General features: G+C 31.1%; 182 protein-coding genes and 1 riboswitch (2 of these 183 only partly in view). Of the genes, 100 read left to right on the top strand and 82 right to left on the bottom strand.

Going from position 1 to position 230,686, the window contains the following annotated elements; translation table 11 throughout:
- The 4 genes in view from GYM73_RS01175 to ribB are tightly spaced (at most 18 nt apart) and all read left to right on the top strand, a layout consistent with a single transcriptional unit that may run on beyond the window.
- Positions 1 to 2,279, top strand: the 3' portion of a protein-coding gene (locus GYM73_RS01175; RefSeq protein WP_220233877.1) for a DNA translocase FtsK. It extends 202 nt beyond the left edge of the window; the window shows 2,279 of its 2,481 coding nt (coding positions 203-2,481); its start codon lies off the left edge, out of view; its stop codon occupies positions 2,277 to 2,279.
- An 18-nt stretch (positions 2,280 to 2,297) separates the two neighbouring features.
- Positions 2,298 to 2,921, top strand: coding sequence for an outer membrane lipoprotein carrier protein LolA (locus GYM73_RS01170; protein ID WP_160542787.1), 624 nt, complete (start codon positions 2,298 to 2,300; stop codon positions 2,919 to 2,921).
- A gap of 3 nt (positions 2,922 to 2,924) precedes the next feature.
- Positions 2,925 to 4,388: an LptF/LptG family permease gene (locus GYM73_RS01165; RefSeq protein ID WP_220233876.1), complete on the top strand. Its 1,464-nt coding sequence runs from the start codon at positions 2,925 to 2,927 to the stop codon at positions 4,386 to 4,388.
- A 2-nt stretch (positions 4,389 to 4,390) separates the two neighbouring features.
- Positions 4,391 to 5,515, top strand: a complete 1,125-nt coding sequence (ribB, locus tag GYM73_RS01160) for a 3,4-dihydroxy-2-butanone-4-phosphate synthase (protein ID WP_220234335.1) — start codon at positions 4,391 to 4,393, stop codon at positions 5,513 to 5,515.
- 47 nt (positions 5,516 to 5,562) lie between these two features.
- Here the strand turns inward: ribB and GYM73_RS01155 are convergent, their stop codons facing one another.
- Complete coding sequence (locus tag GYM73_RS01155) at positions 5,563 to 6,630, bottom strand: helix-hairpin-helix domain-containing protein (protein WP_220233875.1); 1,068 nt, start codon at positions 6,628 to 6,630, stop codon at positions 5,563 to 5,565.
- Between the two features lie 240 nt (positions 6,631 to 6,870).
- Positions 6,871 to 7,578, bottom strand: a complete 708-nt coding sequence (locus tag GYM73_RS01150) for a histidine phosphatase family protein (RefSeq protein ID WP_220233874.1) — start codon at positions 7,576 to 7,578, stop codon at positions 6,871 to 6,873.
- Between the two features lie 432 nt (positions 7,579 to 8,010).
- Here GYM73_RS01150 and GYM73_RS01145 point away from each other — a divergent pair, with 432 nt between their 5' ends.
- The 9 genes from GYM73_RS01145 to argH all read left to right on the top strand — a co-directional run bounded on the left by GYM73_RS01145 (position 8,011) and on the right by argH (position 17,326).
- Positions 8,011 to 8,673: a GNAT family N-acetyltransferase gene (locus GYM73_RS01145; RefSeq protein ID WP_160565969.1), complete on the top strand. Its 663-nt coding sequence runs from the start codon at positions 8,011 to 8,013 to the stop codon at positions 8,671 to 8,673.
- 13 nt (positions 8,674 to 8,686) lie between these two features.
- Positions 8,687 to 9,874, top strand: coding sequence for an argininosuccinate synthase (gene argG, locus GYM73_RS01140; RefSeq protein WP_220233873.1), 1,188 nt, complete (start codon positions 8,687 to 8,689; stop codon positions 9,872 to 9,874).
- Between the two features lie 65 nt (positions 9,875 to 9,939).
- A complete protein-coding gene (gene argC / locus GYM73_RS01135) occupies positions 9,940 to 10,920 on the top strand; it encodes an N-acetyl-gamma-glutamyl-phosphate reductase (RefSeq protein WP_220233872.1) in 981 nt (326 codons plus the stop codon).
- A gap of 190 nt (positions 10,921 to 11,110) precedes the next feature.
- A complete protein-coding gene (gene proC / locus GYM73_RS01130; protein WP_160568511.1) occupies positions 11,111 to 11,905 on the top strand; it encodes a pyrroline-5-carboxylate reductase in 795 nt (264 codons plus the stop codon).
- A 64-nt stretch (positions 11,906 to 11,969) separates the two neighbouring features.
- Positions 11,970 to 13,094 carry an aspartate aminotransferase family protein gene (locus tag GYM73_RS01125; RefSeq protein WP_220233871.1) on the top strand — a complete coding sequence of 375 codons (1,125 nt, stop codon included), beginning with the start codon at positions 11,970 to 11,972 and terminating at the stop codon, positions 13,092 to 13,094.
- A 22-nt stretch (positions 13,095 to 13,116) separates the two neighbouring features.
- The gene (locus tag GYM73_RS01120) at positions 13,117 to 14,067 is read left to right on the top strand and encodes an N-acetylornithine carbamoyltransferase (RefSeq protein ID WP_220233870.1); all 951 of its coding nucleotides are present in this window, start codon (positions 13,117 to 13,119) and stop codon (positions 14,065 to 14,067) included.
- A 73-nt stretch (positions 14,068 to 14,140) separates the two neighbouring features.
- The gene (gene argB / locus GYM73_RS01115; RefSeq protein ID WP_220233869.1) at positions 14,141 to 14,923 is read left to right on the top strand and encodes an acetylglutamate kinase; all 783 of its coding nucleotides are present in this window, start codon (positions 14,141 to 14,143) and stop codon (positions 14,921 to 14,923) included.
- 9 nt (positions 14,924 to 14,932) lie between these two features.
- A complete protein-coding gene (locus tag GYM73_RS01110) occupies positions 14,933 to 16,009 on the top strand; it encodes a M20 family metallo-hydrolase (protein ID WP_220233868.1) in 1,077 nt (358 codons plus the stop codon).
- Positions 16,010 to 16,039: 30 nt separating this feature from the next.
- Entirely contained in the window at positions 16,040 to 17,326 is a 1,287-nt protein-coding gene (argH, locus tag GYM73_RS01105; protein ID WP_220233867.1) for an argininosuccinate lyase, read from the top strand.
- Here the strand turns inward: argH and GYM73_RS01100 are convergent.
- Both GYM73_RS01100 and GYM73_RS01095 read right to left on the bottom strand, forming a co-directional pair.
- Positions 17,323 to 18,309, bottom strand: coding sequence for a YeiH family protein (locus GYM73_RS01100; RefSeq protein ID WP_220233866.1), 987 nt, complete (start codon positions 18,307 to 18,309; stop codon positions 17,323 to 17,325). The two genes, argH and GYM73_RS01100, sit on opposite strands and share 4 nt — an antisense overlap.
- 53 nt (positions 18,310 to 18,362) lie before the next feature.
- The gene (locus GYM73_RS01095) at positions 18,363 to 19,262 is read right to left on the bottom strand and encodes a LysR family transcriptional regulator (RefSeq protein ID WP_220233865.1); all 900 of its coding nucleotides are present in this window, start codon (positions 19,260 to 19,262) and stop codon (positions 18,363 to 18,365) included.
- 218 nt (positions 19,263 to 19,480) lie between these two features.
- On the opposite strand from GYM73_RS01095, the gene GYM73_RS01090 reads away from it, so the two are divergent.
- The 6 genes from GYM73_RS01090 to GYM73_RS01065 all read left to right on the top strand — a co-directional run bounded on the left by GYM73_RS01090 (position 19,481) and on the right by GYM73_RS01065 (position 25,434).
- A complete protein-coding gene (locus GYM73_RS01090) occupies positions 19,481 to 19,960 on the top strand; it encodes a BON domain-containing protein (protein ID WP_220233864.1) in 480 nt (159 codons plus the stop codon).
- 4 nt (positions 19,961 to 19,964) lie between these two features.
- Positions 19,965 to 20,384, top strand: coding sequence for an SH3 domain-containing protein (locus GYM73_RS01085; protein WP_105297141.1), 420 nt, complete (start codon positions 19,965 to 19,967; stop codon positions 20,382 to 20,384).
- 341 nt (positions 20,385 to 20,725) lie between these two features.
- Positions 20,726 to 21,877 carry an ATP-binding cassette domain-containing protein gene (locus tag GYM73_RS01080; RefSeq protein ID WP_220233863.1) on the top strand — a complete coding sequence of 384 codons (1,152 nt, stop codon included), beginning with the start codon at positions 20,726 to 20,728 and terminating at the stop codon, positions 21,875 to 21,877.
- Positions 21,878 to 21,898: 21 nt separating this feature from the next.
- Positions 21,899 to 23,281, top strand: coding sequence for a hypothetical protein (locus GYM73_RS01075; RefSeq protein WP_220233862.1), 1,383 nt, complete (start codon positions 21,899 to 21,901; stop codon positions 23,279 to 23,281).
- Positions 23,282 to 23,333: 52 nt separating this feature from the next.
- Positions 23,334 to 24,746: a HAMP domain-containing sensor histidine kinase gene (locus GYM73_RS01070; protein ID WP_220233861.1), complete on the top strand. Its 1,413-nt coding sequence runs from the start codon at positions 23,334 to 23,336 to the stop codon at positions 24,744 to 24,746.
- Positions 24,739 to 25,434 carry a tRNA1(Val) (adenine(37)-N6)-methyltransferase gene (locus GYM73_RS01065; protein WP_220233860.1) on the top strand — a complete coding sequence of 232 codons (696 nt, stop codon included), beginning with the start codon at positions 24,739 to 24,741 and terminating at the stop codon, positions 25,432 to 25,434. The genes GYM73_RS01070 and GYM73_RS01065 overlap by 8 nt, the downstream gene beginning before the upstream one ends.
- On the opposite strand, the gene GYM73_RS01060 is transcribed toward GYM73_RS01065, so the two are convergent.
- A complete protein-coding gene (locus tag GYM73_RS01060; protein ID WP_220233859.1) occupies positions 25,429 to 25,791 on the bottom strand; it encodes a YraN family protein in 363 nt (120 codons plus the stop codon). The two genes, GYM73_RS01065 and GYM73_RS01060, sit on opposite strands and share 6 nt — an antisense overlap.
- A gap of 38 nt (positions 25,792 to 25,829) precedes the next feature.
- Between GYM73_RS01060 and GYM73_RS01055 the strand changes: the two genes are divergently transcribed.
- Positions 25,830 to 26,648: a hypothetical protein gene (locus GYM73_RS01055; RefSeq protein WP_220233858.1), complete on the top strand. Its 819-nt coding sequence runs from the start codon at positions 25,830 to 25,832 to the stop codon at positions 26,646 to 26,648.
- Between the two features lie 710 nt (positions 26,649 to 27,358).
- Here the strand turns inward: GYM73_RS01055 and GYM73_RS01050 are convergent.
- The 5 genes from GYM73_RS01050 to rsmA form a co-directional block, all read right to left on the bottom strand.
- Positions 27,359 to 30,439: an exodeoxyribonuclease V subunit beta gene (locus tag GYM73_RS01050; protein WP_220233857.1), complete on the bottom strand. Its 3,081-nt coding sequence runs from the start codon at positions 30,437 to 30,439 to the stop codon at positions 27,359 to 27,361.
- An 83-nt stretch (positions 30,440 to 30,522) separates the two neighbouring features.
- The gene (locus tag GYM73_RS01045) at positions 30,523 to 31,527 is read right to left on the bottom strand and encodes a cytochrome d ubiquinol oxidase subunit II (RefSeq protein WP_220233856.1); all 1,005 of its coding nucleotides are present in this window, start codon (positions 31,525 to 31,527) and stop codon (positions 30,523 to 30,525) included.
- Between the two features lie 3 nt (positions 31,528 to 31,530).
- A complete protein-coding gene (locus GYM73_RS01040) occupies positions 31,531 to 32,868 on the bottom strand; it encodes a cytochrome ubiquinol oxidase subunit I (RefSeq protein ID WP_160542420.1) in 1,338 nt (445 codons plus the stop codon).
- Positions 32,869 to 33,451: 583 nt separating this feature from the next.
- A complete protein-coding gene (locus GYM73_RS01035; RefSeq protein WP_255570995.1) occupies positions 33,452 to 33,682 on the bottom strand; it encodes a YHS domain-containing protein in 231 nt (76 codons plus the stop codon).
- A gap of 75 nt (positions 33,683 to 33,757) precedes the next feature.
- Positions 33,758 to 34,522 (bottom strand): 16S rRNA (adenine(1518)-N(6)/adenine(1519)-N(6))-dimethyltransferase RsmA, encoded by a 765-nt coding sequence (gene rsmA, locus GYM73_RS01030; protein ID WP_220233854.1) that lies wholly within the window; start codon positions 34,520 to 34,522, stop codon positions 33,758 to 33,760.
- A gap of 88 nt (positions 34,523 to 34,610) precedes the next feature.
- On the opposite strand from rsmA, the gene GYM73_RS01025 reads away from it, so the two are divergent.
- The 5 genes from GYM73_RS01025 (at position 34,611) to GYM73_RS01005 (ending at position 38,658) form a co-directional block, all read left to right on the top strand.
- Entirely contained in the window at positions 34,611 to 35,510 is a 900-nt protein-coding gene (locus GYM73_RS01025) for an ABC transporter permease (RefSeq protein ID WP_105297125.1), read from the top strand.
- Positions 35,511 to 35,538: 28 nt separating this feature from the next.
- Entirely contained in the window at positions 35,539 to 35,832 is a 294-nt protein-coding gene (locus GYM73_RS01020) for a DUF3098 domain-containing protein (RefSeq protein ID WP_105297124.1), read from the top strand.
- Complete coding sequence (locus GYM73_RS01015) at positions 35,829 to 36,650, top strand: undecaprenyl-diphosphate phosphatase (RefSeq protein ID WP_220233853.1); 822 nt, start codon at positions 35,829 to 35,831, stop codon at positions 36,648 to 36,650. The genes GYM73_RS01020 and GYM73_RS01015 overlap by 4 nt, the downstream gene beginning before the upstream one ends.
- Before the next feature lie 435 nt (positions 36,651 to 37,085).
- Positions 37,086 to 37,901 carry a 3-methyl-2-oxobutanoate hydroxymethyltransferase gene (panB, locus tag GYM73_RS01010; protein ID WP_220233852.1) on the top strand — a complete coding sequence of 272 codons (816 nt, stop codon included), beginning with the start codon at positions 37,086 to 37,088 and terminating at the stop codon, positions 37,899 to 37,901.
- Between the two features lie 67 nt (positions 37,902 to 37,968).
- Entirely contained in the window at positions 37,969 to 38,658 is a 690-nt protein-coding gene (locus tag GYM73_RS01005) for an RluA family pseudouridine synthase (RefSeq protein WP_220233851.1), read from the top strand.
- On the opposite strand, the gene GYM73_RS01000 is transcribed toward GYM73_RS01005, so the two are convergent.
- Positions 38,655 to 39,899 carry an oligosaccharide flippase family protein gene (locus tag GYM73_RS01000; RefSeq protein ID WP_220233850.1) on the bottom strand — a complete coding sequence of 415 codons (1,245 nt, stop codon included), beginning with the start codon at positions 39,897 to 39,899 and terminating at the stop codon, positions 38,655 to 38,657. The genes GYM73_RS01005 and GYM73_RS01000 overlap by 4 nt on opposite strands.
- 9 nt (positions 39,900 to 39,908) lie before the next feature.
- A complete protein-coding gene (locus GYM73_RS00995; RefSeq protein WP_220233849.1) occupies positions 39,909 to 41,054 on the bottom strand; it encodes a glycosyltransferase in 1,146 nt (381 codons plus the stop codon).
- A gap of 72 nt (positions 41,055 to 41,126) precedes the next feature.
- Between GYM73_RS00995 and GYM73_RS00990 the strand changes: the two genes are divergently transcribed.
- Positions 41,127 to 42,254: a glycosyltransferase gene (locus GYM73_RS00990; protein WP_220233848.1), complete on the top strand. Its 1,128-nt coding sequence runs from the start codon at positions 41,127 to 41,129 to the stop codon at positions 42,252 to 42,254.
- Here the strand turns inward: GYM73_RS00990 and GYM73_RS00985 are convergent.
- Positions 42,239 to 43,135, bottom strand: coding sequence for a glycosyltransferase family 2 protein (locus GYM73_RS00985; RefSeq protein WP_220233847.1), 897 nt, complete (start codon positions 43,133 to 43,135; stop codon positions 42,239 to 42,241). The two genes, GYM73_RS00990 and GYM73_RS00985, sit on opposite strands and share 16 nt — an antisense overlap.
- A gap of 35 nt (positions 43,136 to 43,170) precedes the next feature.
- Positions 43,171 to 43,863, bottom strand: coding sequence for a cell division ATP-binding protein FtsE (locus tag GYM73_RS00980; protein WP_105297116.1), 693 nt, complete (start codon positions 43,861 to 43,863; stop codon positions 43,171 to 43,173).
- A gap of 156 nt (positions 43,864 to 44,019) precedes the next feature.
- Here GYM73_RS00980 and GYM73_RS00975 point away from each other — a divergent pair, with 156 nt between their 5' ends.
- The 7 genes from GYM73_RS00975 (at position 44,020) to GYM73_RS00945 (ending at position 50,986) form a co-directional block, all read left to right on the top strand.
- Positions 44,020 to 46,038 (top strand): M13 family metallopeptidase, encoded by a 2,019-nt coding sequence (locus tag GYM73_RS00975; RefSeq protein WP_220233846.1) that lies wholly within the window; start codon positions 44,020 to 44,022, stop codon positions 46,036 to 46,038.
- Positions 46,039 to 46,040: 2 nt separating this feature from the next.
- On the top strand, positions 46,041 to 46,325 hold the full coding sequence (locus GYM73_RS00970) for a rhodanese-like domain-containing protein (RefSeq protein ID WP_160542430.1): 285 nt from the start codon (positions 46,041 to 46,043) through the stop codon (positions 46,323 to 46,325).
- Between the two features lie 97 nt (positions 46,326 to 46,422).
- On the top strand, positions 46,423 to 46,881 hold the full coding sequence (locus GYM73_RS00965; protein ID WP_105297113.1) for an META domain-containing protein: 459 nt from the start codon (positions 46,423 to 46,425) through the stop codon (positions 46,879 to 46,881).
- 136 nt (positions 46,882 to 47,017) lie between these two features.
- Positions 47,018 to 47,287 (top strand): 30S ribosomal protein S15, encoded by a 270-nt coding sequence (gene rpsO, locus GYM73_RS00960; RefSeq protein WP_105297112.1) that lies wholly within the window; start codon positions 47,018 to 47,020, stop codon positions 47,285 to 47,287.
- Between the two features lie 264 nt (positions 47,288 to 47,551).
- A complete protein-coding gene (pnp, locus tag GYM73_RS00955; RefSeq protein ID WP_220233845.1) occupies positions 47,552 to 49,699 on the top strand; it encodes a polyribonucleotide nucleotidyltransferase in 2,148 nt (715 codons plus the stop codon).
- A 308-nt stretch (positions 49,700 to 50,007) separates the two neighbouring features.
- A complete protein-coding gene (gene xrtF / locus GYM73_RS00950) occupies positions 50,008 to 50,538 on the top strand; it encodes an exosortase family protein XrtF (RefSeq protein ID WP_166005314.1) in 531 nt (176 codons plus the stop codon).
- Positions 50,539 to 50,542: 4 nt separating this feature from the next.
- Positions 50,543 to 50,986, top strand: a complete 444-nt coding sequence (locus tag GYM73_RS00945) for an exosortase F system-associated protein (RefSeq protein WP_160542433.1) — start codon at positions 50,543 to 50,545, stop codon at positions 50,984 to 50,986.
- On the opposite strand, the gene GYM73_RS00940 is transcribed toward GYM73_RS00945, so the two are convergent.
- The 4 genes from GYM73_RS00940 to GYM73_RS00925 all read right to left on the bottom strand — a co-directional run bounded on the left by GYM73_RS00940 (position 50,973) and on the right by GYM73_RS00925 (position 53,498).
- Entirely contained in the window at positions 50,973 to 51,254 is a 282-nt protein-coding gene (locus GYM73_RS00940; protein WP_220233844.1) for a hypothetical protein, read from the bottom strand. The genes GYM73_RS00945 and GYM73_RS00940 overlap by 14 nt on opposite strands.
- A 37-nt stretch (positions 51,255 to 51,291) precedes the next feature.
- Positions 51,292 to 52,035: a 23S rRNA (guanosine(2251)-2'-O)-methyltransferase RlmB gene (gene rlmB / locus GYM73_RS00935; protein WP_166005310.1), complete on the bottom strand. Its 744-nt coding sequence runs from the start codon at positions 52,033 to 52,035 to the stop codon at positions 51,292 to 51,294.
- 63 nt (positions 52,036 to 52,098) lie between these two features.
- Positions 52,099 to 52,722 carry a ribosome biogenesis GTP-binding protein YihA/YsxC gene (gene yihA, locus GYM73_RS00930; RefSeq protein WP_105297189.1) on the bottom strand — a complete coding sequence of 208 codons (624 nt, stop codon included), beginning with the start codon at positions 52,720 to 52,722 and terminating at the stop codon, positions 52,099 to 52,101.
- Between the two features lie 11 nt (positions 52,723 to 52,733).
- Positions 52,734 to 53,498 carry an alpha/beta fold hydrolase gene (locus GYM73_RS00925; RefSeq protein ID WP_105297106.1) on the bottom strand — a complete coding sequence of 255 codons (765 nt, stop codon included), beginning with the start codon at positions 53,496 to 53,498 and terminating at the stop codon, positions 52,734 to 52,736.
- 196 nt (positions 53,499 to 53,694) lie between these two features.
- Between GYM73_RS00925 and mraZ the strand changes: the two genes are divergently transcribed.
- Genes mraZ through GYM73_RS00855 form a run of 14 tightly spaced genes read left to right on the top strand, consistent with a single transcriptional unit; the run spans position 53,695 to position 69,426 of the window.
- Positions 53,695 to 54,162 carry a division/cell wall cluster transcriptional repressor MraZ gene (gene mraZ, locus GYM73_RS00920; RefSeq protein WP_105297105.1) on the top strand — a complete coding sequence of 156 codons (468 nt, stop codon included), beginning with the start codon at positions 53,695 to 53,697 and terminating at the stop codon, positions 54,160 to 54,162.
- On the top strand, positions 54,149 to 55,048 hold the full coding sequence (gene rsmH / locus GYM73_RS00915) for a 16S rRNA (cytosine(1402)-N(4))-methyltransferase RsmH (RefSeq protein ID WP_370625951.1): 900 nt from the start codon (positions 54,149 to 54,151) through the stop codon (positions 55,046 to 55,048). The genes mraZ and rsmH overlap by 14 nt, the downstream gene beginning before the upstream one ends.
- A gap of 1 nt (position 55,049) precedes the next feature.
- The gene (locus tag GYM73_RS00910) at positions 55,050 to 55,400 is read left to right on the top strand and encodes an FtsL-like putative cell division protein (protein WP_105297103.1); all 351 of its coding nucleotides are present in this window, start codon (positions 55,050 to 55,052) and stop codon (positions 55,398 to 55,400) included.
- Positions 55,393 to 57,357, top strand: coding sequence for a penicillin-binding protein (locus GYM73_RS00905; protein ID WP_160542439.1), 1,965 nt, complete (start codon positions 55,393 to 55,395; stop codon positions 57,355 to 57,357). The genes GYM73_RS00910 and GYM73_RS00905 overlap by 8 nt, the downstream gene beginning before the upstream one ends.
- Positions 57,354 to 58,811, top strand: a complete 1,458-nt coding sequence (locus GYM73_RS00900; protein ID WP_220233843.1) for a UDP-N-acetylmuramoyl-L-alanyl-D-glutamate--2,6-diaminopimelate ligase — start codon at positions 57,354 to 57,356, stop codon at positions 58,809 to 58,811. Before GYM73_RS00905 ends, GYM73_RS00900 begins: the two co-directional genes overlap by 4 nt.
- Positions 58,812 to 58,816: 5 nt before the next feature.
- Positions 58,817 to 60,040 (top strand): phospho-N-acetylmuramoyl-pentapeptide-transferase, encoded by a 1,224-nt coding sequence (gene mraY, locus GYM73_RS00895; RefSeq protein WP_105297100.1) that lies wholly within the window; start codon positions 58,817 to 58,819, stop codon positions 60,038 to 60,040.
- A gap of 4 nt (positions 60,041 to 60,044) precedes the next feature.
- A complete protein-coding gene (gene murD / locus GYM73_RS00890; RefSeq protein WP_220233842.1) occupies positions 60,045 to 61,379 on the top strand; it encodes a UDP-N-acetylmuramoyl-L-alanine--D-glutamate ligase in 1,335 nt (444 codons plus the stop codon).
- Between the two features lie 3 nt (positions 61,380 to 61,382).
- A complete protein-coding gene (locus GYM73_RS00885) occupies positions 61,383 to 62,573 on the top strand; it encodes an FtsW/RodA/SpoVE family cell cycle protein (RefSeq protein WP_160568100.1) in 1,191 nt (396 codons plus the stop codon).
- The gene (murG, locus tag GYM73_RS00880) at positions 62,560 to 63,660 is read left to right on the top strand and encodes an undecaprenyldiphospho-muramoylpentapeptide beta-N-acetylglucosaminyltransferase (RefSeq protein WP_220233841.1); all 1,101 of its coding nucleotides are present in this window, start codon (positions 62,560 to 62,562) and stop codon (positions 63,658 to 63,660) included. The genes GYM73_RS00885 and murG overlap by 14 nt, the downstream gene beginning before the upstream one ends.
- 3 nt (positions 63,661 to 63,663) lie before the next feature.
- Entirely contained in the window at positions 63,664 to 65,025 is a 1,362-nt protein-coding gene (gene murC, locus GYM73_RS00875) for a UDP-N-acetylmuramate--L-alanine ligase (protein ID WP_220233840.1), read from the top strand.
- Positions 65,026 to 65,068: 43 nt separating this feature from the next.
- A complete protein-coding gene (locus GYM73_RS00870) occupies positions 65,069 to 65,737 on the top strand; it encodes a cell division protein FtsQ/DivIB (protein WP_220233839.1) in 669 nt (222 codons plus the stop codon).
- 2 nt (positions 65,738 to 65,739) lie between these two features.
- Positions 65,740 to 67,116 carry a cell division protein FtsA gene (gene ftsA / locus GYM73_RS00865; protein WP_220233838.1) on the top strand — a complete coding sequence of 459 codons (1,377 nt, stop codon included), beginning with the start codon at positions 65,740 to 65,742 and terminating at the stop codon, positions 67,114 to 67,116.
- A 14-nt stretch (positions 67,117 to 67,130) separates the two neighbouring features.
- Positions 67,131 to 68,957: a cell division protein FtsZ gene (gene ftsZ / locus GYM73_RS00860; protein ID WP_220233837.1), complete on the top strand. Its 1,827-nt coding sequence runs from the start codon at positions 67,131 to 67,133 to the stop codon at positions 68,955 to 68,957.
- A gap of 22 nt (positions 68,958 to 68,979) precedes the next feature.
- A complete protein-coding gene (locus tag GYM73_RS00855; RefSeq protein WP_166005295.1) occupies positions 68,980 to 69,426 on the top strand; it encodes a GatB/YqeY domain-containing protein in 447 nt (148 codons plus the stop codon).
- 107 nt (positions 69,427 to 69,533) lie between these two features.
- On the opposite strand, the gene GYM73_RS00850 is transcribed toward GYM73_RS00855, so the two are convergent.
- Positions 69,534 to 77,837 (bottom strand): T9SS type B sorting domain-containing protein, encoded by an 8,304-nt coding sequence (locus GYM73_RS00850; protein WP_220233836.1) that lies wholly within the window; start codon positions 77,835 to 77,837, stop codon positions 69,534 to 69,536.
- A 288-nt stretch (positions 77,838 to 78,125) separates the two neighbouring features.
- Entirely contained in the window at positions 78,126 to 80,255 is a 2,130-nt protein-coding gene (locus tag GYM73_RS00845) for a Tex family protein (RefSeq protein ID WP_220234333.1), read from the bottom strand.
- A gap of 299 nt (positions 80,256 to 80,554) precedes the next feature.
- Here GYM73_RS00845 and rsmG point away from each other — a divergent pair, with 299 nt between their 5' ends.
- The 4 genes from rsmG to GYM73_RS00825 all read left to right on the top strand — a co-directional run bounded on the left by rsmG (position 80,555) and on the right by GYM73_RS00825 (position 86,218).
- Positions 80,555 to 81,181 carry a 16S rRNA (guanine(527)-N(7))-methyltransferase RsmG gene (gene rsmG / locus GYM73_RS00840; RefSeq protein ID WP_220233835.1) on the top strand — a complete coding sequence of 209 codons (627 nt, stop codon included), beginning with the start codon at positions 80,555 to 80,557 and terminating at the stop codon, positions 81,179 to 81,181.
- A gap of 4 nt (positions 81,182 to 81,185) precedes the next feature.
- Positions 81,186 to 84,155 carry a tetratricopeptide repeat protein gene (locus GYM73_RS00835; RefSeq protein ID WP_220233834.1) on the top strand — a complete coding sequence of 990 codons (2,970 nt, stop codon included), beginning with the start codon at positions 81,186 to 81,188 and terminating at the stop codon, positions 84,153 to 84,155.
- Positions 84,156 to 84,176: 21 nt separating this feature from the next.
- The gene (locus GYM73_RS00830; protein ID WP_220233833.1) at positions 84,177 to 85,925 is read left to right on the top strand and encodes a hypothetical protein; all 1,749 of its coding nucleotides are present in this window, start codon (positions 84,177 to 84,179) and stop codon (positions 85,923 to 85,925) included.
- 71 nt (positions 85,926 to 85,996) lie between these two features.
- Positions 85,997 to 86,218, top strand: coding sequence for a PspC family transcriptional regulator (locus tag GYM73_RS00825; RefSeq protein WP_105296274.1), 222 nt, complete (start codon positions 85,997 to 85,999; stop codon positions 86,216 to 86,218).
- Here the strand turns inward: GYM73_RS00825 and GYM73_RS00820 are convergent.
- The 3 genes from GYM73_RS00820 to GYM73_RS00810 form a co-directional block, all read right to left on the bottom strand.
- A complete protein-coding gene (locus GYM73_RS00820) occupies positions 86,213 to 87,013 on the bottom strand; it encodes a rhomboid family intramembrane serine protease (RefSeq protein ID WP_220233832.1) in 801 nt (266 codons plus the stop codon). The genes GYM73_RS00825 and GYM73_RS00820 overlap by 6 nt on opposite strands.
- A 125-nt stretch (positions 87,014 to 87,138) precedes the next feature.
- Positions 87,139 to 87,999 carry a DUF2911 domain-containing protein gene (locus tag GYM73_RS00815; RefSeq protein WP_220233831.1) on the bottom strand — a complete coding sequence of 287 codons (861 nt, stop codon included), beginning with the start codon at positions 87,997 to 87,999 and terminating at the stop codon, positions 87,139 to 87,141.
- An 11-nt stretch (positions 88,000 to 88,010) separates the two neighbouring features.
- Positions 88,011 to 89,693 (bottom strand): glutamine--tRNA ligase/YqeY domain fusion protein, encoded by a 1,683-nt coding sequence (locus GYM73_RS00810; RefSeq protein WP_220233830.1) that lies wholly within the window; start codon positions 89,691 to 89,693, stop codon positions 88,011 to 88,013.
- A 178-nt stretch (positions 89,694 to 89,871) separates the two neighbouring features.
- Between GYM73_RS00810 and GYM73_RS00805 the strand changes: the two genes are divergently transcribed.
- From GYM73_RS00805 to GYM73_RS00765, 10 genes are all read left to right on the top strand, one after another.
- The gene (locus GYM73_RS00805) at positions 89,872 to 91,428 is read left to right on the top strand and encodes a sensor histidine kinase KdpD (protein WP_160565859.1); all 1,557 of its coding nucleotides are present in this window, start codon (positions 89,872 to 89,874) and stop codon (positions 91,426 to 91,428) included.
- Positions 91,429 to 91,435: 7 nt separating this feature from the next.
- A complete protein-coding gene (locus GYM73_RS00800; RefSeq protein WP_105296279.1) occupies positions 91,436 to 92,140 on the top strand; it encodes a response regulator transcription factor in 705 nt (234 codons plus the stop codon).
- A 120-nt stretch (positions 92,141 to 92,260) separates the two neighbouring features.
- Complete coding sequence (locus GYM73_RS00795; RefSeq protein WP_220233829.1) at positions 92,261 to 93,625, top strand: MATE family efflux transporter; 1,365 nt, start codon at positions 92,261 to 92,263, stop codon at positions 93,623 to 93,625.
- Positions 93,626 to 93,799: 174 nt separating this feature from the next.
- A complete protein-coding gene (locus tag GYM73_RS00790) occupies positions 93,800 to 100,942 on the top strand; it encodes a type I polyketide synthase (protein ID WP_220233828.1) in 7,143 nt (2,380 codons plus the stop codon).
- An 8-nt stretch (positions 100,943 to 100,950) separates the two neighbouring features.
- Positions 100,951 to 105,276 carry a type I polyketide synthase gene (locus tag GYM73_RS00785; protein ID WP_220233827.1) on the top strand — a complete coding sequence of 1,442 codons (4,326 nt, stop codon included), beginning with the start codon at positions 100,951 to 100,953 and terminating at the stop codon, positions 105,274 to 105,276.
- Positions 105,264 to 105,563 (top strand): acyl carrier protein, encoded by a 300-nt coding sequence (locus GYM73_RS00780; protein ID WP_105296282.1) that lies wholly within the window; start codon positions 105,264 to 105,266, stop codon positions 105,561 to 105,563. The genes GYM73_RS00785 and GYM73_RS00780 overlap by 13 nt, the downstream gene beginning before the upstream one ends.
- Positions 105,541 to 106,302, top strand: a complete 762-nt coding sequence (locus GYM73_RS00775) for an alpha/beta fold hydrolase (RefSeq protein ID WP_160542460.1) — start codon at positions 105,541 to 105,543, stop codon at positions 106,300 to 106,302. The genes GYM73_RS00780 and GYM73_RS00775 overlap by 23 nt, the downstream gene beginning before the upstream one ends.
- A 15-nt stretch (positions 106,303 to 106,317) precedes the next feature.
- Positions 106,318 to 107,505: a glycosyltransferase gene (locus GYM73_RS09930; RefSeq protein ID WP_255570994.1), complete on the top strand. Its 1,188-nt coding sequence runs from the start codon at positions 106,318 to 106,320 to the stop codon at positions 107,503 to 107,505.
- 5 nt (positions 107,506 to 107,510) lie between these two features.
- A complete protein-coding gene (locus GYM73_RS09925) occupies positions 107,511 to 108,704 on the top strand; it encodes a glycosyltransferase (RefSeq protein ID WP_255570993.1) in 1,194 nt (397 codons plus the stop codon).
- A 19-nt stretch (positions 108,705 to 108,723) separates the two neighbouring features.
- Positions 108,724 to 110,292 carry a hypothetical protein gene (locus GYM73_RS00765; RefSeq protein WP_220233826.1) on the top strand — a complete coding sequence of 523 codons (1,569 nt, stop codon included), beginning with the start codon at positions 108,724 to 108,726 and terminating at the stop codon, positions 110,290 to 110,292.
- A 76-nt stretch (positions 110,293 to 110,368) separates the two neighbouring features.
- Here the strand turns inward: GYM73_RS00765 and pyk are convergent, their stop codons facing one another.
- The 6 genes from pyk to GYM73_RS00735 form a co-directional block, all read right to left on the bottom strand.
- Positions 110,369 to 111,796: a pyruvate kinase gene (gene pyk, locus GYM73_RS00760; RefSeq protein WP_105296287.1), complete on the bottom strand. Its 1,428-nt coding sequence runs from the start codon at positions 111,794 to 111,796 to the stop codon at positions 110,369 to 110,371.
- Positions 111,796 to 112,278, bottom strand: a complete 483-nt coding sequence (locus GYM73_RS00755) for an IPExxxVDY family protein (protein ID WP_160542464.1) — start codon at positions 112,276 to 112,278, stop codon at positions 111,796 to 111,798. The genes pyk and GYM73_RS00755 overlap by 1 nt, the downstream gene beginning before the upstream one ends.
- Positions 112,275 to 113,027, bottom strand: a complete 753-nt coding sequence (gene rnc / locus GYM73_RS00750) for a ribonuclease III (RefSeq protein WP_160542465.1) — start codon at positions 113,025 to 113,027, stop codon at positions 112,275 to 112,277. The genes GYM73_RS00755 and rnc overlap by 4 nt, the downstream gene beginning before the upstream one ends.
- Before the next feature lie 19 nt (positions 113,028 to 113,046).
- Positions 113,047 to 114,297 carry a beta-ketoacyl-ACP synthase II gene (gene fabF / locus GYM73_RS00745; protein ID WP_160542466.1) on the bottom strand — a complete coding sequence of 417 codons (1,251 nt, stop codon included), beginning with the start codon at positions 114,295 to 114,297 and terminating at the stop codon, positions 113,047 to 113,049.
- A 23-nt stretch (positions 114,298 to 114,320) separates the two neighbouring features.
- Positions 114,321 to 114,560 (bottom strand): acyl carrier protein, encoded by a 240-nt coding sequence (locus tag GYM73_RS00740; RefSeq protein WP_055424989.1) that lies wholly within the window; start codon positions 114,558 to 114,560, stop codon positions 114,321 to 114,323.
- 235 nt (positions 114,561 to 114,795) lie between these two features.
- The gene (locus GYM73_RS00735; RefSeq protein WP_220233825.1) at positions 114,796 to 115,572 is read right to left on the bottom strand and encodes an HAD-IIB family hydrolase; all 777 of its coding nucleotides are present in this window, start codon (positions 115,570 to 115,572) and stop codon (positions 114,796 to 114,798) included.
- 81 nt (positions 115,573 to 115,653) lie between these two features.
- Between GYM73_RS00735 and GYM73_RS00730 the strand changes: the two genes are divergently transcribed.
- Positions 115,654 to 116,349: a 3'-5' exonuclease gene (locus GYM73_RS00730; RefSeq protein ID WP_160542468.1), complete on the top strand. Its 696-nt coding sequence runs from the start codon at positions 115,654 to 115,656 to the stop codon at positions 116,347 to 116,349.
- 6 nt (positions 116,350 to 116,355) lie between these two features.
- On the opposite strand, the gene GYM73_RS00725 is transcribed toward GYM73_RS00730, so the two are convergent.
- From GYM73_RS00725 to GYM73_RS00715, 3 genes are all read right to left on the bottom strand, one after another.
- Positions 116,356 to 118,140 (bottom strand): LTA synthase family protein, encoded by a 1,785-nt coding sequence (locus GYM73_RS00725; RefSeq protein ID WP_255570992.1) that lies wholly within the window; start codon positions 118,138 to 118,140, stop codon positions 116,356 to 116,358.
- A 716-nt stretch (positions 118,141 to 118,856) separates the two neighbouring features.
- A complete protein-coding gene (locus tag GYM73_RS00720) occupies positions 118,857 to 119,357 on the bottom strand; it encodes a hypothetical protein (RefSeq protein ID WP_220233823.1) in 501 nt (166 codons plus the stop codon).
- 48 nt (positions 119,358 to 119,405) lie between these two features.
- A complete protein-coding gene (locus tag GYM73_RS00715; RefSeq protein ID WP_220233822.1) occupies positions 119,406 to 125,189 on the bottom strand; it encodes a hypothetical protein in 5,784 nt (1,927 codons plus the stop codon).
- Positions 125,190 to 125,943: 754 nt separating this feature from the next.
- Here GYM73_RS00715 and GYM73_RS00710 point away from each other — a divergent pair.
- The 5 genes from GYM73_RS00710 to GYM73_RS00690 all read left to right on the top strand — a co-directional run bounded on the left by GYM73_RS00710 (position 125,944) and on the right by GYM73_RS00690 (position 132,665).
- Positions 125,944 to 126,819: an aspartate carbamoyltransferase catalytic subunit gene (locus GYM73_RS00710; RefSeq protein ID WP_220233821.1), complete on the top strand. Its 876-nt coding sequence runs from the start codon at positions 125,944 to 125,946 to the stop codon at positions 126,817 to 126,819.
- A gap of 34 nt (positions 126,820 to 126,853) precedes the next feature.
- On the top strand, positions 126,854 to 127,927 hold the full coding sequence (locus GYM73_RS00705; protein ID WP_220233820.1) for a carbamoyl phosphate synthase small subunit: 1,074 nt from the start codon (positions 126,854 to 126,856) through the stop codon (positions 127,925 to 127,927).
- A 131-nt stretch (positions 127,928 to 128,058) separates the two neighbouring features.
- The gene (carB, locus tag GYM73_RS00700) at positions 128,059 to 131,235 is read left to right on the top strand and encodes a carbamoyl-phosphate synthase large subunit (RefSeq protein ID WP_220233819.1); all 3,177 of its coding nucleotides are present in this window, start codon (positions 128,059 to 128,061) and stop codon (positions 131,233 to 131,235) included.
- A 316-nt stretch (positions 131,236 to 131,551) separates the two neighbouring features.
- The gene (locus GYM73_RS00695; protein ID WP_185116728.1) at positions 131,552 to 131,965 is read left to right on the top strand and encodes a DoxX family protein; all 414 of its coding nucleotides are present in this window, start codon (positions 131,552 to 131,554) and stop codon (positions 131,963 to 131,965) included.
- A gap of 55 nt (positions 131,966 to 132,020) precedes the next feature.
- Complete coding sequence (locus GYM73_RS00690; RefSeq protein WP_105296299.1) at positions 132,021 to 132,665, top strand: carbonic anhydrase; 645 nt, start codon at positions 132,021 to 132,023, stop codon at positions 132,663 to 132,665.
- A gap of 145 nt (positions 132,666 to 132,810) precedes the next feature.
- On the opposite strand, the gene GYM73_RS00685 is transcribed toward GYM73_RS00690, so the two are convergent.
- Positions 132,811 to 134,085, bottom strand: a complete 1,275-nt coding sequence (locus GYM73_RS00685; protein ID WP_220233818.1) for a YeiH family protein — start codon at positions 134,083 to 134,085, stop codon at positions 132,811 to 132,813.
- A 186-nt stretch (positions 134,086 to 134,271) separates the two neighbouring features.
- On the opposite strand from GYM73_RS00685, the gene lepA reads away from it, so the two are divergent.
- The 4 genes from lepA (at position 134,272) to GYM73_RS00665 (ending at position 138,416) form a co-directional block, all read left to right on the top strand.
- Positions 134,272 to 136,065 (top strand): translation elongation factor 4, encoded by a 1,794-nt coding sequence (lepA, locus tag GYM73_RS00680; protein ID WP_220233817.1) that lies wholly within the window; start codon positions 134,272 to 134,274, stop codon positions 136,063 to 136,065.
- A gap of 714 nt (positions 136,066 to 136,779) precedes the next feature.
- Complete coding sequence (locus tag GYM73_RS00675) at positions 136,780 to 137,382, top strand: Crp/Fnr family transcriptional regulator (protein ID WP_160542478.1); 603 nt, start codon at positions 136,780 to 136,782, stop codon at positions 137,380 to 137,382.
- A gap of 102 nt (positions 137,383 to 137,484) precedes the next feature.
- Positions 137,485 to 137,883 carry a hypothetical protein gene (locus tag GYM73_RS00670; protein WP_220233816.1) on the top strand — a complete coding sequence of 133 codons (399 nt, stop codon included), beginning with the start codon at positions 137,485 to 137,487 and terminating at the stop codon, positions 137,881 to 137,883.
- Between the two features lie 14 nt (positions 137,884 to 137,897).
- Positions 137,898 to 138,416, top strand: coding sequence for an acyl-CoA thioesterase (locus tag GYM73_RS00665; protein ID WP_160565823.1), 519 nt, complete (start codon positions 137,898 to 137,900; stop codon positions 138,414 to 138,416).
- A 2-nt stretch (positions 138,417 to 138,418) separates the two neighbouring features.
- Here GYM73_RS00665 and GYM73_RS00660 read toward each other — a convergent pair whose 3' ends face one another.
- Both GYM73_RS00660 and GYM73_RS00655 read right to left on the bottom strand, forming a co-directional pair.
- Entirely contained in the window at positions 138,419 to 139,213 is a 795-nt protein-coding gene (locus GYM73_RS00660; protein ID WP_220233815.1) for a UDP-2,3-diacylglucosamine diphosphatase, read from the bottom strand.
- Positions 139,192 to 139,635, bottom strand: a complete 444-nt coding sequence (locus tag GYM73_RS00655; RefSeq protein WP_105296305.1) for a 6-carboxytetrahydropterin synthase — start codon at positions 139,633 to 139,635, stop codon at positions 139,192 to 139,194. The genes GYM73_RS00660 and GYM73_RS00655 overlap by 22 nt, the downstream gene beginning before the upstream one ends.
- A gap of 47 nt (positions 139,636 to 139,682) precedes the next feature.
- Here GYM73_RS00655 and GYM73_RS00650 point away from each other — a divergent pair, with 47 nt between their 5' ends.
- The 4 genes from GYM73_RS00650 (at position 139,683) to GYM73_RS00635 (ending at position 145,515) form a co-directional block, all read left to right on the top strand.
- On the top strand, positions 139,683 to 140,354 hold the full coding sequence (locus tag GYM73_RS00650; protein WP_220233814.1) for a ComF family protein: 672 nt from the start codon (positions 139,683 to 139,685) through the stop codon (positions 140,352 to 140,354).
- A 217-nt stretch (positions 140,355 to 140,571) separates the two neighbouring features.
- The gene (locus GYM73_RS00645; protein ID WP_105296307.1) at positions 140,572 to 140,925 is read left to right on the top strand and encodes a T9SS type A sorting domain-containing protein; all 354 of its coding nucleotides are present in this window, start codon (positions 140,572 to 140,574) and stop codon (positions 140,923 to 140,925) included.
- A gap of 192 nt (positions 140,926 to 141,117) precedes the next feature.
- On the top strand, positions 141,118 to 143,523 hold the full coding sequence (gene lon, locus GYM73_RS00640; protein ID WP_105296308.1) for an endopeptidase La: 2,406 nt from the start codon (positions 141,118 to 141,120) through the stop codon (positions 143,521 to 143,523).
- Positions 143,524 to 143,712: 189 nt separating this feature from the next.
- On the top strand, positions 143,713 to 145,515 hold the full coding sequence (locus GYM73_RS00635; protein ID WP_220233813.1) for a hypothetical protein: 1,803 nt from the start codon (positions 143,713 to 143,715) through the stop codon (positions 145,513 to 145,515).
- 63 nt (positions 145,516 to 145,578) lie between these two features.
- Here the strand turns inward: GYM73_RS00635 and GYM73_RS00630 are convergent, their stop codons facing one another.
- From GYM73_RS00630 to GYM73_RS00615, 4 genes are all read right to left on the bottom strand, one after another.
- Entirely contained in the window at positions 145,579 to 146,586 is a 1,008-nt protein-coding gene (locus tag GYM73_RS00630; RefSeq protein ID WP_220233812.1) for a hypothetical protein, read from the bottom strand.
- A gap of 30 nt (positions 146,587 to 146,616) precedes the next feature.
- A complete protein-coding gene (locus tag GYM73_RS00625; protein ID WP_220233811.1) occupies positions 146,617 to 147,417 on the bottom strand; it encodes a hypothetical protein in 801 nt (266 codons plus the stop codon).
- A gap of 58 nt (positions 147,418 to 147,475) precedes the next feature.
- The gene (locus tag GYM73_RS00620) at positions 147,476 to 148,345 is read right to left on the bottom strand and encodes a hypothetical protein (protein WP_220233810.1); all 870 of its coding nucleotides are present in this window, start codon (positions 148,343 to 148,345) and stop codon (positions 147,476 to 147,478) included.
- A 777-nt stretch (positions 148,346 to 149,122) separates the two neighbouring features.
- On the bottom strand, positions 149,123 to 149,317 hold the full coding sequence (locus tag GYM73_RS00615) for a hypothetical protein (RefSeq protein ID WP_105296313.1): 195 nt from the start codon (positions 149,315 to 149,317) through the stop codon (positions 149,123 to 149,125).
- A gap of 108 nt (positions 149,318 to 149,425) precedes the next feature.
- Here GYM73_RS00615 and GYM73_RS00610 point away from each other — a divergent pair, with 108 nt between their 5' ends.
- The 4 genes from GYM73_RS00610 to GYM73_RS00595 all read left to right on the top strand — a co-directional run bounded on the left by GYM73_RS00610 (position 149,426) and on the right by GYM73_RS00595 (position 156,116).
- Positions 149,426 to 150,115: a helix-turn-helix domain-containing protein gene (locus GYM73_RS00610; protein ID WP_160542489.1), complete on the top strand. Its 690-nt coding sequence runs from the start codon at positions 149,426 to 149,428 to the stop codon at positions 150,113 to 150,115.
- 201 nt (positions 150,116 to 150,316) lie between these two features.
- Entirely contained in the window at positions 150,317 to 151,006 is a 690-nt protein-coding gene (locus GYM73_RS00605; RefSeq protein WP_220233809.1) for a LexA family transcriptional regulator, read from the top strand.
- Between the two features lie 294 nt (positions 151,007 to 151,300).
- Positions 151,301 to 153,928, top strand: coding sequence for an ATP-dependent chaperone ClpB (clpB, locus tag GYM73_RS00600; protein ID WP_220233808.1), 2,628 nt, complete (start codon positions 151,301 to 151,303; stop codon positions 153,926 to 153,928).
- 319 nt (positions 153,929 to 154,247) lie between these two features.
- Positions 154,248 to 156,116, top strand: coding sequence for a TolC family protein (locus GYM73_RS00595; protein ID WP_220233807.1), 1,869 nt, complete (start codon positions 154,248 to 154,250; stop codon positions 156,114 to 156,116).
- A 65-nt stretch (positions 156,117 to 156,181) separates the two neighbouring features.
- Here the strand turns inward: GYM73_RS00595 and GYM73_RS00590 are convergent, their stop codons facing one another.
- Positions 156,182 to 156,766 (bottom strand): riboflavin synthase, encoded by a 585-nt coding sequence (locus tag GYM73_RS00590; protein WP_160557580.1) that lies wholly within the window; start codon positions 156,764 to 156,766, stop codon positions 156,182 to 156,184.
- A gap of 219 nt (positions 156,767 to 156,985) precedes the next feature.
- Here GYM73_RS00590 and pdxA point away from each other — a divergent pair, with 219 nt between their 5' ends.
- On the top strand, positions 156,986 to 158,083 hold the full coding sequence (gene pdxA / locus GYM73_RS00585; RefSeq protein ID WP_220233806.1) for a 4-hydroxythreonine-4-phosphate dehydrogenase PdxA: 1,098 nt from the start codon (positions 156,986 to 156,988) through the stop codon (positions 158,081 to 158,083).
- A 104-nt stretch (positions 158,084 to 158,187) separates the two neighbouring features.
- On the opposite strand, the gene rny is transcribed toward pdxA, so the two are convergent.
- The 6 genes from rny to GYM73_RS00555 all read right to left on the bottom strand — a co-directional run bounded on the left by rny (position 158,188) and on the right by GYM73_RS00555 (position 163,078).
- On the bottom strand, positions 158,188 to 159,759 hold the full coding sequence (gene rny, locus GYM73_RS00580) for a ribonuclease Y (RefSeq protein ID WP_105296320.1): 1,572 nt from the start codon (positions 159,757 to 159,759) through the stop codon (positions 158,188 to 158,190).
- A 286-nt stretch (positions 159,760 to 160,045) separates the two neighbouring features.
- Positions 160,046 to 160,315 carry a cell division protein ZapA gene (locus GYM73_RS00575; RefSeq protein WP_105296321.1) on the bottom strand — a complete coding sequence of 90 codons (270 nt, stop codon included), beginning with the start codon at positions 160,313 to 160,315 and terminating at the stop codon, positions 160,046 to 160,048.
- Positions 160,316 to 160,321: 6 nt separating this feature from the next.
- On the bottom strand, positions 160,322 to 160,615 hold the full coding sequence (locus GYM73_RS00570; RefSeq protein ID WP_105296322.1) for a hypothetical protein: 294 nt from the start codon (positions 160,613 to 160,615) through the stop codon (positions 160,322 to 160,324).
- A 344-nt stretch (positions 160,616 to 160,959) separates the two neighbouring features.
- Positions 160,960 to 161,721, bottom strand: coding sequence for a porin family protein (locus tag GYM73_RS00565; protein WP_220233805.1), 762 nt, complete (start codon positions 161,719 to 161,721; stop codon positions 160,960 to 160,962).
- Positions 161,722 to 161,748: 27 nt separating this feature from the next.
- Positions 161,749 to 162,471: a bifunctional demethylmenaquinone methyltransferase/2-methoxy-6-polyprenyl-1,4-benzoquinol methylase UbiE gene (ubiE, locus tag GYM73_RS00560; RefSeq protein ID WP_220233804.1), complete on the bottom strand. Its 723-nt coding sequence runs from the start codon at positions 162,469 to 162,471 to the stop codon at positions 161,749 to 161,751.
- A 40-nt stretch (positions 162,472 to 162,511) separates the two neighbouring features.
- Positions 162,512 to 163,078 carry a hypothetical protein gene (locus tag GYM73_RS00555; protein WP_220233803.1) on the bottom strand — a complete coding sequence of 189 codons (567 nt, stop codon included), beginning with the start codon at positions 163,076 to 163,078 and terminating at the stop codon, positions 162,512 to 162,514.
- Positions 163,079 to 163,181: 103 nt separating this feature from the next.
- On the opposite strand from GYM73_RS00555, the gene GYM73_RS00550 reads away from it, so the two are divergent.
- The 7 genes from GYM73_RS00550 (at position 163,182) to rlmN (ending at position 170,685) form a co-directional block, all read left to right on the top strand.
- Complete coding sequence (locus GYM73_RS00550) at positions 163,182 to 164,264, top strand: 3-oxoacyl-ACP synthase III family protein (protein ID WP_220233802.1); 1,083 nt, start codon at positions 163,182 to 163,184, stop codon at positions 164,262 to 164,264.
- A gap of 29 nt (positions 164,265 to 164,293) precedes the next feature.
- Complete coding sequence (locus GYM73_RS00545) at positions 164,294 to 165,520, top strand: metallophosphoesterase (protein ID WP_220233801.1); 1,227 nt, start codon at positions 164,294 to 164,296, stop codon at positions 165,518 to 165,520.
- Between the two features lie 71 nt (positions 165,521 to 165,591).
- Complete coding sequence (locus GYM73_RS00540) at positions 165,592 to 166,452, top strand: YicC family protein (protein WP_160557588.1); 861 nt, start codon at positions 165,592 to 165,594, stop codon at positions 166,450 to 166,452.
- A 7-nt stretch (positions 166,453 to 166,459) separates the two neighbouring features.
- Entirely contained in the window at positions 166,460 to 167,101 is a 642-nt protein-coding gene (gene gmk, locus GYM73_RS00535; protein ID WP_306434002.1) for a guanylate kinase, read from the top strand.
- A 317-nt stretch (positions 167,102 to 167,418) separates the two neighbouring features.
- Positions 167,419 to 168,270: a glycoside hydrolase family 25 protein gene (locus GYM73_RS00530; protein ID WP_220233800.1), complete on the top strand. Its 852-nt coding sequence runs from the start codon at positions 167,419 to 167,421 to the stop codon at positions 168,268 to 168,270.
- Positions 168,271 to 168,575: 305 nt separating this feature from the next.
- Positions 168,576 to 169,625, top strand: a complete 1,050-nt coding sequence (queA, locus tag GYM73_RS00525) for a tRNA preQ1(34) S-adenosylmethionine ribosyltransferase-isomerase QueA (protein ID WP_105296330.1) — start codon at positions 168,576 to 168,578, stop codon at positions 169,623 to 169,625.
- Between the two features lie 19 nt (positions 169,626 to 169,644).
- Entirely contained in the window at positions 169,645 to 170,685 is a 1,041-nt protein-coding gene (gene rlmN / locus GYM73_RS00520; RefSeq protein ID WP_220233799.1) for a 23S rRNA (adenine(2503)-C(2))-methyltransferase RlmN, read from the top strand.
- 78 nt (positions 170,686 to 170,763) lie between these two features.
- Here the strand turns inward: rlmN and pnuC are convergent, their stop codons facing one another.
- The 4 genes from pnuC to gltB form a co-directional block, all read right to left on the bottom strand.
- The gene (gene pnuC, locus GYM73_RS00515) at positions 170,764 to 171,456 is read right to left on the bottom strand and encodes a nicotinamide riboside transporter PnuC (RefSeq protein WP_220233798.1); all 693 of its coding nucleotides are present in this window, start codon (positions 171,454 to 171,456) and stop codon (positions 170,764 to 170,766) included.
- Positions 171,457 to 171,475: 19 nt separating this feature from the next.
- On the bottom strand, positions 171,476 to 172,375 hold the full coding sequence (locus tag GYM73_RS00510; RefSeq protein ID WP_220233797.1) for a DMT family transporter: 900 nt from the start codon (positions 172,373 to 172,375) through the stop codon (positions 171,476 to 171,478).
- 78 nt (positions 172,376 to 172,453) lie between these two features.
- Positions 172,454 to 173,875 (bottom strand): glutamate synthase subunit beta, encoded by a 1,422-nt coding sequence (locus tag GYM73_RS00505; protein ID WP_160568573.1) that lies wholly within the window; start codon positions 173,873 to 173,875, stop codon positions 172,454 to 172,456.
- An 18-nt stretch (positions 173,876 to 173,893) separates the two neighbouring features.
- Positions 173,894 to 178,393, bottom strand: coding sequence for a glutamate synthase large subunit (gene gltB / locus GYM73_RS00500; protein ID WP_220233796.1), 4,500 nt, complete (start codon positions 178,391 to 178,393; stop codon positions 173,894 to 173,896).
- Between the two features lie 332 nt (positions 178,394 to 178,725).
- Here gltB and tssD point away from each other — a divergent pair, with 332 nt between their 5' ends.
- The gene (tssD, locus tag GYM73_RS00495) at positions 178,726 to 179,112 is read left to right on the top strand and encodes a type VI secretion system tube protein TssD (protein ID WP_105296336.1); all 387 of its coding nucleotides are present in this window, start codon (positions 178,726 to 178,728) and stop codon (positions 179,110 to 179,112) included.
- A gap of 232 nt (positions 179,113 to 179,344) precedes the next feature.
- Here the strand turns inward: tssD and recA are convergent, their stop codons facing one another.
- From recA to GYM73_RS00440, 11 genes are all read right to left on the bottom strand, one after another.
- The gene (recA, locus tag GYM73_RS00490; protein WP_160542507.1) at positions 179,345 to 180,367 is read right to left on the bottom strand and encodes a recombinase RecA; all 1,023 of its coding nucleotides are present in this window, start codon (positions 180,365 to 180,367) and stop codon (positions 179,345 to 179,347) included.
- Between the two features lie 98 nt (positions 180,368 to 180,465).
- Positions 180,466 to 180,924, bottom strand: coding sequence for a thioredoxin-dependent thiol peroxidase (bcp, locus tag GYM73_RS00485; protein ID WP_160568577.1), 459 nt, complete (start codon positions 180,922 to 180,924; stop codon positions 180,466 to 180,468).
- A gap of 213 nt (positions 180,925 to 181,137) precedes the next feature.
- The gene (locus tag GYM73_RS00480; RefSeq protein ID WP_220233795.1) at positions 181,138 to 182,061 is read right to left on the bottom strand and encodes a GYDIA family GHMP kinase; all 924 of its coding nucleotides are present in this window, start codon (positions 182,059 to 182,061) and stop codon (positions 181,138 to 181,140) included.
- 20 nt (positions 182,062 to 182,081) lie between these two features.
- Positions 182,082 to 182,492 (bottom strand): thioesterase family protein, encoded by a 411-nt coding sequence (locus GYM73_RS00475; protein WP_105296340.1) that lies wholly within the window; start codon positions 182,490 to 182,492, stop codon positions 182,082 to 182,084.
- Positions 182,493 to 182,581: 89 nt separating this feature from the next.
- Complete coding sequence (locus GYM73_RS00470; protein WP_220233794.1) at positions 182,582 to 184,537, bottom strand: putative porin; 1,956 nt, start codon at positions 184,535 to 184,537, stop codon at positions 182,582 to 182,584.
- Between the two features lie 208 nt (positions 184,538 to 184,745).
- Positions 184,746 to 186,161 carry a RagB/SusD family nutrient uptake outer membrane protein gene (locus tag GYM73_RS00465; protein WP_220233793.1) on the bottom strand — a complete coding sequence of 472 codons (1,416 nt, stop codon included), beginning with the start codon at positions 186,159 to 186,161 and terminating at the stop codon, positions 184,746 to 184,748.
- A 17-nt stretch (positions 186,162 to 186,178) separates the two neighbouring features.
- Positions 186,179 to 189,250, bottom strand: coding sequence for a SusC/RagA family TonB-linked outer membrane protein (locus tag GYM73_RS00460; protein ID WP_220233792.1), 3,072 nt, complete (start codon positions 189,248 to 189,250; stop codon positions 186,179 to 186,181).
- Positions 189,251 to 189,500: 250 nt separating this feature from the next.
- Positions 189,501 to 192,347 (bottom strand): translation initiation factor IF-2, encoded by a 2,847-nt coding sequence (gene infB, locus GYM73_RS00455; RefSeq protein WP_166007227.1) that lies wholly within the window; start codon positions 192,345 to 192,347, stop codon positions 189,501 to 189,503.
- A gap of 63 nt (positions 192,348 to 192,410) precedes the next feature.
- A complete protein-coding gene (gene nusA / locus GYM73_RS00450; protein WP_105296345.1) occupies positions 192,411 to 193,646 on the bottom strand; it encodes a transcription termination factor NusA in 1,236 nt (411 codons plus the stop codon).
- 19 nt (positions 193,647 to 193,665) lie between these two features.
- A complete protein-coding gene (rimP, locus tag GYM73_RS00445) occupies positions 193,666 to 194,133 on the bottom strand; it encodes a ribosome assembly cofactor RimP (protein WP_160542514.1) in 468 nt (155 codons plus the stop codon).
- Between the two features lie 207 nt (positions 194,134 to 194,340).
- Positions 194,341 to 195,450, bottom strand: a complete 1,110-nt coding sequence (locus GYM73_RS00440) for a PorV/PorQ family protein (protein WP_255570989.1) — start codon at positions 195,448 to 195,450, stop codon at positions 194,341 to 194,343.
- A gap of 155 nt (positions 195,451 to 195,605) precedes the next feature.
- Between GYM73_RS00440 and GYM73_RS00435 the strand changes: the two genes are divergently transcribed.
- From GYM73_RS00435 to GYM73_RS00425, 3 genes are read left to right on the top strand one after another with little or no spacing between them, the layout of a single operon-like run.
- Positions 195,606 to 196,352 (top strand): phosphatidylcholine/phosphatidylserine synthase, encoded by a 747-nt coding sequence (locus tag GYM73_RS00435; protein ID WP_220233791.1) that lies wholly within the window; start codon positions 195,606 to 195,608, stop codon positions 196,350 to 196,352.
- A complete protein-coding gene (locus GYM73_RS00430; protein WP_160542516.1) occupies positions 196,333 to 197,097 on the top strand; it encodes a 3'-5' exonuclease in 765 nt (254 codons plus the stop codon). Before GYM73_RS00435 ends, GYM73_RS00430 begins: the two co-directional genes overlap by 20 nt.
- Positions 197,094 to 197,702, top strand: coding sequence for a fumarylacetoacetate hydrolase family protein (locus GYM73_RS00425; protein ID WP_220233790.1), 609 nt, complete (start codon positions 197,094 to 197,096; stop codon positions 197,700 to 197,702). The genes GYM73_RS00430 and GYM73_RS00425 overlap by 4 nt, the downstream gene beginning before the upstream one ends.
- A 5-nt stretch (positions 197,703 to 197,707) precedes the next feature.
- Here the strand turns inward: GYM73_RS00425 and GYM73_RS00420 are convergent, their stop codons facing one another.
- The 6 genes from GYM73_RS00420 to tpx all read right to left on the bottom strand — a co-directional run bounded on the left by GYM73_RS00420 (position 197,708) and on the right by tpx (position 205,513).
- The gene (locus GYM73_RS00420) at positions 197,708 to 198,403 is read right to left on the bottom strand and encodes a DUF421 domain-containing protein (RefSeq protein ID WP_160542518.1); all 696 of its coding nucleotides are present in this window, start codon (positions 198,401 to 198,403) and stop codon (positions 197,708 to 197,710) included.
- Positions 198,404 to 198,813: 410 nt separating this feature from the next.
- Entirely contained in the window at positions 198,814 to 201,120 is a 2,307-nt protein-coding gene (gene metE / locus GYM73_RS00415; RefSeq protein WP_220233789.1) for a 5-methyltetrahydropteroyltriglutamate--homocysteine S-methyltransferase, read from the bottom strand.
- 192 nt (positions 201,121 to 201,312) lie between these two features.
- Positions 201,313 to 201,502: riboswitch (cobalamin riboswitch) on the bottom strand.
- A 121-nt stretch (positions 201,503 to 201,623) separates the two neighbouring features.
- Positions 201,624 to 202,724: an NADH:flavin oxidoreductase gene (locus GYM73_RS00410; RefSeq protein WP_220233788.1), complete on the bottom strand. Its 1,101-nt coding sequence runs from the start codon at positions 202,722 to 202,724 to the stop codon at positions 201,624 to 201,626.
- A gap of 20 nt (positions 202,725 to 202,744) precedes the next feature.
- Positions 202,745 to 203,476 (bottom strand): SIMPL domain-containing protein, encoded by a 732-nt coding sequence (locus GYM73_RS00405; protein WP_220233787.1) that lies wholly within the window; start codon positions 203,474 to 203,476, stop codon positions 202,745 to 202,747.
- Positions 203,477 to 203,559: 83 nt separating this feature from the next.
- Positions 203,560 to 204,627, bottom strand: a complete 1,068-nt coding sequence (gene fbaA, locus GYM73_RS00400) for a class II fructose-bisphosphate aldolase (RefSeq protein WP_105296353.1) — start codon at positions 204,625 to 204,627, stop codon at positions 203,560 to 203,562.
- Positions 204,628 to 205,015: 388 nt separating this feature from the next.
- Positions 205,016 to 205,513, bottom strand: a complete 498-nt coding sequence (tpx, locus tag GYM73_RS00395) for a thiol peroxidase (RefSeq protein ID WP_160542522.1) — start codon at positions 205,511 to 205,513, stop codon at positions 205,016 to 205,018.
- A 252-nt stretch (positions 205,514 to 205,765) separates the two neighbouring features.
- On the opposite strand from tpx, the gene GYM73_RS00390 reads away from it, so the two are divergent.
- From GYM73_RS00390 to GYM73_RS00375, 4 genes are all read left to right on the top strand, one after another.
- Positions 205,766 to 206,293 (top strand): NUDIX domain-containing protein, encoded by a 528-nt coding sequence (locus tag GYM73_RS00390; RefSeq protein ID WP_105296355.1) that lies wholly within the window; start codon positions 205,766 to 205,768, stop codon positions 206,291 to 206,293.
- A 464-nt stretch (positions 206,294 to 206,757) separates the two neighbouring features.
- A complete protein-coding gene (locus GYM73_RS00385; protein WP_105296595.1) occupies positions 206,758 to 207,081 on the top strand; it encodes an MGMT family protein in 324 nt (107 codons plus the stop codon).
- Positions 207,082 to 207,143: 62 nt separating this feature from the next.
- Entirely contained in the window at positions 207,144 to 209,003 is a 1,860-nt protein-coding gene (locus GYM73_RS00380; RefSeq protein ID WP_220233786.1) for an Nramp family divalent metal transporter, read from the top strand.
- Between the two features lie 192 nt (positions 209,004 to 209,195).
- Entirely contained in the window at positions 209,196 to 209,831 is a 636-nt protein-coding gene (locus GYM73_RS00375) for a Pr6Pr family membrane protein (RefSeq protein ID WP_220233785.1), read from the top strand.
- 92 nt (positions 209,832 to 209,923) lie between these two features.
- Here GYM73_RS00375 and tsf read toward each other — a convergent pair whose 3' ends face one another.
- The 4 genes from tsf to rplM form a co-directional block, all read right to left on the bottom strand.
- The gene (gene tsf, locus GYM73_RS00370) at positions 209,924 to 210,742 is read right to left on the bottom strand and encodes a translation elongation factor Ts (protein WP_105296358.1); all 819 of its coding nucleotides are present in this window, start codon (positions 210,740 to 210,742) and stop codon (positions 209,924 to 209,926) included.
- A gap of 24 nt (positions 210,743 to 210,766) precedes the next feature.
- The gene (rpsB, locus tag GYM73_RS00365) at positions 210,767 to 211,567 is read right to left on the bottom strand and encodes a 30S ribosomal protein S2 (RefSeq protein WP_160542526.1); all 801 of its coding nucleotides are present in this window, start codon (positions 211,565 to 211,567) and stop codon (positions 210,767 to 210,769) included.
- A gap of 166 nt (positions 211,568 to 211,733) precedes the next feature.
- Positions 211,734 to 212,120, bottom strand: a complete 387-nt coding sequence (rpsI, locus tag GYM73_RS00360; RefSeq protein ID WP_105296360.1) for a 30S ribosomal protein S9 — start codon at positions 212,118 to 212,120, stop codon at positions 211,734 to 211,736.
- A gap of 6 nt (positions 212,121 to 212,126) precedes the next feature.
- Positions 212,127 to 212,582 (bottom strand): 50S ribosomal protein L13, encoded by a 456-nt coding sequence (rplM, locus tag GYM73_RS00355; RefSeq protein ID WP_220233784.1) that lies wholly within the window; start codon positions 212,580 to 212,582, stop codon positions 212,127 to 212,129.
- 269 nt (positions 212,583 to 212,851) lie between these two features.
- Here rplM and GYM73_RS10000 point away from each other — a divergent pair, with 269 nt between their 5' ends.
- From GYM73_RS10000 to GYM73_RS00340, 3 genes are all read left to right on the top strand, one after another.
- Positions 212,852 to 213,889, top strand: a complete 1,038-nt coding sequence (locus tag GYM73_RS10000; RefSeq protein WP_220233783.1) for an acyltransferase — start codon at positions 212,852 to 212,854, stop codon at positions 213,887 to 213,889.
- A gap of 67 nt (positions 213,890 to 213,956) precedes the next feature.
- Entirely contained in the window at positions 213,957 to 216,203 is a 2,247-nt protein-coding gene (locus GYM73_RS00345; protein WP_220233782.1) for a two-component regulator propeller domain-containing protein, read from the top strand.
- 11 nt (positions 216,204 to 216,214) lie between these two features.
- Positions 216,215 to 216,925 carry a DNA repair protein RecO gene (locus tag GYM73_RS00340; protein ID WP_220233781.1) on the top strand — a complete coding sequence of 237 codons (711 nt, stop codon included), beginning with the start codon at positions 216,215 to 216,217 and terminating at the stop codon, positions 216,923 to 216,925.
- Between the two features lie 16 nt (positions 216,926 to 216,941).
- On the opposite strand, the gene mnmA is transcribed toward GYM73_RS00340, so the two are convergent.
- The 10 genes from mnmA to GYM73_RS00290 all read right to left on the bottom strand — a co-directional run bounded on the left by mnmA (position 216,942) and on the right by GYM73_RS00290 (position 226,298).
- The gene (mnmA, locus tag GYM73_RS00335) at positions 216,942 to 218,126 is read right to left on the bottom strand and encodes a tRNA 2-thiouridine(34) synthase MnmA (protein WP_220233780.1); all 1,185 of its coding nucleotides are present in this window, start codon (positions 218,124 to 218,126) and stop codon (positions 216,942 to 216,944) included.
- A 65-nt stretch (positions 218,127 to 218,191) separates the two neighbouring features.
- Entirely contained in the window at positions 218,192 to 218,518 is a 327-nt protein-coding gene (gene yajC / locus GYM73_RS00330) for a preprotein translocase subunit YajC (RefSeq protein ID WP_105296364.1), read from the bottom strand.
- Positions 218,519 to 218,536: 18 nt separating this feature from the next.
- Positions 218,537 to 218,989 carry a DUF1573 domain-containing protein gene (locus tag GYM73_RS00325; RefSeq protein WP_220233779.1) on the bottom strand — a complete coding sequence of 151 codons (453 nt, stop codon included), beginning with the start codon at positions 218,987 to 218,989 and terminating at the stop codon, positions 218,537 to 218,539.
- Between the two features lie 12 nt (positions 218,990 to 219,001).
- On the bottom strand, positions 219,002 to 219,907 hold the full coding sequence (nusB, locus tag GYM73_RS00320; protein WP_105296366.1) for a transcription antitermination factor NusB: 906 nt from the start codon (positions 219,905 to 219,907) through the stop codon (positions 219,002 to 219,004).
- 64 nt (positions 219,908 to 219,971) lie between these two features.
- Positions 219,972 to 220,298 carry a preprotein translocase subunit SecG gene (gene secG / locus GYM73_RS00315; RefSeq protein ID WP_105296367.1) on the bottom strand — a complete coding sequence of 109 codons (327 nt, stop codon included), beginning with the start codon at positions 220,296 to 220,298 and terminating at the stop codon, positions 219,972 to 219,974.
- A 1-nt stretch (position 220,299) separates the two neighbouring features.
- On the bottom strand, positions 220,300 to 221,445 hold the full coding sequence (locus GYM73_RS00310) for a hypothetical protein (RefSeq protein WP_220233778.1): 1,146 nt from the start codon (positions 221,443 to 221,445) through the stop codon (positions 220,300 to 220,302).
- Between the two features lie 3 nt (positions 221,446 to 221,448).
- Positions 221,449 to 221,958, bottom strand: coding sequence for an LptE family protein (locus GYM73_RS00305; RefSeq protein ID WP_105296369.1), 510 nt, complete (start codon positions 221,956 to 221,958; stop codon positions 221,449 to 221,451).
- Positions 221,942 to 223,219 carry a sigma-54-dependent Fis family transcriptional regulator gene (locus GYM73_RS00300; protein WP_105296370.1) on the bottom strand — a complete coding sequence of 426 codons (1,278 nt, stop codon included), beginning with the start codon at positions 223,217 to 223,219 and terminating at the stop codon, positions 221,942 to 221,944. The genes GYM73_RS00305 and GYM73_RS00300 overlap by 17 nt, the downstream gene beginning before the upstream one ends.
- 10 nt (positions 223,220 to 223,229) lie before the next feature.
- Positions 223,230 to 224,660 carry a tRNA (N6-isopentenyl adenosine(37)-C2)-methylthiotransferase MiaB gene (gene miaB, locus GYM73_RS00295; protein ID WP_220233777.1) on the bottom strand — a complete coding sequence of 477 codons (1,431 nt, stop codon included), beginning with the start codon at positions 224,658 to 224,660 and terminating at the stop codon, positions 223,230 to 223,232.
- Between the two features lie 147 nt (positions 224,661 to 224,807).
- Positions 224,808 to 226,298, bottom strand: coding sequence for a DASS family sodium-coupled anion symporter (locus GYM73_RS00290; RefSeq protein ID WP_220233776.1), 1,491 nt, complete (start codon positions 226,296 to 226,298; stop codon positions 224,808 to 224,810).
- 191 nt (positions 226,299 to 226,489) lie between these two features.
- Here GYM73_RS00290 and GYM73_RS00285 point away from each other — a divergent pair, with 191 nt between their 5' ends.
- Both GYM73_RS00285 and GYM73_RS00280 read left to right on the top strand, forming a co-directional pair.
- Positions 226,490 to 226,954, top strand: a complete 465-nt coding sequence (locus GYM73_RS00285; protein WP_220233775.1) for a hypothetical protein — start codon at positions 226,490 to 226,492, stop codon at positions 226,952 to 226,954.
- 373 nt (positions 226,955 to 227,327) lie between these two features.
- Positions 227,328 to 229,997: a reprolysin-like metallopeptidase gene (locus GYM73_RS00280; protein ID WP_220233774.1), complete on the top strand. Its 2,670-nt coding sequence runs from the start codon at positions 227,328 to 227,330 to the stop codon at positions 229,995 to 229,997.
- 71 nt (positions 229,998 to 230,068) lie between these two features.
- Here the strand turns inward: GYM73_RS00280 and GYM73_RS00275 are convergent, their stop codons facing one another.
- Positions 230,069 to 230,686: the 3' portion of a histidine kinase gene (locus tag GYM73_RS00275; RefSeq protein WP_220233773.1), read on the bottom strand. Its footprint extends 45 nt past the window's final position; the window shows 618 of its 663 coding nt (coding positions 46-663); the start codon falls outside the window, past its right edge — the gene reads right to left on this strand; its stop codon occupies positions 230,069 to 230,071.

Below are 230,686 nucleotides of genomic sequence, written 5' to 3'. Positions count from 1 at the left end.
GCGCTTACTTAGGGGAAATATTTATTTTTGATGGTGTAGGAGTTATTGCATTTTTTATTCCGTTCTTCTTATTTATTTTATCTTTTAAAGTATTATTTAATAAAGAAATTCTAAAAATATGGAAACTCCTCTCTCATGGAATTTTCTTTATTATTTGGACCCCTATATTTCTAGCTATGATTTTCGGATCTAAATGGTTGCTTTCCGGTTTGATAGGCTATGAAGTATATGATTATTTAAAATCATTATTGGGCAGTGTGGGTACAGGTATTATATTGTTGCTGACCCTGTCAATATATTTTATCCTTGAATTTAATTTGAGCGTGGATCATGTAAAATCTAAATTGCATTCAACACCTTCTTTCAAACCGTCTAAAAAAGAAAAAGAAGAGGATGTTTTAAAAGAACCTTTTGAAGAAGACCAAATTTATGAGAAAATAAAAGACCCTAAAACCGTTCAATCTGAGACTGTTATCGCAAAAGTTCCAACAAAAAGTGAAATTCAAGAAGAAAATTTAACAGGTATACAACAAGTCGAGTCACTAATAGAAGAGGAAAGTAATCCTATAAATTTATCCAATACCAATATTCTGATAGAAGAATCTTCCCATCCTGACACAACCACTCATTCTACAGAATTAGAAATTGATATTCCTACTACTGAAGAAACGGTTGAAGATGATATTTCGCTGACTATAGAAGAAACTAAAAAAGAAGAAATTTTGTCTGAAAATGAGCCTAATAAAAATATTTATGACCAATTCGGACCTTATGATCCTAAATTAGATTTACCTAAATATAAATATCCTACTCTTGACCTTTTAACCAATTATAATACGAATAATAATATTACAATAAACAGTGAAGAGTTAGAAGAAAATAAAAATAAAATTGTAACAACACTTGCAAATTATGGCATTGGAATTTCAAGTATCAAAGCAACGGTCGGCCCAACAGTAACTTTATATGAAATTATTCCTGAAGCAGGTATCCGTATTTCCAAAATTAAAAATTTGGAAGATGATATAGCCCTTAGTCTCGCAGCTTTAGGAATTCGTATTATTGCTCCGATACCCGGAAAAGGAACTATTGGTATTGAAGTACCCAATAGCACCGCAACGATGGTTTCCATGCGTTCGGTGATCGCTTCTCAAAAATTTCAAAAAATCGATATGGAACTACCTATTGTTTTTGGAAAAACCATATCTAATGAAACTTTCGTTACAGATTTAGCTAAAATGCCTCACATGCTCATGGCCGGGGCTACGGGACAGGGAAAATCGGTGGGATTAAACGCCATTATAACTTCTCTGTTATACAAAAAACATCCTAGCGAATTAAAATTCGTGTTTGTAGACCCTAAAAAGGTGGAACTTACCTTATACAACAAAATTGAACGTCATTTTCTTGCAAAATTACCGGATACAGATGAAGCCATTATTACCGATACGACTAAAGTGATTAATACTTTGAATTCACTTTGTGTGGAAATGGATAATCGTTACAAGCTTCTCCAATCAGCTTATGTAAGAACTATCAAAGAATATAACCAAAAATTTAAAGAACGTAAATTAAATCCTGAAAAAGGTCATCGATTCTTACCGTATATTGTTTTGGTTATTGATGAATTTGCTGATTTAATTATGACCGCCGGAAAAGAAGTAGAGCTCCCTATCGCCAGATTAGCTCAGTTGGCCAGAGCCATAGGAATTCATCTTATTATAGCTACACAAAGGCCTTCCGTAAATGTTATTACCGGAATGATTAAAGCCAACTTCCCCGCTCGTGTTGCATTCCGCGTAACTTCAAAAATAGATTCAAGAACAATTTTAGATGGAAATGGTGCCGATCAATTAATCGGTAAAGGAGATATGTTGTTTACCACCGGTAATGAGCTGATACGTATGCAATGTGCCTTTGTTGATACACCCGAAGTTGATAAAATAACAGAATATATTGGTTCTCAACAAGGATATCCGGATGCTTATTTATTGCCGGAATTTTATGAAGAAAATTCAAGTGTAAGCTCAAACGATGCAGTTGAAGCAAAAAGAGATGAGCTTTTTAATGATGCTGCTCGAGTAATTGTAACTGCTCAACAAGGATCCACCTCTTTGATTCAACGTAAATTATCATTGGGTTATAATAGAGCTGGAAGAATTATGGACCAACTTGAAGCGTTCGGCATTGTCGGGGCTTTCGAAGGAAGTAAGGCACGTAAAGTTCTGGTTACCGACCTGGTTAGTTTGGAACAATTATTGGAAAATTTAAACCCCTAAAAAACATTACCTAATAATATGAAAAAGATATTTGCATTCTTATTTATTTGTTCTTCATTTTTAATATGGGCTCAAAAAATTGATCCGGAAGCAAAAAGACTTTTAGATACAGCTAGTGCGAAACTCAGCCAAAATTCAACATTTTACGTAAAATTCAATTATTTATATTCTATACCCGGACAAAAAAGTATATCTGAAATTGGACAGGTTTATGCCGCTAAAGAAAAGTATCATTTAATTCTGCCCAGTATTACCCAAATTTATGACGGAAATAAGATTTACACTATTTCTAAGGAAGATAAAGAAATCACTTCTTCTGATAAAGAAGACGGTGAAAGCCTATCTCCTACCAATATTTTAAGTCTTTATAAAAGCGGTTTTAATATTACTTTTGAAGGAAATACAACTATTAATAATGTTAAATGTTCCGTTATTAAATTGGTTCCTATTGATACCAAAAAATCAAAATCTATACTTCTTGCTCTTTCTAATAATAAGATCATAAGAGTATCTGAAAATTATAACGACGGAAGTTCTTTAATTTTAATGATCATTGATTTTAAAGAAAATTTAATTGTAAATAAATCTTTACTTACATTTGATAAAAATAACTATAAAGATTACACACTAACAGAGTTATAAAAGATGATTAAAAAGTTAGACTGGTATATTATCCGCACTTTTTTTGGTCCTTTTTTATTTATATTTAGCGTTTTAATGTTCATCTTTGTAGTTCAGTTTGCCTTTAACCAAATGGATAAATTTTTAGGTAAAGGACTGAACTTATGGGACATATCTAAATTATTATATTATCTGGGCTTGGATGTGATTCGTCTCGTTTTACCTTTAACTATCTTGTTGTCATCAATTATGACATTTGGTGGTTTCGGAGAGCGATATGAACTAGCTGCAATGAAATCAGCTGGAATTTCATTAGCACGAATAATGTATCCTCTTTTTAGTCTTGTAATCTTACTGGCCATCTGGTTATTTTATTTCTGTAACACCACACTTCCCGAAAACCAACGAAGAGCGCGTAATATGCTCATCAATATTGCACAAACAAGACCTGCCCTTAATTTTGAAGAAGGTCGATTTATTAAAGAAATGAATCCCTTGAGCATTAAAATTGGCAGGAAAAGTGGTGAAAATGATAGCGAGTGGGATCAAGTATTTATTCATAAAAATGCTTCCCCTTTTGAAGATCAGCAAACCATAATAGCAGATAAAGGAAATATAATTTCCAAAGATAACCATTACTTAAAAATTGAATTATATAATGGATATATATATCAAGATAACATTAAAGGTAAGAATTTAAATGAGCTAAAAAAACAACCGGGTAATTCCATTAAGTTTGACACCTTAACTCAATATTACGATATTTCGGATATAATTAAAAAGTCACTAGATAAACAATCCGAAGGAGATAATTTTAGATATAAATCAGTATCCGAATTAAGCACTTATATAGATTCCATCAAAACTTCCAATACTGTGTACTTTAAAGGGCTTGGAGAAAATGGCATGAAGCTTTTATTAGGGGAAACAAACTCATTGGATTCCCTAGATTATAGTCATTATAATGAAGATTTTCCGTTTGAATGGTCCAACTTAGATGATAACACTAAATATAATTTAGTTAAAGCCGCCATAAATCAGGTTACTCTGTCTAAGTATGAATTAGGTTCAAAAGCCACCGAAATGAAAGCGGTAGAAAAATTTATAGCTAAAATGATTTTATGGCAGCAAAAAAATATCATTTCATATTCCGTTACCTGTATAGTATTTTTCTTGATAGGAGCTCCGCTAGGATCTATCATTAGAAAAGGGGGAGTCGGTTTACCTGTAGTTGTTGCCATAATAATATTTATCATTTTTTATATTTTAGGGCTTTATATGGAAAATTTAGCAAAAAATCAGGTAATCAACGCCTATTGGGCTTCTTGGATTCCAAATGCAATATTTCTACCTGTTGGAATTTTTCTAACTATAAAATCCATGAGAGATTCTGAACTATTTGACGTGGATAATTATTTAAAACCTTTTAAAAGATTTATTAGTAAATTTATCAAACAAAAAAAATTAGAACACAGTAGATACCAATGATTATTACAGACTTAAAAATGAATACCATATCAGAAGCTCTTGAAGAATTAAGACAGGGAAAGGTAATTATAGTTGTTGATGATGAAGATCGTGAAAACGAGGGTGATTTTGTTGCTGCAGCATCAACTATGACACCTGAAACTATAAATTTTATGACTAAGTACGGAAGGGGTTTGATTTGCACGCCTTTAACTCAAAAAAGAGCTGAAGAACTGGACTTGGAATACATGGTCGGAAAAAATACTGACCCTAAGCAAACGGCTTTCACTGTTTCAGTAGATTTACTTGGACATGGGATTACTACAGGTATTTCCGCTTCTGATCGATCCAAAACCGTTAAAGCTCTTGTCGATGAAAATATCAAGCCAAGTGATTTTGCACGTCCGGGTCATATTTTTCCTTTAGTTGCAAAAAAAGGAGGAGTACTTAAAAGAGACGGACATACTGAAGCTACAGTCGATTTATTACAATTAGCGGGACTTCCTTCTACCGGAGTTTTAGTTGAAATCATGAATGAGGATGGAACAATGGCTCGTTTACCTCAATTAATGGAAGTTGCTAAGAAATTTGATTTAAAAATTATAACTATTAAAGACTTAATTTCATATCGACTTAAAAATGATTCTTTGATTGAAAAAATCGACGATGAAATAATTAAAACCCATTATGGAGAATTACGATTTGTAACGTATAAAGATAAAACCAATGATCAAATTCATTTTGCATTAGTGAAGGGAGAAATTAATGAAGATGAAATCATACCTGTAAAAGTTTGTGCTAACAATATATATTTGGATCTTTTCAAAACCCTTGCTCAAGGAGAAGAAACCATTGTAAATAAAGCTATTAATTTTATTAATGAAAATGGCAAAGGAGTAATTATTTTTATAAACAATCCTTCCAATACAGAGGTAATCGAAAATCATCTGAGCGAACTCAAAAAATACATATCGGGAGAAATAGCTGATTTTGGCATACAATCCGATGAAAGGGATTTAGGAATCGGTGCACAAATAATTAAAAATTTAGGAATTAAAAATATCAATGTTTTAACAACCAATCCTAACAAAAATTTCCCTCTAAGTAGTGGATATGGAGTTAAGATTGTAAATGAAATTAAAATTTAAATTTCATTCTCATAAATTATAAATAAAGAAGCTATATAGTAGCTTCTTTATTTAACCAAGTATTGAATTATAAAATGATATTTTGGATCTGATTCGTTAATGACAAGTAAAGGATCTTTCTTCTTATTTCTTGCTTCTATAATTTTATTTTTATACTTCCTTAAATAAATATGCTTGTGTAAATCTTCTTCTGAGGCTGTTTGTAAATTTATTTTAAGAACTTGGGATGGATTTAAGACGAAAGATTCAAAAATTTTTGAAACCATTTCAGAAGTTATATCATATACATCTTTAATTTGTTCCATCGACACAAAACCACCTAATCCTTTTCTAAAACTCAATATCCTTTTAGTTATAATTTCATTTTCAATTACGGAATTTATATCGTTAAAAGATGCTGTATTAATATCCTTTTTTTCATTGGAAATTTGAAGTACTTTTATATTTGATGTGTTTTCAATATTTTGAGAAGGAAGCTTAATATACGATTCCAATTCTTGATATTTTACACTTGATATCACATAACATTTTTTTAAATCCTCTTTGGATTTGAATTTTCCACCTATAGCATTTTTATATCTTATAATGCTTTCCGCTTGTTTTTCTGAAAAATCTATACGCATCCAATCGTTTACATTATATGTATTCGGGTCAAATGTTAATAACCGATACTTTTTAACTTTACTAGAATTAGTAGTTGTTTCATTAAAGCCATTCTCCGGTAATAACAAAAAAGGACACATTTTTGCATACATTTCCTCGGAAATTACGTAGCAAGATTTAAGCTGTTCTTTAGAAGTAAATTTACCTCCAAGCATAGCCTTATAATTAATGATTACCTCTGCTTGTTTTTTAGAAAAACCTAAATTCTGCCAGTCTTCTGAATTATAATCAGTTGGATTAAAAGGTTCTATAAATTTATCTTTTTTATCCTTTACCTTAAAATTCTGTTTATTAATTTCTTCAACAAATTGAAAAGGGGTAGCATTATTATTCTCAAAGATTGAAGAAATTAAAGCATTCCTATGAATTAATAATTCTAAAATACATATAATTATGAGCAACAAAAGAACACCTATTCGTTGCTCTTTTATCATTTTAAGGCGTAAATTCATAAAAGTTAATATAAATATATAATTACAAGAGCTTAATTTTTAAAATGTTACCATTTATTATGGTAACGTAAAAAAATTATATTTTTATATTAAAAAAATGAAATACTATTTCTTTTAAATCGCTGTAAAATAATAACCTAAGATTCAAAATAGCTTAGAGGAAGTTAGCAATCCCTTTAAAATTGCGAACTCAATGGATACTTTACAAAACTATTATGTGAAAATTTAATTCAAAAATATTTAGCTATTTTTTCCTTTTTCTGCATAGCTCATATCATTAACCGATTCAATGATATATTTTCCATCTTCAAATATAACTTTACATACTGAAGCGTTTTCCAAATCCTTAACAAATAATCTTTTACCTCCCAAATTATGGAGCATTAGAGTTATACTTAATCCGTGAGATACGATCAGAACGTTTTTATTTTCCTTATTCTTACTTTCGATCTGTACAATATCCGATAAAGCTTTATGCGTTCTTTTTTCAACGGTATTAAAATCTTCTGCCATTTTCATAGGATCTAAAATACTTATGGTATTGACCGCTTCTTTATAAGTAATTTCTTTATTCTTGTCAAAGATATCATTGAATAAATCCTGAGCATTAGTGTAATGAAGATATAAGGCAACATCCTTAAACATTTCCGTAGCTAAGGCAGTTTCATAGGCTCCAAAACAGATTTCTCTTAATTCAGGTTTTTCTGTAACCGGAAGTTCTTTTTGATCTGAATTCTTTAAAATTATATTGATAGTTTCTCTGGTTCTCCTTAAATCACTGCAAAAAGCTGAAGAAAATTTAACATCTTTCAATCCTTTACCCAAATTTTCTGCCACCTCAATCCCTTCTTTTGTTAACGGTGTATCACTCCAACCTTGAACTTTGTTTAATGTATTTAAAATTGTCTTACCATGACGTACTATGTAAAATGTAATCTTAGATCCCATATAAAAAATATTAGCATTTTAAATGCAAAATTAGAAAATTTTGTTTGTTATAAGTATAGAATAATCATTATAGTTCACTAGTATTTCATACTGTTGATTTAATTAAACTTAAAATTAAAAAACAAAATATATCTTAAAAATAATTATATTTAACCGTATAATTTTTAAAAAATTTTATTCGTATAAAAAAATAATTATTATTTTTGTTATGTTAATTTAGATTTTAAAAGTTAAAAATCTTAGTTATGTTATTACGCAATTTAACATTGCCGGTTAATAAAATTACCCTTTTATCTTACCCTATCTACTTCAGTAGGCAGGTTAGGCTTTGATTTTCGATTTTTCCAAAGCCGACACTTCCGTTTTTTATACAGTAATTTATCTACTACTGTTTTTTCAATTTATCCATTTACTATATTATTTATACATAAGATGAATATTAATATTGTTGTTGCAACAGAAGAACATTATCAATACGCTGAAGAAATATGCGAAACTATTTACCAATCGGCTATTGTAAGGGGGACAGGTATTGCTAAAAGAACCCCTGAATACATCCAAAAAAAAATGGATCAAAGACAAGCGATTTTAGCTCTTGATAATACAAAATTTGCAGGTTTTTGTTATATAGAAAAATGGCAGAACGGAGAATTTGTCGTCCATTCAGGATTAATTGTTCATCCTGACTACAGAGGAATAGGTTTAGCCAAAAAAATTAAACATTTTATTTTTGATTATACCCGAAAAAAATTTCCGGAAGCTAAAATTTTCGGTATAACTACCGGATTGGCAGTAATGAAAATTAATTCGGAATTAGGATATAAGCCGGTACCCTTTTCTGAACTAACTGAAGATCCTGACTTTTGGAATGGCTGTAAAACATGTACGAATTTTAATATTCTACAAAGTAAACAAAATAAAATGTGCTTATGTACCGGAATGTTATTCGATCCTAAAGATCAAAAAAAAGATAAGAATATCTCCCATAAAAATAGTTTCGATAAAAAGGTCATTACTCATCTCAATAAAATAAAAGAGGTATTTCACTTAAAATCTAAAAAGGATTGTAATAATTCCCAAATTAAAACCATCTAAAAAAATCTTGATTATGAAAAAAGCAGTTTTAGCATATAGTGGAGGACTAGATACTTCCTATTCTTTGGTTAAACTAACTAAAGAACACGATATGGAAGTACATACCGTTATAGTAAATAGCGGAGGATTTTCTGAAGAAGAATTAAAACAAATTGAAAAACGAGCATATGAGCTGGGTTCCAATCATCATATAACCATTGATATTACTGAAAAATTTTATAGAAATTGTTTACGCTATCTCATTTATGGAAACATTTTAAAAAACAATACCTATCCATTATCAGTTAGTGCAGAAAGAATATTTCAGTCACTGGCTATAGCGGAATACGCAAAAAAAATAAATGCGGAATATATAGTTCATGGAAGCACGGGAGCCGGTAATGATCAAATTCGATTTGATGTAGCCTTTGAAGTCATTTCCCCTAAATCAAAAATAATTACACCGATTCGTGATGAAAATATTTCTCGTCAAGAAGAAGTTGACTACTTACAAAAAAACGGAATAAACATGAATTGGGAAAAAGCAAAATATTCCATCAATAAAGGAATATGGGGAACTTCTGTAGGAGGTGTTGAAACACTTTCCTCTGATCTCCCTTTACCGGACGAGGCCTACCCTACTCCCCTCTCTGAAACCACTCCTTCCATAATTGAACTTGAATTTTCTAAAGGAGAACCTATCGGATTAAATGGAGAAAAAATGAATCCGGTGGCATTAATTCAAAAACTGAATGAAATAGGAGGAAAATACGCCATAGGAAGAGATATACATGTGGGAGATACCATTTTAGGAATTAAAGGAAGAGTAGGTTTTGAAGCTCCTGCTCCTATGTTACTGATTAAAGCGCATCATCTGCTGGAAAAACATACCTTATCCCGTTGGCAACTCTTACATAAAGATTCATTGGCCAATTGGTATGGTACTTTATTGCATGAAGCTCAGTATTTAGACCCTGTAATGCGTGACATTGAAGCGTTTCTGACGTCCTCTCAAAAACGAGTTAGCGGAACCGTAAAGATTCAGTTGTATCCCTATTATTTCCGTATGATCGGTATAAAATCTCCTTATGATATGATGCAATCAAAAGTTGCTACTTACGGTGAAGAAAATGAAGCTTGGGACAGTAGAGATGCCCGAGGATTCATTAAAATTTTTGGAAATCAATTAAAAATTCATCATAGTTTCAATGATTTAGAATAATTTACGAACTTTATCTTGAATTAAAGTAAATAAAAATTGAAAGTATAGTTTAGTTTAAAAAACCAATGAACAAAATAAAAGCCAGTATTGTGGGAGGGGCAGGATATACCGCAGGCGAATTACTGCGAATCCTCATTAATCATCCAAAAATAGAACTCACATCCGTTTATAGCACTTCCAATGCAGGAAACCCTGTCACAACGGTCCACGAAGACCTTATAGGAGAAACCGATTTAATTTTTTCTGATCGCATTGATCAAGAGGCAGATGTTGTTTTTTTATGTTTGGGACATGGTAAATCCAGGGATTTTTTGACAAAAAATATATATTCTAAAAACACAAAAATTATAGATTTAAGTAATGATTTCAGGGTTAAACCTCATCATGTATTTCAAGACAGAACATATATTTACGGTCTTCCCGAATTACAAAAAGAAGAAATAAAAAAGGCAAAAAATATTGCTAATCCCGGATGTTTCGCAACCGCCATACAATTAGCTTTACTTCCCTTAGCAAAGAAAAGTTTATTGTCCCAAGATATTCATATCCACGCAGTAACCGGCTCTACCGGTGCGGGGCAATCACTTTCAGCAACTGCTCATTTCAGTTGGAGAAATAATAATGTTTCCTTTTACAAAGAATTTAGTCATCAGCATGAGGCAGAAATTTCACAAAGTATTCATCAGTTAGGAACCAACCGACATCAACTCTATTTTTTACCCATGCGTGGTAATTTTACTCGAGGGATTCTTGCCGGCATATATTTAAAATGTGAAATTTCAAAGGAGGAAGCTTTTTCTTTATATCGTGAATACTATCAGGATCATCCGTTTACCTTTGTTTCGAACACTCCTCTATCTGTAAAGCAGGTAGTCAACACAAATAAATGTATGTTAGAAATACAAAAACATAAAGATACCCTTTTAATTACTTCGGTGATTGATAATTTAAGTAAAGGTGCTTCGGGTCAAGCCGTACAAAACATGAACCTTATTTTCGGATTTGAGGAATCGGAAGGTTTACATTTAAAACCGGTGGCATTTTGATAAAATTAGAGTTATGAATTCACTATTTTTCTCTTAATATGATTAACTAGAAAAACTAAAAATACAATATCAGTTTCCTTAGTTTATTTAGAAAGTTCTTATGGTTCTTTTAGAGACGTTAACTAAAAAAAGGATAAATTACTGATTTTAATGAATAATAAAAATTATATAATTAGTACAAAATTATAATATGAAAATAGCAATTATTGGAGCCGGAAATTTAGGACTGGCAATCGCAAAAGGAATTATTAACAGCAATTTTGCTGAATCATTATATATTACTAAGCGAAATATTAAAACCTTACATGAACTGGAAAATAAACAAAATATAGTTCTTACATCAGATAATAAAGAGGCAATTAAAAATTCAGAGATTATACTGTTTGCGGTTCAGCCTAATGTCTTAACCAATGTTTTACAAGAATGCCGGCATTTATTTACGGAACATCATACTTTACTATCAGTAGTTGCCGGATTTGATTTAAGTAAACTAGAAGAAATCATAGGCAATCATTTTCCAATTATTAAGGCCATGCCTAATACTGCTATATCGGTGAATAAATCCATGACCTGTCTTTGTTCCAATAAAAAAGGAAAGGATCGAATCAATATCGCGTTGGAAATCTTTAATCAACTGGGTCATGCTGTAGAAATTCCTGAAGAGCAAATGCAAGCGGCAACAATTATTTGTTCCAGCGGTATAGCTTTTTGGCTGAGGATCATTCGTGCACATATGTTGGGAGCTATAGAAATGGGACTGGAACCGCAAGAAGCCCTATCCATGATTACTCAAACTTGTATGGGAGCGGCACAATTAATTGAGTCTAAAAAAAGTCATCCCGAGCAAGAAATTGATAAGGTCACAACTCCGGGCGGGTGCACCATAGCCGGAATTAATGAAATGGATCATCAAGGAGTTAACTCAGCCATTATTAAAGGGCTATTAGCTTCCTATACCAAAATCAATCAGCTGACTAAGAAATAAATAGTAAAGTATCACATGAACACCACAAAAAAACAATAATAAAAATTTATAAAAGGATACTAATATGAGTCTATTCAATGTATATCCTATCTACTCTGTAACCCCTGTTAAAGCATCAGGTTGTACCGTATGGGATGATAAAGGAGATGCTTACCTTGACTTTTATGGTGGGCATGGGGTTATTTCCATCGGTCATTCACATCCGACATATATCAAACATGTAACTGAACAAATCAATTCCATCGGTTTTTATTCCAATTCAATTATTAATCCTGTTCAAGAAAAACTGGGTAATTTACTACCTCAAATTTGCGGATATCACGACTATTCGTTATTCCTCTGCAATTCAGGAGCAGAAGCTAATGAAAATGCTTTAAAATTAGCCTCTTTTCATACCGGAAAATCAAAAGTTTTAGCCTTTAAAAACAGTTTCCACGGGCGTACTTCCGCAGCGGTTGCCGTGACCGATAATCCAAAAATTACTGCTCCTATCAATGCTCAACAGGAAGTGGTATTTTGCGAATTAAACGACATTGAAAGTGTTAAAAAAGAGATTGCTAAAGGGGGTGTATCTTCCGTAATTATTGAAGCTATTCAAGGTGTGGGTGGATTGGATGAAGGAAGTACTGAATTTTTTCGGGAATTGGAAAAGGTTTGTAAAAATAATAAGGTAGTTCTAATTCTGGATGAAATTCAATGTGGATATGGACGATCCGGTAAATTTTTTGCCCATCAATATCATGGAATCAAAGCAGATATTATATCGGTAGCGAAAGGGATGGGAAACGGATTTCCTATCGGAGGGATCTTAATTTCTCCTGAATTTACTTCTTCTTTTGGATTATTAGGAACTACTTTTGGCGGAAACCATCTCGCTTGTGCCGCAGCATTAGCGGTTTTAGAAGTAATGGAGGATGAAGAAATTTTAAACAATGTTCAAAAACAATATGAATATTTCATTAAAAAATTTTCTTCTCTATCGCAAATTAAGAAAATTAAGGGTAAAGGATTAATGCTGGGATTAGAATTTGATTTCGAAGTCGCAGATCTCCGTAAAAAATTAATCTATGAAAAAAAGATTTTTACGGGTAATTCCAATAATAAAAATCTACTGCGTGTGCTTCCGCCGTTATCTATTTCCAAAAATGAAATTGATATGCTTTATGACAGTTTACAGTCTTGTCTTTAACAACCTTATAAAATAAGAAATAATGAAAAAGTATACTTCTGTCGATGATATTACAGACCTAAACGAGATGTTAAATTTGGCTAAGAAGATTAAAGCTGCTCCTTTAGCTAACCAAGTTTTGGGAAAAAATAAAATTTTAGGGCTTTTATTTTTTAATCCGAGCTTAAGAACGCGATTAAGCACACAAAAAGCAGCTCGCAATCTGGGTATGGATTGTATGGTTATGAATTTAAACACAGAAGGCTGGACATTAGAATTTGAAGATGGAACGGTAATGGATGGTTCTGCTTCCGAACATATAAAAGAAGCCGCTAAAGTTATATCAGTTTATTGTGATATAATAGCCATTCGAAGCTTTCCTACTTTAAAAGATAAGGTAAAAGACGAAGCGGAAACAGTCATTTCTTCTTTCGTTAAATACGCCACCGTTCCGATCATCAGTTTAGAAGGGGCTACAGAACATCCTCTACAAGCTTTGGCTGATGCGTTGACTATTGAAGAATACAAAAAAACGGAACGTCCTAAAGTAGTGTTGAGTTGGGCTCCCCACCCAAAAGCTCTTCCTCAATCTGTTTCTAATTCATTCGTGAAAATGATGAAAAAAATGGAGGTGGATTTTATTATTACTCATCCGGAAGGATACGAGTTGAACCTTGAAATTACCAAAGGTGTTCCCATTGAATATAATCAAGAAAAAGCATTTATAAATGCTGATTTTATATATGCTAAAAATTGGAGTAATTACAACGATTATGGTAAAATACTAAACGAAGACCCTCATTGGACCATTGGAAAAAGACAAATGGAATTGACAAATCACGCTAAATTCATGCATTGTTTACCGGTACGAAGAAATATGATTGTAACTGATGACATATTGGACAGCGATGCATCGATTGTTATACCTGAAGCAAATAATCGAACGTATTCTGCTCAAACCATTCTTACTCGAATTCTGGAAGGGCTCACATAAATATTAATTATTTGATTTTTGGTAAAAAACAGGTATTTAACTAATTACTAACAAACAACCCAATAAGTTGAATATGGAAAAGAAAAAATTAACCGTTATAAAAATAGGAGGAAATGTAATTGATAATCAAAAAGTCCTTACTCAATTTTTACAAGATTTTTCTAAGTTGGAAACTCCGAAAATTTTAGTCCACGGAGGGGGAAAAGCTGCTACAAGATTAGCGGGTAAATTGGGGGTTGAATCGATCATGATTGAAGGACGAAGAGTAACCAACGAAGAAATGCTAGATGTGGCAATAATGACGTATGCAGGACTTTGCAATAAAAAAATTGTAGCTCAACTTCAAGGTTTACAAACTTCTGCTATCGGGCTAAGCGGTGCAGATGGAAATTCTATTGTTTCGAAAAGGAGAGATAATAGCGCTTATGATTATGGATATGTAGGGGATATCATTGAAATTAACTCCGAATGGATTAAATTTTTACTCGACACCGATACGATTCCTGTATTCTGTGCAATTACCCACGATAAAAAAGGACAGCTGCTTAATACGAATGCTGATTCCATTGCACAATCTCTGGCTGTAGGTCTATCCTCTTTTTATGAAACCACTTTATTGTATTGTTTTGATAAAAAGGGTGTTTTACAAGATATTGAAGATGAAAATAGTATTATTGAAACGATAGATTACAGTTCCTATCAACAATTAAAAAAGGATAATATTATTCACTCGGGTATGATCCCAAAACTTGATAATTGTTTTGAAGCGCTGAAACAGGGAGTTAAAAATATTATTATTTCTAACCCTGAAATAATTAACAACTTTAATCATTCTCATACTTGTATTACCTTATAATTAAGTCTTATGAAAACCATTGAACAACTAACTTATGAAGCAATTGATCTGTTAAAAAAATTAATTGCAACGCCCTCATTTTCCGGAGAAGAACATCATACCGCTTTATTGATTGAAGCTTGGTTCAGACATCATTCAATTCCTTATGAAAGAGAGAATAATAATATATGGGCATATAATAAATATGTGGATGAAAACAAACCTTATTTATTGCTGAATTCTCATCAAGATACTGTTTTTCCTAACAAAGACTATACTCATAATCCTTTTGATGTCATTGAAAAAGAGGGTAAAATATTCGGTTTAGGTTCCAATGATGCCGGAGGATGTTTGGTGTCTCTTTTAGCCACGTTTACTTATTTTTATTTACATAAGAATATGAAATATAATTTAATTATGGTGGCTTCCGCTGAAGAAGAAAACAGTGGAAAAAAAGGTCTAAACAGTGTGTTGGCTCACTTGCCACCATTAGAATGTGCTATTATAGGTGAACCTACTCAAATGCAACTTGCCATTGCTGAAAAAGGCTTGCTTGTTTTAGACGTTCTCGTAAAAGGAACTGCCAGTCATGCAGCTCATAATAATCCTGATAATTCCATTTATAATGCTTTTGAGGTAATTGAATGGTTTAAAAATTTCTCATTTGAAAAAATATCAGAAGTTTTAGGACCTATGAAAATGACGGTTTCTCAAATTGAAGCAGGTAAACAACACAATCTTGTACCTGAAGAATGTCGTTTGGTGGTGGATATCCGTGTGAATGATTGTTATACAAACGAAGAAATACTATCAATAGTAAAGAAAAATTTATCATCTGAAAGGGTAATAATTACTCCCCGATCATTGAAACTTAAATCTTCTTCCATTCCCAAAACTCATCCGTTAGTTATATCCGGAATTGCTCTGGGGAGAGAAACTTATGGGTCTCCTACTCTTTCAGATCAAGCCGTCTTACAATGTCCTTCTTTAAAAATGGGGCCGGGAAATTCTTTACGATCTCACACTGCCGATGAATATATTTTTAGGGAGGAAATTGTAGAAGCAATTCCTCTGTATATAGAATTATTAAATCAAACGATCTTATAAAAGATAATTGAAACTATTAAATTTTAAAAAATGAAGCTTTGGGAAAAAGGTATACCGACTGATCAGAGAATCGATTTATTTACCGTAGGTAATGATCGAGAATTAGATATTGTTTTAGCTAAATATGACGTGTTAGGTTCGTTAGCTCAAACTAAAATGTTGTATCAAGTAGGGCTTATTACGGAAAATGAAAAAAAAGATTTACTTCAAGCATTAAATGAAATTCTCACAGATATTGAAAATCATACGTTTAAAATTGAAGAAAATTTTGAAGATGTTCATTCTAAAATAGAATTTTTACTAACTGAAAAAGTGGGAGATGCCGGTAAAAAGATTCATACGGCTCGTTCCCGCAATGATCAGGTTTTAGTTGATATGAACTTATATCTGAAAGATGAATTAAAAGTGATTAAAGATCAAAGTCGTAAACTTTTTGATCTTCTACTGATTCTTGCAGAAAAAAATAAAAACATTTTATTGCCCGGATATACGCATTTTCAAATAGCTATGCCCTCTTCCTTCGGAATGTGGTTTTCTGCATATGCTGAAAGTTTGATTGATGATGTAATTTTACTTAATGCAGCTTTAAAAATAGTCGATCAAAATCCTTTAGGATCAGCAGCGGGATATGGTAGTTCTTTTCCTATAGATCGAACGTTTACTACTCGAGAATTGGATTTTAAAACATTAAAATTTAATTCCGTTGCCGCACAAATGAGTCGAGGTAAATCGGAAAAAAGCACGGCATATGCTCTTAGCAGCTTGGCCGGTACTTTATCCAAGTTAGCAATGGATGTAACTTTATATTTAAGTCAAAATTTTAACTTTCTTTCACTTCCCACCCATTTGACAACGGGTTCCAGCATTATGCCTCATAAAAAAAATCCCGATGTTTTTGAATTGATACGAGGAAAATGCAATAAAATACAAGCTTTGCCTTATGAGTTGACTTTGATAACCAATAATCTTCCTAGTGGATATCATAGAGATTTACAGTTATTAAAAGAAGGAATTATTCCGGGAATACAAAATTGTAAGGCATGTTTAGAAATGGCTCATTATTCCCTTCAAGATATACAAGTTAATAAAAATATACTCGATGATCCTAAATACGATTATTTATTTACCGTAGATGCTCTTAATGAATTGGTAGCTGAGGGAGTTCCGTTTCGTGATGCATATAAAATGATCGGTCAAAAGGTGGAACAGGGAACGTTTCAATCTCCTAAAAAAACTACTCATACGCATGAAGGAAGCATAAACAATTTGTGTTTAGAGGAAATTAAAAAGAAAATGGATGATTATTGGATGGATTAATACATCCTATATACGAGTAAAATCAAAGTTAAAAAAGATACACTTGTCCATAAGATAACGCCCAAAAGTAAAGGTTTTATACCAATTTTTTTTAAGGTTTGCAAACTTAATCCTGCTCCTATTAAAAATAAGGTTACGGTTAGTCCTCGTTTAGCTGCCATAACCAACCCATGATCGAAAGTGCTAAATACAGGAAAGTATTGGGGTAAATAGGTATTACTTATCATGGCCGCAATAAATAAAAATATAAAGTAAGGTAGTTTTATTTTCTTATGTATAATTTCCTTATCTTCTTTAAAAGTCAATATAATCAGAAAAGATAAGGGAATTATCCATAAGGCTCTTTCCAGCTTAACCATCGTCGCAATTTCTAAGGCTCTTGAACCATAGTGCTGTGCAGCGCCAACAACAGAACTTGTATCATGTATAGCCAATGCAGACCAATATCCAAATTGTTCTTGTGAAAGATGTATTAGATGTCCTATTGCCGGAAATATAAATAAAGCAATGGAATTTAAAATAAAAATAGTGGCTAAAGACAGGCTGGTTTCTTCTTCATCTGCATGGATAAGCGGGACAACGGCAGCTATAGCACTTCCTCCACATATAGCAGTTCCTGATGATATCAACAAGGTTATTTTCCTATCAATTTTAAAAAATTTTCCTATCAATATTCCCAAGAATAAGGTAAGAAAAATTGATCCAACCGTTAATAACAATCCTTCTTTACCAACTTGAATTGCTGTATTTAAATTCATCCCAAATCCCAATCCTATAACAGAAAGTTGAAGAAGATAGCGCGTTATTTTTTTAGTAAAGGCGGGATAAGGATTACCTAAACTAAAGGAAAATAACATTCCCAACAATAATGCTAGAGGGGTTTCTATAGATACAACCAGGCAAAGTAAACCTAAAAGAATAAAAATTATTTTTTTTACCCGATCATTGGAGACTAATTTTTTCTTGGTTGTTGCTTGATTCATTGTACAAATATCCTTTACTGAATACAAATCTGCCAATGAAAAAATGTTATTCCTTATAACGATGGGTTATAATGTGAAGTAGCAAATTTTATAAAAAGATCTGAATTTCCTTCGGGAACTCCTTGCTTATAAACAAAATAAAACCAGCGTTTTATATCTATTCCTTCTATATCAATTACTTGAAATTCTCCTTTTTTTATATCTTTAGTTACTGCTGCAATGGATATAAAACCTATACTGTTGGTATGGGTAAGGTAGGACTTGATGCCTTCTGTACTTCCTAAATGCATAGCAATGTTCAGATCTTTAAGCTGTATATTGACAGCTTGAAAAGCATCTCGTATAATATCCAAACTTCCTGAGCCTAATTCTCTCAAAACTAGGGGTACTTTTTGTAATTCATCTAAAGTCAAAATTTCTTTTTTTGAAATTTCCTGTGAGGTGTGTGCAATGGCAACAATTTCATCTTTTAAAAATGGAAGGTATTTAAGTTGCTTATTTTTGGGTTTGCCTTCAACCATTCCTAATTCTATTTTTTTCTCAATCAGATATTTTTCAATTTCTTCTGTATTTGCGGTTATAAGAGACATTTTAATTTTCGGATGTTTGGAATGAAATTGAGACATCAAGGCCGGAAGTAAATATTGGCCTAAAGTAGTACTTGCTCCTAGTTGAAAAGTTCCTGAAAAATTATCTTTCAGTAAATCAAAATCATATTGTATTTGTTTATAAATATTCATGATTTTTTCTGAATGGATCAATAATATTTTACCGGCATCGGTAAGCTCTATTTTATTTCCTTTTCGAAGAAATAGGGTTAAATCATATTCTGATTCCAACTCCTTTATATTTTTAGTCACAGCAGGTTGTGAAATGTATAATTCTTCGGCAGCTTTGGTAAAACTTAAATTTTTAGCTACAGCATTAAATATTTTCAATCGGAAATCAGACATTATAATTTTTATTATTTCTTGCTAAGTAAATTACTATAAATATTTTATTAAATCATATAATTATTGATTTATTGAAAAAGATATGAACCTATTCAAATTAACTTTTATCCTTCGATCCTGTTTTTCAACACAAGTGTAAATGTATATATATGGAATAATTTTTGTTTTGGATGGGTATTAAACAATGTTAATTTTAAATAGACCTAAAAAACCAAATTATGAAACAATTAAAAAAAATTTTATGGGCTTTTGCATTAATGGGTACGCTGAGCTTTTCTTTGACATCATGCAAAAATGAGCCTAAAGATTCAGATTTAGTTACCAAGGCAAAATCCGTTATTCCTGAAGGAATTACTATTGATGTTAAAAAAGGGGTGGCTACACTTACCGGAGAGTATAACGATAATGACGTTAAACAATCAACTGAAAATGCTGTTAAAGCAATACCGGGTATAAAATCTGTTGAAGATAATGCAACGGTTAAATCAGAATCAGGTGATGTAGTGGTTTCTGTGGATTCCGTATTAAAATCTAAAGTAAATGATATTTTAAAAGGGTATACCGGTGTTACAGCGGAAATAAATGATGGTGTGGTAACTCTTAACGGTGAATTAAATAGAAGCGAATTGCCTCGACTTATGCAAGCAATTAACACGCTCCAACCTAAAAAAATTGAACAAAAATTATTACTAAAATAGAAGTATGGCTTTACAAGATAAATACGCAGATTTAATAAATAAGGCGAAAAGTCTGGGAACAACAAATCTTTCTGTTAAAGAACAAAATAATGTTCTTTATATTGATGGAGAGGTTCCGAATGGAGAGTCTAAAGATCAGTTGTGGGCTGCTTATAATAAAATTGATCCTGATTTCAGATCCGCTGATTTAATTTTAAATATTAATGTATCACCCAATGCACCTTCTTCTAAATATAAAGTAACCACTCAAAGTTCTAATTTAAATATTAGAAAAGGACCGGGTACGGATCAACCTATTTTAGGAAAAGCTGCACATCAATCTACGGTAACTTTTCTGAGCAAATATAATGACGATTGGTATTTAATACGATCTGAAGATGGAACCGAAGGATATTGTAATACTGAATATTTAACAGCTATATAAAATTATTATACTTAAATATTTTTTGAGGGGCTTGAATTAATTTTCTTGCCCTTTTTTTATCTAATCAAATATACCGGAATCACATTGATATTTTTTTAAGATTGCTTGACCTGTTGATACTATGACTTTTTAAAAAACATTTAAATTTTTTGTTTACTGTTGCATCTATTAAAATTTAGATAGAATTATAGATTCTTAGGATTGATTTTTGCTAGTATCTTATCTAATATTTTTATTTAAACTGTTTTTATTTTTTTGTGTATAATTTTATTTTTTATTTACTATTGCCTTTGAATTTTGATCAACAGAGAACTAGTATTATTTTAATACCGATATATTAAATGAATTTATTCGAAAAGCAATTTCAAGATATTATACATTATTTACAGTTTGATGATTATTCTTTAGTTTTAAAGAGAATTATTGACTTAACGTTAGATACGGAAGAGGTATCTTTTTATAAGAAAACAAGTGATTTACTTCAATGGGTTGATTATAATGAATCCAATGAAAAAGGAAAAAAGGAAAAATATTCTGTCATCTTAAATGAACTTTATCAATTTCTTTCTAAAAAAGAAATTCCAGAACCGAAAAAACTTCTTGAAGCCGAAAAAGTTAAAAAATCATACAGTAAATCTGCTTTTTCTTTAGGTCCTATAAGCTTAAAAATTTCCGAAGGAGAAATTATTGGTTTAGTGGGAGAAAATGGAAATGGTAAAACTTCTTTGCTTAGACTTTTATGTGGAGAATTGGAAGTGACTGAAGGAAATATATCTTATACGCTGGATTTTAAAGATCGATATGAGTTAAGAACTAAGTTGATTTATATTCCTCAAAGGCCGAATATATGGTACGGTTCTATATTAGATAATCTTCAATTTACTGCATCTTCTTATAATATTAAGGGAGAAGAAAACGAATTAATGGTTGATTTGATTACTTCCAGAATGGGATTGCGAAACTATCGGAAAATGAATTGGGCTAATCTTTCTTCAGGATATAAAATGAGGTTTGAATTAGCCCGAATGTTACTTAGAAAACCTAAACTTTTACTGATTGATGAGCCTTTAGCTAATTTAGATATTCTTTCTCAACAAACGGTATTGGAAGATTTTAAAGCAATAGCAAAATCTCCATTCAGACCTTTGGGTATCGTTGTAAGCTCTCAGCAATTGTATGAAGTGGAAAAAAATTCCGATCAAGTGCTATTCTTAAAACATGGGGAACAAAAAAATATAAAAAGTGAGAGTTCTGATAAAAAAGAATTGCCTGAATTGATTATTGAGTTTGAATCGGAATGGCCTCAGGAAAAACTCTATGCTTCTTTATCTAAAATCTCTTTACTAAAATTACAATATAATGGAGGTTCTTATATTGCGCATTTTCCTGATACTACGTCGGTGAATAATTTTTTAACTCTTTGTATTGAGGATCAGATACCCATTAAGTATTTTAGAAATATATCTGATTCAACTCGTAGATTTTTTATTTAATTCTTTTAAAAATCCGTGATCATGTTTACAAAAACACAAAAACGTTTGCTAGAAAATTACCCTATTTTATGGAATACAAAATTTGTTCCGATGGGTATAACAGTTCTATTTATTAATATTTTTTTCTTTATTACGGGTTATTTTTCCGGAGCTATTAATTTTTATGAAACGGATTATGATTTAAATAGCACCACTGTCATCTATCTTATTTCAGTTTTAGCTAGTTTATTAATTCTCATTATATGGTTAGTATTTTATTTAAAGAATAATGGCTTTAAGTCCTTTTACCCCAAACAATCCAATGCTCTATATGTGGAATGGCTATTGACTTTTATCTTACTCATCGGCAATCAATTATATCCTTACAGTTATTATCAGGGTATTACATATAAGGAAAGAGCCTTTGCTTCAAAACAACAAATCTATGAAGCTAAAAAAATATTGAATCAAATTCAAATATTAATACCTGATTCGTATAATTATTATCAATTCAATCCTATCGAGAAAACTATTGATTCTTTAGAAAAAGATCCTGATTCAACTCCCATGCACTTATCTCTTCTTAATTTTTATCCATATAATAAGGAGATTGAGCAGGTTAAAAATTGGTTAATTACCGAACAAAAGGATAGCATAAGAAATTTAATTAGGGAATATTTAGATCTTCAAAAAAAACATAGTCTTTCTACAAATCTTACTGTAAACAGTTGGATGAAATTAGTTTATAATCCACCCAATTATATTGTTACTCAATCAAATTATATTAGCAATACAAAAAATCAAAATGATGATAACATAAAAAATTACGTGGAATTTAAAAAACTCGATTATGCTTATCAAAAAATGTTTGACGCATATAATAATGGTAATTTTTCCAATGAGTTTATTTTAATCATTTTATATATTGCTTTAAGTTTATCTATTGCAATATTATCTTTTCGTACAACAAGTGGAAAAGCCTGGTTAATCGCATTTATAACATTTGGATTACTAATTTTTATTAACGGAATTATTTCGGTTTTATTCCATCTATTTTCTTTTGAAATTAATGAGTATAATATCACTTATTTAATAACCATTTATTGGACATTGATACTCTTATTTATGAGCATTTATGTTGTACTTAAACTCTATAAAAAAAGCGCAAAGAATAAATCAATTGTACTGATAAATTTAATTTTATGGATACTACCCTATATGCCTATACTTTATTTTACAACGTTTATGATAATAATGAATGAAACCGTTTATAGTGAAAATCTGAACCATTTTATTAGTACTATATATCTTTACTTTTTTAATCATTCTATCGTCTTTTTTTGGATTAATCTTATATTTGTAGGTATCATTTTATTCTTTGTAGCTAAAATAATAAAAAACTGGAAAGCTTTACCTGAAGAATAGATAAAATTAACCCTATTTTTTATTTTAAATGTACAAAAGATTCCCATTATCCTTGCGAATTTTTTTAGTGATGATCCTTGTTGAGGTCAGCACTATATTTGCTATGGGATTGATAACTTTTTATCAATATATAAGAATTGCAGAGGAATATAACAATAAAAGGCTAGAAAGAAAGGAACAATTAATTATAGAAACTTTCGATTATCTCATTTCCAATCGGAATACAAAACCGGAAGAGGTTAAAAATAAAATTGGCAATAAAATTTATGAAATTTCAGATATTAATAATATCGATATAAATTTTTATTCTCTGGATGGAAAATATATTTTAGGGAATAAATTACCCAATCCAAAGACTGAATTTGTTCCTAAAGAAATCTTAAAAAACCTGAATGTAAATAACGACCGTATAGAGGTTATAAACAAGCTTCCCAATTCAGAAGAAAGTTTTACGTCCGTATACAGATACATTTACAACAATGATTATCAACCTATTACAATTATAAATTTTCCTTTTTTACATGATGAAGCATTTCTAAAAAAAGATTTTTATTCCTTATTATATAGATATTTAGTTATCATGCTTATCGTATTAATTGTAAGTGGTATTTTTTCATGGTTCTTTTCACTTACTTTAACCAGAAAAATTAAAGATATTGCTTATCGGCTTAGGGATACCGGCGCACTTACTCATAATAGACCCCTTTTATATAATTATATTGACGAAGTGAGTCCATTGGTTAAAGCTTACAATATTATGCTGAATAAATTTAGAGAGCAAACTGATGCACTGGTTAAAAAAGAAAAAGATAATGCTTGGCAGGAAATGGCGAGACAGGTGGCTCACGAAATCAAAAATCCGCTTACCCCTATGCGGCTCGAAATTCAAAGTTTTCAATTAAGATTTAATCCTGAAGATCCACAAATTCATGAAAAGTTAGATTCATTAACCCGTTCATTAATACAACAAATAGATACTATTGCCTCGATTGCCGGCGCATTTTCGGACTTTGCAAAAATGCCTGTAAAAAAGGATGAAAAGTTAAACGTAATTGAAGTTGCTAAAATTTCGTTAGAAATATTTCCATCTCAACAAATTTCACTGGATACACTTGATGAATTGGTCATTTTAAATATCGATCCTAATTTATTGAACCGTATATTAACCAATTTAATAAAAAACGCTTTTCAATCGATACCGGAAGAAAGAACTCCCCATATTATTGTAAAAATCAGACAAGACATACGAATGGTTTATTTTTCTGTTATTGATAACGGAAATGGAATTCCGGAAGAAATAAAAAGCAAAATTTTTACTCCTCAATTTTCAACTAAAACCAGTGGAAGTGGTTTAGGTTTAGCTATCATAAAAAAACTTATAGAAGAATATAATGGGTCTATAACCTTTATGTCTGAAGAAGGGAAAGGAACTATTTTCAAATTTGAAATTCCTAAAGGTGAATAATATTTTTAAGTTTAAAAAATTTAATATAATTCAAAATAATTCTGTATTTAAAGTAGGCACGGATAGTGTATTATTGGGTTGTTTTGCTAATGTACATAATGCCTCTCGTATTCTTGATATTGGTACCGGTACAGGGATTCTTTCGTTAATGTGCGCACAAAGAAATCCCACTTCTCATATTACAGCCATGGATTCTGAATACAATGCGTATTCTTTGGCCTTGGAAAATTTTAAAAATTCTCCTTTTTCTCAAAGGATCATAGGTATCCATTGCGATTTAGACCGTTTCTTTAGTGATATATTATTTGATTATATTATTTGTAACCCTCCTTATTTTAAAATTTCGGAAGTATTACATCGTAAACACCCTGTCGCCAGGCAACAAATAAAACTTAACTATCATCTTCTTATTAAAAAATCGGCATCATTACTATCTCAAAACGGAAAAATCGGATACATTTTTCCTATTGAAAATGAAAAAGAAATACTTGAACTATCTAATAGATATAATTTATTTCCCAATCGCATTATATATATTTCAGGAATAAGAAATGGAAAAATTAAAAGAATTTTTCTTGAACTTAGCAGAGACGATAAAAATCCTATAATTGAAAACTTTGTTATCGAAGAAAAAAGTCGTATTTGGTCGGAAGAATATAAAAAATTAACATCAGAGTTCTATTTATAATATCATAGAAAAGGCATCTTTTATATGTTCAATTTGCCATCTATAATCTTTTTTTATGATGGAAATAATATCAAACCTTACATTGGCATCTATTTCCTTACAAAAGACATATTCATTTGCTGCTTTAATCAATAATTTTCTTTTTGATCTGGTTACCGCCTCTATAGGATCAATGATAGTTGTATAGTTTCTAGCCTTAACTTCAACTATTACCAACTCGGAACTATTTTTAGCAATAATATCAATTTCTGCCTTATCATATTTCCAATTTCTATCTAATATTTCATATCCTATATCTAAAAGATAATAAAATGCTTTCATTTCTGCTTCTTTTCCAAATTCATTATGATAAGCCACACTATATTTTTTAGTTTATTGATTAAAATTATATTTATATGAAATACAAATATACTATATTTGAAAAAAAATCCTGTATGAGGAATATGACCCTATTATTTTTTAGTTTTTTTAGTTTCTTTATTTTTTTCTCCTGTGGAGACGAAAATTTTGAACCCTATCCTAATCATGAATTTGATAACCACAAAGGCTTATTACCTTCAGAATATATAAAAACTGAAATAGATAAAAATACGGGGAACAAAGTAACTGTAACTACTTCTATGCAATACGATAATTTGAATAGATTAATAAATATTAAATCGTCTATCTCAGATTCGATAACTAATATTCATATGATCTCTTATAATGAAAGTAATGGTAAAGTTTATACCGTTACTACCGAAAATGCCGGAGGAACTAATTTGTATTCTTATGAATATACCGAACCCGGTATTATACTTGAGCATAGAAGTTTTAAAACAAATCCTCTTCACGGATATCCTGAAATTGAACCTTATACAAGAACCTTAACTGTTTCGGGCGATAAATTACTAAAAATAGAAGATCCAAAAGACGTACAAACCCATCTTTTCAAATACGACATATACGGAAATTTAATTCAATTTGATACTACTATTTATACTTATGATATCTTAAAAGGCTTGATGAACAACGTAAAAACTCCTCATTGGTTATTTGCAGCATTCGAAGGAAATTTTCCATTCACTTACAATCTAGTTAATAATATTACCGGTGATAATAAGGGGACTGTTTATAATTATGAATATAATAAAGACTTACATCCTGATTATCCTACAAAAATTATTCTTAATAACACAGAAGAAATAATTATCAATTATATAGTTGCTAAATAAGTCAAATTTTACCCTTAAAAAAATACACAAACTTTTAAATCTTAATACAATTAAAATTTATTATTGAAAGTAATAAACAATAAATTATTATTCTCAAATCTATTGCATTAACTAACACTAAAAATGATTATATAATTACCTATGAGCTACATTTATAATGTAGCTTTTTGCATTTTATAGTACCTTATTAACTAATCTTAAAACCTAGAGCTATTGAAAAATGAGTCCCAGATAATGAATTTTTAATGGTTTTTACAAGTATATTCAAAGCTGGATATATAGGCAAAATTTTTAGTATTTAAGATTAAATATAATAATTAATAAATAAGTTAGAAAAATGAACGAGTAGATTAAAAATTTACCACAAAATGCGTCCTTTTGTCATTCACTATCAAAATTAGTTGATGCTAGGAAACATGACTATATGTTCCCTTTATTAATTAAATATCTACATAATAGTTTTTAGAATTTTTTATTACAATCTAAACATATTTTTTCCACTTTACCGCCTTTAGTAAAACCTAAAAATATTAATGGCCAAAAGGTAAGAGCTTAAATACATCCTCTTCCCCATCCAAATTGTTTTTTTTGTATGAACGTAAATATTACTACTCCCACAATAAGGGCATTCTAGGTCAGATTTTATTGTATCTATAAAATGTGTTTTTTTTAAATTTTTGCCTAATTTAAAAATAGACTCTTGTTAAAGATCAAACATATATCACTTCCACATCATCTAAAGAAATATATACCAATAATTTACTTGCAACTTTTTTATTCATTCCAACTAAGGCTTTTTCATATAGCGAAATTTGTTTTTTATGATTACTTAATTTTTCACCCGTTTTGAAATCAATAAGTGTTAATGAATCTTGCTGTTCTATGATTCGATCGGGGCGGTAAATTTTTCCTTCATATATTATTTCCCGTTCTTGATATACAGTTATCCCTTTTGAAAAATAATCTTTTAATTGAGGATTGGATATAACTTTATGTATTATATTTTCAATTTCTTCTTCCTGACCGATTGGAATCAATCCCGTCAAAGTAAATTTTTTAATTACAAGTGGCAGATCTTCCGGCGAATTAATTTCTGCTAAAATAGCATGTATACTATTACCGTATTGTATGTCTTCGTTTTCCTCACTATAAAATTTATGAGCCTCGGAACTTACTTTTATTTTAGAATTCCATCTTTCAGAAGTCCATTGTATTTTTTCTTCTTGAACAATATTTTTTGCGCTTTTTTCATTATTTTTCTTAAAATCGGGAGCAGGATAAAGTTCAACTATTCCTTCTGAAGATTTCCCTTGCTGAATTAAAAATTCACCCAACGAACTTAATTTATCTTTTCTTTCTTCCAATAAAAATAATTGTTGTGACGCCCGTGTGGTTGCAACATATTGTATACATAATTCATCTATCTTATTTTCAAATTCTCGTATAGTTACCACCTCTTTTATACTATCACCGGTATCATCTAAGCCTGATTTTGAAGATGTGTAAAACTTATCAAACCCATTATATAAGTCTTTATCAAGTGGAAACCAATATTCTTCCTTTCTAGAATTGCTATCGATCATAGGATAAATTACAATTGGAAATTCCAATCCTTTAGATTTATGTATAGTCATAATTTGGATGGCATTTCGATTATCGGGAAATCGTATGGATAATCCCGGGCTTTTTAATTCCCAATACTCTAAAAATTCTTGTAAACTTATAACTCCGTTCTTTTCCAACTGAACTATCATATCCAATAAGGCAGAAATATATAAATCCTCTTTCTCTCCAAAGCCTAAAGAATTAATAAACTCTTCTACATAATCATAAAAGCTTAAATTATATATTTGTTGATAAGGCAAAGAAATATTCAATTTTTCTTTAAACCAATTAATAATATCGTCAAAATCCAAATCTTTTATTTTACAAATTTCTTCTGTAAAATCTTCAAATTCCGCTCTACCTATGGTAAAAAGAAGATGGAGCATTCTCACCAAATTTTCTTTGTCTTCAGGATTAGAAATCCATTGTAAAGCATAAATAAGAGCTTGGATTTCAGGGGACGATACAACTAATAATGCTTCTTCTGTTAAAATAGGATAACCTTTTTCTGCAATTTTATCTACAATGGAAACACTATGCTTTTTATTTCTTACTAAAATAGTTATATCTTTAAAATCAAAACCATTCTGTAAAGACTCTTCAATTATTTCAACAATTCTTTCTTCTAAGAGATTTTCTTCTTTTGGAGATATAAATGATACCTGTACCCTTCCCCCTTTGGGTAAGTGGGAGATTTGCTGTGCATGGACTCCAAATAATGAAAAATATTCGGGATTATTTACTAAATAAGTAGATAAAAATTGATAATAGGTATTATTAAAATCAACAATATTGGGCAAACTTCTGAAATTATTCTGCAAAGTTTTTACATGAATACCCTTGTCATCTGCATTAGCTATAAGATCGATTAATATTTCAGGATTTCCCGAACGAAATCTGTAAATGGCTTGCTTGGGATCACCAACCAAAGTAATTGTATTTCCATCTGATACTTTTGCATTATCTAACAAAGGAATTATATTATTCCATTGAAGTTGCGAGGTATCTTGAAATTCATCTATAAAGTAGTGATTGTATCTCCCTCCTAATTTTTCATATATAAAGGCTACCGGTTCCTCTTTTAAATGAGTTCCTATAATAGGATTTACATCTGATAAAAATACTACATCATTTTCTGTTTTTCGTCTGTGTAAAAATCGATTAATTTCAGATTGTAATTCAATCGTAATTAGATTTTTACGAACAGATTCATCTACTTTAATTCTAATGATTGCTTGTTTTATTTTATAAAATGCCTCAATAATTTGCGGTGCAATACCCTTTATATCTTCTTCATGAATCGATTTTGATTTTGCATATTTTTCTTCTTCACAAAAAGCTTTATAATAAGAAGAAGATAAGTTTATACTAAGTATTTTGCTCGAATCCTGCATTTTATAAAAAAATCCGGCCATACCTCTCGCTCCTTGATAAAAATCTCCTACTTCTAAACCGCTAGATTCAAATAACGCTATAATTTCATCGGCTGTTTTTTGTATTAAGGTATAATTTTCCTGTACTCGCCTACTTATCAACTGATTCAATTTTCTAAAATCTTCAATCTCTTTAGAAGTCAAAGAATTAATCTGTTCCAGATTCTTTTCTTTTAAAAAATTTTGTGAGGAAGTCAATAATTCCTTTCTAATATCTGTAGATGATTCGTTCTCGAATTTCCAAAATATATAATTTAAAATGACCTCAGCAAAAGGATTATCTGTTCCTAATTCATCTACTAATTCATCAATTGACTGTTTGAGATATTCCGAAGAATCCAGTTCCACCGCAAACGAATACGACAACCCCAATTCTTTGGTAAATGCCTTCATCAATCGTAAATTAAACTTATCAATGGTACTGATGGAAAATAATGAATAATGATGTAAGATATAGGATAAGGCCCTATACGATCGCTGATGTAAAAGATTTATATCTATATTCAGTTCTTGAGATATCTGCTGTAAAACTATATTCGATTGATAATTTTTTTCATCTGAAAAATCCTTTAACCATGAAAGTATGCGCGTTTTCATTTCATTAGCTGCTTTATTGGTAAAAGTTACTGCTACTATGGAACGCACAGACTCTACAGAATCATTTTGCAACAGGATACTAAGGAAATTTTTCACTAAAGTGAACGTTTTCCCTGCACCTGCAGATGCATTGTATATCGTATAGCTTGAACTCATTCAGATGAAAATTAAAAAAGGATTTAACAAAATTAGTTAAATCCTTAATAGTATGGAATTTTATAACTTAATAAAGCTTTTCTCTATCTTCTTTTTTGAAATGAATAAATTAAATGGAATACTCCCGGAAGTATAAAAATACTTCCTAACATTAGTGCCCATGCTAGCATTGCGATAGTTTTATGTATGTATTGGTCTTCAATCAAAGATAGAGTACCCTGTTTTAATATAACTAAATTAGGATAATGCTGGTAGGTTACCGCAAACAATATGGTTAATACCTGAAATCCTGCTAATACTCTTATCCAAGAATATTTTTTTTCTTTCAATGCATATAGAGTTCCAAAAACAGAGACGGTTGCTAAAATTACCGCAATCCATCCGACTGTTTCTCCAAATATCCATTGAATTAAAGGAACATGTGAAAAATAAGCACATACAAATACTAAACCTCCGGTAACCACCACTACAAATAAAAATATAGTAAGTTTTTTAGATAAATATTCACGATCATCAAAATTTTTAACTTGAGACAATGAATAGGAAACAGCCAAATATCCACAAATACTGCAAGTGAAAACACCCAGCGCACATCCAAACGGAGTAAGCCAACTCCAAATATAAGCATTCATAAAATCGGCAGGTTCTACATCAATAGTTCCGGAAACCGTTGCTGCTGCTATAATACCTAAGAAAAAAGGTGTGATTACACTGGAATATCTAAATATTTTATTATAAACAAATTGCCAATGATCTTTAACCGCATCGTAATTTCGAAAAGAAAAGGCAGTTCCCCTGGCAATTATACCTATAAGCATTAATAGTAAAGGTATATGTAAATAGGTTGATAGTACCGAATAAATATCAGGAAACCCTACAAAAAGAATTACAATTACAATGATCAACCACATATGGTTAGCTTCCCATACGGGACCCATTTCTTCATACATGATTTTTTCAATTCTTTTTTCATTTTTGTGTTTACTGAATAATTCTAAAATTCCAACTCCAAAATCTGCACCTCCTAATAATAAATACAAAGCGATCGCTGTCCAGAGGAAAAAGATTACTACATATAAATAAAACATACTCTACTTCTTATTAGGTTTATAATTCTTATCCGTTGCGTCATATAATATAGGAACCATTTTCATTTGCCTATATAAAAGGAAAATTACAATGGCTGATAAAGAAATAAAAATAGCTGTGAATAAATAGAATGAATATGCTATTCCGGGCATAGGTGTTACGGCATCAGCTGTCCTCATTACTTTATAAATAATCCATGGTTGACGTCCAACTTCCGTTACGGTCCATCCTGCCTCCAGCGCTATATATCCCAAGGGGGTAGCTATTACAAATAATTTATAAATCCATTTTTTTGTAAGCCACTTTTTAGTTTTGAATCTTGCCAATAAATAGATAACAGCCAATATCATTAATGCCACACCTAATATAATCATGATTTGAAAGGAATAATGTGTAATTGCAACGGGCGGTCTATCGTCTTTGGGAAAATCAGTGATTCCTTTAACCGGATCTTTTACATTTCCATAAGCTAAAAAACTTAATAAACCGGGTATTTTTATAGCATAATCAACTCTTTCTTCCTTTTCATTTACAATACCTCCTAAAATAAATGAGGCCGGGGCTTCTGTATGGAAGTGTGCTTCCATGGCCGCCAACTTTTCCGGTTGTCTTCTGCTTACATCTTTCGCAGAGATGTCTCCACTTAACGGTTGAATCAAAGCTGCAATACATGCACAAGTGGCAGCAATTTTAAATGCTTTACTATGAAATTCGATATTCTTTTTCTTTAAAATCATGAATGCATGCATACCGGCTACGGCAAATCCGGTAGCCACAAATGCGGCTATTATCATATGTAATGCCTGAGAAAACCAAGCATCATTAAACATTGCCTTTACAGGGTCTATGTTTATATAGTTTCCGTTAACATAATCGAACCCTGCGGGACTATTCATCCAAGCATTAGCTGCTAAAACCAGTATACCTGATGACAATCCGCTAATTCCAACTAATAATCCTGTTAACCAGTGAAACCAAGGATTGAATTTATTCCAACCGTAAAGAAAGAATCCTATAGCTATAGCTTCTACGAAAAAGGCAGTACCTTCTAAAGAAAAAGGCATTCCAAAAATTGGACCTGCATGTTTCATGAATTCAGGCCAAAGCAATCCTAATTCAAATGAAAGCATGGTACCTGAAACCGCTCCGGTTGCAAATAATATTGCGATTCCTTTACTCCAAGCCTTTGTTAGACCTTTGTATACTTCATCTCCGGTCTTTAAATATTTATAATGTGAAATTGCCATAAAGAAAGGCATAACCATACCTATACATGAAAATATGATATGGAATCCTAATGAAACTGCCATCTGCGATCGAGCAGCAATAAAATCATTCATTGAAAAAACAAATTAAAGGGTGCAAATTTATAATAATTCTTAACTTTTAAAATCATTTAATAAAAAGTTTTACTATAAGTCATGATTTATTTTATCATTATATAACAATAATTTAATTAAGATATTTATATAATTATATTTTTTTAGCATAATTATCATAGTTGCTTTCACTTATTATAAAAAACAACTCATATTCATTATTGTTAAACAAATCATTATTTTTTATTAAAAAATTATGCCGAAAATTTAGAATTACTAATTAAAATCTTATTTTTTGAGGTCAAACTTCAAAAAAAAGAATTTTCAACATCAATATTTATTTGTAATTTGATTTTAATTATTGAGGTTCAATTAATTTAAAATTTACTTTAAGTAGGCATGGTTATAATTCATTAAAATAAAAGGGCTTAGCGCTAAAAAGAAGGAGGATTTTACTTATTATTTAATTTTTTATTTACAATGAGCTAAAATTAAGAGCTATTTAAAGAATTAAAACCATTCAGTTATGAAACTTTATTTTGAATATTAAAGTTTCCAATTATATATGTTACTAACATTATTATTTTTCGAATGTCAAAATAATTTACTCATTTTTAGATAAATATTTTCCCGGATTTTTTTTGAATTCTTCCTTACAATGTGAACTGCAAAAACCATATAATTTACCTTGATAATATAAGGTATCTTTTAAATTTTCATGGGTAGACATACTACATACAGGATCTACTTCATTCACAACTTTTACGTTGGAGAGTATTTCTTCCTTGCTAGTATCCTTATTATTCTTAAACTCACAAGATGCCATCAACATCATTACAATTATATTGAGTGCGATAAATTTTATATTTTTTTTCATTAGTTATGAATTTTAATTTTAAAATATGAAGTTTTAATTTGAACTCCATAATCGAGCTAAATGCATGAAATCTTCTACAGATAATTGTTCGGCGCGTAGATTTAAAAATTCATGGGATTCAAGATGTTGAGGAATGTTTAAAACTTTTAATGCATTTCTCAGTGTTTTTCGTCTTTGATTAAATCCTGCCTTTACTATTTTAAAAAAGAATTCATCATCTATTCCCTCTATTTTATCTCTATATCGTTTTAAGCGTATAACTGCCGATTTAACTTTGGGAGGTGGTGTAAATACATTTTCATGAACAGTAAATAGGTAGTCTACGTTATAATATGCTTGGGTTAAAACGGATAATATACCATAAATTTTATTTCCTTTTTGAGCGGCAATTCTTTCTGCTACTTCTTTTTGAAACATTCCAACCATTTCAGGTATTGCATGCTTATTTTCTAAAATCTTAAAAACAATTTGTGAAGAAATGTTGTAGGGAAAATTACCGATTACAGCAAAATTATCTGAAAATAATTCCTCAAATTCTAACTTAAGAAAATCACCTACGATATTGTTTTCCAGTTGAGGATAATTTATTTTTAAATAATCTACAGATTCCTTATCAATTTCAGCAACATATACTTTCACCTGTTTTTGAAGTAAAAACTGAGTCAGAACTCCCATACCCGGACCAACTTCCAACACTAAGTCATACGGATGATAGCTTAATGAATCTACTATTTTTGAGGCGATATTCTGATCATTTAGAAAATGTTGCCCTAAATGCTTTTTAGGTTTAACTTTCAATTGTATCTTTATTTTAACAATAATTTATATCCAAAATTACACTAAAATAAATGAAGTTTTTATATTTTAGCGAATATTTAATAAAAATATGGCCAATAAAACAGACAAGCTAAATAAGGGAAGATTGCGTTCTTCTAACATTACTGTAGTCATCAGTATTTCTTTAGTCTTATTTTTAATTGGAATCATTGGCATGATTGTAATTAATGCCAATTCTTATATTGATTATTTGAAAGAACAAATGGTGATTGAAGTTTTCTTTAAAAACGACAGAAACAAAAATAATCTAATAAAAAATGAAAAAGCCCAACTAAATTATCTTGACAGTATACAAGTAAATCCCTACGTAAAAAAGGCTAAGTATATATCTAAAGAACAAGCAACTTACACCGCAAAAAAAGATTTAGGAGTTGATTCTCAATCTCTTTTCGAAGAAGATATATTTCCGGCTTCCATTACTATCGCTTTAAAACCGGAATATACTGATTCCGTACATATTGAAACTATAAAAAAGCAAATTCAAAAAAATGTTTTAGTTGATGAGGTAAAATCCGACAGTAATTTATTGACTCAGATGAATAAAGGAGTTAGAAAAATTACCTTAGGTATTTCCATACTCGCCGGTATTATCTTATTAATTGCCATTTCATTAATTAATAATTCCATTCGATTGAAAATTTACGCTAAAAGATTTATAATCAAAACCATGCAATTAGTGGGTGCAAAGCGTTTATTCATAATGAAACCCTTTTTAATTCAATCGGTAATTTTAGGAGCCATAGGATCTGCAATAGCCTTAGTTCTTTTATTCGCCGTAAATTATATGCTTATCCGTTATAATATTCTTCCGCCAATTGTAGATTATTCTAACCATATTATCTTGTCTTTATTTATTTTGCTTATTGGAATTTTGATCACAACGGTTAGTACATGGTTTGCAACTTGGAGATATTTAAAACTTAAAATTGATGATCTATATTATTCATAATTCTTAAATTGGCTGAAAATTTAATTTTATGAAAGATCAACCATCAAAAAATATATATTCTGAATCTGATAAACCTTTTTTATTTGGAAAAAGAAATTATACATTTATGTTTATCGGTTTGGGTTTAATTGCTCTAGGTCTTATTTTGATGACAGGACCGGATGCGAATACTGTAAATGGAGTTTATGATAAGAATAACTGGAACGAAGATATTTTTAGTTTCAGAAGAATTCGACTGGCCCCAATTCTTATTGTTCTTGGGTTTTTAGTCGAAATTTATTCAATCATGACTTATTCTAATCCAAAAAAGAACTCTAAATGAATACGTTAGAAGCGATCATTATTGCTATTGTTGAAGGTCTTACAGAATATTTACCTGTTTCCTCCACTGCCCATATGATTTTTACCAGTTCCATTTTAGGAATACAAGAAAATAACTTTGTAAAAATGTTTGAATATTGTATTCAACTGGGCGCAATCTTAGCAGTTGTTGTTTTATACTGGAAAAAATTTTTCGATTTTAAAAGATTAAATTTTTATTTGAAATTAATATGTGCTGTAATTCCTGCTTTAATTTTAGGTAAATTATTTAATGAAAAAATTGATGCTATTTTAGAAAAACCCATTCCTATTGCCATCGTTTTAGTTGTTGGCGGATTTATACTTCTGTTTGTAGATCGTTTTTTTAAAAATCCTACTATACTTAAAGAAGAGGATATTTCAATTAAACAAGCTGTAATTATAGGTTTTTGGCAATGTTTAGCAATGATGCCGGGTACCAGCCGATCTGCAGCCTCAATTATTGGCGGAATGCAACAAAAATTAAGCAGGGAGGTTGCCGCTGAATTTTCTTTTTTTCTGGCAGTTCCTACTATGCTGGCGGTTACTGTATATTCTCTTACATTAAAAACATGGGAAGAAAACGGAATCAGCATGAAAGGGTATGAACTATTGGCTTCAAATAATAATCAAATGTGGCTTTTTATTTTAGGAAACCTTGTTGCCTTTGTAGTAGCAATTTTTGCTATTAAATTTTTTGTTGGAGTGATTAAAAAATACGGATTTAAAATTTGGGGCTGGTACAGAATTATTATAGGTTCTTTATTATTGATATATTTTATTTACTTCCAAAAAGCTTAAAATTTTGAGTTTTATTTATTAAATATTCGCTTACAATTTAAAAAAGTTGAATTTAAGATTTTATGTTTACTTAAATATTTTATGTACTATAACGCATTAATAATTAACTGTTTTTATTTTTCTATATTTTAATAGTAAATTAAATATTTTGTATGGGATAAACACAATTGCTTATTTTAGTTTAAATTTATACCTTATTAAAAACCAAATTATATAATCTTCAAAAATTACCTGAAGTTCGATATTCTCAATAATCACACTTTATTATTATTTATTTTTCAGTTAAGGAATGTAATTTGCATTCATAAATTTAACAGATGTTATATATTTTTAGAGTTTATAAATATCTAATAATATAATAAACTATATACAAGATAAAGCTTAAAAAATACTTTTTAATTAATATTATCATAAATTTACCAAAAACTAATAATAATGTCAATACACTCGGAATTTAAAACGATAACTACTGAAACTTTCAAAAAAATGAAAGTTTCGGGAGAAAAAATATCTATGTTAACTGCTTATGATTACACTATGGCAAGTCTTGCAGATGAAGCCGGAATAGATGCTATTTTAGTTGGCGATTCTGCAGCTAATGTAATGGCAGGATATGAAACTACGTTACCTATAACGTTGGATCAAATGATTTATCATGCCCAATGTGTATCAAGAGGAATTAAAAGAGCTTTATTAGTTGTAGATTTACCTTTCGGTACCTACCAATCCGATCCTTTACAAGCTTATCATTCTGCCGTTCGAATTATGAAAGAAACCGGTGCTTCCGCAATAAAAATGGAGGGAGGAATTGAAATAAAAGATTCTGTAGAAGCCATTGTTAAAGCCGGTATTCCTGTTATGGGACATTTAGGTTTAACTCCTCAATCCATTCATCAATTTGGATCTTTCAAGTTAAGAGCGAAAGAAGATGCCGAAGCAGATAAATTAATTTCCGATGCTAAATTATTAGAGGAAATAGGGTGTTTTTCACTAGTATTAGAAAAAATACCGGCTCAATTAGCAGAAAAGGTAACCAATGAATTAGATATTATTACCATTGGTATCGGTGCAGGAAATGTTACTGATGGTCAAGTTTTAGTTATTCATGATTTACTAGGCTTAAATAAAAATTTCAAACCTAAATTCGCCAGAAAATATTTACATCTTCATGAACAAATTGTTGAAGCCGTTTCAAATTATGTTCAAGATGTGAAAAGCCAAGAATTTCCAAATAAAGAAGAAAGCTTTTAAATTTTTCACCTATTTAAGGATATAAAATTTTAGTGTCCTAAATTATTGGAATTATTTTTTTAAAAATATGCTTACTGAAAATCAAATACTTTTTGAAGATAATCATATCATCATTATAAACAAAAAAGCCGGTCAGCTCGTTCAAGGAGATAAGACCGGTGATATTTCATTATTGGATGAAGTAAAATCTTATATTAAGCAAAAGTATTCCAAACCCGGAAATGTTTTTGCCGGACTTGTTCATCGCATTGATCGTCCTACTTCCGGCATTGTTATATTTGCTAAAACCAGTAAAGCCCTTACTCGATTGACGGAAATGATCAAGAAAAGAGAAATTAAAAAAACATACTGGGCGGTAGTAAAAAAAAATGAAATTCCTGAAACACAAAGGTTAGTTCACTATTTAAAGAAGAATGAAAAAAATAATAAGGCAATTATTTTTAATTCATCGAGTGCTCAAAGCGGTTCCAAAGAGGCCATTCTAACTTATAAAATAATAAAAAAATCTGACCATTACCTATTATTGGAAATCGATTTGGAAACAGGAAGACATCATCAAATACGAGCGCAACTCAGTGCAATTAAATGTCCAATCAAAGGAGATCTAAAATACGGTGCTGATCGTTCCAACTCTGATGGCAGCATTCATCTATTAGCCAGAAAAATTGAATTTATTCATCCCATTAAGAAGGAAAAGATTGTACTGAAAGCTCCTGTTCCGGAAAATGATAATTTATGGAAAAGCTTTGAAAATTAGAGTTTTTTGAAATATAAATATACAGTACTCATATTGTAAAATCCGGAAAATATATACGCTAAACCGGTTGCTATTGCTGCTCCTGTTATTCCATAGTGAGGAATCAATAATAATCCTACAATTAGCTGAATAATAATAGCTCCTACGGAAGCATAAATATTCTTTCTTAGTAACCCTAATGCTGCTGAAATATTTCCAAAAGGAATCAATACGAGTAAAGAAAAAACCGAAGCTATCATAAGAATATAAAAGGCCGTATTTGCCTGATAATTACTTCCAAATAATAAATTAATTATAAAATCTCCAAATAAAAAAAATATCGATATAAGCACACTTCCCAAACTAAAAAAAATTATAAAATAATTTTTCATATAAGTTTGAAAATACTTTTTGTTGTTAAAATTCTTAACAAATTTAGGATAATCTGTTACTATAAACATTTGAGCAATAAAGAATAAATTAAAAGGAATGATAGATGAAATTCTATATTCTGCAATACTAACTGCCGAAAGAAAATATCCTACCATAAATGTATCTATCGATGAAATAGAAGAATGTAAAAAATTAGCTACGGAACTACCTATTGAATACTTCCAAAATTCTTTTTTAGATAAGGGAAGTTTCGCATTTTCTTTAAACCTACTATATTTCTTAAGGAAGCAATAAAAAAAAATAAATGAAATGGATAATGAAATTACATACCCATAAACTCCAAATATAAAGCTGAACAATAAAGAAACTACTAATGTGCTAACATTAAAGACCATATCCGTCATTGCATATCCATAATTATTATCTCGTATTTGAAAATCTATGCGTATTTGATAAAAAAAGGAAAGACTGACGAAACGTAAGCTCAATAGTAATGAAATTATTGTTAGATAATTATATTTTGTAGCAAACAACAAGCAAATAATAAGAAATAAAAATATGGTGATACTATTGAGCTTATTGCCTACTTTAAAATTATAAATACTTAATATATCCTTTTCCTTATTGTCGGAAACTAATGAGCCGTAGCGAAGTAATGCATTTTGACTTCCCATATTTATAAAGGGCATAAGAAATGATAAAATGGACAAGGCTAATGTAACCGATCCAAATTCCTCTTTGGTAAGAATTCTAACTATAAAAAACGAATTACTTACCATAGCCAATTTACTTACTACTTGAGATATAGCAATATATCCTCCTTTATTTTTTTTGAATTCAAGTAAAAAAGATGATAAACTTTTTATCATTGGTAGTATCTATTTAGTGTATTTGAGCATAACATTCATATATATTTGATCCATTTTTTTTGCTATACTTTTTATGCTAAAATGCTTTTCAGAAAATTGATGCATAACGTCAGCTTCAGCAAATTCTACTTTACCCGTAATACATTTTCCCATTGCTTCATACAATTGATCCTCATTACCTTTTTCTATAAGAATCCCAAAATTTTCAGGAAACAACTCAGAAATTCCTCCTACATTAGTCGAAATTACCGGCAAACCGCACGAAAATGCTTCATTAATTACACACGGTTGACTTTCAGTATTACTAAACATGACTAATAGATCCGCATTCTTCATTTTATCCGAAACCTCAACTTCAGATAAAGAGTCAAAAGTAAAAATGTATTCTTCCAGCTTATTATTTTTTATAAATTCTTTTATATGAGTATTATCTCCATCCCCTCCTATTTGAAGTGTAAATCTATATCCTGAATCAGCTAATCTTTTAGTTACATTCAAAATACCTGTAATATTCTTGTATTCATTGTTTAAATTCGAAATATGAAGAAATTCATTTTTTTTCTTTTTTTTCTCTAATGGTTTAAAAATTTCCGTATTTACCACATTTGGAACAATACTAAATTTCCCCTTAATTCCTTTATTTTTCATGTTTAACTCCAAATCTTTAGTTACAGGTATCAAACAACTTGCTTTAGAACAAATTAGTTTCATTAGTAGATAATAAAGTTTGAGAGTCAGACTAGAATTGTTTGTGAGCCAACGCGACCAGTGTTCTGTAACTACAAAATTTATGTTCTTCCTCATCTTAAAATAATAAGCAAGAATAGCATAATAATGTAAGACATGAATATGAAGTAAATCTACTTTTTCTATTTTCCGTAAACCTTTTATATAGGCTTGACATTTTTTTACGTAGTTAATGAGTTTATAAGAACTTCCTTTATAATAAATTTTTAAAATAAATAAATTTTTTTCTTTATCCGTATTAAGTTCAAATTCTTTTTTTAACTGTTCATCTCTTTCAACATAAAGAATACTTACCTTATGTATTGTTGCAACCGCTTGAGCATGTCGTAAGATAAAATTACCATTTTTAGGATTTTTTTTGGAAGGAAACCAATAAGGTAAAAAAAGAATATGTAATTTTTGTCGCATCAGTAAAAGAGAACAAATTACAAATATATTATTTTTATCCAGATAATTAATTTATTATTTTTGTTAGTTAAAATGACTAAACGAAAAAAAGTATTAGTTTCTGTAATTAATAATATAGCTACTGATCAAAGAGTAGAAAAGGTTTGCAATTCCTTATATAAAAATGGTTACGAAATTTCAATTATCGGTACTAATTTATATGGAAAGCCCCCATTAAATAGACCCTATTCTTTTCACCGTTTCCATCTTGCCTTTCAAAGAAAATTTTTATTATTTGCAGAATTTAATTTTAAATTATTTTGGAAACTATTATTTAAATCCGATAAACATACCATATTATTAGCTAACGATCTGGATTCTCTTTTACCTAATTATTTAATTTCAAAATTTAAAAAAATTCCTTTAGTCTTTGATAGTCATGAAATATACTCTGAGCTGCCCTCCATACAAGGTAGATATGCTCAAAAACTATGGAGAAAACTTGAAAAATATCTTATACCCAAAATTGAATATTTTTATACCGTTAGTGAAGGATATGCAGATTTTTTTGAAAAAAAATACAGCAACCGCCCTATTATAATTAATAATGTTCCAATCATCGCCACTGTATCCGACAAGAATAAAGATATTCATACTAAATTACCTGAAACCCCATGTAATAAGAAAATTATAGTATATCAAGGAGCCATTAATTACAGCAGAGGGATTGATAAAATGATAGAAGCCATGAAATATATTGAAAATGCAAAATTATGGATTATTGGTAATGGCCCATTAAAAAACACATTCGAAAATTTATGTAAAGAATTACGTTTAGATCATAAAATTTATTTCTTAGGAGAAATTTCACCTGAACAACTAAAATTAATAACTCCTAAAGCTGAGTTAGGTATGAGTCTGGAAGAAGACGGGGGCCTAAGTTATCGTTATGCTCTCCCCAATAAAATATTTGATTATGTTCATGCTAAAATACCCGTTCTAGGAACCTATCTTCCGGGAATAAAAAACATGATAAATGAAAATCAAATTGGCGAAGTAATTACTAATCATTCAGCGATTGAAATTTCAGAAAAAATAAAATTATTACTTTCTAGAGGAAAAAAACATTATGAATATAATTTGGAAAAAACATCAATAAAATACAATTGGGAAGCGCAGGAATCTACTTTATTAAATATTTTCAATCAGGCGAGTAAATAACACAAATACCCTATTTTGTATAACTGAAAAATTTTTAAATCTGCATTTTCGGACAATAAATTCTTTTTCATTAAACCACGATTTTTTTTAAATAAGTAGGTTACGAATTTAACGCCGTTCACTTTTTTTATTTGAAAATATACTTTTGCTAGTCTGATTTTTTTACATAGTATTTCATCATGTTGTATTAAACTTGATAAATTTTTTATAGCTTCTTCTGTTTTGTTTAAAAATATATGGTTCGATTCAATTCCCTCATGATAAACAGGATTTTCTATTAATTCAAGTTTAATAGTATTTGCTTCTAAGGTTAACCCAAACATTGTATCTTCATATCCATAATTGCCTTCTAAAACAGGAAAAGGAATGGAATGAAAAATACTTTTTCTAATCATTACATTAGCTGTTTTTAAATAGAGATAATTTGAGTTACCAGAATTTTTTTTTAAAGTAGTTTCTTCATAAGTAACTCCGTATTTCCAACGTAAAGACTTCTGAATAGTTTGTTCCAAATTCCTCCTATATAATATAGTCCCGCTTAAAACCTGACTTTCACAATGAATAGATGAAACAAAAGTTTTAAGATACGATGAAGTAGCCGGTATAACATCGGAATCCATGAATACTAACCATTCATAGTTAGCTTTTTGTGCTAAAAAATTACGGGCTTTAGCTCTTCCTAAATTTTCTTCGGAAATGATATAAGTAAGATTGTTTTTTGCACAAAATAATTGATTACTTTTAGTGATTTCATGATTGACAGAGGCATCATCAAGAAAAAGCACCTCATAGGGTACATTTAATTCTGCTCCTTGTTTTACCAATTCTTTACCTAAATTTATAATGGAATAATTATAAACCGGAACAAGAATTGAAATCATAGAAATTTAAATATTATAATTTCAATTAATATAATTTAAATAAAAAGATCATTGGAATCACCATGATAAATCTTTCCATTTTCACATTTAATAGTTTTTGCAGGAAAGTTCTTAATCATCGAATAATCATGAGTAGCCATTAATATGGTACAATTATTTTGTTGTGCAATGCCTTTAAGTAACAGCATAATCTCATTAGAAGTTTCAGGATCCAAGTTTCCGGTCGGCTCATCTGCCAAAATTAAGGACGGATGATTTAATAAGGCTCTTGCAATAGCTACCCGTTGCTGTTCACCTCCGGAAAGTTCATGCGGCATTTTATGTTTTTTTGTTGCCATTCCAACGCTTTGTAAAACCTCCTCAATTCTTTCATTGATGGCATACGCGTCTTTCCATCCGGTCGCTTTTAAAACAAACAATAAATTCTTTTCTACACTCCTATCCGTTAATAATTGAAAATCTTGAAATACAATACCTAACTTCCTTCTTAATGTAGGAATTTCACTATCTTTCAAGGAAACCAAATCAATATCAACTACTTTCCCCTGCCCCTCAAGCAAAGGAATATCTCCATATAAAATTTTTAACAATGAGCTTTTCCCACTACCTGTTTTACCAATAAGATAATAAAATTCACCCTTTTCTAAGCTCATGTTAACATGACTTAGAACTAAAAAGTTTTTTTGATAAATATTAGCATTTCTTAAGTACAAAATAGGCTCACTCATTAGTAAAAGTTGTATAAGTATTTATAAAAGAGAATTAATTTTCACAAAAATAACAATTTAAAATATATTGCTTATTTTACTTCATTTTAAAGTTTTGTTAAAAATAGCTTATATGACTATTTTTAACTATTTTTGATTGAGAATTAATTTTTAATAATGAAAAATTTAATATTATTTATTGCAACTGCGCTGCTGCCTTTTACCGGAGTATTTGCTCAAAAACATGCAATTAATGAAGAGTACATGGATAAGAAAGTAAGACCGCAAGACGATTTTTATAACTATGTTAACGGAAATTGGATGAAAACTACTCAAATTCCTCCTGACCGTTCCAGATGGGGAAGCTTTGACCAATTACGTGAATTTACAGATTCTGTATCACTTACGATTCTAAAAAAATCAAATAATAAAAATTATCCTAAAGGTTCTGAAGGACAAAAAATTAAAGATTTGTTTAGTTCATTCATGGATATGGATGCTAGAAACAAACAAGGCATAGCTCCTATTCAACCTTATTTAAAAAAAGTGGACCGAGTTAAAAACCTCACGGACTTACAAAATTTACTTATCGAGTTCACTCCGTTAGAAATGAATCCTTTTTATGAATACAGCGTTCAATCCGATTTAAATAACAGCAACAAAAATGCAGTATATTTAGAAGATGTAAGTTTAGGTTTGGGAAGAGATTATTATCAAAAAAATGATGAAAAATCCTTAAAAACATTACAGGATTATACAATCTATTTATCAAAATTATTAAAGGTAATCGGACACAAACAACCGGATAAAACCGCTTCTGCTATTGTTGCTTTCGAGAAACAATTAGCTTCTAATCTCTTAACTGTAGAGCAAATTAGAAACGCACAACTTCAAAATAATCCTTATTCATTTACAAGTTTATCCGAATTATCCAAAAATATTAATTTAACGGATTATTTGACAAAACTGGGAGTACATGTAGATACAGTTATTATTCCCGAAAAAAAATATTTTGAAAACCTAGATAATAATATTACTCCACAAAACCTTTCATTAATAAAAGATTATATAAAAATAAATATTGTTAGATCAGCAGCCAATAGCCTAACCAAAGAATTGGATGATATAAACTTTGATTTTTACAATAAAACATTGGGAGGACAATCAGAGCAAAGATCAATGGAAAAACGCGCTCTTACAAGTATCAATTCTTTAGTTGGTGAAGCATTTGGTAAACTATACGTAGCTGAAGTATTTCCGGAAGAAGCTAAGAGAAACGCTAATGAATTGATTGAATATCTAAAAAAATCGTTTGCCATCCATATTAATAATTTAACTTGGATGTCACATCCTACCAAACAAAAAGCCTTAGATAAGCTAAACAAGTTTACGGTTAAGATTGGATATCCGGATAAATGGAAAGACTATTCTAAGCTAGAAATAAAATCTGTAAAAGAAGGTGGATCTTATTTTCAAAATAAATTAAATGCTATTGTATTTAACTACGAGAGAGATAAAGACAAAATAGGTAAACCGGTTGATAAAACCGAATGGCTGATGTCTCCTCAAACAGTAAATGCCTATTATAATCCCTCTTATAATGAAATTGTATTTCCGGCAGCTATTTTACAGCCTCCATTTTATGATTATAAAGCAGATGCAGCAATAAATTTTGGTGGAATCGGAGCCGTAATAGGTCATGAAATATCTCACGGATTTGATGATAGTGGTTCTCAATTTGATGGAGATGGAAATTTAAAAGATTGGTGGACACCCGAAGATAAAGAAAAATTTGAGAAAGCTACTCAAGCACTTGAAAAACAATATAACTCTTATGAACCCATTCCGGGTCTACATATAAACGGAAAATTAACATTAGGTGAAAATATAGCAGATTTAGGCGGAGTTGCCATTGCTTATGATGCCTTACAAATTTATTTAAAAGAAAAAGGTAATCCCGGTAAAATTGATAATTTTACACCGCAACAAAGATATTTTATATCTTGGGCAACCATATGGAGAACAAAATCCAAAGAAGAAGCTTTAGTTAACCAAATTAAAACAGATCCACATGCTCCGGGTTATTATAGAGCGATTGCACCTCTAGAAAATGTTGAAGGCTTTTATAAAGCATTTAATGTACAAAAAGGAGATAAAATGTTTAAACCTAAAAAAGAAAGAATTATTATTTGGTAATTATGGATCTAAAAGAACTTTTGAAAAAAAGCTCGGCAACCCTTCTGGATGTAAGAGAAAAAGAAGAATTAATTAAAGAGGGAAAAGTAGAAGGAGCTATTTTAATTCCTATGAATGAGATACCATCTAAAATAGAAGAAATTCGCAACTTTTCTACCCCACTTATAGTATTTTGCAGATCAGGAATACGATCCGAAAAAATAGTTAACTACCTCAAAAAAGAAGGATTTAATGATATATATAATGGCGGTGGATTTAAAGAAATTAATCAATTGTTAAATTCCTAATTTATCCTGAATTTATACTTTGGCAAAATATTTGAGATAACGCTTTAAAAGTTAAAAAAGGCTTATAAAAGCTTAAAAATTTAATTTAATATAATATATGAAAAATTTAATTAAAATTAGTATTACCAGTTTATTCTTATTATTTTTAGGTACTACATTTCAAAGTTGTAATTCTACCAAAAATGTTGCACAAAAAGTGGATGATAAAGAATTACAAATTAAACTAAGAGGTACATGGTATCTAACTTCTATAGACGGTACGTTAGCAACAAATTCATTTAAAGGAGAAATTCCTACTTTAAATTTTGACTTTGATAAAAACAGAACCAATGGTAATGCAGGATGCAATCAATATAACGGTTCATTTGCTCTAATTGGTAATGTATATAATCCTAGTCCAATGGTTTCAACCCTTATGGCTTGTCCTGAATACAACCAAGAGCCTAGATTTTTAGAATTAATGGGTAAAAGAAGTACCTTAGTATTTACCAATTACACTTTACAATTTGTTCAAGATGGTAAAGTAGTACTTGAATTTGCTCCGTTAACAAAATAAGTAAATACTAGTAAAATACAGCAAACTATACAAATAAGAGTGTATTTTTCACAAAAGCACTCTTATTTTCTTTACATCTAAAAAAAAGTTATATATTTGCTGATCAATACATAATAATCATTAAAATAATATTGGCATGTATCTAACATCAGATGTAAAAAAAGAAATTTTCGCTAAACACGGTAAAGATGAAAAAAATACCGGTAGCGCCGAAGGACAGGTAGCTTTGTTTACCTTTAGAATTAACCATTTAACACAGCATCTTAAAAGAAATCATAAAGATTTCAATACTGAAAGAGCTTTAGTGGCATTAGTGGGAAAAAGAAAAAAATTACTTGATTATCTAAAGAAAAAAGATATCAACAGATATAGAGCAATTATTGCAGAATTAGGTATTCGTAAGTAAAAGAAATTATAAAGAGGCAATTTATCAATTGCCTCTTTTATTATCTTTTGAAAAAAGCACAAAAAGAAAAAAGTTTAATTTAATAAGTTATTCATTTTATATATTTTAACACACTGAGCACTGAATTCCATTAATCTTCATTATTTTAATGGACTTGAGTGTTCTCTGGTGTTTTCCTATTTAAGATAAGTAGCTAAATATTTTATCAACACTAACTTTTCTTTTTGCTTTATTATATATTTATTAACAAATTTTTTATTTTTTATGGAGATTCCAAAAGCAATTACAGAAAAAATTGTCTTGGATGATGGAAGAGAAATCATCTTAGAAACCGGAAAACTTGCTAAACAAGCAGATGGCTCTGTGGTAGTTACATGTGGTGGAACCATGTTATTAGCAACAGTAGTGGCTGCAAAAGAGGCTAATCCCGGAGTAGATTTTCTACCTCTTACAGTGGATTACAGAGATAAATTCTCAGCCGGAGGACGTATTCCGGGTGGATTTATGAAAAGAGAGGGAAGACCAACGGATGAGGAAATACTAACCATGCGATTGGTAGACCGTGTTCTACGCCCTTTATTTCCCGACGACTTTCATGCCGAAATACAGGTAATGATTCAACTTATTTCGTACGATGGCTCCATACTTCCCGATTCATTAGCAGGACTAGCGGCTTCAGCAGCTATAAGCATCACTGATATTCCTTTTAACGGACCAATTTCTGAAGTTAGGATTATTCGCCATAACGGAAAATACATCATTAATCCGAGCCTTGCTCAAATGGATGAAGGATTTGATCTTGATATAATGGTGGGTGCTTCCAAAGATTCAATCGTTATGATTGAAGGAGAAATGAGCGAAATTTCTGAAAAAGATATGATCGATGCTATTTCAGTAGCTCATGAAGCCATTAAAAAACAAATTGATGCCGAAGAAAAATTAGCCGCTAAGGTTGGAAAATCTCAACCTAAAAGGGAATATTGTCATGAGACTTATGATGAAGAATTAAGAAGTGCTATTACAGAATTTTCCTATCAAAAAATTTATGATATAGCCAAAACACCTTCTGAAAAACATGAGAGAAGCGAAAAATTTGATGCTGTTTTAGAAGAATTTTTAACAAGATACACTGAAGAAGAATTAGAAGAAAAAAAATCTTTAGCCGCTACTTATTTTCATGATGTACAAAAAGACGCTGTTAGACAACTTATATTAAATGAAGGCATACGTTTAGATGGTAGAGACACAAAAACTATCCGACCTATTTGGTGTGAAGTTAATTACCTTCCGGGGTCTCACGGATCAGCCATTTTTACACGCGGTGAAACTCAATCATTGACTACTGTTACCCTAGGTTCTTCATTGGATGCTAATCGAGTGGACAATGTAATATCTCAACACGAAGAAAAATTCTATTTACATTATAATTTCCCGCCATTTTCAACCGGTGAGGTTAGACCGGTAAGAGGGGTTTCTCGTAGAGAAATAGGTCATGGTAATTTAGCTCAAAGAGCTTTAAAATATGTTATTCCAAAAGATTCTCCGTATACTATACGTGTTGTTTCCGATATTTTAGAATCTAACGGTTCTTCTTCAATGGCAACTGTTTGCGCAGGAACATTAGCATTAATGGATGCGGGTATTAAAATAAAGAAACCTGTATCCGGTATAGCCATGGGGTTAATCACTGATAAGGATTCAGGCAAATGGAGCGTTCTCTCTGATATACTTGGAGATGAAGACCATTTAGGTGATATGGACTTTAAAGTAACCGGTACTGCCGACGGTATTACCGCTTGCCAAATGGATATTAAAATTCAAGGGTTATCTTTTGAAATTATGGAAAAAGCTTTGAATCAAGCGAAGGAAGGACGTTTACATATTTTAGGTAAAATATTGGAAACTATCTCCGCTCCTAATGATCATTTGAAACCCAATGCACCTAAATTGGTATCTTTGGAAATTCCTAAAGACTTTATTGGCGCTGTTATCGGACCCGGAGGAAAAATCATTCAACAACTTCAAAAAGATACAGACACTGTAATTACGATTGAAGAGAGTAATGATGTAGGAAAAGTTGAAATATCGGGAGTTGATCAAGCCAAAATTGATGAAGCAATTGAAAAAATTAAACAAATAGCTTTCGTTCCTGAAGTTGGAGCTACTTACAAAGCTAAAGTGGTTTCAATAAAACCTTTTGGAGCATTTGTTGAGATTTCTAAAGGTGTTGAAGGATTGGTTCATATTTCCGAGTTAGAATGGAGACGTTTGGAAAAAGTTGAAGATTCCGTTAAGCTTGGAGATATCATCGAAGTGAAATATTTAGGTGTAGACGATAAGAAAAAGATTAAACTTTCAAGAAAAGTCTTATTACCTAAACCTGAAAAAAAGGATTCTGAAAGTAAAAAATAATACTTTATAATAAAAAAAGGTTGAAATGATTTTCAACCTTTTTTTATTTAGTTCATTGAATGAAATATATTTTATAAAAATCAGATTTTACCTACTTTTTTACGCATATTGGTAAAGTCCTTATTTTCAACTACTTATTATTTCAATAAAATATTTAAAACTATAATATTACCAAAAAATTGAAATAATCCGACTAATTCTCATCTTAATTCTATATCTTAAAACTTATAATTAAAGTATAAGTTATTTAGTATTTGCAATACTTATAATTATAATAATTTATATTTTTATATTTTAGTTTCTTTTTCATGAAAGAATATAGGCCCATATTTATAAGTTTACTTAAATTTTTCTCTGTTTATTTAATTTTAACAGCACTCTATTATTGGTATCTTACTTATTATCAAAATGACCTGGCGACCTGTGATATTTATACTTTTAACGTTGCTAAACAATCGTCTTGTTTACTCCAATGTATTGGTATTACAAGCAAGGCGATCCATATAGATCATGAAAATTTCATGCGTTTTTATATCAATAATAAATTTGTCAGCATTATAAATGAGGGGTGCAATGCTTTGTCGGTAATTATTCTTTACCTATCGTTTATAATAGCTTTTGCTAATTCTTTCAAAAAAACCTGTATTTATCTGGTTATAACTATCTTATTTATATACTTAATAAACATTGTAAGGATAAGCTTTATTAATTATATATTTTATTATTATCCGCAATATGGAAAATTCAGCCATGACTATTTATTTCCATCAATTATATACGGATTGATAATTATATTATGGATTGTATGGATTAAATATTTCATATTTAAAAAGAAATAAAAATATGAAAAAAACAGGTAAAATTATTGGAATTCTACTAAGCATACTTGCTTTAATTTTGGTACGAAAATTTGAAACCTCTTTGTTTTATGATCCTCTACTCTTATTTTTTAAACAAAAAGATTTTAATCATCAAATTCCTCCTGAATTTAATCTCATAAAACTTACGACGTCTCTTATCTTTCGATACGGATTAAATTCTATTATAACGCTTGTGATTATATATTTATGGTATAATGATAAAAAAATAATGAAAGTATGTTCCTATATTTTAAGTATTGGATTCCTTATTTTTATATCCCTTTATTTATTTTCCTTACTAACCAATTTTAGTTTGGGTTACATGCCAACATTTTATATAAGAAGAGTTTTAATTCAGCCTATATTTTTACTGTTGCTTATACCCGCAATATATTATTATAAGAATTTACCCACTAATTCCCGTTAGGAGTATCGTTATTGGTTGTGGTTTCTTGATTTTGTAGCTTATTTCTCATAACTTCTCTTTCGGCTTCTCTAGCTTTTCTCTTTATACTTTGCGTTTTACTGCTATAACCGCCAATAGCACCTAATATGAGACCTATTCCGGAACCGGCCAATAAACCAATAACTAATGTAATTGTTAATAAGGGTTCTTTTGATCCATTACATTGGATGTACCCTAAGGCTATTCCCAGGATTAAAAATAGAATACCAATAATTATTGAACTTTTCATTATTATAATATATTTTAGATAATAAATTTATGAAAATTTATTTATTTGAGTTTAAATTCTGCCTTACCACTTCGTATAAAAAGGCGCCACAAGCTACAGATACATTTAAAGAATCCGTTTTACCGTAAATAGGCAGCTTTAATTTTGCATCAGAATTTTTAAGCAGATCCCTTGAAATTCCTTTTTCTTCATTTCCTACAATAACAGCTAACGGAAGTTCCAACACTTCATCATATAAATATGTATCTGTTTTCTCAGTAGCACTAACAACTTTTATACCACTTAGCTTTAAAAACTCCAATACTTTTAATAAATTCTTCTCCTTGCAAATTTTTAAATTGTAAATAGCTCCTGCAGATGTTTTAATAGAATCCGAATTGATTGGAGCCGAACCTTCATCAGGAATAACTATGACGTCAACACCAACAATTTCTGCTGTTCTGCAAATTGCTCCAAAATTTCTAACGTCAGTTAAATGATCTAAAATAAGGACCAATGGCATTTTCCCGTCATCAAACAATTGAGGTATAACATCCTCAATTGAAAAAAATTGTACCGGTGAAAGAAAAGCACATACACCTTGATGATTTTTACGGGTCAATCGATTCAATTTTTCAATCGGAACATACTTAACACGAATTCCCGCTTGTGAAAATTTCATCTTCAAGACTTTAATATTATCTCCTAATAAACCATTTTGAATAAATACCTTATCAAAAGTTTTTCCTGCCTCTAAAGCCTCCATAACAGGCCGTATTCCGAATATAAAATCTTTTTCCATATTTTTAATGAGGGTAATTTATAAGTATTTAGTCAAGCTTCTACTAATTATTTGGTTAGATTATTAATCTCCAAAATAAATTTTATTTCTTGCCAAATATTTATTGGTATCTTCAATAAAAGAAAGTATCTCTTCTTTTCCAATCTTCTTTTCTGATGAAGATTTAAACATTTCAGGAAGATCATCCCAAGTTTTACGTAATTCTTGAGAATACTTTTTAAAATTAAAAGAAAACTCTTTTTGAGTGACTTTATCCAACTTGGTGAAAATTAATGAAAAAGGGATACCTGATTCTCCCAGCCAGTTGATAAAATCTATATCAATTTTAAGAGGTAAATGACGAGCGTCTATTAATACAAAAAGGTTTACTAAATTTTTTCTAGACAACACATATTTTTCAATCATCTTAGAAAATGCAGCCCTATTCGTTTTAGAAGCTTTCGCATAACCATATCCCGGCAAATCTGTTAAATACCAGTTGTCATTAATTAAAAAATGATTAATCAATTGAGTCTTTCCGGGAGTGGATGAAGTTTTGGCTAACCCTTTTTTATTGGTAAGCATATTAATTAAAGATGATTTACCTACGTTAGATCTGCCTATAAAGGCATATTCAGGCTTATTGCCTTCCGGACAATCTTCAATTAATTTACTGCTTTTTATAAATTCTGCTGAATATATATTCATGATTTGATTTTCTACAATTTCATCTCTTTCAGCCAATTAAAAAGAATTTCATTAAATTCAATCGGTTTTTCCATCATTGGCGAATGACCGCATTGATCTACCCAAAATAATTGAGAATTAGGAATTCCTTCATGAAATTCTTCCGCTACTTCCGGTGGAGTTACATTGTCTTGTTTTCCCCAAATCAGACATGTCGGTTGATGAATATTTTTTAACTCTTTAGATAAATTATGCTTGATGGCACTTCTTGCAATGTGAATTGTTTTTAAAACTTTGCTCCTGTCAGACAATGTTTCATATACTTCTTCAACTAATTCTTTAGTGGCAATTTTAGGATCATAAAAAACCTCTTCCGATTTCTTTTTTATATAATCATAGCTGCCTCTTTTAGGATAGGATTCTCCAAAACTTCTCTCATACAATCCTGAACTACCGGTTAAAACCAAAGAATCAACATATTGAGGTTTTTTCAAAGAAATCATTAATCCTAAATGTCCGCCTAAAGAATTCCCCAAAATAATGGATGGCTCATCAACAACCTTCTGTAGAAAGCTAATCACATAATTAGTTAATCCCATTACGTTAGTCCTCAAAGTAGGAAGAGAATATAAAGGAAGTTCAATAGAATACACCTTGTAGCCATTTTTGGAAAAAAAATTAACCTGATCCGAAAAATTGCTTAAACTACCCATTAAACCATGCAATAAAACTATTGGTTTGCCTTCTCCCTCTACCGTATATGCAAATTTTTTTTCTTTACGAAGATTAAAAATCATTAGTCAATCTTATTGCTGTGCAGATGCAAAAATACATCATTTATTACTAAATAAAAACATTATTTACTAATAACTTTCCTTCTTTATGTATTTAAATATCCTTTTTTTACCGAATTATTTAGCCCACAAAAGTTATCAACAAAAGTGGGTAAAAGTGGAGCAAAGTGGAAAATAATTTCTAATTTTGAAGACTAATATGGTAAATCTTATTGGAACATATGAATGTACCCTTGATTCAAAAGGAAGAATGTTGCTCCCTTCAGGTTTGAAGAAGCAAATGGATACCCTTTTGCAAGAAGGTTTTGTCCTAAAAAGATCCGTATTTCAACCCTGTTTAGAGCTTCACCCCATGTCTGAATGGAATCAGGTAATGGGCAAAATAAATAAATTAAACCGTTTTGTGAAAAAAAATAATGATTTTATCCGCCAATTTACAGCCGGTTTAAAAAATGTGGAAATAGATACCAGCGGACGTTTACAGATAAGTAAAGATTTGATACAATTTGCTAAGCTTGAAAAAAATATTGTAGTAGCGGCAGCTATTAATGTTATAGAAATATGGGATAAGAACCTTTATGAAGATTCTGTTAATGTAAATGATTTAGACTTTGCCAATTTAGCAGAGGAAGTAATGGGTAATATATCTGAAGATGAATTATCATAAGCCTGTATTATTACATCCAAGCGTAGATGCTTTAATTTCTAATCCCAAAGGTATTTACGTAGACTGCACTTTTGGCGGCGGAGGGCACTCTCGTTTAATTTTGGAAAAATTATCTCCTGAAGGAAAGCTGTTTGCTTTTGATCAAGATTATGACGCAATTGCCAACCTTATTCAAGATAGTCGCTTTACATTCATTCAACAGAATTTTCGTTATTTGAAAAATTCGTTGCGATTTTATAAAGTAGACGCTGTTGATGGTATACTTGCCGATTTAGGGGTTTCATCCCATCAATTTGATATGCCGTTAAGAGGTTTTTCCACCCGTTTTGACGGTCCACTAGACATGAGGATGAATAATAAACAATCCCTGAGTGCAAAAGATATTATTAACAACTATACAGAAGATCAATTAGCTGAAATTTTTTATTTATACGGAGAATTAAAACAATCCAGAAAAATTTCAAGAGAAATTATAGAAGCAAGAAAAGAAAAACATATTGAAACAACCTCAGATCTTAAAGTAATATTTGAAAAGAGTATTCCCTCTTTTAAACAAAATAAATTTTTCGCTCAATTATTTCAAGCGCTTAGAATTGAAGTAAATGACGAATTAAATGCTTTGAAAGAGCTATTAACTCAAAGCTATGAAATGCTTAAGCCGGGGGGAACATTGGTGTTTATCTCCTACCATTCGCTTGAAGATCGATTGGTTAAAAAATTTTTAAAAACAGGATTATTTAAAGGAGAGCCGGAAAGAGATATTTACGGGAATTGGGAAAAACCTTTTGATATTCCTTATTCAAAAGCTATAATCCCGAATCAAGAAGAAATTTTAGATAACACAAGAGCACGTAGTGCAAAAATGCGAATAGCAACAAAACGGTAAAATGGCTAAAAGAAGAGCTAAAAATAAAAAAGCTAGAACTATTTTAGATATACTAAAAGGAAAATTTTTAGTAGAGGGCGATGCTTTTTCCGTTTGGAAGTTTATTTTATTTATGATGATTTTGTCTCTAATTTCAATTTCTTCTTCTCATATAGTTGATGAAAAAGTAGTAGAAATTTCAGAGTTAAAAGAAAAATCAGAAGAATATAAAGCCCGATATGCTTTAATACATAATAAACTAATGAAATTGAAAGTAGAATCAGAATTGGAGGACATGGTCATCTCTGATTCACTTCATGCATTAGATAAACAACCTTATAAAATTTTGGTACCTAAAGTTAAAGATGAATAATGAGCGAAAAAAAATATTAGCACGTACCTACTTGGTTGCCGCACTTATTTTATTATTTGCGGTATCCGTGTTTGCTCGCCTTATTTATATTCAAACTCATGATACCGAAAAATATAAAAATCTTGCTCAAACCACCAATTTCCGAAATGTAGAGGTTGTAGCCGCAAGAGGTAATTTATATGCTTCGGACGGTATCTTACTTGCCACCACGATTACTAAATATGATATATATATGGATATGAAAACTATCCGTAACGAATTGTATCAAAATAATATTGGAGCATTATGCGATTCTTTGCAAAAAATGTTTAAAAAGCCAAGCTTTTATTTTTATTCGAAATTAAACGAAGCAAGAAAAAAAGAAAATCAATACTTAAAACTAGCCAAAGGCCTTGATTACGAACAATTTGCCAGACTTAAAAATTTTCCAATCTTAAACAAAGGAAAAAACAAAGGAGGCTTTATAGTTGAAAGAAGAACCGAGAGAATAAAAACCATTTCAGGATTTGGAATCAGAACCTTAGGATTTGATGATGAAAGAGGAAAATCAGGGTTAGAAGGTGCATTTTCTTGTTATTTAAAAGGTAAAAACGGGAGAGAAATCCAACAAAGAATTAATCAAAAACAGTGGAAACCCATTAATATAGAGTTAGAACCTCAAGATGGAAATGATGTGTATACAACTATAGACATGAGGATTCAAGACATTGCTTATTCTGCTTTGCAAGAACAACTTGAAAAATCTGAAGCGGATCATGGTTGTGCTATAGTTATGGAAGTTGCCACCGGTAAAATTGTTGCCCTAACCAATCTTCAACGAACTAAAGACGGCGGATATGACGATTTACGGAATTTTGCAGTGTGGGAGGCAGCAGAACCTGGATCAACATTTAAATCAATATCTATGTTGGCTCTTCTGGATGATGGATATGTAGAACCAAATACCACGGTTGATATTGGTCCCGGGTATTGGAAATACTATAAACATACCATACGAGATGATCACGGAAGCGGTATTATCACTCTATCACAGGTTCTTTCTCAATCGAGCAATGTGGGAATTTCTAAAACGGTAGATAAATATTTTTCTAAAAATCCGCAAGATTTTTTAAATAAAATAAATTCATGGGGCATTAACAAAAAAACAGACATTGATATACCCGGAGAAAGCGCTCCTTACATACCTAAATACGGTAAAAAATGGAGTCCGGTTACCCTTGCTTGGATGTCATTCGGTTATGGCGTTAAACTTACTCCGCTGCAAATTCTTACTTTTTACAATGGAGTAGCTAACAACGGCAAATTAATGAAACCTCAACTTCTGTATAAAATTGAATCAAAAGGTATCGTTACCGAAAAATTTACGCCTATAGTAATAAATCAAAAAATGGCTTCCCAAAAAGCAATTAACGATTTAAAGAAAATGTTAACCTATGCCGTGGAAACAGGAACGTCAAAAAGTATTTATACACCGAATTTATCAATGGCCGGTAAAACAGGAACTGCTCAGGTGGAATACTGGAATAAAGGAAAAGGCAGATTATATCAAGCCTCTTTCTGCGGATTTTTTCCCGCAGATCATCCTGAATATTCGTGTATAGTAGTTATTAACAAACCAAAAAAAGGATTTTATGGATCTCAGGTTGCGGCTCCTGTATTTAAAGAAATAGCAGGTAAAGTATATCTTAAAAAACCATTAAATCTTCCCAAAGAAGATAAATCTAAAGAGTCACAAAATATAAATGTATTATTAACTAAAAACCAAAAGCTAACTATTAGCCCATCTACTGCCTTGGTTCCAAACGTAATTGGCTATTATGGAAAAGATGCTATCCCCGCTTTGGAAAACCTGGGATTAAAAGTAGTTTATTCAGGAAATGGAAAAGTCATTGAACAATCCATAATTGGCTATCCTATAAAAAAAGGTATGACTGTATATTTAAAATTAAGCGCATGAAAAAGCTTTCAGACCTATTATATAAAGTATCCATTGAAAAACTAATTGGTAATGTTGGTTCTTCAATTAAAAATATTTCTTTTGATTCAAGAAAAATTGAATCGGGATATATTTTCTTTGCTATAAAAGGATACGATTTAGACGGTCATAAATATATACCCCAAGCTATAACCCAAGGGGCAGCTGTTGTCGTATGCGAAGAACTTCCTGAAGAATTATCAGATTACGTAACTTATGTTCAGGTTAAAAATTCAAGCATAGCTTTAGGTATAGTCGCTTCAAACTTTTATGACAATCCTTCCGAGAAATTGACGCTTGCAGGGATTACAGGAACTAATGGTAAGACGACCACAACAACTTTACTCTATAATTTATTTACACAATTAGGTTTTCGTTGTGCTTTACTTTCAACAATTGAAAACAGAATTTCAGATAAAGTTTTAAATTCAAATCATACGACTCCTGATCCTATTACCATAAACCAATTACTAGCTCAAGCAGTAGACGAAGGTTGTCAATATGCATTCATGGAAGTTAGTTCGCACGGAATACATCAAAATAGGTTAGCAGGGTTAACTTTTAAAATTGGAGCTTTTACAAATATCACGCATGACCATTTGGATTATCACCAAACGTTTTCCAATTATATTGCTGCTAAAAAGAAATTTTTTGATGAATTACCAAAGACCGCCATTGCGATCACTAATATGGATGATAAAAATGGTCTTATAATGCTTCAAAATACTAACGCTAAAAAAGTAACCTATTCCTTAAAATCAAATTCAGAATATAAGGGGAAAATTATTGAGAATAGATTAGACGGAATGTTGTTACAATTTAATAATCAAGAATTTTGGACAGTTTTAGCAGGAAAATTCAATGCATATAATGAACTTTTAGCTTATACTATTGCTTCTGAATTAGGCTTTGATTCTTTAGATATTGTAACGGCATTAAGTAAATTACAACGAGTGAAAGGACGATTTGAAACCTATGTGAGCGATGACAAAAAATACATTATTGTGGATTATGCCCATACTCCCGATGCGTTACAAAACATTTTGGAGGCCATCAATCAATCCCGTACTAGAAATGAAAAACTAATTACTGTTTTTGGTTGTGGAGGACATAGAGATAAGGAGAAAAGACCCAAAATGGGAAATATTGCCACTCGATTATCCGATTTAGCAATTATAACATCCGATAATCCCAGAGATGAAAATCCGGATGAAATAATACAAGAAATTGAAACAGGTATTGAACCTCAAAACACCAATAAATATTTATCCATAACAGATAGAAAACAAGCCATACGAACAGCCATTAAAATGGCAGCACCTAAAGATATAATCCTGATTGCGGGAAAAGGACATGAAAATTATCAAGAAATTAATGGAAAGCATTTTCCATTTGATGATATAAAAATAGCTAAAGAATTATTAAAAAACACATAAAAAGGATGCTTTACCACTTATTTGATTATTTAAATGTAAATTATTATATACCCGGAAGCGGTTTATATAGATATATTACATTCCGAGCCTTAGCAGCGGTATTTACATCTCTATTTATCTCTTTAATTATTGGTAAAAAAATTATCAATTTCCTTCGTAGAAAACAATTAGGTGAAACAGTGAGAGAGCTGGGACTTAGCGGACAAAAAGAAAAAGAAGGTACTCCGACTATGGGAGGAATTATTATCATCTTGGCAACGTTGATTCCGGTACTTTTATTTTGTAAATTAAACAACATCTATATTATTATATTAGTCATATCAACCATTTGGATGGGAATTATTGGCTTTTTAGACGACTTTTTAAAAATTCATAAAAAAAATAAAGTCGGATTAAAAGGTAAATTCAAAGTTTTAGGTCAGATAAGTCTCGGTATTTTTGTGGGAGTAGTTTTATATACAAATAAAGATATAGTAATCAAAGAAAAAATTGAAGGCTCTCATAATATAGAATTCGCAAAAGATTTCTATCCCAGAGAAAAAACATTTAAAACTACTATTCCATTTTTTAAAAACAATCAATTTGATTACGGAAAGGTTCTCAAATGGATAGGAATGGATGAAAAAGAATCAGAAGATTTGGTATGGATCATTTTAATTCCGGTAGTTATAACTATTGTTACTGCAGTTTCTAACGGAGCCAACCTCACCGACGGGATTGACGGATTAGCAGCTGGAAGTTCTGCAATTATTGTTACCACTCTAGCTTTATTTGCTTATGTATCCGGAAATATAATGATGGCGGATTACTTAAATCTGATGTATATCCCTAATTCGGGCGAAATAGTAATATTTTCGGCAGCCTTTGCCGGTGCTTTGATCGGCTTTTTATGGTATAACACGTATCCGGCTCAAATATTTATGGGAGATACGGGAAGTCTTACGATCGGAGGCGTTATCGCGGTTTTAGCTATAGTTTTAAGAAAAGAATTACTAATCCCTGTATTATGCGGAATATTTTTAATTGAAAATCTTTCTGTAATACTCCAGGTAATTTATTTTAAATATACTAAGAAAAAATACGGAGAAGGAAAAAGAATATTTTTAATGTCACCCCTTCATCACCATTTTCAAAAATTAGGATATCACGAAAGTAAAATAGTAACCCGTTTTTGGATTATTGGAATTATGCTGGCCATATTCTGTATCATAACCCTAAAAGTAAGATAAAAAAATGAAAAGGCTAGTTATATTAGGAGGTGGAGAAAGTGGCGTAGGTGCAGCCATATTAGGAAAAAAAGTTGGATTTGAAGTTTTTCTTTCCGATATGGGTTCTATGAAGGATGAATATAAAGCGATTTTATCTGAAAAGGAAATTCCATTTGAAGAAAAACAACATACAGAGGCATTAATACTCAATGCTGATTGGATTATAAAAAGCCCGGGGATCCCTAAAAAATCACCCATAATTCAACAAATTAATGAAAGACAAATTCTTATTTCATCAGAAATTGAATTTGCCTCACAATATACCGATGCTACACTTATTGCAATTACCGGTTCAAATGGTAAAACAACCACTACCTCATTAACCTACCATATATTTAAAAAAGCTGGTTATTCTGTTGGATTGGCAGGAAATATCGGTAAAAGCTTTGCTTGGCAGGTAGCCGAAGAAAATTTTGATTATTATATACTTGAAATTAGCAGTTTTCAGTTAGATGACATTCAAAACTTCAAACCCCATATAGCCATGGTCTTGAATTTAAGCCCTGACCATCTCGATCGATATGAATACACCTATAAAAAGTATATCGATGCAAAATTTACAATAACTAAAAATCAAGATACTAAGGATTATTTTATATATAATGAGGATGATCCAATGACTACTAATTGGTTTCAAAATCATAATACCAAAGCGCAAAAGCTTCCTTTTTCTTTACATATGAAAATTGAAAACGGAGCTTTCAGCGATCATGAAAATATAAACTTCCACATTAACTCAGATACTTTTAAAATGAAAATCAACGAATTAGCACTTACAGGAAAACACAATATTGCCAATTCCATGGCAGCAGGAATTGCCGGAAAACTATCTAAAATTAAAAATGATTTCATAAAACAAAGTTTAATGGATTTTGAAGCGGTAGAACACCGTTTGGAATTTGTTTTAAAAATTAATGGAATTAATTTTATCAACGACAGTAAGGCGACCAATGTAAATTCTGTTTATTATGCTTTAGAAAGTATGAAAACACCTCTGGTATGGATTGTGGGAGGAACCGATAAAGGAAATGATTACAGTGAACTTATTCCATTTGTTCAAAGAAAAGTCAAAGCCATAGTTTGTTTAGGTGTTGATAATAAAAAGATAATTGATACTTTTCAGGATATAGTTTCAAACATTGTTGAAACTAAATGTATGAAAGATGCCGTAAATGCAGCCTATAGTTTAGGCTCAAAAGGAGATTCTGTTCTTCTTTCACCCGCTTGTGCAAGTTTCGATCTATTTAAAAATTATGAAGATCGAGGAAATCAGTTTAAGGAGGAAGTTAGAAAACTTTAATAAATGAGAAAATTAAAACAATACTTTAAGGGAGATATAACTCTTTGGGCAGCGATATTATTGATTTCGTTAGCTTCCTTCTTACCCGTATATTCTGCCAGTTCGAATTTGCAATATGTAGTCGGACAAGGATCTGTTTTGGGACATTTTGCCAAACATGCCGGGTTTATCATAGTCGGAATAGGTATTGTTTTTATTTTTCAAAAAATTGATTATAAATATTTTGGCGGATTTTCCAAATTATTATTACCGGTAGTTATTTTTTTATTGATACTTACTTTAATGCAAGGAAAAAGTATTGATGGAGCGAATGCTTCTCGTTGGTTGAAACTTCCGGGGGTTCCGTTTGCCTTTCAAACCTCTGTTTTTGCGGCATTAGTATTAAATATATATGTTGCCCGATATCTTGATAGAAATAAAGATAAAGAAATAACTTTCAATAATAGTTTTGTACCCATTTTACTACCTATTTTTATGGTAGTCGGACTTATATTTCCTGCAAACGGATCAACGGGAATTTTAATATTTTTGATGGTTTTAGCTTTATTGTTTATCGGGGGATATCCTATCAAAATATTACTTTCAATTATCGGGGTTGGTATAATTGTGGCTATTCTTTTTATAACAATCGTGTTGGAATATCCGGATATGTTTCCCGGCCACAGGGTACATACTTGGAAGAGCAGAATTGAAAACTTTGCTGGAGAAGATGGAGAAGAAAGTTACCAGGTACAACAAGCTAAAGCAGCTATAGTTCAGGGCGGTATTATACCCAGAGGACCGGGAAAAAGCGCTTTTAAGCAATCTTTACCTCAATCTTCTTCGGATTTTATATTTGCTATTATAGTAGAGGAATACGGTTATGCAGGTGTGTTTTTATGTTTTTTCCTTTATTTACTTATACTCTGGAGAATCATTGTTATAGCCACTAAGGTGGAAAATATATTCGGTACTTTATTAGTGGTGGGTATTGGTCTACCGGTTATATTTCAGGCATTTTCCAATATGGCTGTAGCCGTTAATTTAATTCCGGTTACCGGACAGCCTCTACCCATATTAAGTTACGGAGGAACTTCCATGTGGGTAACTTATATGGCTTTAGGGATTATTATTAGTGTAAGTCGTGATATTGTTTCAAATGAAAACACAGTTAAAGAAAATAATAAAGGAGATATAAATTATGAGATCGCCTAGATTTATAATAAGCGGAGGTGGAACCGGTGGACATATTTTTCCTGCAATTGCCATTGCAGATGAAATAAAACATCGTATTCCTAATGCAGAATTTCTGTTTATTGGTTCGGAAAATAAAATGGAAATGGAAAAAGTACCTCAAGCCGGTTATGCTATTGAAGGATTATGGATCTCAGGAATTTCACGATCGTCCATGCTATCTAATTTTAAATTTCCTTTTAAGGTTATTTCGAGCCTGGTAAAATCACGGAAAATTATTAAATCTTTCCAACCAAATGCAGCGATAGGTACCGGCGGATATGCATCCGGGCCTGCTTTATATGTTGCGGCTCAAGCAAACATTCCCACTTTTATACAGGAACAAAATTCGTTTCCCGGTATTACCAATAGAAAACTTGGAACTAAAGCCAAAGGAATTTTTGTTGCTTATGAAGGCATGGAAAACTATTTCCCAAAAGATAGCTTATATGTTACGGGAAATCCTGTTAGGAAATCTTTATTTGGAACTATAACTCAAGAACAAGCCAAAAAAGAATTAGGACTCGATCCATCGAAATTGGCAATTTTATCTATAGGAGGGTCTTTAGGCTCGAGAACTATCAATAATTTTTGGAAAGAAAATTCCAAGATAATTGCTGATACCAATATTCAAATCATATGGCAAACCGGAAAATTGGATTATTCTGACATTAAAGCCAATAACAACTTAAAACACAACAATATATTTATTTTTGAGTTTATAAAAGATATGTCCGTTGCTTACGCTGCCGCTGATATCATTATATCTAGAGCCGGAGCAATAGCCATTTCGGAATTAACCTTAGCCGGAAAGCCAACAATACTAATACCTTTCCCCTTTGCCGCAGAAGATCATCAAACTAAAAATGCCCGGCAATTAGTTAACGCAAACGCTGCAAAAATGGTAAAGGATTCAGAGGTTTCTCAAAAATTATTAAGCGAGATACAAAATCTTTGTAACGATAAAAAAGAAAGAGAACTATTATCTGAAAATATTGTTAAATTGGCTAAGCCCAATGCAACTGAAGAAATTGTAACTCATATATTAAATGAATTGAAAATTTACTAGTCTATGAAAGATATTCATACATATAAAAATTATTACTTTATAGGAATTGGAGGAATAGGAATGAGTGCTTTGGCTCGTTATTTCAAATTTTCCAATGCAACAGTGTATGGATATGATAAGACTCCTACTAAACTGACTCATAACCTGGAAAAGGAAAATATATCTATTATTTATGAGGATACGATTTCATTACTTCCAAAAAATATTTCCAAAGAGGATACGGTAGTGATTTATACACCTGCTATACCTGAAAATTTAAAAATTAAACACTATTTTATTGAAAAAGGATTTACACTTTTCAAACGATCCCTAGTTTTAGGTGAAATCACTAAAAGTACTTTGTGTTTAGCTATTGCAGGAACTCATGGAAAGACGACAACTTCAACCTTATTAGGACATATTTGTAAGTATGCAAATTTACCTGCTACTGCTTTTTTAGGCGGTATTTCTGCCAATTATAATTCTAACTTCATTTACAATGGGTCTAAAATTTCCATTGTTGAAGCTGATGAATTTGATCGGTCCTTCTTGTCTCTTTCTCCAAACATGGCAGCTATAACATCTACAGATTCAGATCACTTGGATATTTATGGAAATCATGAAAATATTATTGAATCTTTTAATCAATTTGCGGACTTAATTCCCGAAAACGGATTTTTAATAGTTAAAAAAGGGTTACCCATCAATGCAAAACACCTTACTTATTCAGCTTATGAAAAGGCAGATTATTATGCTGAAAATATACAGATAATCAATGGGCAATTCCATTTTGATTTAGTAACGCCTCATCAAATTATAAAAGATTTTATTGTACCCATACCCGGAAAACACAATGTTGAAAATGCAATAGCCGCTTTAGCAATCAGCTTACAACTGGGTATTGAAGCCGATATACTACGTAAGGCTTTAATTGATTTTAAAGGGGTTTTACGAAGATTTAATAAACATATATTTGAAAATAATAAAATTTACATCGATGATTATGCCCATCATCCAACTGAAATCAATGCTGTAATTGATACAATTAGAAATTTGTATCCTACCAAAAAATTGCTGACAGTATTTCAACCTCACTTATATTCCAGAACCGCTGACTTTGCAGAGGATTTTGCTAAAAGTCTCAGCAAAACAGATACGCTTATTTTATTGGACATCTACCCGGCCAGAGAAACTCCCATTGAAGGAATAACTTCGGAATGGTTGGCGGATAAAATACAACTTGATGACAAGGAAATATGCTCGATTGATAATGTTTTAAAAAGTATTAAGACAAAAGATTTTGATGTGCTCTTAACCATAGGAGCCGGTAATATTGATACCTTATATGATCCCATTATAAATTGGCTTAATGAAATTAAAATATAGATTTATTAAAATTTTTTTATTACTAATAGTACTAGGATTTTTGATGAACTTTGCAGTCCGAAGACATAACGATAAAAGTATAGATAACGTCAGTATTCTAATTGATAATGCTGATTATATACATTTTATTACCAATGCCATGGTTTATGACATTGTCAATCGATCATCAAAAAATGAAAAGAAAGCAAGTAAAATAAAAGATATTGATATTTCAAAAACCGAAGAAAATTTGGATACTATACCGTTTATTTCAAACAGTAATGTTTATATAGACTTAAATGGTTCCCTAAATATACATGTGAGTCAAAAAATTCCAATTGTTCGAATTAAGACTCCTAATGATGAATTTTATTTGGATCAATACGGTACGAAATTTCCTTTGTCCCAAAACTTTTCATTGCCATGTTTACTTGTAAGTGGTGATATTAAAGCAGAGGAATATAAGAAATTAGTGAAATTATCTCAATTAATAAGTGAAGATAAGATATTAAAAAATCACATTATAAGCATTGATAAAGACAAAAAAAATAGTTATAATTTACTTTTAAATGTAGCCGGAGTATATATAGAATATGGTGATCTTAAAAACAATCATCAGAAACTTACAAATCTAAAAGAATTTTACAAACAATATCTAGATTATGTAGGTTTTGGCGTTTATAAGAAAATAAGTTTAAAATATGACAATCAAATAGTTGCAACAAAGAGATAAATATGGACAACAACAACAATATTGCAGTAGGTTTGGATATAGGCACAACAAAGATTGTTGCTATAGTTGGGCAAAGGAATGAACATGGAAAATTGGTTATTCTGGGAATGGGAAGAGCTAAAAGTTTAGGCGTTCATCGGGGTGTAGTAAATAATATTACTCAGACTATTGATTCAATAAAAAAAGCAATTTCTGAGGCTGAAAAAGCAGCAAATTACAAAATTACCGATGTTACTGTTGGAATTGCAGGACAACATATTAGAAGTCTTCAACACAGCGATTATATTTCCAGACCTAACTTTGAAGATGTTATTGACGATACGGATATTGAAAAGTTAAAAGAACAAGTACATAAACTAGTCATGCTTCCGGGAGAAGAAATTATACATGTTCTTCCTCAAGAATACAAGGTTGATTCTCAATCTGAAATTATTGAACCGAGAGGTTTCCACGGTAGCAGATTGGAAGCTAATTTTCATGTTGTAGTTGGTCAAATTTCTTTAATTAGAAATATTGCCAGATGTGTTAAAGAAGCAGGGTTAAATTTAGTAGGTATAACATTGGAACCCCTTGCCTCTTCGGATGCGGTTTTGAGTCAGGAAGAAAAAGAAGCCGGAGTTGCTTTGATCGATGTAGGAGGAGGTACAACCGATATTGCCGTTTTTAAAGATAATATAATTCGTCATACAGCGGTAATACCTTTCGGTGGAAATGTGATTACTGATGATATCAAATCAGGTTGTTCAATTATTGAAAGACAAGCAGAAATTTTAAAAGTTAAATATGGTTCTGCCTGGCCATCTGAAAATAAAGAGATTGAAGTTATCAGTATACCCGGATTGCACGGAAGAGAACCCAAAGAAATTACCGTTAAGAAATTATCTCAAATTATACATGCAAGGGTTGAAGAAATTATTTCCTTAGCTTATTTAGAATTAAAAAATTACGGATGTGAGGAGCAAAAGAAAAAGTTGATTGCAGGAATCGTAATGACGGGAGGAGGCTCTAAGTTAAAGCATTTAAGGCAATTAACAGAATATACCACAGGTATGGATGTTCGCATTGGTTATTGTAATGAACATTTAGCCGGAGGACAGCCTGAAGAATTAGCCAGTCCTGAATATGCTACTGCCATAGGATTATTAATGACAGGGCTCAATAATCTTGAACTAAAGAAAAATAAAATTCAACAGGAAACTAAAAATATAAAGAAACCTGAAATTTCTTCAGATATTCCGACTGAAAATTCTAATACAACTACCCTAAATATTGAGCAAAAAACTTTGAAAGAAGAAAAGAAAAAAAGTAAAGAAAAGAAAAAATCTATATTCGCTTCTTTTCAAGAAAAATTTATTAAATATATTAATGATACAGAATAAACAGATAGAATACAATGGATAATACAGAGAACAATAAGCTATTTTTTGAGCTGCCCAAAAATAAAACTTCAGCCATCAAGGTAATTGGTGTCGGAGGTGGAGGAAATAATGCTGTTGGTTATATGTATGATCAAGGCATTACAGGAGTAGATTTTATAATTTGCAATACGGATGCACAGGCATTAATCAATAATCCTATCCCAAATAAAATTCAGTTGGGAAATACCATTACGGAAGGTTTAGGAGCCGGAGCCAATCCTGAAATCGGAGAACAGGCTGCTCTAGAGAGTATAGATGACATTAAAAATGCTTTAGGTGATCAAACTAAAATGGTTTTCATTACCGCAGGAATGGGAGGAGGAACCGGTACAGGAGCAGCGCCTATTATTTCGGGTATTGCAAAAGAAATGGGTATTCTAACTGTTGGTATTGTCACTATTCCTTTTTCTTTTGAAGGTAAATCGCGATTGGAACAAGCAGAAAAAGGTCTTGAAAAAATCAGGAAAAACGTTGACTCTTTAATTGTCGTAAAAAACGATAAGTTGAGAGAATTGTATGGAAACTTGGGTTATAAATCCGGATTCTCAAAATCCAATGAGGTGCTAAGCACAGCTGCTAAAGGAATTGCTGAAGTTATTACCAAAAATTACTCCATCAATATAGATTTACGTGATGCTAAAACCGTTCTGGCAGATAGCGGAACTGCCATCATGGGATCTGCTGTTTCTTCCGGACCTAACAAAGCCCAGGATGCTATCATGGCAGCCTTGGACTCTCCTTTGCTTAATGATAATAAAATTACGGGAGCTAAGAATGTATTATTGTTAATCGTATCCGGCGATGATGAGATAACAGTAGATGAAATAGGTATCATTAATGATTATATTCAATCTGAAGCCGGTAATAGTACAAATATTATTATGGGTATCGGTGAGGATGAAAGTTTAGGAGATAGTATCAGAGTAACTGTCATTGCAACCGGTTTTCCTGTGGACGATGAAAGAAACAGCGGTAAAGAAAAAGAGAAAATTGTACACACATTAACTGATGATTTTCCAACTTCTAATCCCTTGAATTTAGGAAATGCAAAAGCTGCAAATTTCAATAGTCAAAAAGACAATAGATCTGATGAACCACAAATAATTTCTTCAATTAATAAAGGAAATTATATTCAGGAAAAAAACGAAGAAAAAACGATTCAAAAAATAATAACTCTAGAAGATGAAGAAGAGGTAACCACTTTTGGAATCTCTAACAGAAAAGATCCGATTGTTCCCTCTTTTCCCATTGATGAGGAAATAAATATTATTAAAAAGGATGTATATCCTCCCCAAAGTAATGAAACAACTTTATTTTCTAATACAGAAAATACATTTAAGGAAATCAAAGAAGATAAACTTCCCGACAACCCTGTAAACCAATCGACTATATTCACTTTAGATGAAGCTGAGGATTTTACTCAAAAAGTAAATTTTCAAACAGAAACCGAAGAATTTAGTTCTTATAATAAAAAGTTTCAGCTTTCTGAAGAAAAAAAGGAAATTTTCACAGAAGATCAAACCGTTTCTGAAGATAAAAATTATTCTTCAGAATCCTTGAATGAGCTTATGGAGAAAAAAATCCAAGAAAGAAGAGAACGATTGAAAAAACTGAACAGCAAATTTCAAGGATTATCTAAACAAAATGTTGATGAAGTAGAAAAAGTTCCGGCTTATAAAAGACAAGGCATTAATTTAGATGAAAATATAGATTCTAATAAAAGTTCGGATATGTACTTTAACAAAAATTCTAATGAAGTTCAAATCCGACCGAATAATTTTTTCCATGATAATGTTGATTAGTCCCTAACTAAAACAAATAATTATGAGCTTAGAAACTAAAATAATGGATGCGATGAAAATCGCCATGAAAGATAAAGATAAAGTAGCATTGGAATCATTACGAGCTATTAAATCTCAATTATTATTACTTAAAACGGATGGTAAGACGGAAGATATTTCTCCGGACCAGGAAATTGCTTTATTACAAAGATTGGTTAAGCAAAGAAAAGAGGCTTATGAACAATTTTTAGCTAATAACAGGAATGAATTGGCTGAAAATGAATTAGCACAAGCAAAAGTCATTGAGCAATTCCTTCCGGCACAACTTACTCCTGAAGAATTAGAAAAAGAACTTCGAGAGATTATAGCCGAAACCGGTGCTCAAGATATTAAAGATCTGGGAAAAGTTATGGGCATAGCTTCAAAAAAATTACAAGGAAAATCCGAAGGAAAAACAATATCAGAAACTGTTAGGAAGTTGTTGTCCTAATTTATCTTTTGTATGTAAGCCGATGCTATCAGTCGGCTTTTTTAAATTAAAAAAGACATTCGTAAATGAATGTCTTTTCTATTTTGTATTGTTTATAAGCAAACTGTTTATCGATCTGATTCATTGTAATTCCTTAACATAATCCAACCGGTAAATTCTCTCCCGTCGGCAATAGTAATTATGTACCAATAGGAAGATGTCGGCAGATTTCTGCCTAAGTGTTTTCCGTCCCATACAAAACATGTATTAGAGGTTTCTTCAAAAACTTGTTTACCGTATCGGTCAAAGATTTTAACTTGAGAATTTTCGCCTTTAAACAAATCTAATCCGCATACTCTCCATGCATCGTTATAATTATCTCCGTTGGGAGTTATCACATTATTAATTCCGAAAATTATTCCTTTGGATGTTATAGCATCACAAGAATTGGCAACAGAACGTACATAGAATGTATAAATTCCTTGTTTTAAATTAGTAAATGTGTTACTTCTTTGCCAATTTATCTTATCGATGGAATATTCCAACGGAGCCGGTCCATTTGCTATTACGGTTATATAATCTTTTCCTTGCTGTAATTCAACAATAATCGGTTCTTCCAATAATTTAACTTCTATTTGATGCGTAGTAGTACAGCTGATATTATAATTTAAAATTTTAGTATGTTCAACCGTATAAATACCTATGTCTCTAACATTTTCCAGATATTGACCGGTCCCAACTAATTTTCCTTTGAAATACCATCGGATTTGATCGTATCCATCATCTCCTGCGTCTAGTGTTGCAGCATATCTTGGACAGATATAAACTATTTCATTAGGAGGCGTTGGAGAAATATAAGGAATCAACTCTACTTTTGCTACCGATGGACAAAAATCATCATCTATATTATCCACACGAACATATACATATCCTTTATTACTTTTATAGTTAGATAATTCGGGTTCTTGTATTTGTTTTGAAGGTTTACCCATTGCTTCATCTTTCAAGGCATTATTTGCATCCTTTTCGGTTCTATAAAAACGAATTGTTGAATTGGGTTGATTTTTAAATAAATGTTCAACTAACGGAAGTTGAAAATACGCGTATCCGTCTTGATCTCCATCACAAGCATATAGGGTAGCATCATTAAGTTCTACAGGATCATTGGTTTCAAATTCTATTTTTGTAATGCCGATACATTCGGTTTGAATATTTTTAATTCTACAATAAATTGAATCGGATAAATTAAAATATTTGTTTTTATCTAATACCCCTGTTCCGTTCAATGCTTTTTTATATCCTTCATGATAGGTTATTTCATATACGCGTTGATCTAAATAATTATGTCCTGATTTATCTTTAATTTTAGGATCAAGGTCTTTGAGTAACAGGTCATCATATTTTCCATTATTGTCTCCATCACATACAAATTGAGGTATCAGTTGTGGACGTGGGGTTTCTTTTTGAGTGATTATTATTGTTCCTTCATTTCCACAGCCGTTCTCTTTGTTTTCGAATAGGACTTTTATTTCTACTTTGTTTTCTCCTACAGGGGGTTCGTAATCGGTTAAAGTATTAGGTATTTGCCCTGATGTGTCTTCTACTCTGCCAATCTCCACTCCTTTGCTGTCTTGGAAAATTACTCGCATATCTTGTAAGAAGCTTTTTATTCTTGCTTCTTCTCCATTGGATGACAACATTGGATAAATCGAACTCCATAAATCTACTCGGGTTTTACTGCCTTGCGGTTCGTATTCACAGATGATCGGTTCGTCTTTTGCTACTTTTAAATATGGATATACGTAGAGTTTTACTTTCGATACTTCATCACAATAGTTGCCTTCTTCGTCTTTTACTCTTACATAGATTTCATCTACTAGGTATAATCCTTCTTTATATAGTTCTCTATTGGTATAGTTACTTATTTCCGGTTCGGTCAGATGTGTATAAATCCCTTTTGCTTCATTTTTAAAGGCTTCTTTGGCATCTGATTCATTTCTGTAATAACGATAATTGCTTGTCGGATAATTGCCCAGTAATTGTTCTGATTCATGTAAATTAAATATTTCTTTTGAATCATCTTGGGAATCATCGCATTTTATTGATAAGCGTACTTCTTTCGGGATTGGTACATGGTTGGAATTTTTCTTAAACCATACTTCGTTTATGCCTATACAACCGCTTTCTTGGTTCAGTACTCGTACGTATAACGGATTCAGGAAGTCCACAGTAAAGTACGTTTGTTTGTCTATCGGAATTATCGTCGGATCATTTACTGCCAAGGCTTCGGACTGAGTGCGGTAATACGTAATTTCTTGTTTCGCTGACGGGGTAATTACCAGATTATCTAAATCTTTTAGTAATACGTCATTATACTCTCCGTCTAAGTCTTCATCACACAGGGTATAGGTTACCTTATTGGGACGTGGCGTTTCTTTTTGGGTAATTGTTATTGTTCCTTCATTTCCACATCCATTCTCTTTGTTTTCAAATTTAACTTTTATTTCTACTTTGTTTTCTCCTACAGGGGGTTCGTAATCGGTTAAAGTATTAGGTATTGGTCCTGATGTGTCTTCTACTCTGCCAATCTCTACTCCTTTGCTGTCTTGGAAAATTACTCGCATATCTTGTAAGAAGCTCTTTATTCTTGCTTCTTCTCCATTGGATGACAACATTGGATATATCGAACTCCATAAATCTACTCGGGTTTTACTGCCTTGTGGTTCGTATTCACAAATGATCGGTTCGTCTTTTGCTACTTTTAAATATGGATATACGTAGAGTTTTACTTTCGATACTTCATCACAATAGTTGCCTTCTTCGTCTTTTACTCTTACATAGATTTCATCTACTAGGTATAATCCTTCTTTATATAATTCTCTATTGGTATAGTTACTTATTTCAGGTTCGGTCAGGTGTGTATAAATCCCTTTCGCTTCATTTTTAAAGGCTTCTTTGGCATCTGATTCATTTCTGTAATAACGATAACTGCTTGTCGGATAATTGCCCAGTAATTGTTCTGATTCGTGTAGATTAAATATTTCTTTTGAATCATCTTGGGAATCATCGCATTTTATTGATAAGCGTACTTCTTTCGGGATTGGTACATGGTTGGAATTTTTCTTAAACCATACTTCATTTATGCCTATACAACCGCTCTCTTGATTCAGTACTCGTACGTATAAAGGGTTCAGGAAGTCCACAGTAAAGTACGTTTGTTTGTCTATCGGAATTATCGTCGGATCATTTACTGCTAAGGCTTCGGACTGAGTGCGGTAATACGTAATTTCTTGTTTCGCTGACGGGGTAATTACCAGGTTATCTAAATCTTTTAGTAATACGTCATTATACTCTCCGTCTAAGTCTTCATCACACAGGGTATAGGTTACCTTATTGGGGCGTGGCGTTTCTTTTTGGGTGATTATTATTTTTCCTTCATTTCCACATCCATTCTCTTTGTTTTCGAATTTAACTTTTATTTCTACTTTGTTTTCTCCTACAGGGGGTTCGTAATCGGTTAAAGTATTAGGTATTGGCCCTGATGTGTCTTCTACTCTGCCAATCTCTACTCCTTTACTGTCTTGGTAGATAATTCGTAAAGAATTGAACATTCTATTTAAACGCGTTGGATCAGGAATGCTATTTGATTCAAGCATTGACCGGGATAACTCCCAAAGATTAATTTTTGATTTTGTAGCGTCCGGTTCGTATTCGCAAATTTCAACGGATTGATTTTCTACTTTTATATAAGGATATACTTTTATTTTAATCTTTGCTATACTATCGCATTGAATTCCTTTGCTATCCTTTACTCTGACAAATACCTCATCAAATTTATAAAATCCATCTGTAGTTATCACTCCGGTTTGGTAAGCATTTGGATTTGCAACAGCATTACTGATCTCTCCTTTTCGTGCTTGATTTTCATCTTTATAATATTCAAATTGAACATCGGAAGAACTGCTAATCCGGTTGGAAACAGAAGTAAGGTCAACGAAGGATTTATCCTGGCCATCCATACATCCTATTATTTCAACTTCCTGTTTATCCAGCGGTAGGCTTGGATTTACATTTACCGAAATAGCGGTAATGGTCGGACAAGTTTTATCTTTTTTATCTATTCTGACATATATTGTATAAAAGGGATTGTCAGGAGGAACATTGGTAAATTCATTATGTTTGATGGTAAAGTTTACAGGCGATACCTCATTCTTATGTTCTTCTGCATCTTGTTTCGTTCTATAGTAAGTAAAATCATATTCCGAATTGATAAAGGACAGAGATTCTCCGGTAATAATATTAGTTTTGTAATCATCTAAATTGCTGATTACATACTTGCCGTCTATGTTTCCATCGGTTTCATCACAAATATCTATAAAGTGTACATTGGCTTTAGGAACTAAAGAAATTAAAAATTCTACTTTACGGATAATTAAACACCCTGTTTTATGGTAAATAAACTTAACCCAAACTTCATCTCCTCCTGAAACTTCATATTCTTCTAAATTTGCCTCAGGTATATCTATCCCATAAATTGCGTTGTACTTACTTGCATGATAGGAAACAGTAAAATCACTCAGTGTATATGAACTTCCAATCATTTGAGATGGATATTCCTTTAAGTTAACTTTTACCTTTTTTTCTTCATTACATAATAAGGTAGCAAAATGATTTACCTCTAATTCAGGATATGCTTTAACTTCTATAGGGGCAATTGAAAAACAGTTACTTTTTATATTTCTTACTCTAACCCAAAAAGTGGTTGGAAATCGGGTAACCGAAGCACTCCCCCAAATACGATTTTGATTTTTTAGTGCATCATCCTCTCTAGTAAAATAAATAAATTCAAAGTCATTACTATCTATGTTGGAATCAAGAAAAAGGCTGTTATAATTTTCCAACCAAATAGTTTCATAGATGCTGTCTTGATCATTTTTCGTATTATTATTGCATATGGTAACACTTACATTTTGCTTTAAAACGGGAGATTCAATTAATGAAAAATTTAACATAAAATAATCCGAGCAATCTTTGGTTTTAATCTTCACCCAAATTTTTGTGGAGTTGGTTACATCAAATTCACTTACCGGATTAGTGCCATTTTTTGCATCATTTTCTGTTACATAATATTCATAATCCATTTGATTCGTCAACTTTGAATTATTGGATATAAGTGGGGCCGTTACCAGTTGGTATAAATTTGATGAATTGATCTTTTCTGTGCCGTTATTTCCAAAATCACATATATAGATGTTTGGATTACTAACTGTCGGTACAGGAATTAAGTTTATTGTAACTCGAATAATCTTAAAACACTTGGTTACCGGATCCTCCACTCTCATGCATATCTCATTATTGGTAATATTTGTTGTCGTATTTACCAGATACTTAATTGGAGTATTGCTATCCGTATACGTTCCTAACAATTCACCGGGAGCATCTATTTCATATTCCGCATCGTATATCAAACGATAAAATTGAATGGTTGTCCCTTTTGAATCAAGTATGATTTTAGACAAATCTACTTCTTCTTTATAATCATCCCCTATGTCACAAACCTCTAAGTCTGTATATTCCGGCAATTGTACGGAGGGCACTAAATTAAATTTAATCTCTACAATAATGGGACATTGGTTTTTAAATTCTAATTTGACAAATGCCGAAAAAATTCCTTGTCCAATTTGAAATTTAGCAGGATTTGTAATCGTTGCTTTACCCCCATCGTGAGCTTCTTTATTGGTTTTATAATACCTTAAATTTTTTATATCTTTTATAGGAGTTTTTAAACTTGATAACTGATCTTGAGTTAGAAGTTCTTCCAGCTTGTTTGGATCTGTCTTTTTAGAACCTTTTATAAATTCTAATATATTAACAACCTCAATTCCATCATCATTAAAATCACAAATAGTATGGGGACCCAATACTTTTTCTTCAATTGTTATCAAATTGAATTTCAAATCATAAGCATAGCTGCATCGATTATATCGGACTGCAGGATATATTATTTTTGGATTTTCAGCCGAAGTTAGATCAAAACTCTTTTTAATCATTCCTTTTTCATGTTTAGGATCTGCCAAATACATATCCCGATCGTGCTGATTGTCAAAAAATACAATTTTATCATCTGAATCATTTCCAAAGGATGGATGAGAATATGAATAAGTATAAAGATCTTTAAGTAAATCTTCGTAATCTTTTAAGTATATTTTCTCGACACGATCATTGTATGTGTCGCATATATCAAATTCCCTCTTATATAATGTTTGATTTTTAGATACGAAGATAGTTATTGAGCTTACTGCTATAATTCCGCTTTTTTTAATCTTATATTTTAAATAAATAGTAGATTTAGCCGGTGCCTCTACACTATAGATATAGCCGGGTGATGAATCCTTTAATTTAAGTTTATCCGTACATGCCAAATCTTTATAAAAACCTTCAATCTCAATATCTTGTGGAGTTAATGAAGTACCGGACAAAAAGTTAGGAAGATACGATTCCAAATTTACTTCTTCTGTATCATTGGCATCACATATAGTTGGATATGGCAATCCATTTCCGATACCGCCACCGCCACCGCCGCCGCCACCGCCGCTACAATCTCCGATGGCTTTTAAAATCAATTTTGTTTTTACTTCTCCACAAAAATCCGGATGAGTCGCTTTGATATAAATAGTGTTATTTAATCTCAACATACAATTATCCGGATTTACAATTTCGTTGCTGTAATAGGAATCTTTATAGTATTTCCATTTTACGGTAGTATGGGAAGGATTGATCGGTGAATTTGTTAGTAAGTTAGAGTTATATTTGGTTAGATCCAACATCACGGATTGCCCTTCCCTAACATCGCAAATTTCAGCTAAATACTCTTCTAACTCTAATTTTTTCACCAATTTTACAGTAAATGCGATTAAGGTATAACACGACTTATCCCTAATGGATTTATTCCATGCTTTAAGGTAAAACTTTACACTATCTTCGTCAGTTCCTGATAAATCAATAGGGTAATTACGTATAACAACATCGGGCAATTCTCTCATCTGATCATCCAGTATTATATACTCTGTAGTCCGTTTATTTATTCCGTAATTAAAATTATTCAGGTTCACATTCTCTATATCGTCATTTCCTTCATCGCAAACAATGAATTGCTGATTATTTTTTAAATCAGGCCTCTTATTTAATTTAAGATTTATCTCTGTAGAAACAAAACAAACTCCGCTTTTCAATACTTTTACATAGATCGTCATATCATCAGAAAAAGTAAAGGATTTTGCTTCTTCATCTGAAATCTGATTAGTTAAATTCTTATACCTGTAATAGGTAAATTTTAAATTTGGATCCGGGTTTATCAGTTGTTGATATGAGGTTAAATCAACTGTATAACTTTCTCCATTATTAATACAAAAAGGTGGGGGTGATTGTTTTACTGCCGTAGGAAATTCTTTGCTAAACTTCACCTGTAAGGTATCCGTAAGTGAAAAACCATTACATCCATTATAAGTAACCTTTGCTCTAAAGTAAGTGTTTGAAGTAGGAGTGACTACCCAAGTATCCCCCCAATTACTTGGACTTGAAGAATTTCCTTCATACCAAGTAACGGAAATATCCGTATTTCCATTCGGAGTAAATCTCCATGCTTCTTTTTTTGCTTCCCAATCTCCCCTATTTCTTCCCGGGGGAGAAACTCCAATGTATCCATTGGAATTGATGATCCCTATTAAAGCGTTTTTATCTTTAGTGGTATGGGGGTTTTTACTTTTATTTCCAACATATATATCAATGATATTAAAAGTTTCATACAAAACAATTTGTGAAGATGAATAAATCCGATCCGGTCCGTACTGTTTTAAATTATCAAAATTAATAATGAATTTTCTATAGGGAGCTTTCCCTTCATAAGCAACTTTTACCTTGCTCGGCGTGGTATTATTCATGTCGTGATAAACACCAAATATTGAATTTTTGGGTAATCCGGAATTTGGATTATTACCTGAAATAATATACGGACATTCTTTATTTTTTTGCGACAGGTCAAAGCTGACTACCCCATTATCACTGACAATAATCTGATTATAACTTTTTCCATAAAAGCAAAAATTAAAACCTATATCGATGATATCGTTACCAAAAACATCATCGTTTTTACCATTGGAGTTACCGGTTGATACCGGAGTACCCTTGGTAAAATCTACATTTGAAGGATATTGAATGGAAGAAACTTCATATTTATTGGTTTGTTTGATTATAGGATAATCTACACTTAGTTTAATGTTTTTATTTCTAAAAAACTTATAATCACAGTCAACATACACAGTATCTGAATTTCCATTATGATCTTTGATCGAGATCTTGGGTTCTTTAAAATCCTGTGAAAAAATTTTACCAATAAAAAATATTAAAATAACGAACGAATAAAGGTTTTTCATTTTTTAATTTTATTTATATTATTTAACTAAATAATACCCTATTAAATCAGATTTTATGATAAATACGGATAATGAATGGATAAAGATATTAATTCTTATTTTTTTTTACTACTATTAGAGCAATAATTATATAATTTAAAAGTTTTGAAGTGTTTTATATTTATATATACTTTTTATTTTATGTGATAAAAATATAGTATATGTATTTTAAAAAATTAAAATAATTATATAATCTATAATAGAACCTATATTTTTATCCAAAGATCTTTTATTAACCTTTTAATCAATTTAATCAATCATAGATAATTGTATTCTCTTTCGTTCCTTATCTATATCGATTATTTTTACTTCTACATGTTGATGAAGATGCACGACTGTGCTAATGTCTGTTATGAAATCATTGCATACTTTAGAAAGATGAACTAATCCATTCTCTTTAATTCCTATATCTACAAAACAACCGAAATTAGTGATATTATTGATTATTCCGGGAACTTTCATTCCCGGTTTTAAATCATCAATGGTTTTTAAAGAAGGATCGAAAGTAAACATTTTTACTTGTGTTCTTGGATCTAAACCTGGTTTTTCCAATTCTTTACAAATATCTTCCAAAGTTAAAATCCCTACTTCTTCGTTTACGTAATTGTTTAATTTTATTTTTTGAATTAGTTCTTTATTTCGGATTAAATCTCCCAATTTTACTCCTAAATCTTTCGCCATTTTCATAACTAGTGAATAGCTTTCGGGATGAACAGCGGAATTGTCTAAAGGATTTTCAGATGTCGGAATTCTTAAGAATCCGGATGCTTGTTGAAATACTTTTTCACCAAGTCTGGGAACTTTTTTCAGGTCTTGCCTGGTTGAAAATGCTCCCATTTCCGAACGGTACTGAACAATATTTTCAGCCATCTTTTCTCCTATACCCGAAACATAAGACAATAAGGATTTACTGGCTGTATTAAGGTTTACTCCTACACTGTTTACGCAAGATATAACAACTGCATCGAGTTCTTTTTTCAATAATGTTTGATCCACATCGTGTTGATATTGTCCCACTCCTATGGCTTTAGGTTCTATTTTTACCAATTCTGCAAGTGGATCAGACAACCTTCTTCCTATGGAAACTGCTCCTCTTACCGTAACGTCATAGGATGGAAATTCTTCCCGAGCCAATTTAGATGCAGAATAAACCGACGCCCCGGCTTCATTTACAACAAAAACTTTTAGAGGACGATCAAAAGCTATGGATTGTATTAATCGTTCCGTTTCTCGGGAGGCTGTACCGTTACCTATGGATATGGCTTCAATTTTATAGGCATTAATTAAAGATTTAATTTTTTTAATTGATTCTTTGGTTTCTTTTTGGGGAGGATGAGGATATATGGTATCATTGTGTAATAAATTACCATTTTCATCTAAACAAACCAACTTACAACCTGACTTATATCCGGGATCAATTGCCAGAATTCTTTTTTCCCCCAAAGGTGATTGCAATAACAATTGCTTTAAATTGGATGAAAACACTTGAATGGCTATTTGGTCGGCTGACTCTTTGGCTTTCTGGAAAACTTCATTACTTAGCGCCGGTTCTAATAAGCGTGAAAAAGAATCTTTTATTGCTAAAAGTAGTTGATCTTTAATTACTTTTTCATGAGTTTTAATTATATGTTTGCTTATTATATGTAAGGCTTCCTCTGAGTCAACTTTAACTTTAACGCGTAGAATTCCTTCCTTTTCCCCTCGTAAGATTGCTAAAAACCGATGAGATGGCGAATGTTTTAAATTTTCAGAAAATTCAAAATAATTTGAAAATTTTTGTGCTTCTTTTTCCTCCTCTTTTCCTTTAATCAGCTTAGATTCCAATACGGCAGTTTGTTGAAAAAAACGTCTTAAATTTGAACGTACATAATTATTTTCGTTAATCCATTCTGCAATAATATATCCGGCACCTTGAAGAGCATCATCTACTGACAATACCTTATCTGAGGTGTATTTTGAAGCTAATAGAGTTAAATCTGAAATCGGTTTTTGCGCCATTAAGATTTTTGCTAAAGGTTCTAAACCGTTTTCAATTGCAACAGACGCCTTTGTTTTTCTTTTCTTTTTATAGGGTAAGTAATAATCTTCTAAAAGAGTAAGTTCGAAACAATTTTCTATTCTTTGCTTAAATTCTTCGGTTAATGCTCCTTGCTCGTCAATGCTTTTTATAATAAACTCCTTACGTTTTTGAATTTCTTCAAAATCTGTTTTTAACTTACATATATTGAATAATTGAACTTCATCCAGATTTCCGGTCATCTCCTTTCTATAACGGGCAATAAAGGGTATGGTATGATCTTCGTTTAATAATTTTACCGTATTTTCTATGCTTTTTTGAGAGATATCAATTCGTTTCTGAATGAAGGAAATCATATTTATAGTAATTATTTTATATTTAAGTAGTGTAGGTTCGTTTTTTATTTTATAAAAATAGGTAATATAAATTAATTGTCGAATCAAAAATAACTTGCTTTCAAAATAAATTATAATTTATATTAATAGCATTCCAATTAAATTTTATCTTTACCATCTGATCTTTATAAATTTTGTTTAATGACTTTAAAAAGTCTTCTTCTTACTCTTAAACCCTTATTTTTGTTGTAATAAAAGCAAATGTCTATTATAAAATAGAGTCTTATATTATTAAAACTTATATTTTTGTATATCTATTAATACCCATGACAAACTTAATACAAAAGTATTTTCCGGAGATAACTGAAAAACAATTGCATAGTTTCGAAAAACTCCCTGATTTGTATTCAAATTGGAATGAAAAAATCAATGTTATATCAAGGAAAGATATAGATTCTTTACTTGAAAAACATGTCCTTCATTCTTTGGGAATAGCAAAAGTAATGCAGTTCGCTCCTTCTACCAAAGTTTTGGATATTGGTACAGGTGGCGGATTTCCGGGTATACCTTTAGCTATACTTTTTCCGGAATCTCAATTTACTTTGGCCGACTCCATTGGAAAAAAAATTAGGGTTGTTAATGAAATTGCACAAGAATTACAGTTAGATAATGTCATCGGTATTCATACACGAGCCGAAAAAATTAAAGAGAAATTTGATTTTGTAGTAAGCCGAGCGGTTACTCAAATGCCTGTTTTTATGTCTTGGATTAAAGGAAAATTTACATCTAAGAATATCAATAGTTTACAAAATGGCGTTTTATATTTAAAAGGAGGAGATCTAACTGAAGAATTGAAAAATTTTCCCGAAGCTACACTCTATGAGTTAAAAGATTATTTTGACGAGGAATTTTTTAAAACTAAAAAAGTCGTTTATATTAAAAATATGCACTAAAGTTATGCGAAAAAAAATCCAATGGCTTATCCCATTATTAGGAGCAAATTTATTTGTGAATGCTCAATTATCTGAAATTTATTATAACAATTACCAGATAAGCAACGCAAAGGAATTATATGAAAATGAAGCCTATAGAGGAACTCAATATATAATTAATGATTTAATTAACTTTTCTAATCTGAGATCTTATCAATTGGAAATTGCCAATTTTTACGATGCTCTGATAAGCCTCATCTTACAAGATGAAGAAGCAGAAAAGAAATTTGATGCTTTTACCAATAAATATCCGCAAAGCGTATTAACTGAAAGAGCACACCTCCAATTGGGAAATTACTATTTAATACATCAGGATTATTTTCGTGCAGCAGAAGAACTCTCTAAAGTAGCTATAGACAAACTTCCTCCTAATAAAAGAGCCAATCAATACATCAAACTCGGGTATGCTCAATTTATGAATCAGGATTTTGAAAATGCTGAAAAAAACTTGGAAAAAGGATCCTATAGCAACCAATACAAAAATCAAATAGACTTTTTGTTAGGTCATATAGCTTATGCTAACGGTGAGCATATTGAAGCTAAGAAAAAATTCACATCCTTATTAAATCAACCGGAATTTACCGAAAAAATCAAGCCTTATATGGTTCAGATTTATTTTAATGACGGTGAATATGATTCTGCCATATCTACCGGTAAAACTTTATTAGCTTCTAATCAATATCCTGAGTTAAAAAATGAGATAATAAAAATTATAGGAGAAAGTTATTTCAAATTAAAAAAGTATGCCGAAGCCGAACCCTATCTTTCATCTTATATAAAAAATAGTGCTTCTCCAACTTTGAGCGATTATTATCAAATGGGATATGTTTTGTATCAAGCCAAGAAATATGAAGAAGCAGTTACTTATTTTAATAAAATAACTGTTGGAGATATTTCTCCCATTTCACAAAATGCATATTACCAATTGGGGAATTCCTACCTGAAAACAAATAAAAAGAAAGAAGCTTTAACTGCTTTCAAAGCTGCTTCTGAAATGGATTTTGACAAAAAAATTCAAGAAAACGCCTATTTAAATTATGCGAAATTGAGTTATGAAGTAGGTAATCCTTATGAGCCTGTTTCCAAAGTTTTAAATACCTATTTAAAAAGATATCCCGCTTCCAAGCATCAATCGGAAATCAATGAATTGCTGGTTAAATCATATATTAATTCCGGAAATTTCTCAGAAGCCTCTCAACTTTTATCTTCCATACCCAATAAATCTTCGGAGTTGAAACTTAAAGAGCAAGAAGTTGCTTATGCCTACGGAGTACAATTATACAATCAGGGTAAAATAGAATCGGCTTCTCAAGAATTCGAAAAAGCCATACTTTTAAAAAATAATTCTCAATTTTATGCTCGTTCACTCTATTGGTATAGCGATTGTCAATACCAATTAGGAAATTTTCAAAATGCTATTGATAAATTACAACTTTTGCAAAATTCCGGAATTACCATACCGGAAAGTTCGCAAGTGATGTATCAAAAAGGATATTCTTATTTAAAATTGAAGAATTTCGATTTGGCAGCAGTTTCATTTCAAGAATATCTTAAAAATCCAAAGCAAGAATTTAAAGCAGATGCAGAGTTACGTCTTGCCGATGCATTATTAGGCAGCAATCAGCTTAACCAAGCAATTCAAATGTATGATCAAGCGTATACCTCTTCTATCGAAGACAGGGAATATTCTCAATATCAAAAAGCTATTGTATATGGTCTGCAAAAAGATTATAAAAATAAAATTGTTGAACTTGAAAAGTTCATTAAAGCATATCCAAAATCGGGAAAAATTAACGATGCATATTTTGAATTAGGTACAGCGTACGCTGAAACTGAAAATTATCAGAATTCAAATAACTATTTTCAGAAAGTTATCAGCTCTTCCAAAAATAATGACTTAGTGGTTATGTCATATCTTGGTATTGCTGATAATTTGACCAGTTTAAAAGAATATCAAAAAGCTATTGTAAATTATGGAACTATTGCCGATAATTATCCTAAAACCGATTATGCTATACAAGCTATTACCGGAGCTAAAACTGCATTTATTGAAAGCGGTAAAGAAAATGAATATATTGACTGGGCAAATAGAAAAGGCTATAATATGGACCGTGCGGAAGCTGAGGAATTGTCTTTTATGTCTGCACAAAAGAAATTTTTATCTAAAGATTACTCTGCAGCCTCTCAAGAATTTGCGACTTTTTTAACTAAGTTTCCAACTACAAATCGTAAAATAACCTCTCTCTATTATTTAGGAGAAAGTTATTTTCAGCTAACTAATTATAATCAAGCGTTAGAGGCATTAAAAGAAGTTTCAGAATCATCCAATGAATTCCAGGAAGATGCTTTGGTTAGACTTTCTCAAATTTATATAAAACAAGAAAAAGACGAAGCTGCTCAAAATTCGCTAGAATCTTTGTATAAAATTACTTCCAATCAGAACTATAAATCTTTCGCCGAATTAGAATTGATGTATATCTATTCCGATCATAAAGAATATACTAAGGCTAATGAAATGGCTATAAAAGTACTGAATAATTCCAAAAATCCTTCTACTGTAAAAGAACAAGCCACTTTGATAAAAGCGCGCAGTCTATACAATTCGGGAAAAATAAATGACGCAAAATCAGTATTTACAACACTTGAACAATCTAAAAACAATGCGGTAAAAGCTGAGGCCTTATACTATAACGCATTATTTAAAAATAAAGATAAAAAATACGATGCCAGTAATTCCGTAATATTTAATTTAACATCTAAATATTCTGATCAACAGTATTGGGGAGCTAAAGCTCTTCTTATAATGAGCAAAAATTATCTAAACCTTAAAGATAATTATCAGGCTACTTATATATTGGAGCAAATTATAGAAAATTATAAAGAGTTTCCGGATGTTGTTCAAGATGCCCAAACTCAACTTAACCATATTAAATAATTATATCTCGTTTTGAAGTTTATGAATACTCAATATAAAATACTGATTTTAATTTTAATAGCGACTATTTCAACCACATCAGGATATTCTCAAATTAAAGAAGAAATATTAACCATTGGAAAAAAGAAAAATCCGAATGTTAATGTAAAAAATATTGAGAAAAAGAAAACAGATCCGGATAAATATCCACCGTCTAATGAAAAAAACTCAGTAAAAAATGATTCACTAAATTATACGATTATTGATGTTCCTGCTGTTTCTGAATTTCAAACGTCTCAACTGCCTCCTCAATCCTTAAACACTGATTTTACTAATTCATATTATGACAATCATGCTAAGTTAGGTTATGGAACCAGAAATACGGTACTGGGGGATTTGTATTTTAATTATCCGATAAATAATAATTTGACCGGTATTAAATTGTCTGCACTTTCTACCGATGGTCCTAAAAACAAATACGATTGGAAAACTTCTTCTTCAACAATTGATGCAGAAGCTTTTTACATTTTTAAATTAAAAACGGGGAAATTACATTTTGCGGGAAATTATACCTATAATGGAACTAATTATTACGGTCTTAACACACCGGAAATACATGCAACTCCCCACATGAATTTAAGGCAAAATACCAATCAACTTACCTTTAAATCCGATTATGACATGTATAGTAATAATTATTTGGACAAAGCTTCTTTAAAAGCCGGATATATGTGGGACAAATTTGATTCAAATGAAACTTTTGTAGACTTAAAAGCAAAGCTGGCTAAAAGTTCTGAAAATGCAAATCTTATGCTACCCGGTTTAAATTTTGGCGTGGAAGCAGATGTATTGTTTAATTATACTTATACGCATTTCGGATTGAACACAAAAGATAAATATTCATTTTTAACTGCCGGATTTTCTCCTGTGTTACGAATTTCCAGTCAAGGTTCTTATTTAAAAGTGGGTGCTAATATTGCCTATAATGGCGAATTGGAAGGTAATAATACAAAAATTTTCTTCCATCCTAAGGCTGAATTTTTATTCAATGCTGCCAGAGAAATTAATGTATATGCCGGTATTGATGGCGGTTTAAAACTTAATAATATGTCCGACTTATTTTCGGAAAATCCGTATTTATACTCCAATCAATTGTTAAGACCTACCAATATATTATATAAAGTTTATGGAGGGGTTAAAGGGGATATAGATGAAAGCATTAAGTACGAAGCGGAAGGATCATTCAGTAAAGCCGAAAACCTTTATTTTTTCATGAGAAATCCTTATGACCTTACCTTGCCTTCTGTATTAAAGGCCTATAACCGATTAAATACCTTTAATGCTGTGTACGATGATGGTAATATTATTACTGTTAAAGGTGCTTTACAATATTTTTGGACCGGAGATTTGACTATTGGATTGGAAGGAGAATATCATAATTACAATCTGGATGAGCTTAAACATGCTTATAATTTACCAAATTTTAAAGTAGGTTTAGATGGTAATTATAAAACTTTAGAAGATAAATTAAAATTAGAAGCAAAATTATTTTTTACCGGTGAGCGTAAGAGTAATTATTTTTATTACGATCCTGCCTCTTCATCTGTTAGGGAGGGAATAACTACTTTAGACAGTTATGTAGATCTTAATCTTTCGGCTTCTTATAAATTATATAAGAATTTTTCACTATTTGTTAATGGAACTAATTTATTCAGTAAAAATTACGAACGCTTTCAAGATTATAAAGTCTTAGGAGCTCAAGTATTGGGCGGTATTTTGGTTCAATTTTAGCAAATTGATGTTTGTAAATAAAAAATTGTAATTTTTTACCTTATATGTATTAACTTAATATATACTTTTTTATGATAGAAAAATTACGCACCCTATTTGAAGCAAACGGATTTGAAGTAATTTCACGTGTATCGGAAAAATTCGGAGTACGGGCGTCTAAATTAAGACTTTTATTTATCTACTTGTCATTTATTACTTTAGGTGGGATTTTTGCTTTATATCTTACCGGAGCATTTTTTCTTTGGATTAAAGACAGCATTATCACTAAACGACCTTCGGTTTTTGACCTATAGTTTCTCTTGATTTTTCAAAGAATCTTTTTCATCTTCGTAATGGACATTGTCTGTTTTATTTATCTCTGAAGTCGAATCAGATTTCGAAGGATCTTCTTCATTAAAATATTCAGGATATTCCAATTGGTATTTTTCCCAAAGTTTTTCATCATCAGAATGATCATACTCATCCTTATCCCATTGAGGTTTTTCTCTTTTTTTACCTATTCTTCTCAACATATAAGCTAATATAAACCCGGTTACTGCTCCCGACAGATGACTTTCCCAAGAAATAGGTCGATCATCGTATATGCCTAAAAGTTCTCTGGGAAATATTCCCCAAACTAAGCTCCCATATAAAAAAACGACAATTAATGAAACTGCCAGTAAGGTTTTTTCATGCCTGAAAATTCCACTAAAAAAAAGAAATGAAGCCAAAACATAGATAATACCACTGGCTCCTATATGACAAGATAAAACGGAAGAATTTAGTAAAGAAAAATTGGGTAGTAACCAAACCACAAAACCGGATATAATCCATCCATTTAGTAAAACGAAATATGCCAATTTTTCATAAAACTGAAAAGTAAAAAATGTTAATACAAATAAAGGAATTGTATTACTGAGTATATGGGTAAGGTTTCCATGAAATAGCGGTGATAGTAGTATTCCTCTCAACCCTTTTAGCTTAAGAGGTATGATTCCATAACATTCTTTGAAAACCAATAAATTTTGCAATAGAAATACCAACCATATGGCACCGACTAATACGATCGGAACAATAATAGCTTCTTTATGGATCGGAAATTTATGCATTTACCTTATTTATAAATACAAATTTGAACAGATTGTAAAATCCAAAAATTTATCTTCTATAAACTATATACTACTAAAAACGGTAAGAAATCTCTTACCGTTCTGTTTTTTTTAACATTAATATTTTATAATATTTTTTTCCATTCTTTAATAGATTCGGTGTTTAATCTAATGTAATCTTTATTACCTTCTTTTTGAGCTCCATCTAAAGATTTCTCAGCTGAATCTATTGCCCCTTTTATATCTCCTAACTTAGCTTGAATTTGCGATTTAACTCTGTAATACCAATAAGGGGATTCTCCTTGCTTTAAATCAATGGCTCTATTGATCCAATTTAAAGCTTTCTTCATATCTCCATTAGATTGTAAATAATAATTGGCTGAAGCATAATAAGCATTAGCATCTGCTCTTGGGTTAGATAATATACCGTCAATACTTGCATTTGCTATTTTTTGTGTCGGTACATGGAAAGTTATATCTACCAAAACCTGATCCCACATAAATTGTAAATGTGCGGAATTATCTGAAAGATTATTTATTCCTATAGTAAATGATTCCACTGATTCTGCCAATTTTTTAACCGGTGCCGTTGTTTTTAAAACCACTTTTTTATCGTCCCATTTTTCAGGTGTTCCCCAATTTTCTGAATCGGAATAAAAAATTACATCCCACGTATCTTCATGGGGGATTGTATATATAGCATATTTACCTTTAGGAATAGTTTTTCCATCAATCTCAACATCATCCCCAAACTTAATGGTTGTATTTTCATTAGCTCCTGTTCTCCAGACTTGGCCGTAAGGTACCAATCCGCCAAAAATTACCCTTCCTTTTTTATTAGGTCGAGAATATTCATATTCAACATCTGTTAAACCTACCATTTGTTCAACCTCCGCTTTTAAACTTGCTGCCGGAGTTTTTACTTGTTGAGCTTCACTGAAAAGTGAAAAAGAAGAAAGAGCAATTAAAAAGATTATTTTTTTCATAATTTAAAACTTTATTTATTAGCGATTTTCGCCCAGGTATCTTTTAATGTTACAGTTCTGTTAAAAATTAGATGATTTTCTGTTGAATCGTCATCGACTGCAAAATACCCAAGTCTTTGGAATTGATATTTTGTTCCAATTTTTGTACCATTTAAGCCGGGTTCTGCAAAACCATGAATAGTTTTTAAAGAATCCGGATTTAAAAAATTTAAAAAGTCACCTTCTTGCGTATCCGGAGATTCTTCTTTAAATAATCGATCATAGATTCTCACTTCTATAGGTAATGCGTGTTTAACGGACACCCAATGCAAAGTACCTTTCACTTTTCGCATGCTTTCTTCTGTCCCGCTTCCGCTTTTACTTTTATCGTCATACGTGCAATAAATGGTTTGAATTACACCGTTTTCGTCTTTTTCAACAGATTCTGCTTTAATTATATAAGCTCCTTTTAATCGGACTTCTCCTCCTAAGGTCAATCGGAAAAATTTCTTAGGAGCTTCTTCCATAAAATCTTCTCTTTCTATATATATTTCTCTTGAAAAAGGAACTTCTCTTTCTCCCGCATCACTATTTTCCGGATTGTTTTCAATGCAAACATTTTCTTCTGAGTTTTCCGGGTAATTAGTGATTACAACTTTCACCGGATTGATCACAGCCATGACTCTTGGCGCAATCTTATTAAGGTGATCTCTTACCGTGAATTCTAATAAAGCAAAATCAATAATGTTGTCTCTTTTAGCCACTCCTACTCGTTCCATAAAATCTTTAATAGCTTCAGGAGTATATCCTCTTCTTCTCATACCCGATACGGTAGGCATTCGCGGGTCATCCCAACCGGATACATAATTTCCTTCTACTAAACGCAATAATTTTCGTTTGCTAGTAATCGTATAACTTAAATTTAATCTGGCAAATTCACGTTGCTTACTTTTAACTTTTGCCGGATCGTATACTTGATCCAAAAACCATTCATATAAAGGTCGGTGATTTTCAAATTCCAGAGAACATAAAGAATGAGAAACCTGCTCTATGTAATCTGATTCTCCATGTGTCCAATCGTATAAAGGATATATACACCAATCGTTACCGGTTCTTTGATGATGTTTTTTTAAAATACGATACATTACCGGGTCCCTCATATTCATATTCGGAGATTTCATGTCTATTTTTGCGCGAAGTACACAACTTCCTTCCTCAAATTCTCCTTCTTTCATTCTTTGGAAAAGATCAAGGTTTTCCTCTATGCTCCTGTTTCTATAAGGACTTTCGATACCTTCTTCAAAAGGATTTTTTTTCTGCTCATTCATCTCTTCTGAAGTCTGATTATCAACATATGCTTTTCCTTCTCTAATTAATTTTATAGCCCACTCATATAACTGTTGAAAATAATCAGAAGCATAACATTCCTTATCCCAAGTATATCCCAGCCATTCTACATCCTTTCTAATCGCGTCAACATATTCTTGATCTTCTTTAACCGGATTAGTGTCATCAAATCGTAAATTAACGGGTACATTATATTTCTGCCCCAATCCGAAATTTATCCATATGGCCTTAATATGGCCTACATGAAGATAGCCGTTAGGCTCAGGTGGAAATCTAAATCTTAATTTCTCTTTAGGAAAACCGTTTTCTAAATCTTCTTCAATTATCTGCTCTAAAAAATTTAAAGATTTTTTTTCTTCTTGGTGCATAATATAATATAGTTATAGACGTACAAATTTAAATCATTTTTAAAATTATTCTCCATATAATATTTTAAACGTAATAAATATTTCTTTAGCTTTTTTTTTAATCAGATAAGATTTTAAAAATATTGAAAATTTTCGATATGTCGTAAATTTCATCGGTTAAAATGATTAATTTTGTACTATGAAGGAACGTTTCATCCCTATTTTATCGGGATTAATGACCATTTCCCTTATAGTTTTTGTGGGATTGCAGATTTTTTGGCTGAAACAAGCTATAGATGCAGGTGAACAGGATTTTTCATCTCGTGTATACAAAGCACTAAATAATTCTTCCAAAAAAATTAATACTATAGAGATTAATAAATTTTACAAACCATTTACTAATTTCTATCAAGACATCAATAATCAAAAAGATTCCAGCACCATCCAAACAGCCATGAGTGTTATTGACTCTCAGTCTGTTAAATACATCATTTATAAAAAAACAATCGTTAATAAAAAGCCTCTCATCATTCCTTTTTCAAAAAAAGATACTTTAAAAATCACCAATTTACTAACAGATGAAGGCGTATTAAAAATTAAAAAAGATTCGCTTCAAACCAATATTAAACCGATTGAAAAAAATATTGAAAATAGTTTTGTAAGCCCTAAATTTACCTTGGACGAATTTGCAAGATTGAGTGTAAACCAGATGAGTTTGGAATCCAGGATTAACATGCAGCTAATAGATTCAGTGGTTAGCTTAGAACTTAAAAAGCACAATATTAATACTGAATTTAAATGCGGAGTGCTCAACAATAAACTTAAATTAACTAAAATCCATAGTGATGATTTTATCTTAAGTAATAAGTTTACTCAAAATTACAATGTAGTTTTATTTTCTGACGGAAAAGATAATACCCAATATTATTTATCCGTTTATTTTCCTTCTAAACAATATTCCGTACTAAATCCTATTTTGGGAGCTATTGGGGTAACAATAGCCTCTACTTTGGTCATTATTGCTATATATATTGCTTCCATATATTATATGTCCCAGCAAAAAAAGATTTCTGAAATAAAAACTGATTTCATAAATAATATGTCTCATGAATTTAAAACTCCTATAGCAACCATTAATATTGCTACGGATGCGCTAAATTCGGAGAAAGTTCAATCAGAACCGGAAAAGATGAAATTCTATACTTCTTTAATCAAGCAAGAAAATGATAGAATGAAAAAACAGGTAGAGATGGTTTTGAGAATGTCGAAACTTGAACGAAATGCGCTTCAACTGATCCGAAAAGAAACAGATATTCGACAAATCCTGAAAAACAGCATTAAAACTGTTCGGGTACAAGTGGAACAACGAGGGGGAACAATTAAAGAAGAGTATTTAGCAGATAAATATATTGGAAATGTGGATGGATTTCATCTCACCAATGCTTTTGTTAACATATTAGACAACGCGAACAAATATTCATTAGAAAAACCTGAAATCTCGGTAAAAACTTACAACGATAAAAATGATTACGTAGTTGAAATTTCAGATAAAGGAAAAGGTATGTCTGAAAACGTTATAAAAAAAATATTTGAAAAATTTTATCGGGAAGAAACCGGAAACATACATAATGTAAAAGGTCACGGATTAGGCTTAACCTACGTAAAAAATATTATTAAGTTACATAATGGTGGTATTAAAGTTGTTAGTAAATTACATAAAGGAACCACTTTTATTGTACGTATTCCTCTAAATTAAAAATATCATGGATAAAAAAGTAAAGCTATTATTAGTAGAAGATGATCCAAGTTTTGGTGCTGTTTTAAAAGATTACCTCTCTATTCACGATTACGATGTAACCCTATCTGTTGATGGTGAGGATGGGTTAGAAAAATTTAAAGCAGACAATTTTGATATTTGTCTCTCCGATGTAATGATGCCGAAAAAAGACGGATTTACATTAGCTAAAGAAATTATTGACATTAATCCGGATGTTCCGATTATCTTTTTAACAGCTAAAAACATGCGTGAGGATATTCTTACCGGATATAAACTTGGCGCTAATGATTATATAACTAAACCGTTTGATTCTGAAGTTTTATTGTATAAAATTAATGCCGTTCTTCAAAGGAATTCCAATTCTTCCGTTAATTCTGAAAATGAAGACAAAGAAATTTATGAAATTTCCAATTTTAAATTTAATACCAAATTACGTCAATTAGAGGTTAACGGTAAAATGCATAAATTATCTCCTAAAGAGAATGAGCTTTTAAAACTTCTTTGCAAGTATAAAAATGATCTTATGCCAAGAGAAGAAGCCTTAACTAAAATTTGGCATAATGATAATTATTTCACTTCTCGCAGCATGGATGTTTACATTGCTAAAATCAGAAAATTACTTAAAGATGACGACAATGTAGAAATCGTAAATATTCATGGAGAAGGTTTTCGCTTATTAGTGAAAGATTAACCTTTCTCAAAAACTATATGGAATAGATTATTAATCTTCATAAAAAAGATTAATAACCTATTCTTTTCCTTTACTTAACTAACTATTTTATTAAAAAACAGACGATCTTAATTATTACGAATGGAAGCTATAGATAAATCTCAAAACATCTCAGAGCTGGAGAATGAAAAACCCGGCAAACTTATTTGGAAATATGCCGTTCCGGCTATTATAGGAACTATAGTAATTGCTTTGTACAATATCATTGACAGTATTTATATAGGTCATGGAGAAAATTTGGGAGATCATGCTATAGGAGGACTGGGAGTTCTTCTTCCCATAATGAACCTTATCTCAGGAATAGGTATGCTGGTTGGAGCCGGAGCGTCTACACGTACCTCAATTTTTCTAGGCCAAAAAGATATGAAATCTGCCAATATCGTATTGGGAAATTCCATTTTATTAGCTACCGCATTAACTTTCTTGTTAATCATAGGTATGTATGCCTACATGGATCCGATACTTATTGGTATTGGAGCTACTCCTCAAACATTCCCATTTGCAAAAGAATTTTTACTCTATTATCTTCCGGGAAATATATTTTTAACGGTTAATTATGCTCTCAACAGTATCATGCGAGCATCAGGATATCCTAAAAAAGCCATGTATATGATGCTTATAGGAGTTGTCGCCAATATTATTTTGGCTCCCATCTTTATATTTGTATTGAAATGGGGAATGAAAGGTGCTGCCATAGCAACCAATATTTCCATGGCGATAGGCTTGGGTGTCGTTTTAAAACATTTTTTTAATTCTAGTTCCATTGTATATTTTCACTGGAAAAGTTTAAAACCCAATTATAAGATCATTTGGTCCATAATTAATGTGGGGTTTGCTCCTTTTTTCATGTTACTTGCTGCATCTGTTGTTGTTTTATTCATAAATAACAGGCTTAATGTTTACGGAGGCAGCACAGCCATAGAAGCTTATACCATAGCCAATCGCCTGATCATGGTATTTATAATGGTATTAGTAGGTTTAACTCAAGGAATGCAGCCTATTATAGGTTATAATTTCGGTGCTGAAAATATGAATAGAGTTAAGGACACGTTAACTTACAGCCTTAAAACCGGATTTTTTATTGGATGTCTAGGGTTTTTATTCGGTTTTTTATTTCCTGAACTTGTTGTTAAACCCTTTAATCCTTCCCCAAAATTAGCAAAAGAAGCATCTTTAGCTTTACAAATAATGACCATAACTTTACCATTAAGCGGTATACAAATGGTTATATCCAATTTTTTCCAATGTATTGGAAAAGCTGTTATTGCTTTTATTTTAAGTATGAGCAGACAATTCTTACTACTTGTTCCCTCATTATTTATTCTACCTAACTACTTAAATTTAAATGGGGTGTGGTACTCTATCCCCTTATCCGATACAATCTCTACTATTTTAGCAATAATTATCTTTTTTTGGCAGGTTCGCAAGATCAAAAACTTAATATAAATTAATATTAACAAAATGTTAAAATTATTCTTTTTTTGATTATATTTGCGATTCGATTTCCCCCTTTAATTATAAGGGGAATATGTTTAGTTAATACTATGTGATCCTAGATTATCTTAAGTAGTAAAAAACATTGATAAGTTAAATATTTACTAAATACAATTTTTTTAAGCCATGCAAGAAAAAAAAGAGTTATTTGTTCTTTCTCCTTTTGAATTACCTGACGTTGATCTAGCCTTAAAAACTATTAAAACCGGGGCTTTTCCAATCCTACATTTAGGAAGAGATAAAAACAAAGCTATTCAAAGTTTAAATGAACTTTCTGAAAAAACAAGAGAATCATTTGGTGTATGTTTTGTGTCAGAATCAATGGCTGACCTTACACTTCCTGAAAATGTAACAAAAATATTTATTCCTTTTAATTTTAAAATTTCTGTTAAAAAAAATATAGAAATTTTTCATCAAGTTCACTCATTGGATGAAGCAGAAGAAGCCATCAAAAAAGGGGTAGAATCAATTATATTAAAAGGAAATGAAGGAGCAGGAAAAGTGGCTTATGAATCCTCATACGTTCTTTTTCAAGGAATCAAAAACAAGCACAAAAAATTAAAAACTAAAATTTACATACAAGGAGGAATGGGTATTCATACCTCTGCTGCTGCCTTAGCAATGGGGGCACAAGGTATCATACTTGATAGTCAAATCGCTCTTTTTCCAGAATGTAGTATATCTAAAGATTTAAAAAATATTTTTAACAAACTGAGTGGAAGCGAAACTGTTATTATCGACAATTTCAGAATCTTACTTAGAAAAAATTCACCGGAATTACCAATACAAGCAAAATATGAAGATATTTTACCTTTTTTAGGCGGCCTGGATCTTTCTCAAAATATAATTCCTATGGGGCAGGATATTTGCTTATCCGTGGATTTTGTAGAACGATACAAAAAGCTTGAAAATTTAATTATAGCTTTTCAAGAAGCTGCCTATGGGCATTTATTGCAAGCTAAAAATTTAAATATAATCGGAGAGAACAGCCCTCTTGCGAAAGAATTAGGAACCAGATTTCCTATCGCTCAAGGTCCTATGGCCCGTGTAAGTGACGTACCTGAATTTGCTGAAAAAATTGCCAATGAAGGTGGTGTTCCATTTATAGCAATGAGCTTGATGATTGGACAAGCAGCTAAAGATGCTGTTGAAAAAACACATGCTCTATTAAAAGATAAGGCTTGGGGTGTGGGTATCTTAGGTTTTGCTCCGGCACCATTGCGTGAAGAGCAAATGAAATACATCCTTGAAAATAAACCTCCTTTTATTATCATTGCAGGTGGAAGACCTTCATTAGCTAAACCTTATGAAAAGGAAGGTATCAAAGCATTTTTACATGTACCATCTGTATCATTACTGGACATGTTCTTAAAAGAAGGTGCCAGAAATTTCATTTTTGAAGGAAGAGAAAGCGGTGGACATGTTGGCCCTTTACCTAGTATGGTTCTTTGGGAAAAACAAATCTATCGTTTATTAAAAGACGACCAACCAAGTACATTAAATATATTCTTTGCAGGAGGAATTCACGATGCATTTTCTTCTGCATTTATCTCTATTATGTCTGCATCCTTAGCAGCAAAAGGAGCTAAAATTGGTATATTGATGGGAACTTCTTACTTATTTACAAAAGAAGCTGTGGAAACGGGTGCTATCTCAGATGAATATCAAAAACAATCCGTAGCACATGATAAAACCGTTTTACTAGAAGCGGCTCCAGGTCAAGAAACCAGAGCTCTACCTACCCCTTTTACCAAATTATTCGATCAAGAAAAACAACGATTATTTGCAGAAGGTTTGGATTCCAAAGAAGTTTGGTTGAAACTTGAAGAAATGAACTTGGGACGTCAAAGAATTGCTGCAAAAGGAATTGAAAGACAGGGTAAAGAACTTATCAAACTATCCAATGAAGACCAGTTAAATAAAGGGGTATTTATGATTGGACAGGTTGGTGCATTAAGAGGCAATTCAACTACCATAAAAGAACTCCACAAAGACGTAGCAATAGAAAACAATAAAGTTCTTTCAAAATTAGAAAACCTTACAGAACCAACTAAAGAACCTAGTGGTTCTAAATTGGCAATTGTAGGTATGGCAGGTATTTTTCCTCAAGCCCAAACGTTAGAGGAATACTGGAAAAATATTTTGTCCGGTAAAGATTGTGTTACCGAAGTTCCTGATGACCGATGGAATAAAGAACTTTTCTATAATCCCGACACCAGAGACACTGATTTCGTTTCCTCTAAGTGGGGTGGTTTTATACCAACCATTGATTTTGATCCGTTAGAATTTGGTATCCCTCCTCAATCATTAGCTTCTATAGAACCGGTGCAGTTATTAAGCCTTTTAGTGGCTAAAAGAGCATTGGAAGATGCCGGTTATGACATGAAAACTTTCGATGGAGAAAATACATCTGTTATCATCGGTGCTGAAGGAGCAACCGAATTAGCTTCAAGTTATGGGTTTAGAGGATATGCTAAACAAGTTTTCGGAGATCTTCCTGAGGAACTTAAAAATATGCTTCCTAAACTTAATGAAGATTCCTTCCCGGGGGTTTTATCCAATGTGGTGGCCGGTAGAATTACCAACAGATTAAATTTAGGAGGTACCAACTATACAGTTGATGCTGCCTGTGGTGCATCTCTTGCAGCAGTAGATATAGGATGCCAAGAATTACAAAATTATAGAACAGATATTGCCATCATAGGAGGAGCAGATTTACATAATGGTTTAAATGACTTTTTAATGTTCTCTGCAACACATGCCTTATCAAGAAAAGGAAAATGTGCTTCCTTTGATGCTAATTCTGATGGAATTGCTTTAGGAGAAGGAATTGGGATGATTGTGGTAAAAAGATTGGAAGATGCAGAACGCGATGGGGACAGAATCTATGCCGTAATAAGAGGAACAGGTGCCAGCAGTGACGGTAAAAGCTTAGGTATGACCGCTCCAAACAAAAGAGGTCAGATGAAAGCTCTACAAAGAGCCTATAAACATGCAGGTGTTTTACCTTCAGAAGTTGAATTAATTGAAGCTCATGGAACAGGAACTGTTGTAGGTGATAAAACGGAATTAAGCGCATTGACTGAAATGTTTTTAGAGTCCGGAGCTTTAGTGGGACAAACTCATTTAGGGTCTGTAAAAACTCAAATCGGACATACTAAATGTGCTGCCGGTATGGCCGGATTAATTAAAACGGCTTTAGCAACCTATTACGGTATTCAACCGCCGACCATCAATTTAACTAATCCGAATGCTTTTTATAACAAAGAAAGCAGTCCGTTTAAATTTAATACTAAAGCGGGAATCTGGAGCAGTGAAAGAAGAATATCCGGTGTAAGTGCGTTTGGTTTTGGTGGAACCAATTTCCATGTTGTTATGGAAAATTATAAATCAGAAATTCCTACGACAAGCAGCTTAACTTCTTGGCCTTCCGAATTATTTGTTTTCAAAGGGGATAACTTACAAGAAGCCAAACAAATTGCTCAAAAAGTTAAAAATTTAATTGAAATAAACAGTTCTCTAAACTTAAAAGATATAGCTTATAGTTTAGCAACTGATAACAATAAAGATATTCAAGCTTCTATAGTAGCTTCCAATACTATTGAATTAAAAGATAAAATTGAATCTCTTCTTTCCAATAAAGAAGAAGCGGGAATTTATCTAAGGGATCCTAAGGAAGGTAAAGTTGCCTTTTTATTTTCAGGACAAGGAAGTCAAAGAATTAATATGGCTCGTGATCTTTTTGTGGCTTTTCCAGCTATGAGATCCTTATTAATTCAAAATAAAGAGGTTGAAAAAATATTATTCCCTCATGCAGTTTTTGATGATGAAAGTAAGAAATTACAGCAAACTACGATCACAAAAACTCAAAATGCCCAGCCATCATTAGGTATCGTTGATTATGCGATCGCTAGTTTTTTACGATCGTTAGAAATTGAACCGGATATGGTTGCAGGACACAGCTATGGAGAACTTCCTGCGCTTTGTTTTGCAGGAGTATTCAAACCTGAAGAATTAGTTTCTTTAAGTAGAAAAAGAGCCCATGCAATTTTAGATGCTGTTGGACAAGATAAGGGTAAAATGATTGCATTAAATCTACCGGAAGTAGAAATAAAATCATTACTTGAAGGAGAAAAAGAAGTTTGGGCCGTTAACTTCAATTCTAATAAACAAACCATTCTTGCCGGTTCTACTGCTGCAATGAGTGAGTTTATGAAGAAACTTACGGATAAGAAAATCACTTACAGAGAATTGGCCGTAGATTGTGCTTTCCACAGTCCACTATTGAATAAATCTAAAGATTTATATTTGAAAGAGCTTTCTTCTGTTGATTTTACTTCTCCGACGTTGTCCATATGGTCTAATACAACTGCAGAACTATACCCTTCCAAACCTGAAGAAATTAAAAATCGTTTAGCTGAGCATTTAATTAATCCAGTATACTTTACCAAAGAGGTTACTAATATGTATGCAGAGGGTGCGCGTGTATTCATTGAAACCGGCCCGGGTAAAGTTCTCATAAATCTTGTTCAATCTACATTAGGTGCTCAAGAAATTACTACAATTCAAACCGAAGAAAAAGAAAAAGAAGGAATTACCTTTTTACTTAATGCATTAGCTAAATATATTGCTACCGGAAGAAATATAAATCTTGAAAAACTATTTGAAGGTAGAAAAGTTACTTCTATAAATTTTGATGAACCGGAAAAATATAAAAAGAGAGCTACAAACTGGCTTATCAATGGCCATTATGCTATTCCTTCCGTAGGAAGTCTTCCTCCCAACGGAGCACTTCCAATTAGCAAACCGATAAATTTAAATTTTGGAGCTATTTCCGATACTTATACCATGAATAACAATCTTACTCAAGCGGATCATGTTATCCTTGAATATTTAGGAAACATGAGATCTATGATACAAAACCAAAGAGACGTCATGTTAGGATACTTTGGTCAAAATCCAACAACTATTGCTGCTCCTCAAGCAACAACAACTATTCAAGTGCCTACTCAAAGCAATCAAATTGCTACTCCTCAACCAACGGTAGTTGTTCCGGCTCAAGTCGCTGTACCGGTACATACGGTTGCTCAAAGTTCAGCTCCTGCTTTATCAATTCAAGTAATCAAAGACACTTTGCTTGATACAGTAAGTGAAAAAACAGGATATCCTATTGATATGCTAGGTTTAGACATGGATCTGGAAGCTGACTTAAGTATAGATTCCATTAAAAGAATGGAAATCATTGGAGCTTTAAAAGAAAAATTAAAAATCAATGCTGATTTTGAAGAATCTGAAGATGCTATCGAAAAAATGGCTTCTATTAAGACACTTAGCGGTGTTATCGGATGGGTTGAAGAATTAGTAAAATCAGATCAACCCGTATCTCAAGAAGTTACTGTAGCTACAAATATATTACCTGCAGCAACTTCAAGTGCTAAGAAAGAAGCCCTTTCTTTGGAAGTGATTAAAGATGCTCTCCTTAATACCGTAAGTGAAAAAACCGGATATCCAATTGATATGTTAGGTTTGGATTTAGATTTAGAAGCTGATTTAAGTATCGATTCCATTAAAAGAATGGAAATAATTGGAGCATTACGAGAAAGATTAAATATTACTTCTGATTTTGAGGAATCTGAAGATGCTATCGAAAAAATGGCCTCTATAAAAACATTAAACGGGGTTATCGGATGGATTGAAGATTTAGCAAATGGGGATTCTTCAGAAAAAACAGACAAGCAAATTGCAGCTTCACCGGCTGTAAATGAAATATCTTTTGATGCAGAATCAATTTCAGAATTAGAAAAAAACCTTGATTCAGCTAAAGACGAACCTCTTTTAAGAACTCGTTTTGAACTTGAAAAATATCCAATTAATGGATCAGATAAAATAGAAATAGAAGGCAAAAAATTTGCAATTACTGATGATGGAAAATCTATGGCTAAAGATCTTAAAAAAGCTTTAGAAGCAAAAGGAGCTACAGTAGATATCATTTCAGACAGTAATACAAATCTTTCAAACTACGATGGTCTTCTTATTCTAGAGGTTTCAGAATCATCTAAGCATTATACTATTAAAGATGCTTTTACTCTTATAAAAAGTGCTGATATGGATCGTATTCAATGGATCTATAGCTTCAGTGACCTGATGGGTGATTTAGAAGGTAAAAAAGATATCAAAGAATTAAAGAAAATTCAAGGTTTTCCGGGATTAATCAAAAGTTTAGCTCGTGAATATTCTAAAATAAATTGTAGAGCTATTATATCTAATACTGTATTTACTTCTAAAAATTTAACGGAAATTGTTTTAAATGAAATACAAGCAAAAGACATTTCTGCTGAAGTCATTTATAAAGATACCGAACGTTTTCGTCTTAATTTAGTACCTGAAGCTCTTGCTGTAAATGGAAGCTCTAAATTAGACCTGGATCAAGAATCTGTAGTACTTGTTTTAGGAGGTGCTCAAGGAATTACCGCTGAATTAACTAATCAACTTTCTTCTGAATATCCTTGTCATTATATTTTGGTAGGACGTTCCGCTAAACCTACTGAGGAAGATAAAAAATACATTTCATTAAAAGATAAAAATGAAATCCGTAAATATCTTATCAATGAAGAACAAATGAAAACTCCTACTGAAATAGAGAAAAAAGCTCAAAAAATTGATAAGACCAATCAAATTATACAAACCATAGCCCAAATTGAAAAGTCAGGTTCTAAAGTAACATATGTTTCTTTAGATGTAACAGATGAAAAAGGACTAAGGAAATTTATAAAAGATACGTACAAACAATACGGTAGAATTGACGGATGCATTCATGCAGCAGGACTTTTAGTTGATAAGTTATTTACACATAAAACCCTAGAAGCATTCGAACAAGTTTATTCTACTAAAATAAATCCTTTACACGTACTGTTAGACGAACTTCATAGTGATATTAAATTCATTATTTTCTTCAGCAGCATCGCTTCTGTATACGGTAACAGAGGACAAACTGATTATGCTGCAGCCAACAGCGTGTTTGACATGACTTCGTGGGCTATCCAGGGAAAAACCAACGCCAGAGTTTTAGCTATTAATTGGGGACCTTGGAAAGGAGCAGGAATGGTATCCAGCTCTTTGGAAAATGAATTTAATAAAAGAGGTGTTGCTATGATTCCTTTAAAACAAGGAGCTCGTGAATTCGTTAACGAATTAAAATATGGTAATGATAACCAAGTTTTAATTATGGGAGGAAGTGATCAAGGAGTTAAACAATTTTTCGGAATCTGAGTATAACTATGAAAGATACAGATATTGCAATTGTAGGAATGTCTTGTTTCCTTCCAGGAGCAAATAATATCAATGATTTTTGGAACAATTTATTGAAAGGAACTTCTTCCATAACTGATGTTCCTGAAGAAAAAATTGATTCAATCTACTTTAAAAATAATTTAAATAAATTAGATCATATTTATTGTAATAAAGGAGGATTTATTCCTCCTATTACAATTGATCCATCTAAAATAGGAATAACACCGGAACAGGTACAGCATTTAGACCCTACTCAGCTTTTAGTAATAAAATTAGTCTATCAAGCATTAGAGGATGCTTCTGTATTTGAAAAAAATATTTCTTTAAAGAAATCTTCGATTATAATCGGAAAAGAAAATTACATTAGTTCCAATGACTTAAAATGGATCGATATTGTTCGTACCAGTGAGCAACTTGCTTTAGCCGTTAAAAATATACTTCCGTCCATTTCCGATCAAGACATTGAAAAAGTTAAAGAGGCTTTTCAAAAGGATAAAGGGGCTCAAGAAAACAAATTACAACTTGAACATACGACAAAGTCAATTGCGGGAATAGTTTCCTCTCATTTTAATACTGAAGGAACTGCCTATACCATCGATGCATCCGAAGTAAGTTCATTACTTGCCATAGAACAATCAATACAGGAATTACTTGCTAATAAGGTCGAAATTGCAATCGCCGGAGGTATGCAATTTAGCCAAAATTCTCCTTATTGGAGTATGTTTTCAAAATCGGGTTTATTATCTCATAAACAAGAGATTAAACCTTTTAATGAAGATGCTGATGGTATTTTGTTAAGCGAAGGAGCCGGATTTATTGTACTAAAAAAATTAAGTAAAGCTCTTTCCGATAATGATCGTATCTATGCTGTAATTAAAGGGGTGGGAATTGCTTCCAATAGAAATAATTTTTCAAACGGACAAAAAACTGCTATTCAGGAGGCTTGGAAAAATGCAAAAGTTAAGGCTGAAAATATCGGATATATAGAGGCTAACGGCACAGCTATTAAAAGCGATGATAAAATTGAGATTGATGTACTTTCTGAACTATTCAAAGATGGAAAAGTTTTAATCGGATCGGTAAAATCCAATATCGGACATACTCTTTCTGCGTCCGGTATGGCCGGTTTAATTAAAACTGCACTTTCTTTATATAATAAGAAAATTCCTGTAACTCTGAATTGTGAAAATCCTAATAATTCACTAAAAAATACACAAATTACACCCGTTACTGAAATAATCGATTGGAATGAAAAAGAAATTCCGTTGCATGCAGGGGTTAGCGCATTTGGTATTGACGGTATGAGTGCACACGTTGTTTTACAGGCACATAGTCATGCCGAGGAAAACAACTCTTCAATTCCGGTTTTTGACAACGAAGCGATTGCTATTTCCGCTTCATCTAAAGAGGCGTTAATTGAAGCTTTAGATAAAAGAGATTTTTCCTTATCTGATCCAAACGGTACTTATCGATTAGTTCTTTTTAATCCGACATCGGATCGTATTGAAAAAGCTAAAAAATTAATTTCAAAAGATAAGCCTTGGAAAGGAAGACAAGATATTTGGTTCTCAAACAAACCTCTTTTAAGAAATAATGAAAAAATAGCTTTCTTATTTCCGGGATTCGACCCTTCATCTAATCCGGAAGTAGAAAGTATTGCAAAATATTTTGGGTATAAAATACCTAAAGAAAGAATTACAGGTAATTTATTACTTGACCAGTCTTTTAAACAATTTCACGGAGGTGAAATTATAGACGGAGCGTTAAAAAAAATGGGTATAATACCCGATTTAACTGCAGGGCATAGTTTAGGAGAATGGTTCGCAGCAAAATCAGGTGGTCTGGTTTCTGATGAATCCGTTGAAAATTTATTAAATTCAATGGATCCGGAAAAATACAATATGGACGATGTGTATTTTATCGCCGTAGGTGCCGGTACAGAAACAGTAAATCCCATTTTAGATGGAATCCAGGATCTTTACCTGTCCAATGATAATTGTCCCAACCAAGTTCTTTTGTGTGGAACAGAAACAGCAAAAGATCAATTAATACAAATCTTAAAATCTAAAAGTATATTTTATCAAGTTTTAGATTTTAAATCGGGCTTTCATTCACCATTCCTAAAAAAGAAGCTTTATTTACTGGACGATCTTAATTACATTAAGATCGAAAAAAATGACATTCCTGTTTGGTCGGCCACTACCCTAGATGTTTACCCGCATGATTTTGAATCTTTCAAAGAATTAACCATGCAACATCTAACTCAAGCCGTTCTTTTTCGTGAATTAATTGAAAAATTATATGAAAAAGAAAATGTTAGATTTTTTATACAAATAGGAAGTGGAAGTTTAATTGGTTTTGTGGATGATATTCTTAAAAATAAAGAATATGCTGCAATATCGGCTACAGTTCCTAAACTTTCAACTTTGGAACAATTGAGAAGGGTACTTTCTTTATTATTCATTGAAGGTAAAGAAATTAATACTTCTTTCATAGGTCTTAAAAATAAGGAAACTTCTTCTATCGAAGAAATTCAAGTTTCTGAAAACCAATCTTTGGTAAAAAACTTTCCTTTATTACAGGAATTATCCAATAAATATAAAATTCATACTACCGAATCAGATTCTATAAATTCTCTTTTCATTAAATCCAATCATCCGGTTATTCAAGCGATGAATGAGTATACTCAAGAACTTATTCTCATGCAAAAGGAATTTACTGAAATGGTTGAAACAAGAAAAGCATTTGCATCAAATTCTGATTATTTAGTTACTGATTTTGTACCCTTAAAAGAATATGCTCCTCAACCAATTATTCCAAATACGGTTACTCAAGAGATAAAAGTTGGAAGTTCTTTTGAAGAAAAATTAGATATCGACTTAAAGAATTATCCTTATATAATAGATCATTCTTTATTCAGACAACCTAAAAATTGGAAAGTTGTTGAAGATATGTGTCCGGTTATACCAATGACCATGACTTTTGAGTTGTTAATAGAAGCGGCTCATAAACAAAACTTAAATAAAAAAGTTCTTCGTTTGGGACCTGTAAGTGTTTTCCAATGGATGAAAGTATATAAACCTTTCCAACATACCATTGAAGGAACTTGGAAAACTGAAAATGTAGTTTCTTTGAAAATCAAAAATTTCGCAAATGGAGATGTAACTTTAGGCGATGCATATCCAAGTGTAGACCCTGTTTATCTTGAAAATATTGATTTTGGAGAAAATGCGGTAGCTCTCCCTACTCCGGAAATTATTTATAAAGATCATATGTTTCATGGTCCCGGATATCAAGGTATTTTAGAAGTTACAAACATTTCTAAAAAAGGATTAAGAGCCATTGTTAAGAAATCTTTTGGTAAAGGTTCTTTAATGGATACTATTGGTCAACTTTATGGCTTATATCTTCAATTGATGTTAGAGGGAGAATCTAAAGTTAGTTTTCCGGTAAAAATTGAAGAAATTAATTTCTATCAAGATGTAGAAGATCAAGAAGGAATTTTTGAATGTATTTGTCTTCCTACCTCCTATGTAGATAAATTGGCAACTGCCGATATTATCATGAAACGCGACGGAAAAATTTGGTGTATAATTAAAAATTGGAAAAATCAAATATTTGAAGGTTTTGACACCAGACTATGGAATACGAATATGAGTCCGGCGGATCATATTTTGGCAAATGAAATTGCACCGAATGTTTATTTCTTCGATGACCGATATAAAAAAGCTGTTAATCAAGATTTCTTGATGCATATATATTTAAACACTGAAGAAAAACGTCGATATGATTCTTTAATGTTAAATAAGAAAAAAGATTTCTTAATCAGTCGTGTATGCGTAAAGGATAGTGTTAGAGATTACATCAATAAACAAAATGGTATAAAATATTTCCCTATTGAATTTTCTATTCAGCACAACGAAAAAAATAAGCCATCCATACACGGGGTTCCGGAAACTAAGTCATTAGAAATTTCAATTGCTCATAAAGGAAGCAATACGGTAAGTATGGTATCTAATAAGCCGGTAGGGATTGATATAGAAACCATTGAGGAACGTGACAAAGGCTTTTTAGATATTGCATTCACAGATAAAGAACTTACTCTTATTAAATCAAAAGAAAATATTGCAGAATGGAGCACTCGTTTTTGGGTGGCTAAAGAAGCCTATGGAAAAATGCTTGGTGTTGGATTAAACGGAAATCCTAAGCAATATGAAGTAACATCTATTGATGGTGAAAATTTAACTATCAATGAAACTATAATAAAAACAATTAAACATAATAATAAATTCATAATCGGATGGACTCTATAGAAAAACAAAAAGAAACTATTTTTGAATCACTTAAAAAATTTATTACTGAAGTAATTGGCGAAGACGTAGCGGAAGAATTAACTATTGAGCCGGAAAGTGTTTTTACCAGAGATTTGGAAATGGACAGTATTGAAATTGTTTCATTTGCGGAGAAAGTAAAAGCTACCTATGGTGACAATATAGATTTTAATGGATGGTTATCAGGTATGGATATGGATCAATTAATCAATTTATCAATCAACGATGTTGTTAATTATATTGTAGATGCCAATAATTCAGATAAATAACAGAAAAACTCACATCTTAGAACTCAATCCGGAAGCTTCCGAAACAATTGTAATGGTTCATGGTATGTTTACCAATTTATCCATATTTTATTTTAATATAGCTCCGGAACTTGCTAAAAAATATCACGTGGTTATGTATGATTTACGTAGCCACGGCCTTAGCGGCAAAATTGATAATGGGTATGATTTAGAAACTCTTTCTAATGATTTGTTGGATCTTTTAAATCATTTAAATTTATCAAAAGTTGATCTTGTAGGCTATAGTTTTGGTGGTTTAATAGCTTTATATACAGCAATTCACCATCAGGATAAAATAAAAAAACTTGCTATTATCGATTCTCCTATTACAGATAAAAATGGAGATACAGAGCAAATTCTTGAAAAATATGGTAATGAGTATATCGAACACTATATGAAAAATTATAGTATTTCAACAAATATTACTCCTAATAACAAACAGCTTGAAAAAAGTAAAAAATTATTTGATTTTCTACTTCATGAAACTTCGATGCCTCAAGATTTAATAAAGGATAAGAATTTTTCAACAGAAAAAAATATGAGTCTCATAAAAAATAAAACGTTATTACTTTATGGGAATGAATCGGATTGTTTACCGGATGGAAAATTATTAAATACCTATATTCCTGATTCAACCTTATTTTCAGGAACAGGAGATCATAACATTCCAATTCAAAATCCTGAATGGATTAACGAAAAACTGAGTGAATTTTTTACTTAATAAATTAATTACTAGATGGCAAAATTTACTTTCATAGTTCCTCCCCTTACAGGTCATATTAATCCAACATTAAGCCTTGGCAATGAACTTTTAAATAGAAACCATGAAGTTACCTGGTATAGTTTAGATGCTAATTTAAAAGCTCAATTGCCTGAAAAAGGCCAATTAGTTGTTCTTCCTTTAGAAATGGATGAAATGGCAAAAAAAAAGCTTTTTGAACATGCTCAAGAGCTTCAAAAAAAGAAAGTATATGGAATAGACAGTCTTAAATTTTTATATGAAGAAGTTCTCACTCCCATGAATTCATTAATGATGAATGGGATTGAAAATGCATTAGATGAATATAAACCGGATGTGGTGATTTCCGATCATCAAATTTTTGCCGGAGCTGTTGCTTCATTCAAAAAAAATATTCCTTATGCTACTTCCGTTACTGCACCGGCATCAATTAAAGTTAATCCTTCGTTTCCAAAAATTCATGAATGGGAAGGTGAACAGGTTATAGCTTTTCAAAATAAATACGGTGTTTCCGGATATGATCGTCTTGATTGTTCTCAATTATTAACTTTGGTATACACCTCAAGAGAATTTTTCGGTGAGACCGATTTGCCATCCAATTACAAATTTATAGGACCTGTACTATCACCACGCGCTCAAAAAATTGATTTTAATTGGGAAAAACTAGAAAAAATGGGTCAAGATCGTCCCAAAATTTTAGTAAGTATAGGAACCACATTTGATCATACACAAAAGAAACAATTTTTCAGTAAAGTTGTTGAGGCTTTTGAGGGAGAAAATATTACTGTTATTGTAGTATCCGATCCTGACTTATTTGAAAATATTCCAGATAATTTTATTATTCAAAAGAACATACCCCAACTTGAAATAATTCAACAGATGCAAGCAGTGGTATGTCATGGAGGAAATAATACGGTCTGTGAATCCCTGTCTTACGGTATTCCTTTAGTAGTTATTCCCATTGCTTATGACCAATCTTTTGTATCCAGTTGCGTTACAGATAGTGGTGCAGGTATACGTTTAAATTTTAATCGTTTTAAAACTTCTCATCTAAAAGAAGCTGTTGAATCACTATTAAATCAGAAATCATTTAGTGAAAATGCAAAAATGATTCAAAATTCATTTGAAAAAGCAGGAGGAGTGAGTAAAGGAGCAGACTATTTACAAACATTAGTAAAAAATTAAACATTATGTCAAAATTCTTATTTGTTGTCCCTCCTTTTTTTGGACATATCAATCCCAGTCTAAGTATAGGTAGAACTTTATTAGAAAACGGTCATGAAGTCGCATGGGCCGGATTAACCGAAATAAAACCAGAAACTATTCCGGCAGGCGGTACTTTTTTTATATTAAAAGAATCATATCAAGAAAATAAAGAAGAAATACAAGATATTATTAAACTACAAGACAGAGGGGCTAAATTACCTGCTTTGGAAGCATTAAAATTGGGTCTTCAGGGTACTTATATTCCTTTTGCCAGAATAATGTATGCCGAGCTTTCTAAGTTAGTAGATACTTATGAGCCGGATGTTATTATCAATGACTGTATTACATTTGCGGGAGCATTTGTAGCTCATGTTAAAAAAATTCCATTGGCTACGATCACCCCTGTTACCCCTAATACACTTCATGATCCGGGAACAGCACCAAAAGTAACTCAATGGGTACATGATTCCATCATAAATTTGCAAAAATCTTTAGGTATATCGGGTGATGAAGAATTAATTTCTTCTAAAGAAGTTAATATGTTTTATACCTCTCAAAAATTTGCAGGATATAATGATGGAGAATATCCTTCTTATATGAAATTTATCGGAGCTTTAACCGGTCGCCCGGATAATACTCCTTTTGATTGGGACAGATTAAATAAAGATAATAATCCTAAAATATATATATCTTTAGGTACTGTCCTGGTAGATATCAGAAAAGAGTTTTTCACTAAAATGATTGAGGCTCTTAAAGATAAAAACGTAACTGTTGTTGCGGCAACAGACCCTTCTATTATAGAAAAATGGCCGGATAATTTTATTGTACAAAGTTATGTGCCACAACTTGAACTTTTAAAACATATTGATGTAGTAATTGGTCATGGAGGATTAAATACCGTTTGTGATACTTATATGAATGGTATTCCAATGCTCATAATACCTATAGCTTTTGACCAATCTCATACCGCCACTTTAATTGAACAATACGGATGCGGCATACGGTTAAAATACAAACGCATGAGAATTATGGATATAGAACATGCGGTTGACGAATTATTATATAATGAAAAATATAAAAAAGCAGCAAAAGAAATTCAAGAATCTTTCATTGAAGCCGGAGGAAATAAAAAAGCTGCAGAGCTCATCGAAAATCTAGTTATTGAGAATAGTAAGTAAAATATTTAATTTTTATAAAATGGAAAAAACTTCTGAAAGAAATATTTACTTTTTGCTATTTATATATGTATTAAGTGTTTTATTCATATGCTCAAAGATGTCCCCTCTTTATACTACAAATGAATGGGCAGATCCTAACATTTATTTTAATGTTGCAAAGGGAATGGTTAATGGAAGGGCTTTATATACTGAGATTTTCGATCATAAAGGGCCTTTCATATTTTTTATTTATGCAGCCGGATATATAATTTCCAATGAAAATTTTTTCGGGATGTTTTTAATTGAATTAGCCTCCTGGTTTATTTTATCATTGTCTTTATATTCTACTTCTAGACTATTCTTAGGTAAATTCATTTCTTTTGTAATTACCACCGCATTCTTTATTTTTATAATTAAAATTATGAAAGCGGGAGGTTCTGCTGAAGAATTTATTTTATGTATGGAAGGGGTCACCTTATACTTATTTTTTAAATATTTTAAATCTGACAACCCTATTCACAAACCTATATATATGTTTATTAATGGTTTGTTAGTAACTGCTGTGTTATATACTAAAATAAATCTTATAGCATTTTGGATTTTTCCTCTTTCAGCAATATTTATTAATATTTTATATCATAAGGAATATAAAAACTTTTTATACAATATTTTAGCATTTATTTTAGGGTTTTTATTTGTTAGTATCCCTGTTATTGGATATCTATACACACATAATTGTTTAGAAGAGGCTTATAAAATATATATTGAGTTGAATAGTGCTTATGCAAAATTAGGAACTCCTAAGGATATTGTTTTAAGGTTATTGGCAAGAATTCTTTATTTATTTTTAGAACCCACCTGTTTGTTTTTACTTGCTTTTATGGGAATATTTTTATTTCCATTTAAATATGTTAAAAATAGATTTGCTAGAGTAGGTATAGTATTTTCCGGATTTATTTTATATTCGGTTATCTTTATGGGTAAATTTCAATATTATTATCCTATACCTTTTTTAATTTTCGGATTTATAGGTTTTATATATGTTGGAGCTATATTCCAAAAATGTTTTGGCTCTTTTTATATAAACTCAAGTAAAACATTATTTTTTACTATGTTGGTATTCGTATTTACCTGTGCGGGGATGTCTGGACTTGATAATACGCGCATAGAAGAATGGATATTAACGGATGAAAATTATGACCGAAAAGCTTTAATGACCATGAGGTTAAAAAAGGAAATTATGAAAGAAAATAATCCTACTTTATTAAATTTAGGATTTGGTCTGGCAAATAATCTTTTTACTACATGTAATATAGTACCTAATATTAAGTATTTTGTTACTCCTAATCTTTCTCATAAATTTTATCCTCAATTAAGAGACGAACAATTTCAATATTTAAAAGATAAAAAAACTGATTTTGTTATCATACAGCAATACATACCTAGTAATGGATATTATGAAAAAATGGATTCTATTGATACGCCGTATAGTTTAAAACGAAATCCATTCTTATTGGAAAATTATAAATTAATTCTTACCGACACGATCATTAATACAATTGATGAAAGGTCCGTTGATATTTATTTTCTATATAAGAAAAAACCATAAGTATTTATTTAGGGTATAACAAAAAAGAGTTCAGTTTATAACTGAACTCTTTTTTTATGGTAAAAATTTAAATATGTTAAATTTGGGTAAGGCGTAATGTGTTTGTCAAACTATTCGCAAAAGAAGGCATTGCATTTAGGTTGATTACAAAATCACCTGATTTTATATACCCTTTTTGCTTAATATTATTGTTAACCTCAACAACTGTTTCATCAGTACTATTCGCTCCTTCATATAAATATGCTTTAACGCCCCATAGTAAGCTTAGCATATTGATTATTCGTTTATTGGATGTATAAACAATAATATTAGCTAGTGGACGATGGGATGATATTTGAAATGCTGTATATCCTGATTGAGTTAAAGTAATAATAGCTTTGGCTCCTACTTGTCCAACCATAACTGCAGCATTGTAGCAAATCATATCTGTTATATAACGCTCACTGCCTTTTTTTGGATAGTGTAAAGGGATTTGAATACGGTGATCATCTTCTACGCTTAAAATAATTTTAGACATGTTCTCAATTACTTCAACCGGATGTTTACCTACTGAGGTTTCTCCACTTAACATAACCGCGTCAGCGCCGTCTAATACAGAATTAGCCACGTCATTAACTTCGGCTCTGGTAGGGGTTAACCCGTCAATCATGCTTTCCATCATTTGAGTTGCTATGATCACAGGTTTACAGTGAGTTTTACATATGCTAACCAAATTCTTTTGAATTAAAGGAACTTTTTCCATTGGAATTTCAATTCCTAAATCTCCTCTGGCTACCATGATTCCATCGACAACATGAACTATTTCTTCAATGTTAGTTATAGCTTCCGGTTTTTCAATTTTTGCTATAATTGGGATTTTATGATCACAGTGTTTCTTAATTAAATTTTGTAAATCTATAACATCCTCTTTATGTCTAACAAAAGAAAGTGCAATCCAATCAAATTCGTATTTTATTGCAGTTATCGCATCTTTAATATCCTTTTCCGTTAAAGCCGGTAAAGAAATTTGAGTATTTGGTAAGTTAACTCCTTTTTTAGATTTTAACGGACCACCTTGAATAACTTTTGCTACTACTTTATCTGTTAAATTAGTTTCTAAAACTTCAAAAATTAATTTTCCGTCATCCAATAATATTCTTTCTCCCACTTTGACATCTTTAGCAAATTGGGGATAACTCATATAAACCTGTTTTGCGTCTCCTTCTACATTTTCATTGGTAAACGTAATTGTATCTCCAGCATTAACGATTGTTCCTTCTTTAACAATACCTACTCTAAGTTTAGGCCCTTGTAAATCGGCTAATAAGGCTACGCTAAAGCCATGTTCTTCATTGAGGTCTCTAACCGTACGTACCCATTTTTCAACAACTTCTTCTTCTGCATGAGAGAAATTCACTCTAATTACATTTACACCTGCTTGGAACATCTTTAATAATGTATTCTTATCTTCAGATGCAGGACCAATAGTAGCTACTATCTTCGTTTTTTTTCTAAATCCACTCATTATGTAGGTAATATCAAATTTTCTAAATTTTTTATTTTAATTTTATCTATATTTATTTCACTAAATTTATAAATATTTTTAAGATTTCCCAAATTTATATAGAATTCTTCATCTAATATGACATCTGATTTTAAGAAATAATTATAATATTTATATTCAGGGATTAAAATTTTAACTTTTTCGATCTGGTCAAAAAAACTATCATTTTCATGTATGGTTTGAGGAAAGGAGAAGTTACTTATTAATTCTAATTTTTGTTTAGTTTTTTCATGGAAAAACCTATAAATTGAGAAAATATAAGTAATCCCATCTTCTATTATTTGCTGATCATTGACTCGCTTAAAATTAAGGTTACAATTCTTATTTAAATAGAATACAAAATCATAATCTTTATTAATACAGGTTTTAAATCCTAATAAATTAAAATCAAATATTGGATCATTTACTTCCCAATCTAAAGAATATGTTTTTAATATACTCATTTATTTTGCAGAGAATTATAATACTTGCTAAGACTATGATAGGCTCTCCTGGAAGCGCTCTCTTCGGCTTTTTTCTTAGAAGTAGCTCTTCCTTTAGCAATAATCTTATTATCCAGTTGAATTATAGAATTGAAGATTAATGATTCTTCTGCATTTTCTTCTTGAAAAGTATTAAAAATAATTTCGAGTTTATTTTTTTGAGCCCATTCAATAATCAGACTTTTATAACTTGCAATTCTTTTTTCAAGCTGTTCAAAGTTTTCTTGCTTAATGAGTGTTTCTTTTATAAAATTTCGACAAAATTCAAATCCACTATCTATATAAATTGCACCGACCAGCGCTTCATATAAATTTCCATTTATATTTTCGCCCAAACTTGTATTTTGCCTCTTTTGAAGAAAAGAGGTTAATTTTAAATCTGCTCCTAAAACATTTAAGGATTTTCGACTTACCAGTTTGGATCGCATCTGAGTAAGATAACCTTCTTTTTTATCAGGTGCTTGATGGTATAAATAGTCAGATACTATACTTGATAATATGGAATCTCCTAGAAATTCTAATCTTTCGAAATTCTTATTATCATTTGTATTAATTGAGGAATGAGTAAAGCACTCATAGAAAATCGACAGGTTGGATGGTTTATATCCAATAAGATTTTCAATTTTCTTATTAAAAGTTGTTTCCTCTTTTTTTTTAGAATTTTGTTTAAATAAATATGAACATAAAAGTATTTTTTTCCAAATACTCATTTGTTAGTAATCTCTTATTTTAAAATTTCTTTAAAATAACACATGCATTATGACCTCCAAAACCAAAAGTATTACTCATTGCATAATTTACTTGTTTTTCTTTTGCTACATTAAAAGTAAAATCTAATCTTTTATCAAACTCTTCATCGTCAGTAAAGTGATTGATTGTAGGCGGAACTTTATTTTCTCTGATAGCCACAATACAAGCCAAGGCTTCAATAGCACCTGCAGCACCCAATAAATGACCCGTCATTGATTTAGTTGAATTGATCTGGATGTTGTATGCATGTTCACCAAATAATTTTAGGATAGCTTTTGATTCAGCTAAATCTCCTAATGGTGTTGAAGTCCCATGGACATTAATATGGTTGATATCTGTTAATTCTATTCCGGCATCCTCAATAGCATTTTTCATAACATTATATGCTCCTAATCCTTCAGGATGCGGGGCTGTCATATGATAGGCGTCGGAACTTAATCCTCCCCCAACTACTTCGGCATAAATAGTAGCTCCTCTTTTTACTGCATGTTCATATTCTTCTAGAATAAGGGTTCCTGCTCCTTCTCCAAGAACAAATCCATCTCTATCCTTATCAAAAGGTCTAGAGGCAGTTTTAGGATCATCATTACGAGTAGACATAGCGTGTAAAGCGTTAAAACCACCAACACCACTCGCTACTATCCCTGCTTCAGAACCTCCTGTTATAATTACATCTGCTTTACCTAATCTTAATAGCATTAAAGCATCAATTATAGAATTGGAAGAAGAAGCACAAGCTGAAACAGTTGCATAATTTGGCCCTCTAAATCCATATTCGATTGAAATAAGACCTGCGGTCATATCTGCAATCATTTTTGGAATGAAAAATGGATTAAATCTAGGGATTCCATTTCCTAAAGCATAAGCGGTAATTTCTTGCTCAAAAGTGTTTAAACCACCTATTCCGGATCCCCATACAACTCCTACTCTATCTTTATTTAAATCAGAATATTCTAATATTTTACTATCGATTACTGCTTCTTTGGTAGAAATTAATCCAAATTGAGCACATCGATCATATTTGCGAATATCTTTTTTTTCAAAATAATCCTCTGGATTATAATTTTTTACTTCGCAAGCGAATTTTGTTTTAAAATTTGTTGCGTCAAATAGAGTAATTGGACTAGCCCCACTAACTCCGCTTAATAAAGCTTTACAGTATTCTTTAAAATTATTCCCGATTGGAGTTATTGCACCCAGTCCAGTTACTACTACTCGTTTTAAAGCCATACTTGAATGTGTCTTTGTGTAAATTATTGTTTGTTTACTTCTTCAATATAAGAAATGGCTTGACCAACTGTTGAAATCTTTTCTGCTTGATCATCAGGTATTTGAATATCAAATTCCTTTTCAAACTCCATGATTAATTCTACTGTGTCTAATGAATCTGCCCCCAAGTCATTTGTAAAACTTGCTTCTGGTGTAACTTCGCTTTCATCTACTCCTAGTTTATCTACGATGATAGCTTTTACTCTTGATGTAATGTCAGACATAACCTTTTATTTTTTTATTATAGTTCAGTCGGCAAATATAAAAATTTTTTTACTATAATAATATTTTTTAATACTTTTTGATTGAAATGCTCATTCCTCAAAGAATTTATTGCAATTTTATTAACCTTAAAATCAACACATTAAAATGCATTTAAATAGTACTTTAAATTATTAATAATTTTTATGTTTTTCTGACATATTTTATTAAATTATAGTTAGCAATTACAATAAAGTATCATTTAAAAAATTTTCTTTCAATGTAATTTAGCGAATCATAAACTCCTTTTCCGTACTTATATGAAGAAATATAACTTGCTTTTTCTTGTAAAGATTTTACCGCATTGTTTACTGCGCATCCAAAAAAAGAATTTGTAATCATTTCCAAATCATTATAGGAATCGCCAAATGAAAAAATTCTGCTTTCCGTATTTTTTACTACCTCTTCTACTGCTAAATACTTATTTATATTTGAAGAAAATATTTCTATGTAAGAATTTGATGAAGCAGTTATGTGAACCCCTTTAAGATTGTTTTTTAAATCTTCGGTTACTTCTTTTAAATTTTTTTCTTCAACAATTACTATTTTTAACACTTCTTGAAAATTATAATCTTTCAAAGGCAATGCCTGATGATTAACTCCTTTTACTTCTTTGTAGTAAGCTTCTGTTTCTAAAGATGAAGCATACCAAGCTTCTTCTGTGTAAAACCATAAGTTTAAATATTTCTGCTTGACTTGCAAAAAATATTTTATGATATCAAGAGATATGGGATAGGTTTTAAATGTCTTGTTTTTATATAAAATATGTGCTCCGTTTAATGCAATTATATAATCAATGATAAGGTCTTCCGGTGAATACATGCTTATAATTCCTTGAAAAGGGCGGCCGGATGCTAATATAACTTCACCTAATTTTAAAGCTTTATGTAAAGCTTTAATTCCGTAAGCATCTAAGCTAGGTTTGCATGGATCAGTTAATGTTCCGTCAATATCTGTAACAAATATATTTTTCATAATATTTTACTATTTCTTAAAATTAATCAATATTATCTGAATTATAAGTTTTGATTACCTTTGAGATATTAAATATTTAGTATGTTATCTTCTATACCCTTAAAACAAATTTTATTTCTTGATTTGGAAACCGTTCCTCAACATGAAAATTGGAACGAATTATCTGAAAGAACAAAAGTTTTATGGGAGAAAAAAACTCAATTTCAAAGGAAAGAAAATGTTTCCCCGGAAGAGTATTATTATGAAAGAGCAGGAATACTTTCTGAATTTGGTAAAATTATATGTTTATCTTGTGGATTAATTATCGAGGATAAAAAAATTCGTATTAAAAGTTTTTATGGTGATCACGAAGAAAAAATATTAATCGAATTTAATGAATTATTAAAATCAAATTATTTTAAATCCAATTTGATTTTATGTGCTCATAACGGTAAAGAATTTGATTTTCCTTATCTCGCCCGGCGAATGATGATTCATCAAATAGAGCTGCCTAAAATTTTAAGATTTCACGGTAAAAAACCATGGGAAATTCAACATCTTGATACTATGGATTTGTGGAAATTCGGAGATTATAAACACTATACATCACTGGATTTATTATCTCATGTTTTTGGATTGCCTTCTCCTAAAGATGACATGAATGGCAGTGAGGTATCTGATGTATATTATAAAGATAAAAATCTAGAACGTATAAAAACATACTGTGAAAATGATGTGATAACGCTTATAAATGTATTTCGTAAAATGAGATATGAATCCGTTCTTGAAAGAGAATAAATTTGTTTATTTATTTTCAACCCGCAATTTATTGTTTTCCAAAAAATAGAAACATGTCTGATAATTAGCTATTGCTTCATCAGCTATAGAAGTATCAATGGATTTTGATTTTTTCATTTGAGTTCCTTCTATCACATTATATTGTTCAATTTTTTGGTTAGGTGATAAAACAATTAATTTATTATCTTTTAAATATCCTAATTTCTGATAGGTTGCAATTAATGCCCGTGGTTGATAAGAAGAGTCAAATACATCTTGCCCATAAAAACGTGATGAATAGGAAAAATGTAATTTACCAAAAAGTGTAGGCATAAGATCAATTTGGGAAACCAGTTTAGAAAACTTTTCCGGCTTAATAAATCCCGGAGAATATATAATTGCAGGTATTTTGTATTTATCCAAAGGAATATCTTCTTTACCTGCACTTGAGGCACAATGATCTGCTACAAACACGAATACTGTATTAGGGAACCAAGGACGTTTTTTTGCTTCTTCGATAAATCTACCAATAGCATAATCCGTATATTTTACTCCACCTTCTCTGGATTTACTGGTATTAGATATATCTATTTTCCCTGAGGGATAGGTAAATGGTCTGTGATTACTTACTGTCATAATGTGTCCGAAAAAGGGAGACTTATGTTTACTATTTTCATCAAATACATGGATAGCTTTCATAAACATATCTTCGTCACAAACTCCCCATATATTAGCAAAAGTTATTTCATCTTTTTTAAAAGAACTTCTATCTATAATATTATACCCATTTCCTTCAAAAAAAGTATTCATATTATCAAAATATCCATATCCACCATAAAAATATTGAACCGTATATCCTCTGCGTTTGAATAAATACCCCGTAGAAAACATATGATCATTGTTATTTCTTTTTATTAAACTTTCACCGGGTGATGGCGGAATACATAGGGTAACAGATTCTAACCCTCTAACGGTTCTATTACCGGTAGCATACATATCAGTAAAAAAAAGTCCTTCTTTTGCCAATTTATCTAAGTTAGGTGTCAAATTTTGAGTATTTCCAAATTCCTTTAGAAAACTTGCACTCATACTTTCTATGGTTACAAGAATAACGTTTTTATGAAGTTCCGGAAGAGTATCCTTTATAATTTTGGTATTATTATTTGCAGACCATTCATTATCATAAATTTTATTAATTAGTGAAAATGCTTTTTGTAAGGGCAATTTTGCATAAAATTTATCATAATTTAAGGAACTGTCGCTATATGCATTACAAAATCGAACTAATCCATTTGCTTGTAATTCATTTACAAAGGCATTATCTGAATTTTCATACTTTTCATTTACTTTTAAAAGAAAAATCGCACCGATAAATAGTATTATATAAACTATACTGTTTATTAATTTTGTTTTAAAATTAGGTAAATCTTCAAAGTAATTTTTGGATTTTTTGAGATAAAATATGGTAATCAATACTGAGATTACTATTAATGCAGAAAACATGGGAATAATAGGATAGGATTCTAGAATATTCCCGATTACCTCATTGGTATATATTAAATAGTCAACAGCTATAAAATTATATCTTACCCCGAATTCATTCCAAAATAAAAATTCACTGATTACATTGAAATTAATTAAAAAAATGTATAAAAAGAAAATAAAAAAGTATATGCAATAACGCCATGTTTGCCTTATTTTAGGGATCAATAGCAATATTATATATGATGAAGCTTTTATTAGTACAAATGTTTTTATTATTTTAGGAACAGCACTTCCATAATCATCAAAAACCGTTTTAAAAAGAAACAAATAACCAATTAAAATCAAAAAAAGACATAATATAATGTATTTTAAAGGTGATTTAAATTTTGAATCGGTAATGAAGATTAGATGTATCCAAAAAAAAACAAAAATTAAAATTGATACACAAAAATCATTAAGTAAACCAACAGAAAATATTTTTAAATAGTCAATAAATGAAAAATTTGAATCAGTAACAGGTGAAAAGAGAAGAACAATTCTTAAGATTAAACCAACTATTATGTAAAAACTTGAAATCTTTATAAATGGCGCTACTAACTTTTTCATTAATTATTTATCGTATTTTCTTTAGTTTATTTATTATTTATTAAATGAAACGTATTATTTTTTTTTTATACTATTTAAAATAACGAAAAAAAATTATCAATAGTATAATCAACTATTAATTATTATTTTTTCTCAATTATTGTAAATAATCAAATATATAAAATTATTATAATTCACAACTTGTTTGAAAAATTTTTATGGAATTTTTAAATTTTAATTTAAGCATTGCTTGAATTACTTATTTAATTATTAAGCTTATTTTTAAAAATATCTTTTTAAGACTTTTTTCTTTACTAATTAATATTCTCTATTACTATAATTATAAAATTCATTAAATAAAAAAGGGTAAATTAATTTACCCTTTTTTATCAATTAAATTTATCCATTCTATGGATTAGTAAAAAATTTATTTAGCATTTATCCACTAAAATTTTCTTTTACTTCCAATAATTCCATTGTAAACCATCAAAAATCGCTATACATTGACTTGCTGTATCATAACAAATCATTCCCGGATGTGGACTTTTTACATTTAAATGAGGATCGGAAATTTTAGGTAAAATTAAAGCTTTATCGGCCGCCTCTAAGACTAATACTCCCTCCGGTGTTGAACTAGTATAATCTCCGATGACAACCCCATTTCCTTTTTCAACAGAATCATTAAACTTAACATTGGAAACACTACCTGTTCCGGTTAAATCCATCCAACTATCATTTATTTTCACTTTAACTACTGCATCTTCTTTATCCATTATAAAAGTTCCATCAACCGCTTTCTCCGGTAACGTTTCAACGATAGGCAATAGTATACCTTTAGTAGTCCCTTGACTAAAATCTAAAATTCCACCTTTATCCACCTTCTTTTTACCAATTGCAACTTGCGCGTTTGAAGTTACTGTCAGGAGCAATATAAATAAGATTAATATTTTATTTTTCATATCATTTTTCATTTTTGTGAGTTATTTTCAATTTTTCTCGTCAAAAAATTATTGAGGACAAGTTCTTTCTATACAATGCCATTCCTCACCGTTATACAATTTAATACATTTATCCGTAGTATCATATATAACCATTCCTTCAACTAGTTTTTCCTGAGGAATTAAATCAGAACTTGTTCTTGTAATTACAAAACCTTTATTTTTTGATTCCAAAACTATAAATCCATTGTAGATATTAAAAGGCCACCCTTTCAACTCTTTTTCAAGAGTGGTAATTCCTATTTTAGAAACTTCAGTTGAAGGTTCCAGGTTAGGATCTAATGTACAAAATGGAACAGGTGTACAGAATGAAACCAATACAAAGTTATTACCGTCTATATCAATGGAGGCACAATCAATTTCGGAAGATGTCGTCATATCTATATTTATTTCCATTTCCGTAAAATTATTAGGCAGAATTTCTGGCGCTTTAATTTTAAAGCTTAATGTATGATTTCCATTCGGTAAGCTAAAGTCTTCTATTTCGAACTCATTATCTTCAATATCTTCTGTGTTAATTGAACCGTCCGTCATTTTAAATGAAGTTTTTAAACTTCCTTTTACATATTTAAATCCTTCACTAAATGATGCATTTAAGGTTACATTATCCAATAAAGAATTAGGATTGTTTATATCCATTGTAACTAAAATGGTATCGTCTTCTGCAATACAAGTTTTATCCACTCTAAGATCGCTTATTATAACCGGACTAGGTAAACCTGCTGCAACAGCATTTACAGTGGTATTACCACAACCATCTATAACATCACAACTTTCATAGGTTACATTTTCATCATTACGATTTAAATATTGTATAGAAGCCCTTGTAAAATAGGATGCTGTTTTATCTTCTGTAAATTTTGCTCTTGCCATAATAATAGTTGTAGTTCCACCGGGAACTTTTATTCCTTTTATAGAAAGCAAATCACTGTCTCCATATTCTTTAGTTTCAGTAGTAAAATCTCCGTCTTCAACATTTAAAGATTCTTTCACCCATTGCATACCTTGCGGTAGTTGGTCCGTCAAATCTATTAATTTGGATTCGCAATTAGTATTCATGATTTTAAATATAAAAGGCACTTCTTCACAGGTAAGGGTGGATTCAGCAACTTTAAGTGTAAAAGCAAGACCATCCTCATTAACTTCCACCGGCTTTGGACAATACAGCTTTATAGCACCAATACCTATCATTTGTGATCCCGTCGCAGGACGTCTATTATAATGAACTTTATATTCAATAACTATCTTCTCTACAGCTACGGAAAAATCTACTAAAACTTTTCCTCTGGCAGCAGTATATCCTGAAGATCTATAACCACCCGTAGCTTTTGCTGTTGCTATATTCTTATCAATAGTATAAGAACTTTTCTTTTTAGGTGCTACGTGCATAAGCTTTGGTTTAACAATTCCTCCTCCGCAAATTCCGTAAACATTAATTTCATCTGACCTATACGCCTGGGTATCAATATCAAATATTTCAAACATTGCAGCAGCGGCTCCTCCGGTAAATGAAATGGTAGTAGTAATAGGTTCTTTATCTTTATCAAAATTTCCATATCGGTAAAATTGCAAGGTTTTACCACTTCTTCTCGGGTACTTATAGCGTAGAACTTTGCCCGGATCTGAAATATTAATATTGGCAGAGAAATCATCTCCTAAATCAACCGTTTTATCTAGCTGACCATTATTTGCCGCTCCCTTCCAAATTTGGGGTAGATCAATGGTTTTATATCCGCTGAAGCTGCAATTCGTACAAACTCCATCTGACTTAACAGCCCCAAAGGTAAAATAGGTAGTATCTTCTGTAAATTTATAATTAAATTGAACTTTGTTATCTACCCATTCGCCGGGTATAGTATAAGCCCAATTTTCATTTTTAATATCATCATCAGAATTAGCAATTAATAAATAAACTCTATAATTTTGATTAAAAACAAATTCATCTGCAGACTCATCAGCTGATAAAATAACCGATTGTTCATCTAAATTGGTTTTATTTACTAACCATATTCGATTCATTCTTCTATCTAATCCTCCACAAATAGATTGTGAAAGCTCACTTAAATCTGTAGTTCCCGTATCTCCGTTATGTCCCCAAAATAATCCACTTAGATCATTTTTTAATACAGACTTTTGCCCTTGTCCACATTCCGTACTTTCACCGGCATGAATAGTCACAATTGAATGAACATCAGTAGATCGAGCTTTGTTAACATATATATTTGAATTATCATCACGTACCAAACCGGCTACATTTCTATGATAGTCAGAATAAGGCTGTGTTGATCCTTTCCAAACTTTAGTTTTAATGTCTGATAATATGTAATCAGTCGGTTGTTTTTGTAATTGCACTATTTCCTCACCCATAGTTATAGACTTAGTTGTATACAAAGTAATAGCATATTTCATTGCTAAATAGGTTTGTATACGAACTTTTTCATTCTTACTTAACTTTCTTTCATAAAAAAACAATTCGGAAATTAATCCATCAAAAAGCCCGGAATTCAAACTGGCTGCACCTATAGTTCCTCCACTAGCCATTAAGAAATCTGAACCAAAGTTAGTTTCCGGCCTGGATAATGTATCAACAATACCTCCAAAATCATGTTCGATTAAAGGAAATTTCGGATCTATACCTTTATAAGCTTTACTAAGCCTGGTCATATGCAAGGCTGTAGCTCCAAATTCAAATCCTTTTACTGTACCTTGAGTTATAGATATGGAAGTTGCTATTCTTCCTGTTCCATAATTAGGATTGAAACCTACCGCCGGGTGTCTGGTTTTCACCGAAACTGGATCCACTCCACCAAAGCCGTGGGTATAGGTTCTAACTGTTGATGGAGACGCGAAGCTATTATAAATGATGAAAGAAGTGGTATGTTCCGGCGCATTAGTACTCATAGGCCCCTTCTTTATAGCAAGTGCGGAATTTTGACTAAAATATATGCTTGGAAAGAAATTCATTTTACTATTACATGAATCAAACACCGGCTCCATTTTAAAGTTATTATTCACTAATGAAAAATAATAATCGTTTTCATTAACGGTTTGGTCTTTCCAAATCAATAATTTAGAGCTTTCCCCATCAAACACTAAACTATTCTTATCATCTGCTTTTAACCACAATCTTAATCCATTCAATACTCCCCCCGGAGCAAATCCGTATAAAGCATAACTTATATAATCTCCATCATTAATTTCAACATTTTTGGCAACTTTATTTTCCACCACATAAAATCTGGTGTTTTGGGGCTCAAATTTTCCATCAGGTGAAACTAATAAAATCTTTGCCGTCAAACTTGGTTGTATATTTACTACATAGGAACCGGATCCTGATGCCTGTGCTTTTAAAGTCACCTGATTTCTGTAATCGATTCTAAATGGCAATTTACCGTTTGCATAAGCAGTGCCTTCAAGATAATTATAATCTAATAAATAATCTTCTAATCCATTAGAACCTAACATCAAATAATCTTTGTTTTTCAAGGTTCCGTTACCTAACTTATTCATATCTGCGACTTCATTACCAACAAAAATGGTCATAAGGTCTCTATCATAACTTACAGATTGCTTTTGATATAAATCAGAACTATCATCTCTGGCTATACCAAAAATATCATGATTAAATCCTGCATTTATTTTACCATCCCAAACTTTGTTTCCATAAGAGTCATAATAATCCGGTTCAGATTCACTATGTAATGTAATTCCATATTTAATCGCTAAATAAGAATTAATTCTATTAAAATCTTTGGAATCTATGGGTGTTCCTTTATTTCCAGAAAGAACAATTATTTCCTGAACATTACCTACAAAAGGATTGAAATAATTTAAAGTTTTAGTATAGAGTTGTCGAGCTCCGATAAGACTTAACGCCGGAATTTTATTTTCCATTGCAAATCCGTTAAACGAATTGGAAATACCATTGAATATGATTCTTTGTTCAACATATTTATCATTGGTTCGCTCCACTGCTACTACTCCATACGTTTTATTTATACTATTGGAATGTGTTTGAACAGTATTAGACGGATTATACCCATTAGTTAATGCAGGATTCCCTAAATTCCACCCCTGGTTATTATCATTATTGGTATTGGAATAGTTACTGTTTAAAGCATATAATACAGATAATCCGCTTGTATTTATTTCAGATACATAGAATATGTAGTATGATTTATCTGAACTATAAAAACTTGGTGCAGTTAATACCGGAATTGTAGAATTTGACTGACCGGTATTAGTAAATTGCAAATGAGAATGATAATTCATTAATCCTTTTTGATTACGAATAATTGGTCCTTTAAACTCTTTAGCATCAGTAATGACCGAGTGGTCCCGTTTATATACTGAAATATCTTGCCAAGTACTAATTTCTGTACTATCTTCTTCAGTGCTTGGTATATCATCAGCTCGTAACCAAAGTTCTGTTAGTAAATTAACACCTCCCGGATTAGGTCGTCCACTGGTAAAAGAAACGTAATCATCATTCTCTATCTCAACCCCTTTAACGATTCCGTCATTAACAGGATAAATACGAGTTTTTGACGGATCAAACGTTTCTACAGAACTAACTATAACATATTTAGCATCAACATTTAATTTCATGTTGACAGTTAGACTTTTGGTTCCTGTTACCTTTGTTTTTAAGGTTCTTTTTAATTTAAAAAATATATCTTCACTCAATATGCTGTTAGAATATTTTTCTCCTTGCAAATGTTCATACCGTTCTACACCAATCTCATCATTAGATCCAAACATCAAAAAAGTGTTATTGGTTAGAGTTCCATTATTGTTATCATTTAATTCTGTTAATTCATCTCCAACATAAGCGGTTAAAGTTGATAAATCATAATTAGTTGATTGTTTTTGATATAATCCGTATTGATCATCTCTTCCTAAACCAAATACATGGTTTTGATAGGACATGAAATTTTCTCCGTCCCAAATTTTTTCACCTTTTGAATTAACATAATTTGGAAATGTTATCTCATCAGCTGATTCTAAAGAAATACCATATTTAACGGATAAGTAAGAATGAATTTTTTGTAAATCCATATCTGTTAAATAGGTATTTTGAGGGGCAGATAATACTATTATTTCTTGTATTTCACCTTCAAAAGGATTCAGATTTTTTACATTTCCAGCTCCCACCACACTCTGTCCATCTCCCAGCCTTATAGAATACGACCTAAATGTGTTTTCGGGAATAGAGTTAAAATAAAGCATCTGGGTTAAAGTTGTACTGTTTGGACGAATTATCCCAACTATACCATAATTTTTGCCTTGACTGATTTTACTTCTATAAGTTGCGCCCGCTGTAGTAAAATATGGAAACCCGGTAGACCAACCCGAATAATTATTTCTCGTAGAATTTAATGAATAAACGTACTGAATACCTGTCGGTCTATCTAATAATGATACATAAAATACATAATACGCTTTACTTGCAGATATTTTCAAATCAGGCCCCGCTAAAAAAGCTTTAGATCTAGGTTCAAAATACATAGACGGTTGAAAATTCATTAAATCTCCAGTTTTTTTATACACCGGCAAATTTTCATTAACTTTCTTATGATCTCTCCCATTACCGGATACATCCTTCCATAAATCCACCGGTTGATTATCCATCAATGAGCCGACTCCCCCTTCTTGAGGCCGGTCTGCTTTTAACCATAACTCTACATTGCTATCAAACCCACCGGGACTTTGTCCCAACAAAAGCACGGGTATTACAAAATAAAATAAAAATGAATAATAAGTAATTAATCCATAATTAGCTTTTCTTTTCATATAATTTAGTTTTTTATACAGTTATAATTCTATTGAATTAAATAGAATTTTAGCCATACATCAATTCATCATAGTTAATATATTTTAAAAAATTATTTAGGGCTTAATTATCTTCTATAATAAACAATGATCTATTATTTATTATCTGCAAAGAATAAAAATGATATTAACAATATATTATCTAATCAATTATAATGTATGTTTTTTAACCTGCAAATGTAACAAAGTATTAACAAAGAAAATAAGCATTATACACATTAAATGTACATTAAATCTCATTTAAAATTATAAGTGGTTAATTTTAAATACCTTACTTTTTAACGCTTATTTAATATTTTATTAAACTAATTTTAAAATATGAGGTATATAAATTTTTATTCTGCTTTAGAAACATATTTATTTTAAATAAATAAAAATTTAAATTGCACAATCAAAAAAAACAACTTATCTTTGTAGGATTTTAAAAAATCGATTTAATAAAAAAGTTTGTATAATCACACTAATTAAATCTTTTGAATAACTCTGAATCATTACCTAAAACAATAAACAAAAAAGGAAGAATTACTTTTAACAAAAAGTTTATCCCTCTACTATTCCAGATTCAGGGCAAGAAATCATCTTTAGAAGATACCGGAAATATTTTTTTTAAATATCCATTTAAAACATCTTATTATTTAAGATGTTTTTTTTTATTTTTAAAAAGCAATAATAAAAATTACACTATTATAACACCAATTAAACTAATATATAAATAATGAATCATTTTATCACTTTAGAAAATCTTGATCTAAGTTTGATTGAGGAATTAGTGGATGATGCGATAAGCTTTAAAAAGAAAAAAGCTTTTCCAAATCTGTCTAATCATTATATATCCAACCTTTTTTTCGAGAACAGTACTCGAACCAAACTCAGCTTTGAAATGGCTGAGAAAAAAACAGGAATGGAAATTATATATTTTGATGCAGAGAGTTCAAGTGTTAAAAAAGGTGAAACTCTTTATGATACAGTTAAAACTTTAAATTCCATAGGGGTTGAATGTTTTGTTATAAGACATATGCAAGATAGATTTTATGATGATTTAATTACAAAAATAGAGGTGCCTATCATTAATGCCGGTGATGGTTGCGGAGACCACCCTACCCAATCTTTATTGGATTTAGTAACCATATATGAGGAATTCGGCACTTTTAGAGATCTGAATATAGTAATTGTTGGCGATGTGATACATAGCAGAGTAGCTCATTCAGATGCTAAAATTTTAAAAAGACTGGGATCTTCTATAACATTTGCGACTCCGGAATTTTGGAGAGATTCCAGCATGACTATGGGAACCTATACTTCTCTTGATTCAGTAATACAAGAAGCAGACGTTGTGATGTTATTAAGGAATCAAAACGAAAGACATGCGAAACAATATGACGAAAAAAATTTTTTAGAATTATATGGATTAACAAAACAGAGAGCCGATAAAATGAAATCCTCGGCAATCATTATGCACCCGGCACCTATTAACCGTAATGTTGAGATTGATGAGTATCTTATCGAATCTTCAAAATCAAGAATATTTACGCAGATGACGAATGGAGTTTTTGCCAGAATTGCTGTGCTTAACTATGTTTTTAATTCATAACCATATTCAAACCACTATAATAAATTAACAACCCTTGAAAAGAAAATTAGTATTAGAAAACGGATTAGTATTTAATGGCGAAGGCTTTGGTAGCGACCAATTCACAATCGGTGAAGTTGTTTTTACCACAGGAATGACAGGTTACCAAGAAACCTTATCAGATCCTTCCTTCCACAAGCAAATTATTGTTTTCACCTATCCATTAATAGGGAATTATGGAATTAATTCCAGCGATTTTGAATCCCTTAATTCTTTTGTAGGTGGAATTATCGTTCATGAATACGCTGAAACAGAATCTCACTGGAAAAGCCAAATGAACATCGATTCTTTTTTGAAAAAACAAAATATTCCCGGTTTAAGCGGTATTGATACCCGCGCCTTGGTAAAAACCATACGAACCAAAGGCAGTATGAAAGGTAGATTCTGTGATGAAAATGAAAACATTGATGAAGTAATTAAATCTCTACAAGAGACCAAGTTAGGACATCACGTTCCCGAAGTTTCTACACCAAGAGCCTATAGTGCTCCAGCAGAAGGACACAGAATTGTATTGATAGATTATGGAATGAAAAAAAGCATTTTAAAAGAATTATGCTTACGAAATTGTGATGTAGTGGTAGTACCTTATAATACAGATTCAAGCTCTATATTAGAATTAAACCCCGATGGAATTATGCTCTCCAATGGTCCCGGTAATCCGGAAGAATTAACCGAATCTATAAACACTATAAAAGAATTGAGCGGAAAAGCCCCGATATTCGGAATTTGCTTAGGTCACCAATTATATGCCCTTGCACACGGAGCTAAAACTTTTAAAATGTTATTCGGACACAGAGGTGCAAATCATCCGGTAAAAGAACTTGCCACTAACAGAGTGTATATCACTTCTCAAAATCACGGATATGTAGTTGATGAAGAATCTTTACAAAACACAACTTTAGAAGTAACGCATCGAGCTTTAAATGACGGAACTATAGAAGGATTACAGGATAAAAAGAATTGGGCATTTACTGTCCAATACCATCCCGAATCCAGTCCGGGGCCTCATGATAACGAATATTTATTTAACCGCTTTATGTCTATGGTAGAAGAATTTAAAAATAAATAATAAAATTCTTTATATCCGAATAGTTAAGCACTATCGAATTATTACTAGGTTAAAAAGGATTAATGTAAAAGAATTAGTAAAAATTCATATAAACTGAAGCCATTACTTCAAACTAAAAATTAAAAAACAACATGCCAAAACGCACAGATATAAATAAAATTCTTGTAATAGGTTCAGGACCTATCATTATCGGACAAGCTGCCGAATTCGATTATGCGGGAACCCAGGCTTGCCTTGCTCTTAAGGAAGAAGGATACAAAGTCGTTCTTGTTAATTCGAATCCTGCAACGATCATGACCGATAAAGAAATTGCCGATAAGGTATACATGGAACCGTTAACATTAGATTTTCTTCAACAAATTATTGCATTAGAGCGTCCCGATGCGTTGTTACCTTCTTTGGGAGGACAGACCGGACTCAATCTTGCCGTTGAATTAGCTAAAGCAGGTACTCTAGCCCAATATGATGTTGAAATTATCGGAACCAAATTATCCTCCATTGAGCAGGCCGAAGACAGAGATTTGTTTAAACAATTAATGGAAAACATTAATGAACCTATTGCAGAAAGTATAATTGTTAATGACGTGGAGTCATCGGTGGAATTCGCTAATCAAATTGGTTATCCGATAATTGTTAGACCTGCTTTTACTCTGGGAGGCACCGGAGGTGGAATAGCGGAAAATGAAACCGAACTAAGGGAAATTACTGATTCCGGATTAAAATACAGTCCGGTTCATCAATGTCTTATAGAGAAAAGTATTGCCGGATATAAGGAAATTGAGTATGAAGTAATGAGGGATGCCAATGACAATGCCATAGTAGTTTGTAATATGGAAAATTTTGACCCGGTGGGAATACATACCGGAGATTCCATTGTTTTCGCTCCAAGTCAAACTTTAGCAGATCAAGAATATCAATTACTTAGAAATTCTGCATTAAAAATAATCCGCGCTTTAAAAATTGAAGGAGGGTGTAATGTTCAATTTGCTTTAGATCCTTCTAGTAGAGATTATATAGTCATTGAAGTAAACCCAAGAGTTAGCCGTTCGTCTGCATTGGCCTCTAAAGCTACCGGATATCCGATTGCAAAATTAGCGGCTAAAATTGCGGTAGGATTAACTCTGGACGAAATGAAAAATCCGGTAACTAATACTACTTATGCTTGTTTTGAACCTTCGCTGGATTATGTTGTTGCCAAAATCCCTCGATGGCCTTTTGATAAATTTCAAAGTGCCAACAGGCATTTAGGAACCCAGATGAAAGCTACCGGTGAAGTTATGGCTATAGGAACTTCAATTGAAGAATCTTTGTTAAAGGCTGTACAATCTTTGGAAATAGGTTGTTTGCATTTAACTAAAAAAGATATGACGCCTTATGATCCTTCGACTTTGGAAAAGAGACTTAAAAATGCCGATGATGAACGTCTGTTTTTAATTGCCGAAGCTTTACGTAACGGTGTAAGTATTCAAAAAATACATGAAATAACCAAGATAGACCTATTCTTCCTGGCTAAAATATTACATATCATCAATATTGAAAAAGAAGTTAAAGAAAAACCAAAAGATATTGAGGTTTTAGCAAAAGCCAAAAAATACGGATTTTCTGATTGGGAAATTGCCCAATTATGGAACATGGAAGAAAAGCAAGTGTATTCTTTGAGAAAGGAAAACTCTATTATTCCGGTGTATAAAATGGTCGATACGTGTGCTGCTGAATTTATATCCACAACCCCATATTTTTACAGTACTTACGGTATTGAAAATGAATCGGTACGTTCTGATAAGAAAAAAGTGATTGTATTAGGTTCCGGACCTATACGAATCGGACAAGGGGTGGAATTTGATTATGCAACCGTACACAGTGTTTTAGCCCTTAAAGAATCAGGATATGAAGCTATTATCATCAACAGCAATCCGGAAACCGTTTCTACAGATTTCAGCATTTCTGATAAACTTTATTTTGAACCTCTAACCAGAGAATCCATCACTTCTATTATAGATTTAGAAAAACCGGACGGTGTTTTAGTTCAATTTGGTGGTCAAACAGCCATTAACTTGGCTCAAGCTGCCATAGATGCCGGAGCAAAAATATTGGGTACTACGCTGGAAGATATAGATCGAGCTGAAGATCGTAAAAAATTCGAAGAACAATTAAACGAATTAAATATCGCTCGTCCTAAAGGCGATACGGTGTTTACGTTAAAAGAGGCCTTACATGTAGCTAATTCCATTGGATATCCGGTTGTTATTCGTCCTTCTTATGTTTTAGGAGGAAGAGCCATGCAAATTGTTTATCAAGATTCTGAATTGGAACGATATATGAAAGAAGCGATCAATGTTCATGAGAAACAACCTATTCTAATTGATAAATATTTAATTGGAAAAGAAATTGAAGTGGATGCAATTTCCGATGGCGAAAATGTTTTTGTTCCCGGAATTATGGAACACATTGAAAAAGCCGGAGTTCATTCCGGAGACTCTATTGCTGTATATCCTTCCCAAACTTTAACAAAAGAAGAAAAAGAAGAAATTATCAGACAAACCCAAGCATTAGCCAGAGGATTTAAAATCATTGGATTAATGAATATACAGTTTGTTTTAATGAGTGGAAAAATATACGTTCTGGAAGTTAATCCGCGTTCCAGCCGAACCATTCCATTCATGAGCAAAGTAACCGGTATTCCTTTAGCAAAAATAGCAACAAAAGCTGTTTTAGGCCAATCTTTGAAAGAGCAAGGGTTTGCTATGGATTGTTATTCGGAACCTCGTAATATATACATTAAAGCCCCTGTTTTTTCATTTGCTAAATTACGTTCTGTAGATATTACGTTAGGCCCTGAAATGAAATCGACCGGTGAGGTTATTGGAAAAGATACTACTTATGAAAGAGCTCTTTATAAAGCTTTAAGAGCGGGTCAAATCAATATACCTATTTTAGGTAATGCCATATTCACAGTAGCAGACAAAGATAAAGCCGAGGCTCTCCCATTAGCGAAGAGATTCTATGATATAGGTTATACAATTATGGCTACCGAAGGAACTGCCAAGTATTTCCGCGACTATAACATTCCTGTTGTTGAAATTAACAAAATTGAAAGTGAAGACAACAATATTGTTAAAATTATGCAACAAGGAAAAGCTCAATTTGTTATTAATACACTTTCTAATGACGGTACAGCTCAAGAAGACGGCTTTTTAATTCGACGAAATGCTGTTGAAAACAGTGTAGCTTGTTTTACTTCTTTGGATACTACCGCCGCCGTAATTCAAGTATTAGAATCAATAGTATTTGATATTAAACCTTTTTAAATTTAAATTTTATAAAATATACATTCAAAAAAGCCCTGTAAAAACAGGGCTTTTTTGTATTTATAATTTTTCGATATTTGATTTTGTTTCTTTAATTTTATCTAACCATGACTAATAAAAATCCACAATATGAAAAAAGTATCGCTTATACAAGCTTTATTTTTATCCAGTAAAATACATTTTATATCACTTAATTACGTTTATCGTAAAACTTATTGTAATACATTTTTTACTATAGTAAATTTGATTTTATTTACAAAAGATACAGAATTTATGAAATAAAAAATTTATTTTTGATCAAATTTACATTATAATTATGGCTAAAGAATTGAATTCTGATCTTGGAAAACTCCTATTACGTGTTTCAATAGGCGGATTAATGGTCTTTCATGGAATATCTAAATTATATCATGGACACGATTTTATAAAAGGAATGCTTACTTCAAAAAATTTGCCTGAATATCTATGGCTTGGAGTTCCTTTAGGGGAAGTATTTGCTCCTATTTGTATCTTATTAGGGGTTTTTACAAGGATTTCATCCCTTTTAGTAGCATTTACTATGCTTATGACTTTTTATTTAGTGCATGGGATGGAAGGTTTTTCACTATCGCAAACCGGAGGATTAAAAGTTGAGCTTAACCTATTCTATTTATTAACCTCATTAGCGCTTTTCTTCTTAGGTTCGGGAAAATATAGCGTATATAAAGGTAACAAAGGAATTATGATATAAATGATTTCTTTCTAATTTTTGTTCATTATTTTTTTACTACTATATTAATCCATACATGAATTTTGAAAAAATATTTGCCCACAATGAAACATGGATAGCAGAAAAGTTATCTATCGATAAGGAGTATTTCCATAAGCTATCAGAAGGACAGAATCCTGAAGTTCTTTATATTGGCTGTTCTGATAGTCGGGTAGCAACAGAAGAATTACTTGGAGCTAAGCCCGGAGAAGTCTTTGTCCATAGAAATTTAGCCAATATGGTTATTAGCACAGATTTTAATGTTCAATCTGTAATAACTTATGCTATCGATCATTTAAAAGTTAAACAAATCATTGTTTGTGGACATTATTATTGTGGCGGAGTTAAAGAGGCTATGGAGGCTAAAGACCTGGGACTTTTAAATCCGTGGTTGCGAAATATCAGGGACGTTTATAGAATTCATAAAGATGAATTAAATTTAATTACCGACTCAGAGGAAAAATACAATCGGCTTATTGAATTGAATGTGGAAGAACAATGCATTAATTTAATTAAAACCGCTGCTGTACAAAAAGCTATTATAGAAAGTAATCTAAAGGTTCATGGCTGGATTTTCGACATACGATCCGGAAAATTAATTGACATGAAAATTAATTTCAAAAAGATTCTAAAAGAGATTATGGAAATATATAATCTTTATGAAGGGAAAAGTTTATTTTAATAAATAAAAACAAACCAACGGGTCAATTACCTTTCTCAACTAAATTAAAATGTAATTTTATTTGCAATAAAAACATTTATAAAAATAATGGGAGAGTTAACTATTTTGCTAATCTCTCCCAAAATAAAAATAATAAAGTAATTGTTTATATTTTAGTCCATTCGATACCAAAAACTAAATAAGCGATAATTAAGGTAAATACAACATTAAAAGTTTGTGCGCCTAAAAATACTAAAGTAGCTTTTCTGTTTTCTTTATTAATTAACGTTTTAAAATTAGTTTCTAAACCTATGGAGGTAAACCCTAAGGCAAACCATAATCCTTGAAATTTCTTCAATACAGCAAGAACCGGTTTGTAGTGCTCAGTTGGAATAACAAATGAGAATAACAAAGAAGCTAAGATAAAACCTATAACAAATTTAGGAAATCGCTCCCAAATTACTTTTAGATTAGGTTTATCAGCAAACTCATTCCCTTCTTTTTTAGTATAGCTCCAATAAACAGCTATTAAAAAGGCAGCAATACCTAACAAAACATTTTGTGAAAATTTAACTATTGTACTAATTTTAAGTGCTTCTTCCCCATAAACCGCTCCGGTTGCAGCAACTGCTCCGGTAGTATCAATTGTTCCACCAATCCATGCACCGGCCATTACTTCTCCTAATCCCAGTAGTTTAGCTAATGCCGGCATAATGATAATCATAGGAACAGCAACTACTAAAACTAGTGAAACTACATAAGATAATTTTTTGGAATCTCCTTTTATTGCTCCTGCCGTTGCTATAGCAGCTGAAACTCCACAAATGGATACCGCACTGGAAAGCATCATAGACATTTCCTTATCTATTTTGAATTTTTTGCACAGCCAGAAAGAAAAATACCAAACAGAGAAAACTACTACCACTGATTGTATTAATCCCAAAGCACCCGCCTGCATAATATCTTGAAAAATAATGGTTGAGCCTAAAAAGATCAATCCTATTTTCACATACATTTCAGAAGATAAACATCCTTTCATCCACTGAGGAGTACCTATAAAGTTATTGATAACTAATCCTATAAGCAGACAAAATATTACGGTTTCAAATCCCCAATAATTCATTACCGAGTTTCCACCAATCACCATGGCGATTATAGTGAGAATAAACAGTAAGGGAAACCCTTTTGCTGAACTCATAGGTTTTCCTTGTAATAGATCTGCCAATAGTAATAAAACATAAGAAACAATAAAAATGATAAAAATGTTTATAAAATTTTTACCTGTTAAAACATTGGACAATAAATCGTCACCGGTGCTCCATTTAAATGTAGGCCAACTTAGTGTATACCCGAATGAAGAATATAAAATAATACCTAATACTATGACCAATCCACCAATTATTGTGGCTGTCCAATCCTCTGTTAAACTCAGTTTTTTCATTTCTTATTTTTGATGTTCTTTAAAAAAGTTTTTTAGTTTTATTTTAGATTAAAACTCCGCAAATGTAATAATTCCTATCGAAATAATAGGAATTCAACTAAAATTTTTTACCCAGATTCGCAGTTTGTAGCAAATACACCCTTATATTGTTTATAAAAAATGTATTTTTGCACTATTGTAGAAAATATGAAGAACATAAGAAATTTTTGCATTATTGCCCATATAGATCATGGCAAAAGCACTTTAGCAGACAGACTTTTACAACAAACCAAAACTATTTCTGATCGTGAACTGCAAGAACAGACCTTAGACGATATGGACTTAGAACGCGAACGGGGTATTACTATTAAGAGTCATGCTATTCAAATGGAGTATGAATATAAAGGGGAAAAATATATTTTGAATTTGATCGATACTCCCGGGCATGTTGATTTTTCTTATGAAGTTTCTCGTTCTATTGCTGCCTGTGAAGGTGCCTTATTAATTGTTGATGCCGCACAAAGTATTCAGGCACAAACCATATCCAATCTTTATTTAGCGTTAGAACACGACTTGGAAATTATTCCAGTTTTAAATAAAATTGACCTACCTTCTGCAAATCCTGAAGAAGTTACCGATGAAATTGTAAATCTTCTCGGTTGCAAACCTGAAGACGTTTTACGCGCCAGTGGCAAGACCGGAGCGGGGGTTGAAGAATTGTTGGAGCAAATTGTGGAAAGAATCCCGGCACCATCCGGAGATCCTAATGCTCCATTACAAGCGTTGATTTTTGATTCTGTTTTTAATCCTTTTCGAGGAATAGAGGCCTTTTTCAAGGTTGTAAACGGCAGCATAACTAAAGGTCAAAAAGTGAAATTTATGGCTACCGGTAAAAGCTATGATGCTGATGAAATAGGAACTTTAAAACTAAATCAAGTTCCAAAAGATGTTATACATTGCGGTGATGTGGGATATATTATAAGTGGTATTAAAGAAGCTCGTGAAGTTAAGGTAGGTGACACCATCACATCGGTTGAACGCCCTGCATCAGAAGCTATTGCCGGATTTGAAGAAGTAAAACCAATGGTGTTTGCCGGAATATATCCGGTGGACACGGAAGAATATGAATTGTTGCGTTCTGCATTGGAAAAGCTTCAACTTAATGATGCTTCTCTTGTTTTTGAACCGGAATCATCCGCTGCTTTAGGATTTGGTTTCCGTTGCGGATTTTTAGGTATGCTTCATATGGAAATCATTCAAGAGCGTTTGGAACGAGAATTTAAAATGACTGTAGTTACTACCGTTCCCAATGTATCTTATAATGCCTATTTAAATAAGGATCCTGAAAAAGCGATTGTAGTACATAATCCTTCGGAACTTCCGGAACCTACTTCATTAAATCGTGTGGAAGAACCTTATATTAAAGCTTCAATTATCACCAAATCAGATTTTATTGGTTCTGTAATGAACCTTTGTATTGATAAAAGAGGCGAACTGACTAACCAATCGTATTTAACTACAGACCGAGTAGAGCTATTTTTTGAAATGCCTTTAGCTGAGGTGGTTTTTGACTTTTATGACAGACTCAAAACTATTTCCAAAGGATACGCTTCTTTTGATTATTCGCCTTGCGGAATGAGAACTTCCAAGCTGGTAAAAGTTGACATCCTTATAAATGGTGAACCTGTGGATGCTTTATCTGCTTTGATTCATCAAGATAATGCCTATACTATAGGTAAAAAAATGTGCGAAAAGCTTAAAGAGTTAATCCCGAGACAACAATTTGACATTCCTATTCAAGCAGCACTTGGAGCTAAGATTATTGCTAGAGAAACTATTAAAGCTTTACGAAAAGACGTTACTGCCAAATGTTACGGAGGGGATATATCTCGTAAAAGAAAATTACTTGAAAAACAAAAAGAAGGTAAGAAACGAATGCGACAAATTGGTCGAGTGGAAGTTCCGCAATCTGCATTTTTAGCGGTATTGAAACTGGATTAAGTGTTTGTTACTTATTTATAGATTATAGGCTATAATTTGAACTTATTGTATTTTTTATAGGAGTATCATGTTATGATAATTGATTAATTTACCTTCTATAATTATTTTGTACCTTAATAAGTTATAGGATATATACTTGCATATATTTTTTCTAAAAGGTAAATACATTTATTTTATAGCTATTATCTTTTTTATACAAATAAAACTTCTAATTATTATTATTTTATAAACATTATTTATTATTTTTATCTATAAAATTTATTTGAATATTAATTTTTATGTTTTTATATTTAATAAAAATTTTTAAATTAATATTTCAATATTTTTTTAAATAATTAAATAAGTATAGTAATCTAAATATGTTTAGTTTTTATGTAAGATTCAAAATCCATTTAATTTTAAATAGATAAACAAATTGTTTATTATTTTTGTGAAAAATTTTTTTATAGATTAATTTTCGTAACCAATCCTAATAATATACTACAAATAGTAAAAAGGGATTCCGTGTTCTTTACCATTTAACACAGTTAAGACAATGTATTTATAAAATTTTAACAACGGTTATATTATTGTTTTCTATCTCTATTAAAAAAATAGTTAAGAGAATTCTAACCAATTAGGACAATTTTACAAATAGCATTCTTACAATTATAAATGGATATAGTATTACATATTTAAAAATTTTACATGGCGATTTAAAAACTCTTATATACTATGATTTTTGAAAAAATATTGGAAGAAATAAACAATGTAGTGCCTATTTCCAGAGAGGAAAAAGAGTATCTAAAGTCTATTTTAAAATTTAAAAAGCTAAACAAAAGAGATTCTCTTTTGCATCAAGAGGAGGTTGAAGATAATTATTATTACGTTCTTTCCGGTTGTTTACGAAGTTATATTAACGACAAAAAAGGATTGGAGCAGGTTCTTCAATTTTCATCTAAAGGTTGGTGGATTGCAGATAATGAAAGTATTATATACAATCAACCTGCTAAATTCAATATTGTTGCAGATTTAGATACTGAAATATTTATTTTATCTAAAAAAGCAAAAGAAGAATCCGTTAAAAGGTTTCCAAAATTAGAACTTTATTATAATGAAAGTTTAATCCGCTCTGTAATTTTCTTACGTAATCGTTTATATGAAATATTAAGTTTATCTGCAGAAGAACGATATAGAAATTTTTGTATTATGTTTCCTGAATTAAAAAATTCAATATCTCAAAAACATATTGCCTCATATATTGGTATTACTCCTGAATTTTTTAGTGCTATGAAAAAAAAATTAAAAGACAGGCAAACATGCGTTGAGGAATTTTAATTATATATTCTTAAGTTATTTAAATTTGTGAAAATATATTTCAGCTTTAAAAAAGGAGATAAAGATAGTTGATAAATAATGTATTTATTTTAAATTTACTTTATGGACCCAATAAAATATTGCATACTATTATTACAAGAAACCAATCAAGTTACTTTACCTTCTTTTGGAAAATTTGAATTAAAATTTAATTCGGTGAGAGAGGATCAGGAAACTAATCAACTACTCCCTCCCTCCTATTCCCTATCTTTTACTCAGCAACATAACCTCAATGATATCGCTTTAGCTAGCATAATTGCAGAATTGAATTCAATAGATGTTGAGAGAGCTAAAGATTTTGTTTATCAGACAATTAAGAAGTGGAAAAAAATTCTAAAATCGAAACCATATCTAACCATTGAAAATTTAGGAACATTTACAGCTGAAAAAGAAAAAATTATTTTCAGTTTGAGTGAAAAGAGTTTTGTTACTTACAAAAATTTTGGTCTACTTCCTCTATAATTGAATTGAAATTCATGAAAGCTAAAACTCCCTCTGATTCAAGGACCATAATGACAACCATTGTGCTAACGAATGAAACCAATGCTTATAATAATATGTTTGGCGGGGATTTACTTTCTTTAATGGATCGAGCATGTGCCATAGCCGCTCAAAGACATGCGGAAGCTAAAGTTGTGACTGCTTCTGTTAATCATGTTTCCTTTTCAACACCTATTCCATTAGGAAGCACCGTAGAAGCCATAGCTAAGGTTTCTAGAGCTTTTGGATCTTCTATGGAAGTATTTGTCGATATATGGGTAGATGATGCAATAAATCATACAAAAACCAAAACTAATGAAGGGATATATACTTTTGTAGCTTTAGATGAATTTATGAAGCCTAAAAAAATACCTGACTTAGTACCTGAAACTGAAGAAGAAATAGTTAGATATAACTCAGCCCTTCACAGAAGGGAATTATCTTTGCTGCTATCCGGAAGAATTACTCCTTCAGAAGCTGTTGAATTAAGAAAAATATTTACGATGGATAAATAAAATTAAACAGTTTCGGTAAAAGTCTGTAAATGCAAATGATCTCCATCGAAAACGGCATAGGTATAATACGAAATCCAATCCCCTAAATTTACATAGTGGCTGTTTTTATCTTCACCAATTAATAAATCCATAGGTAAATGACGATGTCCGTAAATAAAGTAATCATAATGTTTTTCATTCAATTTTTCTTTAGAAAAGACAATCAGCCATTCATTATCTTCCCCTAAGAATTTAATATCTTCCTCCCCGCTAATTAATTTATTTTTTCTAGATAAATAAGTACCTAAGGCGACTCCTACATCCGGATGCAACCATCTGAAAAACCATCGAGCAACAGGATTCGTAAAAAGTTTTTTCATTCTTTTATACCCACGATCTCCCGGTCCCAATCCATCTCCATGAGCAATAAAAAAACTTTTGTTGTTGATTATAAATGTTTGTTCTTCGTTAAAAACTGTTATTGCTAATTCTCTTTGAAGATAATCTCTCATCCACAAATCATGATTTCCGGTAAAAAAATATATTTTAATCCCCGAATCTGAAAGTTCAGCTAATTTTCCTAATATTCGAACAAACCCTTTAGGTACAACGGTTTTATATTCATGCCAAAAATCAAATAAATCCCCTAATAGGAATAATACTTGAACATCATGTTTAATTTGTTCTAAAAATTTTACAAAAATCTTTTCTCTTTTTCTGGATGAAACTTCATCAGGTGCTCCTAAATGCTGATCTGAGGCAAAATAAACTTTTTTGCCTGCAATAAGGTTAATTTCTATTGGTCTTCCCTTATCCATTCACCATATGACGTTTCGGTTTCATATAATTTAAGCTTCGCTAATAAAATATTTTCAGGAAGCTCTGATTGTATCTTTTCGGCAAAATCTATCAACATATTCTCACAAGTTGGCTGATAATTCATAAAAATAACTTTATGTCCTTGATTTTGCAATTGCTCTCCTAATTGTTTATGTTCTGTTTGAGCGTTTAAAATAATGGCATGATCTAAAGGATTTATAATTAATTTTTTTACAATAGATTTCAACTCTCCAAAATCCATAACCATTCCATTTTTAACATGGTGTATATCATTACACGGCTCTCCTTTAACAGTAACATACAATTTATAAGAATGCCCATGAATGTTTTTACATTTACCATCATATCCCCACAGAGCATGAGCTGTTTCAAATGTAAATATTTTAGTCAGCCTTATCACAATAAATAAATTTGTTTATATTACGCAAAGATAATTGAAAAATACTCATGTGGCAAGAAATACTCTCTACCCTGTTTCCTAATAGATGTATTGGTTGTGAAACAATTATTTCTTCATCACAACACTATGTATGCGAAAGGTGTAAAGCTCATTTACCTTTTACTTATATTCCTTTTAACAACACAAATTCAATTCACAGCCAACTTAACAATTCTGCGAAAATAGAATTTATATCTTCCTTATTATTTTTCTCAAAAGAAAATATTACACAACAATTAATTCATCATTTAAAATATAAAAATAAACCGGAAATCGGTTCGTGGTTAGCTGAGATTTGGTATATGCAGAATGAGAACAATCCTTGTTTAAAAGAAGTAAAAACCGTTGTTCCGGTTCCTATTCACTCGAAAAGATATAAAAAAAGAAACTATAATCAAATTTTGTTCTGTTGCAAAAAATTAGCAACTCTATTGAATTGCAATTTCGACGAGCATGTTCTCCGACGAGTTTCTCATACGAAATCTCAAACTCAATCCAACAGAGAAGAACGTTTAAAGAAAATGGAAAACGCTTTTATAAGAAATTCAAATTGTTCGAGTCATTATTTATTGGTTGATGATGTCTTAACAACGGGTGCAACTTTAATTGCATGCACTCAAGAACTGTTAAAAACCGATGATTCTCAAGTAAGTATATTTACTTTAGCAACAACAATATAAATATAAAATATAGAATAATTCAGAAAAAAGCCCTTAAGACAAAACTATTGAAGATAAGATAATTGAATATTATCTTTATTCCCAAATAAAAATAAAAATAATTTAATGAAAAGTTGTAAAGAATATTTTTTTTTTATAATTTTATACATTAATTTTAAGTACATAAAACTATCATTTTATCAAGGAAATTTTCATAATTTTTAGATATAAATTGCTTATGAAGAAATTTTTATTTTTTATTACGTTGCTTTTTTCAATTAACCTGGTTACTGCAAAAGATTTTCCGGCCAATATTTTAATGAACTTTTATTTACAAGAGCAACCTTATACTAAATCAAAATTATATCCTAATCCGGCAGTAAATTTTATACTTGTTAAGAATTCAAGTTCTTATAAAATTGATAATATTTCTGTTTTATCCATGGTTGGTACCAATTTAATCGATAAAGATATAATTGACTCCAATCTTAATCAGGAAATTAATATTTCAAAACTTCCTACAGGAAGATATTTTGTTAAAGTTACTTATTCCGATGGAAGCAGAGAAATTCTAACCCTTATCAAGTTATAATTCTAAGCTTTATTAGCAATTATAGTAAGTTTTTATTTGGCATATTAATTGACCTTAGTACACGTACAAACTTTGGAGGTTACAACATTTCTTATTAATAATCAATACTATACCCATTTAAGATTAAAAAAAAGTAGTTCTCTTTTTTTAGATATCTGAAAGTTTGTCATTAAATCTTTAATACGAAACATTATGAAGTTCGACATATTGTCATTAGATCAAGTTATGCAAAATGATAGTGAATTTATTCCTTTACTAAGCCAGGATGAAGAAGATAAAATGATGAATGAAACTTTTCCTACTGTTTTACCCTTACTTCCGGTAAAAAATGTAGTTTTATTTCCCGGGGTTGTTATACCAATTACTGCCGGAAGAAATAAATCCATCAATTTATTACAAGATGCTCAGCAAAACGATAAGATAATAGCAGTCATTACACAAAAAGATGTAAATGCAGATAATCCGACTATAAATGATATGTATTCGGTAGGTACTATAGGTAAAATATTAAAATTACTTAAAATGCCTGACGGAAGTACCATGGTAATTATTCAGGGGATACGTAAATTTTCTATTAATAATATACTTGAGGAGGAGCCTTATTTAAAAGCAGAAATTACTTTATTGGAAGACAAAAGAAAGGTTTCCAATAAAAATAAAGAACATTTTAATGTTTTATTGGAAAGCCTTCGTGAAACAGCCATTAAAATTATTAATGAAAATCCTGCTATCCCTTCAGACGCTTCCTTTGCTATTAAAAATATTGAAGGCAGCTCCTTGTTGGTAAATTTTGTTGCTTCTAATCTTGATTTACCGTTAGTAAAAAAGCAGGAATTGCTGGAAGTTAATAGTTTGTTAGATCGTGCTTCCAAAACGTTAAAGTACCTGAACGTTGAGCTTCAAAAAATATCTTTAAAAAATTCTATTCAGGATAAGGTTAACTCCGACCTCAGCAAACAACAACGTGAATATTTCCTACACCAGCAAATGAAAACCATTCAGGAAGAGTTGGGAGGCGTTTCTTATGAAGCTGAAGTTCAAGAAATGAAAGAAAAAGCTTCGAAAAAAAAATGGAGCAAGTCTATAAATGAACATTTTGAAAAAGAACTTAATCGCTTAGTTCGCATGAACCCGCAAACACCTGATTATGGGGTTCAAAGGAATTATTTAGAATTAATGTTGGATTTGCCTTGGGAAAAATATTCTAAGGACAATTTTGATATTAATCATGCCGAAAAAGTTTTAAATAAAGACCATTTTGGTTTAGAAGATGTTAAAGAACGAATCTTAGAGTATCTCGCAGTCCTAAAACTTAAAGGAGATATGAAATCTCCTATCATTTGTTTATATGGTCCTCCCGGTGTCGGTAAAACTTCATTGGGTAAATCCATTGCTTCTGCTTTAGGAAGAAAATACGTTCGTATATCATTGGGAGGGTTGCATGATGAATCGGAAATTAGAGGACATCGTAAAACTTATATTGGAGCTATGCCGGGGAGAATTATTCAATCCATAAAAAAGGTTGGAACATCGAATCCCGTTATTGTTTTAGACGAAATAGACAAAATTAGCACCAGTGGACACGGTGACCCGTCATCTGCTTTACTTGAAGTATTAGACCCCGAACAAAACAGTACTTTCCATGATAATTTTCTGGATGTAGATTACGACTTATCTAAAGTATTGTTTATTGCTACCGCCAACAATTTAGCTACCATACAACCGGCGTTGTTGGACAGAATGGAAATTATTGATATTTCCGGATATACTATTGAGGAAAAAGTAGAAATAGCTAATAAATATCTTTTACCAAAGCAAATCCTCGAACATGGACTTACCAAAAAAGATATTTCAATAAGTAAGAAAGAATTGGAATTTATTATCCAAGCATATACTCGAGAATCCGGTGTTAGAGGCTTAGAAAGGAAGATATCAAAAATTGTAAGGAATATTGCCTTACAAATTGCTCGCAATACTGAATACAACAAAAAATTGAGTCAAAATAAAATTATTGAAATCTTAGGTCCGCCTATGATGCCTGAAATGTCTGAAACTAATAAAGTTCCAGGAGTTGTTACAGGATTAGCCTGGACTCAAGTAGGAGGAGATATTCTTTTTATTGAAAGTATTCTTTCTAAAGGCAAAGGAAACTTAAGCATGACCGGAAATTTAGGTAATGTAATGAAAGAATCGGCTACTATTGCTTTGGAATACATAAAATCTAATTATAAAGAGTTCGGTATCGATCCGCAAAAAATTGAAGAAAGTAATATACACATTCACGTTCCTGAAGGTGCAACCCCTAAAGACGGACCATCTGCAGGTATAGCTATGCTTACTTCTCTTGTTTCCTCTTTTACAGGTAAAAAGGTTAAGTCTAAATGGGCAATGACCGGTGAAATTACGTTACGGGGAAAAGTTCTTCCTGTAGGCGGCATTAAAGAAAAAATATTAGCTGCGAAACGGGCCGGTATTACCGATGTCATATTATGTGAAGAGAATAGAAAAGATATTGAAAAAATCAATCCCGATTATATTAAAGGCTTAAAAATACATTATGTAACTCAAATGTCTGAAGTGATTGATTTAGCTCTTTAATAAAATTATAAAACTATAAGCCTGATTTTCATCAGGCTTTTTTATTTATACTTATAATAAATTTAAATCGCATCATTTATCAAATAATAAAATTTAAATTTTTTTTGCTTCCTGTTAAAATTTGAAAGTAAAATACTAGTTATTTATAGACTTTAAATTAGCTATTTTATTTTGTTTACCTTTGATATCATGAAAATAAAAGATATTGAACATTCATATCGTTCTCTCATTAATAAAGAGTTTACAACGGTACAATCACTTAAAAAAAAGATATTTATAATTGCTGCTTTAAGATTATCAGTAGTTCTTGTTGCTGCTTTACTTTGTATTTTTACTTGGAAAAACAGCTACCTTACCGCCGGTATCATCTTTGTATTTTTTTCAATATTTATCTTGTTATTAAAGTTACATCAAAAACTGTTTTATAAAAAAAATTATTCAGAAGCATTAATAACTTTAGCAGAAAATGAATGTAAAGCTCTTAATTACGATTTTTCATCTTTTGATGGAGCGTCTGAATATATCTCGACTGAACACAGCTTCAGCTACGATTTAGATTTATTTGGCGATCGATCGCTTTTTCAGGCTATTAATCGTACATGCACCTATCAAGGTAAAAAATTTCTTGCCTATCTGTTCCTTACACCCTATTTAGACAAAAAAACCATTGTGGAAAATCAGGAAAGCATCCAAGAATTAGCTTCAAAACAAGGTTGGGTAAACCATTTCCGAGTTTTAGGGTCTTTAAACGGAAAATTAGAAAATAAAGAAAATTTTGATTCAAATATATTTCCGGAAACATTTTTATTGCATAAAAATAAATTCTGGGAAATAATGATAAATATTATTCCCTGCTTGTATTTAATCTTACTTGTACTTACAGCTTTTAATAGGGTATCTGCATTATATTTTATTCCTTTATGGATCATAACTTATGCAATTAATGCCTTTGCGAGTAAGCATGTAAATAATATAGTTAATAACATAGAAAAAAAAACAGATGTTTTAAACACCTATACCTCACTTTTTAATGCCATAGAAGGGCAAAATTTTGATAGTTATTTGTTAGAAAAAAATCGTAAAATCCTTATCAAGAAAACTCCTGCATCAAAAGCTATCTATAAATTAAATAGATATTGTTCTCAATTAAATATGAGTATGGCTTATCCGATGATTTTATTTTTCAATCCGGTCTTATGTTGGAGTGTACGTTATGCTATTAAGATAGAAAAATGGTTAGATACCTATAAAAAGTATCTACCGAATTGGTTTGATTCTCTTTCTCATTTTGATGCTTGGTGCTCCTTGTCAACATATGCATATACACACCCCGGATATTCATATCCTAAAATAAATACTGAACATTTTATATTTGATGGGAAAGAATTGGGCCACCCTCTACTTAACCGATCTAATTGTGTAACCAATGATGTTAAAATTTCAAAAGAAAATTATTTTTTAGTAATAACGGGAGCTAATATGGCAGGTAAAAGTACGTATTTAAGAACTATAGGGGTTAACCACGTGTTAGCCTGTATTGGTGCTCCGGTATACGCTAAGTCATTAGAGATATTCCCGGGAAATTTGGTAACTAATTTAAGAACTACAGATTCCTTAGTTGATCATGAATCTTATTTTTTCTCTGAATTAAAACGATTGAAAATGATTATAGACAGACTTCATTCCGGAGAACATTTATTTATCATCTTAGATGAAATTTTAAAAGGTACCAACTCTGAAGATAAGCAAAAAGGATCTTTAGCGCTTATGAAACAGCTTATTTCGCTAAAAGGAAATGGCATTATTGCTACGCATGATTTAGTATTAGGCACCTTGGAAGCAAACTATCCCGAAAATATAAAGAACTATCGATTTGAAGCAGAAATTGCTCAGGATGAATTAGTGTTTGATTATAAATTAAAAGAAGGTATAGCTCAAAATATGAATGCCACTTTTTTAATGAAGAAAATGGGAATTACTGGTATTGAATAAAAAAATACCTGCCTATTCGGCAGGTATTATATAAATACTAGTATATAACTTAATTTTTAAAATTTATAGAGATGATTCATCTATATCTAAACGAATAGCAAAGAAATAAACACCAACCGGGAGATCTCCACCATTATTACCCGCTCCAGGTATTGAAGATCTGGTTTCCAATACTTGATCACCATTTAAACTGGAACTAAAAGTTAAAGCAATTTCATGCTCATACCCCGGATCACCCGGTCTTAGTTTTTTACCTGGATTTAATGGATCATCAGATTTAATTACTGCTATATAATTGACATATGGAGTGGTATATCCTTGGCTTTTTGCTTCCGGATAAGTTCCAACCACAGTCATTGCATATTCTGAAGGGTTTCCGCCCAGATCGTTACTTGCTAAATACCAATTTAAATTGTAACCACTACCATTACAATTATTTTCAGGAAGGGCTCCATCAACTAGACAAGGTTTACGCTTATCACGTAGATGATTATTATCTACGGGTAAAGTGGTAAGATCATCTAAATCATGCAAATAAGTCCAAAACAAATTACCTTTATCATCCCCGTTATTATAAACCATATATTTAGCCATAATCATCCAGATACCCGGAGTTAATTTTAAACCGTGTCCCGGTATTGAAATTTCTCTATGGTCATTCGCATTTCTTTTAAATGGATCGTTCATATTAAAATCTTTCCTAAGTTCTGCTTGTTTTATGGTAAAAGGTTTGGGAACCCAGTTAACTATTCCCGTATTATCTTGAAACATAAGCATACTCCCTTTTCCTTCTGATTGATCACTGATACGTATTCCATTCGTTGATCCATCCGTTTTAATATGAACTTTAGCCGTTGGTGCAATGGTTCCTATTCCTAAATTTCCGTTTTTATCAACTATTACATCATCAGATGTATTTAAAGATCCGTTAGTATCCCCCTTTGCATCTACATGAAAAGGTCCTTGCGGGTTAGTTGTATTTACTCCAACCGATGGAGCTGTTTGTGCAAAAGATTTAGTAAAACCTATACCTCCCGCTATAATTATATATAATAAAAATAATTTTTTCATATAATAAATTTAAAATTCATATGTATTAATTTAATCGTCTAAAAGTTCTGCATCTAATCGAACGGCATAAAAATAAGATCCTTGAAAGTCGTCATTTGTTGTAATATATTCGAATTCTTTATTACTTGTACTTCCAAATACTCTATACTCAAAAGTTTTTCCTTTAGGTATATTAACAAGAGCTGCTAATTGCGGTGTCCCAACTTTAGCTCCCGCTTGTTCTAACGGTATCCCCAAAATAGTATTATAGACTTTATCGGTTATTAGCGGGTGCTCGCTAACATTTTTTAAATAAATCCATACATTATTCCGAGGTTTTAAATCATCATTAACATGTTGAGTAGCTTTAACTACAAATTTGGATAGAATCAACCATCTTCCTTGAGTAAGCATTAAAGGTTGTACTGTTAAATCTATAGCACTTTCATCCAATCGTATACCACTTCCTATTTCTCCATTATGAATCAATGGTCTGGCAGGAGCTATCCATTGGGCATTTCCAAGTGAATCTGTACTAACTAATATATTATTATTAACTTGAGTTCCATCTTCCAATCGTATGTTGCCATTAACATCTAAACCCGTATCCGGATTAACTTTTCCAACACCTAAATGACCGTAGAGTTTTGCAGTCGGATCTGAGGCATTATTTGTACCCGGTTTGAAAATTACATCATCTGATGTATTTACTGGGACAGATATATTCCCATTATCTTTTTTAGCATCTATATGAAAAATAGCTTTAGGATTATCTGTGTTAACTCCTACTTGTGATAAACTAATTCCAATTGCTAATACACAAAAATTTATTGATAATATTATTTTTTTCATGACATGATTTTAAATATAAAATTATATGAATAATAAAGATCTTAATTCCACCACATTATTAATTAAAACTATCTATACGAATAGCTCTAAAATATGGTTTGCCGGTAGTAAATGAATTAAAATCGCCATCTACGAATACTACTGTATTGTGCCATATACTAGTACTGGCATAAGCACTAACTTTCATTGTCTGTCCCGGATTGACTTTAACAACGTGGGTTAACTGAGGAGTACAAGCACAAGCACCATCACGTTCCGTAGCAAAACCTACAGTAGTTAACACTGCTTTTTTAAAGTCCGGCTCATTTTCGTTATATAGTAATGTCCAAATATATTGATCAAATCCATTTTCTTTTCCACAATATTCTTGAAAATTAGATCCTCCCCCTCTTGTTGTACGAGTAGTATACTTAAGCTGAATCAGCCATGTACCTTCTGTTAGCTCTATAGGCTTGTCAGATATTTTTACAGCCGGTTTTTTTCCCGCTGGTAAACTTGGATCACCGGGAATAATTGGATTAGAATCTATTAAATTAGGAGCTAATGTTGAAGTTGCATCAAGTCTTGTTCTAATTTGAATGATAGAACCCTCTCTAAGTTCGGGCATAGGCCTGGTAGAGGCTACAAAATTACCATTTGCATCAGATGCAATAACTTCTCCTTTAGCGATAGTTCCCGGAGGAGTTACCCGCAATCCTTTACCTTTAGTACCTATAATTTCCAACTTTGATTTAGGGGTTCGGGTACCTATACCCACATTCCCATTTGCATCTACAATAAAGTCATCTTGACTTAAATCTTTATTGGTTCCATTAATATGGAAAACTCCTTGAGGATCTTCCGTATTAATTCCCACTCTTTGGCTTTGAGAGAAAGAACAAACGGAAATCACTCCGAGTAATGAACATAATAAAATTCTCTTTTTCATAATGAATTATTAATTAACTTATTAACACTTAATTGATTTTCTATTTTTTTATTTAAAAAAATCTATTCTATTTTTAATGATCTCCTCTCTTATTTCATTATAAAAATTTAATTGCTACAATGGCATTAAAAATAGATGAACACTTAATTTTTTAAATTTTAAAACACTTAAACACTAACTTTATGGCGGTAAAGATAAACAAAAAAAAATTACAATCATAAAGTTTATATAACATTAATTACCTTTATCTCCTTACATTATCCCAAGGCTGCTAAACAAGATTTATAACATATAATAGTTGGTTATTTTTATTTTTTTAGTATAAATTATTCAACCATTTATACATATAAAACATTTATATAATTTAAATAAATTCTTGAACTATTACTTTAAAAAATTAATAGTCTTATTTAAAAATAATTTTAGTAACAATAAAGTTTATCTTTATAAATATAAAGATCAATAATTTTTAAATTTTACAGAATTAATTATATACAGAGTATTTAAGCCAAGAAATTTAACTAATATCACTAATTTTTTTAAAACTTCATTTTTCTACCAAAAGATTAATAAAAATTTTTAAAATAGGATTTTTGTTTTAAACTGCAGGTTATGATTTAAATTATGATCAACAATGAAATATTTTGTATTAAGATTATTATAAGCATTTATTTAATAAGGCAACTCTCAATGAAGATAGTAATTTATCATTAAATCATAAGGAAGAACTCTTATCCTTTTCATAGTGAAAAATTCAGATTTAAGAAATTAAGTTGATTAGCCTGAAATTTTCTTATGGTATTCTTTTATAAACCTTTCCCTATTACTAATTATTGCTTTTAACGCTTCTATTGCATCCATCTTTTCTCGTGAAAAACGAGCTCTTACATTTTCAGGGGTTATATTTAATAATTTCGATGCCAAAATATAATCACCCACTTCAATTTTTCTTTTTATTTGTTCTACTGTCATAACAATAATGTATTTTTTGATATCTTTGTTTTATCTCAACACAAATATATATACATTTTGTTTATTTTAAAATTATTTTACACAAAATGTATATTTTTTATATTGAACATGGATAAAAATATCATTCTAAACGAAATTAAAAAATACTATGGTTTTACTAAAGATTCTCAATTAGTAAAACATTTAGGCATAACCTCACAAATATTGTATAATTGGAAAAGAAGGAATTCGTTCAACATTAAACTTATTTATACAAAATGTGAAATTTTTAATTATGAATGGTTGTTAACCGGCAAAGGTCCTATGTTGAAAAAAGATAATATTGGACAATCTAATATTATTTCAATAGCGGAAGAATCTGGATATAATTCCTATAAAGGCGAAAAAAATCATATTCCTTTATATAATATAGACAGAAATGGTGGATTGAAAAATATATTTAGCAAAAAACATCATCAAGAAAATATTATAGATTTTATAAAAATGCCGGATCTGGCTGATTGCGACGGAGCTGCTTATGTAAAAGGAAATTCCATGTTACCAACTATACAAAATGGAGACATAATTATTTTTAAAACTATTTCTCTTAAAGACCTGTTTTGGGGTGAGCTTTATTTAATTGAGATATGTATGAATGATGATTCTTTTTATATGTTAATTAAATATATTCAAAAATCTGAAAAAGGAGAACAATTTGTTAAACTATTAGGACAAGACAACACAAACGCACCTCAAGATATTCCGGTTTCTAAAATTAATGCTATGGCTCTAATACGTGGAAGTATTCGAACCTTTTAAATTTTTATTTCATCCATTACTAATTCTTATCTCCTGTATAATTTATATTATTCTATTCTTTATATTGTTTTTACGGTAATAATATAACATTGTTGTGACAATATAATAATTTTTAGTATATTTGTCTAATTATCAAATAGATATATAAACACACTGTTTATATAAAATTTATTTGAACTTTTACTTATATAACTACAATCTATGGAAAAAACTACCATATTGAATAAAATAAAGTTATTTTATGGATTTAAAAAAGATTCTGAATTAGCCAGATATCTCGGTATTTCTCCCCAAACCTTTTCGAATTGGAAAAAAAGAAATAGTTATGATTCTTTATTGATCCATACCAAATGTCCCGAAATAAATTTAGAATGGCTTCTCACCTATGAAGGGCCCATGTTAAAATCCCCAATTTTAGATAAAGATTATCCAATGTCTGTTTTGGAGGACCCCATGTTTAAATTACAAGAAAAAAATAATACCAATATCCCTCTTTATAATTTAGATTCTAATGGCGGATTAAAAAATATCGTTCATAAAAAATCAGAAAATACATTCATTTCAGGATTTATAAAAATACCTAATTTATCAGATTGTGATGGAGCTATTTATATAAAAGGAGAGTCTATGCTTCCACTTTTAAAAAATGGTGATATTGTTATTTTTAAAAATGCTTCCATTGATAATATATTTTGGGGAGAATTATATATAATTGAAATTGCCTTATCTGAAGATTCCAATCATACCTTTGTTAGACACATTCTAAAATCCAGTTTAGGTAACGATTACATAAAATTAGTTAGCGCCAATCCTATGTTTGAATCTAAAGATGTTTCTTTAAAAACCATAAATGCTATCGGCATGATACGAGCAAGTATCCGATATCATTAAATATTACATAAAATCTATAATTTATTTATATCATATTATACATCTGTAATTTTTAAATTATATATGAATTTCATGTAATTTAATATTTTTGAAGATGTAGTAATCAAAAAGACAATCCAATCTTTTAATGAGTAAACAACCATGACATTGTGTCATTAATTTTAGTTGCGACAATACAAAATAATGCCATATTGTCTCGTTTTATTTATTTATTCCCTTACATATTGATTATAAAAACCTATCCATGATTTTGGTTTATATTTTGCTGAGAAAAAATGTAAGAGATTAAATAAAATGGATTTTAATAAATTAACCATCAAATCACAAGAAGCCTTGCAACAATCCCAAGTGATTGCACAAGGTTTAGAAAATCAGGCTATTGAGCCTGCACACCTACTTAAAGCTTTATTGGAAAGCGAAGCCAGTGTGATTACTTTCATATTAAAAAAACAAAACTCAAATTTAGCATATATTAACTCCGAACTTGATTCTATACTAAATTCTTTACCTAAAGTTAGCGGCGGACAAATTTATTTGTCTCAAAATTCTAATAAAGCTTTAAATGAAGCCCAATTAGAATCAACTAAGATGAAAGATGAATTTATAAGTTTAGAGCATATTTTCTTAGGACTGCTTTCAGTAAACGACAAAACCTCCCAACTATTAAAAAATCAAGGAGTTACCAAAGAAGGCGTACTTAAAGCAATCGAAGAAATTAGAAAAGGAGAACGAGTAACTTCTCAATCAGCAGAAGATACCTATAATTCATTAAACAAATATGCCAAAAACCTCAATGAATTAGCTCAAAACGGTAAACTAGACCCTGTAATAGGAAGAGATGACGAAATCAGAAGAGTTTTGCAAATTCTTTCTCGAAGAACAAAAAACAATCCCATATTAATTGGAGAGCCCGGTGTCGGAAAAACTGCAATTGCCGAAGGAATAGCTCATAGAATCATTAACGGGGATGTACCTGAAAATTTAAAGGATAAAACTATTTTTTCTTTAGATATGGGGGCTTTGATTGCAGGAGCAAAATATAAGGGTGAATTTGAAGAACGTCTAAAAGCAGTTGTTAAAGAAGTTACCGCTTCCAACGGAAATATTATTTTGTTTATTGATGAAATTCACACATTAGTTGGTGCCGGAGGAGGAGAAGGAGCCATGGATGCTGCGAACATTTTAAAACCGGCATTGGCACGAGGTGAACTTCGTTCAATTGGAGCAACAACATTAAATGAATATCAAAAATATTTTGAAAAGGACAAAGCGTTGGAAAGACGTTTTCAAAAGGTGATGGTTGAAGAACCCGATGTGGATGATGCCATAGCTATACTACGTGGAATTAGAGAGAAGTATGAAGCCCATCACAAAGTACGTATTAAAGATGAAGCCGTAATTGCATCAGTGGAACTTTCCAATCGTTATATTTCCGACCGATTTTTACCGGACAAAGCCATAGACTTAATGGATGAAGCATCAGCAAAACTTCGTATGGAAATGAATTCCAAACCTGAAGAATTGGATGCCTTAGACCGTAAAAAAATGCAGCTTGAAATTGAATTAGAGGCGGTTAAACGAGAAGCGGAAAGTCCTACTTCCAATGAAAGCATTAAACAAGCTAATGAGAAAAGGTTAGAAAATGTTAAAGAAGAATTAGCACAACTTAATGAAAAAAGAAATGAGCTAAGCGCTTCCTGGAAAGCAGAAAAAGAAAGGGCGGATAAAGTTCAAGAAATTCGTAAAAATATTGAAGAATTTAAAATTGAAGCTGAAAAAGCAGAAAGATCCGGTGATTATGGTAAAGTTGCTGAATTACGTTACGGAAAAATAAAAGAACAAGAGGCTGAACTTGCTAAGGCTGAAGCTGAACTTTCTGATGATCGACCTAAATTAATCAAGGAAGAAGTTGATTCCGAAGACATTGCTGATGTAGTAGCCAAATGGACCGGTATTCCGGTTACTAAACTGGTACAAAGTGAACGTGAAAAGTTATTAAATCTGGAATCTGTTCTTCACAAAAGGGTTGTCGGACAAGAAGAAGCAATTGAAGCAGTAGCAGATGCTATACGCAGAAACCGCGCGGGATTAAACGATGAAAGAAAGCCTATTGGATCATTCTTATTCTTAGGAACAACAGGTGTCGGTAAAACCGAATTAGCAAAAGCCTTAGCCGAATTTTTATTTGATGATGAAAATTCAATGACCCGAATTGACATGAGTGAATATCAAGAAAAACATTCTGTTAGCAGACTGGTAGGTGCGCCTCCGGGATATGTGGGTTACGATGAGGGTGGTCAGTTAACCGAAGCCGTTAGAAGAAGACCTTATTCTGTTATCTTATTGGATGAAATCGAAAAAGCTCATCCGGATGTTTTTAATATTTTATTACAAGTATTAGATGATGGTAGACTAACAGATAATAAAGGGAGAACCGTTAATTTTAAAAATGCGATTATAGTTATGACATCCAATTTGGGATCTCATTTAATTCAAGAAAATTTTGAAAAACTGGAAGGAAATAATTACAAAGAAATTTTAGAATTGACCAAAGAGCAGGTTATGGAACTGTTAAGGAAAACCCTTCGCCCTGAGTTTTTAAACCGTATCGATGAAACTATTGTATTTAAGCCTTTAAATAAGAATGAAATAAGAAGTATAATAGATATCCAATTAGATTCTCTTAATAAAATATTAGATAAAAAAGGAATTCGCATGAGCATGACCGATGAGGCTAAAGATTATATAATGAGCAAAGGCTATGATCCTACTTTTGGCGCCAGACCTTTAAAAAGATTGATTCAACATGAAATTTTAAATCAATTATCTAAGGAAATTTTAGGTGGAAAAATTAATGACAATGATACCATCGTTGCAGATTATTTTCCTGAAACCGGTCTAGTTTTTAGAAAAGAAAATTAATAAGAATACATAAATCATAATACATTATTAAATTAAAAAAAGGGTATATTATTTATACCCTTTTTTGGTTTCAATTAATAAAAGTACTTCATATTATTTTTATTTTATATTTACTCCTTATATTTAGTATTCAACACTTACTATCTTAATTTATAATACATATATTTAAAGATGATGATATCATTTAGAATTAATTAGTTTATTATCATATTAGACGATAGATCTATAAATAAAACCTGATAAAAAATGTTTTTAGATAAGTTTGTAACAAAATAAATAATTATTCTACTTATAATACTGAAAATTCATTTACATAAGAATGAAACTAAACAACAGTATAATCGCTTTTTTCATAGTCGGATTTATTTCAGCGCAAAAAGTATGGTCTTTCAATGATTGTTTATCTTACGCCAGAGAAAACAATTTGCAAGTACTTGCTTCTAAACTAAATGAACAAGTTCAAGAAAGTAATTTAAAAATTGCTAAAAAAGAAAAACTACCCGATCTGAAAGGTACTATAACTAACGGTATAACTTTTGGTCCATTGGCTACACAAAAGGTTACCCAAGATGGTGTAACAGATTTTACCATAGACTCCTATTATAAATATACAGAAGGATATCAGAACAATCTTGCTCTTGAATCCTCCATGATACTTTATAACAACAGACGTTTACGATTAACCGAGGAAAAAAACTCTTTTTTGGTTCAACAAAATCAATATACCACTGAAAAAATCAAAAATGATATTTCACTACAATTAGTAGGAAATTATTTAACCGTACTATTGAATAAAGAGCTTTTAGGAGTTCAATTAAATTCCATGGATACTCAAGCAAAAGATAAAGACAGGAATGAAAAATTATATAATGCCGGTAGTATACCTCTGAGCACTTTATATGAATCTAAATCCAATCTTGCGAACGCTAAACAAACGTATGAAAATGCTAAAATTGAAGTAGATCGTTCACTAATGGTTTTAGCCATGTTACTTCAAAAAGATTATCGAGATTTTCAGATAGAGGATGTTAAAGTTTCCGATGATATAGGAATGCCTCTTATCAATTTGGATGATATCATCAATTATGCTTTTAATAATCAACCGGTTATTAAATCTGCCGAATTAGGGGTTGAATCAGCAAAGAAAGATATTGATATTGCTAAAACCGCTTTTTATCCTTCAATTACCGGCGGATATAAAGTAAGTACTTTTTATCAGGATTATTTCGATCGTTCCAGTAAATCTATAGACGACCAATGGTATGACAATCACTCTCAAATGGTATCTGTAGGGGTTAATATTCCCATATTTAGTAAAGGAACAAATAAAATAAAAGTTCAGCAATCCCGAATTAATCAATTGATCCAAGAAAACCAGCTGGACCAAGAAAAATTAAATTTAAAGCAAAATATACAAACTTCTTATTTTGACGTAAATTCAGCTTATCAAACATTTACTTCTGCAAAAGAATTGGTAGCATCCACCGAATTATCCTATGAATTTGCACAAAAGAGTTTCACTGCAGGAAAAATTAATATATACGATTTAAATACTGCAAGAAATAATTATTTCAACGCATTATCTCAAATGCTTCAAGCTAAATATTCATTTTTATTCAGATTAAAAATTCTTGATTTCTATATTGGTAAACCGTTAGAAATATCTTCTGATGAAAATACTAATTATAATAATTTAACTCCTGGTAAAGAAACGGTACAGGCAATAAATGATTTAACTTCAACTGATGTGGAAATTAAAAAACCGGAAGTTATAAAATCAAATAATATTATTCAGGAAAGAAAAAATGCAAATCTTTCAACCCCAAAAACAACCGTTATAAAACCTGAAAATATTAGTAATGCTAAACCTAAGTCGTCTGTAAAATCTAAAGATGAAGTAAAAACTAGTTCCGTTCCTGTTACGGCTCCTGTTAAAAATAATAATTCATCTCAAACCATAAAAACAGAAACGGTGAATAGTAAAAATATTCCGGTTAAATCATCAAATGGAAATTCGACAGTAAAACCATCAACTAAAAATGATGCAGATGCTAAACGGGAAGCATTAATTAAAGAAAGAAGATTAAAATATAGTCAAGGCGCCAAACCTAAATTCCAGAATGATGCTCAAAGAGAAGCCTTAATTAAGGAAAGACGAGCTAAGCTGAGTAAAGGAATATATGACTAACTACTATGAAATAAAAGGCCTTTACCAAATGGTAAAGGCCTTTTATTTTGAATTAAGTTTATTATTTACTTATATAAACCATACAACTTCTGTATATACTTACCTATAATATCAAATTCTAAATTTACTTTATCTCCAATTTTCAGATATTTAAAATTTGTATGATCCCATGTATACGGAATAATTGCAACTGAAAACTCATTATCCTTACTATCAACCACCGTTAAGCTTACTCCATTTACAGTGATTGAACCTTTTTCCACGGTGATTTGTTTACCTGTATAGGTAAAAGTCAATAAAAAACTTCCTTCTTGATTTTCTATTGATTTCAATTCCCCTACTTGATCTACATGCCCCTGTACAATATGCCCGTCTAGTCTATCTGATACTTTAACACATCTTTCCAGATTAATATGATCACCAATGGCAAGAGTTGAAAAATGCGTTTTTTTTAATGTTTCAGCAATAGCTGTTACCGTATAAAATTCCGGATTTATATCTACAACTGTTAGACATGTTCCATTATGAGCTATACTTTGATCTATTTTTAATTCATCAATAAATGAAGCGGATATTGATATGGAAAGATTTTCATCTATTTTTTCCATATTTACTATCTTTCCCGTTTCTTCTACAATACCTGTAAACATATTTAATTTTTATTCAAAAGTACTATTTTATAATTTTTTTTAAATCGTTTATAGGCAATATTTAAACTCTTTAATATTTTGTTTTTAATTTATAATTATTGTTGATTTATAAATTAAAAAGCTTTATTTAATATAGCAATATTTCTATTTTATTAAATTATTATAAATTAAGTATATATTTTTTTCTACTTTTGTTATAATAAATTTCACAGTTCATATATGAGCGTTAAAAATAATAAGCTAAAAATAGGAATTAGTATAGGAGACCCTAATGGTATAGGAATTGAAGTAATATTGAAAACACTTCAAAATAAAGAAATCTTAGATTTCTTTACACCGGTTATTTTTGCATCTACTAAATTATTATCCTATCAAAAAAATATTTTCGGATTAAATTCTATCTATTTTCAAGGAATATTCAAAGCTGAAGAAGCTATTCCCGGAAAAATAAACGTTGTGAATTTATGGAAAGAAAATGTTTCTATAAGTTTTGGCAATTCAACCGAAGAAAGTGCCAAAATAGCTAAAAATTCTTTATTAGCTGCTGTTGACGCTTTAAAACAAGGTTCGGTGGATGTTTTGGTTACAGCTCCTCTAAATTGGGAAAGCATGCAAAACCAAGGATTAAATTTTTTAAATCATACGGAATATCTTGAAAATACTCTTAAGGAGAAAGCCCATTTACTTTTAGAAAACAACGATTTAAGGATTGCGTTTGCCACGTTTAATACTCCAATATCCAAAGTTTCTGAACTATTAAGTAAGGAGTTAATTAAAAAACAAATTAAAGCTTTACATACCACTTTAATTCAAGACTTCTGTATTGAAAAACCTAAAATTGCGGTGTTAGGATTAAATCCACATGCAGGAGAAAATGGCCTATTAGGAAAGGAAGAAATTAATTGTATTGAGCCGGCGGTTAAAGAATCTTTTGATCGAGGCATTCTCTCCTTTGGTCCTTACTCTGCTGATAGTTTCTTCTCGCCTAGTATTTATACTTCTTTTGATGGAATATTAGCAATGTATCACGATCAAGGGCTTATTCCTTTTAAAACTCTAGCTTATGAATACGGTGTAAATTTTACCGGTGGATTATCTGTTGTTCATACTGAACCCAATCATGGAACAGCCTATTCGATAGCCGGACAAGGAATTGCGGATGCAAAATCATTTGAACAGGCAATTTTTGATGCCATAAAAATTTATAAAACTAGAAGAGAATATGTGAAATTAAAATCAAATGCCCTTCAAAAAACAAAAATTGAGGGTATTGATATTACTGTTGATGAAGATCTTCCCGAAGAAGGAGAAGTATAATCGGATTGAAGTATAAATTTGAATATTGTTATAAACTAAAATAAAAAAAAACTTTAAAATTAATTTTAAAGTTTTTTTTTATTTTTATCTATTAAGTAAACTGTCTACCTGGCAATATTAACAGCTCTCGTTTCTCGAATAACAGTTACTTTAACCTGTCCCGGATACGTTAATTCATTTTGAATTTTTTCACTTATTTCAAAAGACAATTGTGACGCTTTCTGATCATCTATTTTTTCACTTTGAACCATTACGCGTAGTTCTCTACCGGCTTGAATTGCATAAGCTGTATTAACGCCATCAAAACTTAATGCTACATTTTCTAGGTCTCTCAATCTTTGAATATATGATTCTACTACTTGTCTCCTTGCTCCCGGTCTTGCACCGCTAATTGCATCCGCTACTTGAATAATAGGCGCAATCAAACTTTTCATTTCAATTTCATCATGGTGGGCACCTATGGCATTAACAACGGTTTGATTTTCTCCATATTTTTCCGCCCATTGCATTCCTAATATTGCATGAGGATACTCGGATTCTTCTTCAGGAACTTTTCCAATATCATGCAATAATCCGGCACGTTTTGCAATTTTTGGATTAAGCCCTAGTTCGGAAGCTAAAATTCCTGCTATATTAGCAACCTCTCTTGAGTGCTGTAAAAGGTTTTGTCCGTAGGAAGAACGATATTTCATTCTACCGACCATTTTTACTAATTCAGGATGTAATCCATGAATTCCTAAATCGATAATGGTCTTTTTACCGATCTCAATAATTTCTTCTTCTATCTGTTGCTGGGTTTTAGCTACAATTTCTTCAATTCTTGCCGGATGGATTCTTCCGTCGGTTACCAATCTATGTAAAGATAATCTGGCTACTTCTCTCCTAACCGGATCAAAACAAGAAAGTAATATTGCTTCAGGAGTATCATCAACAATAATTTCAACCCCTGTAACTGCTTCTAAAGCCCGAATATTACGCCCTTCTCTTCCTATAATCCTACCTTTTATTTCATCTGATTCTATATTAAAAACAGATACCGAATTTTCAATTGCTTGTTCAGTACCTACCCTTTGAATGGTTTGTACTATAATTTTTTTGGCTTCTGCCTTTGCATTCAGCTGCGCTTCTTCAACAATGGCTTGGATTTGAGCTTGAGCTCTGGATCTTGCTTCCTGCTTTAATGCTTCCACCAATTCAGCTTTTGCATCTTCAGCAGAATATCCTGAAATTTTTTCTAATATTTCTACCTGCTGTTCGTGCATTTGATTTAATTCAGCTTGTTTTTTAGTTAGCGTTTCCGCTTTAATCTGATTATCATTTATGGCTTGATCTAATTGCTTTTTCTGAATATTATTCTGATGCAATTCGTCATTCAGCTTCGTTTCTTTGTCTTTAATTCTTTTTTCCACTTCAAGCATTTTCTTTTCTCTTTGATTAATTTGCTCTTCGTGTTGTAATTTTAATTCTAAGAATTTTTCTTTTGCTTGAAGCATTTTTTCCTGCTTAATGTTTTCGGCCTTAAGCTCTCCTTCCTTTAAGATCGCAGCAGCTTTGTCTTCTGCTTCTTTTAATTTATTTTCTCTATATTTATTTAGAGAACTTTTCGATAAGAAGTATCCTATAAATCCCCCAATAAAAAGGGTGGCGATTAACTCAAATATTATCGTTACATTCATACAATTAATTTATATAAAAAAACCTACATCAATCCTATTAAACTTTGATTTAAGTAAACTCCAATAAACAGGATTCAAGCTATGCTTTTTTCTCTGTAATCTGCTGTTGATATTTCTATCAAATCATCTGAGAAGATGAGAGGCAGCCCGCCATTAAAAAAAACAATCACTCAGTCAGTCAATTCGTGTTGAGTTTACTAAATTGAGTTAGAATCAATGTAGGTTATATCTTTGTTCTACATTTAATTTTAAATTCTATGATCTATTTGGAAATGCGTTACTTTATCTATAACAATTTTTTTATTTTCTTTATTTTAAGCAAAATTTCATTTTGTTCTTGAGATTTTTCCCTTAAAATGTTTTCTAATTCTGAAGCTAGTTGTAAAGCCGCCATAGCTAAAGCATCTTGTTTTTCAGAAATGTTATAGTTTTTTTCAAAAGTATTAATGTATTTTTCTATTTTTTTTGCAGCAATTCGTAATATCTCTTCTTCCTCACTTTGTACTACTAGGGGGTAATTTCTTCCCGCTACTCGTATATTTACTTTTTGAGACATTTTTATTTATGAATTCTGCAATTCTGAAATACATGCATCTATTTCTTTAATCATTCTATTCATCTGCAATTTCATCAACTTCTTATATTCTCCACTTCCCGAAATTGCATTAATAACTTTCAATCTTTTATTAAGCTCTTCAAGTTCTTTATATTGTTTTTCTTTCTGAATAAATTTATCTTCATTTTTTAAAAGAGAATTTTCTAGATATTCATTTTTTCTTTTCAATTCTTCATTTTCCTTCTTTAATTCGAGAATCTTATTTTCCAAATCATTAATTCCCTGAATAATCTCTTCCATATTAGAACGAAAAATTTACTATTCTAACTCTCTTGCAAATATATGAAATTCTTTTTTAAAAAAGTTAATATCCTAATATAATAGTTTATCCAACAAAATTTCATCAACATTGTTTTAATTAACAAATCCCTGCAGTAAAATTTAAAATTTTATATGATGTTTTTAAGTTAATTATACTGAATTATTTCAACAAGTTGTTAATAAATTGAAATAACTCCATTTTAACTTTTAGTTTATTATATGCCGATATATTTGTAGAAAAGAAGAATCAGCAGACCAAAAATAACTAAAAATTTAAATTATTTACTATAACAAAAAGTAGTAATAAAAAGATTTAAAAATGATTATTCGAATTTAATTGAAAAGACGACAGCTCTGGTATGTATCGACTTTAATGCACCTGCCCAGTACGGAGGAGTTCCCGGATTATCTGCAACTAATTCATTATTGAAAAAGAATATCCCCCTTATTGAAGGAGTCATTTTAAATCGCTTAAAGTAAAGCTCTATACCGGCTTCTAATTGATAAGAAAAGTTATTAGTTTTCATTCGGAAGATTTGATCGGTATTATCCTTTTCTTTTTTCTCATTACTTTGTAAATTTATTAACCAACTTAAACCGGCCTGTACATAAGGTCTGGAATTATACCATCGGTCCCCGTGAAAATTTAAAAATAAAGGAAAATCTAAATATGTAGATTTTACATTTCGTTTGACATCTTGTTCTGTGTAAGTAGTTTCCAGACCATTGGCAATTTCTTCATCGATGATCTTTTGAACGTTGTTAAAAATTAAATCGCGTTGTGTGAAGTGCATAGCCGGTTCTAACCTCAAATCAACGTAGTCATGAACTTTCATTTTACCAATTAAGCCTACAGTAAATCCTCCTTTAGAATCCACATCAACCAAATATCTGCCGGTATGTTCTAAACCTTCTTTGTTGGGATGAATTTTTAAATCAAAATAATTCATTGCTAAATAATACCCCCAGGAAAATTCCTGATCATCAAAATCAGTATACCTTTCCATAACATCTCTTGAACGGAACTGCGCATTAACTCCACAATGTATTACTATTAATAATAAAACTATGACTAATTTCTTCATAGTAGAGAAAACGATTTTTTTATTTATTTATTTTATTCCCTCATAGACAGTGGCTACTCCAAATGTCAATCTTCTAAAGCTTGCCTCCTTAAATCCATTTTTAAGGATCAAGTTTTTCATATTTTCCCCATAGGGCATAGCATCAACGGAATTGGGTAAATAAGTATACGCTCGAGAATCTCCTGAAATTATTTTTCCTATGCCGGGTAATATATTTTTAAAATAGAACATAAAGAAAGGAGCAAAAAAACCACCGGGTTTTGAAAATTCTAAAATTAACAATTTGCCTCCCTTTTTAAGTACTCTTCCCATTTCAGAAATACCTTTTTCTAAATTTTCGAAATTACGAACTCCGAAGGAAACTGTTACAATATCAAATTCTCCTTCTTGAAAAGGTAAATTTTCTGCATCTCCTTTAACTAATTTTATTCGGTTATTCAGTCCTTTTTTATTTATTTTAACTTGACCGTAATCCAACATTTTTTGGGACAAGTCTAAACCTGTAATTGAAGCTATTGTTTTTTTAGCGTGTTCAATCGCCAAATCAGCCGTTCCTGTAGCAACATCTAATATTTTTTCGGGGTTATATGCCACCACTTTTTTTTCCAATTGATTTCGCCAATAAACATCAATGTTAAAAGATAACAATCTGTTTAAGAAGTCATAATTTTCAGATATATTATCAAACATCTGTTCAACCTGTTTCTTTTTACTTTCTGTTTCGTTATATGGCTTTACAATATTTGGCATATTATTAATTTGCTGTTCTCAACTTACAAAAGTAACTGTTTTATTCAAATGTTGACCGATAAAACTCTAAAAATTGGTTTTTTCTGAATAATTTAATCCTTGATTCTATGGAATCTACTTTATTAATTATTTTAGGAAAATTTTGATTAATATTATAATAGAAATCTTGTATTACTAATTGGTTGTATTCGCCAATTTCACCTAAAAACTCTTTTCCATCGATATTTTTCCGATGGGCTCGATATATGGAGTCTCTGTTTTTTATATGACCGTAATATCTTTTAAAAGTGAAATAGGTTGCTAAAGAAGGATTAATAAGACCTCTTTTATTTTTAGTTATTATAAAAAAAGTATCTTTTAAAATAATATTCCCCTGTTTATTTTGACATGAAATTGTATTCTTACCCGAATTAACAGGAATTGAAAGAGATTGTCCTCCCGCGAGTAAATAACTTTTTCCATTTACAAGTACTTTAATTTCCTCCTTGTTGGGATTATCCAACAAAAATTCATCATTCTTTTCAATATAAAACTTGTATATAAAAAATGAAATTAATCCTATAAATAACGCTATCAATAATCCTTGTAAGGAATTTTTATTCAGCATATAACCTTACTTTGATGCACAAAGGTAACAATATAATAGATTTTTTAGTAATTATTACATAAATTTGTCAAATTATTATCAAGAATAATATCACAAATTTAATATGTTGCAAAGTATTATAACTGGCTCTGGATCGTACTTACCTAAGAAAGTCGTTCCAAATAGCAATTTTGAAGGAATTACTTTTTATGATGAAAACAGGGAACCCATAACGAAACCGACTCCAGAAATTATTAAAAAATTTGCAGATATCACTGAAATAACTGAAAGACGTTACGTTGACAACGACAATGTGATGAATTCTGATTTGGCAGCTGAAGTAGGTAGATTAGCAATTGAAAATGCAGGAATAGATAAGGAAGAACTCGATTATGTTATCGTAGCTCACAATTTTGGAGATATCGATGCTAATGAAAGACAAGTAAGAATTATGCCTTCCATAGCTGCTTTAACCAAGAAAAAAATTGGTATTAAAAATATTTTGTGTAAGCCATATGATATGAACTTTGGATGTCCGGGATGGAATGAAGGGATGATTTTAGCCGACCAATTATTAAAAGCTAAAGTGGCTAAGAAAATATTGGTTATAGGTTCTGAAACTCTTTCCAGAACTGTTGATCCTTATGACAGAAATTGTATGATTTTTTCTGATGGTGCAGCAGGTGTAATACTTGAATCTAGAGAAACCGATAAACCGGTAGGTATTCTTCATCATTATACCAGAAGCGATAATGGAGAAGAAGTATCTTATATTGCTACAGACTCCTCTTTAAATCCTAATTATGTCGGATCGAAAGCTAACATCCGAATGAAAGGAAGAAAAGTATATGAATATGCCCTAACTTACGTTCCTCAAGTCGTAAAAAAAGTGATCGATGATGCCGGATACACCATATCCGATATAAATAAGGTTCTTATCCATCAAGCGAATGCAAAAATGGATCATGCTATATTAGAAAGAGTTTTCAAATTATATAAATTAAAGGTAACCGATATTCCGGAAGGAATAGCCCCCATGACTATTCAAAAATTCGGTAATTCTTCTGTAGCAACCATACCCACGATGTATGACATGATGGTTAAAGGTAACTTTTTAAACCAAACTTTAAAATCCAATGATTTGGTCATATTTGCCTCGGTAGGTGCAGGGATGAATATCAATGCAATTTTGTATAGAATGCCATAAAATTTAATTACTGAAAATTCAAAAATATATTGGGCACTTTAATAGGAATATTATTTATTGTATCATTAATTGTTGAATATTATTGTTATCAAGCTATTAAAGTATTGACAACTAATAAACTTTATAGAAAATACTGGTTAGGTTTTTCAATTAGTGCTTTATTGATTATTCTTATTTGGTCCATTTTTATTGATAGAAATAACAAAGGGCAAGTTCATTTTTTATTAGGTTTTTTTATGATTGTTTTCGTTCCGAAATTTGTTTTGGCAATAACGATCATTTTTGAGGACCTCATAAGAATGCTGACTTTTTTAGTTAGAAAAGTTACATCAAACCCCTCTGCAAATGACGCATATTTACCTGAAAGAAGAAAGGCTATAAGTGCTATTGGTTTAGGACTTGCAAGTATTCCTTTTTTATCCATTATTGAAGGTATTGTTTGGGGTAAATTTGATTTTAGAGTAAGAAAAGTTACCTTAAAATTTCCTGATCTACCCGAAAATTTTGAAGGGTATAGAATCGCTCAACTTTCAGACATACATTTGGGAAGTTTTAATACTAAGGATTTCGATAAGGTTGCCAGAGGGATAAAACTTCTAAATGATCAAAATGCAGATTTGTTTGTTTTTACCGGAGATTCTGTTAATAATCTGGCGGATGAAATGGAACCGTGGCTTCCTTTGTTAAAAACCATAAAAGCTAAAGACGGTAAATATTCTATTTTGGGTAATCATGATTATGGGGTTTATGTTTTTGGAAAGAATGAAATTGCTCAACAAAAAAATATTGATCAATTAAACGAATATCATAAATCCATTGATTGGAAATTATTAAGAAATGAATCTATAAGACTTTATAAAGATAACCAATTCATCAACATTGTAGGAGTTAAAAATTGGGGAGCAGGACATTTTCCTAAAGATGGAGATATAGAAATTGCTTCTCAAAACATTAAAGATGGTGAATTCAATATTTTATTATCACATGATCCTTCCCATTTTGATGCTATTGTAAAAAATTTCTCAAAGAAAATGCATCTTACCTTATCAGGCCATACTCACGGAATGCAGTTTGGAATTGAAATTCCCGGCGTTATAAAATGGTCTCCTATTAAATATAGATACCCTAAATGGGCGGATTTATATCAAGAAAAGGATAAATACCTTTATGTAAACCGTGGATTTGGTTTTATAGGATTTCCGGGAAGAGTGGGAATTTGGCCGGAAATAACTATAATTGAATTAAAAAAAGGTTAATTTTGCAGTTCTTTTAATTGCAAACTACATTTAAATTAACTACGCTTAGTTATAACCATATTTTATTAACTATGTTACAATCAATGACTGGCTATGGTAAGTCAGAAGTCAATACAGAAAATTTAAAAATTTCAATTGAAATTAAAACCCTTAACAGTAAATCTCTTGATTTATTTGTAAGGATATCGCCTAGATATAGAAATAAAGAGCTGGAATTAAGAAAAATTATCGGAAATAAATTAGTAAGAGGAAAAATAGATTTTTCTATAGTTATTGAAAATTTAGGTGCAGAAAATAATTCTCGAATCAATGTAAATGCTGTTAAAAATTATATTTCCAATTTGGAAGAATTACAAATAGAAGGCACACCCTTGGATTTCCTTAAGATGGCTATAAGAATGCCTGAAGTATTTACTAATCAAGAAATTGAAATTAGTGATGATGAATGGATTTTGGTTTTAGAATGTCTAAACGCTTCTATTGAAAAAGTAAACGATTTTAGAGCAGAAGAAGGAAAGTCTTTAGAAAACGTTTTAAAAAAATACACTCAAAATATTCTCATTTCATTATCTGAAATTGAAAAATACGAACAAGAAAGAGTGGAATCCGTAAGGCAGAAATTAGAAAAACAATTATCTGAATTGAAAGTCCAATTTGATGAACAGCGTTTTCACCAAGAACTTGTATATTATATTGAGAAATTAGATATTAATGAAGAAAAAGTACGCTTAAAACAACATTGTGAATATTTTTTTAAAGTAATTGAAGAAGAAGATCAAGCCGGTAAAAAATTAGGTTTTATTGCCCAAGAAATGGGAAGAGAGATCAATACCATTGGTTCTAAAGCCAATCATTCTGAAATTCAAAAATTAGTCGTACTAATGAAAGACGAACTTGAAAAAATAAAAGAACAAACTAATAACGTTTTATAATTAATTCATGGGGTTAATCTATCAAAAACCGGGAAATGATACGTTTCAACTAAAAGAATTGCTTCCGGGAAAGCCTATGGAAGGCAAATTAATTATTTTTTCAGCTCCTTCCGGTGCCGGAAAAACAACCATTGTTCAATATCTTTTATCCATATTTCCTGAAATTTCATTCTCTATTTCCTGTACAACACGTCCTAAAAGAGAAAATGAAGTTGACGGAAAAGATTATTATTTTCTAACTGAAGAACAATTTCAGGAAAAAATAAAAAATAATGAATTTATTGAATATGAAGAGGTTTATAAAGGACGATATTACGGAACTCTTCATTCAGAGATAGAAAGATTATGGAACCAAGGGAAGCATGTTATTTTCGATATTGATGTAAGGGGTGGACTTAATCTTAAAAAACAATTTAAAGATAGAGCATTGGCAATTTTTATAGCGCCTCCTTCTTTAAAAGATCTTGAAGAACGTTTGAAAAATAGAAATACTGAAAATTTAGAATCGCTATTAACCAGAATTCAAAAAGCGGATGAAGAGCTTTCTTTTGCCAAAGATTTTGACGCTGTTATTATTAATGATAATTTGGAAAAAGCTCAAAATAAAGCTAAAGCCTTAGTAAAGAATTTTCTCGATATAAAAGAATAAACTAATTACTTTCTTACACCTCGAAAAATAATGCCATTATCATTCCGCTAATTATACATATTGTTTAAAAAATAGTATCATAAAAACTATAGGGTTTAAAAATATGAATTTTTAAGAGCTTAATTTGCTTAAAAAATCATTCGGGAAAGCACAATTTACCTAAACATTTTTTAAATTCAAGTAGCATTACATTATTCAATGGCTTAAATAATAACTAAGTCTTCATTGATATTTATAGTTTTTTTAAATTTGAATAATCTTATTTGAAATGAACTAAATTATTCATAATTAACCAACTACTATTTTTTTATATTTTCATGAAAGGAAGGATAAACAAGAAAAACAGTAAAAAGGAAATTCCTTATAAGCTCTATTATTGGCTAACGGGTATTATTATTTTTTTATCTGTGCTTTTCTTTTTTAGAACTTCACTCATTATGTATTATTACATTATAAAAGAAAAATTAGCTATTGGTGAATTCGAAAATGCAAATTTTCAAAAGAGCATTAAAATTTCAGAAGCCGAAAAGATTCAGGCTGTTTTTAAAAAATATAAAAATTATGCTTTCGGGTTGGATATAAGTCAACATCAAGGTAAAATACTTTGGGATAGCGTTCAAGACATTCATAAAGATATTCCTGTTTCCTTTGTTTTTGTTAGAGCAACCCGAGGGGCTTTTACTCAGGACGCTTTTTTCAAAAAAAATTGGAAAAATCTTACGAAAAAAAAAATACTCAAAGGCGCATATCATTATTATGATGTAAACAGAAATTCTACCCTACAAGCAGAAAACTTTATTAAAGCCGTAACTTTGGATAAAGGTGATTTGCCTCCCGTACTTGACGTGGAAGATCTGCCTAAAAATCAATCGTTGGAATTATTAAAATCAGGACTTATCAATTGGTTGAACTTAGTTGAAAAAAACTATAATGTGAAGCCCATTATTTATTCTAATGATTCATATTTTATCTATCATATTTCGGATCTTGATTTAAGTGAATACATTATATGGACGGCAAACTATAACCCTATAGAAAGTCCTTTGCACCAAAAATGGATTTTTTGGCAATTTACGGAAAAGGGGATTGTCAAAGGATTTACACAAAATTTTGTAGACATCAATGTATTTAATGGAAGCATAGAAGAGTTACAAAGACTTACTCTTTAAAAAAATAAGGGTAGAAATATTTCCACCCTTATTGCTCTAACTAAGTATAAATTTATTTGAAAGAAATTTACTTTAAAAAAAATTAATTTACTTTTAAATTATATGCTACCAATAAAATCTAGAAATATTATTTGATCATGACTAAATAATTAACATTTACTATTTTATCAATAAAACTTATAATTTAAGTTAATATTTTCAAAAAACTTGCCAAAAAGTCCTTTAGATAAAGAGCATACATTAATAAATACTTGACTTTAGGGGTATGCTTATTGTATATTTGTAAACTAAACATAATTTTAATAATGAAAACTTCAGATTTTGATTTTAAATTACCTCCTGAACTTCTTGCGGATAGACCTTCCAAAAACAGAGATGAGGCAAGGCTAATGGTGGTACATAAAAATACAGGAGAAATAGAACATAAATTATTTAAAGATGTCATTGATTATTTTGATGAAGGAGATGTATTTATTTTAAATAATACAAAAGTATTTCCGGCTCGTTTATATGGTAACAAAGAAAAAACAGGAGCTCAAATAGAAGTTTTTTTATTAAGAGAGCTGGATGCTGAGTCAAGAATTTGGGATGTATTGGTAGATCCTGCACGAAAAATAAGAATTGGAAATAAATTATTTTTTACGGAAGATGACAGTCTAGTGGCTGAAGTTGTAGATAATACTACTTCCCGAGGCAGAACCTTACGTTTTTTATTTGACGGATCTTATGAAGAATTCAGAAGAAAATTAAAAGAATTAGGAGAAACTCCTCTTCCAAAATATATAAAAAGAAAACCTGATTCAGAAGATGCTGAAAGATATCAAACCATCTATGCAAAAGAAGAAGGTGCAGTTGCTGCGCCAACGGCAGGACTACATTTTTCAAAACATCTGTTAAAAAGATTGGAAATTAAAGGTATCGAATTTGCTGAAATTACTTTACATGTAGGATTAGGTACTTTTGCTTCAGTAGAAGTGGAAGATCTTTCCAAACATAAAATGGAAAGTGAACAAATTTCCATTTCAGAAAAAACTTGTAAAATAGTAAATCATGCCATTGAGACCAAACACCGTGTATGTGCTGTGGGTACAACTTCCATGAGGGCTATTGAAACTTCAGTTTCTGCTAATAAACGATTAAATCCATACGAAGGATGGACCAATAAATTTATTTTCCCTTCTTACGATTTTGGTATTGCTGATTCCATGATTACCAACTTTCACACTCCTAAATCAACTTTAATGATGATGGTTTCAGCTTTTGCCGGATATGATTTAATTATGAAAGCTTACAAAGAAGCTATTAAAGAAAATTATAAATTCTACTCCTATGGAGATGCCATGTTAATCATTTAATTATAGCATTATAGTAACTTTGAATCAAAATAAGAAAGATATTAGAGCCTTAAGTTTACAAGAACTTGAGGCTTATTTTTCCTCAATAGGAGAAAAACCTTTTCGAGCCAAACAGGTTTATGAATGGCTCTGGAATAAAAATGCTCATTCTCTTTCAGAGATGACCAATCTTTCCAAATCTTTACGTGAAAATTTAGAAAATCATTTCTCGATTAAGCCGGCAGAAATCCACGTCATGCAAAGATCTATCGACGGGACAATTAAAAATGCCGTAAAATTACACGACGGAAATGTCGTGGAATCGGTTCTGATTCCTACCGCTAAACGGACTACAGCTTGTGTTTCTTCGCAAGTTGGATGCAGTTTGGATTGCACTTTTTGCGCTACGGCACAATTAACACGAATGAGAAATTTAACTGCCGCAGAAATCGTAGATCAGGTAACTTTAATTGATAAACAAAGTAGAGAATATCATCAAAAGCCTCTTTCCAATATAGTGTTTATGGGAATGGGAGAACCTTTACTCAATTATTCTTCCGTAACGGATGCTATCCGAAAGATCACGGAGGACAAAGGATTAGGAATGTCTCCCAGAAGAATTACCGTTTCTACTTCCGGAATTCCTAAACTGATTGAAAAATTAGCAGATGAAAATTTGAAAGTTAAATTAGCCTTATCCTTACATTCAGCCATTGAGGAAAAACGCAATCAATTAATGCCATTTAGTGTTAAATTTCCTCTTACAAGTATAATGGAATCTCTATCCTATTGGTATCGGAAAACTAAAAGTAGAATAACACTGGAATACATTATTTGGAAAGGAATTAATGACGGCAATGAAGATATAAAAGCATTAATAAAATTCTGTAAATCAATACCGTCAAAAGTTAATTTAATACAATACAATTCCATAGAAGGAGGAAAATACTCTCAAGCCAATTCAAACATAATTCAAAATTATGTTACCGCTTTGGAACAAGAAAATATCATTGTTAAAATAAGAAAAAGTAGAGGGGATGATATTGATGCAGCCTGTGGACAACTCGCTAACAAGCATTAATTATAATTAAATTTTGAAGAAAGTTTAACTTAAATACTAAGTTTACTTACCTAATAATTATTTTTTTAATCTGTTGGCTTAGTTATCAGAATCGGTATACCATTTATATATTCCTACGAGCGCATTTATTTCATATAATATGGATTGAACAGCAAAAATATAATTATGTGAAATCAGATTCAATGATAACCAAACTAAATTACTAACACTCCACAAAACCCAGGAAAAAGGTTGTCTCATGATCATAGTAAATTGAGCGGACACTCCTATCATAAAAGCAATACAATTAAGTAAAAGTATGTAAGGAGGTGAATCTTTTTTAAAAAAATAATCTCCCAAGAAAAACATAAGAATTATTCCTATTATACAGAATAAGATCGTACATACTAAGGCTTTTTGATTCATTTTTGATACTTTGATTTTTCCTTCTTGATCTTGATTTTTTTTCTTAGTCCATAGAATCAGCCCGAAAACATGAGTCATAAAATAATATAGATTACTACACGCCATACCTACATTTCCAAATAACAGATGGGTATATATCTCGCCAATATTTGCTGACATTCCCAATAAATTGGATACTATCGGCGATCTATATACCAATACGTTAACACAAACATAACCAAGCAAAGCGGTTACGGTAAAAATTAGTATATGGGGTAGTGGTTCAGCATTGTCTTTCCACATAGCATATCCCAAGTATATGGTTAAAAAAAACGCAATAATAAACCAGGTGATTCTAAGTATTTTTTCAAATTTCTTTGTAAACATTTTACTTAATTATTATATTTTAATTTTGTTTTCTTTTAATTGTTACTCCGTTTTCTGATACATACACCCCCGATAAAATACATACGGTACCTAGAAAAGTAATCATCGTTATACTTTCCTTTAAAATAATTGATGCCGAAATGATTGCTATCAACGGTACTAAGTAGATATAATTAGTTGTTTTTATAATTCCTATTTTCTTTATTGATAAATTCCAGGTAAAAAAACATACCATAGATGCTATAATTCCTAAAAATAAAAGATTAAAAATTACCGTAGGTGTTAGCAATACATCTTTTTGAAATTTGAAAGGTGCTATTAAAATAAAAGGTATTATAGTTACTATTCCATAAAAAAATAATTTACGGGTTATAAAAAGTATGGAATAGGTATTACTGAGCTTATTTAAAATCAAAGTATAGATTGTCCAAGAAAGTACTGCCGTTAAAGCCAATAAATCCCCCCAAAAGTTTATCTCGAGTATGAAACTACCATTAAATATTACTAAAAAAACTCCAAATAAAGCTAATAAAGAACCATATACTAAATTTTTGGTTACTTTTTCTTTTTTATTTATTAGTATAGTAAAAAAAGCGGTTACTATGGGATTAGTAGACAATATTAATGATACATTAGAAGTTAAAGATAACTTCAAAGCTATATTTTCTGTTATAAAGTATATTGTTCCTCCAAATAACCCGATTAACAAGAACAGAAATTCATCATTATTATTTTTTGAAAAAATTACCTTAGGAGAAAAAAACCATATACATATATAAGCTAATAAAAAACGGTATAAAAAGATCTCTACCGGACTTAATCCGTCATTCATTAATACTTTGGTTGAAATAAAGGTAGTACCCCATATACAAATCGTTATTATAGCTAAAATATGATATTTTAAATTTTTGTTTTTCATGTATTTAGTTAGTATTATAATAAAAAAGAACTGATAGTTTTATAAAACTATCAGTTAATTCCAAGATTAAAAAATATACTAGTTTCTTAAAAATTCATCTATATGCCTAGCCGTTTTTCTTCCGGAAGCGATGCTTGTCACCACCAAAGATTGACCGCTCACACAATCTCCTGCTGCAAAAATTTTATCCACATTGGTCTTTCTTGTTTCATCGGTATGAATATTTTTTCTTTCGTTCATGATGATCTCCATTTCTTCTAAAAAACCTTCTTGAATGGGATTGACAAATCCAAGGGCCAAAAAAGCCAAGTCAATTTTTAATATTTCGGGTTCTCCCACTTCTTTCATAGTAAATTTACCTGATGAATCTTTTTCCCATTCAACTTCTACTACTTCCACTCCGGTTAATTGTCCCTCTTCTCCGATAAATCTTTTGGTATGTAACGACCATCTTCGTTCACATCCTTCTAAATGTGAAGAAGAAGTTTTTAAATAAACCGGAAAAGGTACGGGCCATCGGTTTTCAACTTCTTTTAACTCTTTTGGCTTAGATAGTATTTCAATTTGTATAATATTAGCAGCTCCTTGTCGATTAGCCGTTCCTATACAATCGGAACCGGTATCTCCTCCTCCGATTACCAAAACATTTTTTCCTTTTGCATTAATAAATTCTTCTTCGGAAATGGTTTCTTTAGCAACGATCTTGTTTTGCATTTTTAAATATTCCATTGCATAATGAACTCCTTTGAGTTCCCTTCCCTCTATTTTCAAATCTCTGGGCGACTGAGACCCGATGGCTATACAAACGGCATCGTAATTTTTTAAAATCTCTCTTCCTTTTATATCTTTGCCCACTTCAGTGTTGACTATAAATTCAATGCCCTCTTCCTTCATCAAATCAACACGTCTTTGAACTACATTTTTGTTTAATTTAAAATCGGGAATACCATAACGAAGCAATCCGCCGATACTGGTATCTTTTTCATAAACTGTTACAGTATGTCCTTTTTTATTGAGTTGATTGGCTACTGCCATTCCTGCCGGACCTGATCCAATAACAGCTACTTTTTTTCCTGTTCGTGCAGTTGGAATTTGTGGCTTCATGAATCCCTCGGAATAGGCGTGTTCCATCACGGCCGCCTCATTTTCTCTAATGGTAACAGGCGAATCTTCAATCGCCAATACACAAGTTTTTTCGCAAGGTGCCGGACATACTCTTCCGGTAAATTCAGGAAAATCGTTAGTAGATTGTAAACTTCGAGCGGCTCTTTTCCAATTTCTTTTATAAATTAGATCTTGCCATTCGGGCATTTTATTTCCTAATGGACAACCGTATTGACAAAATGGAACTCCGCAGTCCATACATCTAGATGCTTGTAAAAATCTATCTTCTGTATTTAATGTCTGCTCTACTTCTCCATAATCCGAAATTCTTTCATGTCTAGGGCGATACCCTGCTTCTTTTCTGTTTATTGTTAAAAATGCTTTAGGATTTCCCATTTTATACTTTATAATATCTTAATAATCGTATTCTAGTTTTGAAATTTTCTCATTTATTGCGCGAATTTTTTCTTCTTGCAAAACTCTTTTATATTCTATTGGAGTAACTTTAATAAAAGAATTTACTTCGTTTATCCAATTATCCAATAACCTTTTAGCTAATGGGCTTGAAGTGTGTTTGTAATGATTGCTAATAAGATCATTTAATTCACGTATATCGCTAATGTCTTCAATTAAGGAAAGTTCAACCATTTCCATATTGCAATAGTAATCGAAATCGCCATCCGGATTATATACATAAGCGATACCGCCACTCATACCGGCTGCAAAATTTCTTCCTGTTTTACCCAGCACTACCGTTCTTCCTCCGGTCATATATTCACAACAATGATCTCCTGCGCCTTCAACTACTGCAAGAGCTCCACTGTTTCTTACACAAAAACGCTCTCCTACCTGACCGTTAATATATACTTCGCCTGAGGTTGCACCATATAAAAGTGTATTTCCCGCTATAATGTTGTTTTCAGGCATAAAGTTAGATGAATCGGGAGGCAACAAAACAATATTACCGCCTGACAATCCTTTTCCCAAATAGTCATTTGCATCCCCTTTTAATGTAAAAGTGATTCCTTTGGATAAAAAAGCTCCGAAGCTTTGACCTGCCGATCCTTTAAATGTGCAATGAACGGTATTATCCGGTAATCCGTCGTTACCGTATTTTTTTGCCACTTCTCCTGACAGCATTGTTCCCACTGCTCTATCCGTATTTTGAATGGTACGTTTCAATGATACGGGCATCGATTGATCTATGGCATTGCGACAAGTGTTTATTAATTCTCTATCTAAAACTTTATCTATTTTATGATCTTGAAGTTTATTGTGTTTTAAAGAATTTTTATTTTTTTCGGGGTAATATAATATTCTGCTTAAATCTAATTTTTCAAATCTAGGATTTTGAAGAGAGGATTTGGACTTTAACAGATCTGTTCTTCCCACAATATCGTCTAATTTGGTAAATCCCAGAGAGGCTAAATGTTCTCGTACTTCCTCTGCTAAGAAGGTAAAGAAATTTATAAGATAATCACTTTTACCGCTAAATTTTCCCCTTAATTGCTCATTTTGAGTTGCTACTCCTACTGGACAAGTATTCAAATGACATTTTCTCATCATAACGCAACCCAAAATAATCAAAGCACTAGTTGCAAATCCAAATTCTTCGGCTCCCAGCATTGCGGCTATGACAATATCCCTGCCTGTTTTTAATTGTCCGTCTGTTTGAAGGCGAATGTTACCTCTAAGATTATTTAACACCAATGTTTGTTGGGTTTCAGCTAATCCGATTTCCAGTGGTAATCCGGCATGTTTAATAGAGCTTAACGGACTGGCACCCGTTCCTCCGTCGCACCCGCTGATTAAAATTAAATCTGCCTTTGCTTTTGCCACACCGGCAGCTATGGTACCTACACCACTTTCTGAAACCAATTTTACGCTAATTATAGCTTTTGGATTCACATTTTTTAAATCATAGATTAATTGTGCCAAATCTTCAATAGAATATATATCGTGATGAGGAGGCGGTGAAATCAATGAGATACCGGGTATTGAATGTCTTGTTTTGGCTATAATTGTGTCAACTTTAAATCCGGGCAATTGTCCTCCTTCTCCCGGCTTAGCTCCTTGAGCTACTTTAATTTGAATTTCATCTGCATTTACTAAATATTCCGTTGTAACTCCAAATCTTCCTGAAGCTACTTGTTTGATCGCTGATCTAGCATTAGTTGAAAAACGTTCTTTTAGTTCTCCTCCTTCTCCTGTGTTACTTTTTCCCCCGATCGTATTCATAGCAACCGCTATGGCTTCATGTGCTTCTTTACTGATTGATCCGAACGACATAGCACCTGTAACAAAACGTTTCATAATTTCTGATGCAGGCTCTACTAAGTCAATATTAATGGGTTGGGAAATATAATCGATAAAATCTCTTATAAATATTTTATCCTCTTTGTTGTCTACTTCTTGAGTAAATTCTTTAAATTTATTGTAATCTCCGGTTCGTGTGGCAATCTGAAGTTTTGCGATGGTTTCCGGATTCCAAGCATGGGCCTCTCTACCTTTTCTCCATGCATACATTCCTAAATTGTCGTATATGGTTGAATCATGTACCCCTTCGAATGCTTCTTTAAACGATTGGATGGTATCGTATGCTATGTCTTCTAAGTCTATACCTTCTATTTTTGAAATGGTGTGACCAAAATAATCGGACAATACTTTTGAACTTATTCCGATCGCCTCAAATACTTGAGCTCCTATATAACTTTTAAGGGTAGATATTCCCATTTTTGAAAGAACTTTCAATAATCCTTTATGTATGGATTTCATGTAATTTCTTTCTGCTGTTGAAAATACCATTTGTATTTCTCCTTTTTCAACCAAATCATTCAACATGGCAAATGACAGGTATGGATTTACCGCATTGGCTCCGTATCCAAATAATAAGGCAAAATGCATAACCTCTCTCGGTTCTGCTGATTCTACCACCAAATCAATTTGCATACGTTTTCTCTTTTTGATTAAATAATGATGGACAGAAGAAACTGCTAATAATGAAGGAATGGCTATATAGTCCAGGTCAGCTTTTCTATCACTTAAAATAATATAATTGCTTCCTTTGTCCACTGCTTCTTCCGCAGTTTTACAAAGTTCTTCAATACCTTTTTTCAACCCGTAAGCATATTCATCCGGTTGATACGTAAAGGTTATAGGAATTACTGTCGATTTAAATCCTTTATAGTCTAAATTTTCGAGCAAATCCAATTCTTTATTGGTTATAATGGGATAGGCCAGTCCAACCATTTTACAATGTTCGGGCATGGGCTCTAATATATTTTTATGTAAAGAACCTATATATCCGGCTAGGGACATTACTAATTCTTCTCTTATGGGATCAATGGGTGGATTGGTTACCTGCGCAAAATGTTGCCTGAAATAGGAAAATAAACGATTGGGTTCTTTGGATAATATGGCCAAAGGGGTATCGTTTCCCATAGAGCCCACCGGTTCTTTACCGTCTATAGCCATCGGAATTAAGAGTTTCTCTATATCTTCACGATAATATCCATATGCTGATAACATGACATCCAAATTCGGAACTTCATATTTCACGCTTCTTCCCGAAGATATATCATCTAAAGAAATTCTGTTTTTATCTAACCATTGTTTATACGGATAAGCATTTGCCAATTCTTCTTTTAATTCTTTGTCATACTGAACAGTACCATTCATAGTATCAATTAATACCATTTTTCCCGGTTTTAATCTTCCTTTTTCCCTGATTTCTGAGGGATCAAAGGTAACTACTCCTGTTTCTGAAGCTACTACCATCATATCATGATGGGTAATGAGATATCGTGCGGGGCGTAATCCATTTCTATCCAACAATCCCCCGGCATATCGTCCGTCACTGAATAAAATGGTCGCCGGTCCGTCCCACGGTTCCATAAGAATGCTGTGGTATTCATAGAAGGCTTTCAGTTCGGATGAGATCGGATTTTTATCATTCCATGATTCCGGAACCATCATGGCCAATGCATGGGGCAATGACTTGCCCGACATTACTAAAAACTCTAATACATTATCAAAAGATGAACTGTCGCTCATTCCCTGCTGCACAATCGGCCATATATCTTCTATATTTCCTATTTTTTCTGATTTTAAAACGCTTTCACGTGCTTCCATCCATAACCTGTTTCCTTTGATGGTGTTGATTTCTCCGTTATGCCCGACTAAACGAAAAGGCTGAGCTAAGTCCCAGGTTGGAAAAGTATTGGTGCTGAATCTTGAATGAACTAAAGCAATGGCACTGGTAAAATTTGGATGTAATAAATCAGGAAAATAATGTCTTAGTTGTAAAGATGTCAACATTCCTTTATATACAATGGTTTTGGTTGACAAACTTACTATGTAACACCCGCGCTTATTTTTTATATCTGATTCTAATAATGCTTTTTCAAATTTTTTTCTAAGTAAATACAGTTTTAATTCTAATACTTCTTGTGAATATTCTTCTCCTTTTATGAATATCTGCTTTATAATCGGCTCATTTGCCATTGATATTTCTCCAAGTATATCACTATTAACAGGTACATCCCTCAAGGCTAGAAAACTTAATCCTTCTTTTTTGATTAATTCGGACAGTAATTCAAAGGCCTTTTTTTCTTCTTCTTTTTCCTTAGGGAAAAATAACAACCCGCTCCCATATCTGCCCTTTTCCGGAACTGCTATTCCTTGTAGAAGAACAAATTCATGAGGTATTTGCACCATAATTCCGGCTCCATCTCCGGTTTTATTATCGGCGCTTTCAGCTCCTCTGTGGGTCATATTTTCTAAAACTTGAAGTCCGTTTTCAACAATTGAATGGGATCTGACACCTTTGGTGTGGACTATCATACCTACTCCACACGCGTCATGCTCAAATTCCGGATCATATAATCCTTTTTTACAGTATTCACTTTTCCACATAATTTTTACTCAGAATTTTTTAAGTTATAAAAGTAATAATTATAAATATAAATTATTGCATAAATTGCATTATAATTTGTTATTAATAAATTATAAACATAAATTATCTAGTATTTTATACCTTAAAACGCATAGGAAGATTCGATATTATCAATTGATTTTTGAAAAATTAATATCTATCGGAGATTTAACTGAAAATAAGATATATTAATATTTTTATATTTTACAATTAATTTAACATTAATTTAAAAATAAGACAACTTTCATGTACTATATTTGCGTTATAAATTCAATTAACACAATTTTATTAAGATAATCGTAAAACAATCACTATGTCATTTAAAGCGAAATTAGAAGTAGAAGGGAAATCATATAATGTTTTGAATATTAATTACTCTTTAGCTCAAGAAACAGATCCGACCGGTCGCCCGTCTTCTCAAACCAGAGGGGGAAGGATTGAAGTTTCAATTGAATCTACCGGTGAAACTGACATTTTTGAGTGGATGACAAATAGCTTTGAAAGAAAAGATGGTAAAATAGTATTCATTAAAAGAGACAACAATTCTACTTTAAAAGAATTATATTTTTTTGATGGTTATGTTGTGAAATATAAAGAAAATTTTGATTCTTACGGTAAATCTCCTCTAACGGAAACTTTTACTATTTCTGCTAAGAGTATTAAAATGGGAACCGGAGAGCATATTAATGAATGGATTTAAGATTAAAAATCTTTTAATCGGAATTAATTAAATTAAATTTACGCCTATTGTATGGTATTTTTATTTAATTAAGAAATTCTAATATCCCTTTTTGGTAAGATTTGTAAAGTGGTTTCGGATATTAAGTTTCTAATTTTTAAAAATATTTATTTCTTATAAAAAAATAAAACGATGAATTTCAAGAAATTCATCGTTTTTTTATGAGTGTTATAATTAATAACTATTTTACATATTATTGTTCCGCCAATTTTTCTTTAATGCGGGTTTCAATTTCCTCTAATAGTTCCGGATTATCTTTTAATAACTGCTTAACAGAATCTCTTCCTTGTCCAAGTTTCGTATCTTGATAGCTGAACCAGGATCCGGATTTTCCGACAATTCCCATTTCAACTCCTAAATCCAGGACTTCTCCAACTTTGGAAATTCCTTCTCCGTACATAATATCGAATTCTGTTTGACGGAATGGTGGGGCTACTTTATTCTTAACTACTTTTACTTTCACTCTGCTTCCTATTGCATTATCACCATCCTTGATCGGTGAGCCTGATTTACGTATATCAATTCGGACTGAAGCATAGAATTTTAATGCATTTCCTCCGGTAGTTGTTTCCGGGTTTCCAAACATTACTCCTATTTTTTCTCTAAGCTGATTGATAAATATTACGGTACATTTAGTTTTACTAATGGTAGCGGTTAGTTTTCTAAGAGCCTGAGACATTAGTCGTGCATGAAGACCCATTTTAGAATCTCCCATTTCTCCTTCTATTTCTGCTCGAGGAGTTAATGCTGCTACTGAATCGATAACTACAATGTCAATAGCACCTGATCGAATCAGATTATCGGCGATTTCCAATGCTTGTTCTCCATCGTCTGGCTGAGAAATAATCAGATCGTCCAAATTGATGCCCAGACGTTGAGCATAGGTTGGATCGAATGCGTGTTCTGCATCAATGAATGCTGCTATTCCTCCTTTTTTCTGAGCTTCTGCTATTGCGTGTAACGTAAGTGTTGTTTTACCCGATGATTCCGGACCAAATATTTCAATAATTCTTCCTCGTGGATAGCCTCCGACCCCTAAAGCCAAATCCAAACCGAAAGATCCGGTAGGAATGGTGTCTACTTCTTCAACAGGCTTATCTCCCATTCGCATGACTGATCCTTTACCATAGGTCTTGTCTAATTTGTCTAAAATTAGATTCAACGCCTTCTTCTTTGCTTCTGAATTGTTTGCGTCTTTGCTTTCTTTTTCTGCCATTATTTGTTTTACTTTTTATATATATTTAATTTTTTAATTGTTTTTAATCCTTTAAAATATTCGTCGTTTACAAATATCTAAATTAACTAATGTTTATCTTAAAGATTCATAGTTTTAAGGATTTGTTCTGCATGATTCTTTGTTTTTACTTTGGTAATAATATTTTTAATTATTCCATTTTCATCAACTATATAGGTATATCGTAAGATGCCTTCGTATTCTTTTCCCAAAAATTTTTTCTTACCCCATGCTCCAAATGATTCTATTATTTTTTTATCAACGTCTGCTATAAGCGGAAAAGGAAATGAATATTTATAATGAAATGATTTTTGTTTATCTACTGAATCTTTACTTATTCCTATGATTTGATAGCCTTCTTTTTGAAGAGTTGCATAATTATCTCTAAGATTACATCCTTCAGCTGAACAACCCGGAGTATTTGCTTTGGGATAAAAATATATGATAAGTTTTTTTCCTTTAAAATCTGAATATTTAATTATTTTTCCTTCTTGGTCAAGTCCTTCAAAATCAGGAATCTTATCCCCTATTTTTAACATTGTTTTGGGTTTAAACTTTTGGTTATGTAAAGATATTCATAAAAAATATAAGTATCAATTTTTTCAAAACTCTAAATTACATATCCTTACCAACCATCAATCTAAGCAATTATATATCAAACCATTAAACAACCAAATAATTCTCAGCTATAAATTTTCCATTTCTTTCCATGGAGTGTAACTAAATTTCATGAAATACTGAAATTTTAAATGCTATAGTATAAGATCCTTATAATTTTTGATTACTTCATATCCTTTGTTTTTAAAATAAGTTTCCGAATATTCTAATTTTTCGGCCATAATAAAATCTCCTCCCCAAGCTCCCAGACTCTTAACAAACCCCGGATAATCACTGAATAAAACTTTTTTTACTGTATCTATATTGATAAAGTCTGAAATCAATTGTTCATGTTCTGAAATAAGTATCCTAAATTGATTAAAGGTAATTTTTGGGTCTATAATTTCTCGGGTTATATTTGAAACGGCATCTATGAGATTTTCCGACTTCGTTTTTTGTTTATAATGCTGTATTCCTTCTCTTGAATTTTGTTTTTGATTCAAATAAATAAATAAAAGATTTTCCGTTATTGCGGAAGATATTTCTACCTTTTTAATTTTCTTTACTTCATTTTCTTTTAGTTGATAGGTAATAGGCGTATGGGCTTCGGCACACGCTATATCATAACCGCTTCCTCCAAAAGTTTTTTCTAATAATTTATAGGAATTTACTTTTGTCCATTGTGCTATATTATTTATTAAGGTTGAGCTGGTTCCCAAGCCCCAATTTTCGGGAAAGTCCAGCCGAGTTATACATTCGTATCCAACTTTATTTTCAAATTTTGTGCTTCCTAATTTTTGTACTTCTTGGAAAATATGGAGTAATTGTTTTGAAAAATTTAAATTCGTCGTTTCATCGATTTTATTGCTGTTGATATCTAAAACGGTTTTAAACCATAATTTTCCATCACTTTTATAGGCTGTCCATACCAATTTATTAGAAAATTCTTGAGTTTGGTGTATTTGAAGAGATTGTCCTAATCGAGTGGGTACGGCTAAACTTAAGGCACCATCCAGTACCGTATATTCTCCGGTTAAAAGTAATTTTCCGTTACTTTTAAATTTTTGTAAAATACTCAAATTATGAGAGTTTATTCTGTTTATTTTTGAAGATATTTAGCAAATGATTCATCTAATAGCGCTGGCATACTTACACGTCCATTGACTACACTTACTACTTCTGCTTTTGCTTCAGAACATACTTTGTTGTCGGACTTGCGTATAATTTTTTGATTAAATATATAACGAATTCCTTCTTTTTCCAATGAATCTATGGTACATAAAAATTTTTCTCCTCCTTTTAGTGAACTCATATAGCGTACATGAATGCTTATTAATACTAAATCGATTCCTTTTTGGTGTAAATCATAGAAATCTAGCCCATTATGTTCTAGAAATTCATGACGGCCTACTTCATAATAGTGTTGATAATTTGCATTGTTTACGATGCCTTGTGCATCACATTCATAATCTCGTACTTTTAAATCGATTTCAAAAAGAGGAGTATTCATAATTTAATTTTTTATACGTAATAGTAAACTCTAATTTATGAAAAATTTCGCTTATAAAAAAGGAATTGTAAGATTTTTATTTATGGTTTTTAGGTGAATATATACCAGAGTATTCCTATATTTAAACGAAAATCTGTATATGGATTGAGTGGTGAACTGTAGAATTTGTAACCACTAAAACTGGAGTTGAAATGTTGTCCTTCCAGTATAATCAACATTCTTTTGACTTTAAAATGCAGAAATAAATCTAATACGGGATATTCTCCGATATTATAATTTTCTGTTTTTGATTGTAATCTAAACTCGTTGGTTACCGGTAAAAAGAGTCTGGATTGAAATTTATTAAAGTAATAAGCATTTAATCCTAATTGGAATTCTGCATTATTTTTAAATGCTTTTGATTGGTAATAAATGGTTGCTCTACCAATGAAATCCGGCAAGGGTAAGAGTTGTTTATTACTGGTAACATTTTGATATGCTAAATTAGTTTCCAAATGGAATTTTTTATATTGAAAACTGTTTTTCAAACCTACTTGTACTATATCAACCGAAGAACCGGCTTGTTTAGGAAGATAATCACTATCTAAATAGGTATAATTTTTTATATTATAAAATTGTGTAAAAACTCTTGTATTATAAGGTTTTATATGTAATTCTCCTCCAGCTTGAACTGTTCTTTCTTTTTTCGGGTCATCCATAAAATAATTCATGGATTTATAAAAACTTTGATTATACAGCAAGTTTAATGACGGTATCTGAGATTTAACTCCTACATTAGCTTCTAAATAATAATCTTTTAAAGGACTGACTATTAAATGATTGTCTAAGTAATACGAATTTTTAAATTCATCTCCAGTCATTGCCTCTCCTTGTGATTTTAAAACAATTTCTTTCTTCCAGTTAAATGCAAGCTTTCCGGCTATTCCCACTCGATTGTCTTTGAGATTTTTGGGAAAGGAAATACTTGGATCTACTATTCGGTCAAAATTAAATTCTAAATGTTCATATTTTAGTCCTGTTTCCAAATGTAATTTATCGCTCCAATCAAAAACTGCCATGGATTGATTGGTAATCTTTCTAAGTTTTTTGGTGTTGTAATGACTTTTCAAATTGTCTACATCAAAAATATCTTGTTTATCTGAAAAATAGGTATTTAGATTTTTAAATTCTTCATAGGTAAAGTGGGAAGATTCTGCCGAAAAAATATTTTTTATAGATAAAGGATAGGTGTTATGTCCCGAATTAAGAATTCCTAATTGTTGACCGACATAAAATCTTCTTCTTCCATATTTTGATTGCGCTCCTGTAAGATTTACTTCCATTCGGTCACGATCTTTAAATCGGCTGTCTCCATCTTCGAAATTTTTTGGAAATTGAATTCCTCCGTTTTCTTCATCGTCTACATTAGATGTTATATAGTGAGTCCACAAATTATATTTTTGATTTTTGGTATGATAGGCAAGTGTGAATAAAAGTGAATTATTGGAAGCTAATTGTTCTAAATATTTTCCTTCTGAACGTAATCCTCTGTATTGTATGGAATAATTTAGCCTTGAATTGATATTATGTGTAAATAAACTTGATAATGAATGGCCTTGTTTATATCCATTGTTATATTGGAATTCGGTCATCGGGGTCTGAACATCAAAATATCTTACTTCATCTGCTTCTATTAGGTTAAAAGATTTTCCCGTAGGAATTAAATCTATTCCCGAGTTAATTTTAGTTGAAAATAATAAAGGATTAAAAGTATGTCCTATATTGGAAAACGGCATGGCGCCAAAACTATCTTTGTGATTGTACATTTTATTGCTATAGTATTTATCTATAGTTAAAACCGTATCAAAGATTTTTTTCGCATGGTCTTCCGTCCAATATTTATAGGATTGTATGGTTGGGTTATAAATTTTAATTGAATCAGAAGAGATAGTTTTACTGTTTGTTACAGGCATTTCGTTTGTGTTCCCTTCTGAAACCTGAGCAAAAGAAAATATTGAAACTATGCTTGAAAATAAACAGATAAAATATATTCTAATTCTACTCATGTACGTAAACAATATGCAAATATAAAAATAAAAAAACGGCAAAAAAACCGACTGTTTACTCTATATGTTATATTATTCTTAATATCTGTTAAAATAATGCCGAATATCATTATTTACGTTCTGTATTTAAAATTATTTTAGTGTTTATTAAAAAGCTATCTATAAAAAAACCACCTTAAATAAGGTGGTTTTTTGTGTATATAATCTATTAATACCCTTTATTTTGTTGATCTTTATTCATTCCGGCATTATTATCTATTTCGGATTGCGGTATCGGAAAAGCTAATCTGAAATCTCCAACTGGGAAAGTAACATCTTGTTCTCCTGTTAAGTCTATTCTTGTTAAGGTTTTATTCCATCTTAACAAATCCCAAACCCTGAATCCTTCTCCTACTAATTCTTTTCTTCTCTCTTCTTTTACATCATCCATGGTTATTGTTGTTAATGGAGTAATTCCTCTTTGAGCTCTAATGCCGTTTACTAATTCTAAGGCTTCAGCAGTAGAACCTCCTCCTCCCATTAATATGGCTTCTGCCTGATTTAAGGCTATTTCTTCATATCTAACTAACTTTTGATTGGATTCTCCTGTTAATAACGGATATTTACCTTCAATATAGGTTGCATTTTTGGAAGAATTTTGACGCAACATTCCGGTTTTGTCTTTACTATCTTTTTTGATTTTAGCTCTGATATCTTCAGGGTCGTATGCTGCAACTAAACTTGGATTTAATCGGGTATTGGCATATCCTTCTGATGAAAAAATATAACCTACACTTGAAGTACCAATAGCCCCTGCAACGCCATAAGCTAATTCAAATATTGAGTTAAGCCCTTCTATTCTCCAACTGGTTACATATAAACCTTTGTCAATTGGTGCATATTGAGCCGTAACTTCACCGGCATATTTATATACATTAGTATAGTCTTCTTTGTATAAATAGTATCTCGACATTAATCCGGCTATCGCTCCTTTAGTTAATTTTTGTTTAACATCAATGTTATATACTGATTTTTCATAGGCTTGTTGAAAATCAGATTCGATTTGAGCATAACATTCATCTAAGGTTGCTCTTGATACAGCGAATGTTGCCGGGTTGGTTGTATTATCTAAAATTAAGGGAACACCTAAATTTTTGTCTTGTGTATATTTTTGTCCAAACAATTTTATGAGATCGAAATATGCCCAAGCTCGGATTGCATAGGCTTGTGATTTAATTTCGTCAATTTTTTCTTCCGGAGTTCCATCTGTTATAGATGCGTTTATGACAATATTTGCATTGGATATTACTCGATAGATTCTTTTCCATGTTTCACTTGCATAACTGTCGGTTGCATTCATGGTAAATTGAGAAACTGTCTGATATCTTCCGGAAGAGCCTGTTGAGAACATTTCATCACTTCCTCTAACTTCTCCGAAAACTACATAATTACATCCGTAATAATATTGGGATCTCATTAAGGCATAAGTTCCGTTCATAAATGTTTCCAGCTGCCCCAAAGTAGTAATGGGCGTTTCATCTATTACATCGGTTTGTTGCAATTGCGGGTCTGTAAAATCATCTGAGCATGATACGGTTGAAATTAATGATGATAAAACAGTTGCTAATAATATTATCTTTTTCATGGTTATCTTCTTAATTTTTAAAATCCAACATTAACTCCAACAGTAAATGTTTTTAATATAGGTTGTTCAAAGTTACTTCCTCCTCCATTGACATTTTGTTCAGGTTCTATTTTCAGATGCCTTACTTTACTGTCAAAACAATAGGTCCAAATATTGGTTCCTCGTAGATATATTTTAAGGTTAGTTAATCCTATATCATCTAATACTGATTTTGAAAAAGTATATCCAATGGTTAAGTCTCTTAATCTGATGAAATCACCATCATATAAAAATCTGGTTGATGAATAGTTGGATTTTGAAGAATTGGTAAGTATTGGTTTTGGATTTGAAGCATGAGGATTATCCGGCGTCCAGAAATCGCCTTGTTCTTCATATCCTCCATATATATGTATGTATTGTCCGTCACTGGTAGTGTAATTTCTCCATCCATCATATATTTTATGTCCGAAATTACCACTGAAGGTTGCAGATAAAGATATTCTTTTATAAGATATATCTGTTGAAAGCCCTGCCATGTATTTTGGAAGTGTAGTTCCTTGAACGGCTCTTTCTGCTTTATTATAATCGGTAGTTACTTCTCCTCCTTTTCCATTTACATACCATTGTCCTTCTCCTGTAGTAGGGTTAACTCCCGCCCATTTCCTCATATACCAACTTTTTACGGCTTCTCCTTTTCTAACAATATTTACTCCTGTGATGGATTCACCTAACGGAAGATTTGTTACTTCATTTTTTACGTAAGTGAAATTACCGGATAGATACCAGTTGAACCCGTCAGGAGTATCTGATTTGATTATTGTTCCTCCTAAATCTAATTCAATCCCTTTGTTTACCATATCTCCGGCATTAACTAATACGGTAGAGAAACCTGTGGTTAATGATATACCTTTAGGGAATATTAAATCTTTTGTCTTTTTGTGAAAGTAAGATGCTGAAAAATTCAATCTGTGATTAAAAAATTCAGTTTCGAAACCTGCATCAAACTGTCTGATTTTTTCCCAAGTGAAATCTTTATATCCTAATTGATAGATATATCCTCCCGCAGCATCATTATAGTTTAAATCATATCCATATTGTGCAAATGAATTTAAATCGTCATATAGTAATTGATTTCCTAATTCTCCATATGATGCTTTGATTTTTAACAAATCAATGGATGATCCGATTAAAAATCTTTCATTGGAAATATCATAAGCCGCTCCTACAGACCAGAATGTCCCCCATTTATTACCTGAACCAAAGTTATTTAATGCTTCTCTTCTTATCGTTCCGTCCAGAAAATACTTTTTGCTGTAATCGTAACTTACATTCGCTGCATATGCATTTCTTGTAGCGATATAGCCATTTCCGGTGGTTTCTTCATTTTTAACAAAATTATCTGTAGAATATAACCCCAGTCTTCCTAATGTAGTATTTGAAGTGCTTAAGTATTTATAGTCTTTTTTATAAGCTTCTTGTATAATTCGTGTATCAAAGTGATGATTTTCTCCTACTGTGAAAAAGTAATTTAAAATATTCTGAACATTCCAGTTAAAATATCGCACTCTTTCATTAATCATTCTTCCGTTTGTATTTGCTCCGTCTCCATGAATTGGATTATCATATTTATCTCTTTCCATGTTTATATACTCCGGTGCAAAATTTATCACATATCTTAAATTATTAATAATCTTGTACTCACCTTGTATATTAGCAAAAACTCTGGCTGTTTTAGTGGTTATGTAGTTATTTTCCAATAAATACGCGGCATTAAACATACCGTTAAACATTCTTCCGCCTTCTCCTAAATTGTAACTTCCATCCGGATTTTTTGCAGGATCAGTTGGCAGCATAAAGTATTTAGTTAATAACGGATTTGAAAAATATCCTCCGTTTAAAACACTATTTTGTTTGGTATAAGCCGCATTGATATCTGTACGGATGGTTAATTGATCTGTAGCTTTATAATCAGTTGCTAATCTCCCACTAACTCTATCAAAGTCTGTACTTCTTACAGTACCTTCTTGTGAGAAATAATTAAGAGAGGAAGCATATTTTAATTTATCTGAACCTCCGGTTACTCCAATATTTAGGCTGTTTTGAGAGGTATAATCTCTTTCCACAAGTTTAGTCCAATCAGGAACCTCAGTTTTACCATCCCATAACGGCAAAGTGGTTTCTTTTGGAGCCAATTCATTGTTTATATAATCGATGGCTTCTTGTTCTGTTAAATTTCTTTTATTTTTAACCGCTTCTGTTAAAACTCTGTTCCATGTTCCCGGAGTGATTGATTTTGGGCCTTTTACTGCTTTTTTTCCAAAACCTCTTTCCAAGTCAACTGAAAATTTAGCTTTCCCGTTTTTTCCTTTTTTGGTAGTTATCACAATAACCCCCGCTCCTGCATCAGCACCATACAGAGAGGTAGCTGCTGCATCTTTTAAGACCGTATAGGATTCAATATCATTGGGATTTATGGTTGCTAAAACATTCGTTGAAGGGTCTGTTTCGGATTTGTTACGATTATTGGTTAAATTACCTGAAGAAATTCTTACCCCGTCAATGATGTAAATCGGATTGTTATTTCCGTTCACAGAGGTAACTCCTCTCAATCTTATTTGTGCAAGTCCTCCCGGCTGACCTGTAGAGGAGTTTACTGATAAACCTGAAACTCTTCCTGCTAAAGCTTTATCAAATGATGCAATCGGGGCATTTGATATGTCTGATCCTTTTACCACAGATGCTGTTCCAACCACATCTTTAGCATCTCTTATTCTACCGAATCCTAAAACAACTACTTCTTCAATTTCTTTTTCGTCTTTTTTCTCGATTTTTTTAGAAAATTTAAATGCTAAATCATCTTTTGCTATTACTTCTTCAGATTCTTCTTCTAAATTCGTAATTACTAAAACATCCCCAACTTTTCCTGCTGATAATTCAAAATTACCGTCATCATCGGTTCTTGTAAAAGTATTCGTTCCCTTAATTTCGACCTTCGCTCCTATGGCAGGTTCACCATCAGCCTCTTGTACATTTCCTTTAATTTGCCCAAAAGCAAATTGTCCGGATAAGCACAATCCTAGCACACTTAAAATTTTAAGTTCTTTCCTCATACAATAATATATACTTAGTTAAACAACAAAATTCTAACATTTTTTTAATATATCCAAAAATAATATTAAATTATCTTAAAATAATAGCTATTTGTTATAAATATAGTTAAATTATTACATATATATTAAATAATGAAAAAATTATACTTAATTCTTTGAAAGAACACTATAATATAAGATGGTTGGGAAATAAAAAAAGCTGTATGAAAATTTCATACAGCTTTTATATTAGTTATTTATAATTTTAAATTTAAATCTTCAATTTTTTCTTAACTTCTACTTCTTCGTATACTTCCAATAAATCACCTATCTGAATATCATTATAATTCTTAATATTCAATCCACATTCGTATCCTTTGCTTACTTCTTTTACATCATCTTTAAATCTTTTTAAGCTTTCAAGCTCACCGGTATATACTACTATGCCTTCTCTAATGATACGTATTTTAGAGTTTCTGTTAATAGTTCCATCTAAAACCATACATCCGGCAATAGTACCCACTTTTGAAATTTTAAAGGTTTCTCTGATTTCAACATTTCCAATAATTTGTTCTCTGATTTCAGGAGAAAGCATACCTTCCATAGCTTCTTTAACATCGTTAATTACGTCATAGATAATGGAATAGGTTCTAATTTCGATTTCTTCTCTTTCTGCTAATTCTCTGGCACTTTGGTTTGGACGAATGTTAAATCCAATTAATATGGCATCTGAAGCTGCTGCTAATAAGATATCAGACTCTGTAATCTGTCCAACTCCTTTATGGATGATATTGATTTGTATCTGATCATTAGATAATTTTTGTAAAGAATCTGTTAGTGCTTCTACTGAACCATCTACATCTCCTTTTAGGATAATGTTTAATTCTTTAAAATCACCTAACGCAATTCTTCTTCCAATTTCATCTAAGGTGATATGTTTTTGAGTTCTTATGGATTGTTCTCTGATTAATTGCTCTCGTTTGTTAGCAATTTGTTTTGCTTCTTTCTCATCCTCAAATACCCTAAATTTATCCCCAGCAGTTGGCGCTCCATCTAAACCTAAAACCGTAACGGGAACTGATGGACCGGCTTCTTTCATCGGTTTTCCTCTTTCATCCATCATAGCTCTAACTTTACCGTGATTTTTTCCCGCCAAAATGTAGTCTCCAACTCGTAAAGTCCCATTTTGTACTAATATGGTTGATACATAACCTCTTCCTTTATCTAAGGCTGCTTCAATAACCACTCCATTAGATAAACGGTTAGGATTGGCTTTTAAATCCAATATTTCAGCTTCTAATAATACTTTTTCAAGTAGAATATCAACATTGGTTCCAAACTTAGCGGAAATTTCTTGGGATTGAATATTACCTCCCCAATCTTCTACTAATAAGTTCATTTGCGATAATTCTTCCTTGATTTTATCAGGGTTGGAATTAGGCTTATCAATTTTATTAATTGCAAATATCATAGGAACTCCCGCTGCTTGAGCGTGACTGATCGCTTCTTTGGTTTGAGGCATCACATTATCATCTGCTGCAACTACGATAATTGCTAAATCGGTTACTTGAGCACCCCTTGCACGCATGGCGGTAAAGGCTTCGTGTCCGGGAGTATCTAAAAATGTGATTTTTTGCCCATTGGAAAGCTTAACATTATAAGCCCCTATATGTTGTGTAATCCCTCCGGATTCACCGGCAATTACATTGGTATTTCTTATATAATCCAGCAAAGAAGTTTTTCCGTGGTCCACATGTCCCATCACTGTAACGATTGGAGCTCTTGTAACCAAATCTTCTTCTTTATCTTGTTCTTCTTCAATAGCAGAATCATCTACTTCAGAATCGGTAAATTCAATTTTATAACCAAACTCATCGGCTACCAATACCATGGTATCAGCATCTAACCGTTGATTCATGGTTACCATAACACCTAAAGAAAAACATGCAGAAATAATTTCAGTTGCTGCAACATTCATTAGACTCGCCAACTCGTTAACAGTGATAAACTCAGTTACTTTTAGGGTGTTATCTTTTCTTTCTTGTTCGTGTAATTCAGCTTCTTGCTCTCTTCTTTGAATTCTTTTATCTCTTCTGAATTTTGAACTTTTAGATTTTCCTCCTTTGGAGGTTAATTTTTCTAAGGTTTCTTTTATTTGATTTTTTACTTGTTCATCCGTTAATTCTGCAGGACGAACATTTCTGTTTCCTCCGCCTGAATTTGGACGTCTGTTTCCTCCGCCTTTTTTAAAGTTTTTATTTTGTCCTTGACCTGATCCGCCCTTTTTATCTCCGTTGTTGTTTATTGATTTAGCAACCGCATTTACATCAACTTTAGAGTCTTTAACAATTCTTTTTCTTTTCTTTTTCTCAGAATTTGAATTTTCTTTATTGACTTTTTTAGGTTTTTGAAATTGTGTTAAATCAATCTTTTGACCTGTAATTTTAGGTCCGTCCAACTTTTGGTATTGGGTTTCTAACTTTTCAGGTTCGTCGTCTTGTGATTTTTTTTCATTCTCTTCAACTACCGGTGGAGAAGAAACGACCTGTGGTTTTTCTGATTTTTTTTCTTCTTTAATTTCCTGTTTCGGTTGCTCTTCTGCATTTTTCTCTTTCTGTTTTTTAACCGGATGTGTAGGTTCCTTAGCTCTTTGCAGGTCTTCAGGAGATATTTTTCCAACTATTTTAATACCCGATTTTTTTTCTTCTACAGGTTTAGCTTCTTTTTGCTCAACATTTTGAGAGGAAGTTACTTTTTCTTCTTCTTTTTCTTTCTCTTTTCTAAAATCTTTTTTAGTCTTTCTATGAGCATCTAGGTCTATTTTACCTATTGTTTTAGGTGCAGCTATTTCATCGGCTTTAACCTTAAATATTTCCGGTTGCTCCACCTTCTCTTCCTTTCTTCTTTCCGGAATTTTGTTTATGACCACATCTAAAGACGCATCTTTTTTCATTTTATCTTCTGAGAATTCAGTAACTAAGAGCTGATACGCTTTTTGATCTAACTTTACGTTAGGGTTTTTCTCAATCCCGACATTTTGAGAATGTAAATATTCTACTGCTCTGTCAAGAGAGATATTAAGGTCTTTTAATACTTTACTTAATCGAATACCCGACATATTATACTTTGTTGTTATTCTATTTTTTTTACAAATATGATAATTTATTGTAAGAAATTTACATTATTCTTCAAATTCTTCTTTTAAAATACGGATCACATCTATAATGGTTTCTTCTTCTAAATCCGTAAGTTCTAATAAATCATTTACATCTTTTTCTAATACAGATCGTGCTGTATCTAATCCTACTTTTTTCAATTCTTCAATAACCCAGCTTTCTATTTCATCGGAAAATTCTGTCAATTCAATATCTTCTTCTTCCGGCTCATCTCTTCGTACATCAATCTCATATCCTGTTAACCAACTAGCTAATTTAATATTTTGTCCTCCTTTACCTATCGCTTTAGATACTTCTTCCGGTCTTAAGAAAACTACTGCATGTTTGTTTTCTTCGTCTAGTTCCATGGAAGATACTTTTGCGGGACTTAACGCTCTTTGGATAAATAATTGCTGATTGTTGGTATAACTGATTACATCTATATTTTCATTTCTTAATTCTCTTACAATTGAATGGATTCTAGAACCTTTCATACCGACACATGCTCCCACCGGATCTATTCTGTCATCATAGGATTCTACTGCTACTTTGGCTTTTTCTCCCGGTATACGAACTGTTTTCTTAATGGTTATTAATCCATCATATATTTCAGGAATCTCAAATTCAAACAGTTTTTCCAAAAATTTAGGTGAAGTTCTTGAAAGGATAATTAATGGTTTTCCTCCTTTAAAGCCTACTTCTTCTACCACGGCTTTTACGGTTTCTCCTTTTCTGAAGAAATCGGATGGTATTTGATTTTCTTTTGGAAGTATCATGTCATTTTGATCTTCATCCATTAAGATAACCTGCTTATGACGAATATAATGGACTTCACCGCTTACAATTTCTCCTTCTATTGATTTGAATTTTTCATATAAATTAGAGTTATCGTATTCGGCTATTTTTGTGTTCAATACCTGTTTGAATGCAAGAATATTTCTTCTTCCTAATTCGTTTAATTCAATCTTTTGGGTATATTCTTCTCCAACTTCAAAACTTGGATCAATTTTTCTAACTTCACTTATTTCTATTTCTAACAAATCATCTTCAGACATTTCATCTTCAACGATTTTTCTATTTAAATATATCTCCAAGTCCCCTTTATCCGGGTTAACAATAACATCAAAATGATCATCTGAACCATATCTCTTTCTTAAAACGGTTTTCATTGATTCTTCAACGATTGCCATTAAAGTAATTCTATCTATATTTTTCTCGTCTTTAAAATCTGCAAATGATTCTATTAACTCTATACTATCCATCGGTCCGTTCTAATTTAAATTAAAATTTTATATTAATTGTTGCTCTTTTTATATTGCTGTAAAATATTTCTTCTTTGACTTCTATAGTTACTTTTCCTTTACCTACTTCTTTAGCCCTTCTTTCCTTCCATGTAAGAACTACTTTTTCTTCGTCTGCATCAACTATAGTTCCATTTAGCTCTCTATTTTCTATAGTAATAATCTGTAGATCCCTTCCCTTATTTTTCACATACTGTCTTGGATATAATAAAGGATTGGTTATACCGTAAGAATAGACTGACAATTCAAAATCTTCTTCTTCTCTGTCTAAGTTATTTTCAATTGCTCTACTGCAATCTAAACAATCTTGCACAGAAACTCCTTCGTCTCCGTCTATGGTAACTTCTATTTTATTAGTTTGAGAAACTTTACAAGATATTAAAAACAAATCTGCTCTAGTTTGAAGAAATTCTTCTAATAATACATTTACTTTCTCTTCCAATGCCATAATAACACCCTCTAATAAACAACTAAATCTTAACAATAATTTACTATACTATTTTTTCTAAGAATAAAGTACAAAAAAAAGCCCTTGTAGATAGGCTTTTAATAATCTTTTAAATCCCAAAAACTTTACAAATGTAATACTTATTTTCTAAATAATAAAATTATACTCTCTATGTATAAGATAATTACAGTTTTATATTTTATAAAATTATTTAATAAACTCTGCCATATCGATTTTAACTGAAAATATATTAGAATATAATGCAACTGAAGAATTTCCGATATTAGTAAGTGCATAATCTACCGTTACTCCTTTATAACGAAACCCTATACCTGCATTGGGTTGAATTGTTAATTTTCTTGAATCGTCAAAACGGGTTTCATATTGCATATTATTTAATCCCGCTCGTAAAAAAACCACATGATCATAATCTAATTCTATCCCTAAAGATGGGGACATACTTAGCGCTTCTGATGAAAGCCAATCATTATTTTTATCAAATTCAAAATTTAAATCTAACTCAGCCAACAATCCGAATTTATCATTTAAATCGAATTTTTTGGCTGCACCTAATTTTAATTTAGGCATGGTTAACTCTATTTTATCTTTAGGCGCTTCATTAAGTGTTTCTCCGTCTAATTCTAATTTATTTAATTTTTTTTCATTTACGGACCATGCATTAAAAGTGGTTGTTATATCTCTGACCATAATTCCAAAATAAAATTGATCTTGGGTTCGATATTGCAATCCTGCGTCTAATCCAAAACCGAATGCATTAGCAAATTTACCGATATGCCTATATACTATTTTTGCATTTGCTCCTATTGAAAGATTAGGGTCATTGAATAAATTACCGGCATAGGAGGCCATAAACGCATAATCTGCCGTTGAAAATCGACTTATTTTATTGTAATCTATATTCCCTTGATTATCGATCAATTGAGTAGTATTCATTATATCATCTACCGCAAATCGGTAGAGTGAAAAACCAATCGTTCCTTCCGTTCCACTGTTTAAGGGAATTGCTGCAGCTGCATATTCATATTTGGCTATGGATTGAAAATATTCTGCATGCATCAAAGCTCCTTGCCAAGCATCTCTAACTTCCGTCAACCCTGCTGGATTCCAATATCCTGCATTTACATCCGATACATTAGCTATTACTGAATTACCCATCCCAAATGCACGAGCATCTGCTCCTATATTTAGAAATTCATTTGAATATTTTCTAAATGCTTGCGCATGAAGATTCATATTAAAATGAACAGCCCAAATGAGGATGCTTAAAGCAATTTTTTTTAGAATTTTCCCTTTCAACAAATAGTATTTTTTTGTATAAATAAACTATCGTATAAACGTTGAAAACCGTTATTTATTACTTGCGCTGCCTCGGATTTTTAAAAATAATTATTACTTTTATAACTTAATTTGCTTTGTATTTAACAATACATTATTCATAAATACCTGAAAAAATGAAATATCTTCCTAATACACTAACTCTTGCTAATTTACTTTGTGGTAGCATTGCGTGTATTTTAACTATAATAAAAGCTCCCATTGAATATATTTTAATCCTGCTTTTATGTTCTTTGATTTTTGATTTTTTCGATGGTTTTGCCGCCCGTCTTGCAAAGGTTTCCGGACCTTTTGGTAAGGAACTTGATAGTTTGGCAGATATTGTTACGTTTGGCGTATTGCCCGGTTTATTTATGTTTACCATGTTGGGAGGAGATGATTTTTATTCTCGTATAAGTACGTTTTCAAACGGATTTATTCATAATAAATACATCGTTTTATTTCCATTTTTTGGATTATTGATTACTTTATTTTCCGCTCTGCGTCTTGCTAAATTTAATTTAGATGAGGAACAAAGTTATTATTTTAAAGGATTGCCTACTCCTGCAAATACTATCTTGATATTTTCATTATACTATTTACATCAAAATCATACGTATTTATTATTGGATAATTCTTGGTTTTTATTATTCATTACTGCCTTATCAAGCTATTTACTGGTTGCCAATATTCCCTTATTGGCTTTTAAATTTAAAAGCTTAACCTGGAAAGATAATTCTCTTGTATACTCTTTCCTTATAATTTGCATAGTATTATTAATTTTCCTTAAAATATCAGCTATACCAATACTTATATTAATTTACTTAATTTTATCAATTATATTTCGAAAAAAAATTATTTCAAATGGAACTAAAACTACATAAATCAATCTGCTTTTTCGATCTTGAAACTACCGGAATAAATATCAGCAAAGACCGGATAGTTGAAATTAGTATATTTAAAGTAAACCCTGACCAATCAAAAGAGAGTAAAACTTGGAGAGTTAATCCTGAAATTCCAATTCCAAAAGAATCGTCTTTAATTCATGGAATTTATGATAAAGATATTGTCGATGCTCCTACTTTTAAAGAAATTGCTCCTCAGGTTCTCGAAATGATTAAAGATTCTGATCTTTCAGGATATAATTCCAACCGATTCGATATTCCATTACTTGCGGAAGAACTTTTGCGAAACGGGTTTGAATTTGACATAAAAAAACACCGCCCGATTGATGTTCAAGTAATCTTTCATAAAATGGAACCCAGGAATCTTTCCGCAGCTTATAAATTTTATTGCGATAAGAATTTAGAAAATGCTCATTCTGCTTCTGCAGATACTTATGCTACGTATGAAATATTAAAAGCTCAACTTGAAAAATATGAGGATATTCAAAACGATGTGAAATTCCTTCATGAGTTTACCATGCAAAATAAAAATGCTGATTTGGCAGGATTTGTTGGAATAGATAAGGATGAAGACGAGGTTTTCAATTTTGGAAAATACAAAGGTAAAAAATTGAAAAATGTGTTTTTAAGTGATTTAGGATATTATTCCTGGTTAATGAATGCTGATTTTCCTTTATATTCGAAAAAAATTTTTACAAGAGCAAAATTAAAAAGTGTTTTATGAAATTTATCTGTGTAGGAAGAAATTATAGCAATCACGCGAAAGAATTAAACAATGAGATACCTAAAGATCCGGTTTTATTTATTAAACCGGATACCGCTTTAGCCAGACCCGGTGATGATTGGTATATTCCAGAATTCACTGAAAACCTTCAGCATGAAGTGGAAGTTCTTATAAAAATTTCTAAAGTTGGAAAATACATTCAACCGGAATTTGCCGGAAATTATTACTCTGAAATTGGACTTGGCATTGATTTTACTGCTAGAGATTTACAAGACCGATTAAAAGAAAAAGGGCTTCCCTGGGAAAAATCCAAGGCTTTCGATCGATCTGCTTTAATTGGAAATTTTGTAAATAAAGAGAAGTTTAATTTAGATAATTTGAATTTTTCTTTAGTAAAAAACGGCAATATTCAGCAAAAAGGAAATACTTCAGAAATGATTTTTTCATTTGATTACCTCATCTCATATATTTCTCAATATTTCACTTTAAAAATGGGCGATATTATTTTTACCGGAACGCCATCGGGAGTTTCAAAGCTTAGTGAAAATGATTTTCTGGAAGGTTTTATTGAAAATGAGAAGTTTTTTGAGATTAAAATCAGGTAATAGTTTTAATCATTAACCTTCAATTTATAATCCTGACTTTTTGGTACAATAAAAAATTTATTCGGAGACCACTGTGCAATGAAAATTTTGGACACATCGTCATATCCTTGTTTTCGTAATTCATTTTTTAGCCAATCTTCTGTTTTATCAATTCCTTCTAAATAGACATGGTTAATTTTGCCATCAATAACCAGTAAGACTGCGTATTTATCATAATCATCCGTAAATGCGGTAATGGAACCGTCTTGTTCCATTTGAGCAAAATATACTTTAGATATATCGTATATACCATTGTTTTTGAGTACACTGGCATAAGTCATTATATCAATCTTTGCTTTTTTAAATCCTTCTATATTAAATTTTCCTTTTAATACTAAAGGTATAATAGGGCCTTCTACTAATCCTCTTAAACGACTATATTTTTTTGTGAGAAATGCTATTAAATATACAATGAATGTCCAAATAAATAACACTAAAGCAAATTCCATAATAGAAATATTCGGATTATATATAATTCCACCTACCAAGCCCCCTAAGACTATATTCTGAATTAGATCAATTCCGGAAACTTGGTTTAAAATGGTTCTTCCTACTAATTTAATGTAAATTAAAACGGCGATAAATGCTACTACTAATTTTATCGATATAAATATGTTATCATATATATTGAAGCTTCCGAAAACTGCATTTTTTAAATCCATGATATTCTATATTTGTAATTTAGTGTTATATACAAAAATATAAATTAATTTAATATATTAATGTATAATTATTAAAATGTTTCTTATTTTATTTTAAAGAAATATATACATATAATATTATAATAAAATGAAAATAAGCTGAAAGCACTATATTTTCAGCTTATTCTTAACACATAAAATATATAATCAACTTTTGTTACTTATCCTATTTTAGCTATTTAAAATTAAAATACTACTAAGACAATTATAATTTTGTTTTAATAAATCATTTTTAAGTTTTAATATATCGAACTCTAGAATTTTTTAAATTTTCATTGAATTCTAACCTTTGGTTTAAACGACTTTTAAGAAGTTACGATCATATTTAAAACATTTATACGTATTATACCGACCGATACTAAAAAGATCGTTTAGTATTGTTCTCGCATTTCTGTTGCTGCTCCTACCATTTCGATTAATGCTTTTTCTGTTTCTTCCCATCCTCTTGTCTTTAGTCCACAATCCGGGTTAATCCACAATTGCTCTACCGGTATACTTTTAATTGCTTTTTTCAATAAGGAAACCATTTCATTTTTGGACGGTATTCTTGGAGAGTGTATATCATAAACACCCGGACCAATATCGTTAGGGTATTTAAATTCTGAAAAAATGTTTAACAACTTCATATCTGACTTAGAGCATTCTATGGTAATTACATCCGCATCCATATCTGCTATGTTTTGTATGATATCATTAAATTCAGAGTAACACATATGAGTATGAATTTGTGTTTGATCTTTTACCCCACAGGATGCAATTCTAAATGCTTTTATAGCCCACTCTAAATAGGTTTGCCAATCTTTTTTTCGTAACGGAAGCCCTTCTCTTATGGCCGGTTCATCTATTTGAATAATTCGTATTCCTGCTTTTTCCAAGTCTACTACTTCTTCTCTAATGGCTAATGCAATTTGGAAACAGGTATCTTTTCTCGGTTGATCGTCTCGTACAAAACTCCATTGCAATATAGTTACCGGTCCGGTCAACATACCTTTTACATTTTTATTTGTTAAGGATTGTGCATAGGAAGACCATTTCACAGTCATAGGATTAGGCCTGAATATATCGCCATAAATGATGGGTGGTTTCACACAACGGCTTCCATAACTTTGTACCCATCCGTTTTTGGAAAATGCAACTCCTTCTAATTGTTCTCCAAAATATTCCACCATGTCGTTTCGTTCAAACTCCCCGTGAACCAATACATCTACACCTATTTTTTCTTGGAATCGTATTGTTTTTTCAATTTCCTTTTTAATCAGCTCTTCATATTCTAAAGGAGTTATCAATCCTTTTTTTAGTTTAGATCTCCAACTTCTGACTTCGGATGTTTGAGGAAATGAGCCGATCGTAGTTGTTGCAAATAAAGGCAACTGCAAGGCTTCAGATTGTTTTTTCTTTCGTTCTGAAAATACGGAATTTCTTTTATCTTCTACTTTTTCAATGTTCCTTATTTTTTCTTTTACTTTTTCGTTATGTATTAAAGCTGATATTTTTCTGCTGGTTGCAGCCGCTATATTTTCCTGTAATTTTTTTTGTAAATCCAGGGAATCTTCTTTAGACGCAAGCTTTTTTAAGGTTACTACTTCATCGATTTTCTGTTTTGCAAAAGCCAACCAATTTTTAATTTCCGATGAAAGGGCTTTTGTATCTGTTTCCAATTCCAAGTCAACCGGACTATGAAGAAGTGAACAAGAAGGAGCTATTAAAATTCGGTCTTTGCCAATTTTGGAAACAGCTTTTTGAATAAGTTTCAAAGATTTTTCGAAATCATTTTTCCATATATTTCTTCCATCAACGATTCCTAAGGACAGGATAAGTTTTTCCGGAATATTTTCTAAAACTTCATCTAATTGTTCCGGACAACGTGCCAAATCAATATGTAATGCTTGTACGGGTAGATTAAAAGCAAGTGCTAAATTGTCTTTCAATCCGTCAAAATAGGTAGTTAGTATTTTATTTATATAAGGAAATTGTTTATGAATTTCTTTATAGGCATATTGGAAGGATTCTTTCGCTTTTTCATCTAAATCCAAAGCTAAGAAAGGCTCATCAAACTGCACCCATTCAACACCTTCTGCCTTTAATTTATTTAGGATTTCTATATAGACAGGAAGAATATTTTTTAGTAAATCCAGCTTATTGAAATTTTCCTCTTTTTCTTTTCCCAACAACAAATAAGATACAGGACCTATTATAACCGGCTTTGTATGGATTCCCGCATTTTTAGCTTCTAAATATTCATCAATAATTTTTGTTGAAAACAAGGAAAATTTCTGATTACTTTCAAATTCAGGGACAATATAATGATAATTGGTATCAAACCATTTGGTCATTTCCATGGCTTTTATATCAATGCCTTCTTTTTGATGTCCTCTGGCCATGGCAAAATATAAGTCTAATTCTGTATTTGATTTATCCAGTATTACCTTATTATATCTTTTAGGGATAGCCCCGACCATTAGTGACATATCAAGTACCTGATCGTAATAAGAAAAATCATTAGATGGGATCCAATCAATCCCTAATTTTTGTTGAATTACCCAGTTTCGGTGCCGGATATCTTTACTTGTTATCATCAGTTCTTCGACTGACGCTTTACCTGCCCAATATTTTTCACAGGCTTTTTTAAGTTCTCTGTCACTACCAATACGCGGATAGCCTAGATTGTGTGTTTGCATTTTTATAACTTTTTAAACGATTATATTATAAAAAGCTCTTATTGCTAAACTTCACAATGCTCTCTTTCTTTGTTAAATAAAATCAAATTTCAAAACAATTTTTGACATACAAGTAAACTAATTATTCTAATGATCTTAAAGTTTCTCGTAGCCCAATTATATTTTTTGTGATCTTGCTTTTACTCGCGAAAGCATTGTCAATTAAGAACAGGCAGGTCTCCTGGCTTATAACATTTTATCTACCTTCTCACCGTTTAAATCGGCAATGGTTTTTATTGATAAAATTTTTTTTAGGTTACTTACAGTTGCGCGTCAGCTCATGATTCACACATGATTCCCTATTAAGTCGTTATTACACAGCACCTTATTCTTGTTGATAAAGAAATTAAGTAAAGAACTTATATATACAAAGATAAAAAACCTTTGCTTTTATTTCTTTATTAAAATAAATAAAAATTAAAACTTGGTTTTTGTTTTTATTTTACTACTATTTTATGTTTTTATTAGTATAATTCTTTAAGTTGATCTTTAGAAAATCCTTTAAATTCAGATAAGTTTCCATTTTTAATTTTTAATACCCATTCAGGATCTGCAAGTAACGCTCTTCCTACTGCTATTAAATCAAATTCGCCTGCATCTAATCTTCTATTTAATTCGTTAAGAAAATTATCAGAAGCCTCAAAACTTTGTCCTTTGAATGCCCCTAAGAAATCCCCGGTGAGCCCCACAGATCCTACACTTATGGAAGGTTTGCCCGTTATTTTTTTTGCCCATCCTGCAAAATTTAAATCAGAATTTTCAAATTCGGGTTCCCAAAATCTTCGTTGTGAGCAATGAAAAATATCAACTCCGGCATCTGATAACGGTAGTAACCATTCTTCCATTTCTTCCGGTGTCTTTGCCAATTTAGCGGAATAATCTTGTTGTTTCCATTGTGATAAGCGTAATATTATAGTAAAATCTTCTCCTACCGCATTTCGAACCGCTTTTACAACTTCAATGGCAAAACGACTCCTTTCGGCCAGGGTAGCTCCTCCCCATATATCATTTCTTTTATTGAGCTTATCCCAAAAGAATTGATCGATCAAATATCCGTGCGCTCCATGCAATTCCAGGGCATCAAAACCAATTTTTTTGGTTTGGTAAGCTGCTTCTGCAAAAGCCTCAATTGTATTTTCAATATCACTTTCGCTCATTTCTTTTCCGCCTTTTGTTTCCGGATTTAATAGCCCGGATGGTCCCTCAAAAGGCTCTGATGGTTTCCAGTTTTTATGGGCCGGTATTATTCCCATATGCCAAAGTTGCGGAGCTATTTTACCATCTTTAGCATGAACTTCTTCAACCACCTTTTTCCAACCTTCTAAGGCTTGTTCTCCATAAAATACAGGAATATTGGGATCATTGGAAGATGCCGCCCTGCGAACAACGGTTCCTTCTGTTATAATTAAGCCCAATTCGGCCTGTGCTCTTCTTTGATAATAATCAGCTATTTGTTTACCGGGTATTCCATCATAAGCAAATGATCGGGTCATAGGCGCCATGACTATTCTGTTTTTTAATGACAGTTTTTTTGATGTAAACGGTTGAAATAATTTATGTACCATTTTAATTTATATCGTAGTTATTATTTAATTTCATATTCTAAACGAATGGTAATGCTTGCTGTTTTTTTCTTGGATGATACATTAAATGCTCCTCCCCAAGAGTAATCATCTTCAGATGAATTTTGAGCAGTTATTTGAAATACCCCTTGATTGGCATTTTTTAATTTGCCTAATTTACAACCGGCGTTAATTGCTATTTCTTCTGCTCTTTTTTTTGCATCTTTGGTTGCATCTGAAATCATCTGTATTTTTAAATCAGATAATTTAGTATAGTAATATAAAGGCGATCGGGAATAGAGTTCTACTCCGTTATTAATCAATTCTGTAATTTGACGGGAAAGATCTTCAACTTTTTTCACATTTTTAGATTCTATGGTTATGGTTTGATTTAATTCATACCCCGTAAATATATTTTGATTTATTCCTTCATTGTATCTACTATCATATTGTTTACTTATTTCTACTGAGGAAAAAACTATTTCTTTATCGGAAAATCCTTTGGAAATCAGATATTCTCTTACTTTTTTTCTATCTGCATCTAATTCGGCATAAGCTTGTTTTAAATCGAGATTTTTCTTAGAAAAATCGGCTTTCCATACTATTAAATCAGATTCAAAATCTTTTGTGCCTAATCCTTTTACTGTTATTGTATTGGATTGATTTCTTTTTTGGTAAGAATTACCTAAAAAATAAGCAGCAAGAACGATTGAAATGGACGCTAGTAATGTTGATACTATTAGATAATTTTTCATACTCTCTTTTTTCCAAATATACAAAAAAAGCACCTCAAATAAAGGTGCTTTCATTTTTTATAAATAAAATTTATATTTTTTTACTATAATGTGTTGATATTATTTAAATCTTCAAAAGCTTTTTCCAATCTTTTTGAGAAACCTTCTTCACATTTTCTCATCCAAACTCTTGGATCATAAAATTTCTTATTTGGTGCTTCATCTCCGGTTGGATTTCCTACTTGAGTTCTTAAATAATCAATATTTTTTTCTACATAATCTCTTGCCCCTTCGGTATAAGCGAATTGTAAATCTGTATCAATATTCATTTTTACTACTCCGTAGCTAATAGCTTCTCTTATATCTAACAAGGAAGAACCTGATCCTCCATGAAATACAAAATTAATCGGTTTTGAAGGTCCGCCTACTTGTTTTTGAACGTATTCTTGTGAGTTGTGAAGTATTTTAGGCTCTAATTTAACATTTCCCGGTTTATACACTCCATGTACATTACCAAATGCTGCTGCAATAGTAAAATTAGGACTTATTGCGCTTAATGCTTTATACGTTTTATAAACATCCTCAGGTTGTGTATATAATTTTGAGCTTTCTATATCTGAATTGTCAACTCCGTCTTCTTCTCCACCTGTTATCCCTATTTCAACTTCTAGAGTCATTCCTAATTTTGCCATTCTTTCAAAATATTTGGAAGAGATTGCTAAATTTTCATCTAAGGGCTCTTCTGAAAGATCTAGCATGTGTGAAGAGTATAGTGTTTTTCCTTCTTTTTTATGGAATTCTTCACATGCATCTAATAACCCGTCAACCCAAGGTAATAGTTTTTTTGCACAATGATCTGTATGTAAAATTACAGTTGCCCCATAGGCTTCTGCCAACGTATGGACATGTTTTGCTCCAGCTATAGCCCCTAAAACATCTGCTCTAAGGGAAGAGTTTTTATATCCTTTACCTGCATTAAATTGAGATCCTCCGTTTGAAAATTGTATAATTAAGGGAGCATTTACTCTAACAGCTGTTTCAAGAGCTGCATTTACATTGCTAGATCCTATAACGTTACATGCCGGTAAAGCAAACTGATTTTCTTTAGCATAATCGAATATTTCTTTTACTAGCGAACCGGTTGCTACTCCTGCTGGAAATTTTCTGCTCATGATATTATAATTTTTTTTGTTATACTTTTTTAAATTGTAAATGTAAAAACTATTTATATCTCAAAGAGTTATTTTATGTTGAAATTTCTCATGTTTTATTTTTTTTAACAAAAAGTTATAATTTTATTGAAATTATCGGGTTAATTTCTCATTATACATCTAACGTTTTATAAAAACTTTAGTACTTTTTTAGAATTTACCATATTTCTTTTAAAATATAAATTTTAATTACTATTTCAAGAGTTAATAACATTTTTTACTTTACATTGAATTCAAATAATTAGTATTCTCAATTATCATACTAATCTTTCATTTGGAGAAATTAGAAAAAAATACAAATGCCTCATATTTGAAAAATACAAGGCATTCCTTTTTTTGATAGATTTTTTTATTTTAATATAGCTGTTACTTTTTCATAATTAGGCTCATGAGTAGTTTCAGCTACTTGTTCTTCATAAATAATTTCTCCTGACTCATTAAGAACAAGTACTGATCTGCTAAGTAATCCTTTTAACGGGCCATCTGCAAATTCTAAATTATATACCTTACCAAAATCTGAACGAAAGGCAGAAAGCGGAATAACATTATCTAAACCTTCTGCGGCACAAAAACGTTTTTGAGCAAAAGGAAGGTCTTTTGAAATACATAAAACCACAGTGTTTTTCATTTCAGATACTTTTTCATTAAATTCTCTGACAGACATAGCGCATGTGTCTGTATCCACACTTGGAAATATGTTTAAAACAACTCTTTTTCCTGTATAATCCGATAATTTTTTTTCTGATAAATCCGTATCCACTAATATAAAATCTGGAGCCTTACTTCCTATTGATGGTAGGTTTCCCAATGTATGAACTTCATTTCCTTTTAATGTTATTGTTGCCATTGTATTATTTTTATTTACGGTTAATTATTACTATTTATTACTATGATAGATTTACAAAGACCAATGTATGAAATAATATTAATTTTGAAGATTTGTAAAATATTATATTATATAATTCTTTTATTAATAATTTCTATTTAAATGTTACTATTTATTTTGAAAAGTATTTTCTATTATTTTCATATAAAATTATTTTTGATATCTATATTTTTAAAATACTTAATTAAATTTGGGTATTAAAACTTATGTGATATGCAACCCATTTTCAAATTCTGCCCAAATTGTAAAAGTGATCATTTAGAATATCCGCATGGATCTAAAATTGTATGTTTAGATTGTAATTTTGAATACTATCACAATACAGCCGGAGCAACCGCTGTGGTTATTCAGAAAAATGATGAAATATTATTTACTATTAGAAACAAAGAACCTAAAAAAGGCTTTTTAGATCTGGCAGGAGGATTTATTGAAGCCGAAGAAACTGCTGAACATGGAAGTTTTAGGGAATTACAAGAAGAATTAAATATATCGATTGATTTGTCTAAATTAGAATATATATGTTCCCATCCTAATACTTATTTGTACAAAAACATCTTATACAATACCATTGATTTATTCTTTCTTTATAAAGATGAGAATTTATCTATCGGAGATTATGATCCGATTGAATTAAAAGGATATGTGTGGAAAAAATTATCCGATATAGATCTTAATGAAATTGCTTTCGACAGTCACAAGAAAACGCTAACTCTTTTGAAAAATAATTTAAAGGGATCTTAAGTATACTTGTTTTCTTGTAAATTATGAAAGCGTATCGGTATGATTATTAATTTTATATTAAATTTTAAACCATTATAATTAAAAAACAAGTCTAAAAAAGAAATGATTCTAATTAAATTAGAATCATTTCTTTATTTTTACTTTCAAATTTAATAAAAAACAATAATTATTTATAGAAAGTAAAAATCTCAAATTCTCATTTTTTTTGATATGTTTGAAGCCTAAACTTCCTGTCCTGCTAATATAATAAATTATATTTTATATATAAAATTTAAAGCAAATAATTTAATAATAATCAATAAATTTTATTCTTTACTTGTAAAATTACTAATAGAAGAACACAAAACGTATTATCTTTTTTTCTTACTTTTCAGTACTTAAAATGTTTTAAAAAAATTTAGTTACATCGCATTTTATTTGCTTACACTAGTTAATTATTGAAAATTATTTTTTTCATTTATTCCATGGAATCTACCAATTTTTATGAAAGGGTATATGAAATTGTACGAAAAATACCTTACGGTAAAGTAACCACTTACGGACATATTGCGGCTTATTTGGGAGTTAAAAGTTCCTCCCGAATGGTAGGTTATGCCATGAATTCTTCCCATTCAATATCAGACATTCCGGCTCACAGAGTTGTAAACCGAAACGGAATGTTAACGGGAAAATTCCATTTTCCCACCCCTACACTTATGGAAGAACTTTTAGAAAATGAAGGAATCCCAATTAAAAACGATAAGATCATTAATTTTAAAGATTATTTATGGATACCTGAAAATGATTGATATTATTATTTTACAATGCAAAAATTTTATTTAAATTTGCAAATATTAGAAAAGCCTAACAATTGAGTAAGAAATCTCTTCAAGAAGTTCATGAAAGTATAAATACCGAAAATCCAAAAAGATGGAAAAGGATACTTTCTTTTTTCGGACCGGCTTACCTAGTGGCCGTTGGATATCTTGATCCCGGAAACTGGGCAACTGACATTGCCGGAGGTAGCAAATTTGGATATGCTTTAATCTGGGTTCTATTAATGAGCAATATTATGGCATTATTGCTTCAAGCATTAAGTGCTCGTTTAGGTATTGTTCGCGGATTAGATTTGGCTCAAACTAACAGGGAGTACTATCCGAAATGGATGAACTATATTCTATATGGTTTTGCTGAAATAGCGATAGCTGCAACAGATTTAGCCGAAGTTTTAGGAATGGCCATTGGTTTACAGCTTCTTTTCGGACTTGATCTTATTTGGGGTGTTTGGTTGGCTGCGTTGGACACATTGCTGTTACTTGTTTTACAACGATTTGGTATACGAAAAATGGAAGCGTTTATCATCGCTTTGGTGGCTATTATAGGAGGTTGTTTTCTTATTGAAATGTTTTTAGCTAAGCCTGATCTTATTGAAGTTTCTAAAGGATTTAAACCTACTCTTCCCAATACTGAGGCTTTATATATTGCAATTGGAATTATTGGGGCAACTGTTATGCCGCATAATTTGTATCTTCATTCCGCTTTGGTTCAAACCAGAAAAATTAAGCGAGATTATGAATCCATAAAACGAGCCATTAAATATAATTTTTTTGACAGTCTCATCGCATTAAACATGGCTTTTTTTGTAAATGCTGCCATTTTAGTGCTTGCTGCTTCAACTTTTTATAGTGCCGGATTACATGATATAGAAGGATTGCATGATGCATATAAAATGCTATCCAATTTATTAGGTCCTCTTTCTCCTGTTCTTTTTGCTATTGCTTTAATTGCTGCCGGTCAAAGCTCTACCGTAACCGGAACGCTTGCCGGTCAAATTGTTATGGAAGGGTACTTGCACTTTAGAATGAATCCTGCTTTACGAAGGTTATTAACACGTATTATAGCTATTATACCGGCTGTGATTGTAATAAGCCTGTTGGGGGAAAGTTCAGTTGATGAAATGCTTATTTTTAGTCAAGTGCTTTTAAGTATGCAGTTAGGTTTTGCCGTAATCCCTTTAATCCATTTTGTTAGTGATAAAGAAAAAATGGGAAAATTTGCCATTAAATTACCTTTAAAAATTATATCTTGGATCGTATGTACAATCATTATCCTGTTAAATATAAAGTTAATTTACGACGAAGAAATTAATGTTTATTACAATGAGGATATAATTTTAAGTGTAAAAATTATTTTGGGAATTATATCTTTAGGCTTATTATTATTCTTGATTTGTATTGTTTTATATCCTTGGATAAAAAAGTCCCAAAAAATAAATTTTGGTATTCACCAATTACCTTCTCAAAAGAGTATAGATAAATTACATCCATTTAAAGTTATTGGCATAGCATTGGATTTTACTAAAGGCGATCAGCGGGTTCTGAATTACTTACCAATTTTCGCTGATATTAGTTCTCGAATTGTATTGTTTCATGTTACTGAAAGTGCTTCTGCAAACTATAACGGTAAATTAGCGAATGATTACGAAGTGAAATTCGATCAAAATAAATTGGATGATTATAAAAATTTTCTACTAAAAGAAGGATATATGAATGTCGAGACTAAATTAGGATTTGGTAATCCTACTATTTCACTTCCTAAATTAATTAATGATACTAAAGTTGATGTCTTACTAATGGCAAAACATGAATATAAGGGAATCCCTGATTTTACGTTTGGTATAATGGCTAATCGATTAAGCAATAAAACGAACGTTCCTATTTTAGTAGTATAAATTAGAATTTAGAATATTTTACTTCTATATTTAGCTTTATAATGATCATTTCACTAATCATACATGGTTTTACAATTATTTAAAAGTGTGTATATTTTATTTAAATCAATTGTAAATGTGAACTCTAACTTTTTTATGAAACTTATTTTATAAAATTTTTACACGAGTTAATCTTTAATAAATTTACCATTCATGAGAATATTTTTTAATTTAATACTTATTTTTTTGGTGTTTTTCAGTATTGGTACAGAAACCTATAATTACGTCTATGGAGACATTCACCCATCGATCTTAAATGAAAAATCCAAATTCAATCGATTGATTTATTATTACAGCTATTTTACTGTTCAATCTAATATTGCGGTAGGTATTAGCTCTTTACTCTTACTTTTTAAACCTGATTATTCTAAAAAATGGTTTCGCATTTTACGAATAGACGGTATTATTTGTATAGTTATTACATGCATCGTTTATAATTTAATGCTCAGGCATGATCATAATGTAAAAGGAATTATGCGATTTACCAATGAAGCTTTGCATATATTCATACCTTTTTTGGCTGTATTGTATTGGTTATTATACGGTCCCAGAAAATTATTGGATAAAAAAACTACTTTTTTTGCGATTATTCCTCCTTTAATTTATGTCATATATATTTTTACAAGAGGTCATTTCACCAATATGTATCCTTATCCATTTTTGGATGCCGGTGAAATAGGCTTATTTCAAGCTTTATTGAATACGGGAGCTGTTGTATTGTTGTTTTTATTTCTAGAATTTATCCTTATATATATGGATAATCAATTGATAAAAAAGGATCAATCTTAAATTAAAGTTTTAATTTTTAGAATTGTGGAAGATACTTATTTAAAATAAAAAAGACTGCATAATGCAGTCTTTTTGTATATATTATTTTGAAATTATAATCGTATAAATCCGGTTATTTTAACTTCAGGATCAATTGATTTTACATAATCTTCTACTGAAGTTTTTTCACCCATAATATAATCTTGTTTTAACAAAGTATTATCCTTAAAGAACTTGTTAAGTTTTCCTTTGGCTATATTTTCAAGCATAGCTTCCGGTTTTCCTTCTTGACGTAATTGATCTTTAGCAATTTCAAGTTCTTTTTCAATTACACTTGAATCCACCTGAGTTTCATCTAATGCAATAGGATTCATAGCTGCAACTTGCATAGAAATATTTTTAGCTACTTCTGCTGCCTGATCAAAAGACTTTGATAAACCAACTGCTGAAGCTATTTTATTTCCCGCATGTATATAGGAACCTACAAATGGAGCTTCCAAAGTTTTAAATCCGGATATTTCAATTTTTTCACCGATTACACCTGTTTGTTCTATAAGCTTTTCACTTACAGGAATACCATTGAAATCGGCAGCTAATAATTCTTCTTTTGTATTGAAATTTAAAGCAAGATTTGCAAAATCCTTAGCTAATTTAACAAAATCTTCGTTTTTTGCAACAAAGTCAGTTTCACAACTTAATTTTATTACAACAGCTTTTGTATTGGATTCGTTAACTGCAGCTATTACAGCTCCTTCAAGATTTTCTCTATCTGCTCTGTTTGCAGCAACTTTTTGTCCTTTTTTTCTTAATAAGTCAACCGCTTTGTCGAAATCTCCTTCAGCTTCAACTAAAGCTTTTTTTGAGTCCATCATTCCTGCTCCTGTAGCATTTCTTAGTTTTGCTACATCAGCTGCTTTTGGTGAATATGACATCTTTATTTTTATTTAAATTTAACTTTATTCTGCGTTATTTTCTTCTTGATTTTCAGAAACTTCAGAGTCATTAGTGTCTTGTACTAAAACATCTTCTTCTTCTGCAGCACCTTCTTCTTTAGCTTTCGCTTTTTCTGCTTTTCTTACACTTAACCCTTCTTTAATAGAGTTAGTAACAGTTTCTAAAATCAAATCAATTGATTTGGATGCATCATCATTTCCGGGAATTGGGAAATCAACCAATTGAGGATCTGAATTCGTATCAACGATTGCAAAAACAGGAATACCTAATTTTTTTGCTTCCGTTACAGCGATATGTTCTCTTAGTATATCTACTACGAAAAGAGCAGATGGTAAACGAGTCATATCAGCAATAGATCCTAAGTTTTTTTCAAGTTTAGCTCTTTGACGATCTACTTGTAATTTTTCTTTTTTAGATAGAGTTTCAAAAGTACCGTCTTTTTTCATTCTATCGATAGAATTCATTTTTTTAACAGCTTTTCGGATGGTAACAAAGTTTGTTAACATTCCTCCCGGCCATCTTTCTGTAATATAAGGCATATTTACAGATTCTGCATGTTTTGCAACAATGTCTTTTGCTTGTTTTTTGGTTGCAACAAACAAGATTTTTCTTCCTGATGTAGCAATTTTTCCTAAAGCGTTTGATGCCTCATCTAATTTTACAGAGGTTTTGTGCAAATCAATAATGTGGATTCCATTTTTCTCCATAAAAATGTAAGGAGCCATATGTGGATTCCATTTTCTGGTAAGGTGACCAAAATGCACTCCGGCATTTAAAAGGTCTTTTACATCTACTTTTGCCATACTTTTTTTAGTTTACGTTCCGCAGTTTTTGCAATCAACTTAAAGTTTAACTTTAAAGTTTGGATGCTAAACTAAACGGCAAGTTTAAATTATTTATAAAATTGTTATTTTTTAATATAAAATAACCACTACAAAATAGTGGTTATAAATATCGTTATTAGTCAGATTAACGTTTAGAGAATTGGAATCTTTTACGTGCTTTTTTCTGACCGAATTTCTTTCTTTCAACCATTCTAGGATCTCTAGTTAGAAGACCTTCTGGTTTTAAAACTGTTCTGTTTTCTTCATTTAAAGAAACTAAAGCTCTAGATATTGCTAATCTGATAGCCTCAGCTTGTCCTGTTACTCCTCCTCCATATACATTTACTTTAATATCATACTGACCTAAAGTTTCAGTTAATTGGAAAGGTTGTGCAATTTTGTATTGTAATACTTCTGTAGGAAAATAAACTTTATAGTCTTTTCCATTTATGGTAAACTCTCCTTTTCCTTCAGAAAGATATACTCTTGCGACAGATGTTTTTCTTCTTCCTATTTTATGTGTAACTGCCATTATTTTTTAGATGAAAGCGTTAATATCAAATGTTTTAGGTTGTTGAGCTGCTTGTTCATGCTCTACTCCTTCATATAAGTATAAATTTTTAAGTACTTTTCTTCCTAATTTATTTTTAGGAAGCATACCTTTCACTGCATACTCCAACAATCTTCTAGAATCCTTTACCTTAACTTCGGCAACACTTGAAAATTTTTGTCCACCGGGATATCCTGTATATCTTACATATTCTTTTTGATCTGTTTTATCTCCGGATAAAACAACTTTTCCAGCATTGATAACAACAATATTATCACCACAATCTGCATGTGGAGTAAAATTTGTTTTGTGTTTCCCTCGCAAAATTTTAGCTATTTTAGAAGCTAAACGACCTAATTTTTGTCCTTCTGCATCAATAAGTAACCACTCTTTATTTGCAGTCTCTTTATTTGCCGATATGGTTTTGTAACTTAGTGTATTCACTTTTCTTATTTTTCCTTTATTAAAAAATCGCCCTAAATAGGGTTGCAAATTTAAAAAATATTTTTAATTTAACAAATATCTTATGAACATTTTATCGTTTTTATTTGTGTTATTGTATGTAGCTCTATTTCATTAGATCTTCTATATGTCCAATCATCTTATTTAACAAAGATGAGCTTGATAATTTAATTATCTTTTTTATTTAAATTTATTGCCTTTTAATATTATATTTAATTATAATTTTATTATTCTAAAACTAAATACTTTTAATGTATAAAAATAATTTTGATTTTTTACGTTTACTACTTTCAATTTTAATAATTATAAATCATTCGTATGATTTAATAAATAATAATACTTACTACTTATTGGAAGATTTTTTTAAATTTGGTTTCGGCAATTTACGTTCAAAAAGTTTTTTTATTATTAGCGGTTTTTTAATATATGGGAGTTTATTAAAGAGTGACTCTTTACTCAAATTTTACTGGAAAAGATTTTTAAGAATATATCCGGGGCTACTAATTATGCTATGTCTTACAATTTTATTGTTACCGTTTGCTTATGATAAGAGTTTATCGAATTATCTTAGCAATAAAGATGTTTATACTTATATTCCTAACAATTTGTCTTTATTTAATTTACAATATGAAATAGCGGGAATTTTTGAAAATAATCCTTTTCCCAAGGTCATAAATGGGTCATTATGGACATTACGTTATGAATTTTTCTTTTATTTTTTAATTTCAATTTTGTTTTTCTTTAAAAAAAATATTTCATTTATTAAAATATTTTTAATAAGTCTTTTATTTGTATACTTCGGTTTATTTTTATATTTTCAAACTCATATTCCTACCTCAATTAAACTTCATTTTACGACTCTCTCTATTTCATTTATCTCAGGTATTCTATTAACTGTTTTCAATTTCCATAAGCTGAATAATAAACATATTAAAATTACATTTTTTATCTCAACTTCATTGTTTTTAATAGTCATAAATACTCTGCATGAACCTTATTATTCATTATTTCAATATTTTTTACTTCCATTTATTATTATATCCTTTGGATTATTGTCTATATACCCATTTAACCGAATACATATTATAGGGGATCTTTCTTATGGAATTTATATTTCGGCTTTCGTAATTCAACAATTTATCATTAATTTCTTTCCTGTAATTAACCCTCTGATTTTAGCAATACTAACTATTGTTTTATCTTCTATTTATGCATATTTTTCATGGAATTTTATTGAAAAGAAATTTTTAAAATTCAAAAATTATAATCCAACTAAATTTTTTAAATAAAATAAATTCTTAATACGACATTTTTACGTTAAATCTAGTAATTTTACAAGCATTACATATAATTTCTATGAAAAAGCTTAGTTTTTTAATTTTATTAATTTTTACCGGTCTTTGCAATAGTCAAAATACCAGATGGAAAGATTATTTTTCTTATTTTAATATTAAAGCTATTCAAAAAGTTGATAATCTTATTTTCAGTGCAACTCAAAACGGTTTGTACTCTTATAATGAATCAACCGGGGAAATTAAGAAATTTTCAAAAGCTAATGGTCTTCACGAAGTTAATATTACTGCTTTCGCTTATAATTCCGATAATAAAGCTTTACTCGTTGGTTATAAATCCGGTAAATTGGACATAGTAAAGCAAGACGTGATCCATTTAATTGTGGATATTCCTTTTGATCGAAATTATCAAGGAAATAAAAGAATTAATCATATATATACTGAAGGTGACTATGCGGTACTTTCCATGGACTTTGGAATTACTTTATTCGATTTAAAGAAGCTTGAATTTAAAGAAACTTGTTATTTTAAACAAGGTCTTAACTATTATAAAGTACAGGAAAGCGTAATTTTTAATAATAAAATATTTGCCGCTTCAACTAATGGTATTTATTATCATCCTATCGATCATTTAATTCCAAATTTTACTGCTTGGAATCTTACCAATGCCGGAAATAATTTTAATCAAATAATTAAAAATAATACATCTTTACTTATAAGCTCCAACCAAACCATTCATAAAAGTGATGATGAGGGAATTAGTTGGCAAAATAAAGGTAATTACATTGATTTAAAAGATATTATTTCTATTGATGGGGGCTTTTTATTGGTTCAAAAAAATAAATTAGTTGTACTAAATGAATCTTTTCAAATTTTAAAATCTCTTGAATTTTCTGATGACCTTACCACCGGTCTTTACTCTAATGGAATTTTTTATGCAGGAACTCAATTAAAAGGCCTTATTAGAAACAGCACGTATCTTGTTCCGGACGGACCCTTTAATAACCATTCTTATTCATTAACTATCTATGATAATCAGTTATGGGTCGCCCCGGGAGGACGGAACATTGATAATTATTACCAATCGAATCCCAATTCCTATGGTTTTTATCATTTTAACGGTCAAAAATGGAATCATATAGATTCTAAGAGTATTAATAACGAACGGTATATTATGAAAGTTATTCCTAATGTTAATAACATTCATGAAGTTTTCGTGATCTCTTATAGTAATGGATTGATAAAAATGGTAAATGATCAAATGAAAATTATTTATAATCGGACCAATTCTCCAATAATTAAATATGAGCGATTAGTTGGCGGAAATTTTGATTCCAATGGTAACTTAATTATGGTTCAATCATTTGCTGCAGAATCTAACAATGGTGTTAATAATGCCATTATCATAAAAACGCCTAATGATCAATTTAAATTTTTAAGTCTTTTACCTAAAAGATTTCATTTAGCGGGAGGAGCTATGAATCCGTATATAGATTCCCAAGGATATATATGGGTTCCTTCTCCAAGAAATAACGGACTGGTTGTATATAAATATAACCGAACCCCGCTTACTACTTCTGATGATAATATTTATTTAATTGATTCCAATAAAAATAGCGGAAACTTACCTTCTAATAATATATTATGCGTTGAATTAGATAAATTCGGAACTGCTTGGATAGGAACCGACAGCGGTCTTCGTATTTTTAGAAATCCTTATCAATCATTAGAATCAGGAAACTATAATACCGAAAGAATTATTATTACTCAAAACGGTTTAGGTGAAGAAGTTTTACGAGAAACTAAGGTTACGGCAATAAAAACCGATGGCGCTAACAGAAAATGGATTGGTACACATAGTTCAGGTGTTTTTTACTTATCGGAAGACGGAACAACTCTTTTAAATAGATTTACGGAAGAAAATTCTCCTTTACCTTCTAATCTTATTACGGATATACAAATCGATAAGACCGGTGAAGTTTATTTTGTTACTCCTTCAGGTATTGTTTCTTATAGAGGAGACATTATTGATTCAGGAGATGATTTTGGAGAAATTGTTGCCTATCCTAATCCGGTTAGACCCGGTTATACAGGAAATATCACGATACACGGATTAGCCCATGATGCTTTTGTTAAAATTACTGACGTAGCGGGTAACCTGGTGTATGAGACTAAAGCACCCGGAGGCGTTGCAACCTGGAATGGAACTAATTTTAATGGAAAACCTGTTGCTTCAGGGATTTATTTAGTTTTAATGAGCAATTCTGAAGGAAAAAAACATGCTACAACCAAAATTGCAATTATTCGTTAAGCTTAAAAGAAATGATTGAAACTACTAAAGCTATCGTATTGTCTTTTTTAAAATATGGAGATTCTTCTCTTATTGTAAAATGCTATACCGAAAATTTTGGTTATAAAAGTTTTATTTTAAAAAATTCTTTTTCTAAAAAAAATAGAAAAAGCCATTTTATCTTTTTATTTAATGAAATTGAAGTTACTTTTTATTCTAAAAAAAACCATTCTTTAGAGTTGATTAAAGAAATTCATCAAGCTCATATTTTCAATACCATTCATACAAATATTATCAAGTCTTCGATAATAACGTTTATTGGAGAAATGGTGAACCAAACGCTAAAAAACGAGGAAGCACAGGACACATCTTTATATAATTTTATTAAAAGCAGTTTAATTGATTTAGATACAAAAGACAGTTACTTTTCTGATTTCCATCTTTATTTTTTACTGCATCTTTCGAAATATATTGGGTTTTATCCCTTAGAAAATGATTCAGAATTTCCTTATTTTAATATTAAAGAGGGTATTTTTTCTTTAAAAGCTGATACTGTTTCAAGGGAAGAAAATGCTCATTTATGGAAGCAATTACTTTCTTATGATTTTAACTCTTTAAAAAATTGCTTTACTAATTCAGAGCGTAAACAGATGCTTTCAGAAATAATAACTTATTTTGAAATGCATTTGTCTAATTTTAAAAAACCTATTTCTTTAGATATTTTAAAATTAATTTTTGATTAAATATTACTAATTAAAATCAAGAGATTACTCCGCTTCCGAATAATTCATCTTCAACATACCAAGCCGCAAATTGCCCTCGAGTAATTGCTGATTGCAAATTTTCAAATTCAATGAAAATTCCTTCTTCAAATTGATGCAAAATTGCCTCTTGCAAAGATTGTCTATATCTTATCCTGACTCGAACTCTCATTGTTTCTCCTATCTTCATTTGCAGGTCTTCTCTAACCCAATGTACTTCTTTTTGATCTATAAATAGAGCTTTTCTAAATAATCCGGGATGATTTTTACCCTCACCTACATAGATTGTATTGTTTTGTACATCGGTATCTAATACAAAGCATGGTTCGATATGCCCTCCTATTCCTAAACCTTTTCTTTGACCGATGGTATAATAATGCGCTCCTGAATGTTCACCGATCACTTTGCCATCCTCTATAGTATATTGAAAAGGAGTTGACAAATAAATTAATTCTTCTTTTTTAGTTGAAAATGATTGTTCTTCTTTTTTATATGTAGGATTATCTGAAAAAATTTCAACCAAATTTCCTTTTTTAGGTTTTAATTTTTGTTGTAAAAAGTCAGGCAATCTTATTTTCCCAATAAAGCATAATCCTTGAGAATCCTTTTTATTTGCAGTAACTAAACCAATTTCACTTGCAATTTGCCTTACTTCCGGCTTGGTTAAATTTCCTATAGGAAATAAGGTTTTGGAAAGCTGGTATTGATTAAGTTGACATAAAAAATAGGATTGGTCTTTGTTGGAATCTATACCTGCTAAAAGCTGATAAATTGTTTGGCCTTCGTTATTCAATGATTGAACACGTGCATAATGACCGGTTGCCACTTTATCTGCCCCTAAAGATAAAGCTGTTTTAAGAAATATATCAAACTTGATTTCTCTGTTGCATAATACATCCGGATTAGGGGTACGTCCTGATTCGTATTCATGAAACATGTAATCAACAATTCTTTCTTTATATACTTCAGAAAGGTCTATGACTTGATAGGGAATATTAAGTTTTTGAGCTATTAGCAATGCATCATTGCTATCTTCTACCCATGGACATTCATCTTCCAGTGTAAATTCAGAATCGTTCCAATTCTTCATGAATAAACCTATAACTTCATGACCTTGTTGTTGCAATAAATATGCTGCAACACTTGAATCTACTCCTCCCGATAAACCTACTACTACTTTCATTTTATATAATTAAAAAGCATACTCTATATACCATAGAATATGCTTTATGATTTATTTATAATCGTTTACTTCTTTGCAGGTGCATTTTCCGGATATCTTGCTATAGACAATTCTCTGGAAATTGCTGATTTTTCGATTTTTATTTTTCCCGCCATAGTTTCAATAATAAGTCCATCATCCATTATTTCCGCAACTTTTCCATGTATACCGGAAGTGGTAACTATTCTTGTTCCTTTAGCTATATTATCTTGAAAATTCTTTTCTTGTTTTTGTCTTTTTGTTTGCGGTCTAATAAAAAAGAAGTAAAACACCACAAATAGAAGGACTAGGGGAAGGAATGCTCCTGCTTGTTCCATAAAACCTCCTTTTGCTTGTAAAATTATTGTTAACATTTTTATTTAAATTTATTTTTAATTAACTTTTGCTTGAAATTTAATTACTTTAGTTTCAAAGTTTCCTGAAACAGCTATTGTTTTAAGTACTTCTCCTTCAAAATTTGAAGAATCAAAAGTAACTGTAATTTCTCCTTTCTTGCCCGGATATACAGGTTCTTTAGTATATTTTGGAGTGGTACACCCACAGGAAGGACGTACTTCTGAAATTAATAAAGGACGTTTTCCATCATTGGTAAATTTAAAAACATGGGAGACTTCTTGCCCCCTTTTTATATCCTTAAAATCATACGTATCTTCATTAAATTTTATAATAGATTCTTCGGTTATTTTGGGTACACCATGAGTATTTTTAGTATTCGTATTATCCTGTACGGTACTTTTGATTTGCTTTTGAGAAGAATTTTCTTTTTTGCAACCGATGGTGAATAACATACCTATTAATAAAAATATTACTGCTGACTTTTTCATTTTTCAGGATGTTTAAACTTTATTCATATCTCTAGCATATCTGTCTAAAATACCATTAATAAATACATTACTTTTAGCGCTAGAATAAACTTTTGCTAATTCAATACATTCATTAATAACAACTTTAGCCGGAACTTGAGGGAAATAATTGAGTTCTGTAAATCCCATTGCCAATATGATTTTATCTATTTCCGCAATTCTATCCAACTCCCAGTTATTTGATCTTTTTTCAATTAATTTTAAACTTTCCGGATAGTGTTTAACCGTGGTCCTGAATAAATTTTTTGCAAATAAAATACCCTCATCCGATTTTAAAACTTGAATTAATGTATCAAAGGGTGCTCCTTCCTCAATAGACTTGATAGTCTTCAGGGTCATATTATTGGCAATATGAACATCATCTGCCCAAGAAAGTTTTAATTCCTCAAACCATTCATACATGATGTCATTATCTGCTATATGCTTTAAAAACAGTTTAAGCAATACTTTTTTTTCCGACTCAAAATCTGTTTCTTTACTTTGCATATACTCTAAATAACTTCGCGATGTTTGAAATTTTTTAAAAATAATTGCCGGATAATTATTATTTAAATGCCACGATAATTCTAAATGTTTGTCCGAATACTCTTTTCTAGCTTTGTTTTTCTCTAACAGCTCAAATATCTTATTATTAACAAACTTAAGATTAGGATTTTTTTCCTCATCTGTGGCAAAACGTTTTTGCTTTTTCCTTTCTATTACTTCAAGAGCATAATCTCTCACAGCCAATAGAAGATTTAGTTGATATATATATAAATCATATATCTCATCTATAGACTGGAACATTCTATTTTCAACATATTCTAACTCATTCCCACTTATATTATACGCATACAGAACCTGTAGAATTTTTTCTCTAATTTGCCTTCTTCCTAACACAACAATAAATTTTTAAGAACTTTGTTAATACTATATTTTTAGTGTTAATTATTACAAGTATATTTTACTTAACGTTAGTTTTAGGCAAAGCCTGTTCTTGTTGAGGGGTTGAAGACTGTTTTGAGTTTTGGGTTGGAGTTGATGTATATATAGTTGGCTTTGCAATCAATACCGATGCAAAAATTGACAATACTACTATTACTCCTCCTAAGGTCCAAGTTGCCTTCTCCATAAAATCATTTGTTTTCTGAACACCGAACATTTGTGTTCCACTACCTCCGAAAGTTGAACTTAAACCTCCTCCTTTTGGATTTTGCGACAAAACAACTAATATTAGCAAAACGCATGCGATAATGATAAATATCATTAGTATTCCATATACTGCTGTCATATTATTTTGAATTTTTTATCTTTTTTATTCTTCTTATTTCCGAGGCAAAATAACTACTTTTTTCTGGATATTTCAAACTTAATATCTTAAAAGCTGTTAATGCTGTATCATATTTACCTTGCTCTACATATAATTGAGCTAAGGTAATAGTCATTAAATTTGCAATGTCCTGAATTTCTTCTTTTTTAAATTCTACGTCTTTACTATATTTCGTGTCTTTTGCAACCGGTTTTATCTTGGGATTATTTTCAATAAAATTTGAAATAATGCTATTTTGTTTTTCTTGTTGTGGTATTACTTTTTCAGATTTTAAAGCTTTTTTTTGCTTGGAAAGTGAGATCCATTGATTAAAAGTTAATTTGTCCGATTCCAAAGTAATTTCCTCTTGTTTGTTTTCAATACTTGGTTCGCTTAACTGAATTTCATTGATTTCATTACCAACCAAATCTTCCTTTACTTCTTCTTCAATTTCCGAATGTTCAATTTCAGTACTTTCTTCCCTATTCTCGAAATTTTCTTCATTTTCTTTTTCTAAGCTTGAAGTAAATAAATGTGATATTCCTAACTTTTCTATATTGGTATAGGTGACATCACTGTTTAAAAAGATTTTCTTATTATCCTTATCATCTTCATTAGTTAAAAGTAATTGAATTTTAGAATGATCTTCTATAGGTTCAATTTCTATATTGTTGTTATTTACTAATTCTTCGGATATTTTTTGTTCATTTATAATTTCAGAATTTGAATCTATTGCTTTCAATTGGGTTAAACTGCTATCCTCTTCCATAAATTCATTACTAACAATATTTTCAAGAACTATAGTTTCTTCAAATTTATTATCATCTGCTTGTAAAATTTCATCTTCTTTTTTATCGATCAATTCCTCTGCTGTAATTGGTTCTACTAACTTCTTGTTAGTATCAATGGATTTTTTTATTAATTCTCGATAGTTCGTATAAATTGAAACCTTTTTAATATCTTCATTAGTTAACGGTTCTGATACATATCTATTTTTCCAATTTAAATAAATTAAATGAAACGATTGAGAAAATGGATAGTGAGTTATTAAATCTTCCACATAATTCTTATCGGAAAATTTAAGTTTTTCAGGGTTTTCTATTAACTGTATAATTCTACTATTATCCATAACTTACCAATCGGCTACTATCGCTAAAAATATTTGATCAATAATTCTTTGATTGATTTTCTGGGCAAGATCATCTTGAACGTTAATCAATAATTCTTTGCTAGAATAATCTTCATAATCGGAAAAAGTTTTTTCGAAACTCTTTTCAGGCTGCTTTTTATTTTCGTATCTAACAGAAACGCTTATCGTCAATCTGTTTTGCGTTGCTTCGTCGGAATTACTTTGTATATTTACCGGACTGGTTGAAAAGTTAGTTATTTCTCCTTCTAAAATGATATCCGGATCTATATTAGTCTCTACAAGCTTCGTTCTTTGATTAAATCTACTTTGTAAGGCGGTAGTAAAATCTACACTTAAATTCGGGCTTTGATAAGCTGAATAATTAGGAAATGATTTTATTTCTATAGTTTTTATATCGGGATCCAAAGAAGCCCCTGTGAATGAATAACATCCGGACAAAGATATAAAAAAAATTCCTATTATGAGTAATATGATTTTATTCTTCAATATCATATTGTTTTATTTTTCTATATAATGTTCTTTCCGAAATCCCCAACTCTTTTGCTGCTAATTTACGTTTTCCATTATACTTTTCTAAAGCTTTTTTAATAAGTTCCTCTTCCTTTCTTTGTAAAGATAAAGATTCCGAATTGTTGGATACATCTTCATATTCGTAGTCATCCAAAATTTCATGATACTCATTAACTGATGAAGGAACTGTCGGTATGACGGGTTTTTCATCATAATAAACAAGAGAATCTCCCGATTTAGGAATATCATAATCTTTATATACTCGTTGGAAAAGATCCTGATCATTTGAGTTTAGCATCAAATCGCCTTTATTTTTAATGAGTTCTAAAGTCAACGCTTTCAAATCGTTGAGATCTTTTTTCATATCGAATAAAAACTTATATAATATTTCCCTTTCACTGGAAAAATCGGAATGATTTTCATTTTGCTTGGAAAAGTTTACTAAAGACGTGGTTTGTGGAATGTCTTTTAAATATTCTTTTACCTTATCTATAGACAAATTCCTGTTGGTTTCCACCACCGTAATTTGTTCGGTAAAATTTCTTAATTGACGGATATTTCCCGGCCAATAATAATTTTGAATGTAGGACATGGCTTCTTCCGATAAACTCACTGAAGGCATTCTATATTTTTCTGAAAAGTCAACTGCAAATTTTCTGAAAAGTAAAGGAATATCATCCTTCCTTTCCCTTAAAGCAGGTATATCAATCTGTACTGTATTTAACCTGTAATATAAATCTTCTCTGAATCTGCCTTTTTTAATTGCTTCTAATAAATTAACATTAGTCGCAGCTACAATTCTTATATTTGTTTTTTGAATAGTAGATGATCCGACTTTCATAAATTCACCACTTTCCAATACTCTTAATAAACGAACTTGCGTTTGCAAAGGCAATTCTCCTACTTCATCTAAAAAAATGGTTCCTCCATCTGCTACTTCAAAATATCCTTTACGAACTTTATCTGCACCCGTAAAAGCTCCTTTTTCGTGACCAAAAAGCTCTGAATCTATGGTCCCTTCGGGAATTGCTCCACAATTAACAGCAATATATTGTTTATGTTTTCTTGGTGAAAGATTATGAATTATTTTAGGAATAAACTCTTTTCCTACCCCACTTTCTCCAATTACCAAAACAGAAATATCTGTAGGTGCTACTTGCATAGCTTTTTCTAAAGCCCTGTTAAGTGCAAGGTTATTTCCAATTATTCCGAATCTTTGTTTTATTGCCTGTAATGAATCCATAATATTTATGTTATGCGATCTCTCCTATCAAGGTAGCTGAAGTGCAATCATTTACCAATACATTAACAAAATCTCCAACTTTTGTTTGATCTGTTTTAGTAAAAACCACCACTGCATTTTGAGAAATCCTTCCGTACCATTGATCTTTACTTTTTTTACTGGTTCCCTCTATCAAAACTTCGTGTACTTTGTTAGTATACGTTTTCATTCTTTCTAATGAAAGTTCTTGTTGAAGATTTATAATTTCTTTAAGTCTTCTTGACTTTATTTCCGTAGGCACATCGTCTTTCATTTTTTTATGAGCTAACGTACCGGGACGTTCAGAATAAGCAAACATGTATCCGAAATCGTATTTTGCATATTTCATTAGTGATAAAGTTTCTTGATGCTCTTCTTCCGTTTCTCCACAAAAACCCGCTATGATATCATGTGAAATCGCGCAGTCAGGTACGATTTCCCTTATTTTATCCACTAAATTAATATATTCTTCCCGTGTGTGTTGACGATTCATTCGCTGCAAAACTGTAGTGCTCCCACTTTGAACAGGTAAATGGATGTATTTGCAAATATTATCATGTTTAGCCATTACGTGCAATACTTCTTCATGCATGTCTTGCGGATTAGACGTTGAAAATCGTATTCTAATTTCAGGACAAGCTTCAGCTACCATGTTCAATAATTGTGCAAAATTTATCGCTGTTGCTCTTTGCAATTCACTAGCTTTTAAGAAATCTTTTTTAGGACCTCCTCCATACCATAAGTAACTATCTATATTTTGTCCTAAAAGTGTAATTTCTTTATATCCGTTTTCTCTCAACTCTTTACATTCTTTAAGAATTGAATGTGGATCTCTACTGCGTTCTCTTCCTCTTGTAAAAGGAACCACACAGAATGTACACATATTATCACATCCTCGGGTTATGGACACAAAAGCTGTAACTCCATTTCCGCCTAAGCGTATCGGACTTATATCTGCATAAGTCTCTTCTTTTGATAAAAGTACATTAATGGCATTTCTTCCATCATCCGTATTTTTCAATAAGTTCGGAAGATCTCTGTATGCATCGGGACCTACCACTAGATCAACTAAATGCTCTTCTTCCAAAAACTTTGTTTTTAATCTTTCTGCCATGCAGCCGAGAACGCCTATAACCAGATCCGGCTTTTTTCTTTTTATTGCATTAAATTGAGAAAGTCTTTTTCTAACCGTTTGCTCCGCTTTTTCACGAATAGAGCAAGTATTGAGAAGAACTAAATCTGCTTCTTCCAGTTGAGAGGTAGTATTATATCCTTCGTTACTAAGTATTGAAGCTACTATTTCACTATCGGAAAAATTCATTTGACAACCATAGCTTTCTAAAAACATTTTTTTGGTGTTTTTAATAGAACTTTCTTGTATTAAGATTTCTCCTTGTCTTCCTTCTATAATTTCTTTTTCCATATTTAAACATTCCCTACGAAAAAAAGTACCGGGATATTACTAAATCAAAATAAAAATAGTCTGCAAAGATAAAACTTTATATGCCAAGTTGACAGATTATTGTTTTAAATATTTCTTAAAATATATGTTAAGTAAATATAATTTTATTTATCTGCTTGTTAAGACCATCTCAAAATACCCCGTAAAATTTTGCAAAAATAACACCCAAGCCATGATTACTATAGTTCCTACTATTGCTGCATAAAAACCCCCAAAATAAAAGTCTGATTGCTTAAGCATCCCTGTACTGTATACTATTGCATTGGGAGGCGTTGACACGGGCAGGAATAATCCGCATGAAGCACAAAGACCAATTACTAAACCGATCGGCAATATTTGTTCCGGAGGAAGTACTACCGCAGCAATATTTATGACGATGGTTGCTGTAGCCGTACTACTCATTATGTTAGAAAAAATCACAGTCACTATAGCAAAAATCATCATCATTAAATATTCATTAAACGATGCATCTCCCAATAATTCGGAATAATAGGGCGCCAGCAATTCCTTTATTGCAATCCCTAGTGATAATCCACCGGCGACTAACATTAAGGTATCCCACGGAAGTTTTCTTATATCTTCAGCCGTTATAATCCCTAACATAGGAAGGAAAACAATAGGAATTCCTGAAGTGGCTGCACTTGGGATTTTCAATTTTGAACCCATCATCCAAAAGAAAACGGTTATAAATAAAATTAGTATTACAAAAAACCTCTGCAATCTAATCTTTTTGGGAATCGGGGCTAATTCTTCTAAGAAATTTAAATTAATTTTTTCAACTTTAGAAGTATATTTTTGCTTAAGCAGAATCCAAAAGAACAACAACAATACTATTGCTACGGGCAAGCCCAAGATCATCCAATCAAAAAAAGAAACCTCAATTCCTTTGGATTTTAAAACATCTACTACAATCAAATTGGGAGGAGAAGATATTAAGCTGCCCATTCCTGCAAAAGTTGCCGAAGCCGGTATACTTATCAATATTGCTTTTGTCATGGGTGAATCTTTCCCTTCTCTGTCTAAAAAAGGCATAACAGCTGCCAAAATCATAGCTGACGTTGCCGTATTGGATATAATTAATGATAAACAGGAAGTAGTTAGCATAATTCCTAACAACATATGCGACGGCTTACTACCAAAAATAGATATGGTACCTCTAAATAAAGAAATATCTATTCCTGTTTTTCTCATACTTTCACTAAGAAAAAAACCGCCCAAGAAAATCCATATAACACTATCAGACCATGTATTAGAAATAGTTTTCGGATCAATTGTTGATCCTTCTATATTCCCCATGGTATAAATGAGAAAACCTGTGATCAGAATCCCTACAGCAAAGGGGGGGATTGCTTCGGTAACCCATAGAAGTATTGAAAACATCAGAATGAACAGGGTGTATTCTTGAGCTTTAGTAAATTCTTGAGGAGAAAGAAAATAAGTACTTAATAAAGCAATACCTAATGAAAAAAAGAATAATCCAACTTTAGTTTTTATATTCCAAACATCTAAAGATTTTTCTATAAGAAGATCACTATAGACTCTAATATTCGTATTAATCTTTTTAAAATCTTTATTAATTCTATGAAAATCAAAATCCATATATATATAGCCCTAAATTAAATTTTATCTACTCTTAAAAACTTTGCTTACCTTAATGACACATAGCAAAACTCTTTATAAATTTACTATTTATTTCTAATAGTTTACTCTTAATTGAGAAATTAATTTTTAAATTTGTATCCTAATTCTCACATTAATAATACAGGTAAAGTTTACCTCTAATATAAATTATGAATAATTTTTCTAAGCTCTGGGTTTTTCAATCTAGAAGATTTCTTACCTCTGAAGAAATTCAAGATATCAACAAAATTCTTACTGACTTTTTGAAAACATGGGCGGCACATGGTGCTGATTTAAAATCTGAGCTTACGATTATTAAAAATAAATTCATAATTATAGCGGTTGATGAAAATCAAGCGAAAGCCACCGGATGTTCTATCGATAAATTGAATCAATGCATTAGACAAATCGATCAAAAATATCAATTAGAACTTTTAAACCGATTATGGGTAAGCTATGAAGATGATAAAGGGAAAATTACTACTGTTCCTATGAATTCTTTCAAGGAAAAAATCAAATCCACCCAAATTTCTCCTGAAACCTATATTTATAACCTTGCTATAAGTACTTCCAAAGAATTCGAAGAAAAATTTAGACTTCCTCTTAAAGAAAGCTGGGCAAGAATATTTATGTAATTTTTATTTATATAAGGTTTTCGTTTTATTAAAACTGCGATATAAGTTGCTTCTTAATAAATAATTTCTCTTTTAAAAATAATTTGAGATCCCATATACCTTATTTTCAATAAATAAACTAATTTTATCTTATAAAATTAAATACCATCATTTATTGACTTCATTTTATATTATTTATCTTGATAATTTTGTTTTATACTATACTACAAATCAAAAAACCTACTTTCATTTTATCTATTTTTTAAAAACTGTTAATAGTAAAATTACAACTTATAATTTTATAGTTAATAATCATAAATAAACATTAATATTATTGCTTATTAATTTATAATATATATTTTTGTTTTCATAATAACATACAAAATAGAAATACATGAAAATTTTCTTATTAATTATTAGTGTTTTTATGTTCAGTATTCCTCTTTCAGCACAAAATTATTGGAAGAGAACAAGCTTAACAGGAAAGAAGATAAAAAGTGAAAATATCAATTTACCCATTGAAGAACTATATACCGTTGATTTTTATTCTTTGAAAAAACAATTAAATTCGGCCTCATTAAGAGGAACTAACCATACTCCTATCATAGTATACGTTCCAACATCCGAAGGAAAAATAGAAAGATTTTCGGTTTATCATGCTCCTGTAATGGATGAAGAAATTGAAAATACATACGAATTGTATTCATACGCAGGAATCGGTATAGATGATACGAACAAATATATTCGATTTAGTATTTCTCCCAATCAATTCAATTCAATGATTATGGATAATACGGGTATCATTCAGCTCATTGATCCTTATACAACCGATGGAGAAGTTTATTCTGTTCGTATTAGAAAGGAAAACATCTTTAATGATTTCAATTGTAATACGGTTGATGAAATTAATTCGGAAGAATCAAGTTCTTATAAAATTATATCGGGTGATCGAAAATTTCGCACGTATAGATTAGCTCTTTCAGTAACCGGTGAATATACTCAACATTTTGGTGGCGTAACCGGAGCTTTACAACAGATAAATATCACCTTAACCCGAGTGAATGGTATTTTGGAAAAAGATCTAGCTGTAAATCTTAAAATGATTAATAATATTTCTCTTATTTATGAAGATCCAAATACGGACCCTTATTCCGATTCATCTTTAATGGATAACTGGAATATGGAACTTCAAAAAACATTAACAGCTGTGGTTGGAGAAGATAACTATGATATTGGCCATCTTTTTGGCGGTAATGGTGGAGGAGGAAATGCCGGGTGCATAGGGTGTATTTGTGTCAGTCCTTTGATGGATCGAAATGGAATCCCTACTTCTGTAGGAAAAGGTAGTGGGATAACTTCCCCCTCAAATAATAATCCGTCAGGAGATCATTTTGATATTGATTACGTAGCTCATGAATTGGGACATCAGTTGGGAGCTAATCATACTTTTTCTTGTTGGCTTGAAAACACGGGGGTTAATATTGAACCGGGAAGCGGAAGTACAATAATGGGATATGCCGGTATCACATCTGCCAATGTACAATTAAGTTCGGATGCTTATTTTCATTCTGCAAGTATTCAGCAAATTAACAGAAATCTACAGCGTAAAACCTGTGGAACAATCAATCAAATTCCTAATCATCCCCCCGTAGTAAATGTAGGCCCCTCTAGTGTGACCATTCCTATGGGGACACGGTTTTACTTGGATGCAGAAGGAACAACAGATCCCGATGGGGATGAGCTGACTTTTTGTTGGGAACAAATTGATAATGCTCGTAAAAATGTTATTCGAGTCGATTCTTCACAAAGATCCGGTCCTATATTCAGGTCTTTTTTACCGACTTCATCTACTAGAAGATATTTTCCCGCTTTAACTACCGATAGTTACTCTCCAAATACTTGGGAGACTGTTTCTAACGTTAAAAGAGTCCTGAATTTTACTGTAACCGTACGTGATAATAATCCTAATAAACCTCAGACTAAGATTGTTACTAAAGAAGTTTTGGTTTCTGATAGTGGTGGGCCATTTATCGCAACATTTCCTACCGCTGATTATATTGCAAAGAAAGGAAGTTCTATTAAAGTAGCATGGAATGTTGCTAATACAACAGCACAGCCATTTAATACACAATATGTGAATATTTCATTAGTTACGGATGAGGGGCAAACTATTACTCCTCTGGCTGATCATATTCCTAATTCGGGAAATGCAACTGTGGATTTACCTGCTGATCTTGTCGCTAAAAAAGCAAAAATAATGATTGAGGCTAGTAATAATATTTATTTTGCCTTAACCGAATATTTTTCAATAGGATATGAATCGGAAGTAATTTGTAAAAAATATATGCCAAACTTTTCTCCGATTCCGATTCCTGACGGAAATGGTGATCATTTAAATTCTGATTTTGCTACCATGGGAATTATTATTCCTGAAAATGAGAATTATGATGAATTAATTAATTTACAGGTATCTGTTGATATAGATCATCCAAATATTTTTGATTTATACATTGTTTTACAAGACCCCGGTCCGGATTATAAATCAACTGTTTTATGGAATCATTCATGTGAATATTATTCAGATTTAAAAGTTACTTTTGATGATAACGGAGCTGCCGTAAACTGTTCTTCTCCTACTACAGGTACGATTAAACCTCGTAATGCAATTCATTCACTTTATAAGAAAAAATATAGCGGTGAATGGCTATTAGGAGTAGCAGATCATTATGCTAACGATGTTGGTACATTAAATTCTTTTTCTTTGAATTTATGCAGTTTGAATTATAAGCAACTCCAAACCGATGAAAATTTTTCAGAAACCCCAACATTTAAAGTTTACCCTAATCCTTCTGAAGGAGTTTTTACTATCGATTTAGGTGCTATTCAATTTAGAGGAAATACAAGCCACGTTAAAGTTTATAATTTGGCCGGTAGCTTATTATTTTCAAAAGTTGAAAAAAATAAGCTTTTTTCTATAGATCTTACTAATTATCCTGCGGGTATATATACCATAAATATTACGGGGAATGGTAATTCTATATCCAAAAATGTAATTAAGAAGTAATCCTTTAAGCTAAAATAAATAAAGCACTCTTTTATATATTTTATGAGAGTGCTTTAAATTTTTCTTTATTCTTAAAATTTAAATTCTTTTTCAGGAATGATCTTGTTAATTTCAAGCGATTTAAATACAAGAATAAATTCTGAGTCATCCTCCTTGTTTTTTACAACCAAACGATACGGAAAGATTAGTCCGGAGACTAATTTAAAGTCTGAATACAATTTACTTTCATTTGAAGTATCTTCTCTAACTAATTGATAGCTGGTTTTATCAAAGTAATAAATTTCTGATTCTCTATTATTAGTTAGTTTAATTTTATAACAATTCTTGTTATCAATACGTTCTTCTCCGAGAAATATCGGAAGAAATCCTTTTGCAGAATAATCAATTAAATCCGATTCAAATGCTTCAGGAACGTAATTATTATTTTCTTCAAGGGAATTCGTTTGAAAGTTATATTGTATAGCTTTCTTTCCGTTGTAAGCATTTAAAATAATTTTTTTTCCCTGTATTTCTATACAAGTTTTATTAAGATTAGGCCTCTGCTGATAAATTTCTATAGGATATGACTCATTTAATCCTAAAATTATATCTCCTTTAATTATTATTGAATTCAATTCTTTCCAATGATCTGTTCCTCCGGTAACTTCCAAATGCTTTTTAATTATTTCTTCTACCGTCTGAGAATAACA

Origin of the sequence: Apibacter sp. ESL0432, assembly GCF_019469225.1 — a bacterium.
Classification (GTDB): Bacteria; Bacteroidota; Bacteroidia; order Flavobacteriales; family Weeksellaceae; genus Apibacter.
This window is presented reverse-complemented; position numbering and strand designations above follow the sequence as displayed.

Coding starts and splice junctions, on each gene's coding strand:
- GYM73_RS01170 (WP_160542787.1), top strand. CDS start 2,298: ATGAAAAAGATATTTGCATTCTTATTTATTTGTTCTTCATTTTTAATA.
- GYM73_RS01165 (WP_220233876.1), top strand. CDS start 2,925: ATGATTAAAAAGTTAGACTGGTATATTATCCGCACTTTTTTTGGTCCT.
- GYM73_RS01155 (WP_220233875.1), bottom strand. CDS start 6,630: ATGAATTTACGCCTTAAAATGATAAAAGAGCAACGAATAGGTGTTCTT.
- GYM73_RS01150 (WP_220233874.1), bottom strand. CDS start 7,578: ATGGGATCTAAGATTACATTTTACATAGTACGTCATGGTAAGACAATT.
- GYM73_RS01145 (WP_160565969.1), top strand. CDS start 8,011: ATGAATATTAATATTGTTGTTGCAACAGAAGAACATTATCAATACGCT.
- argG (WP_220233873.1), top strand. CDS start 8,687: ATGAAAAAAGCAGTTTTAGCATATAGTGGAGGACTAGATACTTCCTAT.
- argC (WP_220233872.1), top strand. CDS start 9,940: ATGAACAAAATAAAAGCCAGTATTGTGGGAGGGGCAGGATATACCGCA.
- proC (WP_160568511.1), top strand. CDS start 11,111: ATGAAAATAGCAATTATTGGAGCCGGAAATTTAGGACTGGCAATCGCA.
- GYM73_RS01125 (WP_220233871.1), top strand. CDS start 11,970: ATGAGTCTATTCAATGTATATCCTATCTACTCTGTAACCCCTGTTAAA.
- GYM73_RS01120 (WP_220233870.1), top strand. CDS start 13,117: ATGAAAAAGTATACTTCTGTCGATGATATTACAGACCTAAACGAGATG.
- argB (WP_220233869.1), top strand. CDS start 14,141: ATGGAAAAGAAAAAATTAACCGTTATAAAAATAGGAGGAAATGTAATT.
- GYM73_RS01110 (WP_220233868.1), top strand. CDS start 14,933: ATGAAAACCATTGAACAACTAACTTATGAAGCAATTGATCTGTTAAAA.
- argH (WP_220233867.1), top strand. CDS start 16,040: ATGAAGCTTTGGGAAAAAGGTATACCGACTGATCAGAGAATCGATTTA.
- GYM73_RS01100 (WP_220233866.1), bottom strand. CDS start 18,309: ATGAATCAAGCAACAACCAAGAAAAAATTAGTCTCCAATGATCGGGTA.
- GYM73_RS01095 (WP_220233865.1), bottom strand. CDS start 19,262: ATGTCTGATTTCCGATTGAAAATATTTAATGCTGTAGCTAAAAATTTA.
- GYM73_RS01090 (WP_220233864.1), top strand. CDS start 19,481: ATGAAACAATTAAAAAAAATTTTATGGGCTTTTGCATTAATGGGTACG.
- GYM73_RS01085 (WP_105297141.1), top strand. CDS start 19,965: ATGGCTTTACAAGATAAATACGCAGATTTAATAAATAAGGCGAAAAGT.
- GYM73_RS01080 (WP_220233863.1), top strand. CDS start 20,726: ATGAATTTATTCGAAAAGCAATTTCAAGATATTATACATTATTTACAG.
- GYM73_RS01075 (WP_220233862.1), top strand. CDS start 21,899: ATGTTTACAAAAACACAAAAACGTTTGCTAGAAAATTACCCTATTTTA.
- GYM73_RS01055 (WP_220233858.1), top strand. CDS start 25,830: ATGAAATACAAATATACTATATTTGAAAAAAAATCCTGTATGAGGAAT.
- GYM73_RS01050 (WP_220233857.1), bottom strand. CDS start 30,439: ATGAGTTCAAGCTATACGATATACAATGCATCTGCAGGTGCAGGGAAA.
- GYM73_RS01045 (WP_220233856.1), bottom strand. CDS start 31,527: ATGTTTTATTTATATGTAGTAATCTTTTTCCTCTGGACAGCGATCGCT.
- GYM73_RS01040 (WP_160542420.1), bottom strand. CDS start 32,868: ATGAATGATTTTATTGCTGCTCGATCGCAGATGGCAGTTTCATTAGGA.
- GYM73_RS01035 (WP_255570995.1), bottom strand. CDS start 33,682: ATGATGTTGATGGCATCTTGTGAGTTTAAGAATAATAAGGATACTAGC.
- GYM73_RS01025 (WP_105297125.1), top strand. CDS start 34,611: ATGGCCAATAAAACAGACAAGCTAAATAAGGGAAGATTGCGTTCTTCT.
- GYM73_RS01020 (WP_105297124.1), top strand. CDS start 35,539: ATGAAAGATCAACCATCAAAAAATATATATTCTGAATCTGATAAACCT.
- GYM73_RS01015 (WP_220233853.1), top strand. CDS start 35,829: ATGAATACGTTAGAAGCGATCATTATTGCTATTGTTGAAGGTCTTACA.
- panB (WP_220233852.1), top strand. CDS start 37,086: ATGTCAATACACTCGGAATTTAAAACGATAACTACTGAAACTTTCAAA.
- GYM73_RS01005 (WP_220233851.1), top strand. CDS start 37,969: ATGCTTACTGAAAATCAAATACTTTTTGAAGATAATCATATCATCATT.
- GYM73_RS01000 (WP_220233850.1), bottom strand. CDS start 39,899: ATGATAAAAAGTTTATCATCTTTTTTACTTGAATTCAAAAAAAATAAA.
- GYM73_RS00995 (WP_220233849.1), bottom strand. CDS start 41,054: ATGCGACAAAAATTACATATTCTTTTTTTACCTTATTGGTTTCCTTCC.
- GYM73_RS00990 (WP_220233848.1), top strand. CDS start 41,127: ATGACTAAACGAAAAAAAGTATTAGTTTCTGTAATTAATAATATAGCT.
- GYM73_RS00985 (WP_220233847.1), bottom strand. CDS start 43,135: ATGATTTCAATTCTTGTTCCGGTTTATAATTATTCCATTATAAATTTA.
- GYM73_RS00980 (WP_105297116.1), bottom strand. CDS start 43,863: ATGAGTGAGCCTATTTTGTACTTAAGAAATGCTAATATTTATCAAAAA.
- GYM73_RS00975 (WP_220233846.1), top strand. CDS start 44,020: ATGAAAAATTTAATATTATTTATTGCAACTGCGCTGCTGCCTTTTACC.
- GYM73_RS00970 (WP_160542430.1), top strand. CDS start 46,041: ATGGATCTAAAAGAACTTTTGAAAAAAAGCTCGGCAACCCTTCTGGAT.
- GYM73_RS00965 (WP_105297113.1), top strand. CDS start 46,423: ATGAAAAATTTAATTAAAATTAGTATTACCAGTTTATTCTTATTATTT.
- rpsO (WP_105297112.1), top strand. CDS start 47,018: ATGTATCTAACATCAGATGTAAAAAAAGAAATTTTCGCTAAACACGGT.
- pnp (WP_220233845.1), top strand. CDS start 47,552: ATGGAGATTCCAAAAGCAATTACAGAAAAAATTGTCTTGGATGATGGA.
- xrtF (WP_166005314.1), top strand. CDS start 50,008: ATGAAAGAATATAGGCCCATATTTATAAGTTTACTTAAATTTTTCTCT.
- GYM73_RS00945 (WP_160542433.1), top strand. CDS start 50,543: ATGAAAAAAACAGGTAAAATTATTGGAATTCTACTAAGCATACTTGCT.
- GYM73_RS00940 (WP_220233844.1), bottom strand. CDS start 51,254: ATGAAAAGTTCAATAATTATTGGTATTCTATTTTTAATCCTGGGAATA.
- rlmB (WP_166005310.1), bottom strand. CDS start 52,035: ATGGAAAAAGATTTTATATTCGGAATACGGCCTGTTATGGAGGCTTTA.
- yihA (WP_105297189.1), bottom strand. CDS start 52,722: ATGAATATATATTCAGCAGAATTTATAAAAAGCAGTAAATTAATTGAA.
- GYM73_RS00925 (WP_105297106.1), bottom strand. CDS start 53,498: ATGATTTTTAATCTTCGTAAAGAAAAAAAATTTGCATATACGGTAGAG.
- mraZ (WP_105297105.1), top strand. CDS start 53,695: ATGGTAAATCTTATTGGAACATATGAATGTACCCTTGATTCAAAAGGA.
- rsmH (WP_370625951.1), top strand. CDS start 54,149: ATGAATTATCATAAGCCTGTATTATTACATCCAAGCGTAGATGCTTTA.
- GYM73_RS00910 (WP_105297103.1), top strand. CDS start 55,050: ATGGCTAAAAGAAGAGCTAAAAATAAAAAAGCTAGAACTATTTTAGAT.
- GYM73_RS00905 (WP_160542439.1), top strand. CDS start 55,393: ATGAATAATGAGCGAAAAAAAATATTAGCACGTACCTACTTGGTTGCC.
- GYM73_RS00900 (WP_220233843.1), top strand. CDS start 57,354: ATGAAAAAGCTTTCAGACCTATTATATAAAGTATCCATTGAAAAACTA.
- mraY (WP_105297100.1), top strand. CDS start 58,817: ATGCTTTACCACTTATTTGATTATTTAAATGTAAATTATTATATACCC.
- murD (WP_220233842.1), top strand. CDS start 60,045: ATGAAAAGGCTAGTTATATTAGGAGGTGGAGAAAGTGGCGTAGGTGCA.
- GYM73_RS00885 (WP_160568100.1), top strand. CDS start 61,383: ATGAGAAAATTAAAACAATACTTTAAGGGAGATATAACTCTTTGGGCA.
- murG (WP_220233841.1), top strand. CDS start 62,560: ATGAGATCGCCTAGATTTATAATAAGCGGAGGTGGAACCGGTGGACAT.
- murC (WP_220233840.1), top strand. CDS start 63,664: ATGAAAGATATTCATACATATAAAAATTATTACTTTATAGGAATTGGA.
- GYM73_RS00870 (WP_220233839.1), top strand. CDS start 65,069: ATGAACTTTGCAGTCCGAAGACATAACGATAAAAGTATAGATAACGTC.
- ftsA (WP_220233838.1), top strand. CDS start 65,740: ATGGACAACAACAACAATATTGCAGTAGGTTTGGATATAGGCACAACA.
- ftsZ (WP_220233837.1), top strand. CDS start 67,131: ATGGATAATACAGAGAACAATAAGCTATTTTTTGAGCTGCCCAAAAAT.
- GYM73_RS00855 (WP_166005295.1), top strand. CDS start 68,980: ATGAGCTTAGAAACTAAAATAATGGATGCGATGAAAATCGCCATGAAA.
- GYM73_RS00850 (WP_220233836.1), bottom strand. CDS start 77,837: ATGAAAAACCTTTATTCGTTCGTTATTTTAATATTTTTTATTGGTAAA.
- rsmG (WP_220233835.1), top strand. CDS start 80,555: ATGACAAACTTAATACAAAAGTATTTTCCGGAGATAACTGAAAAACAA.
- GYM73_RS00835 (WP_220233834.1), top strand. CDS start 81,186: ATGCGAAAAAAAATCCAATGGCTTATCCCATTATTAGGAGCAAATTTA.
- GYM73_RS00830 (WP_220233833.1), top strand. CDS start 84,177: ATGAATACTCAATATAAAATACTGATTTTAATTTTAATAGCGACTATT.
- GYM73_RS00825 (WP_105296274.1), top strand. CDS start 85,997: ATGATAGAAAAATTACGCACCCTATTTGAAGCAAACGGATTTGAAGTA.
- GYM73_RS00820 (WP_220233832.1), bottom strand. CDS start 87,013: ATGCATAAATTTCCGATCCATAAAGAAGCTATTATTGTTCCGATCGTA.
- GYM73_RS00815 (WP_220233831.1), bottom strand. CDS start 87,999: ATGAAAAAAATAATCTTTTTAATTGCTCTTTCTTCTTTTTCACTTTTC.
- GYM73_RS00810 (WP_220233830.1), bottom strand. CDS start 89,693: ATGCACCAAGAAGAAAAAAAATCTTTAAATTTTTTAGAGCAGATAATT.
- GYM73_RS00805 (WP_160565859.1), top strand. CDS start 89,872: ATGAAGGAACGTTTCATCCCTATTTTATCGGGATTAATGACCATTTCC.
- GYM73_RS00800 (WP_105296279.1), top strand. CDS start 91,436: ATGGATAAAAAAGTAAAGCTATTATTAGTAGAAGATGATCCAAGTTTT.
- GYM73_RS00795 (WP_220233829.1), top strand. CDS start 92,261: ATGGAAGCTATAGATAAATCTCAAAACATCTCAGAGCTGGAGAATGAA.
- GYM73_RS00790 (WP_220233828.1), top strand. CDS start 93,800: ATGCAAGAAAAAAAAGAGTTATTTGTTCTTTCTCCTTTTGAATTACCT.
- GYM73_RS00785 (WP_220233827.1), top strand. CDS start 100,951: ATGAAAGATACAGATATTGCAATTGTAGGAATGTCTTGTTTCCTTCCA.
- GYM73_RS00780 (WP_105296282.1), top strand. CDS start 105,264: ATGGACTCTATAGAAAAACAAAAAGAAACTATTTTTGAATCACTTAAA.
- GYM73_RS00775 (WP_160542460.1), top strand. CDS start 105,541: ATGCCAATAATTCAGATAAATAACAGAAAAACTCACATCTTAGAACTC.
- GYM73_RS09930 (WP_255570994.1), top strand. CDS start 106,318: ATGGCAAAATTTACTTTCATAGTTCCTCCCCTTACAGGTCATATTAAT.
- GYM73_RS09925 (WP_255570993.1), top strand. CDS start 107,511: ATGTCAAAATTCTTATTTGTTGTCCCTCCTTTTTTTGGACATATCAAT.
- GYM73_RS00765 (WP_220233826.1), top strand. CDS start 108,724: ATGGAAAAAACTTCTGAAAGAAATATTTACTTTTTGCTATTTATATAT.
- pyk (WP_105296287.1), bottom strand. CDS start 111,796: ATGAGTGGATTTAGAAAAAAAACGAAGATAGTAGCTACTATTGGTCCT.
- GYM73_RS00755 (WP_160542464.1), bottom strand. CDS start 112,278: ATGAGTATATTAAAAACATATTCTTTAGATTGGGAAGTAAATGATCCA.
- rnc (WP_160542465.1), bottom strand. CDS start 113,027: ATGAGTATTTGGAAAAAAATACTTTTATGTTCATATTTATTTAAACAA.
- fabF (WP_160542466.1), bottom strand. CDS start 114,297: ATGGCTTTAAAACGAGTAGTAGTAACTGGACTGGGTGCAATAACTCCA.
- GYM73_RS00740 (WP_055424989.1), bottom strand. CDS start 114,560: ATGTCTGACATTACATCAAGAGTAAAAGCTATCATCGTAGATAAACTA.
- GYM73_RS00735 (WP_220233825.1), bottom strand. CDS start 115,572: ATGAAAAATATATTTGTTACAGATATTGACGGAACATTAACTGATCCA.
- GYM73_RS00730 (WP_160542468.1), top strand. CDS start 115,654: ATGTTATCTTCTATACCCTTAAAACAAATTTTATTTCTTGATTTGGAA.
- GYM73_RS00720 (WP_220233823.1), bottom strand. CDS start 119,357: ATGAAAAATAAAATATTAATCTTATTTATATTGCTCCTGACAGTAACT.
- GYM73_RS00715 (WP_220233822.1), bottom strand. CDS start 125,189: ATGAAAAGAAAAGCTAATTATGGATTAATTACTTATTATTCATTTTTA.
- GYM73_RS00710 (WP_220233821.1), top strand. CDS start 125,944: ATGAATCATTTTATCACTTTAGAAAATCTTGATCTAAGTTTGATTGAG.
- carB (WP_220233819.1), top strand. CDS start 128,059: ATGCCAAAACGCACAGATATAAATAAAATTCTTGTAATAGGTTCAGGA.
- GYM73_RS00695 (WP_185116728.1), top strand. CDS start 131,552: ATGGCTAAAGAATTGAATTCTGATCTTGGAAAACTCCTATTACGTGTT.
- GYM73_RS00690 (WP_105296299.1), top strand. CDS start 132,021: ATGAATTTTGAAAAAATATTTGCCCACAATGAAACATGGATAGCAGAA.
- GYM73_RS00685 (WP_220233818.1), bottom strand. CDS start 134,085: ATGAAAAAACTGAGTTTAACAGAGGATTGGACAGCCACAATAATTGGT.
- lepA (WP_220233817.1), top strand. CDS start 134,272: ATGAAGAACATAAGAAATTTTTGCATTATTGCCCATATAGATCATGGC.
- GYM73_RS00675 (WP_160542478.1), top strand. CDS start 136,780: ATGATTTTTGAAAAAATATTGGAAGAAATAAACAATGTAGTGCCTATT.
- GYM73_RS00670 (WP_220233816.1), top strand. CDS start 137,485: ATGGACCCAATAAAATATTGCATACTATTATTACAAGAAACCAATCAA.
- GYM73_RS00665 (WP_160565823.1), top strand. CDS start 137,898: ATGAAAGCTAAAACTCCCTCTGATTCAAGGACCATAATGACAACCATT.
- GYM73_RS00660 (WP_220233815.1), bottom strand. CDS start 139,213: ATGGATAAGGGAAGACCAATAGAAATTAACCTTATTGCAGGCAAAAAA.
- GYM73_RS00650 (WP_220233814.1), top strand. CDS start 139,683: ATGTGGCAAGAAATACTCTCTACCCTGTTTCCTAATAGATGTATTGGT.
- GYM73_RS00645 (WP_105296307.1), top strand. CDS start 140,572: ATGAAGAAATTTTTATTTTTTATTACGTTGCTTTTTTCAATTAACCTG.
- lon (WP_105296308.1), top strand. CDS start 141,118: ATGAAGTTCGACATATTGTCATTAGATCAAGTTATGCAAAATGATAGT.
- GYM73_RS00635 (WP_220233813.1), top strand. CDS start 143,713: ATGAAAATAAAAGATATTGAACATTCATATCGTTCTCTCATTAATAAA.
- GYM73_RS00630 (WP_220233812.1), bottom strand. CDS start 146,586: ATGAAAAAATTATTTTTATTATATATAATTATAGCGGGAGGTATAGGT.
- GYM73_RS00625 (WP_220233811.1), bottom strand. CDS start 147,417: ATGAAAAAAATAATATTATCAATAAATTTTTGTGTATTAGCAATTGGA.
- GYM73_RS00620 (WP_220233810.1), bottom strand. CDS start 148,345: ATGAAAAAGAGAATTTTATTATGTTCATTACTCGGAGTGATTTCCGTT.
- GYM73_RS00615 (WP_105296313.1), bottom strand. CDS start 149,317: ATGACAGTAGAACAAATAAAAAGAAAAATTGAAGTGGGTGATTATATT.
- GYM73_RS00610 (WP_160542489.1), top strand. CDS start 149,426: ATGGATAAAAATATCATTCTAAACGAAATTAAAAAATACTATGGTTTT.
- GYM73_RS00605 (WP_220233809.1), top strand. CDS start 150,317: ATGGAAAAAACTACCATATTGAATAAAATAAAGTTATTTTATGGATTT.
- clpB (WP_220233808.1), top strand. CDS start 151,301: ATGGATTTTAATAAATTAACCATCAAATCACAAGAAGCCTTGCAACAA.
- GYM73_RS00595 (WP_220233807.1), top strand. CDS start 154,248: ATGAAACTAAACAACAGTATAATCGCTTTTTTCATAGTCGGATTTATT.
- GYM73_RS00590 (WP_160557580.1), bottom strand. CDS start 156,766: ATGTTTACAGGTATTGTAGAAGAAACGGGAAAGATAGTAAATATGGAA.
- pdxA (WP_220233806.1), top strand. CDS start 156,986: ATGAGCGTTAAAAATAATAAGCTAAAAATAGGAATTAGTATAGGAGAC.
- rny (WP_105296320.1), bottom strand. CDS start 159,759: ATGAATGTAACGATAATATTTGAGTTAATCGCCACCCTTTTTATTGGG.
- GYM73_RS00575 (WP_105296321.1), bottom strand. CDS start 160,315: ATGTCTCAAAAAGTAAATATACGAGTAGCGGGAAGAAATTACCCCCTA.
- GYM73_RS00570 (WP_105296322.1), bottom strand. CDS start 160,615: ATGGAAGAGATTATTCAGGGAATTAATGATTTGGAAAATAAGATTCTC.
- GYM73_RS00565 (WP_220233805.1), bottom strand. CDS start 161,721: ATGAAGAAATTAGTCATAGTTTTATTATTAATAGTAATACATTGTGGA.
- ubiE (WP_220233804.1), bottom strand. CDS start 162,471: ATGCCAAATATTGTAAAGCCATATAACGAAACAGAAAGTAAAAAGAAA.
- GYM73_RS00555 (WP_220233803.1), bottom strand. CDS start 163,078: ATGCTGAATAAAAATTCCTTACAAGGATTATTGATAGCGTTATTTATA.
- GYM73_RS00550 (WP_220233802.1), top strand. CDS start 163,182: ATGTTGCAAAGTATTATAACTGGCTCTGGATCGTACTTACCTAAGAAA.
- GYM73_RS00540 (WP_160557588.1), top strand. CDS start 165,592: ATGTTACAATCAATGACTGGCTATGGTAAGTCAGAAGTCAATACAGAA.
- gmk (WP_306434002.1), top strand. CDS start 166,460: ATGGGGTTAATCTATCAAAAACCGGGAAATGATACGTTTCAACTAAAA.
- GYM73_RS00530 (WP_220233800.1), top strand. CDS start 167,419: ATGAAAGGAAGGATAAACAAGAAAAACAGTAAAAAGGAAATTCCTTAT.
- queA (WP_105296330.1), top strand. CDS start 168,576: ATGAAAACTTCAGATTTTGATTTTAAATTACCTCCTGAACTTCTTGCG.
- pnuC (WP_220233798.1), bottom strand. CDS start 171,456: ATGTTTACAAAGAAATTTGAAAAAATACTTAGAATCACCTGGTTTATT.
- GYM73_RS00510 (WP_220233797.1), bottom strand. CDS start 172,375: ATGAAAAACAAAAATTTAAAATATCATATTTTAGCTATAATAACGATT.
- GYM73_RS00505 (WP_160568573.1), bottom strand. CDS start 173,875: ATGGGAAATCCTAAAGCATTTTTAACAATAAACAGAAAAGAAGCAGGG.
- gltB (WP_220233796.1), bottom strand. CDS start 178,393: ATGTGGAAAAGTGAATACTGTAAAAAAGGATTATATGATCCGGAATTT.
- tssD (WP_105296336.1), top strand. CDS start 178,726: ATGTCATTTAAAGCGAAATTAGAAGTAGAAGGGAAATCATATAATGTT.
- recA (WP_160542507.1), bottom strand. CDS start 180,367: ATGGCAGAAAAAGAAAGCAAAGACGCAAACAATTCAGAAGCAAAGAAG.
- bcp (WP_160568577.1), bottom strand. CDS start 180,924: ATGTTAAAAATAGGGGATAAGATTCCTGATTTTGAAGGACTTGACCAA.
- GYM73_RS00475 (WP_105296340.1), bottom strand. CDS start 182,492: ATGAATACTCCTCTTTTTGAAATCGATTTAAAAGTACGAGATTATGAA.
- GYM73_RS00470 (WP_220233794.1), bottom strand. CDS start 184,537: ATGAGTAGAATTAGAATATATTTTATCTGTTTATTTTCAAGCATAGTT.
- GYM73_RS00465 (WP_220233793.1), bottom strand. CDS start 186,161: ATGAAAAAGATAATATTATTAGCAACTGTTTTATCATCATTAATTTCA.
- GYM73_RS00460 (WP_220233792.1), bottom strand. CDS start 189,250: ATGAGGAAAGAACTTAAAATTTTAAGTGTGCTAGGATTGTGCTTATCC.
- infB (WP_166007227.1), bottom strand. CDS start 192,347: ATGTCGGGTATTCGATTAAGTAAAGTATTAAAAGACCTTAATATCTCT.
- nusA (WP_105296345.1), bottom strand. CDS start 193,646: ATGGATAGTATAGAGTTAATAGAATCATTTGCAGATTTTAAAGACGAG.
- rimP (WP_160542514.1), bottom strand. CDS start 194,133: ATGGCATTGGAAGAGAAAGTAAATGTATTATTAGAAGAATTTCTTCAA.
- GYM73_RS00435 (WP_220233791.1), top strand. CDS start 195,606: ATGAAATATCTTCCTAATACACTAACTCTTGCTAATTTACTTTGTGGT.
- GYM73_RS00430 (WP_160542516.1), top strand. CDS start 196,333: ATGGAACTAAAACTACATAAATCAATCTGCTTTTTCGATCTTGAAACT.
- GYM73_RS00425 (WP_220233790.1), top strand. CDS start 197,094: ATGAAATTTATCTGTGTAGGAAGAAATTATAGCAATCACGCGAAAGAA.
- GYM73_RS00420 (WP_160542518.1), bottom strand. CDS start 198,403: ATGGATTTAAAAAATGCAGTTTTCGGAAGCTTCAATATATATGATAAC.
- metE (WP_220233789.1), bottom strand. CDS start 201,120: ATGCAAACACACAATCTAGGCTATCCGCGTATTGGTAGTGACAGAGAA.
- GYM73_RS00410 (WP_220233788.1), bottom strand. CDS start 202,724: ATGGTACATAAATTATTTCAACCGTTTACATCAAAAAAACTGTCATTA.
- GYM73_RS00405 (WP_220233787.1), bottom strand. CDS start 203,476: ATGAAAAATTATCTAATAGTATCAACATTACTAGCGTCCATTTCAATC.
- fbaA (WP_105296353.1), bottom strand. CDS start 204,627: ATGAGCAGAAAATTTCCAGCAGGAGTAGCAACCGGTTCGCTAGTAAAA.
- tpx (WP_160542522.1), bottom strand. CDS start 205,513: ATGGCAACAATAACATTAAAAGGAAATGAAGTTCATACATTGGGAAAC.
- GYM73_RS00390 (WP_105296355.1), top strand. CDS start 205,766: ATGCAACCCATTTTCAAATTCTGCCCAAATTGTAAAAGTGATCATTTA.
- GYM73_RS00385 (WP_105296595.1), top strand. CDS start 206,758: ATGGAATCTACCAATTTTTATGAAAGGGTATATGAAATTGTACGAAAA.
- GYM73_RS00375 (WP_220233785.1), top strand. CDS start 209,196: ATGAGAATATTTTTTAATTTAATACTTATTTTTTTGGTGTTTTTCAGT.
- tsf (WP_105296358.1), bottom strand. CDS start 210,742: ATGTCATATTCACCAAAAGCAGCTGATGTAGCAAAACTAAGAAATGCT.
- rpsB (WP_160542526.1), bottom strand. CDS start 211,567: ATGGCAAAAGTAGATGTAAAAGACCTTTTAAATGCCGGAGTGCATTTT.
- rpsI (WP_105296360.1), bottom strand. CDS start 212,120: ATGGCAGTTACACATAAAATAGGAAGAAGAAAAACATCTGTCGCAAGA.
- GYM73_RS10000 (WP_220233783.1), top strand. CDS start 212,852: ATGTATAAAAATAATTTTGATTTTTTACGTTTACTACTTTCAATTTTA.
- GYM73_RS00345 (WP_220233782.1), top strand. CDS start 213,957: ATGAAAAAGCTTAGTTTTTTAATTTTATTAATTTTTACCGGTCTTTGC.
- GYM73_RS00340 (WP_220233781.1), top strand. CDS start 216,215: ATGATTGAAACTACTAAAGCTATCGTATTGTCTTTTTTAAAATATGGA.
- mnmA (WP_220233780.1), bottom strand. CDS start 218,126: ATGAAAGTAGTAGTAGGTTTATCGGGAGGAGTAGATTCAAGTGTTGCA.
- yajC (WP_105296364.1), bottom strand. CDS start 218,518: ATGTTAACAATAATTTTACAAGCAAAAGGAGGTTTTATGGAACAAGCA.
- GYM73_RS00325 (WP_220233779.1), bottom strand. CDS start 218,989: ATGAAAAAGTCAGCAGTAATATTTTTATTAATAGGTATGTTATTCACC.
- secG (WP_105296367.1), bottom strand. CDS start 220,298: ATGACAGCAGTATATGGAATACTAATGATATTTATCATTATCGCATGC.
- GYM73_RS00310 (WP_220233778.1), bottom strand. CDS start 221,445: ATGGATAATAGTAGAATTATACAGTTAATAGAAAACCCTGAAAAACTT.
- GYM73_RS00305 (WP_105296369.1), bottom strand. CDS start 221,958: ATGATATTGAAGAATAAAATCATATTACTCATAATAGGAATTTTTTTT.
- GYM73_RS00300 (WP_105296370.1), bottom strand. CDS start 223,219: ATGGATTCATTACAGGCAATAAAACAAAGATTCGGAATAATTGGAAAT.
- miaB (WP_220233777.1), bottom strand. CDS start 224,660: ATGGAAAAAGAAATTATAGAAGGAAGACAAGGAGAAATCTTAATACAA.
- GYM73_RS00290 (WP_220233776.1), bottom strand. CDS start 226,298: ATGGATTTTGATTTTCATAGAATTAATAAAGATTTTAAAAAGATTAAT.
- GYM73_RS00285 (WP_220233775.1), top strand. CDS start 226,490: ATGAATAATTTTTCTAAGCTCTGGGTTTTTCAATCTAGAAGATTTCTT.
- GYM73_RS00280 (WP_220233774.1), top strand. CDS start 227,328: ATGAAAATTTTCTTATTAATTATTAGTGTTTTTATGTTCAGTATTCCT.